The 230,686-nt window shown below is 44.5% G+C and carries 239 protein-coding genes, 1 other RNA gene, 4 pseudogenes, 1 riboswitch and 3 other annotated features (1 of these 248 cut by a window edge); of the genes and pseudogenes, 39 read left to right on the forward strand and 205 right to left on the reverse strand.

The annotated features are described in order from the left end of the window. The coding region (locus ACFPRA_RS18900; RefSeq protein ID WP_381438136.1) for an IS3 family transposase at nt 1–380 on the forward strand (380 nt) is incomplete at its 5' end. A gap of 114 nt (nt 381–494) precedes the next feature. Here the strand turns inward: ACFPRA_RS18900 and ACFPRA_RS18905 are convergent. From ACFPRA_RS18905 to ACFPRA_RS18940, 8 genes and pseudogenes are all read right to left on the reverse strand, one after another. Beyond that, nucleotides 495–1,424, reverse strand: a pseudogene (locus ACFPRA_RS18905) (dihydrolipoamide acetyltransferase family protein); the annotation flags it as partial. Between the two features lie 204 nt (nt 1,425–1,628). Next, nucleotides 1,629–1,778: pseudogene (locus ACFPRA_RS18910) on the reverse strand (biotin/lipoyl-containing protein); the annotation flags it as partial. 46 nt (nt 1,779–1,824) lie between these two features. Further along, nucleotides 1,825–2,808, reverse strand: coding sequence for an alpha-ketoacid dehydrogenase subunit beta (locus ACFPRA_RS18915; protein ID WP_381438139.1), 984 nt, complete (start codon nt 2,806–2,808; stop codon nt 1,825–1,827). Beyond that, nucleotides 2,808–3,815 (reverse strand): thiamine pyrophosphate-dependent dehydrogenase E1 component subunit alpha, encoded by a 1,008-nt coding sequence (locus ACFPRA_RS18920; protein WP_381438142.1) that lies wholly within the window; start codon nt 3,813–3,815, stop codon nt 2,808–2,810. The genes ACFPRA_RS18915 and ACFPRA_RS18920 overlap by 1 nt, the downstream gene beginning before the upstream one ends. A gap of 18 nt (nt 3,816–3,833) precedes the next feature. Beyond that, on the reverse strand, nt 3,834–5,261 hold the full coding sequence (gene lpdA / locus ACFPRA_RS18925) for a dihydrolipoyl dehydrogenase (protein ID WP_381438145.1): 1,428 nt from the start codon (nt 5,259–5,261) through the stop codon (nt 3,834–3,836). Between the two features lie 36 nt (nt 5,262–5,297). Beyond that, nucleotides 5,298–5,441, reverse strand: coding sequence for a hypothetical protein (locus ACFPRA_RS18930; protein WP_381438147.1), 144 nt, complete (start codon nt 5,439–5,441; stop codon nt 5,298–5,300). A gap of 46 nt (nt 5,442–5,487) precedes the next feature. Beyond that, on the reverse strand, nt 5,488–6,582 hold the full coding sequence (locus tag ACFPRA_RS18935; RefSeq protein ID WP_381438150.1) for a Leu/Phe/Val dehydrogenase: 1,095 nt from the start codon (nt 6,580–6,582) through the stop codon (nt 5,488–5,490). A gap of 118 nt (nt 6,583–6,700) precedes the next feature. After that, on the reverse strand, nt 6,701–8,404 hold the full coding sequence (locus ACFPRA_RS18940; RefSeq protein ID WP_381438153.1) for a sigma 54-interacting transcriptional regulator: 1,704 nt from the start codon (nt 8,402–8,404) through the stop codon (nt 6,701–6,703). 127 nt (nt 8,405–8,531) lie between these two features. Between ACFPRA_RS18940 and ACFPRA_RS18945 the strand changes: the two genes are divergently transcribed. Then, nucleotides 8,532–8,768, forward strand: a complete 237-nt coding sequence (locus ACFPRA_RS18945; RefSeq protein WP_381438155.1) for a DUF2627 domain-containing protein — start codon at nt 8,532–8,534, stop codon at nt 8,766–8,768. Nucleotides 8,769–8,830: 62 nt separating this feature from the next. Here the strand turns inward: ACFPRA_RS18945 and ACFPRA_RS18950 are convergent, their stop codons facing one another. From ACFPRA_RS18950 to ACFPRA_RS19060, 23 genes are all read right to left on the reverse strand, one after another. Then, nucleotides 8,831–10,393, reverse strand: a complete 1,563-nt coding sequence (locus ACFPRA_RS18950) for a DUF342 domain-containing protein (protein WP_381438157.1) — start codon at nt 10,391–10,393, stop codon at nt 8,831–8,833. Between the two features lie 277 nt (nt 10,394–10,670). Next, the gene (spo0A, locus tag ACFPRA_RS18955) at nt 10,671–11,462 is read right to left on the reverse strand and encodes a sporulation transcription factor Spo0A (RefSeq protein WP_381438160.1); all 792 of its coding nucleotides are present in this window, start codon (nt 11,460–11,462) and stop codon (nt 10,671–10,673) included. Between the two features lie 264 nt (nt 11,463–11,726). Then, nucleotides 11,727–12,695, reverse strand: coding sequence for a SpoIVB peptidase S55 domain-containing protein (locus ACFPRA_RS18960; protein WP_381438162.1), 969 nt, complete (start codon nt 12,693–12,695; stop codon nt 11,727–11,729). A gap of 137 nt (nt 12,696–12,832) precedes the next feature. Further along, nucleotides 12,833–14,530: a DNA repair protein RecN gene (gene recN, locus ACFPRA_RS18965; protein ID WP_381438164.1), complete on the reverse strand. Its 1,698-nt coding sequence runs from the start codon at nt 14,528–14,530 to the stop codon at nt 12,833–12,835. Between the two features lie 15 nt (nt 14,531–14,545). Continuing rightward, entirely contained in the window at nt 14,546–14,995 is a 450-nt protein-coding gene (gene ahrC / locus ACFPRA_RS18970) for a transcriptional regulator AhrC/ArgR (RefSeq protein WP_239391362.1), read from the reverse strand. Between the two features lie 84 nt (nt 14,996–15,079). Then, nucleotides 15,080–15,901 carry a TlyA family RNA methyltransferase gene (locus ACFPRA_RS18975; protein WP_381438167.1) on the reverse strand — a complete coding sequence of 274 codons (822 nt, stop codon included), beginning with the start codon at nt 15,899–15,901 and terminating at the stop codon, nt 15,080–15,082. Further along, on the reverse strand, nt 15,898–17,799 hold the full coding sequence (gene dxs, locus ACFPRA_RS18980) for a 1-deoxy-D-xylulose-5-phosphate synthase (RefSeq protein ID WP_381438170.1): 1,902 nt from the start codon (nt 17,797–17,799) through the stop codon (nt 15,898–15,900). Before dxs ends, ACFPRA_RS18975 begins: the two co-directional genes overlap by 4 nt. Before the next feature lie 95 nt (nt 17,800–17,894). Next, complete coding sequence (locus tag ACFPRA_RS18985; RefSeq protein ID WP_381438173.1) at nt 17,895–18,779, reverse strand: polyprenyl synthetase family protein; 885 nt, start codon at nt 18,777–18,779, stop codon at nt 17,895–17,897. Beyond that, a complete protein-coding gene (locus ACFPRA_RS18990; protein WP_381438175.1) occupies nt 18,772–19,014 on the reverse strand; it encodes an exodeoxyribonuclease VII small subunit in 243 nt (80 codons plus the stop codon). Before ACFPRA_RS18990 ends, ACFPRA_RS18985 begins: the two co-directional genes overlap by 8 nt. Next, nucleotides 19,015–20,370, reverse strand: a complete 1,356-nt coding sequence (gene xseA, locus ACFPRA_RS18995; protein ID WP_381438177.1) for an exodeoxyribonuclease VII large subunit — start codon at nt 20,368–20,370, stop codon at nt 19,015–19,017. A gap of 388 nt (nt 20,371–20,758) precedes the next feature. Further along, complete coding sequence (gene folD, locus ACFPRA_RS19000; protein ID WP_381438179.1) at nt 20,759–21,631, reverse strand: bifunctional methylenetetrahydrofolate dehydrogenase/methenyltetrahydrofolate cyclohydrolase FolD; 873 nt, start codon at nt 21,629–21,631, stop codon at nt 20,759–20,761. After that, the gene (nusB, locus tag ACFPRA_RS19005) at nt 21,628–22,035 is read right to left on the reverse strand and encodes a transcription antitermination factor NusB (protein ID WP_381438181.1); all 408 of its coding nucleotides are present in this window, start codon (nt 22,033–22,035) and stop codon (nt 21,628–21,630) included. Before nusB ends, folD begins: the two co-directional genes overlap by 4 nt. 114 nt (nt 22,036–22,149) lie before the next feature. Continuing rightward, on the reverse strand, nt 22,150–22,545 hold the full coding sequence (locus tag ACFPRA_RS19010; protein ID WP_381438183.1) for an Asp23/Gls24 family envelope stress response protein: 396 nt from the start codon (nt 22,543–22,545) through the stop codon (nt 22,150–22,152). Nucleotides 22,546–22,561: 16 nt separating this feature from the next. Beyond that, the gene (gene accC, locus ACFPRA_RS19015) at nt 22,562–23,908 is read right to left on the reverse strand and encodes an acetyl-CoA carboxylase biotin carboxylase subunit (RefSeq protein ID WP_381438185.1); all 1,347 of its coding nucleotides are present in this window, start codon (nt 23,906–23,908) and stop codon (nt 22,562–22,564) included. A 13-nt stretch (nt 23,909–23,921) separates the two neighbouring features. Further along, nucleotides 23,922–24,431: an acetyl-CoA carboxylase biotin carboxyl carrier protein gene (accB, locus tag ACFPRA_RS19020; protein ID WP_381438187.1), complete on the reverse strand. Its 510-nt coding sequence runs from the start codon at nt 24,429–24,431 to the stop codon at nt 23,922–23,924. A 176-nt stretch (nt 24,432–24,607) separates the two neighbouring features. Beyond that, a complete protein-coding gene (locus ACFPRA_RS19025; RefSeq protein WP_381438189.1) occupies nt 24,608–25,159 on the reverse strand; it encodes a SpoIIIAH-like family protein in 552 nt (183 codons plus the stop codon). Continuing rightward, nucleotides 25,146–25,613, reverse strand: coding sequence for a hypothetical protein (locus tag ACFPRA_RS19030; protein WP_381438191.1), 468 nt, complete (start codon nt 25,611–25,613; stop codon nt 25,146–25,148). The genes ACFPRA_RS19025 and ACFPRA_RS19030 overlap by 14 nt, the downstream gene beginning before the upstream one ends. A gap of 198 nt (nt 25,614–25,811) precedes the next feature. Then, nucleotides 25,812–26,711: a stage III sporulation protein AE gene (locus tag ACFPRA_RS19035; protein WP_381438193.1), complete on the reverse strand. Its 900-nt coding sequence runs from the start codon at nt 26,709–26,711 to the stop codon at nt 25,812–25,814. Between the two features lie 15 nt (nt 26,712–26,726). After that, nucleotides 26,727–27,125, reverse strand: coding sequence for a hypothetical protein (locus ACFPRA_RS19040; protein WP_381438195.1), 399 nt, complete (start codon nt 27,123–27,125; stop codon nt 26,727–26,729). Further along, the gene (locus ACFPRA_RS19045; RefSeq protein ID WP_381438197.1) at nt 27,104–27,313 is read right to left on the reverse strand and encodes a SpoIIIAC/SpoIIIAD family protein; all 210 of its coding nucleotides are present in this window, start codon (nt 27,311–27,313) and stop codon (nt 27,104–27,106) included. The genes ACFPRA_RS19040 and ACFPRA_RS19045 overlap by 22 nt, the downstream gene beginning before the upstream one ends. A gap of 192 nt (nt 27,314–27,505) precedes the next feature. Continuing rightward, nucleotides 27,506–28,063 (reverse strand): elongation factor P, encoded by a 558-nt coding sequence (efp, locus tag ACFPRA_RS19050; protein WP_239391377.1) that lies wholly within the window; start codon nt 28,061–28,063, stop codon nt 27,506–27,508. Between the two features lie 25 nt (nt 28,064–28,088). Beyond that, nucleotides 28,089–29,147, reverse strand: a complete 1,059-nt coding sequence (locus ACFPRA_RS19055; protein ID WP_381438200.1) for a M24 family metallopeptidase — start codon at nt 29,145–29,147, stop codon at nt 28,089–28,091. Between the two features lie 98 nt (nt 29,148–29,245). Next, nucleotides 29,246–29,674, reverse strand: a complete 429-nt coding sequence (locus ACFPRA_RS19060) for a hypothetical protein (RefSeq protein ID WP_381438202.1) — start codon at nt 29,672–29,674, stop codon at nt 29,246–29,248. A 129-nt stretch (nt 29,675–29,803) separates the two neighbouring features. Between ACFPRA_RS19060 and ACFPRA_RS19065 the strand changes: the two genes are divergently transcribed. Continuing rightward, nucleotides 29,804–30,781: a DUF1385 domain-containing protein gene (locus ACFPRA_RS19065; RefSeq protein WP_381438204.1), complete on the forward strand. Its 978-nt coding sequence runs from the start codon at nt 29,804–29,806 to the stop codon at nt 30,779–30,781. Between the two features lie 90 nt (nt 30,782–30,871). Here the strand turns inward: ACFPRA_RS19065 and ACFPRA_RS19070 are convergent, their stop codons facing one another. Beyond that, on the reverse strand, nt 30,872–31,708 hold the full coding sequence (locus ACFPRA_RS19070) for a lipoate--protein ligase family protein (RefSeq protein ID WP_381438206.1): 837 nt from the start codon (nt 31,706–31,708) through the stop codon (nt 30,872–30,874). Between the two features lie 230 nt (nt 31,709–31,938). Here ACFPRA_RS19070 and ACFPRA_RS19075 point away from each other — a divergent pair, with 230 nt between their 5' ends. Further along, complete coding sequence (locus tag ACFPRA_RS19075; protein WP_381438914.1) at nt 31,939–32,268, forward strand: rhodanese-like domain-containing protein; 330 nt, start codon at nt 31,939–31,941, stop codon at nt 32,266–32,268. A 45-nt stretch (nt 32,269–32,313) separates the two neighbouring features. Here the strand turns inward: ACFPRA_RS19075 and ACFPRA_RS19080 are convergent, their stop codons facing one another. Then, a complete protein-coding gene (locus ACFPRA_RS19080; protein ID WP_381438208.1) occupies nt 32,314–33,546 on the reverse strand; it encodes an MFS transporter in 1,233 nt (410 codons plus the stop codon). Between the two features lie 183 nt (nt 33,547–33,729). On the opposite strand from ACFPRA_RS19080, the gene ACFPRA_RS19085 reads away from it, so the two are divergent. Then, nucleotides 33,730–34,284, forward strand: a complete 555-nt coding sequence (locus ACFPRA_RS19085) for a shikimate kinase (protein ID WP_381438210.1) — start codon at nt 33,730–33,732, stop codon at nt 34,282–34,284. Between the two features lie 348 nt (nt 34,285–34,632). Here ACFPRA_RS19085 and aroD read toward each other — a convergent pair whose 3' ends face one another. The 13 genes from aroD to comGA form a co-directional block, all read right to left on the reverse strand. Next, on the reverse strand, nt 34,633–35,388 hold the full coding sequence (aroD, locus tag ACFPRA_RS19090; protein ID WP_381438212.1) for a type I 3-dehydroquinate dehydratase: 756 nt from the start codon (nt 35,386–35,388) through the stop codon (nt 34,633–34,635). A gap of 132 nt (nt 35,389–35,520) precedes the next feature. Beyond that, nucleotides 35,521–35,928, reverse strand: a complete 408-nt coding sequence (locus ACFPRA_RS19095) for a hypothetical protein (protein ID WP_381438214.1) — start codon at nt 35,926–35,928, stop codon at nt 35,521–35,523. Between the two features lie 187 nt (nt 35,929–36,115). Next, nucleotides 36,116–37,573 (reverse strand): aminomethyl-transferring glycine dehydrogenase subunit GcvPB, encoded by a 1,458-nt coding sequence (gene gcvPB / locus ACFPRA_RS19100; RefSeq protein ID WP_381438216.1) that lies wholly within the window; start codon nt 37,571–37,573, stop codon nt 36,116–36,118. Continuing rightward, nucleotides 37,566–38,912 (reverse strand): aminomethyl-transferring glycine dehydrogenase subunit GcvPA, encoded by a 1,347-nt coding sequence (gene gcvPA, locus ACFPRA_RS19105; RefSeq protein WP_381438218.1) that lies wholly within the window; start codon nt 38,910–38,912, stop codon nt 37,566–37,568. Before gcvPA ends, gcvPB begins: the two co-directional genes overlap by 8 nt. 28 nt (nt 38,913–38,940) lie before the next feature. Next, entirely contained in the window at nt 38,941–40,038 is a 1,098-nt protein-coding gene (gene gcvT, locus ACFPRA_RS19110; protein WP_381438220.1) for a glycine cleavage system aminomethyltransferase GcvT, read from the reverse strand. A 139-nt stretch (nt 40,039–40,177) separates the two neighbouring features. After that, nucleotides 40,178–40,269: riboswitch (glycine riboswitch) on the reverse strand. 226 nt (nt 40,270–40,495) lie between these two features. Next, nucleotides 40,496–41,011 (reverse strand): shikimate kinase, encoded by a 516-nt coding sequence (locus ACFPRA_RS19115; RefSeq protein WP_381438222.1) that lies wholly within the window; start codon nt 41,009–41,011, stop codon nt 40,496–40,498. 31 nt (nt 41,012–41,042) lie between these two features. Next, complete coding sequence (locus ACFPRA_RS19120; protein WP_381438224.1) at nt 41,043–41,222, reverse strand: hypothetical protein; 180 nt, start codon at nt 41,220–41,222, stop codon at nt 41,043–41,045. Next, a complete protein-coding gene (comGF, locus tag ACFPRA_RS19125) occupies nt 41,203–41,646 on the reverse strand; it encodes a competence type IV pilus minor pilin ComGF (RefSeq protein WP_381438227.1) in 444 nt (147 codons plus the stop codon). The genes ACFPRA_RS19120 and comGF overlap by 20 nt, the downstream gene beginning before the upstream one ends. Next, nucleotides 41,634–41,930: a hypothetical protein gene (locus ACFPRA_RS19130; RefSeq protein WP_381438229.1), complete on the reverse strand. Its 297-nt coding sequence runs from the start codon at nt 41,928–41,930 to the stop codon at nt 41,634–41,636. The genes comGF and ACFPRA_RS19130 overlap by 13 nt, the downstream gene beginning before the upstream one ends. Then, a complete protein-coding gene (locus tag ACFPRA_RS19135; RefSeq protein WP_381438231.1) occupies nt 41,923–42,357 on the reverse strand; it encodes a prepilin-type N-terminal cleavage/methylation domain-containing protein in 435 nt (144 codons plus the stop codon). Before ACFPRA_RS19135 ends, ACFPRA_RS19130 begins: the two co-directional genes overlap by 8 nt. Before the next feature lie 13 nt (nt 42,358–42,370). Continuing rightward, complete coding sequence (gene comGC, locus ACFPRA_RS19140) at nt 42,371–42,673, reverse strand: competence type IV pilus major pilin ComGC (RefSeq protein ID WP_381438916.1); 303 nt, start codon at nt 42,671–42,673, stop codon at nt 42,371–42,373. A gap of 24 nt (nt 42,674–42,697) precedes the next feature. Next, a complete protein-coding gene (gene comGB / locus ACFPRA_RS19145) occupies nt 42,698–43,753 on the reverse strand; it encodes a competence type IV pilus assembly protein ComGB (RefSeq protein ID WP_381438233.1) in 1,056 nt (351 codons plus the stop codon). Continuing rightward, entirely contained in the window at nt 43,746–44,750 is a 1,005-nt protein-coding gene (gene comGA, locus ACFPRA_RS19150; RefSeq protein WP_381438235.1) for a competence type IV pilus ATPase ComGA, read from the reverse strand. Before comGA ends, comGB begins: the two co-directional genes overlap by 8 nt. Nucleotides 44,751–45,109: 359 nt before the next feature. Between comGA and ACFPRA_RS19155 the strand changes: the two genes are divergently transcribed. Further along, nucleotides 45,110–45,352, forward strand: a complete 243-nt coding sequence (locus ACFPRA_RS19155; protein ID WP_239391395.1) for a DUF2626 domain-containing protein — start codon at nt 45,110–45,112, stop codon at nt 45,350–45,352. A 407-nt stretch (nt 45,353–45,759) separates the two neighbouring features. Here the strand turns inward: ACFPRA_RS19155 and ACFPRA_RS19160 are convergent, their stop codons facing one another. Continuing rightward, the gene (locus ACFPRA_RS19160; protein WP_381438238.1) at nt 45,760–46,398 is read right to left on the reverse strand and encodes an MBL fold metallo-hydrolase; all 639 of its coding nucleotides are present in this window, start codon (nt 46,396–46,398) and stop codon (nt 45,760–45,762) included. Between the two features lie 211 nt (nt 46,399–46,609). On the opposite strand from ACFPRA_RS19160, the gene ACFPRA_RS19165 reads away from it, so the two are divergent. Further along, nucleotides 46,610–46,786 carry a DUF2759 domain-containing protein gene (locus ACFPRA_RS19165; RefSeq protein WP_239391397.1) on the forward strand — a complete coding sequence of 59 codons (177 nt, stop codon included), beginning with the start codon at nt 46,610–46,612 and terminating at the stop codon, nt 46,784–46,786. Nucleotides 46,787–46,876: 90 nt separating this feature from the next. On the opposite strand, the gene ACFPRA_RS19170 is transcribed toward ACFPRA_RS19165, so the two are convergent. The 5 genes from ACFPRA_RS19170 to rpmG form a co-directional block, all read right to left on the reverse strand. Beyond that, nucleotides 46,877–47,974 carry a YqgU-like beta propeller domain-containing protein gene (locus ACFPRA_RS19170; protein ID WP_381438240.1) on the reverse strand — a complete coding sequence of 366 codons (1,098 nt, stop codon included), beginning with the start codon at nt 47,972–47,974 and terminating at the stop codon, nt 46,877–46,879. Between the two features lie 120 nt (nt 47,975–48,094). After that, on the reverse strand, nt 48,095–49,993 hold the full coding sequence (locus tag ACFPRA_RS19175; RefSeq protein WP_381438242.1) for an LTA synthase family protein: 1,899 nt from the start codon (nt 49,991–49,993) through the stop codon (nt 48,095–48,097). Nucleotides 49,994–50,137: 144 nt separating this feature from the next. Next, a complete protein-coding gene (locus ACFPRA_RS19180; protein WP_381438244.1) occupies nt 50,138–50,326 on the reverse strand; it encodes a YqgQ family protein in 189 nt (62 codons plus the stop codon). Nucleotides 50,327–50,339: 13 nt separating this feature from the next. Then, a complete protein-coding gene (locus ACFPRA_RS19185; RefSeq protein WP_381438247.1) occupies nt 50,340–50,906 on the reverse strand; it encodes a 5-formyltetrahydrofolate cyclo-ligase in 567 nt (188 codons plus the stop codon). A gap of 61 nt (nt 50,907–50,967) precedes the next feature. Then, nucleotides 50,968–51,117 carry a 50S ribosomal protein L33 gene (gene rpmG / locus ACFPRA_RS19190; RefSeq protein WP_179391711.1) on the reverse strand — a complete coding sequence of 50 codons (150 nt, stop codon included), beginning with the start codon at nt 51,115–51,117 and terminating at the stop codon, nt 50,968–50,970. A 169-nt stretch (nt 51,118–51,286) separates the two neighbouring features. On the opposite strand from rpmG, the gene ACFPRA_RS19195 reads away from it, so the two are divergent. Both ACFPRA_RS19195 and ACFPRA_RS19200 read left to right on the forward strand, forming a co-directional pair. Beyond that, complete coding sequence (locus ACFPRA_RS19195; protein ID WP_381438249.1) at nt 51,287–51,649, forward strand: hypothetical protein; 363 nt, start codon at nt 51,287–51,289, stop codon at nt 51,647–51,649. Beyond that, on the forward strand, nt 51,646–52,110 hold the full coding sequence (locus tag ACFPRA_RS19200) for a hypothetical protein (protein ID WP_381438252.1): 465 nt from the start codon (nt 51,646–51,648) through the stop codon (nt 52,108–52,110). Before ACFPRA_RS19195 ends, ACFPRA_RS19200 begins: the two co-directional genes overlap by 4 nt. A 47-nt stretch (nt 52,111–52,157) precedes the next feature. On the opposite strand, the gene ACFPRA_RS19205 is transcribed toward ACFPRA_RS19200, so the two are convergent. From ACFPRA_RS19205 to ACFPRA_RS19220, 4 genes are all read right to left on the reverse strand, one after another. Next, the gene (locus ACFPRA_RS19205; protein ID WP_381438255.1) at nt 52,158–54,308 is read right to left on the reverse strand and encodes a peptidoglycan D,D-transpeptidase FtsI family protein; all 2,151 of its coding nucleotides are present in this window, start codon (nt 54,306–54,308) and stop codon (nt 52,158–52,160) included. Nucleotides 54,309–54,412: 104 nt separating this feature from the next. Further along, nucleotides 54,413–55,015 carry a superoxide dismutase SodA gene (sodA, locus tag ACFPRA_RS19210; protein ID WP_381438258.1) on the reverse strand — a complete coding sequence of 201 codons (603 nt, stop codon included), beginning with the start codon at nt 55,013–55,015 and terminating at the stop codon, nt 54,413–54,415. Nucleotides 55,016–55,116: 101 nt separating this feature from the next. Then, a complete protein-coding gene (locus ACFPRA_RS19215) occupies nt 55,117–55,599 on the reverse strand; it encodes a DUF456 domain-containing protein (protein ID WP_381438261.1) in 483 nt (160 codons plus the stop codon). A 19-nt stretch (nt 55,600–55,618) separates the two neighbouring features. Next, entirely contained in the window at nt 55,619–57,250 is a 1,632-nt protein-coding gene (locus ACFPRA_RS19220; RefSeq protein WP_381438263.1) for a Na/Pi cotransporter family protein, read from the reverse strand. Between the two features lie 195 nt (nt 57,251–57,445). Between ACFPRA_RS19220 and ACFPRA_RS19225 the strand changes: the two genes are divergently transcribed. The 4 genes from ACFPRA_RS19225 to ACFPRA_RS19240 all read left to right on the forward strand — a co-directional run bounded on the left by ACFPRA_RS19225 (nt 57,446) and on the right by ACFPRA_RS19240 (nt 60,190). After that, the gene (locus ACFPRA_RS19225; protein ID WP_381438266.1) at nt 57,446–57,949 is read left to right on the forward strand and encodes a DUF1189 family protein; all 504 of its coding nucleotides are present in this window, start codon (nt 57,446–57,448) and stop codon (nt 57,947–57,949) included. 45 nt (nt 57,950–57,994) lie between these two features. Further along, nucleotides 57,995–58,330: a hypothetical protein gene (locus ACFPRA_RS19230; RefSeq protein WP_381438268.1), complete on the forward strand. Its 336-nt coding sequence runs from the start codon at nt 57,995–57,997 to the stop codon at nt 58,328–58,330. A gap of 151 nt (nt 58,331–58,481) precedes the next feature. Further along, entirely contained in the window at nt 58,482–59,603 is a 1,122-nt protein-coding gene (ispG, locus tag ACFPRA_RS19235) for a flavodoxin-dependent (E)-4-hydroxy-3-methylbut-2-enyl-diphosphate synthase (protein ID WP_381438270.1), read from the forward strand. Further along, nucleotides 59,600–60,190: a 5' nucleotidase, NT5C type gene (locus tag ACFPRA_RS19240; protein WP_381438273.1), complete on the forward strand. Its 591-nt coding sequence runs from the start codon at nt 59,600–59,602 to the stop codon at nt 60,188–60,190. The genes ispG and ACFPRA_RS19240 overlap by 4 nt, the downstream gene beginning before the upstream one ends. A 382-nt stretch (nt 60,191–60,572) precedes the next feature. On the opposite strand, the gene ACFPRA_RS19245 is transcribed toward ACFPRA_RS19240, so the two are convergent. The 3 genes from ACFPRA_RS19245 to ACFPRA_RS19255 are packed head-to-tail and all read right to left on the reverse strand — an operon-like array spanning nt 60,573 to nt 62,619. Beyond that, a complete protein-coding gene (locus tag ACFPRA_RS19245) occupies nt 60,573–60,989 on the reverse strand; it encodes a Fur family transcriptional regulator (RefSeq protein WP_381438275.1) in 417 nt (138 codons plus the stop codon). Beyond that, nucleotides 60,986–61,852, reverse strand: coding sequence for a metal ABC transporter permease (locus tag ACFPRA_RS19250; protein ID WP_381438277.1), 867 nt, complete (start codon nt 61,850–61,852; stop codon nt 60,986–60,988). The genes ACFPRA_RS19245 and ACFPRA_RS19250 overlap by 4 nt, the downstream gene beginning before the upstream one ends. Then, on the reverse strand, nt 61,849–62,619 hold the full coding sequence (locus ACFPRA_RS19255; RefSeq protein WP_381438279.1) for a metal ABC transporter ATP-binding protein: 771 nt from the start codon (nt 62,617–62,619) through the stop codon (nt 61,849–61,851). Before ACFPRA_RS19255 ends, ACFPRA_RS19250 begins: the two co-directional genes overlap by 4 nt. Nucleotides 62,620–62,907: 288 nt before the next feature. Here ACFPRA_RS19255 and ACFPRA_RS19260 point away from each other — a divergent pair, with 288 nt between their 5' ends. Further along, a complete protein-coding gene (locus ACFPRA_RS19260) occupies nt 62,908–63,156 on the forward strand; it encodes a hypothetical protein (RefSeq protein ID WP_381438281.1) in 249 nt (82 codons plus the stop codon). A gap of 68 nt (nt 63,157–63,224) precedes the next feature. Here ACFPRA_RS19260 and ACFPRA_RS19265 read toward each other — a convergent pair whose 3' ends face one another. Both ACFPRA_RS19265 and ACFPRA_RS19270 read right to left on the reverse strand, forming a co-directional pair. Continuing rightward, a complete protein-coding gene (locus ACFPRA_RS19265; protein WP_381438283.1) occupies nt 63,225–64,130 on the reverse strand; it encodes a deoxyribonuclease IV in 906 nt (301 codons plus the stop codon). Continuing rightward, entirely contained in the window at nt 64,127–65,422 is a 1,296-nt protein-coding gene (locus ACFPRA_RS19270; RefSeq protein WP_381438287.1) for a DEAD/DEAH box helicase, read from the reverse strand. The genes ACFPRA_RS19265 and ACFPRA_RS19270 overlap by 4 nt, the downstream gene beginning before the upstream one ends. Nucleotides 65,423–65,535: 113 nt before the next feature. Here ACFPRA_RS19270 and vrrA point away from each other — a divergent pair, with 113 nt between their 5' ends. Continuing rightward, a complete protein-coding gene (vrrA, locus tag ACFPRA_RS19275) occupies nt 65,536–66,060 on the forward strand; it encodes a VrrA/YqfQ family protein (RefSeq protein WP_381438290.1) in 525 nt (174 codons plus the stop codon). Nucleotides 66,061–66,167: 107 nt separating this feature from the next. After that, on the forward strand, nt 66,168–67,145 hold the full coding sequence (locus ACFPRA_RS19280) for a 4-hydroxy-3-methylbut-2-enyl diphosphate reductase (RefSeq protein ID WP_381438292.1): 978 nt from the start codon (nt 66,168–66,170) through the stop codon (nt 67,143–67,145). Nucleotides 67,146–67,187: 42 nt separating this feature from the next. Here ACFPRA_RS19280 and ACFPRA_RS19285 read toward each other — a convergent pair whose 3' ends face one another. From ACFPRA_RS19285 to ACFPRA_RS19320, 8 genes are all read right to left on the reverse strand, one after another. Then, nucleotides 67,188–68,306: a Nif3-like dinuclear metal center hexameric protein gene (locus ACFPRA_RS19285; RefSeq protein WP_381438294.1), complete on the reverse strand. Its 1,119-nt coding sequence runs from the start codon at nt 68,304–68,306 to the stop codon at nt 67,188–67,190. Next, on the reverse strand, nt 68,303–69,001 hold the full coding sequence (locus ACFPRA_RS19290) for a tRNA (adenine(22)-N(1))-methyltransferase (RefSeq protein ID WP_381438297.1): 699 nt from the start codon (nt 68,999–69,001) through the stop codon (nt 68,303–68,305). The genes ACFPRA_RS19285 and ACFPRA_RS19290 overlap by 4 nt, the downstream gene beginning before the upstream one ends. A gap of 165 nt (nt 69,002–69,166) precedes the next feature. After that, nucleotides 69,167–69,532, reverse strand: coding sequence for a cytochrome c550 (cccA, locus tag ACFPRA_RS19295; RefSeq protein WP_381438299.1), 366 nt, complete (start codon nt 69,530–69,532; stop codon nt 69,167–69,169). A 263-nt stretch (nt 69,533–69,795) separates the two neighbouring features. Further along, complete coding sequence (locus ACFPRA_RS19300; protein ID WP_381438302.1) at nt 69,796–70,350, reverse strand: hypothetical protein; 555 nt, start codon at nt 70,348–70,350, stop codon at nt 69,796–69,798. Nucleotides 70,351–70,490: 140 nt separating this feature from the next. Continuing rightward, nucleotides 70,491–71,609, reverse strand: a complete 1,119-nt coding sequence (rpoD, locus tag ACFPRA_RS19305) for an RNA polymerase sigma factor RpoD (protein WP_381438305.1) — start codon at nt 71,607–71,609, stop codon at nt 70,491–70,493. A 34-nt stretch (nt 71,610–71,643) separates the two neighbouring features. Next, the gene (gene dnaG, locus ACFPRA_RS19310; RefSeq protein ID WP_381438307.1) at nt 71,644–73,467 is read right to left on the reverse strand and encodes a DNA primase; all 1,824 of its coding nucleotides are present in this window, start codon (nt 73,465–73,467) and stop codon (nt 71,644–71,646) included. Between the two features lie 247 nt (nt 73,468–73,714). Then, nucleotides 73,715–74,530: a pyruvate, water dikinase regulatory protein gene (locus tag ACFPRA_RS19315; RefSeq protein WP_381438309.1), complete on the reverse strand. Its 816-nt coding sequence runs from the start codon at nt 74,528–74,530 to the stop codon at nt 73,715–73,717. A gap of 10 nt (nt 74,531–74,540) precedes the next feature. Beyond that, on the reverse strand, nt 74,541–75,170 hold the full coding sequence (locus ACFPRA_RS19320; RefSeq protein WP_381438311.1) for a helix-turn-helix transcriptional regulator: 630 nt from the start codon (nt 75,168–75,170) through the stop codon (nt 74,541–74,543). A gap of 323 nt (nt 75,171–75,493) precedes the next feature. On the opposite strand from ACFPRA_RS19320, the gene ACFPRA_RS19325 reads away from it, so the two are divergent. Next, nucleotides 75,494–76,864, forward strand: a complete 1,371-nt coding sequence (locus tag ACFPRA_RS19325) for a glycine--tRNA ligase (RefSeq protein ID WP_381438314.1) — start codon at nt 75,494–75,496, stop codon at nt 76,862–76,864. Between the two features lie 230 nt (nt 76,865–77,094). Here ACFPRA_RS19325 and recO read toward each other — a convergent pair whose 3' ends face one another. The 15 genes from recO to mtaB all read right to left on the reverse strand — a co-directional run bounded on the left by recO (nt 77,095) and on the right by mtaB (nt 90,248). Then, entirely contained in the window at nt 77,095–77,880 is a 786-nt protein-coding gene (gene recO / locus ACFPRA_RS19330) for a DNA repair protein RecO (protein WP_381438317.1), read from the reverse strand. Nucleotides 77,881–77,932: 52 nt separating this feature from the next. Continuing rightward, nucleotides 77,933–78,847, reverse strand: coding sequence for a GTPase Era (era, locus tag ACFPRA_RS19335; RefSeq protein ID WP_381438320.1), 915 nt, complete (start codon nt 78,845–78,847; stop codon nt 77,933–77,935). Continuing rightward, complete coding sequence (locus ACFPRA_RS19340; RefSeq protein ID WP_381438323.1) at nt 78,834–79,241, reverse strand: cytidine deaminase; 408 nt, start codon at nt 79,239–79,241, stop codon at nt 78,834–78,836. The genes era and ACFPRA_RS19340 overlap by 14 nt, the downstream gene beginning before the upstream one ends. Before the next feature lie 12 nt (nt 79,242–79,253). Continuing rightward, nucleotides 79,254–79,610, reverse strand: a complete 357-nt coding sequence (locus tag ACFPRA_RS19345) for a diacylglycerol kinase family protein (RefSeq protein ID WP_381438326.1) — start codon at nt 79,608–79,610, stop codon at nt 79,254–79,256. Between the two features lie 5 nt (nt 79,611–79,615). Next, nucleotides 79,616–80,086: an rRNA maturation RNase YbeY gene (ybeY, locus tag ACFPRA_RS19350; protein WP_381438328.1), complete on the reverse strand. Its 471-nt coding sequence runs from the start codon at nt 80,084–80,086 to the stop codon at nt 79,616–79,618. Between the two features lie 22 nt (nt 80,087–80,108). Next, nucleotides 80,109–82,235: an HD family phosphohydrolase gene (locus tag ACFPRA_RS19355; protein WP_381438330.1), complete on the reverse strand. Its 2,127-nt coding sequence runs from the start codon at nt 82,233–82,235 to the stop codon at nt 80,109–80,111. A 139-nt stretch (nt 82,236–82,374) separates the two neighbouring features. Next, a complete protein-coding gene (locus ACFPRA_RS19360) occupies nt 82,375–83,277 on the reverse strand; it encodes a PhoH family protein (RefSeq protein WP_381438917.1) in 903 nt (300 codons plus the stop codon). 56 nt (nt 83,278–83,333) lie between these two features. Then, a complete protein-coding gene (locus tag ACFPRA_RS19365; protein ID WP_381438333.1) occupies nt 83,334–84,425 on the reverse strand; it encodes a sporulation protein YqfD in 1,092 nt (363 codons plus the stop codon). Beyond that, complete coding sequence (locus tag ACFPRA_RS19370; protein WP_381438335.1) at nt 84,418–84,666, reverse strand: hypothetical protein; 249 nt, start codon at nt 84,664–84,666, stop codon at nt 84,418–84,420. Before ACFPRA_RS19370 ends, ACFPRA_RS19365 begins: the two co-directional genes overlap by 8 nt. 49 nt (nt 84,667–84,715) lie before the next feature. Beyond that, entirely contained in the window at nt 84,716–85,183 is a 468-nt protein-coding gene (locus ACFPRA_RS19375; RefSeq protein ID WP_381438337.1) for a hypothetical protein, read from the reverse strand. A 37-nt stretch (nt 85,184–85,220) separates the two neighbouring features. Next, entirely contained in the window at nt 85,221–86,234 is a 1,014-nt protein-coding gene (gene floA / locus ACFPRA_RS19380; protein WP_381438340.1) for a flotillin-like protein FloA, read from the reverse strand. Further along, the gene (locus tag ACFPRA_RS19385) at nt 86,234–87,571 is read right to left on the reverse strand and encodes an NfeD family protein (protein ID WP_381438342.1); all 1,338 of its coding nucleotides are present in this window, start codon (nt 87,569–87,571) and stop codon (nt 86,234–86,236) included. The genes floA and ACFPRA_RS19385 overlap by 1 nt, the downstream gene beginning before the upstream one ends. A 182-nt stretch (nt 87,572–87,753) precedes the next feature. Continuing rightward, a complete protein-coding gene (rpsU, locus tag ACFPRA_RS19390; protein WP_381438344.1) occupies nt 87,754–87,927 on the reverse strand; it encodes a 30S ribosomal protein S21 in 174 nt (57 codons plus the stop codon). 185 nt (nt 87,928–88,112) lie between these two features. Beyond that, a complete protein-coding gene (deoC, locus tag ACFPRA_RS19395) occupies nt 88,113–88,784 on the reverse strand; it encodes a deoxyribose-phosphate aldolase (protein ID WP_381438347.1) in 672 nt (223 codons plus the stop codon). A gap of 108 nt (nt 88,785–88,892) precedes the next feature. After that, nucleotides 88,893–90,248, reverse strand: a complete 1,356-nt coding sequence (mtaB, locus tag ACFPRA_RS19400) for a tRNA (N(6)-L-threonylcarbamoyladenosine(37)-C(2))-methylthiotransferase MtaB (RefSeq protein ID WP_381438350.1) — start codon at nt 90,246–90,248, stop codon at nt 88,893–88,895. A 276-nt stretch (nt 90,249–90,524) separates the two neighbouring features. On the opposite strand from mtaB, the gene ACFPRA_RS19405 reads away from it, so the two are divergent. Beyond that, nucleotides 90,525–90,947 carry a VOC family protein gene (locus ACFPRA_RS19405; RefSeq protein ID WP_381438353.1) on the forward strand — a complete coding sequence of 141 codons (423 nt, stop codon included), beginning with the start codon at nt 90,525–90,527 and terminating at the stop codon, nt 90,945–90,947. A gap of 133 nt (nt 90,948–91,080) precedes the next feature. Here the strand turns inward: ACFPRA_RS19405 and ACFPRA_RS19410 are convergent, their stop codons facing one another. From ACFPRA_RS19410 to ACFPRA_RS19450, 9 genes are all read right to left on the reverse strand, one after another. Next, nucleotides 91,081–91,821, reverse strand: a complete 741-nt coding sequence (locus ACFPRA_RS19410) for a 16S rRNA (uracil(1498)-N(3))-methyltransferase (protein WP_381438355.1) — start codon at nt 91,819–91,821, stop codon at nt 91,081–91,083. A 4-nt stretch (nt 91,822–91,825) separates the two neighbouring features. After that, a complete protein-coding gene (gene prmA, locus ACFPRA_RS19415; protein WP_381438357.1) occupies nt 91,826–92,770 on the reverse strand; it encodes a 50S ribosomal protein L11 methyltransferase in 945 nt (314 codons plus the stop codon). A gap of 15 nt (nt 92,771–92,785) precedes the next feature. After that, a complete protein-coding gene (dnaJ, locus tag ACFPRA_RS19420; protein ID WP_381438359.1) occupies nt 92,786–93,907 on the reverse strand; it encodes a molecular chaperone DnaJ in 1,122 nt (373 codons plus the stop codon). 187 nt (nt 93,908–94,094) lie between these two features. Next, on the reverse strand, nt 94,095–95,918 hold the full coding sequence (dnaK, locus tag ACFPRA_RS19425) for a molecular chaperone DnaK (RefSeq protein ID WP_381438362.1): 1,824 nt from the start codon (nt 95,916–95,918) through the stop codon (nt 94,095–94,097). 34 nt (nt 95,919–95,952) lie between these two features. Then, nucleotides 95,953–96,564 carry a nucleotide exchange factor GrpE gene (gene grpE / locus ACFPRA_RS19430; RefSeq protein WP_381438364.1) on the reverse strand — a complete coding sequence of 204 codons (612 nt, stop codon included), beginning with the start codon at nt 96,562–96,564 and terminating at the stop codon, nt 95,953–95,955. After that, nucleotides 96,561–97,616: a heat-inducible transcriptional repressor HrcA gene (gene hrcA, locus ACFPRA_RS19435; protein ID WP_381438366.1), complete on the reverse strand. Its 1,056-nt coding sequence runs from the start codon at nt 97,614–97,616 to the stop codon at nt 96,561–96,563. Before hrcA ends, grpE begins: the two co-directional genes overlap by 4 nt. Before the next feature lie 150 nt (nt 97,617–97,766). Next, nucleotides 97,767–98,900, reverse strand: coding sequence for a radical SAM family heme chaperone HemW (gene hemW / locus ACFPRA_RS19440; RefSeq protein ID WP_381438369.1), 1,134 nt, complete (start codon nt 98,898–98,900; stop codon nt 97,767–97,769). A 192-nt stretch (nt 98,901–99,092) separates the two neighbouring features. After that, nucleotides 99,093–99,416, reverse strand: coding sequence for a hypothetical protein (locus tag ACFPRA_RS19445; protein ID WP_381438371.1), 324 nt, complete (start codon nt 99,414–99,416; stop codon nt 99,093–99,095). 76 nt (nt 99,417–99,492) lie between these two features. After that, entirely contained in the window at nt 99,493–99,657 is a 165-nt protein-coding gene (locus ACFPRA_RS19450) for a hypothetical protein (protein WP_381438373.1), read from the reverse strand. 123 nt (nt 99,658–99,780) lie between these two features. Here ACFPRA_RS19450 and ACFPRA_RS19455 point away from each other — a divergent pair, with 123 nt between their 5' ends. Next, nucleotides 99,781–100,365 (forward strand): hypothetical protein, encoded by a 585-nt coding sequence (locus tag ACFPRA_RS19455; protein WP_381438375.1) that lies wholly within the window; start codon nt 99,781–99,783, stop codon nt 100,363–100,365. Nucleotides 100,366–101,414: 1,049 nt separating this feature from the next. On the opposite strand, the pseudogene ACFPRA_RS19460 reads toward ACFPRA_RS19455, so the two are convergent. Together ACFPRA_RS19460 and ACFPRA_RS19465 are read right to left on the reverse strand one after the other, a co-directional pair. After that, nucleotides 101,415–101,924 (reverse strand): annotated as a pseudogene (locus ACFPRA_RS19460) (DUF3189 family protein). Nucleotides 101,925–102,189: 265 nt separating this feature from the next. After that, the gene (locus ACFPRA_RS19465) at nt 102,190–102,321 is read right to left on the reverse strand and encodes a hypothetical protein (RefSeq protein ID WP_381438378.1); all 132 of its coding nucleotides are present in this window, start codon (nt 102,319–102,321) and stop codon (nt 102,190–102,192) included. A 288-nt stretch (nt 102,322–102,609) separates the two neighbouring features. Here ACFPRA_RS19465 and ACFPRA_RS19470 point away from each other — a divergent pair, with 288 nt between their 5' ends. The 3 genes from ACFPRA_RS19470 (at nt 102,610) to ACFPRA_RS19480 (ending at nt 104,407) form a co-directional block, all read left to right on the forward strand. After that, nucleotides 102,610–103,140, forward strand: coding sequence for a histidine phosphatase family protein (locus ACFPRA_RS19470; RefSeq protein WP_381438380.1), 531 nt, complete (start codon nt 102,610–102,612; stop codon nt 103,138–103,140). 42 nt (nt 103,141–103,182) lie between these two features. Further along, entirely contained in the window at nt 103,183–103,971 is a 789-nt protein-coding gene (locus ACFPRA_RS19475) for an alpha/beta fold hydrolase (protein ID WP_381438384.1), read from the forward strand. Nucleotides 103,972–104,218: 247 nt separating this feature from the next. Next, the gene (locus tag ACFPRA_RS19480; RefSeq protein WP_381438387.1) at nt 104,219–104,407 is read left to right on the forward strand and encodes a hypothetical protein; all 189 of its coding nucleotides are present in this window, start codon (nt 104,219–104,221) and stop codon (nt 104,405–104,407) included. Nucleotides 104,408–105,390: 983 nt separating this feature from the next. Here the strand turns inward: ACFPRA_RS19480 and ACFPRA_RS19485 are convergent. Both ACFPRA_RS19485 and ACFPRA_RS19490 read right to left on the reverse strand, forming a co-directional pair. After that, nucleotides 105,391–105,642, reverse strand: coding sequence for a hypothetical protein (locus ACFPRA_RS19485; RefSeq protein ID WP_381438389.1), 252 nt, complete (start codon nt 105,640–105,642; stop codon nt 105,391–105,393). Nucleotides 105,643–105,999: 357 nt separating this feature from the next. After that, nucleotides 106,000–106,509, reverse strand: coding sequence for a DUF3189 family protein (locus ACFPRA_RS19490; protein ID WP_381438391.1), 510 nt, complete (start codon nt 106,507–106,509; stop codon nt 106,000–106,002). Between the two features lie 1,048 nt (nt 106,510–107,557). Between ACFPRA_RS19490 and ACFPRA_RS19495 the strand changes: the two genes are divergently transcribed. Further along, a complete protein-coding gene (locus ACFPRA_RS19495) occupies nt 107,558–107,689 on the forward strand; it encodes a YjcZ family sporulation protein (RefSeq protein ID WP_381438394.1) in 132 nt (43 codons plus the stop codon). Between the two features lie 723 nt (nt 107,690–108,412). Here ACFPRA_RS19495 and ACFPRA_RS19500 read toward each other — a convergent pair. Beyond that, nucleotides 108,413–108,637: an ORF6N domain-containing protein gene (locus ACFPRA_RS19500; RefSeq protein WP_381438396.1), complete on the reverse strand. Its 225-nt coding sequence runs from the start codon at nt 108,635–108,637 to the stop codon at nt 108,413–108,415. 157 nt (nt 108,638–108,794) lie between these two features. Between ACFPRA_RS19500 and ACFPRA_RS19505 the strand changes: the two genes are divergently transcribed. Next, nucleotides 108,795–108,986, forward strand: a complete 192-nt coding sequence (locus ACFPRA_RS19505) for a site-specific integrase (RefSeq protein WP_381438398.1) — start codon at nt 108,795–108,797, stop codon at nt 108,984–108,986. Nucleotides 108,987–109,194: 208 nt separating this feature from the next. On the opposite strand, the gene lepA is transcribed toward ACFPRA_RS19505, so the two are convergent. The 3 genes from lepA to gpr all read right to left on the reverse strand — a co-directional run bounded on the left by lepA (nt 109,195) and on the right by gpr (nt 112,977). Continuing rightward, on the reverse strand, nt 109,195–111,018 hold the full coding sequence (gene lepA / locus ACFPRA_RS19510; protein WP_239391451.1) for a translation elongation factor 4: 1,824 nt from the start codon (nt 111,016–111,018) through the stop codon (nt 109,195–109,197). Nucleotides 111,019–111,088: 70 nt separating this feature from the next. Then, nucleotides 111,089–111,889, reverse strand: a complete 801-nt coding sequence (spoIIP, locus tag ACFPRA_RS19515) for a stage II sporulation protein P (RefSeq protein ID WP_381438401.1) — start codon at nt 111,887–111,889, stop codon at nt 111,089–111,091. Nucleotides 111,890–111,939: 50 nt separating this feature from the next. Continuing rightward, nucleotides 111,940–112,977 (reverse strand): GPR endopeptidase, encoded by a 1,038-nt coding sequence (gene gpr, locus ACFPRA_RS19520; RefSeq protein ID WP_381438403.1) that lies wholly within the window; start codon nt 112,975–112,977, stop codon nt 111,940–111,942. Between the two features lie 287 nt (nt 112,978–113,264). Between gpr and rpsT the strand changes: the two genes are divergently transcribed. Then, entirely contained in the window at nt 113,265–113,516 is a 252-nt protein-coding gene (gene rpsT / locus ACFPRA_RS19525) for a 30S ribosomal protein S20 (RefSeq protein WP_239391454.1), read from the forward strand. A 42-nt stretch (nt 113,517–113,558) separates the two neighbouring features. Here rpsT and holA read toward each other — a convergent pair whose 3' ends face one another. Next, nucleotides 113,559–114,575 (reverse strand): DNA polymerase III subunit delta, encoded by a 1,017-nt coding sequence (gene holA, locus ACFPRA_RS19530; protein ID WP_381438407.1) that lies wholly within the window; start codon nt 114,573–114,575, stop codon nt 113,559–113,561. A 163-nt stretch (nt 114,576–114,738) separates the two neighbouring features. Between holA and ACFPRA_RS19535 the strand changes: the two genes are divergently transcribed. Next, a complete protein-coding gene (locus ACFPRA_RS19535) occupies nt 114,739–114,873 on the forward strand; it encodes a YqzM family protein (protein ID WP_239391456.1) in 135 nt (44 codons plus the stop codon). Between the two features lie 57 nt (nt 114,874–114,930). Here the strand turns inward: ACFPRA_RS19535 and ACFPRA_RS19540 are convergent, their stop codons facing one another. The 11 genes from ACFPRA_RS19540 to ACFPRA_RS19590 all read right to left on the reverse strand — a co-directional run bounded on the left by ACFPRA_RS19540 (nt 114,931) and on the right by ACFPRA_RS19590 (nt 123,533). Beyond that, nucleotides 114,931–117,126, reverse strand: a complete 2,196-nt coding sequence (locus ACFPRA_RS19540) for a DNA internalization-related competence protein ComEC/Rec2 (protein ID WP_381438410.1) — start codon at nt 117,124–117,126, stop codon at nt 114,931–114,933. A gap of 92 nt (nt 117,127–117,218) precedes the next feature. After that, the gene (locus ACFPRA_RS19545; RefSeq protein WP_239391458.1) at nt 117,219–117,782 is read right to left on the reverse strand and encodes a ComE operon protein 2; all 564 of its coding nucleotides are present in this window, start codon (nt 117,780–117,782) and stop codon (nt 117,219–117,221) included. Nucleotides 117,783–117,817: 35 nt separating this feature from the next. After that, nucleotides 117,818–118,420, reverse strand: a complete 603-nt coding sequence (locus ACFPRA_RS19550) for a helix-hairpin-helix domain-containing protein (protein ID WP_381438413.1) — start codon at nt 118,418–118,420, stop codon at nt 117,818–117,820. Between the two features lie 114 nt (nt 118,421–118,534). Then, nucleotides 118,535–119,281: a class I SAM-dependent DNA methyltransferase gene (locus ACFPRA_RS19555; RefSeq protein WP_381438416.1), complete on the reverse strand. Its 747-nt coding sequence runs from the start codon at nt 119,279–119,281 to the stop codon at nt 118,535–118,537. Continuing rightward, nucleotides 119,271–119,618 (reverse strand): ribosome silencing factor, encoded by a 348-nt coding sequence (gene rsfS, locus ACFPRA_RS19560; protein WP_381438419.1) that lies wholly within the window; start codon nt 119,616–119,618, stop codon nt 119,271–119,273. The genes ACFPRA_RS19555 and rsfS overlap by 11 nt, the downstream gene beginning before the upstream one ends. Nucleotides 119,619–119,650: 32 nt before the next feature. Further along, the gene (yqeK, locus tag ACFPRA_RS19565; protein WP_381438421.1) at nt 119,651–120,205 is read right to left on the reverse strand and encodes a bis(5'-nucleosyl)-tetraphosphatase (symmetrical) YqeK; all 555 of its coding nucleotides are present in this window, start codon (nt 120,203–120,205) and stop codon (nt 119,651–119,653) included. Then, nucleotides 120,195–120,764 carry a nicotinate-nucleotide adenylyltransferase gene (locus tag ACFPRA_RS19570; RefSeq protein ID WP_381438423.1) on the reverse strand — a complete coding sequence of 190 codons (570 nt, stop codon included), beginning with the start codon at nt 120,762–120,764 and terminating at the stop codon, nt 120,195–120,197. The genes yqeK and ACFPRA_RS19570 overlap by 11 nt, the downstream gene beginning before the upstream one ends. 16 nt (nt 120,765–120,780) lie before the next feature. Then, nucleotides 120,781–121,071 (reverse strand): ribosome assembly RNA-binding protein YhbY, encoded by a 291-nt coding sequence (gene yhbY, locus ACFPRA_RS19575; protein ID WP_381438426.1) that lies wholly within the window; start codon nt 121,069–121,071, stop codon nt 120,781–120,783. Next, nucleotides 121,071–121,901, reverse strand: a complete 831-nt coding sequence (aroE, locus tag ACFPRA_RS19580) for a shikimate dehydrogenase (protein WP_381438428.1) — start codon at nt 121,899–121,901, stop codon at nt 121,071–121,073. Before aroE ends, yhbY begins: the two co-directional genes overlap by 1 nt. A gap of 13 nt (nt 121,902–121,914) precedes the next feature. After that, a complete protein-coding gene (gene yqeH / locus ACFPRA_RS19585) occupies nt 121,915–123,015 on the reverse strand; it encodes a ribosome biogenesis GTPase YqeH (protein ID WP_381438430.1) in 1,101 nt (366 codons plus the stop codon). A gap of 2 nt (nt 123,016–123,017) precedes the next feature. Continuing rightward, nucleotides 123,018–123,533, reverse strand: a complete 516-nt coding sequence (locus tag ACFPRA_RS19590) for a YqeG family HAD IIIA-type phosphatase (protein WP_381438433.1) — start codon at nt 123,531–123,533, stop codon at nt 123,018–123,020. A 237-nt stretch (nt 123,534–123,770) separates the two neighbouring features. Here ACFPRA_RS19590 and sigK point away from each other — a divergent pair, with 237 nt between their 5' ends. After that, on the forward strand, nt 123,771–124,472 hold the full coding sequence (sigK, locus tag ACFPRA_RS19595; protein WP_239391468.1) for an RNA polymerase sporulation sigma factor SigK: 702 nt from the start codon (nt 123,771–123,773) through the stop codon (nt 124,470–124,472). Between the two features lie 237 nt (nt 124,473–124,709). On the opposite strand, the gene mtnN is transcribed toward sigK, so the two are convergent. The 15 genes from mtnN to cymR form a co-directional block, all read right to left on the reverse strand. Beyond that, the gene (gene mtnN / locus ACFPRA_RS19600; protein WP_381438437.1) at nt 124,710–125,402 is read right to left on the reverse strand and encodes a 5'-methylthioadenosine/S-adenosylhomocysteine nucleosidase; all 693 of its coding nucleotides are present in this window, start codon (nt 125,400–125,402) and stop codon (nt 124,710–124,712) included. 41 nt (nt 125,403–125,443) lie between these two features. Continuing rightward, nucleotides 125,444–126,130 (reverse strand): YrrS family protein, encoded by a 687-nt coding sequence (locus ACFPRA_RS19605; RefSeq protein WP_381438440.1) that lies wholly within the window; start codon nt 126,128–126,130, stop codon nt 125,444–125,446. A gap of 528 nt (nt 126,131–126,658) precedes the next feature. Beyond that, on the reverse strand, nt 126,659–127,135 hold the full coding sequence (gene greA, locus ACFPRA_RS19610) for a transcription elongation factor GreA (RefSeq protein ID WP_381438442.1): 477 nt from the start codon (nt 127,133–127,135) through the stop codon (nt 126,659–126,661). Nucleotides 127,136–127,237: 102 nt separating this feature from the next. Then, nucleotides 127,238–127,876, reverse strand: a complete 639-nt coding sequence (gene udk, locus ACFPRA_RS19615) for a uridine kinase (RefSeq protein WP_381438444.1) — start codon at nt 127,874–127,876, stop codon at nt 127,238–127,240. A 37-nt stretch (nt 127,877–127,913) separates the two neighbouring features. Then, nucleotides 127,914–128,549 (reverse strand): O-methyltransferase, encoded by a 636-nt coding sequence (locus tag ACFPRA_RS19620; RefSeq protein ID WP_381438447.1) that lies wholly within the window; start codon nt 128,547–128,549, stop codon nt 127,914–127,916. 35 nt (nt 128,550–128,584) lie between these two features. Then, nucleotides 128,585–129,709, reverse strand: a complete 1,125-nt coding sequence (gene mltG, locus ACFPRA_RS19625; RefSeq protein ID WP_381438449.1) for an endolytic transglycosylase MltG — start codon at nt 129,707–129,709, stop codon at nt 128,585–128,587. Between the two features lie 166 nt (nt 129,710–129,875). Then, nucleotides 129,876–130,169, reverse strand: coding sequence for a DUF1292 domain-containing protein (locus ACFPRA_RS19630; RefSeq protein ID WP_239391475.1), 294 nt, complete (start codon nt 130,167–130,169; stop codon nt 129,876–129,878). Nucleotides 130,170–130,182: 13 nt separating this feature from the next. Then, nucleotides 130,183–130,599: a Holliday junction resolvase RuvX gene (gene ruvX, locus ACFPRA_RS19635; protein ID WP_381438452.1), complete on the reverse strand. Its 417-nt coding sequence runs from the start codon at nt 130,597–130,599 to the stop codon at nt 130,183–130,185. Next, nucleotides 130,596–130,868, reverse strand: a complete 273-nt coding sequence (locus tag ACFPRA_RS19640) for an IreB family regulatory phosphoprotein (protein ID WP_239391477.1) — start codon at nt 130,866–130,868, stop codon at nt 130,596–130,598. The genes ruvX and ACFPRA_RS19640 overlap by 4 nt, the downstream gene beginning before the upstream one ends. An 82-nt stretch (nt 130,869–130,950) precedes the next feature. Continuing rightward, nucleotides 130,951–133,584 carry an alanine--tRNA ligase gene (alaS, locus tag ACFPRA_RS19645; RefSeq protein WP_381438455.1) on the reverse strand — a complete coding sequence of 878 codons (2,634 nt, stop codon included), beginning with the start codon at nt 133,582–133,584 and terminating at the stop codon, nt 130,951–130,953. A gap of 645 nt (nt 133,585–134,229) precedes the next feature. Beyond that, on the reverse strand, nt 134,230–136,680 hold the full coding sequence (gene recD2, locus ACFPRA_RS19650) for an SF1B family DNA helicase RecD2 (RefSeq protein ID WP_381438457.1): 2,451 nt from the start codon (nt 136,678–136,680) through the stop codon (nt 134,230–134,232). Between the two features lie 13 nt (nt 136,681–136,693). Then, nucleotides 136,694–137,359 (reverse strand): tetratricopeptide repeat protein, encoded by a 666-nt coding sequence (locus tag ACFPRA_RS19655; RefSeq protein WP_381438459.1) that lies wholly within the window; start codon nt 137,357–137,359, stop codon nt 136,694–136,696. A 14-nt stretch (nt 137,360–137,373) separates the two neighbouring features. Continuing rightward, on the reverse strand, nt 137,374–138,495 hold the full coding sequence (gene mnmA, locus ACFPRA_RS19660) for a tRNA 2-thiouridine(34) synthase MnmA (protein WP_381438461.1): 1,122 nt from the start codon (nt 138,493–138,495) through the stop codon (nt 137,374–137,376). Nucleotides 138,496–138,516: 21 nt separating this feature from the next. Next, the gene (locus tag ACFPRA_RS19665) at nt 138,517–139,659 is read right to left on the reverse strand and encodes a cysteine desulfurase family protein (RefSeq protein WP_381438464.1); all 1,143 of its coding nucleotides are present in this window, start codon (nt 139,657–139,659) and stop codon (nt 138,517–138,519) included. A 16-nt stretch (nt 139,660–139,675) separates the two neighbouring features. Further along, complete coding sequence (cymR, locus tag ACFPRA_RS19670; RefSeq protein WP_381438466.1) at nt 139,676–140,095, reverse strand: cysteine metabolism transcriptional regulator CymR; 420 nt, start codon at nt 140,093–140,095, stop codon at nt 139,676–139,678. A 259-nt stretch (nt 140,096–140,354) separates the two neighbouring features. On the opposite strand from cymR, the gene ACFPRA_RS19675 reads away from it, so the two are divergent. Further along, the gene (locus ACFPRA_RS19675) at nt 140,355–141,638 is read left to right on the forward strand and encodes a replication-associated recombination protein A (protein WP_381438468.1); all 1,284 of its coding nucleotides are present in this window, start codon (nt 140,355–140,357) and stop codon (nt 141,636–141,638) included. A 40-nt stretch (nt 141,639–141,678) separates the two neighbouring features. Here ACFPRA_RS19675 and ACFPRA_RS19680 read toward each other — a convergent pair whose 3' ends face one another. The 5 genes from ACFPRA_RS19680 to hisS all read right to left on the reverse strand — a co-directional run bounded on the left by ACFPRA_RS19680 (nt 141,679) and on the right by hisS (nt 147,213). Further along, complete coding sequence (locus ACFPRA_RS19680) at nt 141,679–142,488, reverse strand: DUF6612 family protein (RefSeq protein WP_381438470.1); 810 nt, start codon at nt 142,486–142,488, stop codon at nt 141,679–141,681. 222 nt (nt 142,489–142,710) lie between these two features. Next, entirely contained in the window at nt 142,711–143,478 is a 768-nt protein-coding gene (locus ACFPRA_RS19685) for a tRNA threonylcarbamoyladenosine dehydratase (protein WP_381438473.1), read from the reverse strand. Nucleotides 143,479–143,572: 94 nt separating this feature from the next. Beyond that, a non-coding RNA gene (gene ssrS, locus ACFPRA_RS19690) (6S RNA) lies at nt 143,573–143,755 on the reverse strand. A gap of 409 nt (nt 143,756–144,164) precedes the next feature. After that, entirely contained in the window at nt 144,165–145,919 is a 1,755-nt protein-coding gene (gene aspS / locus ACFPRA_RS19695; RefSeq protein WP_381438475.1) for an aspartate--tRNA ligase, read from the reverse strand. Between the two features lie 19 nt (nt 145,920–145,938). Beyond that, nucleotides 145,939–147,213: a histidine--tRNA ligase gene (gene hisS, locus ACFPRA_RS19700; protein ID WP_381438478.1), complete on the reverse strand. Its 1,275-nt coding sequence runs from the start codon at nt 147,211–147,213 to the stop codon at nt 145,939–145,941. Between the two features lie 134 nt (nt 147,214–147,347). After that, nucleotides 147,348–147,587: a binding site (T-box leader), on the reverse strand. Between the two features lie 240 nt (nt 147,588–147,827). Between hisS and ACFPRA_RS19705 the strand changes: the two genes are divergently transcribed. Further along, a complete protein-coding gene (locus ACFPRA_RS19705) occupies nt 147,828–149,345 on the forward strand; it encodes an N-acetylmuramoyl-L-alanine amidase (RefSeq protein ID WP_381438481.1) in 1,518 nt (505 codons plus the stop codon). Between the two features lie 94 nt (nt 149,346–149,439). On the opposite strand, the gene dtd is transcribed toward ACFPRA_RS19705, so the two are convergent. From dtd to ACFPRA_RS19740, 7 genes are all read right to left on the reverse strand, one after another. Further along, nucleotides 149,440–149,883: a D-aminoacyl-tRNA deacylase gene (dtd, locus tag ACFPRA_RS19710; RefSeq protein WP_381438484.1), complete on the reverse strand. Its 444-nt coding sequence runs from the start codon at nt 149,881–149,883 to the stop codon at nt 149,440–149,442. Nucleotides 149,884–149,899: 16 nt separating this feature from the next. Next, nucleotides 149,900–152,101 (reverse strand): RelA/SpoT family protein, encoded by a 2,202-nt coding sequence (locus tag ACFPRA_RS19715; protein WP_381438487.1) that lies wholly within the window; start codon nt 152,099–152,101, stop codon nt 149,900–149,902. A gap of 139 nt (nt 152,102–152,240) precedes the next feature. Next, nucleotides 152,241–152,753 carry an adenine phosphoribosyltransferase gene (locus tag ACFPRA_RS19720; protein ID WP_381438489.1) on the reverse strand — a complete coding sequence of 171 codons (513 nt, stop codon included), beginning with the start codon at nt 152,751–152,753 and terminating at the stop codon, nt 152,241–152,243. After that, on the reverse strand, nt 152,744–155,092 hold the full coding sequence (gene recJ / locus ACFPRA_RS19725) for a single-stranded-DNA-specific exonuclease RecJ (protein WP_381438491.1): 2,349 nt from the start codon (nt 155,090–155,092) through the stop codon (nt 152,744–152,746). Before recJ ends, ACFPRA_RS19720 begins: the two co-directional genes overlap by 10 nt. A 370-nt stretch (nt 155,093–155,462) precedes the next feature. Then, nucleotides 155,463–155,807, reverse strand: coding sequence for a LapA family protein (locus tag ACFPRA_RS19730; RefSeq protein ID WP_381438494.1), 345 nt, complete (start codon nt 155,805–155,807; stop codon nt 155,463–155,465). 76 nt (nt 155,808–155,883) lie between these two features. After that, on the reverse strand, nt 155,884–158,154 hold the full coding sequence (secDF, locus tag ACFPRA_RS19735; protein WP_381438496.1) for a protein translocase subunit SecDF: 2,271 nt from the start codon (nt 158,152–158,154) through the stop codon (nt 155,884–155,886). A 121-nt stretch (nt 158,155–158,275) separates the two neighbouring features. After that, the gene (locus tag ACFPRA_RS19740; protein WP_381438498.1) at nt 158,276–158,596 is read right to left on the reverse strand and encodes a post-transcriptional regulator; all 321 of its coding nucleotides are present in this window, start codon (nt 158,594–158,596) and stop codon (nt 158,276–158,278) included. A 109-nt stretch (nt 158,597–158,705) separates the two neighbouring features. On the opposite strand from ACFPRA_RS19740, the gene ACFPRA_RS19745 reads away from it, so the two are divergent. After that, a complete protein-coding gene (locus tag ACFPRA_RS19745; protein WP_381438503.1) occupies nt 158,706–160,223 on the forward strand; it encodes a putative polysaccharide biosynthesis protein in 1,518 nt (505 codons plus the stop codon). Here ACFPRA_RS19745 and ACFPRA_RS19750 read toward each other — a convergent pair. The 39 genes from ACFPRA_RS19750 to ACFPRA_RS19940 all read right to left on the reverse strand — a co-directional run bounded on the left by ACFPRA_RS19750 (nt 160,217) and on the right by ACFPRA_RS19940 (nt 194,961). Next, nucleotides 160,217–160,858 carry a DUF421 domain-containing protein gene (locus ACFPRA_RS19750; RefSeq protein WP_381438505.1) on the reverse strand — a complete coding sequence of 214 codons (642 nt, stop codon included), beginning with the start codon at nt 160,856–160,858 and terminating at the stop codon, nt 160,217–160,219. The two genes, ACFPRA_RS19745 and ACFPRA_RS19750, sit on opposite strands and share 7 nt — an antisense overlap. 169 nt (nt 160,859–161,027) lie before the next feature. Then, nucleotides 161,028–161,285 (reverse strand): preprotein translocase subunit YajC, encoded by a 258-nt coding sequence (gene yajC / locus ACFPRA_RS19755; protein ID WP_239391983.1) that lies wholly within the window; start codon nt 161,283–161,285, stop codon nt 161,028–161,030. A gap of 39 nt (nt 161,286–161,324) precedes the next feature. Further along, nucleotides 161,325–162,464, reverse strand: a complete 1,140-nt coding sequence (tgt, locus tag ACFPRA_RS19760) for a tRNA guanosine(34) transglycosylase Tgt (protein ID WP_381438509.1) — start codon at nt 162,462–162,464, stop codon at nt 161,325–161,327. After that, nucleotides 162,464–163,516 carry a tRNA preQ1(34) S-adenosylmethionine ribosyltransferase-isomerase QueA gene (gene queA, locus ACFPRA_RS19765; protein WP_381438511.1) on the reverse strand — a complete coding sequence of 351 codons (1,053 nt, stop codon included), beginning with the start codon at nt 163,514–163,516 and terminating at the stop codon, nt 162,464–162,466. Before queA ends, tgt begins: the two co-directional genes overlap by 1 nt. An 80-nt stretch (nt 163,517–163,596) precedes the next feature. Beyond that, entirely contained in the window at nt 163,597–164,598 is a 1,002-nt protein-coding gene (gene ruvB / locus ACFPRA_RS19770; protein ID WP_381438515.1) for a Holliday junction branch migration DNA helicase RuvB, read from the reverse strand. Between the two features lie 32 nt (nt 164,599–164,630). Next, on the reverse strand, nt 164,631–165,236 hold the full coding sequence (gene ruvA / locus ACFPRA_RS19775) for a Holliday junction branch migration protein RuvA (RefSeq protein ID WP_381438517.1): 606 nt from the start codon (nt 165,234–165,236) through the stop codon (nt 164,631–164,633). Between the two features lie 210 nt (nt 165,237–165,446). Beyond that, nucleotides 165,447–166,169 carry a YebC/PmpR family DNA-binding transcriptional regulator gene (locus ACFPRA_RS19780; protein ID WP_381438520.1) on the reverse strand — a complete coding sequence of 241 codons (723 nt, stop codon included), beginning with the start codon at nt 166,167–166,169 and terminating at the stop codon, nt 165,447–165,449. Between the two features lie 11 nt (nt 166,170–166,180). Continuing rightward, nucleotides 166,181–167,050 carry a phosphotransferase gene (locus ACFPRA_RS19785; RefSeq protein ID WP_381438522.1) on the reverse strand — a complete coding sequence of 290 codons (870 nt, stop codon included), beginning with the start codon at nt 167,048–167,050 and terminating at the stop codon, nt 166,181–166,183. Between the two features lie 6 nt (nt 167,051–167,056). Beyond that, a complete protein-coding gene (gene safA / locus ACFPRA_RS19790) occupies nt 167,057–168,190 on the reverse strand; it encodes a SafA/ExsA family spore coat assembly protein (protein ID WP_381438525.1) in 1,134 nt (377 codons plus the stop codon). A 164-nt stretch (nt 168,191–168,354) separates the two neighbouring features. Continuing rightward, nucleotides 168,355–169,218: a prephenate dehydratase gene (gene pheA, locus ACFPRA_RS19795; RefSeq protein ID WP_381438528.1), complete on the reverse strand. Its 864-nt coding sequence runs from the start codon at nt 169,216–169,218 to the stop codon at nt 168,355–168,357. Nucleotides 169,219–169,243: 25 nt separating this feature from the next. Continuing rightward, nucleotides 169,244–169,699: an ACT domain-containing protein gene (locus tag ACFPRA_RS19800; RefSeq protein WP_381438530.1), complete on the reverse strand. Its 456-nt coding sequence runs from the start codon at nt 169,697–169,699 to the stop codon at nt 169,244–169,246. Between the two features lie 66 nt (nt 169,700–169,765). Next, nucleotides 169,766–171,055: a GTPase ObgE gene (gene obgE / locus ACFPRA_RS19805; RefSeq protein ID WP_381438532.1), complete on the reverse strand. Its 1,290-nt coding sequence runs from the start codon at nt 171,053–171,055 to the stop codon at nt 169,766–169,768. An 11-nt stretch (nt 171,056–171,066) separates the two neighbouring features. Continuing rightward, a complete protein-coding gene (locus ACFPRA_RS19810; protein ID WP_381438535.1) occupies nt 171,067–171,684 on the reverse strand; it encodes a Spo0B domain-containing protein in 618 nt (205 codons plus the stop codon). A 93-nt stretch (nt 171,685–171,777) separates the two neighbouring features. After that, the gene (gene rpmA / locus ACFPRA_RS19815; RefSeq protein WP_239391995.1) at nt 171,778–172,068 is read right to left on the reverse strand and encodes a 50S ribosomal protein L27; all 291 of its coding nucleotides are present in this window, start codon (nt 172,066–172,068) and stop codon (nt 171,778–171,780) included. Nucleotides 172,069–172,081: 13 nt separating this feature from the next. Further along, nucleotides 172,082–172,411 (reverse strand): ribosomal-processing cysteine protease Prp, encoded by a 330-nt coding sequence (locus tag ACFPRA_RS19820; protein WP_381438538.1) that lies wholly within the window; start codon nt 172,409–172,411, stop codon nt 172,082–172,084. Between the two features lie 6 nt (nt 172,412–172,417). Then, a complete protein-coding gene (gene rplU, locus ACFPRA_RS19825; RefSeq protein ID WP_381438541.1) occupies nt 172,418–172,726 on the reverse strand; it encodes a 50S ribosomal protein L21 in 309 nt (102 codons plus the stop codon). Between the two features lie 13 nt (nt 172,727–172,739). After that, nucleotides 172,740–172,813, reverse strand: a sequence feature (ribosomal protein L21 leader region). Between the two features lie 50 nt (nt 172,814–172,863). Further along, the gene (locus ACFPRA_RS19830; protein ID WP_381438543.1) at nt 172,864–173,469 is read right to left on the reverse strand and encodes a site-2 protease family protein; all 606 of its coding nucleotides are present in this window, start codon (nt 173,467–173,469) and stop codon (nt 172,864–172,866) included. Next, nucleotides 173,466–174,032 (reverse strand): hypothetical protein, encoded by a 567-nt coding sequence (locus ACFPRA_RS19835; RefSeq protein WP_381438546.1) that lies wholly within the window; start codon nt 174,030–174,032, stop codon nt 173,466–173,468. The genes ACFPRA_RS19830 and ACFPRA_RS19835 overlap by 4 nt, the downstream gene beginning before the upstream one ends. A gap of 369 nt (nt 174,033–174,401) precedes the next feature. Beyond that, nucleotides 174,402–175,202 carry a septum site-determining protein MinD gene (gene minD, locus ACFPRA_RS19840; protein WP_239392000.1) on the reverse strand — a complete coding sequence of 267 codons (801 nt, stop codon included), beginning with the start codon at nt 175,200–175,202 and terminating at the stop codon, nt 174,402–174,404. Nucleotide 175,203: 1 nt separating this feature from the next. Further along, nucleotides 175,204–175,875 carry a septum site-determining protein MinC gene (minC, locus tag ACFPRA_RS19845; protein WP_381438920.1) on the reverse strand — a complete coding sequence of 224 codons (672 nt, stop codon included), beginning with the start codon at nt 175,873–175,875 and terminating at the stop codon, nt 175,204–175,206. Between the two features lie 26 nt (nt 175,876–175,901). Further along, nucleotides 175,902–176,426 (reverse strand): rod shape-determining protein MreD, encoded by a 525-nt coding sequence (mreD, locus tag ACFPRA_RS19850; protein WP_381438548.1) that lies wholly within the window; start codon nt 176,424–176,426, stop codon nt 175,902–175,904. Then, entirely contained in the window at nt 176,423–177,331 is a 909-nt protein-coding gene (gene mreC / locus ACFPRA_RS19855) for a rod shape-determining protein MreC (RefSeq protein ID WP_381438550.1), read from the reverse strand. The genes mreD and mreC overlap by 4 nt, the downstream gene beginning before the upstream one ends. Nucleotides 177,332–177,350: 19 nt before the next feature. Then, complete coding sequence (locus ACFPRA_RS19860; protein WP_381438552.1) at nt 177,351–178,367, reverse strand: rod shape-determining protein; 1,017 nt, start codon at nt 178,365–178,367, stop codon at nt 177,351–177,353. A 144-nt stretch (nt 178,368–178,511) separates the two neighbouring features. Next, nucleotides 178,512–179,186 carry a RadC family protein gene (gene radC / locus ACFPRA_RS19865; protein WP_381438922.1) on the reverse strand — a complete coding sequence of 225 codons (675 nt, stop codon included), beginning with the start codon at nt 179,184–179,186 and terminating at the stop codon, nt 178,512–178,514. Between the two features lie 13 nt (nt 179,187–179,199). Next, the gene (locus ACFPRA_RS19870) at nt 179,200–179,814 is read right to left on the reverse strand and encodes a Maf family protein (protein WP_381438554.1); all 615 of its coding nucleotides are present in this window, start codon (nt 179,812–179,814) and stop codon (nt 179,200–179,202) included. 95 nt (nt 179,815–179,909) lie between these two features. Next, the gene (locus ACFPRA_RS19875; protein ID WP_381438556.1) at nt 179,910–180,557 is read right to left on the reverse strand and encodes a hypothetical protein; all 648 of its coding nucleotides are present in this window, start codon (nt 180,555–180,557) and stop codon (nt 179,910–179,912) included. Between the two features lie 167 nt (nt 180,558–180,724). Beyond that, nucleotides 180,725–181,480 (reverse strand): prepilin peptidase, encoded by a 756-nt coding sequence (locus ACFPRA_RS19880; RefSeq protein WP_381438558.1) that lies wholly within the window; start codon nt 181,478–181,480, stop codon nt 180,725–180,727. Next, nucleotides 181,477–182,160, reverse strand: a complete 684-nt coding sequence (locus tag ACFPRA_RS19885) for a pilus assembly protein PilO (RefSeq protein WP_381438560.1) — start codon at nt 182,158–182,160, stop codon at nt 181,477–181,479. Before ACFPRA_RS19885 ends, ACFPRA_RS19880 begins: the two co-directional genes overlap by 4 nt. Next, a complete protein-coding gene (locus ACFPRA_RS19890; RefSeq protein ID WP_381438562.1) occupies nt 182,153–182,767 on the reverse strand; it encodes a PilN domain-containing protein in 615 nt (204 codons plus the stop codon). Before ACFPRA_RS19890 ends, ACFPRA_RS19885 begins: the two co-directional genes overlap by 8 nt. Then, the gene (gene pilM / locus ACFPRA_RS19895) at nt 182,767–183,717 is read right to left on the reverse strand and encodes a type IV pilus biogenesis protein PilM (RefSeq protein WP_381438564.1); all 951 of its coding nucleotides are present in this window, start codon (nt 183,715–183,717) and stop codon (nt 182,767–182,769) included. Before pilM ends, ACFPRA_RS19890 begins: the two co-directional genes overlap by 1 nt. A gap of 22 nt (nt 183,718–183,739) precedes the next feature. Next, entirely contained in the window at nt 183,740–184,195 is a 456-nt protein-coding gene (locus tag ACFPRA_RS19900; RefSeq protein WP_381438566.1) for a type IV pilin protein, read from the reverse strand. Nucleotides 184,196–184,323: 128 nt separating this feature from the next. Continuing rightward, nucleotides 184,324–185,535, reverse strand: a complete 1,212-nt coding sequence (locus ACFPRA_RS19905) for a type II secretion system F family protein (RefSeq protein ID WP_381438568.1) — start codon at nt 185,533–185,535, stop codon at nt 184,324–184,326. Between the two features lie 2 nt (nt 185,536–185,537). Next, a complete protein-coding gene (locus ACFPRA_RS19910; protein WP_381438570.1) occupies nt 185,538–186,575 on the reverse strand; it encodes a type IV pilus twitching motility protein PilT in 1,038 nt (345 codons plus the stop codon). An 11-nt stretch (nt 186,576–186,586) separates the two neighbouring features. Continuing rightward, nucleotides 186,587–188,245: a GspE/PulE family protein gene (locus ACFPRA_RS19915; RefSeq protein ID WP_381438573.1), complete on the reverse strand. Its 1,659-nt coding sequence runs from the start codon at nt 188,243–188,245 to the stop codon at nt 186,587–186,589. A gap of 14 nt (nt 188,246–188,259) precedes the next feature. Continuing rightward, nucleotides 188,260–189,564: a VanW family protein gene (locus ACFPRA_RS19920; protein ID WP_381438575.1), complete on the reverse strand. Its 1,305-nt coding sequence runs from the start codon at nt 189,562–189,564 to the stop codon at nt 188,260–188,262. After that, nucleotides 189,554–189,991 carry a hypothetical protein gene (locus ACFPRA_RS19925; protein WP_381438577.1) on the reverse strand — a complete coding sequence of 146 codons (438 nt, stop codon included), beginning with the start codon at nt 189,989–189,991 and terminating at the stop codon, nt 189,554–189,556. The genes ACFPRA_RS19920 and ACFPRA_RS19925 overlap by 11 nt, the downstream gene beginning before the upstream one ends. Before the next feature lie 210 nt (nt 189,992–190,201). After that, nucleotides 190,202–191,926: a sensor domain-containing diguanylate cyclase gene (locus ACFPRA_RS19930; protein WP_381438579.1), complete on the reverse strand. Its 1,725-nt coding sequence runs from the start codon at nt 191,924–191,926 to the stop codon at nt 190,202–190,204. A 19-nt stretch (nt 191,927–191,945) separates the two neighbouring features. Further along, nucleotides 191,946–193,649, reverse strand: coding sequence for a sensor domain-containing diguanylate cyclase (locus ACFPRA_RS19935; RefSeq protein ID WP_381438581.1), 1,704 nt, complete (start codon nt 193,647–193,649; stop codon nt 191,946–191,948). Between the two features lie 94 nt (nt 193,650–193,743). Continuing rightward, nucleotides 193,744–194,961: a bifunctional folylpolyglutamate synthase/dihydrofolate synthase gene (locus ACFPRA_RS19940; RefSeq protein ID WP_381438583.1), complete on the reverse strand. Its 1,218-nt coding sequence runs from the start codon at nt 194,959–194,961 to the stop codon at nt 193,744–193,746. A 62-nt stretch (nt 194,962–195,023) separates the two neighbouring features. On the opposite strand from ACFPRA_RS19940, the gene ACFPRA_RS19945 reads away from it, so the two are divergent. From ACFPRA_RS19945 to ACFPRA_RS19955, 3 genes are all read left to right on the forward strand, one after another. After that, complete coding sequence (locus ACFPRA_RS19945) at nt 195,024–195,890, forward strand: ATP-grasp domain-containing protein (RefSeq protein WP_381438586.1); 867 nt, start codon at nt 195,024–195,026, stop codon at nt 195,888–195,890. Beyond that, nucleotides 195,887–196,684: an ATP-grasp domain-containing protein gene (locus ACFPRA_RS19950; protein WP_381438588.1), complete on the forward strand. Its 798-nt coding sequence runs from the start codon at nt 195,887–195,889 to the stop codon at nt 196,682–196,684. The genes ACFPRA_RS19945 and ACFPRA_RS19950 overlap by 4 nt, the downstream gene beginning before the upstream one ends. Before the next feature lie 75 nt (nt 196,685–196,759). Beyond that, a complete protein-coding gene (locus ACFPRA_RS19955) occupies nt 196,760–197,698 on the forward strand; it encodes an MBL fold metallo-hydrolase (RefSeq protein WP_381438590.1) in 939 nt (312 codons plus the stop codon). Between the two features lie 72 nt (nt 197,699–197,770). Here ACFPRA_RS19955 and ACFPRA_RS19960 read toward each other — a convergent pair whose 3' ends face one another. The 9 genes from ACFPRA_RS19960 to ACFPRA_RS20000 all read right to left on the reverse strand — a co-directional run bounded on the left by ACFPRA_RS19960 (nt 197,771) and on the right by ACFPRA_RS20000 (nt 208,610). Next, a complete protein-coding gene (locus ACFPRA_RS19960; RefSeq protein ID WP_381438592.1) occupies nt 197,771–198,091 on the reverse strand; it encodes an Rpn family recombination-promoting nuclease/putative transposase in 321 nt (106 codons plus the stop codon). Nucleotides 198,092–198,238: 147 nt separating this feature from the next. Next, nucleotides 198,239–199,831, reverse strand: coding sequence for a DUF7305 domain-containing protein (locus ACFPRA_RS19965; protein ID WP_381438594.1), 1,593 nt, complete (start codon nt 199,829–199,831; stop codon nt 198,239–198,241). Between the two features lies 1 nt (nt 199,832). Next, on the reverse strand, nt 199,833–200,270 hold the full coding sequence (locus ACFPRA_RS19970) for a prepilin-type N-terminal cleavage/methylation domain-containing protein (RefSeq protein WP_381438596.1): 438 nt from the start codon (nt 200,268–200,270) through the stop codon (nt 199,833–199,835). After that, a complete protein-coding gene (locus ACFPRA_RS19975) occupies nt 200,263–200,715 on the reverse strand; it encodes a type IV pilus modification PilV family protein (protein WP_381438598.1) in 453 nt (150 codons plus the stop codon). Before ACFPRA_RS19975 ends, ACFPRA_RS19970 begins: the two co-directional genes overlap by 8 nt. 233 nt (nt 200,716–200,948) lie before the next feature. Beyond that, nucleotides 200,949–203,594, reverse strand: coding sequence for a valine--tRNA ligase (locus ACFPRA_RS19980; RefSeq protein ID WP_381438600.1), 2,646 nt, complete (start codon nt 203,592–203,594; stop codon nt 200,949–200,951). 75 nt (nt 203,595–203,669) lie between these two features. Beyond that, nucleotides 203,670–203,913, reverse strand: a binding site (T-box leader). A gap of 226 nt (nt 203,914–204,139) precedes the next feature. Next, complete coding sequence (locus ACFPRA_RS19985; RefSeq protein ID WP_381438604.1) at nt 204,140–204,934, reverse strand: hypothetical protein; 795 nt, start codon at nt 204,932–204,934, stop codon at nt 204,140–204,142. A gap of 177 nt (nt 204,935–205,111) precedes the next feature. Next, on the reverse strand, nt 205,112–206,101 hold the full coding sequence (locus ACFPRA_RS19990) for an iron-hydroxamate ABC transporter substrate-binding protein (protein WP_381438606.1): 990 nt from the start codon (nt 206,099–206,101) through the stop codon (nt 205,112–205,114). Nucleotides 206,102–206,240: 139 nt separating this feature from the next. After that, nucleotides 206,241–207,797, reverse strand: a complete 1,557-nt coding sequence (locus tag ACFPRA_RS19995) for an ABC-F family ATP-binding cassette domain-containing protein (protein ID WP_381438609.1) — start codon at nt 207,795–207,797, stop codon at nt 206,241–206,243. A gap of 378 nt (nt 207,798–208,175) precedes the next feature. Beyond that, nucleotides 208,176–208,610, reverse strand: a complete 435-nt coding sequence (locus ACFPRA_RS20000) for a YugN family protein (RefSeq protein WP_381438611.1) — start codon at nt 208,608–208,610, stop codon at nt 208,176–208,178. A gap of 191 nt (nt 208,611–208,801) precedes the next feature. On the opposite strand from ACFPRA_RS20000, the gene ACFPRA_RS20005 reads away from it, so the two are divergent. Further along, nucleotides 208,802–209,290, forward strand: coding sequence for a DUF2243 domain-containing protein (locus tag ACFPRA_RS20005; protein ID WP_381438614.1), 489 nt, complete (start codon nt 208,802–208,804; stop codon nt 209,288–209,290). Then, the gene (locus ACFPRA_RS20010; protein WP_381438616.1) at nt 209,280–210,101 is read left to right on the forward strand and encodes a cytochrome c oxidase assembly protein; all 822 of its coding nucleotides are present in this window, start codon (nt 209,280–209,282) and stop codon (nt 210,099–210,101) included. The genes ACFPRA_RS20005 and ACFPRA_RS20010 overlap by 11 nt, the downstream gene beginning before the upstream one ends. Before the next feature lie 135 nt (nt 210,102–210,236). Here ACFPRA_RS20010 and ACFPRA_RS20015 read toward each other — a convergent pair whose 3' ends face one another. Continuing rightward, complete coding sequence (locus ACFPRA_RS20015) at nt 210,237–210,752, reverse strand: hypothetical protein (protein WP_381438618.1); 516 nt, start codon at nt 210,750–210,752, stop codon at nt 210,237–210,239. 156 nt (nt 210,753–210,908) lie between these two features. Between ACFPRA_RS20015 and ACFPRA_RS20020 the strand changes: the two genes are divergently transcribed. After that, on the forward strand, nt 210,909–211,871 hold the full coding sequence (locus ACFPRA_RS20020; RefSeq protein ID WP_381438620.1) for a nucleoside hydrolase: 963 nt from the start codon (nt 210,909–210,911) through the stop codon (nt 211,869–211,871). A gap of 12 nt (nt 211,872–211,883) precedes the next feature. On the opposite strand, the gene ACFPRA_RS20025 is transcribed toward ACFPRA_RS20020, so the two are convergent. The 9 genes from ACFPRA_RS20025 to ACFPRA_RS20065 form a co-directional block, all read right to left on the reverse strand. Continuing rightward, nucleotides 211,884–213,005 (reverse strand): Ger(x)C family spore germination protein, encoded by a 1,122-nt coding sequence (locus ACFPRA_RS20025; RefSeq protein ID WP_381438622.1) that lies wholly within the window; start codon nt 213,003–213,005, stop codon nt 211,884–211,886. Further along, the gene (locus ACFPRA_RS20030) at nt 213,002–214,114 is read right to left on the reverse strand and encodes a GerAB/ArcD/ProY family transporter (RefSeq protein ID WP_381438623.1); all 1,113 of its coding nucleotides are present in this window, start codon (nt 214,112–214,114) and stop codon (nt 213,002–213,004) included. The genes ACFPRA_RS20025 and ACFPRA_RS20030 overlap by 4 nt, the downstream gene beginning before the upstream one ends. After that, complete coding sequence (locus tag ACFPRA_RS20035) at nt 214,115–215,635, reverse strand: spore germination protein (RefSeq protein WP_381438625.1); 1,521 nt, start codon at nt 215,633–215,635, stop codon at nt 214,115–214,117. It abuts the gene before it with no gap. A gap of 54 nt (nt 215,636–215,689) precedes the next feature. Further along, nucleotides 215,690–216,031, reverse strand: a complete 342-nt coding sequence (locus ACFPRA_RS20040; RefSeq protein WP_381438629.1) for a DUF3889 domain-containing protein — start codon at nt 216,029–216,031, stop codon at nt 215,690–215,692. Between the two features lie 7 nt (nt 216,032–216,038). Beyond that, nucleotides 216,039–216,821: a YqhG family protein gene (locus ACFPRA_RS20045; protein WP_381438632.1), complete on the reverse strand. Its 783-nt coding sequence runs from the start codon at nt 216,819–216,821 to the stop codon at nt 216,039–216,041. 12 nt (nt 216,822–216,833) lie between these two features. After that, nucleotides 216,834–218,372 carry a DEAD/DEAH box helicase gene (locus ACFPRA_RS20050; protein WP_381438634.1) on the reverse strand — a complete coding sequence of 513 codons (1,539 nt, stop codon included), beginning with the start codon at nt 218,370–218,372 and terminating at the stop codon, nt 216,834–216,836. A 278-nt stretch (nt 218,373–218,650) separates the two neighbouring features. After that, a complete protein-coding gene (locus ACFPRA_RS20055; protein WP_381438637.1) occupies nt 218,651–219,805 on the reverse strand; it encodes a Ger(x)C family spore germination protein in 1,155 nt (384 codons plus the stop codon). Continuing rightward, the gene (locus ACFPRA_RS20060) at nt 219,802–221,256 is read right to left on the reverse strand and encodes a spore germination protein (RefSeq protein WP_381438924.1); all 1,455 of its coding nucleotides are present in this window, start codon (nt 221,254–221,256) and stop codon (nt 219,802–219,804) included. Before ACFPRA_RS20060 ends, ACFPRA_RS20055 begins: the two co-directional genes overlap by 4 nt. Before the next feature lie 27 nt (nt 221,257–221,283). Next, nucleotides 221,284–222,378 carry a GerAB/ArcD/ProY family transporter gene (locus ACFPRA_RS20065; protein WP_381438639.1) on the reverse strand — a complete coding sequence of 365 codons (1,095 nt, stop codon included), beginning with the start codon at nt 222,376–222,378 and terminating at the stop codon, nt 221,284–221,286. A gap of 363 nt (nt 222,379–222,741) precedes the next feature. Between ACFPRA_RS20065 and ACFPRA_RS20070 the strand changes: the two genes are divergently transcribed. The 3 genes from ACFPRA_RS20070 (at nt 222,742) to ACFPRA_RS20080 (ending at nt 225,468) form a co-directional block, all read left to right on the forward strand. After that, nucleotides 222,742–223,047, forward strand: a complete 306-nt coding sequence (locus ACFPRA_RS20070; RefSeq protein WP_381438642.1) for a monooxygenase — start codon at nt 222,742–222,744, stop codon at nt 223,045–223,047. Nucleotides 223,048–223,222: 175 nt separating this feature from the next. After that, nucleotides 223,223–224,638 (forward strand): tyrosine phenol-lyase, encoded by a 1,416-nt coding sequence (locus tag ACFPRA_RS20075; protein ID WP_381438644.1) that lies wholly within the window; start codon nt 223,223–223,225, stop codon nt 224,636–224,638. Nucleotides 224,639–224,820: 182 nt separating this feature from the next. After that, nucleotides 224,821–225,468: an SDR family oxidoreductase gene (locus ACFPRA_RS20080; RefSeq protein ID WP_381438646.1), complete on the forward strand. Its 648-nt coding sequence runs from the start codon at nt 224,821–224,823 to the stop codon at nt 225,466–225,468. Between the two features lie 70 nt (nt 225,469–225,538). On the opposite strand, the gene ACFPRA_RS20085 is transcribed toward ACFPRA_RS20080, so the two are convergent. The 7 genes and pseudogenes from ACFPRA_RS20085 to ACFPRA_RS20115 form a co-directional block, all read right to left on the reverse strand. Further along, nucleotides 225,539–225,862, reverse strand: coding sequence for a DUF378 domain-containing protein (locus ACFPRA_RS20085; RefSeq protein ID WP_381438649.1), 324 nt, complete (start codon nt 225,860–225,862; stop codon nt 225,539–225,541). A 338-nt stretch (nt 225,863–226,200) separates the two neighbouring features. Further along, nucleotides 226,201–226,581 (reverse strand): annotated as a pseudogene (locus ACFPRA_RS20090) (spore photoproduct lyase family protein); the annotation flags it as partial. Between the two features lie 168 nt (nt 226,582–226,749). After that, nucleotides 226,750–227,958, reverse strand: coding sequence for an RtcB family protein (locus tag ACFPRA_RS20095; RefSeq protein ID WP_381438651.1), 1,209 nt, complete (start codon nt 227,956–227,958; stop codon nt 226,750–226,752). A 140-nt stretch (nt 227,959–228,098) separates the two neighbouring features. Beyond that, nucleotides 228,099–228,470 (reverse strand): nuclear transport factor 2 family protein, encoded by a 372-nt coding sequence (locus tag ACFPRA_RS20100; RefSeq protein WP_381438654.1) that lies wholly within the window; start codon nt 228,468–228,470, stop codon nt 228,099–228,101. A 48-nt stretch (nt 228,471–228,518) separates the two neighbouring features. After that, complete coding sequence (locus ACFPRA_RS20105; protein ID WP_381438656.1) at nt 228,519–228,959, reverse strand: SRPBCC family protein; 441 nt, start codon at nt 228,957–228,959, stop codon at nt 228,519–228,521. A 133-nt stretch (nt 228,960–229,092) separates the two neighbouring features. Next, nucleotides 229,093–230,121, reverse strand: a complete 1,029-nt coding sequence (gene splB / locus ACFPRA_RS20110; RefSeq protein WP_381438659.1) for a spore photoproduct lyase — start codon at nt 230,119–230,121, stop codon at nt 229,093–229,095. A 376-nt stretch (nt 230,122–230,497) separates the two neighbouring features. Next, a protein-coding gene (locus tag ACFPRA_RS20115) for a PH domain-containing protein (protein WP_381438661.1) crosses the window boundary here: on the reverse strand, nt 230,498–230,686 show its end. The gene runs 426 nt beyond the window's last position; only the last 189 of its 615 coding nucleotides appear in the window; its start codon lies off the right edge, out of view; it ends in the stop codon at nt 230,498–230,500.

Raw genomic sequence — 230,686 nt, forward strand, 5'->3', positions numbered from 1 at the left:
CGGATCGGATAACACTTGACATCGCAACCGACACACTAAAGAGCCTAAAGAAGAATAAAAAGATCAAATCGGCTGAAGGTGCCTTTATCCATTCTGACCAAGGGAGTCACTACACTAGTCCTGTGTATCAAAAATTGGTCAAGAAGTATAAATTGGGTCAATCAATGTCCCGAAGGGGCAACTGTTGGGATAATGCACCGCAGGAGTCTTTCTTTGGGCATTTTAAGGATGAGGCATATATAAAGACATGTGAAACCCTTGACGAACTTAAACGGGAAGTTAGAGACTACATGAGGTATTACAACAATTATAGATATCAGTGGGATTTAAAAAAGATGACCCCTGTTCAATACAGAGATCATCTTCTTAATACTGCCTAGGCTTTTTAAAATGTCCTTTACAAGGGGTACAGTTTACAACGGTAGTAGGCTCTTTTTGTTATTCAGAACTTAGGATTTCAAAGCTGTTCTGTGTTAGTAAATTTGGGCATTTAATCAGTAAACCGATGTATTGTCCGCTGATATGTTTTCTAAAATTTCTTTCACACGTGCAAGGAATCGACCGCCGTCAAGCCCGTCAAGTATACGATGGTCAATCGATAAGCATAGGTTTACCATATCACGTGCAGCAATCATACCACCCGGCATGATAACAGGGCGTTTAACAATCGACTCCACTTGAAGGATTCCTGCTTGTGGGTGATTAATGATCCCCATCGATTGAACCGAGCCGAATGCGCCGGTATTATTCACCGTGAACGTACCGCCTTTCATCTCGGATGCATTCAACTTACCTGAACGCACTTTCGTCGCCAGTTCCTGCACTTCACGCCCAATTCCTTTGATTGTTTTTTCATCAGCATGGCGGATGACGGGAACGTAAAGAGCATCCTCCGCCGCCACTGCAATAGAAATATGGATGTCTTTTTTCAGGATAATCTTGTCTCCAGCCCACGTCGAATTTATCATCGGAAATTCTTTCAATGCTTGGGAAACCGCTTTTACAAAGAAAGCGAAGTAAGTCAAATTGAAGCCTTCCTTCTTTTTGAAGTCATCTTTCAATGCGTCACGGTATTGAACAAGATTCGTCACATCGACTTCAATCATCATCCAAGCATGAGGTACCTCGTGTTTCGAACGCAACAAATTGCTAGCGATCGCACGGCGTACCCCTGTTATCGGTATCTCGATATCCCCCACTGCAACAGGCACATCGACAGGATTAACTGGCTTCGTGGGAGATGCTGAATCTATAGGCACCTGTGGGGCTGATACAGACGGGGTCGGGGCAGAAGGAATATTCCCAGTCTCAATCAACGCCAGCAAGTCTTTCCGCGTAATGCGACCGCCTTTCCCCGTCCCTTCCACAAGCTGCAAATCGATGGCATGATCCTGCGCCAAACGGAGGACAGCTGGCGAATAACGCCCCGCCGCCTTCCCTTTTTCAAGTAGTGAAGACGCAGATGGTTTTGCAATGCTTGTTGTGGATGGTACTTTTTCGAATGCTTCCGTCACGGGAGCCGCTACGGCTTTTGCCGCTGATGTTTCTGCACTGCTGTCTTCCGTTTCGATTGTACAAATTTTTTCACCAACTGCGAGCGTCTCGCCTACCTGCGCAATTATATCCTTAATGGTACCGGAGTATGAAGATGGAATCTCTGCTGTGACCTTATCCGTATTTATTTCTGCAAGCGGGTCATATTTATTCACCGTATCGCCTGGTTTGACAAGCCATCTTTCGATCGTACCTTCTGTCACACTTTCGCCGAGTTGCGGCATCGTGATATTTTCAATAGCCAATTGCTCGATCTCCTTTCATATAACGTTAAAATTCAGCGAGTTCACGTGCCGCTTTCTCGACTTTGTCAGGATTGACCATGAAAAACTTCTCCATTGTCGGTGCATAAGGCATGGCAGGGATATCAGGTCCCGCTAAACGTTTTATCGGAGCATCGAGTTCGAACAAGCAATTTTCAGCGATGATGGCCGCTACTTCACCCAAAATGCTTCCTTCTTGGTTATCTTCCGTAACTAACAAAACTTTCCCCGTCTTGGAAGCAGCTTCGATAATCGCATTCTTATCAAGCGGATAAATCGTCCGCAAATCGAGAATATGAGTAGATATTCCATCTTGGGCAAGACGTTCGGCTGCTTGAAGTGCAAAGTGGACACAAAGGCCATATGTGATAATCGTGATATCATCGCCAACGCGCTTCACATCCGCTTTTCCGATCGGCAAGACATAATCGCTATCCGGCACTTCACCTTTAATGAGACGATAAGCCCGCTTATGCTCAAAGAACAATACCGGATCTTCATCGCGTATTGCCGCCTTCAATAATCCTTTTGCGTCGTATGGCGTTGATGGAATGACCACTTTCAAACCAGGTGTGCCCGCGAACATCGCTTCCACGGATTGTGAATGATAAAGAGCACCATGAATACCGCCTCCAAATGGTGCACGAATGACGATCGGACAAGACCAATCATTATTGGAACGATAGCGTATCTTAGCCGCTTCCGAAACGATTTGATTGACAGCAGGCATGATGAAATCAGCAAATTGCATTTCTGCAATCGGACGCAGCCCATACATCGCCGCCCCGATTCCCACACCAGCGATGGCAGACTCAGCGAGTGGCGTATCGAGCGCACGGTAATCGCCGAACTGCTCGTAAAGACCGGCCGTCGCTTTGAAAACGCCACCTTTACGACCGACATCTTCCCCTAGCACGAAAACACGATCGTCTCGTTCCATTTCTTCCCTCATCGCCATTGTAATCGCATCGATATAAGAAATGACCGGCATTATTCGTTCCCCCCATCTTCAGCATAGACATAGCGCAGTGCAGATTCCGGTTCGGCATAAGGCGCATTTTCAGCGTAGTCTGTCGCTTCATCCACTTCTTTCATAATACGTTCTTCTAGTTCTATTTCCATTTCTTCCGTTAATACCCCGACTTCTTTTAAATAGGTGGAAAACTTCGGAAGCGGATCCATTTTCTTTTCTCTTTCCAATTCGTCCGCATCCCGGTACAGGCGATGATCATCATCCGATGAATGAGCGGTCAGACGGTAACAGATCGTTTCGATGAGGCTCGGTCCTTCTCCCCGCCTTGCACGATCTGCCGCTTCTTTCACGACTTTGTATACTTCAAGCGGATCAGTCCCATCCACTGTAACCCCTGGCATACCATAACCGACGGCACGATCGGACACTTTTTCACAAGCAAGTTGTTTTTCTACTGGTACCGAAATGGCATATTTATTGTTTTCAACCATTACAACCGTCGGTAATTTATGGACACCCGCGAAATTCATGCCTTCATGAAAATCGCCTTGGTTGGATGACCCTTCACCGAGTGTCACGAATGTGATGAAATCCTCTTCTTTCATCTTCGCTGCAAGTGCGACACCGACTGCGTGAGGCAATTGCGTCGTAACCGGAGAGGATCCTGTTAAGATCCGATTTTCTCGTTTACCGAAATGCCCTGGCATCTGACGACCACCCGAGTTTGGATCTTCCGCTTTCGCAAAGACGGAAAGCATCAAGTCTTTCGGGGTGATTCCGAATTGCAACACAACCGCCATGTCGCGATAGTAAGGCGCAATCCAATCTTTCTCATTATCAAGTGCATATGCTGCACCCGCTTGCGCCGCTTCTTGTCCTTGGCAGGAGACGACAAAAGGTACCTTCCCTGCACGGTTTAACAGCCACATCCGTTCATCGATCCGACGGGCCATCAACATCGTTTCATAAATCTTCAATACATCTTCGTTTGTCAATCCTAGCGCTTCATGACGATTTTTAGTCATCTCAATAGTCCCCCTTTTTTACATATGGATCGCTTTGCCATCAACAGCTAAAGCAGCTTCCCCTATTACTTCTGAAAGGGATGGGTGCGGATGGATTGTGTTTGCCACTTCCCATGGCGTCGCATTGAGTACCATGGCAATCCCCGCCTCTGAAATTAGATCAGTGACTTGTGCGCCAATCATATGAACCCCAAGAATATCTTCGGTTTGCCGGTCAGCAACAATCTTTACAAAACCATCCGAGTTGCCATTGACGAGCGCCTTACCGATAGCGCTAAACGGAAACTTCCCGACTTTCACATCAAATCCTTGTTCTTTTGCCTGCTTTTCTGAGAGTCCAACGCTCGAAGCTTCGGGACTCGAATAGATACAACGGGAAATTTTCGTGTAGTCCAATGGTTCGTTTTTCAGTCCTGCAATATGTTCAACTGCGGCGATTCCTTCATGTGATGCAACGTGTGCTAATTGCAGTCCGCCGATCACATCACCGATCGCATAAATATGCTGTTCTTTCGTTTGGTATGTCGGTCCTGTTTTAAGATAACCATTTTCAATTTCAATTTCTGTATTATCTAGACCGATTCCTTCAATATTTGCTTGGCGACCGACCGATACAAGCATTTTTTCCGCAGTGAATTTCTTTTTCACCCCGTCAATCTCCGCTGATACCGTTACAGACCGATCTGTTTTCATCAGTGTTTCTGAGAGGACTTTCGCATTGACTGCAAATGTAATGCCTTTTTTCGTCAAAAGCTTTTTCATTTCTTTGGATAGGTCTTCGTCTTCTGTCGGCAGTATCCGATCTGCATATTCCAACACGGTCACATCAACCCCAAAATCATTCAGCATGGATGCCCATTCGATACCGATGACTCCGCCACCAACAATGAGGATCGATTGCGGGAGTGTTTCCATCGATAACGCCCCGTCTGAAGACAGAACCTGCGTCTCATCAATATCCAGACCTGGTAAAGTACGCGGTCTCGACCCCGTTGCGATGATCAAGTTTTTTAAGACAAGCATTTCATTTTCAGCACCGTTGTTCATTTCCACAGAAATAGTGCCTGGCATCGGTGAGAAAATAGATGGACCAAGCATTCTGCCGACCCCTTCAAACACATCTATTTTCCCTTTTTTTATCAGTGCGTTCACACCGTTATGCAATTGATTGACAATTTTATCTTTTCGCTCTTGAACACGTGTGAAATCGACGGTCACTGTTGGTGCGTCAACACCGAAATCTGCCATTTTATTTTTCGCCATATCGAATACTTCTGCACTTTTTAGCAGAGCTTTACTCGGAATACACCCTTTGTGCAAACATGTTCCTCCAAGCTTTCCCTTTTCGACAAGCGCTGTTTTCAATCCTAATTGGGCAGCCCGGATTGCTGCAACATAGCCACCGGTCCCGCCACCTACTATAACAATATCATATTCTCGTGCCAATAAAATGGCCTCCTTCCCAACGCCCCGTTAGGACGGTTAATATTTGGCGAGCCTTTCTTCAGATAGGATGCGAATAGCTCCTTCTGCAAGTGCTTGCAATTCATCATCACCGGGATAGACAATCATTTCCGCAATCCAACCCACGCGCGTCGTAATGGTTTTCACGAACTCATTGCCCATATGCCTATCCCCCTCTTTTCGGAGCGTTTCAAGGATGGCAGCTTGCTTAACGCTTTGATAAAACACTTTTTTCAGTTTGTAAAAATTGACTGCGGGATTTTGCCACACGTGCAATCCGTTCTTCAGCCAAACGATCCGCTGCAACATAAGACGGGATATTGTCACGTTTTGAGATTTCAAATATTTTACTAATCGTATCGTAAATGCCTGCGACACGTTTCATCGCACGGTCATGATTATAGCCGGCCAATTCGTCGGCAACATTGATGACCCCACCTGAGTTGATGACATAATCGGGGGCGTAAACGATGCCCATTTCGTGAATGCGGTCTCCATGCTCTGGATTTTTCAGTTGGTTGTTGGCAGACCCTGCAATCACCTTTGCTTTGAATTGAGGAATCGTTTCATCGTTAATAATTGCCCCTAGTGCACAAGGCGCGAAAATATCCGCTTCTTGCCCATAAATGTCGTTAATGCCGACTGCTGTCGCACCGAATGCATCGACTGCACGTTGAACGGCCTCCTCGCTAATATCGGTTACGATCAGCTTTGCCCCTTCATCATGCAAATACTGACAAAGTGCAAAAGCGACATTGCCCACTCCTTGTACCGCTACCGTTTTACCCGCTAATGAAGCATCGCCAAATGCTTCTTTAGCTGCTGCTTTCATGCCTTGATAAATACCGAAAGCCGTGACAGGTGAAGGATTTCCTGATGAACCGGCCCCACTGGAAGTGCCCGTGACGTAATCTGTTTCTAGATGGATCAAATCCATATCCGCTTCCGTCGTCCCTACATCTTCCGCTGTAATATAGCGTCCGTTCAACCCTTCGATATAGCGACCAAACGCACGGAACATTTCGTCATTTTTATCTTTCCGTGGATCACCAATGATAACAGTTTTTCCGCCGCCTAAATTGAGGCCTGCTGCAGCGTTTTTGTATGTCATCCCCCGCGCTAAGCGAAGCGCATCCTCAATCGCCTCATCCTCACTTGCATACGTCCACATGCGCGTTCCGCCAAGCGCTGGTCCAAGCGTCGTGTCGTGAATTGCAATGATCGCTTTCAATCCTGATGCTTTATCTTGACAAATAACAAGTTGCTCATAATCCTGGTTCTCCATATATTTGAAAATTTCCATTTTTATATCCTCCTTGGATTGTCTGTTGTTTTTATCTTCATTCAACAGAGGAGTTATCGCCTTTTCGACAAGTCGATCGAGTGTGGTTATTGGCACTACTCCTCCGTAAAAATTCCTTCTAAATCAGACTATATTTTTCAAGTTTATAATACAAGGACCGAAGCGAAATTCCGAGCCGATTGGCTGTCAATGATTTATTGCCTTTATTTTCACGAAGGGCCGTCTCAAGGATCTCTTTTTCATGTTCTTCCATCATGGACGCGAGTGTACTTTTTTCAGAAAGCAACTGTTCAACATCTTTATATTCCCTCGAGGAAAGCGATTTATCCACTTCCTCCTGACCGATGATTGCTTCCCCCGCATCCATATAGATCATCGCTCGCCCCAAGACATTTTCCAATTCCCTTACATTTCCCGGCCAATCGTATTGCATCAGTCTTTCCAGCGCCGCATTTTCGATTTGAACGGTATTCATGCCTAACTCTCGGTTCAATTTGACAAGCAAATGGCTGACAATGGACGGAATGTCTTCCTTCCTTGAGCGGAGTGGTGCAATTTGAATCGCGATGCGGTTCAGCACATAATACAATTCTTCCAAAAAGGTCCCTTCGCTCATAGCCTTTTCTAAGTTTTTACTCGTTGCAGTAATGAGGCGGACTGAAAGTCGAATTGGTTGGCTATCCCCTTTGCGATGGATCATTCCATCCGTTAAATAATGGAGGAGCTTTTGCTGAATAGCAAGCGATAAATCCGCAACCTCATCAATAAACAGTGTACCTTGCTCCGCTTCTTCGAAAAGGCTTTTTTTGCTTTTCAATACACCCATTGGTTGTACTTGCCCAAATAATTGATCTTCTGCAGTGATTGGATCTAGCGACGCACAATTGACACGGATGAAAGGTTTAAAGCGGCGTTTGCTGCTACTATGAATCGCATGTGCATATAATTCCTTCCCCGTTCCGGATTCTCCGCGAAGGAGTACAGGGATATCAGATCGACTGGCGACTTTCGCCTGGGCGATTGAAATTTCCATTTCAGCTGAATGACCGATGATGTCGTCGAATGTATAGGTCGCTTCCAGTTTCCGTATAATGATCCTCGCGCTTTCCAGTTCCTTAATCAGACTGCGCATTTCCGTAATTTCTTCCGCTAACGCCACGACTTCCGATATATCTTTGAAAACGGCGAAAGCCCCTACCTTTTGACCTTCCGAATTATAAAGTGGAAAACGGGAAGTCATAATCTTCAATCCATTGGCAAGAACTAATTCCTTGTTTACTTCAGATCGGCCCGTGATAAATACACGTGGAAGTTCAGAAGATGGAATGACTTCTCTTATCGGTTTACCTAATGCCTCATCAATCGGATAGCCGACCATCTTACACGCGCTCTTGTTGATGAAATCGACATACCCTTTTTCGTTGATGCCAACCATACCTTCCTCGATGGAGTCAAAAATCATCCGCTGTCTATGCATTTCAGTTTGGATACGTTCGAGATGTCTAGCATTCTCCTGTAATAATTGAATGAGAAGATTTGCGACAGACCCCGGTACGAGAACTGTATGCGCAGGTCTCGCTTCCAACAATTCGGCAAAGACAGAGCTGTTCCCGGTTACATCGAAAATGATATGTAAATCTTCTGTTAACCAGCTTCTCCATTCAGCACCATGACTGACACCGAGGTCTTTTGCAAGTTGAACACCCGGTGCATTTTCATCCACGTCGATAATCGCTTTCACTTTCATAAAATCCACATTTTGGAGAAGGTCCAGAATGATTGATCCGCCTGTCCCCGCTCCAACGATAAGAACGTTTTGCAAGGATATTCATTCTCCTCTTTTACATCATGCAATGTTTTGCAATTACAAATTCATCATACACGAAAGCAGAGGTCTTGACAATAAAACACGAATAGGTAAAATTGAATTCGGTAAGGAGTGGTCAAATATGGCTCGTCTAGCAGCATTTATCGTCTTGCTCATACCAGGACTTTTTGCAGCAGGTGGCATTAAGTTAATGAGAGACTCGATATTCGGAATTTTATTTAAACCGTTTCCATTCATTTGGCTACAATTCATCGTTGGGTTGCTATTGTTTGCGGCAGGTCTAGGCTTTTTCGCCGGGTTTCTCTTAAGACGCGACCGGAAAAATCAACGGGTACAAGAACGATTCAAACAAAAATAAAAGGGCCAAGACTTTAGCGTCTTAGCCCTTTTTTTCATCGATGACGTCGGAAGTCAAGCTTTCTAGACATTCAGCACACCCTCTACTAGCGCAAAGCGCCCTTTTGTTGGCTCATGCAAGGTAGACGTCTTAGAGCCTATTTGAATGACCACTCCCGGAAACGCTTGTTTCGTCACCTCGATTTCAGCTGAAACGGCTGTTTTAATCTTTTGGAGACCAAGTTGGATTTCCTTATCCAACTTTTGGATCTCTTCTTCATAAGCTTTGATCGTATCATTTGTTTTGTTCAGTGTAACCGCTTCCACTCCTGATCCGCCGACTGACACTTTGGTAAAATGCATGGCATGCTGTTCCAGTTTAGCAATCGTTTGTTGGTGTTCCTTCAACTCCATGGCCTTCGCTTGTATTTGCTTGTAGATTGCGTCTTTATCTATCCCCTCGGCGCAGAGAACTGTCGTTCGTTCATGCTGATTGCCTGCGTAGGCACATTCAATGCGAGAAAGCGCTTCAATCTTTCCACCGATGATTTTCCCTTTATTTTGATCAACCAAAACGCGCTCAGCAATGATCTCTGTTCCAAGTAAATAGAAGCCCACATGAATTTCTTTCCCATACAGTTTGCAATTATTTGCGTGCTTAATGAAAATCTGGCCTTTTGCCTCGACTATCGTCTCACCACCGCCAAAGATGCCCCCTTTTATGTAAACGTCACCTTCCAATGACTGAATTTCCTTCGCATTCGTAATCCCTTCGTTCCCCTCGATTGAAATATCGCCGGTCGCATGGACAGAATAGCTATCAAGAACTGTTCCGTATACAGTTACCGCTCCATCGAATGTAATCGATCCCGTCTCTGGACCTACATCTCCATCGATGATAAGCTGCTTTCCCACACAAATTTGACCGTCCGACCACTCCAGCGCGCCGCCATGGGAAGCCCGTAGGACAAAACGATCCTGTTCCCACGCTTCACTGACTGATTTACGGTCAAATGACAATTTAGCATCTTCACCTCTCGAGGCAGTAATACTGTTTCCCAATACATCCTTTCCGTCTATGCCTTCTTGTGGAGGTATTTTCTCTCCGAGCCAATCCCCTTTTGTCACAGGGGTCACAAAATTCATCTCATAATAATTGGCGGAACCATCTTCTCGAATAACCGGTTTTCGCTGTGGAATATCCATATAGGTGATGATCGCGTCCGCGCCTTTCACAGGTTCCGTTCCAGTAGCCGCGAGAATCGGTTCTCGAGATTTCAACGTGAGATTTTGTAATGACTTCCGCCCATGTATGACACCTACATGATTTAATAATTGCTCGGCTTCTGATAAAATTTGCTGCTTATTTTCTTCGAAGTGCTTTTCGGTCATATTAAAGTAAAGCTGTGCAGTCATCCGATCGCTTGAAATTGAAACTTCGATAGCCGGTAACCAAGTTCCTATGTTATGCTCTTGCCCCTGTTCGGTTAACGATTTTCTCAAAGCCGTAAACGAGCTAATTTTCAATCGTGGAAGCTCACGAGTTATTGCCTCAAATGCTTTTAAAGGGTAGCCAATCTGTTTTAATCGCAATATAACGTTTTCTTCCTGAACGAATAAATCAAAATAATCATTTTGAATAAGCATCCTCTTTTACTCCTTTCATCCCTCACCCATTATAGAGCATTTCCTACAAATTGAATGGGAATTCCTCTATATTAAGAAAAAGAACTCCCCATTGCCGTAGCTTTAGTACGCAGGCATGCCCTTCATGATTTAATTCCTTTCTACAGAAAAAACCAATGAATGCAACTATTCATCGGCTTTGAATATGCGTTTATAAGATTTGAAATTGTCGTATAAGGATAAGTGCTATAAATTCGTTTGTTTATCATTTGGTTAAAGTGCCATCATCCATTATCACTTAACTCGCCATATGCTCCAAGCGGATCTTGTCAGCGATCATCGCAATGAATTCACTATTTGTAGGTTTACTTTTCAAATGATGCACCGTATACCCGAACATTTTGGAAATTACGTCGTAATTGCCCCGATTCCACGCGACTTCAATTGCGTGGCGAATCGCCCGTTCGACACGTGAAGAAGTTGTATTGTATTTTTCGGCGATTTCTGGATAGAGAACTTTCGTGACAGAACCAAGTAGATCGACATCCGTGTAAACCATCTGGATGGCTTCCCGGAGAAATGCGTATCCTTTAATATGCGCGGGTACACCAATCTCTTTTATAATGGCTGTAATGGTTGTATCCAACACTTTTTGGCTGACCCCTTCTGCCGGAAGCGCTTCCGTTTGCTTGGCAATCGGCGAAACCGGTTTTCTCGTTCCCGCTACTTGGAAAATCTGATTGGCTAGCCGTTCAAATTCAAACGGCTTTAACATGAAATAGGATGCGCCGAGACTCGCTGCTTGCGTCATGACATCTTCCTGTCCGAATGCCGTTAGCATGATGATATGCAAGTCGGCTGTCTGTGCAGTCGCATTTAATGTCTCCAACACAGCTATCCCGTCAAGATGCGGCATAATAATGTCGAGCAACAGCACATCCGGCTTTTGTTCCTCCAACATCGACAAACAAACTTTTCCATTATGTGCTGTCCAAATAATTTCCACTTCAGGATGCTTCTCAAAATACGAAATCATCGTTCGCACCAATTCCTTATTATCATCAGCAATCGCAATTTTCAGCTTATCCATTCCCATTCCCCCTCATGAACATTTGTAATGCATCTATTCTTCGAAACAATAGCAACTTTCTCCAAAATTGCACAAAGGAAATTTTCGACGAATTATGGTACATCCCTCTTTTATGTATCGAAAATGATTCTTCTGACATAGGATTTCTATGTATTTCGACTAAATTCACTGTTTTTCACAAATTCTTCATTTGTCTCAACATCAGTTTATCATTTTAAAGCAAAAGAGCCAACCCGTTTTACGGATTGGCCTGTCTTTATTTTCTCATTTTTCACCTTTTCGCATCTTTTCTAAAAAAAGAGCGGCTCCTTTTTTAGGATCATCCACATACATATGCGTCACTGCTCCGACGAACTTCCCATCCTGAATAACTGGACTGCCACTCATCCCTTGTAAAATTCCGCCAGTTGCTGCCAATAACTTGGGATCGGTCAAGCTGATTTGAAATTGTTCGCTTTCCACTTTTGTAATTTCAATAGTAAATGATTCAACTTCCGTCCCTTTAATCGTCGTAAAGATTTCTGCTGCTCCTTCTTTCACATCAGCAGGGTGCATAATCTGCAGTGGTTCTGCCAACACTTTCTTGTAGGAGTTATTCCACGATCCAAATATTCCATATATTCCATTGATTTGAATCGTACCGAGAAAATCTTCGTCTTCAACGATGGTTGAAATTTTATAGCCGGGATTGCCCGGTGTACTTTTTTTGATCTGTCCAATTTCGGAGAGATAAATGGCACCTGTTTTAAAGGATGGCGGTGATTTCAAGGTACTGTCGATAATTTGATGCCCTAGCGCACCATAAGTTCCTTTATCAGGATCGATATACGTCAAGGTGCCCGTCCCTTCCGTCCGATCTTTCAGGAATGGAAGGAGACGTTTCAGCGCTTCGCCATCTGTTTGTATTCGGTTTTTGTCACCGTCGCGGTCAACAGTCAAGGCGATTTCTTTTTGGTCGCGCTTCTTGGATAATGTACCCTCGAATTCCTTTAATGTACCGATTGACACATCGTCCAATTGTCCGATCAAATCACCGGCCTTCAACCAGTTATCCTTACCGATCATGACATCGCTTGTAATGAAGACACCGGATAAATCCATCTTGATTCCGATTGAGTGTCCCATTGGAATAAGCAAATCATCTTGTGCAGACGCTGCATTTGACGTAAATGGCATGACCAGTAAAAGCACAGAAAACGAAACGGCTAATTTGAATTGCCTACTCCATTCCATGTTTCACCTCCCTGAAATAAGTTACTAATGGTATGTCCGATAAGAGGAATGTTATGAAAGGGTAAATCAAGAAAAAGTGGAACTCACAATAACGGCTAATTAGAAAAAACGTGCACAAAAATATGCACGTTTCACACTTATCGAAATGTTTTTTTTCGTTCCGATGCCAATGTCAATAATTCATCGGCATGTTTTAATGTCAATGGCGTGATTTCAGCACCCGATAACATTCTGGATAATTCTTCAATTCGCTCCGAATCGATGACATCCTGGATGGATGTTCTCGTTCTGTCATCTTCAACATTTTTTTTAATTAAATAATGCTGGTCCGCCATTGCTGCGACTTGTGGTAAATGGGAAATACATAGTACCTGGGAGTGTGTAGCAATCATCGCAATCTTCTCTGCAATCGCTTGGGCGACACGACCGCTAACGCCGGTATCCACTTCATCAAAAATGAGGGAGGTGATGCCCTGATGTTTCGAAAAGATTGTTTTTAACGCTAACATAATCCTGGAAAGCTCTCCACCTGAAGCAACTTTCACAAGCGGTTTCAGCGGTTCGCCAACATTTGTAGAAATTTGAAAAGATACATCATCAAAACCATTTGCATCAAACATGCCTGCCGGTTTTGGTTTGATTTCAACTTTGAAGGTCGCTTTTCCCATATGAAGTTGCTCTAATTGTTCCATGATCGCTTGCTCTAATCGGCTCGCTGTTGTTTGTCGAATAATCGATAATTCCGCAGCTTCAAGTTGAAGATCCTGATAAAGATGATCCAGTTTTTCTTGCGCCACCGACAGGCGTTCATCCCGACTTAATAAACTTTCCAGCTCATCAGCAATCTTATCCCGATAAATTAAAATATCTTCAATTGTTTTTCCGTATTTTCTTTGGAGAGAAGTATGTAAAGCAAGGCGGTTTTCAACAAATTCCAACCTAGTCGGATCAAATTCCATATCATCCAAAATGCTTTTTAGTTCATGCGCGGTTTCCTGCAATGTATAGAAGCTTGTAGCAACAGATTCAGCATGCGGTTTTAAAGTACTATCAACTGACGCCGCATCCTCCATATCACTCATCGCAGCTCCCACCCAATCAAGTGCATGTGTATCCCCGCTGATGGAAACATAAGCTGTGTTTAAACGTTCGTATAGTCGAGTGAAATTCAGCAATTTCCGCTTTTCTTCCTCAAGTGCTTCTTCCTCACCAATGACAAGTGCAGCGGCATCGATCTCTTTCATTTGGAAAGAATACAGATCGATCCGCTGTGCAACCTGTTGCTCATTTTCATCGGCAGCTTCAATTTTCTGTTTCAATTTCCGATATTGCTCATATAGATCTGCATAGTTCTCATATGCCCGGACGAGCTCAGGACCGGCAAAATGATCCAATAGATGGATATGGCGTTTTTCATGCATCAATTCCTGATTTTCGTGCTGACCGTGGATATCGATCAAATGCGAACCAATTTCCCTTAAAATTGCAATCGTTACCAATTTACCATTGATTCTGCAAACCGTTTTACCGTTCAAATTCAAATCACGCCGTAATATGACTGTCCCTTCGCCACATTCTATCCCTAACTCTTCCAATTTCGAAAGTAACGGATGCGATGGATCATCAATAGTGAACAACCCTTCCAATTCTGCCTTCTTCGATCCGTGGCGGATGAATTCTGTAGAACCTCTTCCACCTGCTAAAAGTTGAACGGCGTCGATAATAATCGATTTACCTGCACCGGTTTCACCGGTTAACACCGTGAGACCTTCATAGAAAGTCACATCAAGTTCTTCAATGATTGCGAAATTCTTAATGGAGATTTCACTTAACACTTGACGTCACCTCCTTCAAAGCATCGCGAGTAATTTATCTTTTACCTCGTTTGTCTGCGATTCTTCCCGACAGATGATTAAACAAGTATCATCGCCACAAATCGTGCCTAAAATTTCAATCCAACCCAAGTTATCAATGAGTGATCCGACAGCATGCGCGTTGCCAGGAAGTGTTTTTAAAATGATGAAGTGTGCGGCACTATCGATACTGACAAATGCATCCGTCATCATGCGATGTAGCTTCTGTTCCGTGTTGTACTTCTGGACTTGTGGAAGACTATACTTATAACGCCCATCAGCTAACGGAACTTTGATCAAATGCATTTCTTTTATATCCCGGGATACCGTTGCCTGTGTCACAGCGACTCCCGAAGCCTTTAGCGTGTCGACAAGCTGGTCTTGTGTTTCAATTTCAAAATTTGAAATGATATCCCGAATGCGAATATGGCGTTGTCCTTTATTCATACCAATCACTCCAATAAACGATATTGAGTTATTACCCTATCTACAGATTACGCCCGACAACAAAAACGCGCAAATCATTGCGCGCTATAGTAATTCTCCATATGCTTCCTCAATCAGTCCATGAAAATCATCCACATCAAATGCAGATTCCGGGTGATTGTCCGAAGTTAAATGGAATAAAAATTCGATATTCCCTTCTCCGCCGGTGACAGGTGAATAAGAAATTCCCTGCAAACTGAAACCTTCTTGTAAGGAGGCAGCTGCAATTTTCTGCAATACTTCAAGATGGACCGATTTTTCTTTTACGACCCCTTTTTTCCCGACTTTGCCTTTTCCAGCTTCGAATTGGGGCTTGACGAGGGCAATGACGTCCCCTTTTTCCATCAAAATCTTTTTCAGTGCGGGTAAGATGAGCGTCAAAGAGATAAAGGAGACATCGATTGTGGCAAACTGTGGAAGACCTGCCGAAAAAAGATCTGGTGTTGCATGTCTGAAATTGGTTCTTTCCATTACCGTAACACGAGGATCTTGCCGAATTTTCCACGCTAGCTGATTATAGCCGACATCAAGGGCATAGCAATGGGATGCGCCATTTTGAAGGGCACAATCTGTGAATCCACCCGTTGACGCCCCGATATCCAATACGATTTTATCGCGCACATCCACATCGAACTGAGCAAGGGCTTTTTCAAGTTTCAGACCTCCGCGGCTAACGTATTTCAACGTCGGTCCCTTAACGGTAAGCGGAGCATCCATCGGAATTTTTTCCCCAGGTTTATCGAGTCTTGTTTCAGCAGAATAAACGATGCCCGCCATAATGGACCGTTTAGCCTGTTCTCTTGTCTCTGCCAAGCCACGGGAAACAAGCAGGACATCCACCCGTTCTTTTGGAATACGATTTGTCATACTTGTTCCCTTTCCACGGCATGCTCTTTAACAACCGTTTCCATATGATCAACAATATGGCCCGCTGTCATGCCAATTTCTACAAGTAGTTCGGTTACACTACCATGCTCGATGAAATAATCAGGGATACCCATTCGGTGAATAGGAATATCCACATGACCGCTGTCTTGTGCGTATTCAAGAACAGCACTTCCGAACCCGCCTGCAAGAACCGCTTCTTCGACCGTCAAAATCGGCATCCCGGTTGCAAAAAGCGCATCCAACATCTTGGTATCGAGTGGCTTGATGAATCGAGCATTGATGACTTTCACTTGCACTCCTTTTTGTGACAAAGTTTCCGCAGCCTCGAGGGCCATCGGAATCGTTGTTCCAAATGTCAGGATTGCTGCATCTTTTCCTTCACGAAGAACTTCCCATGTCCCGATTGGAATCGGTGACAAACGGTCATCCATCGGAACACCGAGACCATTCCCTCTAGGATATCGCAAAGCGATTGGACCGTCATTATATTCGATTGCTGTTTTCACCATATGCTGCCCTTCATTTTCATCTTTTGGCATCATGATGACCATATTCGGCATATGTCTAAGAAAAGCAATATCAAAAACGCCTTGATGGGTTTCTCCATCTGCCCCAACAAGCCCCGCACGGTCAATGCCGATGAACACATTCAAATTCTGTCTAGAAATGTCATGAAGCACTTGATCGTATGCACGTTGTAAAAATGTCGAGTAAATGGCGAGAAACGGCTTCATACCTTGTGTAGCTAAACCCGCAGCCATTGTCGTCGCATGCTGCTCCGCAATACCAACGTCAAAGAATCGATCTGGAAATTCAGCAGCAAAGGACTCCAGTTTAGATCCGACTGGCATAGCAGGCGTGATCGCAACAATGCGGCGATCATCACGCGCAATTTCACGAACGGTTTCCGCTACAAGACCGCTCCATGAAGGAGCGACAGACGGGGATTTGACAAAATCGCCCGTTTCAATCTTATAAGGACCTGTTCCATGCCATGTTCCGATTTTATCGTTTTCAGCCGGACGATACCCTTTTCCTTTTTTCGTAATGACATGAAGCAAAACCGGCCCATCCACTTTTTTGGCATATTGGATATTCCGTTCTAAGTCATTGAAATCATGGCCATCGATCGGACCGAGATAAGTGAAGCCCATCTCTTCAAAGAAAACACCGGAGACGAGCAAATATTTCAGGCTGTCTTTGACACGTTCCGCGGCAGAAGCCACTTTTCCGCCGATCGCAGGTATTTTTTTCAAAATGTACTCAAGCTCATCTTTAGCTGAGTTGTATTTACCGGCAGTTCTCAATTTACCAAGAACTGCATGTAGTGCACCAACGTTTGGTGCAATCGACATTTCATTATCATTTAAAACAACAATCATATCTGTTTTTGCATCACCGATATGATTCAAAGCTTCCAAAGCCATACCACCCGTAAGTGCGCCATCACCAATCACCGGAATGACATAGTTCGAATCGCCTTTAATATCCCGGGCAGCTGCCATTCCCATGGCAGCAGATAAGGAAGTGGAACTATGCCCTGTTTCCCAAACATCGTGTTCGCTTTCAATCATTTTAGGAAATCCACATAGCCCTTTGTATTGCCTGAGCGAGTCAAAATCACCGGCGCGCCCCGTCAATATTTTATGAACATAAGCCTGATGTCCGACATCCCAAATGATTTTATCATTCGGACTGTCGAAATGGCGATGCAAAGCCATAGTCAATTCAACAACTCCGAGATTGGGTCCGATATGTCCGCCTGTTACAGACAATTTTTCAATCAGGAACTCCCGGATACTCTTAGCAAGTTCCAGCATCTGTTCTTTATCGAGCTTTTTTAAAAAAGATGGATTGTCTATTGTTGTAAGATCCATCACTATCACACACCTTCTTCGAATGATTGCCTCGGTTATTTCTGCGCTTAGTATATTATATCAAGTAGGACGTCCAGTACAACTTTTACGTTCCTTTACGATTTCCGATGTACAATATAATCAGCGAATAGGGAGAGGAGTGAATCATTTGTGCCCAAGAATTCAAGGGAATCGATTGCGCGCTGATGATGTCTGGCTAGACGCTCCTCCGCTCCATCCAACCCTAGAAGTGAAGGATAAGTCGATTTATCGCTAAGGGTATCACTTCCTGCTGTCTTTCCAAGTTCTTCCGTAGTCGCTGTAATGTCCAAAATATCGTCTTTAATCTGAAACGCGAGCCCAATATTCCATGCATATTCTTTTAACTTTTGCGTTTTCTCCTCGTTTAGATCCGCCAAGATCGCGGCAGCTTCGATACTGAAGGAAAGAAGTGCTCCGGTTTTATGAACATGAACCGTCTCCATCTCCGTAAGGGTCAATGGTTTCGCTTCTCCTTCCATATCGAGCATTTGTCCACCTACCATCCCTTGGGCGCCTGCCGCTTCCGTCAATAACCGGATGATTTGCACAACCTGTTCAGCCGGTGTCGATTCAAGTCTCGTTAAACCGTCAAACGCAAGTGCTTGCAACGCATCTCCTGCCAAAACGGCAACCGCCTCACCGTATACTTTGTGATTCGTCGGCTTGCCTCGTCTAAAATCATCATCATCCATGGACGGTAAATCATCATGGATCAAAGAATATGTATGAATGAGTTCGACTGCACAAGCGACCGTTACAGCATCCACTGATTCCACTCCGAGATCTTCAAGCGTTGCTAGGACGAGCAATGGGCGAATCCGTTTTCCGCCAGCATCGACTGAATAGGTCATAGCAGACTTCAAGGTCGCGGATACGTCGATTGGTGAAAGTAGTTGATGGAGCCGCTCGTCAATAATTGTGATTTTTTCCGACATGAACTTGTCTAATTTATCATGCATTTGAATCCACACCTTTTGTAGGATCGAACGGGGTCTTGTTGCCCTCTTCGTCTATAATGGAAATCAATTGTTTCTCTGCATCTTGCAATTTCCCATGACAAAATGCCGATAACTCCATCCCTTTTTTATATAATGAAATGGCATCTTCCAACGGGACATCACCCGTTTCTAGTTTTTGAACGATTTCTTCCAATTTCAACATCGCTTCTTCAAAGCGGATCGACTCTTTTTCCACTTATCCTTCCTCCCCTTCTTGTATTGTCACTGTTTCAACTTTCGCCGCCACCGTACCGTCTTGCATCTGAATTTGGATGCTGTCCCCGCTTTCCAGCGAGTGGACGGATTTCGTCACTTCATCGTTTTGATAAACAATCGAATACCCTCGTTCCATTACATCGAGTGGATTGAGCGCTTTCAACATACGGACGGTTGATTGGAATCGGTTACGTTTTAAGCTGATGCCCTGATTCGCGGCTCGGGAAAGTCTTTCTGTTAAAGCCGCCAAATTCCGATGCCCTTCACGAATCCGCTGGTTGGGCGAATAGGAAGCAAGTATCCCGCTCAATCTATTTACTTCAGATCGTCTGCGCACGGTCATCTCTTGACCACTTCGTATCAATCTGCCTTCCAGTCCGATCAATTTTTCAATATAAGGCCGGTACAACCGCTCTGGGAACTGAAGGGGGTAGGAAGTTTGTAACGTTGTCAGTCGTTTGCGTTCGATTTTAATCTGATTGGATAGCGAACTATAAAGGGAGCGTTTCCGATCCAATACTCTTTCAACTAAGTCTTCCCGGGCAGGGACGGCCATCTCTGCAGCGGCTGTCGGGGTAGGCGCCCTTCTATCTGAAACAAAGTCTGCAATGGTCGTATCTGTTTCGTGACCTACCGCACTGATGATCGGTATACGGCAAGAAAAGATGGCGCGTGCCACCGCTTCTTCATTGAAAGCCCATAAATCCTCGATCGATCCGCCCCCACGCCCAACAATCAATACATCGATGGAACCGAAGTCTTGCGCCTGCTCGATTGACCGAATGATCGATGGAGCTGCTTGCGGCCCTTGGACGATTGCAGGAAATAAAATAATTTCAGCTAGAGGATATCGCCTTTCGATTGTTGAACAGATATCTTGAATCGCCGCCCCAGATTGGGCCGTTACAACACCGACCTTTTGTGGGAAAACGGGAAGCGGAAGTTTCCACCGTGCATCGAAAAGCCCTTCCTTTGCAAGGTTTTCTTTCAATTGTTCATAAGCAAGATAGAGCGCGCCGATGCCATCGGGTTGCATGGTTTGTACATATAATTGATAGTTGCCGCTTGCCTCATAAACGGTTACATCGCCTGTGATCAAGACATTCATGCCATTTTCCGGTTTAAACTTCAATGTCGATGCACTTGAGCGAAACATCGCAGCTTGGATACGGCTCTTTTCATCTTTCAATGTAAAATAAATATGGCCGCTCGGGTGCAATTTGACATTCGAAAGTTCCCCTTTAACATAGACATTCCTTAAATGAGGATCTGCGTCAAATTTGCGTTTAATATACTTCGTTAATGCCTGTACGGATAAGTAAGGATTTCCCGCCAACCGGTCCACCTCCCGATTCATGACTTATATCAATTACGCCTCGGCGTAATTGCGTCCAGATTTTGAATTGAGCAAAGCTCACGTCTAGTCTTCGGGCGCCAGGGGCTCGGGACAAAAGTCAAAGTTGCTCTGTGGCAAAAGACGCCACGCCGCATCTTCGCCTTATGCCTGTCGCCCCTAGGCAGGCGCCCTACGCTTTTGGAGAATTAACTCCTTTCAAAATCTGTGACATCTGCGGGCCTACAGGATGTAGGTCATGCAACCGTTGCCGCAGGACGCGGCGGACTTAGGTTGCCTCCCGCTATTCATTCAGCGGGTGTTTTAACATCCGCTGAATGAAGATAAACGCTGTCTTTCTGATGAAAAACAGCGTCCGTCCGTCACCTTATTATTCGTGTGCGCTTGTCCCTTCGGCACAGGCTTTCTCTGCACTTTGAAGCGTGTTTTTCAACAGCATTGTAATCGTCATCGGTCCGACACCGCCTGGTACCGGTGTAATGGCGGAAGCTTTTTCTTTCGCCGTTTCAAACTCGACATCCCCACAAAGCTTCCCGTTCTCATCACGATTCATCCCTACATCGATGACGACGGCTCCGTCTTTAACATGTTCAGCTGTGATAAATTTGGCTCTTCCGATTGCAACAATTAGAATATCTGCCTGTTTTGTAAATTCCGCTAAATTTTCCGTTTTGGAATGGCAATACGTCACAGTAGCATCGCGTTGCAATAATAATTGCCCCATCGGTTTCCCGACGATATTACTGCGGCCAACAATGACGGCGTGTTTGCCGCGGATCTCGGTGCCTGTCCGTTCAAGCAGTTTTATAATGCCATATGGCGTACACGATAAATATGCACGTTGCCCGATGATCATTTTTCCAACATTGATCGGATGGAAGCCATCTACATCCTTATCCGGATCGATCGCTTGGATTACAAGATCTTCGTCAATATGTTTGGGTAACGGCAATTGCACAAGAATACCATGGATCGAATCATCTTTGTTCAATTCGGCAACTTGTGCGAGCAAATCTTCTTCGGACACTGTTTCCGGAAGTTCGATTAACACAGATTTCATACCCGCTTCAATACTGGACTTCTCTTTGTTTCTAACATATGTACGGGATGCTTGATTGTCTCCTACAAGAATGACTGCTAAACCTGGTTGCATCCCTTTTTCCTTCAACGAATCCACTCTTTGTTTAATTTCTTCACGGATTTCTTGTCCGATCGCTTTTCCATCAATCAGTTTTCCAGTCACTCTGATTCCTCCAAGCCTTCTTCATTATTTTCATTGAATTTTGACAGCACGCCATTCACAAAACGACCTGATTTTTCGTCACTGAATGTTTTACAAAGATCAATCGCCTCGTTCAACACAACTCGGTGCGGAACATCATCATTGAAGAGGAGTTCAAAAACTGCAAGTCGAAGGACAGTCCGCTCAATTTTTGGAAGGCGGTCAAGCGACCAGTTTTCCAACTTCTGGACTAAGACTTCGTCAATCGCTGCTTTATTCTCCAGTGTTCCTCGAACAAGCCGCTCATAGAAGCGATTCACCGGCTTTTCGACAATATAAGCGATCGCTTCTTCTACTGTCATTTCTGTATTATCAAGCTGAAAAAGGGTCTGTACCGCCTTCTCACGTGCTTCACGTCGTTTCATTTATCCTTCTCCTCCACTGCTGTATCTCTAAGGATTTATCATAGCACATTCAGAGCACTTGAATACAGCAATACAAGTTGAAAAGCACCATCCAAATGGACGATGCTTTCCAGTTCATACCGTTTCCGTTTCAAACTGAATGCCTGTAATATGAACATTGACTTCTTTCGTTTCCAATGACGTCATATGATACACAGCATGACGAACCTGTTTTTGGATTTCCATGGCAACGATGGGAACGGGGTAGCCATATTCAATGGTGCAATAGACATCGATTGTCAAACCATCTTCAGACCATTCCGTCTTGACCCCTTTCCCGTGAACGACTTTGCCGAATTTCTCCGCCACGCCGGTTGTAAAGTTCCCTTGGGTACTCGCAACACCCTTCACTTCGTTCGTTGCAATGCCAATGATCACTTCAAGAACTTCAGGGGCAAGTTGGACACGGCCAAGCTCGACATCCCCTGAGGGAGTCATTCCAACGAATGACGGAACCGACTTCTCTGGCATTCCAAATCCCTCCTTGTCAGTTCATGACATTATATTTCTCAAGAAACTTCGTATCAAAATCGCCTGATTTGAACACCTCATGATCCATTAAATTCAAGTGGAATGGTACAGTCGTTTCAACGCCGTCGATGACGAATTCATCAAGCGCCCTCTTCATGCGGGCGACCGCTTCCTCCCGTGAATCTGCATGGACAATCAGTTTGGCCACCATCGAATCATAGAATGGAGGAATCGTATAGCCAGGATACATGGCTGAGTCCACCCGTACCCCAAAACCACCCGGAGGCATATACATGGAAACTAACCCAGGGGAAGGCATAAAATTCTTTGCTGGGTTTTCGGCATTGATGCGGCATTCGATCGCCCAGCCATTGAGCTGGATATCCTCCTGACGATAGACCAGTTCTTCACCTGCTGCAACTTTCAATTGTTGCTGAACTAAATCGATACCCGTGATCATTTCCGTAATTGTATGTTCCACTTGAATACGTGTGTTCATTTCCATGAAGTAGAATTTCTGGTTTACATGGTCGAAGATAAATTCCACTGTTCCCGCTCCGCGATAATTGACGGCTTTTGCCGCTTTCACCGCCGCCTCTCCCATTTCCTGACGCAATTCAGGCGTCAATGCAGGAGATGGTGCTTCTTCCACAAGCTTTTGCATTCTGCGCTGGATGGAGCAATCACGCTCTCCTAGATGGATGGTATTTCCGTATTTATCGGCGAGGACTTGGACTTCTACGTGTCGGAATACTTCGATGTACTTTTCAAGATAGACACCCGGATTCCCAAAAGCGGCTGCCGCTTCTTTTTGGGTGATCTTAATCCCTTTGATCAGTTCATCTTGATCTCTTGCTACGCGGATACCTTTCCCTCCGCCTCCTGCAGTCGCTTTGATGATAACCGGAAAACCGATTTCCTCCGCAATTTGCAACGCTTCTTGCTCGTCCGCAACGATTCCACTCGATCCCGGAACAATAGGAACGCCCGCATTTTTCATTGTTTCGCGAGCGACATCCTTTGTCCCCATCCGAGAAATCGCATCCGCAGTCGGTCCGATAAATTCGATATTGACTTCCTCACAAAGCTCTGCAAAGCTCGCATTCTCCGCCAAAAAGCCATAACCAGGATGAATCCCGTCACACCCCGTCAGCTTGGCAATACTGATGACATTCGAAAAGTTGAGGTAGCTGTCCTTCGATAATCGAGGTCCGATACAATAAGCCTCGTCTGCAAGTTCGACATGCAACGCTTCCCGATCCGCTTCTGAATAGACAGCAACGGTTTTAATGTCAAGTTCTTTACACGCCCTGATGATTCGCACCGCAATTTCACCACGGTTAGCAATTAACACTTTTTTCATTTGGTATTCCCCCTCAATTCACTTTTACAAGGAAAAGGGGCTGTCCGAATTCAACGAGTTGACCATCTTTGACAAGTATCTCGACAATCTCCCCTGAAACTTCCGCTTCAATTTCGTTGAATAATTTCATCGCTTCAACGATACATACGATCGAGTCCTCTTTCACTTTATCGCCAGATTGTACATAAGCTGGTACATCTGGTGATGAAGCCGCATAAAATGTCCCCACCATCGGCGATGTGATTTTATGCAAAGATGTGTCTTCCGCATGTGGTGTTTCGACTTGTACGATAGGTGCCTCCACTTGAGGAGCTTGTTCGATCGTTTCCACCGCTTTCGGCTGCGCAACCGGCACATCCCGTTGTACGACAGCGGCAGGCTGTGTAACAGCATCGATGATGACTTTCTCCGCATTTCCTTTTTTCAATTCAATTTTTGAACCTTCGGATTCATAGCTGAACTCTTCAATTGAAGATTGATCGATAAGTTTAATGATTTCACGGATTTCCTGAATTTTCAACATAACCGATTCTCCTAACCATTTATAGTTATACTCTTACCCATTTTAGACGTTTTCCATGGATAATGAAATAGTAAATGAAGAATTGTTCATAATTCCATCTTATTAATCAAAAAAAGACCCCAGTTTAGGGCCTTTTTTAAGGTAAAATCCATTCTATTGTCCTTTTCAGCTTTCGTTTATTCGGTGCCTCCTTTGAATTCAACACTGACGACTGCTTTAGGATCTTCCCAATTTGTCTTCACATAACGTACAATTTCATCTGCCAATTGTTTGGAATGGCCTTCCGTCGATAAAACAGTCACTTTCACCGTTCCTTCCTCTGTCCGTACAAAAGCTTCCGGATACCCTAAAGCTATGATTTGCATTTCCATCAGCGCTTCGGCAGAATCAAGTTTAGTCAGCCGCTCCATTTCCTCATATGCAACATTCTTTTCCTCAGATGTATGGTCAGACGAAAGTACTTTCGCCGTAAGTTGCTCTTTCAGCTTACTCCGCTCGTCACGAACCTGCATCCTCATTTCCTCAAATAGGTAAGAATCTGCAAAAACAGGTGTCGTCTTATCCGCATCCACAATATTTTCAGTTAGTTGAATGGACTCTGGTGAATCTTTAAAAATATTAATCCCATCAAAAGGCATCGGAGCTTTTTCCTTAATGTAGTAAATAGAAATCACTGCAACGAGACTTAGTAATGTTAGAAACCAGACTGTACGCTTATTCGTTTTCATTCGTACTCCCCCTTTTCTTCATTTCGACGACGATCCGATGTTCGGGCAACTGGAGAACAGTGGATAAGATTCTTAATAGTTTGCTTTTAATCTCAAGGTTTTCCGCGCCCTCCGCTATGACAAGGACCCCTTGCAACTCATTGCCTTTCTTTGGTGAAGTAGTGGACATCGAGAAATAATCGGACAAAGGATTTCCGGCATTCCCGTTTTCATAGTGGAAATACAACGTAACATCCCCGATTCCCTCAATTTCCATCAGCGCTTCTTCCAGTGCTACAAATTCGCCGTTTTCCTCCTTTTCCCCCTTCTCGCCCCCGATACCGCCAAGACTGGAATTGATGAAAATGATGACCATGACTGTAATTGTGCCGAGAAGGATCATTTGAATTTTCTTCGTTGGTTTTTGCATCTCATCACCATTTCCGTTTAATGAGCCGGTTGAATGACCTGTCATCAATGATTCATTTTATGCAGCGTCAAAAGAGGCTATGACCAAAAAAAGTGTAAATCGATTTGATAATCCAGATTCCCACGGCAAGTTTGATCAAAGGCAATAGATGCTCTTCCGTACGATCAGGGAACAGCAATAGCATCGTGGATGACAATAAAGTAATCAAAATGATTCCCATTAAAAAGATTCCATGCGTATCCCTCACTTCATCGTCGTAATCAGCTTGATCAGAATGATTGAAAACAAGGCTGTGTATATAAATGCAAAGGCGATTAAAAACGATACGGCGCATAACACAAACAGCGTTTTACCGATATCATCGATAATGCCTGTAATATCTTTATCCGCAAATGGTTCAATAAGCGCAGCAGTCCACCTATAGAAAAAAGCGGTTAACAATGTTTTTAAAGAAGGGACAAGCGCCACCGTCCAAATGGTCGTAATCAGCCATCCCCCCGCAAAAATGCCTGCTCCAGACGAATAACGGCCTAATGTGCCCATACTATCCGTCATAAAAGAACCGATGAGCGGCACATTTTGACGGATCAATTCTTTGATCGGTTCACTTGCCAAACCGGAGAGAGCCCAAGACATCGTCCCCCCCACTGTTATGAAAATGGAATATGCGGCGACAACGGCTGAAACTGTTCCGAGAAGGGCTGTCCTGATTAATTCCGCCATTTTGGTAAATGGGACAGATGGTAGGATTCTAGACACCAAATCAAAAATAAAGGCAGCGGTCAATAACGGGATCAGCAAGCTTTCCGTTAAAACGATTGCACCATTGGCAAACAATAGCATCGCCGGCTGAAAATTCAGCATCCCGAACGCGCCGCCCGCTGCAATCATCGTGGCCGTCAAGATTGGATAAATAGATATGAACGACATTGAAATCTGATGTGCGATATCCCGAATCAGCGTCAATTGTGTAAATGCCGGTTGTAATACGACTGCGATGACGATAAAAATTAACATCATTCTCGTCCATTTTGAAAAAGAAGGAAAAAGGAAGTCGACGAGCAGTGCAAGAAATGTTGAAAGGATGACAACGACAAAACTGGATAATACGGTACCAAGTACCATTTCAATAAAAGAAATCATGGATGTTCCATCCGATCATTTTGTAATGAGTGAGGATAAGATTTCGATCAATGTTGCTGTCTGATGAAGCCATAAACCTAAAATAGCAATTTTTACGATAAAATGGGACATTGCCGCTAATGAAGCAAAACCGGCCTCTTCGATATGTTTGGCAATCAGTTCGGAAATAAAGAACAGGATCGCACTCCCGATCAGCAGTTTTGCAAACGGATCCGGAAGCGCTTCGAATAGATCGATGATTGTCCTCGTAAAAGGGAAAACAACCATACTCAACAATTGAAATAAAACAAAGAAAAAAATAGCGACATACAATAACGGTTGCAATTTTGGTACTGCAAATGTGATGATGAGGAGGATGAGAAAGACGACAACCATCTGTAGCAGTAACACCATTAGACTGTCATTGACAACCATTGGAAAAATTCAGCGATTTCCGTAAAAAATATCCTTAGAAATCGAAGCATTTCAGCAGTGATGTAAATGTAAGCGATAAAGAACAGGAAAAACGAAAATTCTTTTTTGCCGGTTTGCTCAAAGAAAATATGCAGTAAACCAATGACTAATCCGATACCGGCAATCCGTAGTAGATCATTCAATTCCATCCGGTACTCCCCCCATTGAGATATCCTATGTCCTATTGAGAGTCTATAGAACAAAACGCAAGGCACCTGGAGCCTAGACGGAACAAAAACGCAACGGCTCGTCTATTTAAGCAATGAAAAAAACCTTACCACTCCGTTTGAGTAGTAAGGTTCTAAAACTTCTATCGTATTTTTTACATATCCGTTCTTATATTAAGCCCGTGATACGTATTCGCCTTCTTCTGTATTAATGATGAGTTTATCGCCCGTATTGACAAAGAAAGGCACTTGGACGACGAGGCCTGTTTCCATTTTTGCAGGTTTTGAACCACCGCTAGCCGTATCGCCTTTAATACCTGGCTCCGTTTCAGCCACTTCCAGCGTCACAGTGACCGGTAATTCCACTCCGAGAACTTCCTCGCCATATTTCATAATATGTACTTCCATATTTTCTTTCAAATACATCAGTTCATCTTCAATTTGCTTCGCTGAAAGTTCAATTTGCTCGTAGGATTCATTGTCCATAAATACATGATCGTCCCCGTTTGCATAAAGGTATTGCATGCGGCGATTATCAATTTGTGCCTTTGCAACTTTTTCTCCGGCACGGAATGTTTTTTCGTTGACGTTGCCAGAACGTAAATTACGTAGTTTTGAGCGGACAAACGCTGCCCCTTTTCCTGGCTTAACGTGTTGGAAATCCATTACACGCCAAATGTCACCATCCACTTCAATCGTTAAGCCTGTTTTAAATTCGTTCACTGAAATCATGTTGTTTCCTCCAATTATGAATAGATTATAAGATGATAAGTTCTTTCGGTGAATGCGTGATACGCTCATTCCCATTTTCTGTTATGATAATGTCGTCTTCAATGCGCACGCCACCGATTTCAGCGAGATAGATCCCTGGTTCGACCGTAACAACCATATTCGGTTCAAGAACGGTTTCCGAACGGAAAGAAAGGGCGGGACCTTCATGTACTTCCAAACCAATTCCATGTCCTGTCGAGTGACCGAAGGCATCGCCGTAGCCTTGGGATATAATGTAATCACGAGCTATAGCATCCGCTTCTATACCTGTCATACCCGGTTTAATCTCTTTTAATGCAAGTTTTTGCGCAGCAAGTGTTACTTCGTAAATTTCCCTCAGTTTCGCCGATGGTTGCCCAACAGCGACAGTGCGGGTAATGTCCGAAATATAGCCTTGATATAACGCCCCGAAATCGAGCGTGACGAGTTCTCCCGTTTCGATCACTTTGTCCGTAGCGACACCGTGCGGAAGCGCTCCCCGTAAACCGGATGCAACGATCGTCGAAAAGGAAGATGACGTTGCCCCTTGACTGCGCATATACATTTCCAATTCGTTCGACACTTCAAGTTCAGTGACACCCGGTTTGATAAACGTACAAATATGGGCAAAGGCATCATCAGCGATTTTTGCGGCCTGCTTCAAAACAGCAAGTTCCTCTTCCGTCTTCACCGTCCGCAATTTCTCAACGATGCCAGATACCGGTTTCAGTTCCGCTTCTAGTTGCTTTCGATACAATTCATAATGACCATACGTCATATCGTCTTTTTCAAAACCGATCGTTTTAAGCCCCATGCTTTTTGCTTGTTCCGCCACTTCTTCAATAATTGTTTTCGTATGCTGGACAATGCGGAACCCATCAATCTCCTTTTCAGCTTGTTCTACATAACGGAAGTCCGTGATAAACACAGCATCATCGGACGAAATGAGGACAAGGCCCGCTGTCCCCGTAAAACCTGTCATATAGCGACGATTGAATGGGTTTGAAATAAGAAGTGCATCGATCTCTTTCTCTATCAACAGTTTACGAATTTTTTTCAGTTTCATAGTCTCATACCCCTTTTCGATGAAGAAGTAACTTCACAACCGCATCCTGCCAGCACTGTTTTCTTTCCTATTTTATCATATCGATCCATTGTCGCAACTCATTTTATCGTTTCAACCGAATTTTTCCTCATATAAACTGCTGTCCCGGTTATAAATCTCAATACGATGGCGAGCAATGCGAGCAATGGCATCGACACAGACCTGAACGCTGCAGATGGTGTCGATGGTGAATGGATCGACCATTCGATGGCCAACACGCCAACGACAGCAATGATGAGCGCAGTGACGGACGGCGGTATGGAGGTAGTGAACGAAACTGCAATATAAATCAGTGCGTATAACAAAGTAAGACCTACGAACAGCAACATCCATTGGATGGAAACATGCAGATGGGCAAAGGAACGCCATTTTTCCGCCCATCCGATGGGGGACCACTCTATAAAATTAAATAGTTGAAAGAATTTCAACGACAATGTCGTAAAAATGGAACTACAAATCGCAGTCCAAAACAATGTGTTCTTGAACATAAAAACCCCTCCTGCTGGCAGTGTCGGGTGTTTCCAATCATTTTAAACATCTTAGTGGAGCGAATTGCTGTTTTTTAGTATAATGAGGATTAGGTTTTAGCTGACAGAAAAGAAAGTGTGGGTAACAATATGCAAAAAAGACAACAACCTCCTACATACGGGGGACAAGCGCTTGTCGAAGGGGTTATGTTCGGCGGAAAAGAGCATACAGTCACGGCGATTCGCCGAAAAGATGATTCGATTGATTATTTTCATCTTCCAAAAGAAAAGAATAGAACCCGGGCGAAGTTGAAAAAGATTCCCTTCGTTAGAGGGATTGTCGCTTTAATCGAATCGGCTAGCATCGGATCTCGCCATTTGACATTTTCAAGTGACCGCTACGATGTAGAGCCCGGTGAAGAGAAGAAAGAGGAAACGGAAGAGACCTCCAAATTGGCTATGATTCTCGGAGTTGCTGTGGTCGGTGTTCTCTCTTTTCTTTTTGGCAAATTCATCTTCACCCTCGTACCCGTCTTTCTTGCCGGTGCACTTCAATTTATTGTCCCTGGAAAGACAGGGCAAATTTTACTGGAAAGTCTATTCAAGCTCATTTTGTTATTAACCTATATTTCACTCATTTCGATGACCCCACTTATTAAACGCGTCTTCCAATATCATGGGGCCGAACATAAAGTGATCAATGCATACGAGGACGGTTTGCCGATGACAGTTGAAAATGTCCAATCCCAATCACGACTACACTACCGTTGCGGTAGCAGCTTCATCCTCTTCACGGTCATCGTCGGGATGTTCATTTATTTTCTAGTACCTACTGATCCATTTTGGTTGCGAATCGTGAACCGTATCCTTCTCATTCCGGTCGTCTTAGGTGTTTCGTTTGAAGTGCTGCAATTGACGAACTCAGTAAGGAATATCCCTGTTCTAAAATATTTGGGCTATCCAGGGTTATGGCTGCAGCTTCTGACAACGAAAGAGCCTGATGATCAACAAGTTGAAGTGGCCATCGCTTCTTTTGAAAAGCTATTGGAAATTGAAAAGCACGGTGTCGAAGTGATGCCAGTCATTGAAGCATCGGAAACGGGTCCTGAATCCGTCCCCATCAATTAAAAAACGGAAGGCGCCATATGCGGTGCCTTCCGTTTTCCATATCCCGATTTTCCTTCTGGCCATTTTGTAAGCAATCAGAAGTTTGAGAAATTATTTTCTGAACGTCCACTCGTCATTGGCGTATTTCTGCTCTTCAATTTCTTTTACCTTCGCGAGTTGAGCATCCGTTAATGTTAAAGGTTCCAATTGCATATCGAGCGCGTCCTCGAAGCCTTTTGCGAAAGCATCTGCACACTCGTCGATCGAGATAGGTCTATGCGTGAGCCGATCAATGGCTACCGCCTTCTTCGGCAATGCTAAACGCGTCCTTTCGCGCAGTCTCTCCGATTTGAATTTAAATAATGAAACAAGCTTGTCCTCATCAAGGCTTAACAGAATGGCCCCGTGTTGCAAAATAACGCCTTTTTGCCGTGTCTGGGCACTCCCTGCCACTTTCTTTCCTTCTACGACAAGTTCATACCAACTTGGCGCATCGAAACAGACGCCCGATTTCGGATTTCTTAAATCCGCATTTTGTTTCACCGTTTCCGGAACGGAAAATTCTGCGTTCAACCCAAGATTACGGAAGCCTTCCAACAGACCGCCCGATATGACCCGGTACGCTTCTGTGACCGTTTCCGGCATATCTGGATACTCTTCGCTAACGATGACGCTATATGTAAGTTCATGCTCATGGAGAACGCCTCTTCCTCCTGTCGGTCGTCTGACGAAACCGAGTCCAAGCTGCTTCACAACATCCAGATCGATCTCTTTTTCAACACTTTGGAAGTAACCGATAGAGAGTGTCGCTGGCTCCCATTCATAGAACCGCAAAACCGGTCCAATTTCCCCTTGACTATGCCACTCGAGTAAGGCTTCATCCAACGCCATATTAAACGAAGCGCTGCATTTCCCAGAGTTGATGAAATGCCAGACCGTTTTACTCATTCAAACCCCTCCTTTATCCATGCACTTCATTTTATCATTCTTTAATAGAACTTTGCTAGGTTATGCTTCAAATCCCTTTACCATCCATTTCGATGATTGTAGAGGGTTTCATATTGAATAACTACTATCTAATCTTATATAATGGGTGAGTAGAGAGAAAGGGGAAAGTCGTTTTGAATTACTCGAATTACTATGTTTTAGGAGCCATTATACTTATACTGATTGTATACATGGTCGTTACAATGTTACGTTTACGAAAAGCGGTCACCAACTTGACACAACCGCAATTTATCGAAGGTTATCGGAAAGCGCAGCTAATTGACGTACGTGAACCGAAAGATTTTGAGGCCGGTCATATTCTAGGGGCACGAAACATTCCTTACTCCCAATTCCGCCAACGTTTCAAAGAAATCCGTCCGGACAAGCCTGTTTACTTGTATGACCAAAACGGCGGGAAAAGCGCACGTGCAGCACTGTTTTTAAGAAAAAAAGGATATGGTCAACTATTCCACCTGCAAGGCGGTTTCCGTCTTTGGACAGGTAAAGTGAAAAGTAAATGAACGCAAAAGTTCTTCCCTCTGACTTGATCAGAAGGAAGAACTTTTTCATTTCTCCATAGATGTGGGAGGCTTCGGCTGAATCAAGCGATCAGTATGCTTCCCAACGATTTTTCCATATCGAGCAAACACATAACAAGCAGCGAAAAATCCAGTAACAGCTATAAATGCATCAAATATAAAAATATTCGAAATATTACCCGTTTTAGAAAGCAATCCTGTCGCAAGTGGCATGACAACAGAAGCAAGTCCAGCTGCCGTTGCAATGAGTCCCATCACTCTCCCTTTCTTCATCCAAAATAATTCGGCCGCAATAGCGATTGCCAACTGAAAGATTCCTGCAGTAGAAAGTCCGATAAAAAACGCCGCAACGATGGTGACACTTTGAATTTTAACCGTCAAAATTGTTAAAATCGAAAAAAATGTGATGATTGGATAGATGACTATAATTGTGACCGGCCGCAAAAACTTCTTCATCAGTACCGCTAATGTCAATACAGAGACAATTCCACCAACACTGTAATAACTTAATAATTTAATCGCACTTTCCGTCGGCATCCCAAGGACCTCTTCACCGTAGGACGGCAACCAGATTTGTGCTACCGTAAACAATGCTGTAGATGTAAAGCCGATCAAGACTAGAGCTAATCCTTCTTTATTGAATTGCGGTTCGGAAACGAATTTCTTTCCCTCTCCTTGGTCATCATCCGTTTTAGCAGTGCGCTTCATCCGATGATTTGGAAAGGATGCTGGAATGAGCAAAAATGTCGCCAGAAAATAAACGGCAGCCAGAACAAAAAATGTAGTCCCGTAAAACAGTTCCTGTTTGGCGATAAATAAAATCATCAAAGGCAAAAGGGCCGTCCCTGTCGCCATGAAGGCTTTAACAAGAATGCTTGCAGACCCCGTCGCCTTCGGATAGGCTTCAGCCAATGCCGGATAAGCCCCCGCATCTAATGCTGAGTTTCCCACACCGGCAAGAAATGCAAGGATAAACGCAACTTGAAAACTCGGTGCTAACGGAATCCCAACAAGAAAAATCCCTAGCGTAAAGGAAGCAAAAATAATTAACGGCTTTCTCCCGATTCGATCTGACAATCGACCTAAATAAGCATAAGTGAGCAATTTTCCAATTCCAATTGCTGAAATGATATAACTAATTCCTGCGCTATCTGTACTCCATTGGCTGGTTAATGAACCCATATTCGAAATGAGGATGACATTGACCATTCCAAGCAGGAAAAAATTCGTATAAATAACCGATGTTGCTTTACCAAACATGATGAAACCTCCTTCTAAGCTGTGAAACATGATTTTCTTATTAAGAATATACCCCAGCCAACGAAAGCTCACATTGAACCAGTCATCCGTGTTCGACAAAAACAAGCCTTTCTAAATAGTGTTTACAAGATTCTGAAACTGAACTATACTTTAAATACTATTACCTTAGAAAGAGTGTTTAATGTGAGACTTAGAGAAGTGCCGGTGAGGCAACAAAGCATTGTCCTAATAGGTTTTATGGGCGTTGGGAAAACGACGATTGGCACCCTTGTCGCCCAAAAGTTATACCGAAGCTTCGTTGACATTGACGAAGAGATTGAAAAAGAATTTGGAATGCCGACGACTGATATTTTTAAAGTGCATGGTGAAACCGTCTTTCGTGAGCATGAAAAAAAATTGATCCAATTCTATTGCGAACAAAAACTAAAAATCATCTCAATTGGTGGCGGGGCATTCATGCAGCCCGAGGTACGGGAAGCCTGTCTCGCAAATTGCACCGTCTTTTACCTCGATGTATCGTGGGAACAGTGGAAAGAACGACTCGATATTTTAATCGATAGCCGTCCGATCTTACAAAATCGAGATCTTGATGAAATTGAAAAACTTTTCTATGAAAGACAAGGAGCCTATTCGCTGAACCACTCAACATTATCCGTGAATGATCAATCCCCCGAACAGATTGCCGACCATATTGTCGAATCGCTTAAACTCGCTTGGGATATCTACGAGCCGCAATAATCATCAATTACGCCTCGGCGTAATTGCGTCCAGATTTTGAATTGCTAATCGAACAGCGAAGGGTTCGATTTGCCGTATTTCTGCGTTCTTTACTGAAATTAAGGCACTAGATAAGCGCGATTAAATCCCTTCAAAATCTGTGACATCCGCCGGAGGCTTTAACTTGATTCAGCCGGCCTTTGATCGCCACTGAATTAAAACCATATTCAGCATTCATCCTGTAGTTTATTGAAGTAGGACTTCTGCTGAAGTAAGTTAAAATGTACCGGAAGTATGTCCGGTACATTTTTTGTTTTCTATATGAAATAGAGAATGCAGTTTAGACTGCTTATGTATGATAAAACCTGGTTACCAGTCAACTAGTGTTTCTTGAGACAGGTCGATCAGTTGCTTCAGTTTTTCAATCGGAATCTGTCCTGGAGCCGAACTTTGTCCCCCAACTCCGAATGTCATAACAGATCCATACATCCAGCCGTTCACCCTACTCAAGGCGCCTAGACTCCCCATCGACATCGTTATGATCGGAATCTGCATGCGATCATCCATTTCTTTTGTTAAAGCTAATAACCGTAGAACGTCTTCTTTATTTTTCGGCATGACGGCTGCTTTCGCAAAATCCGCTCCGTATACTTCTGCCATAATGAGCCGCTTCATAATTTCCGTATGATGGGGCGTATACTCGAAGTTATGATAGGAAAGAATTAATTTCTTGCCATTTTCAGTCGCTACTTTTCGCAATGTTTGAATATATTCAGGTTCATTGGACACTTCAAAATCAATCAAATCAACGTCGCTATTTCGGCAAATTTCACAGAGCAAATCCACTACACCCTTTTCAGTCAATGGAATTCGCTCACCGCCTTCTTTTTCAGACCGAATCGTAAAAAGAAACGGGAGCTCTGTCACTTCAGCAATTGCTTTTGCCGTTAACAAAACCGAATGTGTGTCGGCAATTTCTTCATAAAAGTCCGCCCGCCATTCGATGATATCCGGTTTTTTCGGTAGAATCATTTCGAGTTCATGTATTAATGCTTCTCTACTTTTTCCGACTAACGGCGTGCAAATATAAGGTGCTTTTTTATCTTTGAATAGCTCCGTGACCATTTCTGTCATCTCCTTCAAAAATTTCAATCTTAACCGAATTGTATCATAGAAGAATCTTGTAATGTATTGAAATAATGAAAAAGCGCCTTGCTTTCATGAAGCAAGGCGCCGTTCATTATTAAAGCCCTAAAATCACTTCGTTTCTTTCCACCATATATTTCTTTTTTGGACGAAACTTAAGACGAAAACAAGGAGGAAGGAAGCCGCCGGAAATACGGTTAACAAGCGGGTGACCATTTCAGGATGCATCACGATCAGCGAATTCACAAGTAGGACATTAGCATACATAAATATGATGACGAAAAATGCACCACTCGTCATGATCAGCTCTCTCATTGTTTCAACTGTATTGCTTGTGGCAACTATATAGAGTATGAATGGTACTGCACATAAAAGGGCAAGGGTTGCGTAGTTTACATTGGCAAATCCTCCTTCCAATAAAAATTTGCCCAGAAGAAGACGTAACCCCCCAGCCGTACCGTAAACGAATAGAAAAATGCCGACAATGCATAAAATCAGTAAAGTTATCTTTGATTGCATCATTTTTCCACTCCTTTTCTTTCATCATATGTATGAAAGAAAGGAAAAAGTCGCTGCCATTTCAAGGTTATACAAAGAAATATTTCGATACACCAGAAAGATATTTGTTTTCCCGCAACGCCCAATTTTCCGTCAAAAGTGATTAGGAAAAAGTACATCGCATTGATCGGCGATGTACTTTTTTGAATTATTTCGTATAACGAAGAACTGGTTGACGCGCTGCTTTTGTTTCGTCCAAACGATTGATGACCGTCGTATGTGGAGCGTTTTGTACGATTTCTGGATTCTCTTCCACTTCTTTTGCAATTTGGATAAGTGCATCGCAAAATGCATCGAGTGTTTCTTTTGACTCTGTTTCCGTAGGCTCAATCATCATCCCTTCTTCAACGTTGAGCGGGAAGTAGATTGTCGGTGGATGATACCCGAAATCAAGCAAACGTTTTGCCATATCAAGTGTACGGACGCCTAGTTTCTTTTGACGGCGACCCGAAAGAACGAATTCATGTTTACAATGGCGATTGTACGGTAGATCGAAATAAGGCTCCAATCTACGCATCATGTAATTGGCATTAAGGACAGCATATTCCGTAACAGCTTTCAAGCCATCCGGCCCCATTGAGCGAATGTACGTGTAAGCTCGTAAGTAAATACCGAAGTTCCCGTAGAACGGCTTAACACGACCGATTGATTGTGGGCGATCGTATTCAAACGTGTACGTATCCTCTTCTTTCACAAGAACCGGTTTTGGAAGGAATGGAGCAAGATCCTTTTTCACTCCAACCGGACCTGAACCTGGTCCACCACCACCATGCGGACCTGTAAAGGTTTTGTGCAAGTTCAAATGCACTGCATCAAAGCCCATATCGCCAGGACGCGCTTTTGACATTACCGCGTTCAAGTTCGCGCCATCATAGTACAGCTTTCCACCTGCTTCGTGGACAATGGCAGCCATTTCAAGAATTTCTTCTTCGAAAAGACCGAGTGTATTCGGGTTAGTCAGCATCAGGGCAGCTGTATCCGGCCCAACTTGCTTTTTCAAGTCTTCAAGGTCAACGAGACCATTTTCTCCTGATTTAACTGTAACTGTATCAAAACCTGCAACCGTTGCCGATGCTGGGTTTGTTCCGTGCGCAGAGTCCGGCACAAGGACTTTCGTACGATTAAAGTCACCATTCGCTTCATGGAACGCGCGAATCATCATCAAAGCTGTCCACTCGCCATGCGCTCCCGCAGCGGGTTGTAATGTCACTTCGTCCATCCCTGTAATTTCAACAAGATGTTCTTGTAAATCATACATAACTTCCAATGCACCTTGGACAGTCGATTCATCTTGCAACGGATGGATATTCGCAAAGCCAGGATAGCGAGCAACCGATTCGTTGATTTTCGGATTATATTTCATCGTACAAGATCCAAGTGGATAGAATCCGGAGTCAATCCCATGGTTACGGTTCGAAAGTGCCGTATAATGACGCATAATATCAAGTTCGGAAACTTCTGGAAGTTCCGCAGCTTCTTCACGGATAAAACCGTCTGGCAACAAGCTAGAAAGTTCCAAGTCAGGAACATCCAAGTCAGGAAGGCTATAGCCTATCCGTCCCTCTCTTGTCAGTTCAAAAATGAGTGGCTGATTATCTTTATGCATGAAGGGCCTCCATTTCCTGCACAAGTGCATCGATTTCCTCTTTTGTACGTTGTTCTGTCACAGCGATAAGCGCATGATTCGCAAGATCAGGATACGTCAGACCAAGGTCATAACCACCGATGATCCCATTTGCGAAAAGCTGATCATTCACTTCTTTTACAGGTTTCTTACAATCGACAACGATTTCATTAAAATGAGCGCCGCCAAACTTCACGTCAAAGCCCGCTTTTTCAAAAGCTTCTTTTGCATAACGGGTTTTCACAATATTTTGATAAGCGATTTCTTGCGTTCCGACTTTCCCAAGTGCCGTCATTGCAACAGAAGCTGCAAGAGCATTCAACGCTTGGTTCGAACAGATGTTGGATGTCGCTTTATCCCGGCGGATATGTTGTTCGCGCGCTTGCAACGTCAACACATAACCGCGGCGTCCTTCATCGTCTGTCGTTTCACCGACCAGTCGTCCTGGCACTTTACGCATCAATTGTTTCGTTACAGCGAAATATCCGCAATGCGGTCCGCCGAAAGCTTCTGGAATACCGAATGGCTGTGCATCACCAACCGTAATGTCTGCACCAAGCTTTCCTGGAGGTGTAAGCACCCCTAAAGCGAGTGGATTGGAAGAAACTACGAAAAGTCCTCCCTTATCATGTGTGATTTCACCGATTTTTTTGATATCTTCAATTTGACCGAAGAAATTCGGGTATTGGACAAGAACAGCCGCCGTATCTTCGTCCATCAATTCTTCCAGCTTCGCAATATCTGTAACGCCATCTTTTTGAGGAATCGTCACAACTTCAACCGCTTGACCGGAAGCATAGGATAGGACGACGTCACGGGATTCAGGATGCACCGTCTCAGAAACGAGCAATTTTTTGCGGCGTGTGTGCCCCGCTGCAAGAGTTCCTGCCTCTGCAAGTGCCGTCCCGCCATCATACATAGATGAGTTTGCAAGGTCCATGCCAGTCAATTCACAAATCATTGTTTGGAATTCAAAAATCGCTTGTAATTCACCTTGCGAAATTTCCGGCTGATACGGTGTATAGGCCGTATAGAACTCGGAACGTGAAATAACGTGGTCAACGATGATCGGCTTATAATGATCATACACACCCGCGCCAAGGAAAGACGCATATGTACGTGCATCCGCATTTTTCGCCGCCAGTTTTGAAAGTTCCTTTACTAAAGAAGTTTCAGACTTCGCTTTTTTAATATTGTATTCACCTTTAAACCGAACTTTTTCAGGAATATCCGCAAAAAGTTCATCGATGGATGAAATTCCGATTGTTTTCATCATTTCGGCTTGATCGGTTTCAGTCATTGGAATGTAACGATGCCTCATGTCCACTTATCCCCTTTTCCTCATTTAATTATCGTTTATAAAATGGTGTTGCCACGATTACTGCTTTTAACCGCTTATTGCGGATTTCGATTTCCACTTCAGTTCCTTGCGCCGTATGCTCACTTTTCAGAAGAGCGAAACCGATATTCTTTTTCAACGTCGGTGATTGTGTACCTGTTGTCACTTCACCGATTTCCTCATCACCAAGGAACACTCTATAGCCAGTGCGTGGAATCCCTTTATCGATCATCTCGACACCGACCAATTTACGAGGGATACCATTTTCTTTTTGGGCAGCAAGTGCTTCTTTCCCAAGGAAATCCTCTTCTTTATTTAACTTAACAACAAAGCCGAGACCCGCTTCAAGTGGTGAAATCTCTTGTGATAATTCTTGGCCGTATAGCGGTAATCCCGCTTCAAAACGCAGAGTGTCACGCGCACCAAGACCTGCCGGCACGATCCCCTCGTTTTCACCAGCTTCAAGAATTGCCGGCCAAAGGGCAGTGATCGCCTCAGGTGAACCGTAAATTTCAAAACCGTCCTCACCTGTATAACCCGTACGTGAAATGAGTACATTATGTCCACTGACGTCGACGTTTTCTTTGAAACGGAAGAACTTGATCTCCGCAAGTGGTTCTGTTGTCAGCTTTTGAAGTATTTCTTGTGCTACAGGTCCTTGCAATGCAAGCAGGGCATAATCAGAAGATTGATCATCAATCTTGACGTCAGCCGTTTTATGCTGATGCATCCATTCAAGGTCTTTCTCAATATTTGACGCGTTGACAACTAGCAAATAATCGTTATCCCCACGTTTATAAATGAGAAGGTCATCAACCGTCCCACCATCTTCATAGCACATTGCCGTGTATTGCGCTTGCCCATCCTTCAGTTTGGATACGTCATTCGTCACAAGCTTTTGCAAGTAAGCAAGCGCGCCTTCCCCACTTACAAATACTTCCCCCATATGGGATACATCAAATAAACCTGCTTTTGTACGAACTGCTTCATGTTCTGCTTTAATGCTTGAAAATTGAACAGGTAAATCCCATCCTCCAAAATCAATTGTTTTCCCGCCATACTTCGCATAACTATCAAATAGTACCGTACGTTTCAAATTTTCAGTCATTCGGCTTTCTCCCTTCATTTTTCAATAAAAAAAAGACAACGGCCCCCTTTAAAATCGAGAACCTCTGTCCTTGTACCTGAAAGTTTACCTTACGGCTTTCCTCGTTGGTGGCCATTTTGAATGGCACTCTCCAGAGATGCGTCATGTATGAGTCTTTTTACCTGAGAGATTCATAACTGTTGTTACTTGCTCCTTCGGCGACGCCAGTGCGTGCTCTCCCCATACAATCATCCGCGCTATTCAATTGAAATGAATTTAAGTAAGATTCGAATAAATAATGCCCTTTCGCTTATATCTTAACATTTCATTTCAACAAGCGCAATACCTTTTAGTTGATTGTTGTTTTCGCGAATATTAACTGATGAAACTTATATATTGTTCGTGTTTGGATGCAATTACGTAATCTAGGTAGAAAGTTATTCTAAATGGAAATCCAATAATAGTTTTCCATATTAGGTTAATTTCCTCCTTTAAACCTGTTAATTTGGAACGCAATATAATCCGTGATGTCATGTATTGACCTTTTTTCCGTTTCCACCTTGAAATGGGCGCTATACATATAAAGCGGTTTTCGTACATAAAATAGTTTTTCCAGTTGCGCACGAGTTGACGCTTGGACAATCGGCCGTTTTTTTAAAGTCGCAATACGTCTCCACACATCGCGGAATGGAGCATTGAGGAAAAAGACAAGACCGGTTCTGCGCATAATTTCCCTATTTTCTTTACGCATAGGTACTCCGCCGCCCGTCGCAATAATACAATACTCGTTCCGGAATGTCCGCAGAAATTCCGTCTCCATTTCTCGGAAAGCTTCCTCCCCATATGTTGAGAAAATTTCCGATATCGTCATCCCCATTTTTTTTTCGATTTCATGATCCATATCATAATAGGGCATCTTCGTTGCGAAACTAAGCCGTTTACCGATTGCGCTTTTACCACATCCCATAAAACCGATTAGATACACTTTCTTCATGTCATCACCCATCCGGCAGGACAAGTATTTTTCATCCGTCCTGTTTCATTATTCTCGCCGTTTCATTTTCGTAATACGTTGCAAGCGAATCGTAAGTTCTTTGTAGACTATCATGCCATGAAACGAGGGTGAAAAGAAAGAGACTGACAAAAAATAATAAAATAATCGCAGCGATTAGCATAACGCCCTGTTCACATCGGATAAAGTCCAACCACAAACCCCCTTCTTTTTACGGAGTGATCCACAAAGGTCACAGCAACCGTCATCTCTACGCCATCGAAGGTAAAAGAAACCGAACGGACATTTGTCAAAAGGGGGACATGTCCTTCTCCACCGACTCTTTTCCGGATAACTGCTCCACTTTGTTCAATTGTAATACTTCCTCGTTCATTTTTAAATTGCATCGAACTTCTAAGCGGTAAACGGATTTCGCTTACTTCGGCGAGCATTTGCTGTAATTCCGCCGCAAACAATTCCCATTCCCTCGTAGAATAATCTTCATACTGCTCTTCTATCGCTCCTTTCCAACTGAAAAAAAGCAACAAAAAATGAACAAAAACAATTAATACGAGCAATTGAAATATACTTTCCATAAATGTATAGCCACGATCATTCAACTTCCTCATTGTATGCATTTCGTCATTTTCTCTTCGTTCACAAAATAGGAAACACAGACGGCCTGTCCTTCGATTACCCAATGATAATCCACCTCTTCAAATTGTCGGCTCCCTTCCATCAAACCATACGCCTGAAAGTAAATTGCACCTTGTAGCGCAGTTTCAGCTGCATATGTCTCCAACTTGCTCAAATGGAGTCTTACTGTCATTGCCGTAGCGACCGGCAACAGTGTATAAAAGATCACCATGATCACCGATAAAGTAAGGACGGCTTCTGGCCAGGAATACCCCTCTTCATTCATAAATAATCATCCTTCCGCGTTGAAATTGTAAACGGATTTCCGTCTGTCCCGTGCTAGTCAAAAGGGTAAGCGTCCCGGAATGAATGATATCGCCGTTGGCATGAAATTCGACCGACTTCAAACGACTCGACGATGCCAATCGCATCCCATCAGGAAAGCGGGTTCTCGAAAACTCGGGTTTCCCAATGACCGACGTAATATATTCGGATCCGGAATGTTGAAACTCCAGTTTTGTCACAACATGATTAGCCATTGAATAAGCCTGTAAATTTTGGATGGATGCGATCAGTGCTTGCATCGCATCCTTTTCCGAAGTCGTACGAATCCACCTGTCGCCAAACGGTAAAACGATCGAGGTCATAATAACGACAACGGATAATACCATCAACAACTCCAGAAATGTGAATCCCCCTTCTCTTCTCCTCACCTCTCACATCCCCTTATTCATCTGCCGTGACAGTTCCATCTGTATCAATAGATAGTTCACTTCCATTTGGACATCTTGCTTCATCTGGTAAATAGCCTGCTTCCGATAACTCATCGACGTTCGCCGGCAAACGTTTTTCGTCCATTTTATAAGCCTCCACTTGCCCTTGAACCATTTTCACATAAGCTGCGCATCCTTTCTCATCAATCGATTTAGAATGCTTGGTCACGTTTGGGATTGCAATGAGAATTAATATGGAAATAATCAACAAAACGATCATCATTTCGATCAGCGTAAATCCATTAGCGTTTTTCATCCATTTCAACCGTATTCTCCTCCTTCATAGATTGTCCATTAAGCCGTATACAGGCAGTAATAAAGCCAGATATGCTGCCAAAATGCAGACGGCGATGATGCCAAATAACATCGGCTGTAACATCGCCAGTCCCTTGTTCAATTTTTCATCGATTGTCTGTTCGAGATGTCGACTATAGATCAGAAGTTCTTTTGCCAAGTGACCGCTATCCTCCCCATGCTTGGCAAAGGCCGACAATTGTTCTGTCAATCCAACGGTCAACTGGGTCGCTATATGAAACGGTTCACCGAATACAACGTGGGTCTTTACATTGCCGGCAATCTCCGTAAGGACTCCGTCCACTTGTTGGTCCATCAACACAGCAAGTGCATTTTGCATAGATAGTCCTGAATCCAGTAAGCTACCTAATTCTCCCGAAAAATCACGGGTGATACGTAAGGTGTACATTGTTCTGATGACGGGCATCAAAAGCAACAGCCTGATTTTTTGTGCCGGTTTCAACTTTTTAAAAACGAGATTGCCAATAACGAAAGTACAAACAATGAAAAAAGTAACCGCCAGCGAAAAATCCGGTATTTTCGTCACCAGCGCCGGAAGCATCTTCGCAAAGCCTGTTGTGCTCTCCATTCTGGAGGCAGTAAGCATCTCCATATGTGGTAAAAAGAACGAACGAAAGGCGAGTAACAAGGTTAAAATAAAAAGAAATAGAATGGTAGGATATATGAGCAATTTTTTTAGCTTTTTTTGCTTCCCTTCTTTCTTTTTTAAACGATCCGCCATTCCTTCTAACGCTCGGACAAGTTGGCCATCGACTTCCGCAATTGCTACCGGTAATAGCGATTGGGCTGAAAACCCTAACCGCCGGAGTATCGCTGTCACACCGAAGCCACTTTTCAAATCGTCTTCAACCGCCATTAAAACTTGTTTGAATTTGTTGATATGATGAGGTAATAACAGCGTCATCCCTTCATTGAAAGTGTAGCCTTCCTGCAATAGTTCGGCCAATCGTTCCAAAAAAACGGGCTTATTTTGCAGTGTTGATGTTTTACGTTCGTAAAATTTGCGGAATAGACTATTCATCGTGCATCACGTGGGCTAAACAGTATTTACGAACAAGCGCTTCCACCTTATCTTCTTTCGGAATTTCAATCCGCTCACCTTGAATAATTGCTTCCATCATCCGATCGAGTTTTTCCCCTTGCATAATTTCAAAGACCGCCCCCATTTTCCCACTCGATGTCCGGATCAAACGTTGCGCTGAAATACAAACAATCGTTTGGCGGAGTTCCTCTGGTGAAATCCCAAAATCCATCATTCGATAAATGCAACCGACCGGATCTTTTGAATGGACTGTGGAAAAAACTAAATGTCCGGTCAATGACGCTTGCACAGCGGTCTGGGCGGTTTCACGATCCCGAATTTCCCCGATCATAATAACATCAGGTGAATGCCGTAAAATAGCTTTTAAACCTGCTGAATAAGAGATTCCAGCTTGTTCATTCACTTGTATTTGTAATAGATGAGAATGGTTGTTTTCAACAGGATCTTCCAGCGTAATGACATGTCGTTCAAGATGATGGGTACAATGAGCCGTCAAAGCATAAATCGTTGTGGTTTTCCCGCATCCAGTTGGACCTGTCAGTAAAACGAGTCCTTGTTGCTCAGATGCTGCCTGACGCAAGTCTTCAGCCCATCTTTTTTCGATGGAGAGTTCATCGAGTGAAATAATCCGATCATGCCTTTGCAAACGGATGACCACACTTTCTCTCATATGGATGGAAGGAATCGTCGAGACGCGAAAGGAATAGTTTTGACCATGCATTTGTTTGTGAAAAGAACCGCTTTGGGGTTTACGTCGATCGCTAATGTCTAGGGAGGATAAATATTTGTAAAAGGAAATCATACGACCCGCCAACTGTGGGGGGAGTGTTCCGGACCGTTCAAGCTTGGACTCTTTTTTTAAGGATACTTCGTAGCTTTCCGCTAAGGGCACAAGATGGATATCTGTCGCTTCTTGCAGGATTGCTTTTTCTAATAACTGAAAACTTTTTCGTTCAATCATATTTTCAGTGCTCATCACTTAACATCCCTCTCTTCTATAAGGACGGATCTTAATCATTATTTTACACCGTCGATGGAAGACCGCTTCCCATCCATTGCGAATAATGGGTTTGCCTCCGTCTTACGACAAAGTATACGGCTTGAGGGAAACGATTGGAATACTTTTCCTCAAAGCCGAATTGTTCTTTCGTAAAAAAGCGTCAAATTCAAAATATGCCCTACAATTTGCAGACAAATTTCATTTTTGAAAGAAGATTCCATCATATACACCTCTTTGTCACAATGAAAACGCAATTGGAGTTTACATCTTGAGTTGTTATCCATTATAATGAATGGGAGCTTATTGTAATGTTTTAATTAAGGAGGGATGGACACATGGATAACATGTTCAAGCTGATGGGCTTCTGGACAGGCATATTCGCGGTAATGTTTTACATTGGGGATATGTTGCCAGCGGCTATTCTTTTTGTCGCTAACACAGTTTTCTTCCTACTACTCGGATATCTAAATCTTACAGAACGTATGTATATGTACTTATTTGGAGCGTATCTGATGATCTTCATGGTCGGATTCAGCTACTACACGACGTTTATACACGTTCCGGGTGCTGGCCATTAATAAGCGTACATACAAAAAAACAGCCTGTTAAAGGGCTGTTTTTTTGTATGTTGAGAATCAATTACGCCTCGTCGTAAATGCGTCCAGATTTTGAATTGCGAATCGAACAGCGAAGGGTTCGATTTGCGTATTTCTGCGTTTTTTGCAGAAATTAAGGCACTTAGATAAGCGCAATTGACTCCTTTCAAAATCTGTGACATCCGCCGGAGGCTTGGGCCGACAGGATGTTGGTCACACAGGCGTTGCCACAGGACGCGGCGACCTTAGCCTGAGTTCCTCTAATCAGCAAATATTTTTGTACTGAAAGCGAAGCGTCAGCTACAGGGAGTTTGGATTCCCTCTGATTGAATCGAATTCTGGCATTCATCCCGCTACTTATGAAAGTAGGGGACCTCTGCTGAATCAAGTTAAAATCCATTTAAAAACGGATTTGCATCTTTTTCATCTTCCACTGTCGTGGCGGGACCATGTCCAGGGTAGATAATCGTTTCATCATCCAACGTCAGCAATTTATCATGGATTGATGATAAAAGGACAGTCGTGTTGCCGCCTTGTAAATCGGTCCTTCCAACACTTTGTTTAAATAATGTATCGCCTACAACGGCAAATCCCGAAGCTTCAAAAATATACGACACACTTCCTGGCGAATGCCCTGGCGTATGGCGCACTTCAAACTCAAAAGATCCGATTGTCATCTTTCCTTCTTGCCGCAGATTAAAATCGGCTTCCCTATTTTGAATATTCGGCAACCCGGCATATTTTGCCGAACCGTTCAATTCCGGATTCAACAGCCATTCACGCTCTTCCTCATGAATATAAACCGGTATGCTAAATTGATCTCGCACACCATCCACTGCTCCGATATGATCAAAATGGGCATGTGTCAGTAAAATCGCGACAGGATTTAACTCCTTTTCGTCGATGTGACGGATAATACGTTCAGCCTCGTCGCCCGGATCAAAGATCAGACAATTTCCTTCATCATCGTTCACAATGTAACAATTGGTCTGGATTGGTCCGAGCGGATATGTATGGATTGTTAGCATACATCCACCTCCTATGAACAGTTTACGCAATATACTGTACAAATTCAAATAATCGTCATGAATATACCTCGACAAAGCAGGAGGTTAACAGTACAATAGAAGAGGAATATTGCTAAATCATCGGACAAAGAAGTAGGTCATCTAGCTAAACGCGCTTATGCATTGCTCTACCGACTTTTTTGGACAAACCTCTGAAAGGAGTGTATTCTCAATGAACTTATTGATGGTCATCTTCGGACTAGTTGCAATTTTAGCTGTAGTAGGTACAGTCCAAGCATTCAAAGAGCGAAACATTGTTAGTATCATATTCAACCTTGGAGCTGCAGTCGTTTTTGGAGGCTTTACCATTGCAACAATCGTTTTCCAAGGGTATCCACCAAGTCTTTAAGTCAAGACTACAAGCCTGAATTAAAACAACCTTTGTGTCATTGCGCACAAAGGTTGTTTTTTTTCCGAATCGCATCCCATGCATCGGCTATTATTCGGGGAAAAGGAGCCAGTTGTTCTTCTTCCCACCCTGCATATCTACGATTGTTTCTAGCGATATACCCGTCAGACAAGCCTGGCTGGATGGTGAACATCGTATGAAGCCCGGCTCATGATTTTCATCAATCTCTTCGATTGCGCCATCGACTACTTTCACCAGACGAATCGGTTCAGTCAACTCGTCCAACTGCCCAGCCTGTGTCGGTGCAAAAAGGACAAGGGAGTTGTCGGAAAGCCATTCCATTTGAGGGATGACCCACTCAGAATAGTTGCTAATGGCAGGAAGGGTCCATTCAGAACGCAAACGGCCTGCCAAATCCCAAATACGATAAACAGCTGTTTCCTCGTCAGCCAGTTGCATCGTCAATAAGGAATCTTCAAAAGTATCGAAATAAATGACCCCTTCGAGATCAAGTGTATCCCAAGCTCCAGTCAAAGGTTGATAGGTGCGGATTTTACCGCCATCTAAAATATGATTTTCAACATCACCAATGGCAATCCGTTTGTCGCCATACCATTTAGGAAATGGATCTTCAATTTCCAGTAGTCCAAAATCCGCTTCTTGCCCGTTGAATAAGAACAGATCATATGTCCAATCTTGATGGAATGCTGTCAGCAGGACAAGCGAGGGATCCAAATCATTCCATTCGATCGCCAGTTCCGTAGACGCAACTTCAATTTCATGCTGCAGGACGCCATCCGTTGTCAATATTTTCACCTTTGCCGAAGCGGGATTATCACTCGTATGTAGTAAAATAAATTTTTTTGAGGGGTGGATGAGGAGCTCGATGATAATAGCTGACTCTTCAAAAAGTATTTCCGTTTTACCAGTGTTAAAGTCGAAACTTTTCACCTGGTAACGATCTTCATCCTTTTCAACAAATAAGATTGCGGAGTCCGATAACCAATCCGCTGTGAAATGGAATGTTGCGGGATCGGCCATGAACGTTTCATTCCTTTTTTTAACGATTGGTTCATGAGGTGTCTCCTGGTCGATATCGACAGGTTTTTCGCTCAGATCATTCGGCTTCTCTGTACACCCCGTCAACAAAAGAGTCGCTACACTGAAGGCGAATAGTATCTTTCTCACCGCTCCTCCCCCCTTCCCCCTCATTATGTCATGCGTTGGACTGCAAGTTTTGTATCAATTCATTTCGGTCCAATCATTCGAAAAAAAGGCTGCACGGAAAGAAATCCGTGCAGACCGTTCTCATTTTTTCATCTGCTCATTGAATCCGGGCTTCTGTTCTTGTTCTTCTTTGAACCTAAGAAGATCCCCGTTAATAATCATATCTGAATAATCCAGACCTGTCATCGAACGTTCGATAAACGGTTGACAAACCTCCGCATCGATTTCCTCGCCCGTTTCAGTATCATAGCAGACATCTGTTGTGTAAACAGCATTATCCGTTACAAAACGGCCATCTCGGAAGATGACGAAAGGTTCATGATCCGGAGAAAATAAATCTGCTCCAAGTTGCATATCGTCTTTCGTATCGATTCCCATTAAGTGAAGGATTGTCGGTCTCAAATCAATTTGACCCGCAACTTCGTCAACCGTCTCACCCTGACCATATCCTGGGATATGAATGAATAGAGGTACCCTTTGCAATTTCGCATTGTCATAAGGTGTGATTTTCTTATCCAAATACATACCCATCGCTTTATTATGATTTTCTGAAATGCCGTAATGATCCCCATACATTATGATGATCGAATTGTCATACAGCCCACTCTCTTTCAGATCTTCAAAAAGGGTTTTGATCGCTTCATCCATATATCTGACCGATTGGAAATATTTATTCAGCGTATTGGAATTGGAATTGTACGCAGGAATCAGCTTATCTTCCTCATCCAGATCGAACGGATGGTGATTCGTCAATGTAATCAATCTAGAATAAAATGGCTGCGGCATATCCTTCATCAACTCGACAGATTGGTCAAAAAACGGAATGTCTTTCATACCCCAATTGACCGCTTGCCCTTCCCCGACTTCATAACTTTCGAGGTCGTAAAACTTATCGATTCCAAGAGCACCGTACATAATATCACGGTTCCAGAAACTTCGATTGTTCGCATGCATGACATTGGTGAAATAACCTGCATCACCTAATTTGCTCGCCATGGACTGATAAGTGTTTCCACTATGCGTGAAGAACACCGCACTGCCGTTTCTCGGGAACAATGAATTCTCAAGGATGAACTCTGAATCCGATGTTTTTCCGAGCCCCGTTTGATGATAAAAATTAGTGAAGTAAAAAGTATCAGGATCCTTCGTCAACTCATTAAGAAATGGTGTAATTACATGACCATCCATTTCCTGATTAATCACGAAGGACTGTAAAGACTCCAAAGAGATCGCAATAATATTGCGGCCTTTCGCAATTCCATATTTAGTCGGATCGGGAGCAGCATAGTTCGCATTAATATAGTTGCCCACTTCGACAAGTTCACTGCCATCCGCAAGAGCGCGCTGTGCGTGAGATTTCGATTGAATAAACAAATCATAAATATGGTAATTATATGTCCCAATGTTCTTAACGAGAAGTTCTCTATCAAAACTGCGTGTTAATAATTGTGGTCTTTGTATTTCGGCCAAGCTAAGATTGACCATCATCACTGCTGCTGTCATTACAAAATAGAGCTTCCGCGCAATTTTTTTAGGCTGTTCAGTTCGTTCACGTTCCGGTATGAACCGGATCGCTAAATAAATGATCAAGACATCTGTAAAGAAGAAAATATCCGTCACCTTTAAATTGGCAGTAATCGAAGATGATAAGTCCCCGAAATTACTTGTTTGGAATAAAACTGGCAGTGTGATGAAATCATTAAAAAACCGATAAAACACTGCATTACTAAACATGATGATTGACGTGATAATCGAAACCATCATAAAGTAGATATTCCGTCTTTTCGTACTCTTCATGAATAGCGCAACACCATAAACAAATAATAGGAAACTGAGCGGATTCATAAAAAGGATGAATTCCTGCATCAGATTATCGATTTTCATACTGAAGCTTGTTTTATACCCTACATACGTTGTCAACCAGGTTGCGACAATTGCAATGATGAGTACGGAATGTTTTGGCCAAGTTGCTTTCTTCATCCCATCTCTTCCTTTCAATTCATGTATTACTATAAATAAACGGCTCCCACTTCATACTGTCCTCTAGTATAGACGGACTTAGACCTAAAAAGTTTCAAAAATGAGGGAAAAGGGACTTTTGAAGTACCTAAAAAGGGCCTTTTCTCACAGCTTTGACAGTTCGTTTCGTAAAACCACTAATGCCTGTAAATAATCCTCCTGCATCAATAAACCAGTATCATATAGATCCTTCACTTCAGATTGAATCATTTCAATATCCGCCTTCTGGTTTCCAGTATAGATATAAATACCAAAACGCTTCAACAGTTGAAGGACATCAAAATAATCATTCATAAGATGGGACCTCCTATTTAGCACAAAGAATTTCCCTTTGTTCAGTGTAAATCTTTCTTACAGGAATGTCATGCGTTTCAACCGGAACCTCATATCCTATCTGGCAATCAAATGCCAACGACAGCGTGGAGCCTTGATAATCTTGCAAATAACGGTCATAATACCCTCCGCCAAAACCGATCCGATAACCTTCCTCTGAAAAAACAACCCCTGGAACGATTTGTAAATCAATCGCCTCTTTCTTAATAGAGATTGTTTCTCCGACAATCGGCTCCAACAGATCTAAATAGACGGTTTCTAGTTGCCCATAACTTTGAATGAGGCGAAAATCCATTTCACGCGTAGAATGAATACATTTCGGAACTGCAACCCGCTTTCCTACTTGCCAGGCTGATTCGATAATGTTCCGGGTCTCAATTTCTGGAAAACGCGATAGCGTAATGCCTATCGTTTCAGCATTGCGAAACTCTTCCGACGCAATCACTCTTTCGGCTATACAGGACGACCACTTCTCATGCTGGGCTCGCTCCATACTATTCAACGCATCCAACACTTGATTCCTAAAAAAAATTTTATCCACCCTTTATCCCTCCATCTCGAAATGAAAAAACCAAAACCAATGATGGTTTTGGCCTGAGCGATTATTTCGTTTCACGGTGCAAAGTTTGTTTCTTTTCACGTGAGCAATATTTTTTCATCTCAATACGTTCTGGATTGTTACGCTTGTTTTTCTTTGAAATATAGTTGCGCTCACCGCATTCTGTGCAAGCAAGTGTAATGTTTACGCGCATGATTGTCCCTCCCACTCATCAGGAATAGTAAATGTTTTATGAGCATGATTTATACGACTTTTCAATTGTACCACATCAACACTAGATGTCCAGTAGTAAGGCTGAAATTTCTTTCGTGATTTATGTATGATAATATGGATATAGATTGATTTTACTAAGGAGTGTTGATATGGATATTTCGATAATCCTCCTCATTATTGGACTTATATGCGTAATAGCTTCTTTTTTTGCAGGGAATCCTTCAAAAAAATACGAAGAAGAATTGGAAAAGGTTTCAATTAGCCTTCATCAGGAAACAAGCGGCCTGAAAAAAAGATTAAAAGTGGTCGAGGAAGAACTGATGATTGGTGTGCAGCCGACAGCAATCCCTATTAAAAGTAAAAATTCGACAAAACCTGTTCACGAAATCATCGTCAATCAGATTCTCTCCTTACATGCGCAAGGATACTCCATTCGCGATATCGCCAAGCGCTCTTCCTTATCGGAGGCAGAGGTCATTGCAGTCCTTCAATCGAGAGGTGTCAGTGGATGATTCGAAATCTATTACGAGCAATCGGCTTCGGTTGCCTTCTTGCTGGTGGAATTTTATATGTGACATCTAGCGATGAAGAGAGTGCTGGCACGGACGTCCGGCAAATGAAAGAGCAGATCGCTCAACTTCAAAGTGAACTGGCGACCGCGAAACAAGAGCTGGCCATCGCACAAACCACATCATCCGTTGATAAGAATCCAAAAAAAGAAGCGACTGACAGCTTACCCAGTGAAGATTCGACATCATCGTCGAACCAATATGTCCTGACAATCGAGCCTGGTGCCAACTCAACAGTTGTGGCAGCGGCATTGGAAAGAGCAGGAATGATAGAAAATGCAGACGAATTCAATGCTTATCTAACCCGAATCGGATTGGCCAGTAAGATTCAAATCGGCGACCATGAGATCGACTCATCAATGGATCATTCCGCCATCGCAAGAAAAATCACGAAACCAAAATGAAAAACAGCATCAAAGCGACGGTTGACCTGTCGTTTGATGCTGTTTTTTTATTGATTGTCTTCTGTTTCTTCTACATGCTTGATCGTTTGTGTTACAGCAGAAGCGTTCTCCTCTTGAGCCCTCTTCTTCTTCAACTCAAAGTATTTATCCACCGCTTGTTGAATAATTTCATTTTGAGCATATGGATATTTTCTTGGATTAGTAGAGATATTCGGGATAATAATTGCATAAGCAATTTCCGGATTTTCGTAAGGTGCAAAGCCGACATGTGATAGATTGATTGTCGCTTTACCAGAACTGAATGCTTGTGCTGTCCCGGTTTTTCCAGCGGCTTCAAAATCCCTTCCAGCAAAGAGATTTTTTGCAGTCCCTCTGGCTCCATAATAGACATAATGCATACCGCGTTTCACCTGTTCAATTTCCGCTTGGGTATTTTGAATGCGATTCAAAATCTTCACGTCTGTTTCTTCGATCAACGGACCGAGGATTTCACCATCTTCGGATGGTTCACGGATTTCTTTTAGCACTTTAGGTGCAATTCGATACCCGCCATTAGCAATCGTAGATACATATTGTGCAAGTTGAAGCGTTGTATACGTATCATATTGTCCGACTGTTAAATCCAGTAAAAAACCTGTTAACGTATCTGTCCCTATCAGTCCAGGGGATTCGCTCGGTAAATCGATGCCTGTTTTCGTCCCTAAGCCGAATGACGCAAAAGATTGCCGGAAAGTATCGAACGCGCTTTTATCAATACTCAATGCCTCGCCATATCGGTAATTGGCATTGGCAATGGTAATCGCAATCTTCCACATATAAACGTTTGAAGATCTGCCGAGTGCTTCGATATCAGTAATCGCTACTCTCGAATGTTGGTTAAACAATGATCTTTTAAATTGCGAACCGATTTTGAGTGGTTCGTCAATTTTCACTTCACCGATACGTATAGCATTCTCTTGATACCCCGTCAACACCGTTGCCATTTTCACGACCGAACCTGCTTCATGCAATGCGGTGAAAGTTCCGTATGCGTAATCCCATACTTCCAGTTTTCCAGTCTCTCTATTTCTGACGAGCTGCTTACCGACGAGTGCCAGCACTTCTCCGTTATTCGGGTTCATCATCACAAGAAAAGCCCTATCAAGCTCCGAAGAATTAGGACCCGCTTTCAATGCCAACAGTTTTTCTGTCACCATTTCCTCGAGTGCTTCTTGCAATTCCATATCAATGGTGAGCACAAGGTCTTTACCAGGCTCTCCTTCTCGGACTACCTTCGTTTCAACGACTCGGCCGCTTCGATCTTTGATGTTTTTCATGATCGTTTTTTGCCCTTTAAGCAATTCTTCATAGTATTGTTCGATATAACTTCTTCCGACACGATCATTTCTCGAATAATCCCTTGCTAAATAATAATTTAAATGGGATTTTGGGATGCCCTCAATCGGGCTGGTCGTCGATCCTAATATTGTGTTCGCTGATCGTTTGACGCGTTCCCAATCGGTCGTTGTGTCAACGCCCGGCAATTCGCTTAGGCGTTCAGATACAGCTGCAAACTCCTCTTCCGTCACATCGCCACTTTTCACAATTTGCGGGGAATATGCATATCCTGACATCATCTCTCGATAGATGGCGAGCACTTCGAGTTCATCGGCTGTAAATGAATTGAGTTCTTCTTCCGTCACTCGTTCTCTCGTAAGTTGATTGATTTTTCTTTCTTTTTCTTTATTTGATAAAGATCCATCACTTTTGATTTCGGAAATCTCTTCTGCCGTTATCTTTTCCTTCGCTTCCTCAGCGTGCGTCAATATCCAAAAATCTCGCTTATCCCCGATTGTAATGCGTTTCGTATCTTGCTCGATCAATCCCGCCAGCTTTTGGGCGATTTCCAGCATTTCTTTCGAGGATGTCGACGTTGTCTTTGTATATGTAATAGCATTCTTAGGTTCATTGTCTACGAGTACCCGTCCTGTCCGATCAAATAAACGCCCTCTCGGAACACTCGTATTCACAGCGACTTCTTCCATTCGTTCCAATAAGCCGACGTATTCTTCTCCCTTGACGATCTGCAAGTAACCGAGACGAAGGATTAACATAGAAAAGAGAATGAAAATCACAAAAAACAGAAAGTTCATCCGGAAGGCGATATGTTTCCGCTGTTTTACTTTTGCCTGATCTGCTTTATGCATTTGTTTTTTCATCGTTTCCTCCCTTCTCCATTCAACATGTAGAATTATAACATCCCATAACGCAAAAGCACATACTTTGACGTACAAAGTATGTGCTTTGTTCCTTGTTTATGAAATTATTCAGCGAAGCGTTTCGCAACTTCTTCCCAATTGACGACATTCCAGAATGCTGCAATATAATCAGGGCGACGGTTTTGGTAGTGCAAGTAGTATGCATGCTCCCAAACGTCCAAGCCAAGAAGTGGCTTTTTCCCTTCCATAATTGGAGAGTCTTGGTTAGGCGTTGAAGTGATTTCAAGTTCACCGTTATTCAATACAAGCCAAGCCCATCCTGAACCAAAGCGAGTTGCGCCTGCTTTTGCGAACTCTTCTTTGAATGAATCGAAGCTTCCAAATTTCTTATCGATCGCTTCTGCAAGAGCTCCGGAAGGTTGTCCGCCACCATTAGGAGATAGCAATTGCCAGAATAGGGAGTGGTTGGCATGGCCGCCACCGTTATTGCGAACTGCTGTACGAGCTGATTCTGGAACAGCATCTAAATCCGCAATGAGATCCTCGACTGATTTGCTAAGCAACTCTTCGTTGCCTGCTAGTGCATTGTTCAAGTTCGTTACATACGTGTTGTGGTGTTTTGTGTGGTGGATATTCATCGTTTCTTTGTCAAAATGTGGTTCCAATGCATCGTATGCATATGGTAGTTCCGGTAATTCGTAAGCCATTGTCTTTTTCCTCCTCGAAGATTCATAAATATGATACGTCTTTAAGATTATCAAAATTGCTAAAAACGTTCAAATAAAATGGACTATTCTCATGGAACGGTTCACTTGACGAACAAGAAAAAGACGAATATCATCACAGCCATCACTAGCCCTTTTGTGATAACGGAGGTTAGGAATCCCACAAGTGACCCTAGACCAGTCTTCAATGCTTGCTTCACCCCTGCCCGGGAAACAACTAGTTCCGCAATTACCGCTCCGAGAAAAGGACCGATTAATATCCCCGCAACCGGAATGACAAAAGGCCCTAAAAGAAGACCAATTGTACTTCCCCACATTCCCGCTTTAGAACCTCCAAAATTTTTGACACCGACAAGATTCGACAAGGTATCCGCACCGAACAGCAAAATGATGAACAGGATTTGAATAGCCCAAAACCAGCCATTCATCCCGCTAAAGGTATCAATCCAACCGTAAAGAAGAAAGCCTCCTAAGATGAAAAGTGCCGATGGAATAATCGGATAGATCAGACCGGCAAAAGCAATGATAAACATGACAATGGCAACTATCCAGCCAACCATTTCCATCGTAATTTCCCCTTTCGTTCTATGCTCTGTTATCGAGAATCGCTTCTGCTATGTTTACCGCATGGTCGCCCACCCGCTCCAAATTCGATACGATATCGACGAATATCATTCCGGATTGGGCCGTACAACGTCCTTCATTTAATCGCAAAATATGATTCTTTCTAAATTTACGTTCCAACTTGTCAATTAACACTTCTTTTTCAGCTACGATTTTCGCCAGTTCCATATTATTCTGATTGAGTGCGTCCACTGTTTTTTGGACGGTTTCAATCGTCAATGTGAACATTTCCGTCAAATCTTCCACTGCATCATCTGTCAATCTTACCCGGTTTGTCTCTTTGGAGTCGAGCAATTCGACAATATTTTCGAAATGATCGCCGATCCTTTCAATATCACGTACTGAATCCATCAACATAAAATGGCGTGTAGATTCTACCGGTGAAATGCTGACTGACGAAAATTCCACAAGATAATCCGTAATTTTCCGATCTAAGTTATTGATCGCATCTTCGATCTGATAAGCCGTTTCCGCATGTTTTTTATTGCCTGTTTTCAAGTATTCAAAAGCCTCTTGCAAACCTTGCACGCCGAATTCGCCCATGCGAACAATTTCCTCTTTTGCTTGACCGATCGCAATTGCAGGAGACTGATCAATGAAGTGCTTGTCCAAATGCTTCGGCTTATACTCAATGGTAACATCCTCGCCAGGAATCAGTTTTGTCACGAACCATGCCCAGACCCCAATAAGCGGAAACTGGATAATGACATTGGCCACATTGAAAGAACCGTGTGCAAAGGCAATCTGCATTTTATTTTCAAGAGCTAGTAAGCCCGAAATCCATTCAATATAAGCAGTGAATGGCAAAAGGAAAAACAAAAAAAGGATTGTGCCGACCATGTTGAATAGTACGTGAGTTGCAGCAGCGCGCTTCGCTGCAACGGATGCCCCGATGGATGCCAGAACAGCGGTAATAGTCGTTCCGATATTATCTCCGAACAGAATGGGAAGTGCTGCATGGATATCTATAAGATTTTCCGCGTAAAGTCCTTGTAGGATGCCGACCGTTGCAGTTGAACTTTGGACAATCAATGTAAAAACCGTACCGACCACAACACCAAGCAAAGGTTTGTCACTCATGGAGATCATCAAGTCTGTAAATGTAGCCAATTCATGGAGCGGTTTCATGCCTCCACTCATCAATTCAAGTCCAAGGAATAGACCCCCAAAACCGAAAATAACTTCTCCGAAACTTTTTACAATGCTTTTTCGAATGAAAAATATAAGAAATGCACCAATCGCCATGATCGGCAACGCATAAGCACCGACATCAAGCCCTATGATAAACGCAGTCACAGTCGTTCCGATATTCGCTCCCATAATGACACCAATCGCTTGGCGGAGGGTCATGAAACCAGCACTTACAAGTCCTACTGTAATGACCGTCGTTCCTGAACTTGATTGAATCAAGACTGTCACAATAATTCCGACAAGGACACCCATGACTGGATTTGTCGTAAAGCGGTCAAGGATGGAACGAAGTCGATCGCCTGCCGCTTTTTGTAAGCCGTCTCCCATATACTTGATCGCGAACAGGAATATACCAAGCCCGCCAAGAAACTGGAACAACATTTCCTGCCAGTTCACTTCCATTAAATTGTCAACCTCCAACATCATTATGTACAGCGCTTCAATTATGTCGATAATATATCGTTTTTGTAAATAGAAACGCGTAAAACTTTACATTACCGTAACAACGAGTACATAAAATGTCATCATTCCGTCAAGAATGACCATTCTCCCCAATCGGAAAATGATAAACTATTACTTGACGAAGGAGGTCATATCTTGAAGTTTCACCAAATTTTCAAAGCGGCATTCCATGAACCGAAAAAAATGGCTGCTTTTCGGTTATTATCAATCGGAAAGGTCTTTCGCTATATTTTCTTCTTTGTAGCATTATTTACCGTCATTTCCTTCATCCGTTATATCGCCTTGGATACGGCGCTATTTGAATCCACACCTGAATTATCGGAACATGGAGAAACGGTCGGTTGGATCATTCATCCGATTGCTTTTATTCTACAATTGGTCATCAGCACTTTTTATATTTTTGTGCGCGTAAGTATTTTTGCATACGCTGGTATTCTCCTATTGAAAATTATGAAAAAGCGTGGCGAATATCGCCATATGTGGCGAACCTCTGCCATCGCGATGACGGTACCGATTTTACTGACCATCTGCTTGGACTTTTTCCCTTCATGGGACACTTATAGTACATGGCTAACTTCCGGAGTACATATAGCCTATATTGTGGCAGCGGCTAAGTATTACCCCAAATTGACGAAATGAATATTTCCTCTTTCCGCACATATAGTGGCGGAAGGAGGGATTTCCATGAGAATACTACTACTCGCAGTTCTATTATTCATAACATTTCACTTCATAAGAATGGATTTGGTGGAAGGCACTATACCACTAGCCTCGTTTACGAACGAAAAACAATCTTGTGTCGAACAAACAGACGTTGCAATTATCCCAGTCACGACTGTTGAAGGGGATACGATTGAGTCCCTTTTCGCCCTCTATCCGGATCCCGGTACGAGCTTTATAGAAAGATTGTCTTCTTTCTATTCCTTAAATCCACATCTTCAAAACCAGGCATTGATTGGCGGCGAGAAAGTAAAATTGCCCCTTTCACAGCCAAATGACAATTCGTGCACGAAAGAATGAAGTAGGCTGAAATAATATTTTCCTTCCCTCAAACGCTATGGTTGGAAAATGCCTCCTATAAGTGTTGAAGGGGTGTCCCTTGTATTTACACACGATTGATTGCTAAAATAGAAATAGTTATTAGGCTATCGCCACTTAAGGAGAGAAAGAAATGACTGAAATGATTCACAGATCGAAAACACGTCCTGTCCGTGTCGGTAATTTGACCATTGGGGGTAGCGACGAATTATTCATCCAAAGTATGACAACAACGAAAACCCATGACGTGGAAGCGACAGTTGAAGAGATTCTACGCTTAGAAGAAGCCGGATGCCAAATTGTCCGGGTTGCATGTCCCGATGAACGTGCTGCTTATTCGATCGGCGAGATTAAAAAGCGGATCAATATCCCACTTGTCGTCGATATTCATTTTGACTATAAATTAGCGTTAATCGCAATTGAGCAAGGCGCAGATAAAATCCGCATCAATCCAGGGAATATAGGAAGACAAGCTAAAGTGGAAGCGGTCGTTAATGCTGCAAAAGCAAAAGGGATTCCAATTCGAATCGGGGTTAATGCCGGATCACTTGAAAAGAAAATCCTTGAAAAGTATGGCTACCCGACTGCTGACGGAATGGTAGAAAGTGCTCTTCATCATATAAAAATTTTGGAAGATCTCGATTTCCACGATATTATCGTCTCGTTGAAAGCTTCTGATGTCAATTTGGCAATCGAAGCCTATAAAAAAGCTGCGGCTGCTTTCGATTATCCATTGCATCTTGGCATTACCGAGTCCGGTACACTTTTTGCCGGCTCGATCAAAAGCGCAGCAGGACTAGGAACATTACTGTCTGCTGGTATCGGGAACACGATGCGTGTCTCATTAAGTGCAGACCCTGTCCAAGAAGTAAAGGTAGCGCGTGAGCTATTGAAAATTTTTGGTTTATCTTCCAATGCTGCAACACTCATTTCTTGTCCGACATGCGGCCGCATCGAGATCGATCTTATTTCCATTGCGAACGAAGTGGAAGAATACATTTCGACAATCAAAGCACCATTGAAGGTTGCAGTTCTCGGTTGCGCGGTAAATGGACCAGGTGAAGCACGTGAAGCGGATATCGGTATCGCAGGTGCACGAGGTGAAGGATTGCTCTTCATGAAAGGGAAAACGGTCCGCAAAGTACCTGAAGAAACGATGGTCGAAGAACTGAAAATGGAGATTGATAAACTAGCTGAGGAATATTTCGAGAAACAACGCCAAGAACAACTATTGCAAGCAGGAAAATCGGAATGAATATCATCCGATTCGGTATTGACATCGATGGTACGGTGACATGCCCCACTTCCCTCTTGCCCCATATTAACGAGCATTTCGGATGCAACTTGATATTGGATGATATTAAAGAATACGATTTGACCAAAGCGTTTCCGGTCGACAAACAAGTGTTTTGGGAATGGTATACAGGAGCCGAGTCACATATTTACAGTACATCTCCGGCCCAAGAGTATGCCAAACAGATTTTGGAGAGCTGGAAAACACAATTCGAACTGTACTATATTTCAGCCCGTGGCCCACAGGTTCAAGAGGCTACTTTGAATTGGTTCCAACGAGAACAAATCCCGTATGATCATATTGAACTCGTCGGCAGCCATGATAAGATTGAAACAGCGAAAAAATATGGTGTCCATGCATTTTTTGAAGACAAACATGACAATGCCGTCGCGATTAATGAAGAGCTGGATATCCCCGTTCTCCTGTTTGACACGCCGTATAATAGGGATCCGATTCCCAAAGGCGTTATTCGGGTCTTTTCTTGGCAAGAAGCAAACCAATGGATCCAAAAACTCTTTCCATCGGAACAAACGATAGGCAAAAAATAAACCGTTGCGAATCTCTTACCGAGATTCGCAACGGTTTTTAACTTGATTCAACAAAAATCCCACGCTTTCATAAGTGGCGGGATGAATGCCAGAAAGCATTTCAATCGGAGAGAGTCCAAACTCCCTGTAGCTGACGCTTCGCTTTCAGTACAAAAAGATTTGCTGATTAGAGGAACTCAGGCTAAGGTCGCCGTGTCCTGAAAGTGCCTTAATTTCTGCAAAAAAACGCAGAAATACGTTAAATCAAACCCTTCGATGTTTGATTGGCAACTTCTGAGTGACCAACATCCTGTTGGCCCAAGCCTCCGGCGGATGTCACAGATTTTGAATTGGGCTTTGCTCAATTCAAAATCTGGACGCAATTACGCCAAGGCGTAATTGATTAATCGACAATGCAAGCAGGACATTTTCCGTAAATTTCAAATTTATGGCCTTCCACTTCATAATCAGGCAAATTGACGGTAATCATTTCCATTGGACAATGCGGGATGCTACGCGTCTTCCCACAATCCGTACAGATGAAATGATGATGATGGACACCCGGATCACACTGCATCCGAAAATGACGTTCCCCATTCAAATCGGTCTCCTCAAGTATCCCTAACTCCGAGAAGGTACTCAAATTGCGGTAAATCGTATCGAAACTGATACCGGGATTATCATTCTCCATAAAATTTTTCACATCCAGCGCTGTCATATAGCGATCTTTAGTTGAGAAAAAATGCAGAATCGTCTCGCGATTTTTCGTCCGTTTAAATTGGTTTTCTTGTAAGATGCGCCAAGCTTCATCAAGTGTCATAAAATCCCCTCCTTCACTGCACGCGCATTTCGCACTTTTTGAATTCTTTTCCAAGCAAGAACCAGAAGCAAAATCAGTATGGAAGTAATGACAATCGTACCTCCGGGAGCGATATCCAAATGATAAGCCGATATAAGACCGACCAATACGGCCGATTCTCCGAATACGATGGAGTAGATCAGCGCACCCTTAAAGCTTTTCGCAAGCTGTATCGCAGCAGCCACCGGTATTGTCATCAAGGAAGAGACAAGTAAAATACCGACAATCCGCATGGAAGCCCCGATGACCAACGCGGTAATAATCATGAATAACATCTGGATATATTTCGAATTGACGCCGGAAACTTTGGCATAATCCGGATCAAAAGACACAATGAATAATTCCTTGTAAAAAAACCGGATATAAGCAATGACAACGATGGCAATCACGATGACCACCCACAAATCCTGCCTGCTCACCGCTGATACAGATCCGAATAAATAACCAACCAAGTCTGAGCCAAACCCTTTTGACAACGAAATGAAAATAGCACCTAGCCCAATTCCGGCCGATAAAATGACCGGTATCGCAAGCTCTTCGTAATGACGGTAAGCGCCTCTCAACTTCTCGATTAGCAATGACCCTCCGACAGCAGAGGCGATGCCAAGATAAACGGGATTCAAAGCCGAGAAAAACAGCACCTGCTGACTTAAGTAAAGGCTCCCAGCAATTCCAGCGAGTGCCACATGACTAAGTGCATCCGCAATCAGCGCAAGACGTCTGACAACGATAAACAAACCGAGTAACGGTGCAATAACCCCGATGATCAAACCCGACAGAAATGCATTTTGTAAAAACTCATAAGATAGGATGGCACTAATCATTGTTGCACCTCCGGCATTTGGTGATGCACACGGCGTACCGGATGACCGTACCATTTAGAAATATCGTCATCATCCATTTTTTTGTAGTCGGACTGGACTCCATGGAAATGGATTGTTCGATTCAGACAAGCGACATGAGTTGCCAGCTCCGTGACAAGATCAATTTCATGTGTGACGAGAACAATGGCAATACCATGCTCACGATTCAAGTGGTTCAGCATAGTATAAAACGATGCGACGTTTTGCTGGTCAATCCCGACAGTCGGTTCGTCCATAATCAGAAGATCCGGTTTCCCTGCAAGTGCTCTGGCAATAAAAACACGCTGCTGTTGTCCTCCGGATAATTCACCGATATTCTGTTTTGCAAAACGCTCCATCCCGACAATCCGTAGCACTTCCATCGCTCGTTGCTCATCCTTTTTCGTAAAACCTCTGAACAGCCCAACTTTCCTTGTCAATCCGCTCCGAACCACTTCGAGCACAGTTGCAGGAAATCCAGAGTTGAAAGAATTGGATTTCTGAGACACATAGCCGATCCGTTCACGTTGCTTAAATGACCGCATATCATCTCCAAAAAGCTTGACTGAGCCACTAGACGGTTTTAAAATTCCTAAAATGATATTGAGCAATGTCGATTTGCCAGAACCGTTCGGCCCGATAAGCGCCCAAAATTCCCCTTCTCCTATTTGGAGGGAAATATGATCGAGAGCGAGCGACTGTTCATAACTAAAACTGACGTCGTCCAATTGTATAATGTTGTTTGTCATAGTATTTTCCTTCCCTAATCCATGCACTTCGGCGTAATGCTGTTCGGAGACTTAACTTGATGCAGTCAGGTTTAAATCCTCACTGGATGGTATGCCTTTCTAGCATTCATCCCACCACTTTAAGAAATGGAAGACTTCTACTGAAACAAGTTAAACCTTCGTCAAACCTAGTTAGAATAGGAACCATTCCGATTCACCTGTAAGATTATAAACGATTATGTGTAAGGTTACAACTTATTGATCTGCGACGGTAGAGGAATCAGTGAAAAGGAAAGAAAGGATGAAAGTGTGGACTATGCTCGATTATTGAGTGAAATTAAAATGAGTAGTGATGACGAAGTGAAAATGTTAGCTAGGCAATATGGAATCGATCTGTCCATAAGCGAGATTCGTGCACTTCGCCCATTGGTAGAAGAAGTTTCATTTCATTGGATTTTTACGGGAGTTCCGGAACCCTTTATCCAAAAAGTAAGGAAAGCAATTGGTAATCAAAAAACAGAAATTCTTTTCAAGAAATATTTAGACACTAGAAAATAAGAAGTGCGGTCTGCAAAATGAATTGCAGCAGACCGTACTTCCCTTTTTTATACAGCAGGTAAAGAGTTTTACGCTCGGAGCGCGTCGATTTTCTCCGGCTTAAATGTGTTTGATTTGAACATGTCGATTTCAACCTTATAGGGTGCCACTTTATTTTTCGGATCCGCTCCAACAAATGGTGTTTCTAAAATTTTCGGGATCGCTTGGAAGCCCGGATGATGGACAATATAGGAAAGCGGCTCAAAACCGATATGACCGAAACCGATATTTTCATGGCGGTCTTTCCTTGCACCCCGTTCATTTTTGCTATCATTCACGTGAATGACGGAAATTCGATCGGTTCCGATGATTCGATCGAATTCATTTAGAACTCCATCAAAATCACCTACAATATCGTAGCCAGCATCATGAACGTGACAAGTATCAAAACAAACCGATAACCGTTCGTTATACGTGACGCCATCGATGATGGCAGCAATCTCATCGAAACTGCGGCCGCATTCAGTTCCTTTTCCCGCCATTGTTTCAAGCGCAATACGCACGGGATAATCTTGGGAAAGCACTTCGTTTAGCCCCTCGATAATTTTGGCGATCCCTTTGTCGGCACCCGCCCCGACATGCGCGCCCGGATGTAGGACAATTTGATCCACTCCAAGTGCCGCGGTCCGCTCAATTTCCTGTTGCAGAAAATTGACGCCTAACTCGAATGTCTCTGGCTTCGTCGTATTCGCGATATTGATAATATAAGGTGCATGGACGACGACATTCGACAATCCATGTTCCTCCATATGCAATTGGCCTGCCGCAATATTCAAATCTTCGATCGGCTTTCGCCTTGTGTTTTGGGGTGCTCCCGTATAGATCATAAACGTCGTCGCTCCATATGATGACGCTTCTTCACTCGAAGCGAGCAACATTTTTTTGCCGCTCATCGACACATGGGAACCGAGTAATAATGGTTGATTTGTTGTCATTTTTTTCGTTTCAATCTCCTTTCACGTTTCTTGATTTTTTCGATTTCCTGTGCCATTTTCTTTTTATAGCCTGGCTTCACTTTCGCCGGTTTTTTAACGATCGACACAGCCTTACGATCGATTTCGTCTTCTTGTTTCAGACGATTTTTCCTTGCATGACGTTCTTTTATTTCGATCCATTCGCCTTTTTTCACATCTTCATGGACAAATGGAATGCCCATCTTTTCAATTCTGACCACTTTATCATCTTCTGATGGCTCATATAAAGTGATGGCCGTTCCTTCAAGACCAGCACGTGCAGTACGTCCGACACGATGAATGAAAAACTCCAGATCATCCGGCAATTCGTAGTTGATCACATGGCTAACGCCCGGAATATCGATTCCGCGCGCTGCCAGATCGGTTGCGACAATGTATTGGAATTCCAGATCTCGGATTTGTTTCATCATACGGGTCCGTTCACGTGGCGTCAAATCCCCATGAATCCTCCCCGCCTTTATGCAGTTTTCGGCAAGATAATCGGCAATTTCATCTGCATGCTGTCGTGTATTTGTAAAAATAATCGCTAAATAGGGATTGATCGCTTCCATGACATGCAATAGTTTTTTCTTCCGACTCATACTCCGTACGGGTACGAGCGTGTAATGCATCCCTTCGGTCAATGATTGACGTTCACCAATCTTCACATGCACGGGTGATTCCATGTATTTGGTCAAAAATGGCTTCAGTTTTTCTGGAATGGTCGCTGAAAATACATACATCTCCAAATCGGCTGGCATTTTCGAAGCAAAGTGATCGATATCCTCGATGAAACCCATATCGAAGGCTAAATCTGCTTCATCAATGATTAAAATGCGAGCTGTATGGATGGCTAGCGCCCCATTCTCAGCCATATCACGAATTCGTCCCGGTGTGCCGATCACAATATGGGGATTCGATTTCAGTTTGCCGATCGAGCGTTGCTTATCGGTCCCTCCGATGAGCAATGAGCTACGGATCGCAGTCCCTTCCGTCATCTTGTCCAATTCGTTGGATAATTGAGTCGCCAGTTCCCTCGTCGGAGCTGTAATGACCGCTTGCAATTCGTCAGCCTCTGCATTTACGCGCTCCAACACCGGAATGATAAAACTATGCGATTTTCCTGTACCGGTATGAGCTTGACCAATTGCGCTCGTCCCTTTCAGAATAAGCGGGATCATTTCTTTTTGGATCGGTGTCGGATTTTCAAAGCCGAGCCTCCCGATCGCTTCCCGTAAAAACGGTTTAAATTGATAATCTGTATATTTTGACATGCGTGTTCCTCCTAATCATATGGCTATTATAGCACGATTCCGTTCCACCGTATGCGATTTACGCATAGTATACAATGTGAAAGTACATTCTGATATTTTGAAAGGAGATCATCATGAGGTACGAATCCTTTTATCCGTTCGCACGTCAACAACCAGCTCCGCCTTATATGGGACAATTCGGTTTCGGATCGCCTCCTCAAATGGGTCCAGAAATGGGTCCAGGTTTTGGACCAGGCCAGCAAATGACTCAAGGTTTTGGACCAAGTCAGCCATTTCCGAACGGGCCGGTTAACCAATCCATCCCGAATGGTCCGGGCAATCAAGCTTTTTCTGAAGGCCAGATGCAGCAAGCATTCGGCGGTTCAATGCCCTCTCAAGGCGCGCAGGGAAATCCTTCCAGAATGGATACCTATATGCAAACGGCCAACCGCTTCTTAAACACAGCTCAGCAATTTGCACCTGTCGTCCAGCAATTTGCACCAATGGTTCAGAATTTGCCGGCTATGTGGCGATTGTATAAAGGTTTCCAATCACTCCCATCCGCTGGTGCAGCTGCTTCTAACGCAGCCACAGCTGCAAGTGAAGCGGCTGCGACAACCGGCACATCGATCCCGCGAATCTTCCAGCCCCCTAGCTAAACTTGATGCATAGACAATATTACGCTGAGGCGTAATTGATTAATTTTGAAACCTATGCCAGACTCAGCTATAATGGGTTGTAGATCCTATTAGAGGAGTGAGTTGGCATGAAAGTGTTGAAGATTTCCCCAAGGGGATATTGCTATGGGGTTGTCGATGCAATGGTCATTGCAAGAAATGCGGCGCTCGACAAAACATTGCCGAGACCCATTTATATATTGGGAATGATTGTCCATAACAAACATGTGACAGATGCTTTCGAAGAAGATGGCATCATCACGCTAGATGGAGAAAACCGCTTGGACATACTGGAAAAAGTCGAGACGGGCACGGTTATTTTCACCGCACATGGCGTTTCTCCCGAAGTCCGGGAATTGGCAAAAAGGAAAGGTCTCGTGTCAATTGATGCTACTTGCCCTGATGTATCTGTCACGCATGATTTAATCGAAGAAAAAACATCCGAAGGCTATGATATCATTTACATCGGTAAAAAACATCATCCCGAGCCTGAAGGTGCAATCGGGGTTGCTCCGCATGCTGTACATTTGATCGAAACGATCGGCGATGTCGAAAAACTAGACATTCAAAATGAGAAGCTATTAGTGACAAACCAAACGACGATGAGTCAATGGGATGTCGCACATATCATGGACGCTTTGAAAGAGAAATATCCTCATATCGAAGTCCATAAGGAAATTTGTCTGGCAACACAAGTGCGTCAGGAGGCGGTTGCTGAGCAAGCTGGAGAGTCCGACCTCCTCATCGTTGTCGGGGACCCGAAGAGCAATAACTCGAACCGTCTTACGCAAGTTTCAGTCGAGATTGCCAATACGCCGTCCTACCGAATTTCGGACGTCTCAGAACTGGATGTAAAATGGCTGGAAGGCGTTGAAACCGTTTCTGTTACGGCAGGTGCTTCTACGCCAACAATCATCGTCCGGGAAGTCATTGGCTTCCTTGAACAATTCGATCCTGAAGATCCTTCTACCCATCAGCCCGAAAGAAAATTCAAGTTGGAAAAAATCTTACCTAAGATCAAAAATCCATCTCCTGTGCAACGCATTGAACCATATGCAACCACATAAGTTAAAAAACCGGTCTCATCTCAAGAGACCGGTTTTTTGTTTTTATATGAAGTTAAATGGCTCTGTAATGACTTCTGATCTGATAAAACGGACTTCATATCTCGCTTCTGCGCAAGCGTTTTGCATATAGTTTGCGACCCCATCGATCATCACTTTTTCGATGTTGTGCCCCGGATCGATAACGGCAAGTCCCATTGCTTGTGCATCATGCGCCACATGGTAATATAAATCCCCTGTAACAAGGACGTCTGCACCTGCTCTTTTCGCTGCACCTATGTATTTGTTGCCGTCCCCGCCCAGAACTGCTACTTTGCGGATTTCTTTCGTCTCTTCACCGACAAAACGAAGTGCCGGGACGCCAAATACATGTTTCACATGAGCTGCAAATTGTGCAAGTGTCGTTTTCTCTCTCAACTTCCCTATACGGCCAAGCCCATAGCGGATGTTCGGTTGATCCAGCTGGAATAAGTCATATGCAGGCTCTTCATATGGATGGGCTGCAAGCATCGCTTTAAGTACTTTTTCCCGTAGCATGGACGGTAGAATCACTTCAATTTTCTCTTCAGCTACCGCTTCTTCCTTCCCGACTGCACCTATATATGGCTGAGCGGTATCATTCGGTGTAAATCGTCCTGTTCCAGTGGAGCTGAAACTGCAGGAAGTATAATCACCGATTGCCCCCGCCCCCGCTTTTCCAAGCGCCTGTCTAATTTCCGCCACATGAGATTCGGGAGCGAATACAACTAACTTATACATTTGTTCGACATAGGTCGGTTCTATAATTTCCGTATCGGCTAGATCTAATTTCGACGCTAACAGATCATTCACACCGCCTGGAGCAACATCTAAATTCGTATGGGCTGCATAGACGGCAATATCATGTTTAATGCATTTTTCGATCATTCTGCCTTGTGGAGTGTCTGTCATGATGTTTTTAAGCGGTCTAAAAATAGGCGGATGATGCGCGATGACCAAGTTCGCTCCAATATGAATAGCCTCATCGATGACGTCCTCATTGACGTCCAGCGTCACGAGCGCTTTTTCAACTTGTCGGTTTAATTGACCGATATGAAGCCCTACCGGATCTCCATCCATCGCAAAACGTTTTGGGGACCATTGTTCAAAAAGGGCGATGATTTCATGTCCATTCACTTTCTTCATGTTCCCAACACCTTTCCTACAAGCTCGATTTGCATTTTCAATTGTTCTTTTTTCTGGTAAATGGCATCTGTTGCTTCCGCTTTTTCTAACGAATCCAGAACACGTTTCCATTCCGACGATTCCCGCTCCCATTTCTCTAGAAATACATCCGCCCTCGAAGCGAGCAAGAAAGGACCTACTGTCATTTCCAAGTCATCATATTGTGCCGTACCTTTCTCCAATACAATGATTTCGTATATTTTACCGTCTTCCTTCAGAATATGCTCATCAATGATTTTCCAACCGTTTGCCACGGCCCACTCACGAACTGCCTTTGCATAAATATTAGGTTGTGCAATAATTCGTTTCACTTCCTGGAGACGGTCTTTGCCATTTTCCAAAATAGTGGCGATCAGCGGTCCTCCCATTCCAGCAATCGTTACAGTGTCGACGGCATCCTGCGCTTCGATGGCGAACAAGCCATCCGCCAATCGAACGGTAACAGCATCGGAAAGCCCTTCCCGCCGTACATTTCTGACAGCCGAGTCAAAAGGTCCTTTTGCAACTTCTCCCGCTACCGCTTGAGCGATTTTACCCGAACGGATAAGATAGCACGGCAAATAGGCATGATCACTGCCGATATCCGCAACAACCGCTCCTTCTTCGACAAAGGAAGCGACTGCCGCAAGTCTATTTGATAATTTCTCTGTATTCACCGGATCTCCTCCTTTCGTTATATCCAATACTTTACTTATTGTATAAGAAGTACATTCAATTTGCACATACAACAACAAGACAGCAGACCACTTCCAGTACAAACAGAAAGAGCCATCAGTCGACAGAATGGTTCTGCTGACTGACAGCCCTTTACGTGTTACGGATTATTTAAGTGATAAGATGTATTCCGCCATTGCATCAAGTTCAGCTGCATCCGTGATGCCTTGTGGTGGCATCATTCCTTTACCGTTTTGGATGATGTCTTTAATCTCATCTGCGGAAAGGGTTGTTCCAACCAATCCAGGTCCCATTCCGCCTGTCAAGTCACCACCATGACAGCCGATACATTTCCCTTGCGTCACTGCTTCAGCATCGAATTCTGCTGAGCTTGCTACTTCTTCAGTGTTACCTTCTTCATCCTGACCAGCGATTTCCTCTTTTTGTTCAAGTCCATAGAGGGACATGAAGAAAATAAGACCTAGTCCAAGCGCAAAAATCAGGATATAAGGAATTACAGGATTTTTACTCATTGAATTACCCTCCTTCATCAGGATCTATTCTGTAATAGATACAGTGCACAACTATCATTGTACTGTATTCGCTAGGAAACTGAAAGAGTTATCGATGATCTTTTGTCGTTTGTGACAATTTGGACATATATTTTGTCGTTACAAACACTTTCCCCCCTGATTCCGGGACACTTACACTTTTCCGTGTAAACAATCTATCAATCTAGCGATAATCATGCACTACACTCCAGCTGTATTTTCCTCCCTATTGCGCTTAAATATGACTAGTATGAGATGAGGAGAAAGGCGGTAATCAATAGGAGACCTGCTGCCCCTGATATTGTAAAATAGAGTAATTTTAGGAAACGACCAGCCATCAACCATAGTGCACAGTTCAAGATCAGTAACGCAACCAACAGATTGAATTGTCCTTCAAAAAACACGAACCACAGTTTAAACGACGTCGCCAGCAACAGAAAAGCGGATAGGATATAGAAAAATGAGGTAAGTAAACGATTTTGCTTTTTACGAAACGTCGCTTGTAATAAAAGTAAAGTAAATACCGCCGTGATCATCATGGTCAACCACGGATATTGAATGAGTACAAACATCATGCTACTTACGATAATCGCTAGAAATGAAAGCAGAAAAATTGTCCGATTAAGCTTCTTTCTCTCTTTGACAAGTATCGCATCATTCGCTTTGGCGGCGGAAACGTTCTCCCCATCACCTTGTCCATAGAGCGCAATGAGAAAATCACAGTAATGTTCTGGCAATAGCTTGCTTTGTTTCCAATATTTGATTTCCGAAATGATAATGCGTTTTCGCTGTGGATTCATAATGACTTTCGCTCCTTGATCTTCGCAGAAACATCCATTCCATTTTATAAGAGACTAGGATTTGATATGTTTCCAATTGCAAATCGACTCCTTTTTCTCTTTAAAAATGCACCGGCACATAAATGCCGATGCATGTCTCATCATTCTAGGAAATCTTTAAGACGTTTACTTCTGGATGGATGGCGGAGTTTGCGTAATGCCTTCGCCTCAATTTGTCGTATACGCTCACGCGTCACGCCGAATACTTTCCCTACCTCTTCAAGTGTCCGTGTACGTCCATCGTCCAATCCGAAGCGAAGGCGCAGGACATTTTCCTCGCGATCCGTCAATGTATCCAGAACATCTTCCAATTGTTCTTTCAACAGCTCATAAGCCGCGTGATCAGAAGGTGATTGAGCTTCCGAGTCTTCGATGAAATCCCCTAGATGGGAGTCATCTTCTTCACCAATCGGCGTTTCGAGTGACACAGGTTCCTGTGCAATTTTCAAAATTTCCCGTACTTTTTCCGCCGTCAGATCCATCTCTTCACCAATTTCCTCCGGCGAAGGTTCCCGTCCGAGATCCTGCAGTAATTGACGCTGTACGCGGATCAGTTTATTGATCGTTTCGACCATATGGACCGGAATCCGGATAGTCCGCGCTTGGTCCGCGATAGCGCGTGTAATAGCCTGACGGATCCACCAAGTGGCATACGTACTGAACTTGAATCCTTTTGTATGGTCAAATTTCTCGACCGCTTTAATAAGACCCATATTCCCTTCTTGGATCAGATCCAGGAACAGCATGCCACGGCCCACGTATCTTTTCGCAATGCTGACGACGAGCCTTAAGTTCGCTTCTGCAAGCCGCTTCTTCGCTTCTTCGTCACCGTCCAGTATTCGGATAGCCAGTTCGACTTCTTCTTTCCCTGTCAATAAGTCGACTCGCCCGATCTCTTTCAAATACATCCGAACTGGATCGTTGATTTTTACGCCTGGGGGAACGCTTAAATCATTCAGATCGAATTGTTCTTCTGCCTCCGCTTTAACCTCTTCGCCAGGTTCGTCGTCATCTTTTCGATCCATTTCGATCCCTTGCGCTTCAATCTGGTCCAAAAACTCCTCGAATTGCTCGGGCTCCATTTCATATGCAGCTAATTTTTCAGTGATTTCATCAAGCGTCAGTTCACCTGATTTTTTTCCAGCCTCCAACAGGTTGGCCTTCACTTCTTCGATTGTCATTTCCATTTCCATTTCGCCGGATTGTTCTTTATTAGTCATCTTACCCGTTCCTCCTTCGTACACCGGAATGCGACTATAATGCCGCCCATGATTTCCGGAGCTGTATGATTTCCCTGGCCAGCTCCAGTGCCCGGGTATGATCATTCATCTTTTCAGCTTCTTTTGATTCGTGCATTTTTGCTTGGATCATTAAATGGATCCGATATTTTTCAAGATGACTAATACAATCATCTATTTCTTCCTCAGTATGTTCAGAATCCCTTTCAATCATTGCCGCCTCGAGTACGATCTTTCTAAGTTCACGATCTTCCAACGTCTCGGCAAAGCGATGGAAATCAGGAGTTCCATGTTCCTCGTAAAATCCGGCTAACCGGACAAAGATGGCTACATAATCGTCTCGTACAAACAAATCCGGTTTGTCTTCTCTCAACCGATCGAACAAAGCCCCATCGTTTAATAGATGATAAAGCAATAACCGTTCAGCACGCTCAGTCCCTGTCATTTTACGGGACGGTGCTGTCTGATTAGGATAGGGACGTACTTGTTCCTCCGTGTCGACTAGGTCCGCTTTTGTCTTTTGGGACTGCTGGCCTGCCATTTTGATAAATTGCTGTTGGAGCGCCTCTGCGGATATCCCGGTTTCTGAAGATAATTGGCGGATATACAAATCCCTTTCGACAGGAGATGATCGAAGAGACAATTCTTCCAGTACTTCATGAATATATTGCAACACATCATTTTCATACGATAAATTCTTCGAACGTTTTGCATAAGCCATCATAAATGACATGAAGGAATGCGGATTACCGATCACTTTTTCGCGGAAAGCTTCACCGCCATATTGTGTAATATAATCATCAGGATCCATATTGCCCGGCAACAGAGCAATTTGAACGTCCATCCCTTTCTTCATGGCCATTTCTGAAAAGCGTTTAGCCGCTTCCCACCCGGCATCGTCTCCATCGCAACAGATGATTAACTCCTTCGCGATTCTTTTCAATTTCAAAAGATGCGTGTCGGACAAGGATGTACCCATAACCGCGACACTATTCGTCACTTCTGCCCGATCCGCCGAAATTGTATCCATAAATCCTTCAAACAGTATTACTTTACCCGTTTTCCGAACGTTAAGACGCGCATTATGAAAATTGTATAAAATTTTACTTTTTTCGAATATCGGTGTTTCAGGACTATTCAAGTATTTGGCTTCCTGTTTCGATCCATGTAAGATCCGTCCCGAAAAAGCAACGATATTCCCATTATCGTCACGAAGTGGAAACATAATACGTCCACGGAACCGGTCAAAATAACCCGTCCCATCATCCTTCATGATACACAACCCGGCACGCTCCATCTCCTTCATATCGAAGTTTTTCCGTTTCAATAATCCGGATAGTGCTTCCCGATCATGTAGAGACCACCCAATTCCATAATTTTCGATACGCTCTCTCGTAAATCCTCTTTTTTCAAGATATTGTAGTGCTTCCTCACCTTCCACAGTGTTTAGGAGTAAATGACTGTAAAAATTCGCCGCAAGCGCATGTGCTTCCAGCATCGACTTGAACTCATTTTGCGATTTTGCCCCCGCATCCGTGCCGCTTGGAACATCGATCTCAATTCCGGTACGTTCGGCAAGTTGCACCACCGCGTCGGTGAATGGACGATTTTCGATATCCATGATGAAGGTGATCGCATTGCCACTCGCGCCACAACCAAAACAATGGAAGAGTTGCTTCTCTTCCGAAACAGAGAAGGAAGGTGTGCTCTCACCATGGAATGGACAAAGGCCGAACCAGTTTTTCCCCCTCTTTGTCAATTGCACGTATTCTCCGATCAAATCGATAATATCAGTCTTCGTCCGGACGGCTTCAATCGTTTCTTCTGAAATTCTCGTCATCTATCACCATTCTCCACTCTTAACTACTTGATTTCGATATATTATTCAAAAATCCTTCCTATTCGACAAAATTTTTTTGATTATACTCCGAAACTTTTATACTACACTAATCCGACGTTTTTTTCTCGAATTTAACACCATTTATTTATGAAAAAAAGATTCGTAACATCCGCAAAAGAAGAACCATCCCATTCCCACGGGGTGGTCCTCCTCCTTTACAATTTAAGATATGATCACTTTTAGCCTTTTATCCGTTTCGGGAAGATATTTCGCTCAGAATAACATTAGCGGTTTCTTCAACTGCACGATTGGTTACATCGATAACATTGCAGCCGATTTTCTCAACGACTTTTTTAAAATGTTCGATCTCGGTTTTTATCCGATCTAGCTGCGCATAGTTCGCATCATCCTTTAAACCAAGTGCGATCAATCTTTCTTTTCGGATGAAATTCAATTTCTCCGGTGAAATAACTAAACCGAAACATTTTTCTGGTTCGATCATAAACAGCTCTTCCGGTGGATCCACCTCCGGGACAAGCGGTACATTTGCCACTTTGTAACGCTTGTGGGCCAAATACTGCGATAACGGTGTCTTGGATGTCCTAGAGACACCGACAAGCACGATATCCGCTTTTAAAATCCCTCTCGGATCCCTGCCATCATCGTATTTAACCGCAAATTCAATCGCTTCAATCTTCTTGTAATAATCTTCGTCCAATTTCCGGACAAGCCCCGGTTCTTCAATGGGATGTTCGTCCAACTCTGCACTGATCAGATCGACTATAGGTCCCATCAGATCAATGCATTTGATCCCCTTGTTTTTACATTCTTCTTTTAAACGGAAACGCATGTCGCTCTTTACTAACGTATAGACGATGATTGCCTCTTGCTTTTTTGCTAAATAGACAATTTCATTCAGTTGCGATTCATCTTCGACATGTGAAAATCGTTTCATGGAAACCGTTTCAAGTCCTTGCCTGAATTGACTTGCGGCCGCTTTTGCAACTAAATCGGCCGTTTCACCGATAGAGTCGGAAACGATGAATAATGTTAACCTTCTCATTGTATCCCCCTCAAAGTTCATGGTCATCCGCAAGTGAAAGGAAAGCTGCGGTAATATTCGTTTTAGTAATCCTTCCAACAACTTCAAGACCCACCCCATTGTCGGTGACAACTGGAAGGGAGTCAATCTGTTTGTCTATCATTTTCTTCGCAACATGCAATAAGGTGTCCTGCTTATCACAATAAGTAATATTTGGCATCCGCGTCATGATGACGTGTACCGGTATTTTATCCAACTCATTGTTGCCAAGGCTCGTCCGCAATAAATCTTTCCTTGATAGAACACCAGTGAGCAGCGACGAACTGTCGACAACAAAAAGTGTTCCGACATCTTCTAAAAACATATGACAAATTGCGTCATATACTGAAATGTTTTCCGCTACTACGACCGGTATCGACTGGAAATCACGGACTTTCATGCCGGTCATACTATCTGCAACCGATTGGACTGGTTTTTTTCCTGAATAGAAATAGCCGACACGGGGCCTTGCATCTAGAAAGCCTGCCATAGTCAATATGGCCAAATCCGGACGAATCGTAGCCCTCGCCAGTTTAAGACGTTCCGCAATCTGTTCGCCAGTGATGGGCCCATCCGATTTAACGATTTCTAGAATCTCGGTCTGGCGCTTATTCAGTTCCATATGTCTCACCGCCCTAATCGCTCAATTCTTTCTCCCTGATTATTATATACGAAGACGTCAACTATTGCTAAGAAAGCGGAACCGTGCTACACTGTTTTTGAATTGAATAGGCGGAGATAGGAAGATAAGTAATGTCAATCATAAGCGAATGGGGACAGTGAAAGCCCGTACTGACATGAAACGGCAGCCTTGAGCCATAGCAAAATAAAGTGGGCTAGATCGACTAGCCAAACAGGGTGGAACCGCGGGTAATCAAGCACTCGTCCCTGGACATGACGTCCAGGGATGGGTGCTTTTTCATTTGAAAATGGAGGGATTTATCGATGGAAAAAGTAGTGAACTTAGCAAAACAGAGAGGATTCGTCTTTCCGGGATCGGAAATTTACGGTGGTCTCGCGAATACATGGGATTACGGTCCGCTCGGGATTGAACTGAAAAACAACATCAAAAAAGCTTGGTGGCAAAAATTCGTTCAGGAATCCCCTTATAACGTCGGTCTTGACGCAGCGATCTTGATGAACCCGAAAGTATGGGCTGCATCAGGACATATCGGCAACTTCAATGACCCGATGATCGACTGTAAAAAATGTAAAACGCGCCATCGTGCGGATAAATTGATCGAAGATGCGCTTGATGCAAAGGGGATTGAAATGGTCGTTGATGGCCTTCCTTTTGAAAAGATGGAAGAACTCATTGAAGAGCATGGCATCAACTGTCCGGATTGTGGTGCGATGGATTATACAGAAATTCGTCAATTCAACTTAATGTTCAAAACACAACAAGGTGTGACGGATTCATCCGCTAACGAAATTTTCCTCCGTCCGGAAACCGCACAAGGGATTTTCGTCAACTTTAAAAATGTCCAACGTTCCATGCGTAAGAAAATGCCTTTCGGAATTGCACAAATTGGAAAAAGTTTCCGAAACGAAATTACACCAGGAAACTTCACATTTCGGACGCGCGAATTCGAACAAATGGAATTGGAATTCTTCTGCAAACCTGGCGAAGACATGGAATGGTATGAATACTGGCGCGATTTTTCAAAACAATTTTTGCTGAACTTAGGCATGACAGAAGAAAATATGCGTTTGCGTGAACATAATGAAGATGAGCTGTCCCATTACTCAAAAGGTACTGTCGATATTGAGTACAAATTCCCATTCGGCTGGGGCGAACTATGGGGTATCGCCAACCGTACGGACTTCGACTTGAGCCGCCATATGGAACATTCAGGTGAGGACTTCCACTATCAGGATCCTATCACAAATGAAAAGTTCATCCCGTATTGCATCGAACCTTCACTAGGTGCCGATCGTGTAACACTCGCATTCCTTTGTGATGCTATCGACGAAGAAATATTAGAGGGCGACGACAAACGTACCGTCTTACGTTTCCACCCTGCCCTGGCTCCTGTGAAAGCAGCCGTTCTTCCGTTATCCAAAAAGCTTGCTGAAGGTGCGGATGAAGTATATGCGGAACTCCGTAAACATTTCGTTGTTCAATACGATGATGCACAATCGATCGGAAGACGTTATCGCCGTCAGGATGAAATCGGGACGCCATTCTGTATTACGTACGACTTTGATTCCGAAGAGGATCGCCAAGTAACAGTGCGCCACCGTGATTCCATGGAACAAGTCCGTATGCCGATTGCAGAAGTGAAAGACTATATCGCTAAACATCTTGAGTTTTAAGTAATCAATCACGCCTCGGCGTGATTGCGTCCAGATTTTGAATTGCGCTTGCGCAATTAACTCCTTTCAAAATCTGTGACATCCGCCGGAGGCTTAACTTGAATCAGCAGGGAGTTTGAACTCCCTCTGATTGAAATGCATTCTGGCATTCATCCCACCACTTATGGAAGTGGGGGACTTCTGCTGAATCAAGTTAAAATAATAGCAAAGAAAAACCGGAGAAAGTTGGCTTATTCGCCTTCTTCCTCCGGTTTTTCTTTTCGTGGCAATAGTTCTGGTGTCGATTCGAGTTGGTCCAAAAAAGACCTGGACTTCAATCGGATCCCCACCTGCTCATCATAAATGGTACGCACCAATTTTTTCATAAATTGTTTCGTCGTCTTTTTCAATGTCAAGTTGCCGACACGATGGATCGGAACTGTGTAAAAGGTCCGGATAAGCTTCAGTTGTGTCGGAGATATCCGGATCAAATACTTATCGATATGGAAACAACGATGACAAAGGAAACCGATTTCCTGGAAGGAAAACGCAAACTCCCCTTCCGTCGCCCCGCAATTTGCACATTGATGGAGAACGGGGTGGATCCCGGCCACCGGCAACATCTTCCACTCGACAAACAACGCGATCGCTTCCGGATCATATCGTTCGTCAATCGCATGCAAAGCGTCGTATAGCAACTCATAAATACCTTGGATACGCTCATTATTCTCCGTTAGCCGATCAATGAGCTCGATGATATAACTGGCATAAGCGGTGGCTTCAAGGTCTTCACGGATAAAGCGCATCGATTCGCCCCGCTCTCCTTGTTCAAGCGTTCCCATCCCTCTTCCGGTACGGATGAGAAAGGTGCCGTGCGTAAACGGTTGTGTGATGGCGGCCAATCGACTTGCGGGCTTCTTTGCTCCCCTTGCCATTGCCGTCAGCTTGCCGGCTTCTTTGGTGAAAATCGTCACAATTTTATTCGATTCACCATAAGGGATACTTTTTAGAATGATCCCTTCCCATTTGTTCAGCAAGGCAATCACCCCAATTTCTTATAGTCTAGGCTCCGGACGCTAAACGCTTGGATTAGTACTCGTCTTCTCTGAAGCCGAATTCCTTCAATTGGCCCGGTTTGTTGCGCCAATCTTTTTGCACTTTGACCCAAAGTTCCAAGAAAACTTTCGAACCGAGCAGCATTTCAATATCATGCCTCGCCTTCGTTCCGATTTCTTTTAGCAACGCGCCTCTTTTCCCGATGACGATGCCCTTTTGGGAGTCTCGATCCACTACAATTGTAGCCATGATATTGACCATTTCCCGTTTTTCTTCCCGCTCGATTTTCTCGATAACAACAGCGACGGAATGCGGAACTTCCTCCCGCGTTAAATGCAATACCTTCTCGCGGATCAATTCAGAGATGATGAAACGTTCCGGGTGGTCTGTCACTTGATCATCCGGATAATACTTCGGACCTTCTGGCATGTATGTGTTTAATGTTTCCATGAGCCGTTCCACATTATTGCCATTGATCGCTGAAATCGGAACAATTTCCGCAAAATCATATTCGGACGTATACGTCGTAATCACTTTCAACAGATCATCCGGGTGGACCAAATCGATTTTATTGATAATTAAAAAGACCGGTGTCTTTGTATTTTCAAGCAATTCGATGATGAAGCGATCGCCGCGCCCAATCGGCTCATCGGCGTTGACCATAAACATCACGGCGTCGACTTCTTTCAGTGTATTACGCGCTGTTTTCACCATGAAATCGCCGAGCTTATGTTTAGGCTTATGGATTCCTGGTGTATCGATGAAAATCAACTGCGATTCATCTGACGTGACAACACCTTGCACCTTATTACGCGTTGTTTGCGGTTTGTCGCTCATGATGGCGATTTTTTGCCCGACTACACGATTCAGGAAAGTCGATTTCCCGACATTCGGACGTCCGATGATGGAAATGAACCCCGATTTGAATGATTGGTTATTCTGCTGCATAATCTAAATCCTCCTTGGAAAAAGCGCCCGGAAGCAATTCAGCGACCGTCGTCTCCAACACATCGCCTTTCAAATTCGTCAAGTAAACAGGCATCTTCTTATCGCAAAATTCGGCGATCACTTGCCGGCAAGCCCCACAAGGCGAAACCGGTCCCTCCGTATCCGCAACGACAGCGAGCGCCTTGAATGTATGAACACCTTCCGAAACCGCATTAAAAAAAGCCGTCCGCTCCGCACAATTGCTCATGCTATAGGCCGAATTTTCAATATTACAACCGCGGTAAACTGTTCCATCTTCCGCCAACAAGGCAGCACCTACCGGAAATTTCGAGTAAGGGACATAGGCCTTCTCCCTTGCTTTTTTCGACTCTTCCATCAATTTATTTTTTTCCATCTAAACACCTCTCTACATGAAATTCAACCATTTCGGAACAAAAAGCAATAGTCCGATAATCGCACTAAAGATCGCGAAGACAAAGACAGCTCCTGCCGCCAAATCTTTCGCCTGCTGAGCCAATGGATGCCTTTTCGACGTCACTAAATCAACGACACGTTCAATCGCGGCATTCATCAGCTCCAATGCGAACATGCCACCAATCAGAATCATGACGATAAACCACTCAACAGGTGAAAGCTTTGTCAAAACCCCTGCGACAACCACGACGATGGCGGCTAAAACATGCATTTTCATGTTGCGCTCTGCTTTAACGCCATGGACAATGCCGTTCCACGCATAGACGAACGCTTTAAAAAAACGCCGCATCGGTCTCACCTCTCAAGTCCGAACGAAGTCAGAATCTCCTTCTGTCGTCCAAACATGACGGCTTCATCTTCTTCGATCATATGATCATATCCAAGAAGATGCAAAAAACCATGTAATGCAAGAAAACCCATTTCCCGATTAAAATCATGACCGTATTCTTCCGCTTGCCTTTGAGCAGTTTCAACGGAAATGATGATATCCCCCAAAATAACGGGCATCCCTTCCTCCGCAACAATGGCCAATTCGCCTTCCGTCATCTCTTCAAGCGCAAACGAAATGACGTCGGTCGGAACATCTTTTCCTCGATATTCGGCATTCACTTCTTGAATGGCTTCATCGGTCATAAATGTGAGAGACACTTCCGTTCCACTTGCCACCTCTTCCTCGATAGCGGCATGCGTTAATAACTTTCGAATCAGTTCGATAACCGTCTCATCAACAGTCCCAGTTTCATCTTCGAAATACAGTTCAAGCATCTAGGTAACACTCCTTTCAATTTTACTCCGGATATTCAATCCGATTGTGGAAAGTTCCGTTTAATGTTTCACAAATCACTTTCTCGACCAACTTCAATTCCTTCATGGAAATATCACATTCATCGAATTGGCCATCCTTCAATTTATCATTGACGATTGCCCGTACTAATCCCGCAATCTTTTGCGGGGTTGGTTCTTTCATCGACCGGACTGCCGCTTCTACACTATCCGCAATGGATATGATGGCAACTTCTTTCGTTTGTGGCTTCGGACCTGCATAGCGGAATTCTTCCTCTACCACATCTTTCCCGGATTCTTTCGCTTTTACGTAAAAATATTTCAACGTGCTCGTTCCATGGTGTTGCCGGGCAATATCGATGATTTCAGCTGGCATTTTATGCTTTTCAAGAATCTTCGCACCATCTTCTGCATGGGCAATAATGATATCACGGCTTTTTTCAGGTGGCAACGCATCATGCGGATTTTTTCCTCCGTGCTGGTTTTCAATAAAAAAACCGGGCCGTACCGATTTACCGATATCATGATAATAACTGCCAACACGCGCAAGCAACCCATTCGCTCCGATCGCTTCGCATGCTGCATCCGAAAGGTTTGCGACCATGACACTATGATGGTACGTGCCAGGCGTTTCAGTGAGCACTTTTTTTAATAATGGATGATTCGGGTTCGATAATTCTATCAATCTCATATCTGATAACAAGCCAAATGCAGACTCAAAAAATGGCATAAGCCCAATCGTTAGTGCTCCCGATAATATGCCGGATGCTATAGCGGCGATAACATAAAAAGCCAGTTCTGACATATCATAAGAAGACTGTGTCATCAGTAAGTAAAAGGCGATGAACAGCATATTGGAAGCCGCTACTCCTGCACTCGTCCGCAAAATATTCGAGCGCCTTCCCCCATTTCCAAGTAAATAAAGACTGACAATCCCCCCGAACAATATGTACAATGCCACTTCCATTTGAATAATGGCAGCGTATCCTTCCTGCAACATCACACCTGCCGTTGCAGCAGTGATAATCGTCATCATGATCGCAAGCCGTTCGTTCGTCAACAACTTAACGAGCATCGGTGCTAACGCAGTCGGAAACAGGAACGCTAATAATACGTCAAAATCCTTTTCAATCAACGCAAGCAATTTCATCAAGACGACGAGTAGGAGAAAGATTGTAAGCACGATAAGCAATGCTTTTTTCTTAACAGAGCTTTCTTTCCGCCAAGTGTTGAAATGCATGAAGATGATTGCCGAAATGAAGAGGACAAATAAGCTCAAGCCAGCGAACGGTTTGACAGTGGATTGATTGGTCAATAATCCTGTAAGTTCGAGCTGCCTATAAATTTCCCTGTCTATCATTTGACCTTCCCGCACAATGACTTGTCCTTGCAAGATCCTTGTCGGTTCAACAGCGGCCTTCGCTTGTTCAATCCCCGCCTGTGTCGCTTCTTCGTTGATTGTTTCCGTTTCTACGACGAGTAAGCGGCCGATTGTTAGCACCGATTGCAAAATGGCTGGCGGAATCTTATCTGAAAGGCGAATTTGCCGTTCCACTTCATAACGGACTGCGGAAAGATCGCTTGCCCGTACCGGTTTCGATAATTCCTCCCCGATAATCGTTGAAATAATCTGCTGCACGTCTTGCAAAACATCTGTCTTCTGTTCTAATAGATTTGAAATGGCTTCGTCACTCAATCGGAGGCCCGGTTCTTTCTTTTCAAGATTCTTAAGCCTCTCGCGCATTTCTTTAATCTGCTCTTTCCGATCCAAAGCTTCTGTTTCGTTAGTATCGCCCTTTGTTTTCCCCATTTCTTTCACATCGATCAGAAAATCGAATATCGATGTAGCAATCGCTTGCCGATTTGGTCCTACGTCATCGGAAAACTGGTAGACAGGAGGAACTTCAAGGGCCGCCCGCTCCCGATCCTGCTCCGTCTTCACCGTATCTTCAACGGTTTTGATCGAGCGGATCGTATCCGGTGAAATTTGTAATGATTCCAGTTCATATGTCTCTTTCTTGACACTCCCATACATGAGCGAAAAGAGAAGGATTGCGGATAATCCAATAAGAAATAAAGATAGGAAATTGAATTTCAGTGAGAACAAAAACCTACGTATTGGCTGCAGCATTGGAATTCCCCCATTTCTCTTCTATCGAAAAATGTAAACGCCCGCGCAGATGCGACAAGCACGGGCGCTTTGACATCAGTATTAGTATATCGTGGATTGTGTACACTTGCTTCTTATTTCTAAAGAAAAAGCAGTCAAGTTAGGATGACTGCTCCTCTTCATAAGCCTCGATTATTTTCGCAACGAGTGGGTGACGGACTACATCGCCTTGCTCCAAATATTGAAAGTGGATATCCTTCACTTTTTTTAGAATCGTTTCTGTTGCGATGAGTCCGGAATCAACGCCTTTTGGTAAGTCGATTTGTGATTTGTCTCCGGTGATCACCATTTTCGAACCGAAGCCAAGACGTGTCAAAAACATTTTCATCTGGGCTTTGGTTGTATTCTGCGCTTCATCCAGAATGACGAACGCATCGTCCAATGTGCGCCCTCTCATATAGGCAAGCGGGGCGATTTCAATTACGCCACGCTCAATGAGACGCTCTGTATGCTCCGCCCCGAGGACATCATGAAGTGCATCATACAGTGGACGCAAATAGGGATCAACCTTCTCTTTTAAGTCACCTGGCAGGAATCCCAAATTCTCTCCTGCTTCCACAGCGGGACGCGTCAATATGATGCGTTTCACAGAGCCTGTTTTCATCGCTTGAACAGCAAGGACGACAGCCAAGTAAGTCTTCCCGGTACCAGCCGGCCCAACACCGAAAACAAGATCGCGTGTACGAATGGCATGGACATATTCACGTTGTCCAATTGTTTTCGCCCGGATCGCCTTCCCTTTCGTATTTCTCGCAATCTCCTCATCGTATAATTCGGCGAAATATTCAATCGTCCCGGCTTTCACCATTTCGAGTGCGGTCGAAACATCCCGTTGATTGATATTGATGCCTTTCCGAATGACTTTTAGCAACTGCTCGAATAAAACTTTCGCTGAATTGCTTTGTTCTCCACTGAGCGATATCGTATCGCCTCTCACTAAGATTGTAATCTTTAATTCCTCTTCAATCAATTTCATATTTTGGTCTGAAATGCCAAGTAGCATGACCGCTTCGTTCGGGTCCTCAATATGCAGTTGAATCAAATGTTCATTCAATAGTTTCAGTCTCCTTGGGATATCGGTCTTTTGACTGCAATGTTATCATTGATCAGAAACAGTATAGTCCCATTAACTTTATCATTATCGAATGACACGTGCAAAATTTTCTCATCCCGCACGATCGCTTTTGAAAATGATTCGGACAATAGCTTGTTTTTTAACAACGGAATCAATACTGTCTCTTCCATGCCTTCGACCAACTCAAATTGTCCTGATTTTTCTTCCACATGACGTTCAGATCGTATGAACGACCAAGGCGATACATCTTGTTCATCCGCTTTATTTTTTTGCCAAGGCCAATGAAATGACAATTGCATGACTTCATCACCTTGCATGTGAAAATCGATCGTTTTGGGTAGACTGAAGGAATACTCGACCCAATAGTCCGCAAAAACGGCACCATCTGCACCAACGACAGTTGTTTTTCCTCCCTGTTCCAGAATGCCTGTAGCGAGCACATCCCCTTTCTTAACCGTCTGATGGACATGTCCTACCCTTTCCCCACTTTTCAATTCAAAACGCGTAATTACGCCTCCTGTGCGTGCGACAAGGTTCGAAGGAGGTCCATCCTCTTCTACATTCTCATCCGACTGAGGTGAAAGCATCGGAATGACGGTAAGTGTTGTTCCAACCCGTCTAAAACGGACCCATGACAAAGCAGGGTCATCCAACATGAGCTCCCGGCGAATTTCACCTTCGTCCGGGATAAAAACGAGGGGTTTTAGTGGAACAATCGAATTTTTTTCAAGTTTCTTCTCAATTCTTTCCGTAACCTCGGGCATATCCGATTCCACATTGACTGTCCAAAGAAAAAAGGAAGCGAGAAATGGAATGAGACAAGCAATCAAAAAACGATAGGATGAGAAAATGCCTTTAAAGCCCTTCTCCATTCCGACCTGTCTAACCGACACTTTCACACGGTAACTACGGCGTAATCGACGGATGGATTGCAAGCCTTTGCGATCGGTCTGAAAGTGTGCTGCCCCATTTTGAATAGACAATGAAGAAATTTTCGTACCATTCGAGACAAGTTTGGAGATAAAGCTGGAGACATCATTGGCACCCGTAATCTTAATCGCATATCGTTTATGCATACGGCAATGCTCCATCTTCTTTAATTTCCAGCGTTGTGATGGACGTAAAAGTGAATATTGCTACTTCTTCCGAAAGTGTCTCCACGGTCAATTCTTCTCCTGTCGCCTCAATCCGGTATTGCCCACATTTAATCACTGCAAAATCGGGGCCGAGCTTCAAAAGTGCATAAGGCCCATTGATCCGTACTGAACGGAACTCTTCGATTGTCACTGATGAACCCGTATCAAATAATTTTCTCAAAAGATAAAACCCCCTGCCATAACATATGAAATAGGCAGGGGGTCAATGCTTACCGTTTTGATTTTGGTGGAGCTAAAATTTCGGAAAAGACGATTCCTTTCAAGAAATCCTCGCTCGTTTTCGGGACAAGATCGTCCTTGTCGACTTCAACTGACACTTTCCGAGTTCCGCCATGCGCTGAAAGCCGACCGCGATGCCGATCAGTCGAAGGGCGCTCCTGTTTCTTCTGAACTTCAACCGGCCCCTCATTTACCGTAATCAGTTCAGCCGTCGCCGGTTTGCGCGGAGCTGCTATAGGTGGCGTTTGCCTGCTAGGAGGTTCGTCCGCCCCTTTCTGCAGCTCTTTTTGCATTTCCTGAACCATTTCTTTCGACATTTCTTTCAGCTTCTTAACAGGGTTATCCTGCCCAGCCGTAAATGGTTTTGGCTGCCCTTGCCGGGGTGCTTTTTTCTTGTCCTTACCGCTGAATAACGAGCCAAGAATTGCCAATATGGCAAAAATGATCAGTTGTTCCATCGATACATCCCCTTTCCGGGAATCGGATGATCACCCGTTACTCTTTCTTACCGTCAGGCTTCTGCTTATCCTCGCCCACTTTACTGATGGAGTTTCGCATGCCTGTATCCGCTTGGATGTTCTTGTAGTTCATATAGTCCATAATGCCAATGTTGCCAGTGCGGAGTGCTTCCGCCATCGCAAGTGGAACTTCCGCTTCGGAGGCTACCACTTTCGCGCGCATCTCTTCGACTCTTGCTTTCATTTCCTGCTCGCTCGCAACAGCCATTGCACGACGTTCTTCCGCTTTCGCTTGGGCGATGTTTTTATCCGCCTGCGCCTGCTCTGTCTGTAATTCCGCACCGATGTTTTTACCGATATCCACGTCGGCAATATCGATGGATAAAATTTCGAAAGCTGTTCCCGAATCAAGTCCTTTGGATAGGACTGTCTGTGAAATCATATCTGGGTTTTCCAATACTTTCGCATGGTCAACAGACGCACCAATCGTGGAAATAATCCCCTCACCAACACGGGCGATAACTGTTTCTTCACCCGCACCACCGACGAGACGATCAATGTTGGCACGAACGGTAATACGTGCTTTCGCTTTCACTTCAATCCCGTTTAAGGCGACACCAGCGATAAATGGTGTTTCGATCACTTTCGGGTTAACGGACATTTGGACCGCTTCCAACACGTCACGTCCAGCAAGATCAATCGCGGCTGCACGTTCAAACGTCAATTCGATATTCGCACGGTGTGCTGCAATGAGAGCATTGACGACACGGTCAACGTTCCCTCCCGCTAAGTAATGACTTTCCAATTGGTTGATCCCGACACTTAAGCCCGCTTTATGGGCCTTGATCAATGGATTGACGACACGGCTCGGGATAACCCGACGAAGACGCATTCCAATGAGTGTAAAAATACTGACCCGCACACCTGCTGCCATGGCGGAAATCCATAGCGCGACAGGGACGAGTGTGAAAAATACAGCTAGTACGAGTATTACGACAATCGCGATAATCACTGTCGTAATAAGACCTGCTGCTCCTGCGATTTCTGGCATTATTCAATCTCCCCTTCCTCTTCTGATTCCCGTACAACAATACGGGAACCTTCTACCTTCACAATCGTAACATTTTTTCCTTTGTCAATGTAACTTCCTTCCGAAACAACATCGATCCGTTCACCGTCCAGTTCGATGGCTCCAGCCGGGCGAAGCGGTGTGGACGTCTTTGCAACACGTCCCAGTAATTCCACTCTATTCACGTTTGAAACGTAACCGCTTTCCGTATCCGTCGCATCCATCAGCACGACTTTATTGAGCAGATGCAATTTTTTACCGAAAAATTTCATAAGAATCACCATCCCTGTACTAGCGATGGCAACCGCGATAAGGACCGAAATCGCCATATACATCGGATTGCCGCCTGCCAAAATGATACCGCCAACAATTGCGAGCGATCCTATGATCCCCGCTATCCCACCCGGCAAGAAAAACTCCGCGATGACAAGCCCTACACCAACCACAAAGAGAACGATGGATTCATAGCCTGCAAACCCTGCAACAAGGTGGCCATAGAAAAATAACAGCAACGAAGTAATCGCCATCGTACCCGGCACACCGAATCCGGGAGAATATAATTCTACGACAAGGCCAAGCCCTGCAATGGATAGAAGGATTGGGACAACGATCGGATGGGCGATGAATCGGGCGATCTTTTCAAAAATAGTCAATTCCGTTGGAATGACTTCCGCATTTTCATAGCCCGCCTTTGCAAGCACTTCTTCAAAAGACGAAACGGTCCCTTGACTATACTCGACCTCTAATGCTTCCGAAGCAGTCAATGTCAGCAATTTGCCCTTCCCTGCCCGATATTGAGGGAGATCGACGTCCGGATCTGCCATTGCTTGTGCATACTTTGTATCACGATCATGACCTGAAGAATTAGCAGCATTGATCATATCCGCAATCCATTTACTTTGCGCTTTGGCATCCGCCGCATTGCCATTAGCAACGATCGCTTGGGCTGCCCCGATGGTAGCGTTAGGAGACATGTAAATGTCCTTTGCATGTAGCGCGATCAATGCACCGGCAGAAATTGCGCGATTGTTGATATAGGCGATGATCGGAACTTCTGTCTCATCCATCAACTTGGCAATTTTGTCTGCGGCATCTGTAAAGCCTCCAAGCGTATCGATTTCGAGGATGATCGCCTCCGCACCTGCTTGTTCCGCTTCTGAAAAGGAGCGCTTTAAAAAAGCCAATAAGCCTTTTTCAACTTCTTCTTCAACCGGTACTTTGTACACTTTGGTACCGCTAGCCTCCGTCTGTATGAACGGAATCGAGATCACCGATAATAATAAAATGAACAGGAGAACTCTTCCTATCATTTTATGCATTTTCTTTTTCACCTCTCTCTATCCCCTTTATTATATCTCTTTATACGGTTCAAAAGCTCGGAAGTTTCATTTTTCTTCGGATAAAAATCCAGATAACAAATAAACCGGAAAATCCTATTAAGGATTTTCCGGTTTACCAAATTTTAGATTCATTACAAGATCGAATTCATGGCTACAGAAAATTAGAATTTACGTTTTCTTGCAGCTTCAGATTTCTTTTTGCGTCTTACGCTTGGTTTCTCATAAAACTCACGCTTTCTTACCTCTTGTATTGTTCCACTTTTGGATACAGTACGTTTGAAGCGGCGAAGAGCATCTTCAAGCGATTCGTTTTTACGAACAACAGTTTTCGACATATCTCTTGTCCCTCCCTCCAAACACACTTCGGAACATGACCAAGTGCCATGTACTCAAGAATTATACCGCATAAATAAAAATAGGTCAATATAAAACTTTCAACTTTATTTAGAAAAAAATCTTATATCCCCCTAAATGAGGTCAATTCGCTAGATATGTAATCCTGGTCTTTGTACTTAGCCGATCAATAATCAGATGTGGATGCAAGTCCTTGCATAATCTGAACTCCGGAACTTGCTCCGATTCTCGTAGCGCCCGCATCAATCATTTTTTTCATCTCTTCAAAGCTCCGAACACCACCGGATGCCTTCACACCCATTTCAGGCCCAACGACCGCCCGCATTAATTTGACGTCTTCCTCCGTCGCCCCTCCATTTGAAAAACCAGTAGAGGTTTTGACAAAATCAGCTCCAGCCAAAACGGATAACTCGCACGCTTTTCTTTTTTCCTGCTCTGTCAATAAGGCTGTTTCAATAATCACTTTGACAATTGCTTGATCTTTTGCAGCCTGAACAACTGCCTCGATATCCTTTTTCACGGTCGCGTCATCCCCGCCTCGAAGTGCACCGATATTGATCACCATATCGATTTCTCCGGCACCGTTTTGAATCGCATCTGCGGTTTCAAACGCTTTTACTTCGGACGTCGATGCCCCTAGCGGAAAACCGATGACCGTACATACTTTAACCGGCGTCCCAGCTAACGCTTCCGCCGCCGTTTTCACCCAGGTAGGATTGACACAAACTGACGCGAAAGAATAGGTGCGCGCTTCTTCGCACAACTTCAGAATCTCCTCTTTTTTCGTTTCAGCTTTCAGCAATGTATGATCAATATAAGTCGCAAAATCCGTATTCAACTGAATACCTCCCCGTAGTTGTCCGTACTTCTCCAATCATAGCAAGAACAGGCCGATTGTGCACGAAAAAACCATTCCAACCTCGTTTGGCTGAAATGGTTTTTCTTATTAGGCATGGATTTCCTGGTCATCCATTACTCGGACAAATTGTCCTTCATTATATGGATAGCCCGCTTTCGTCAACTTCACACGGACAATTTTACCGACCATTGATTCATCGGCAGGCAAGACAACTTTCAAGTAATTATCTGTATATCCTTCATAGAGCCCGCTATCCGGATCGAGTTTATACTTTTCTTCTGGAATAACTTCGAGCACTTCATTTTCAAAAGAGGATGCGTATTGCTTCGCAAGCTGATCATTCAACTCAAGCAGGCGATGAACGCGCTCATTTTTCACTTCTTCATCAATTTGATCTTCCATTCGTGCGGCAGGTGTCCCTGTCCGTTTGGAATATGGAAAAACATGCAGTTCCGAGAAACTCTGATCGCGGATGAAACGATAAGTTTCCATGAATTCTTCTTCCGTCTCTCCCGGGAAACCGACGATAACATCCGAAGTGATCGCCAAATGTGGCAACGCTTCGCGAAGTCGATCCAAACGCTCCCCGAAAAATTCCATTGTATATTTACGACGCATCCGTTTCAGTACAGTATTGGAACCGGATTGGATCGGAATATGCAGATGGCGGACGATAATCTTCGAATCACGGAGCACTTCAATGACTTCATCAGTTAATTGGCTCGCTTCGATGGAACTGATTCGAAGACGTTTCAATCCTTTCACTTGCGATTCTAGATCACGAAGAAGACGGGCAAGATTATAGTCTTTCAAATCCTCCCCATAACCACCCGTATGGATACCAGTCAGGACAATTTCAAGGTATCCTGCATCAACAAGCTGTTGCGCTTGACGGATTACTTCTTGCGGATCGCGGGAACGCATGAGGCCACGCGCCCAAGGAATAATACAAAACGTACAGAAGTTATTGCATCCTTCCTGTATTTTCAAAGATGCCCGTGTACGGTCTGTAAAAGCAGGAACGTCAAGCTCTTCATACACTCTGTTCTTCATAATATTGCGAACGGCGTTGATCGGTTGTCGTTCCGCCCGATATTCGTCGATCAAGCCAAGTAATTTCGTCCGATCTTGCGTTCCAACGACGATATCCACTCCCGGAATCGCCATAATCTCAGCAGGTGATGTCTGCGCATAACAACCTGTTACACAAATGACTGCATCCGGATTATTTCGGATGGCACGTCGAATGACCTGACGGCTTTTCTTATCCCCCGTATTCGTCACTGTGCACGTATTGATGACGTAGACATCGGAGTTTTGTTCGAAATCCTTACGATCATAGCCGGCTTCTTTAAACAATTGCCAGATCGCCTCAGTTTCGTAATGATTTACTTTGCAACCGAGGGTGTGAAAGCTTACGTTTTTCGGTAGCTCGTTGCTCATATATATTTCATCCTTTCATTACAAACATTATCATAATTAACTTGGGTTTAAATAAAATGTCAACGAGTTTTATGATAGCATAAATAAACATGTTGAGCCTAATTTTTTTGTTTAGTCTCTACATATTTAAATTGTTCCACCGAGATAGGTGACATGTACATGAATTATAGTCACCTGTTTTCTTTTTGTCTAGATATAACCAATTGTGTTTATTTGTCGCACTACAAAAATAATTGATATAATTCACTTAAAATTCAATTAGGAGGTTCCATGGTTATGAAACCACGAATTACTGTCATCACATTAGGCGTTGATAATTTAGAAAAATCGTTTCTTTTCTATCGTGATGGTCTTGGTCTACCAACGGAAGGGATCGTCGGAGAAGAATTTGAACATGGTGCAGTAGCTTTCTTTGATTTACAATCCGGCCTAAAACTTGCTATTTGGAATCGCAAAGACATCGCACATGAAGCAAAAGTTCCTTTAGCTGAATCTAGCCCTACCGAGTTTACATTAGGTCACAATGTTAATAGTAAAACCGAAGTCGATCATGTAATGGAACAAGCGAAAAGGGCAGGTGCGACGATAACTGATCCTGCTCACGATACTTTTTGGGGCGGATACTCTGGCCACTTCCAAGACCCAGACGGTCACTTATGGGAAGTAGTTTGGAATCCACAATGGCAACCAATTGAATGACCATAAATTTGGGCTAGTGATCACCAGCTTTTTCATTACACATTATGCGTCCTGTTTCAATCCCATATTTCGCTTAAAAATAAGACCTTTCTATTTTTTTAGAAAGGTCTTATTCCTATGCTGTTTACCTCTTTCATTCAAATTCGTAAGACATGGTAGACAGGAGATATAACGGGGCCGTTTCAGTCCTTAAGATACGCGGACCTAATGCCATCGGTAAAAAATCGGCGGAGTGGAGTGCTTCCGCTTCGCTCCGGGATAGGCCGCCTTCAGGGCCGAAAACAACCAGTACCGATTGTTTGGGAGACACGTTTTTAAGCCGATCTGCAATCTTATGCGGTTTTCCGCTTTTTGCATCTTCCTCATCCGCAAATAACAGGACATCATACGTTTTCGCTACATTGATCAATTGCTTGAACGTATAAGGTGTTGCGACTTCAGGAATAAGCGTACGATGGCATTGCTCCGCCGCTTCTTTCGCGATTTTGCGAAGTCTCTCTACCCTTTTACCGCCTTTTTTATCATCCCATTTGACGATGGAGCGCTCTGCTTCAAAGGGAATGAGTCCTACCATGCCGAGTTCAGTACCTTTTTGTGTAATCCAATCAAGCTTATCGCCTTTAGGCAGACCGCATGCAATCGTCACAGAAACAGGCATTTCACTGGACGGCAGCGCGTCTCCCTCGCGTTGGACGATCACCACATCTGTAGCCAGTTCGGAAATGGCTGAAACGTATGCGTGACCGTCGTAAACCGCGATGACTTGATCTCCGGGTGCCATTCGCATGACACGGACGATATGTTTTCCATCGTCGCCGGAGATTTCAGCTTTCCCTTCGTCATCGAACGGGTCGGAAAGAAAATAGCGTTGCAAACCGTTACACGCCCCTTTTTTGGGCAACAATGGCAACCCAGTCTTCCATCAGGACAGACTCGATAATGTCAAAGCCTTTGGAAATCAAATCTTCTTTCACCATATCGCGTTTTTGACCGATGATGCCTGAAACGATGAACAATGCGTCCTCCGGTAAAATAGCATAAGCATCTCCAGAAAATGACATGATCACTTCTGCCAATATATTCGCAACGATTATATTGGCAGGTTCTTTAACGGAATCTAATAGATTGCCATGTGTAACATGAATTTTCTCTTCGACATGATTCAATTTAATATTTTCTTTCGCTGCTACCACTGCGACATCATCCAAGTCAAGCGCATGGACCTGAGACGCGCCTAACAGAGCTGCACCGATGGAAAGGACACCGGAACCGGTTCCAACATCAACGACCGTGTCCCCTTCACGCACATACTTTTCAAGCGCTTGGAGACACATGACCGTGGTCGGGTGCGTGCCAGTTCCGAACGCCATACCTGGATCCAACTCGATGATCAATTCATCCGAATCGACAGGATCATATTGTTCCCATGTCGGGACGATTGTGAATCGCCCGGATATTTTGACAGGATGATAGTATTTCTTCCATGCAGTCGCCCAATCCTCTTCGTCGATCTCATGCGTATGAATGCTGTTCTGTCCGATATCCAAACCGAATGCTGTTAAGCCTTCAATCGCCTGTTCAATATCTTTCATCGTTTCAATGAGAAAACTATTGACAGGTAAATACGCTTTGACGATGACGCCATCAGTCGGAAAATCCTTTTTATCAAGTGCATAGATTTCTCCGAAACGGTCTTCGTGAATCCGATCCGGTTCTACCGAATCTTCAATCACGACACCACTGGCACCCGCTTCGTGTAAAATATTCGCTACCGCTTCCGTTGCTTCATGCGTTGTATGAATGGAAATTTCCGACCACTTCAAATCAATTCATCCCTTTCAGTCGCCTTTGATTGTACGTTTAATTTTATCAAATAAGGAGCTTGAATACTCATCTGGCGAATCTCCGCTAATGGCTGCAAATTCACGCATTAATTCTTTCTGTTTTTCCGTCATTTTCTTCGGTGTCACCACTTTCACGACAACATGTTGATCACCTATGCCACGGCCGTGGACGTTTTTAACCCCTTTACCTCTGAGACGGAAACGGGTGCCCGTTTGTGTACCGGCTGGAATTTTCAAGTTCACATTGCCGTGTACGGTCGGCACTTCAATCTCATCACCGAGTGCAGCTTGTGGGAACGTTAGACCCAATTCCAAATAAATATCGTCTTCTTCCCGTATGAATTTTTCATGTGGGCGCACGCGGAATACGATATACAAGTCCCCTGCCGGACCGCCGTTATGCCCCGCTTCGCCTTGTCCCGAGACGCGCAGCTGTTGACCATCGTCAACACCTTCAGGAATCGTCACTTTAATTTTTTTGTTTTTGGTTACTCTACCTTTACCGTGACATGTCGTACATTTTTCAGGGATGATTTTCCCTGTCCCTTGACAATGTGGACACGTTCTGCGATTTACCATTTGACCGAGCGGCGTGTTTTGCGTAATGCTGATCTGACCAGAACCGCCACAATGCGTACAAGTTGTTGGGGAAGTCCCTTTTTTCGCACCTGAGCCGTCACATGTTTCGCATGTTTCCTCTTTCGGAATTTCAATTTCCATCTCTTTTCCGAAAACAGCTTCCATGAAATCAATCGTCATGGAATATTGGAGGTCATCCCCTTTTCGAGGCGCATTCGGATCACGGCGTCTTGATCCACCACCACCGAAAAACGTGCTGAAGATATCTTCGAATCCAAAACCATCTCCGCCACCGCCGAAACCGCCAAAACCTTGGTTCGGATCTGCATGACCGAACTGATCATAATTCGCTTTTTTCGTATCATCGCTCAACACTTCATAAGCTTCCGTCACTTCTTTGAATTTCTCTTCCGCATCCGCCTCTTTGTTCAAATCTGGGTGATACTTTTTGGATAGTTTCCGATACGCTTTCCTGATATCGTCTTTGGATGCGCCTTTTGATAATCCAAGCACATCATAATAATCTCGTTTGCTCATTTTTACACTCTCCCGAAATACTTTGGCCTATGCCTATTGTATCATTATGCATGCCCGATAAAAATTGAAAAAGCCAAAGCCGGAATATCGGACTTTGACTTTTCCGTCAAGAATTTTTTCATATCGCCCCGGCGTAATTCACAGTTGGAACACCCGCCAGAAGCTGAACTTGAATTCAAGTACCCTATTATTTTTTGTCGTCTACTTCTTCGAACTCAGCGTCGACAACACCGTCATCATTTGAACCGCCTGTATTGTCGGCACCTTCCGCTGATTCTGCAGCCGCTTGTTCATACAGTTTCATAGAAAGCTGTTGAACGATTTCTTCCAATTTTTCTTTTTTCGTACGGATATCGTCGAAGTTTGCCGCTTCGATTGCAGCTTTCAACTCTTCTTTCGCTTCTTCGACATTTTTCACTTCTTCTTCAGAAACTTTTCCTTCGAGGTCTTTCAATGTCTTCTCAGCCATGAATACAAGCTGATCTGCTTCATTTTTCAAATCCGCTTCTTCTTTACGCTTTTTGTCTGCTTCCGCGTTCGCTTCTGCATCTTTTACCATGCGTTCGATTTCATCGTCTGATAGACCAGAGCTTGATTGGATTGTAATATTTTGCTCTTTTTGCGTGCCAAGGTCTTTCGCTTTAACTGTTACAATACCGTTTTTATCGATATCGAATGTTACTTCGATTTGTGGAACTCCACGTGGCGCCGGTGGAATATCAGTTAATTGGAAACGGCCAAGTGTTTTGTTGTCCGCAGACATCGGGCGCTCCCCTTGCAATACGTGGATGTCAACTGCAGGCTGGTTATCTGCCGCCGTTGAGAACACTTGGGACTTACTTGTCGGAATCGTCGTATTACGTTCGATCAATTTCGTGAAGACATTACCCATTGTTTCAATGCCGAGTGAAAGTGGTGTAACGTCTAGAAGGACAACGTCTTTTACGTCACCGCTAAGGATTGAACCTTGGACAGCGGCACCCATTGCAACGACTTCATCTGGGTTAACGCCTTTGTATGGCTCTTTGCCAGTTTCTTTTTGAATCGCTTCCTGAACTGCAGGAATACGTGTCGATCCACCTACAAGAATGACGCGGTCAATTTCAGATGAAGAAAGGTTTGCATCTTTCATCGCCTGACGAGTCGGAACCATTGAACGCTCGACAAGATGTGCAGTCAATTCGTCAAATTTCGCACGAGATAGTGTCACTTCAAGGTGAAGTGGACCAGCTTCTCCTGCCGTGATGAACGGAAGTGAAATTTGTGCAGATGTTACGCCAGAAAGATCTTTTTTCGCTTTTTCAGCGCCGTCTTTCAAACGTTGCATCGCCATTTTATCTTTGGAAAGGTCGATGCCGTTTTCTTTGCGGAATTCGTCCACAAGATAGTTTATGATGACATCGTCAAAATCGTCCCCACCTAGTTGGTTGTCCCCCGCAGTAGAAAGCACTTGGAAAACGCCATCGCCAAGTTCTAGAATCGATACGTCGAACGTACCGCCACCAAGGTCATAGACGAGAATGATTTGATCTTCTTCTGTTTTATCCAAACCGTATGCAAGTGCTGCTGCTGTCGGCTCGTTAATGATACGCTCCACTTCAAGTCCTGCGATTTTACCCGCATCTTGTGTAGCTTGACGTTGCGCATCGCTAAAGTATGCAGGAACAGTGATAACCGCTTTCGTCACTTTTTCGCCAAGATACTCTTCTGCATAGCCTTTCATATACTGAAGGATCATCGCTGAAACTTCTTGTGGCGTATATTCTTTGTCTTCCGCTTTCACTTTATAATCAGAACCCATATGACGCTTAACGGACATGATCGTGTTCGGATTCGTGATCGATTGACGTTTCGCTACTTCACCGACTTGTCTCTCACCGTTTTTGAACGCGACAACGGATGGTGTCGTACGATTACCTTCCGGGTTCGGAATTACTTTCGGCTCCCCGCCTTCATATACCGCCACTACAGAGTTAGTTGTCCCTAAGTCAATACCGATAATTTTACTCATAATCAAATTCCTCCTAGATAAGATGCTTCAATCATTACTCGTTAACTTTAACCATCGAAGGCCGCAGTACACGATCTTTTAACATATACCCTTTTTGCAAATCTTCAAGTACAATGCCTGATGGCTTTTCCTCATCGGCGCCTGTCATGATCGCTTGATGGAAATTCGGATCGAATTCCTTGTCAAGTGCTTCAATTTCAACGAGCCCTTCCGCCTTCAATGCATCGACAAGAGTGCGATAGATCATATCCATCCCCGTCATCATCGACTTCACTTCTTCAGTCTGCGATTCAACGTTCAATGCTCGCTCAAAATTATCAAGCACAGGAATCAAATTGGTAACGACGCTTTGCGCACGATATTTTTGCAATGCTTCCTGATCCAGCGCCGCTCTTCGTTTGAAGTTTTCATAATCTGCAAGCAATCTGAAGTATTTGTTTTCCTCATCCTGAAGCTTGGCCTTCAATTCTTCGACCTCGGTTTCAAGCTCATTTTCAGGTTCAGCTGCAGTCGAATTGTCATCCGTTTCTACGGCTTGTTGTTCTACGTTTGTTTCGTTTTCATTTTCAACAGCGGTCGTTTCTTCCACTGTCGAATCGTTTTCCACTACTTCTTTGTCATTTAAGTCGGCTTTCGTTTCTGTCAATGTTCTTTCCTCCCTGCTGATCCGCCACCGATTGTCAGCCTTGCCAGTTCACTGGACAAACCACTGCTCACCAAATCAAGCAACGTAATGACCCTTGCATAGTCCATCCGTTTAGGACCGATAATTGCGATAGATCCGGCCATCTGCTCTCCAGCTGAATAAGTTGCCGTGATGACGCTATAATCCTCCATCGCATTGTTGTTGTTTTCGGAACCGATACGGACATGGATTCCCGCCAAATCGTCCTGAAAAAACGTTTTTGCCGGAACGCCTTTTTCGATCAGTTCAAAAAATGTTTTCATCTTTTGAACATCATTGAATTCAGGCTGTTTCATCATATTCATTTTCCCGCCGAAAAACAAACGTTCCTCCGGCTCAATGGAAATGGCTCGTTGGAAAGCGGTGTAAAGCTCCGATGCATGGTGAATATGACGTTCCAAAATCATTTTCGTTTCCTTCAGAAGTATTTGCTGAAGTTGGACGAGCGGAGTTCCTACAAGTCGTTCGTTCAGTATGTTCACCATTTTCTCAATATCTGACGCCGTAAATCCTTCCGGCACGTTGAATAGTCGATTTTCAACTCTTCCATTATCCGTCACAATGATGGCCACTGCCGTTTTCTCATCCAAAGGGACGATTGAAAAACGCTTTACAGCATGCAGTGTCGTGTCCGGACCGAGAAGAATGGATGTATAGTTCGTCAAATCGGAAAGGATTGTCGCTGATTTCCGAATCAATTCCTCCATTTCAACAATCTTGTCTTGAAAAATCGAACGCAACTGGAAACTATCTTCCGTTTTCAACTTTTCCGGTTTTAATAAGTGGTCGACGTAAAACCGGTATCCTTTTTCGGATGGTACCCTACCGGAAGATGTATGGGTCTTTTCCAAGTAGCCCATTTCCTCAAGCTCCGCCAGCTCATTCCGGATGGTCGCCGAACTAAATGGCGCCTCCTGCTTTTGTGAAAGCTGTTTGGATCCGACGGGTTGTGCGGATTCGATGAAATCGTTAACTGTCAGTTGCAAAAGAAGCAATTGTCTGTTCGTCAACATAATCATCACTCCTATCAGCACCTTTTGAACAAGGTACTTGCTGGGCAACAGTTTTCGCCAGTCGCCTTGTTAGCACTCTGTAACCTCGAGTGCTAATGCTATTGATAATTTATCAAATTCAAATGAGCGTGTCAACGAATTGACTTCGTTTTACGCAAGAAATTGTTGAAACACTTCATTCCCTCTGAATACCCCAATTCGTGTCAGTTTAACCCTATCATCCGACCGCTCTACCAAGCCATCTTGAACGAGTTGCTCGATCGTCTCGCCGTATACTGTCTCCAGCGATTGACCAAATTTCTTTTCAAAGGAAGAAAAGGAGACCCCTTTTGCTGTCCGCAGTCCCAAAAACATCTCTTCTTCCATCGCTTCAGTTTCCGTAACGAGATGTCTTTGTTGAATCGGGCGTTCTCCTGCAGTCGTTTTTTCCATATATTTAGCAATGGGGCCGATGTTTGAATAGCGCTCGCCATTCAAATAACCATGCGCACCTGCACCGATTCCCGCATAAGTTGCATTCTCCCAATAGATGAGATTATGGATAGATTCATAACCCGGAACAGCAAAATTGCTGATTTCATACCGTTTACGGCCGTGTTGATCCATATGCTCCATAAGCATGGCGAACATTTCCGCTTCGATATCTTCTCCAGGAAGCGGCAAACGACCTTTGTTCATTAAATTATAAAAAACCGTTTTCGGCTCTACAATGAGTGAGTACCCTGAGTAATGGGGCAAATCAAGCGCCAATGCTTGATTCAGCGTATCTTGCCATTGAGCGATCGTTTGTCCCGGCAGCCCGTAAATAAGATCGATGCTCATATTTTCAAAACCGACTTTCCGAGCATCCGTGATGACACGAACCGGATCATCAGCATTATGCGTCCTGCCAATCTTCTTGAGCAACTCTGTATCGAATGATTGAACACCGATGCTCAACCGATCGACACCCCCATTTTTCAACACTTTCAACTTGCCATAAGTCAACTCATCAGGATTCGCTTCCGTCGAAAACTCCGTTAACGAAGATACATCAACATAATCGTGGATGATGGCAAGTAGACGATCTAACTGTTGTTCTGATAAAGACGTCGGTGTTCCCCCGCCCAGGAATACTGTTTCAAGCCTTTCGAAGGAAGTCCCTTCCTGACGCATGACCGCAAGTTCCTGTCCAATTGACTCGATATACGCATCAACAGGCTGATTTTTGAAAAACACTTTATTGAAATCACAATAGTGACAAATTTGATGGCAAAACGGGATGTGGATATACATTCCTCTCATTACCGTCACTTCCTTCCTTCACAGCAAAAAGGAGGCTATGCTGCCTCCCTTTTCACTTCTTTTTAGTCCCCGTCCAACTCCAACAGGACCATAGACACTACTGGTTATTTAATGAACTAAGCTTCATCATACAACATTGTGATATATCGTACAAACATTGAGTTCATATGCTTTTATGGAATTCTTTTTCACTTAAAATTTTGATTCCTCAATCCTGGTAAATACTTGGACAAATAATCCTTCTTCCATTAAATTACTAATAACACGTTCCAATAAAGTTCTATCTATCTTTTCAATTAAAATCATATTACTAGACCACAAAAAAAGACCGTTCAAATTTTCGCCTGTTTGTTGATTCTTCAGACGTAAAGATTCAATATTTTTGTACGTAAAAAATGAAGCAGTCCACTTAGTGCCGTCATTCATAGTGACAATTACATCGGTGTTATCGTCATAAATATCAATGTTACAGTCACATTGTTCAGTTTCAATCCATAATTTCTTAAAGCGACTCATTTTAAACTTAATTCCTTTTATTAAATTTTTATTATGTACGATTTACACAGCAATCGGATTGCTAGAAAGCAGGTTCCTATTTATCTTCCGCCTTTTTATTTTCGATAATGCGCGTAAGAAGTTCTAATCTTTGAGCAATATAAATGAGGACCATTGCACTTATCCCCTGCCACATTCCACCGAAAAAAAGACCGATAATGCCACCGGTTACAATGTATAACGCTAAAGGCTTGTCTACCAAATTATCTCATCCCTTTTTGATATTAGTGTATCATAATAAATGCAACCTACTCGCAAATCGATGTGATGGAAACAGGATGGCTCTTCAGAAAACTCTGTTCAAAACAAACTAGGAGTGATATACATGACAAGACTCTCAACCGAATTAGCGACAAAATGCATTCGTACCAAATCTGGGGTTCTACTGACTGAACCGTGGAGTTCTTCTATGTATTTTAATGCACCAATGGAAAACCGCGTTAGATTCTCAACGGATTATTTCAGAGAAGTTCGAGTGAAAGGGATTCGAAAATTTATGCATCATCTTACGATGGATGAGCCAACTGTCGATCTATTCCTTTCCCTAGAATATAATAGAAAAAATAAATATCTCACTAATAACTTGTCAAAGCGGATACACATTGTTAAATGGAAGGAACATAAACTCACAAGTGAAGAATTTGATCTTGACGAAGGGTTCGCTAAGATTGCGTCCATAAAAAACGTAGCAGTGAATGATGCAATCTTATATACAATAGATGCACTTCTCTATAAAAACGATCGTGCCTCCAAAGCTTTATTTATGATTGACACGAGTAAGTATCTGATTCACTTCGGAGCGACTGGGGACGTCATCAATATACTCTCTACAGATCCCAAGAATATTGAATACCTAAAAATGAATTATAAAGGTATCTTTGACACTTTTTATGATGCACCTTTAAACTGAATTTAGAATTTAAAGTTGGTAAGCCAGAAGATTAAATAAAAATTGCGTCCCCTACGCAAAAAACGATTACCTACGTGAATATTTTACAACGGAGATTACAAAAGCGATTGTTTTTTTAACAGATAACCATAATGTATAAATGAACGTAAAGGGAAGAAAAAATAGCGTATAAATCATGATAAAAAAATATATTACCAAAATACGTGCAACGCGTATCGAGTGATAGGCTCGTCCTACATATACACTTGTTGTTAACTTAGTATTCAAAATATGACTATATATTTTGAGTCCACCAATTAGCTGATCTCTTGATCCGAATAAAATAACGAATAGAAGTAAGCCTACTATAATTCGAGTATCATAATAAACCCATACTAAAGCAGGTTGATCGGCTCTTAACACTCTATTGAAAGGTATGAATATGTAAGAAAAAAATATATACCAACCTGCTACAATTCTTAATGAATTTATAATAAGTGACCATAGATTTCTACTCATTCGTATTCCCCTTTACCTCTCTTAATACCTTTAAATTTTAGTATAAAAGCTCTGCTTATGTGGAAAATTGAACATCGTGTTCTTCATAATCAATAATATCGAACACATTTATTAAAATGAAGCTTTTCGAACTCTTTAACGTAAATATTTAAATAACGTCTATTATGATATAAAAAGAGTTACTGAAAATGGGACAAGTACAACAATGGCAAGCAGTATCGTACAGTGTCAATTAAGGAGGTGAACCGCTTGAGCTGGAACGCATTTATACAACTGAAATCAGAATCTAGTATTCTCGTTGAATCCTTAAAGTCAATAAACGTACAAAATAGCAGTGACTCATCCATCACGTCTACTACAGATTTTGAGTCCTATCATTTACTGCCTTCCCAAAGAATTTCTTTCATCGGAGTAAACCATGTAGTAACACTTATTTCAGATTCAATCGAATACGTTTCTTTGACGCGCGATTAATGATTTTTAACCAAAAGGAGCCGGCTCAGAAAATCAGTAAAAATTGATTTTCTGAGCCGGTCCCTTGTTAAGAAGTATTACTTAAATTCTTGATTGTCTAAAATAGTCACTTGTTCCTTACTGGATTGGGCTATTCGTTTTGTGTTTTCTACCAACCGAAAAATATTATCGCAACATTGTTTGGCACCTATAACTAGTAATGGTACACCAAGAAAATCAATTTTTAAGCCTCTAGACAAAAAACCACCAATCGACATCGCTATCGGTACAGTGGGTGATGTATTGGAGAATATGATTTGTTCTGGAATTGGATGTTTACTTTGAATCAATAAAATCAAATTTTTCATTGCTGGAACAACAAGTTTAGAGGATTTCCGACCTATTGTATACACAGAGTCTCCATTTTCATCAATCCCATGGAAAATGATTTTTCCGAAATCCTTTTTAGTCAATTTATTGAAATAGTTTACACTTAATATTTCTTCTTTAGTAAGTTCACGTTCGGATTGGTCTAATTCTTATAAATGATAGGCAGCTGCCAGTGCTGTAGTATGTGTTCCGCCATAGTCATTATAGATATAAATCATGATATCATCCTTCGAATTGTTATCTTAGACCATTATGGACAATTAATCTAAAACTTAACCCTTTTCCTTCTTAAGTGTCCACAAATAAAAAACTGCACATTATCCCAGATTTCTCTCTGGATTAATGTGCACGTTTACATTCATGTATCCAATATAATGAGAAGTTGGATTTTAAAAAAACAACATCCAATAATGGAGCTTCTATAAATTCAGGAATACGATTCTTCTTATCATTACAGGAGCTTCTTCGATTTTCATTTTCTTTTTAATCAGTCGTAAATTCTTCACCAACCTGAATGGCTTGAATACTTCGTTTACTCACTTGCACACTCTTATCCATATACAACATACTCAGTTCTTGATTGTATTGCATCGACTTCAATAATTGATTAAGCAAATTCGTTCCCCTCTTCGTCCGCATCATTCCAAACATCAGTTCTAAACTTGACCTAAAAACAAAATTATTAAATATTACCAAATAGTTATCGTGCTGCTACGGTGTATCTTAGTGGTTTTTACTGGCGATAATACCCATGAGGTAATTAATATGCACACAGTATAGCGAGGTGCTATATCGTTTGGCTTGGTAACGAGTGGTCTGAACCTGAAGATTTTTCTATAAAAATTATTGTGAAAACGAAAAAAGTAAAAACGTTTTGACTAAAGGATACTAGGAGAGAGACAAATGGACAAAACAGTTTATCTGGTCAGGCATTGTCAAGCTGTAGGAAAAGAGCTGCAGGCAGAACTGACTGAAGAGGGAAAAGAACAAGCGAAAGAACTGAGGCGTTTTTTTGAGAGCCTGAATATTAAGCATATCATTTCCAGCCCTTTCACGAGGGCGATTCAATCCGTCCAGCCAACAGCAGACAGCCTAGGCCTGCAGGTGGAAATTGACAGCCGGCTAAATGATCACAAGCTGATTTCAAAAAACCTAAAAGACTGGTTAGAACGCCTCGAAGAATCTGTTCGGGACATGGATTTGAAAATGGTAGGCGGAGAATCAAGCCGTGAAGTAGCAAAAAGGGGAATGAAAGTGCTTGAAGCAGCAACCGACGGCACCGTGCTGGCTACTCATCGCAATACAATGGGGCTTTTATTGATGCAAATTGATGGCATGAAAGGGCTCAAAGAATGGACAGGATTGTCGCACCCGGATGTCTACGAAGTGAAAGTAAAAAAGGATACCTATTTCGTAAGGAGAATCTGGGGCTGAAAAATTGTCAAAAAAGCCCCCTGATATCGGAGGTGTAGTGCATTGCCAGTTACAAATATAGATGGGATAGACCTGTATTATCACGTTCAAGGCAAAGGGATACCTATTGTTTTTATTCATCCGCCCCTACTCACGAGCATGAATTTTATCTACCAAGTGAATGAATTATCAAATCACTTCAAAGTTATTGTCTTTGACATTCGTGGCCATGGAAATAGTTCTTTTTCAGAAAAAGCATTGACTTACCCAATAATTTCACATGATATCAAACAACTATTCGACCATTTAAAAATAGATAAAGCTTTCATATGCGGATACTCAACTGGAGGGTCCATTGCTCTTGATTTTTTGCTGACATATCCCGAGCGCTCTTTAGGAGGGATTCTTATCGGTGCCCTGTCAGAAGTAAATGATCCATCATTAAAAAATAAAATTGCTTTAGGAGTAAAGCTAGCGAAATGGAAGGCACATAAAGCTCTTGCTTTATCCGTTTCCTTTACGAACTCCAATACTGGACAATTGTTTAAAGACTTATATATCAACGCCAAAAAAGGAAAAGCTCAAAATATTGAACAATATTATCGATACAGTTTGCACTATAACTGTACGGATCGTTTAGCGCAAATTAAATTCCCTGTTTTGTTGCTATATGGGGAAAAAGATAAATCGTTTCATCGCTATGCCCGTTTATTACATGAAAAGCTTTCTGTCAACGAGTGCATACTAATAGGAGACATAAAACATCAGCTTCCTACAAAAGCGGCTGTAGCGGTGAATAATCTCATTAAGAAGTTTGTATCTACTCATGGAGCTCAGAACGGAGAAAATTGAATGGTTGCTTACCGTTTATTATCTCGAAAATCACGTTTGGTCCGCTTACTGCACAGTTACAAAGTATAGAGGGCGATTACTTGGGGAGTGTCGTGATTGGATTTACCAAAGAAATAAAAGATAAATTACTTTCGAGAACTCCCAAATAAAATCTACCGCACTGTAATTCGCCTTTTTTATACCAACTGTATATTTTGATAAGATTAATCCACCATATATACATAACATCAAAGGAGTGTTAATCTACATGCTTGCAGAAGGCGTTGAGTTAGGCGAAAACATGGGGTTAATTGATGAAAAGCTTGCTAAAACTATCGAAGAGCCCCACAACCGGGAATTGAAAATGTTATTGAATCTCTTGAAATCAGGTTCTAGCGAAGAACTACGCATGCTTGCCCAAGCGCTATTGGATTTGGAAAATGGACCACGAGCATAATACAAAAAAGCGAGCCGCTCTCTAACTATAGCGGCTCAATTAAATATGCTTAAGATTATTCGTTATCCATATTTGGATTTTGAGCGCGAAGCATCCAGTAATGTTTAACAAGTTGATTCTCATACTTAAAGTGCAATTCGTAAAAATACATATGCCATCTTGGATCTATATGTTCATAGTATGTAGCTAAAGTATCGTACAAACTTGCCTTCTGAAGAAGTTCTGCTAAACGCGGATCCATTCATTCTCTCCATTTTCTTTTCAGCTACAATCAATGTATTCAACAGTCATGATTCTGGCTAGGCAAATAAAAAAGCGACCTACCCACTAACCTATGGACAGGTCGATTAATAGCATCGCAGGAGCCGGGACTTTTGTTACTTTACTTCCTTAATTTCAGATACTTTTACCACCAAAAACTATTTCGTCTGCGATTATCTTCGTGGCAGCGACATCTAAAGTCATCTTCGTGATGGCGATTGCGGTCACGATCACTACGGTTATCACGAAAATCACGGTCAGACCTTACTTCCCGACATTCACAAATCAAATCTACTCGCCGATTTCGGTTTCGATTTCGATCTTCAAAACACATATACTTTTCAACTCCTTATTGCTTTTTAAGCTGGCCAGCCTTATACATATTATATGGACGAGCACACGTAACGCTTGGACGAACTGTCTGATATTATTGTTTAAATTGGTTGAAGTAAGTGAACTACGTATGTACACCCAGAATTGGTGACTGTGTAACGCCAAAAAGCGACCCGCTCGGATAATTCCAAGAAGGTCGCTTTCGCTTTACTTATTAATTACCAGTACCTTTTGTTCCGTCCTCACCGTGCCAGGACTGTACGTTGTGGTCAAATGATTGGATGGCTTCTTGTCATCTACCTGCCAATGCCGGGAAGCTTGACGTTTGATTTAGCACTGCCGCATACCGATTGTGGTCTTCCCCCCTGTACCATGCGTGTATTTATGAATCAGGTCGATGACGCAGCCCTCGTCTGATGGATACTTTCAAAAATCGGCGTAAATTTCAAATCATGTGGGAAGATATAACACACGCCGCCGACAACACCAAAAATAAGTGACGGGATCGGCAACAGTTTATGAGGTAATTTTAAATATTTAAGGATCTCGATTAGTGCAAAAATAACGGTAATCAACAATACATCTAGTTTTTCTCTCCTTGGTAGTTCGTTGCGCTCTTGAATGTAAGTTTCTCCATCCAATGCGACCTTTACATCGACTGTAGCGTGGACATCGTTTGTTCTTGTGATTCGTTCGACCGCTCTAGATGTTTCATTAGATTTTCTTCACGATTTTTAGACTCCTTTCGATAATCCTCATATAATCCGATTACATCCGATTCTCTTTTGACGTTTTCCTTTCGCATCTCCGTATCACGACGTAGGCCAATGCGATACAAAGAATAGCTCACACGACTTGAATTGTTGCGATTTCATGTGCTAATTCCATTTAATCACCGTCCTATTTTGGCCAAATAAAAAGAACGTCCGGGAGTGGACGTTCCTGTTTGAGATGTTAAAGAATTTATTTACTTCAGAAACAAATAGTTCGAAGAAGCATTACTTAAATTCTTGATTGTCTAAAATAGTCACTTGTTCCTTACTGGATTGGGCTGTTCGTTTTGTGTTTTCTACCAACCGAAAAATATTATCGCAACATTGTTTGCCACCTATAACCAGTAATGGCACACCAAGAAAATCAATTTTTAAGCCTCTAGACAAAAAACCACCAATCGACATCGCTATCGGTACAGTGGGTGATGTATTGGAGAATATGATTTGTTCTGGAATTGGATGTTTACTTTGAATCAATAAAATCAAATTTTTCATTGCTGGAACAACAAGTTTAGAGGATTTCCGACCTATTGTATACACAGAGTCTCCATTTTCATCAATCCCATGGAAAATGATTTTTCCGAAATCCTTTTTAGTTAATTTATTGAAATAGTTTACACTTAATATTTCTTCTTTAGTAAGTTCACGTTCGGATTGGTCTAATTCTTTTAAATGATAGGCAGCTGCCAGTGCTGTAGTATGTGTTCCGCCATAGTCATTATAGATATAAATCATGATATCATCCTTCGAATTGTTATCTTAGATCATTATGGACAATTAATCTAAAACTTAACCCCTTCACTTCTTAAGTGTACACAAATAAAAATGCTCGGATGGATATTCCAAATTGGAGGGCTAGACCACATCGGATATATCGAAATTTGTCCATCGTTCGCCCCTTCAAACAATTGAGATTCAAAACAGGAGATGGAGGGAGACAAAACTTGGCCCCCCTTAAAAACATCTGCCTTTCTTCTATTTATCCTATCTCCACTAGTTTTTTTCTCACTGTTCACGTTCAAGCAGAATGGCAAGCAACTTTCTCTCGTCCTTTACTTCATTTTGACAGTTGCTGATCTCCCCATCCCGAATGGCCAACTCACCACATTCGGCTTTCGGCTGATCAATTGTGATCCTCTACTCCAGGATGATGTCCATTTTCCGTAACAATGCTTCTTTCAATGCCCTGATTTCATTTTCATAAGCCGCCATTCCGAATGGGACGGCTGAACTTTCAGCTGTCCTCTCATTTCGTGCCTTTACACTATCTGGCTACTTGTCCTTATTCTGCTTCTGCCCTGCCTTGTGTTGCGCTCTCACTCTCTCCAACTCCAACTTTGACAAAGAGAAGCTAGTCTAGGAGCGCTGATCCGAACTCCTTAGCGATGGCAGCATATGTCATGCCGCCTGTCTTCATTTTGTTGAATGCGACTTCGGTAATTTTAAACGTCTTCTTCTTAGCCACCTTCTTTACTTCGGAGGGGCTTGCCGCAGTATCACTGCTTGCTGTTTAAGCTGTTTTTCGTTCCGCAATGGAAGGCACTTTGATTCCGCTTTCCAATGGTACTTTAATCTCCAGATATGCATTAACTTTTTCTAAGTTGGATGCCCAACACTTTTAATAAATTTGAATATACTATTTTATAACTGTAGGTACGATTGCCCTCTCTCTCAACTGTGCCTACAGTGAATAAAGAATTTGTTTGTAAATCTAAACGAATGAATCAGACAAATGTCAATTATAGGCATAGGATGAACTAATTCGTTTTTGGAGGTGGATATTATGGGTAATGCAGGTTACGGATGCGGATATGGATACGGTTCAGGATTCGCTTTAATTATTGTGTTGTTTATTCTTTTAATTATTATTGGCGCGTGTTTCCTAAACACAGATGGGTGTGGTGACGGTTGCTGACGCTGTCGTTACGCCCTCGAATGACCGTACTTTCACCCCTCAAAACTGCGGAGTAAGATTTGACAGTACTATCTTGAATTTCACGATGTTCCAATTTTGTATAGTTTATTATTTGAAGGGGCTAATTTAATCCACCACAAGGGGAATTGTAAGTTAGCACCCCTTATCAATAACCCTCGGCGTTATTGCGTCCGGATTTTGAATTGAGCTTGCTCAATTAACTCCTTTCAAAATCCGTGACATCCGCCGGAGGCTTGGGCCAACAGGATGTTGGTCACTCAGGCGTTGCCAATCAAACAGCGAAGGGTTTGATTTGCCGTATTTCTGCGGTTTTTTGCAGAAATTAAGGCACTTTCATTCAGGACGCGGCGAACTTAGCCTGAGTTCCTCTATTCAGCCGGGGTTTGAACCCCCACTGAATGGAATGCATTTCTAACATTCATCCCACCACTTATAGAAGTGGGGGACTTCTGCTGAAGCAAGTTAAATTCCCGTCATCCAGGATATACTGGTAATAATTGATAGCGGGGCACTGCCCTTGTATTGCTCGCTTTCTAAGTTGCAGCTTGGAAAGCGGATTTTTTATTTCGCGAATTTCAAATATCAAAGCCGCGGCTGGCGCGCCTTCTAAAGCTTTCCAGTATCGTTGTTTATGAGAATTCCCTTGTCTTTGTCGTCCTTGATCAACGTATAAGTGATAACGACCTGCTCTTCTAGAAACTCTTACACGATTCCCTTCCCATCATCTGCACGAATGATATCAATTAAATTCTTGAAGCGATTTCGATTCATGTTCACTGCTTGATTAACAACTTTCAACTTCTCCCCGTGAACCTTCTCAATTTGCTGCGCTAGAATTGATTTCTTCCCCTCAACAAAATCACCTACAATATTTGGAACCGTAATGCTACAGATTTCCGTAGCTCCTTTAATGGTCAAATCATTCATCCGCTGCTACCATCTAGATTCCGCAATAAGTTCCGAATTCCATTTGATGCTTCAGGTTTGCCTGTGAGCGAAGTGTGGGGGGGGGATGTAGGAAATAGATGTGGATAGAGAAACGTCGCTTGTGGAGCAGGCAATGGTTAACAAGGAGGTCAAATGGGTGCTCGACACAACAAAAACCGCGGCTTCCGAACGGAACATTCAACTTGGACAAACTATCATAAGCATATTGAAAAAACATCGTGTGTGGATCAAAAAGAACAAATTAAAATACGGAGCCCATTACACGGACTCCGATCGCGTTTGCGTGAAAGAAAACGGAAATATCCTCACGCCATCTTTAATTAAATAAAACACAAGCAAAATAAAAGCGCGGCTAAGTCATAACAGATCCGCCATCACGATTGACACGTATTCTCATCTCACTCAAAAGGCGCAAGATGTAACGATCGACATTTCCGAGCAAATCATGCGTGATATGAAATAGTTTGCCATCCTACTTTTACACAGGATGGCAAACGACCAGTTTCACAAACTCAATAATGTGATACCTACAACACTTACTCCTCGTCCATCTTCAAAACAGCCATAAAGGCTTCTTGTGGCACTTCAACGGATCCGACTTGTTTCATCCGTTTCTTACCTTCTTTTTGTTTTTCAAGCAATTTACGTTTACGGGAGATGTCTCCACCGTAACATTTCGCGAGAACGTTTTTCCCGATCGATTTGATGTTGGAACGGGCAACGATTTTTTGGCCGATTGCGGCTTGTACTGGTACTTCGAACTGTTGTCTTGGAATCAGTTTTTTCAGTTTCTCAACGATCGCTTTTCCGCGTTCGTAAGAGAAGTCGCGGTGGACGATGAAGCTGAGTGCATCCACTTGTTCACCGTTCAACAAGATGTCCATCTTGACGAGTTTCGATTCTTTGTAGCCGATGAGTTCATAGTCAAATGAAGCATATCCTTTTGTACCTGATTTCAATTGGTCGAAGAAATCATAGACGATTTCCGCAAGCGGCAATTCGTAGATGATGTTAACGCGTGACGCATCGATATAATCCATCGTGATGAAGTTTCCGCGCTTATGCTGGCAAAGCTCCATGACGGAACCGACATAATCATTCGGCACCATGATGGATGCTTTGACGTACGGTTCTTCGACGTGGTCGATTTTCTGTGCGTCCGGCATCATGGCAGGGTTGTCCACTTTCAGTTCAGTGCCATCTGTCATGATGACGTTGTAAATAACACTTGGTGCTGTTGTAATCAAGTCAATATTGAATTCGCGCTCGATCCGCTCCTGGATGATTTCCATGTGCAACAGACCAAGGAAGCCACAACGGTATCCGAAGCCAAGTGCTTGGGATGTCTCTGCTTCGTATTCAAGCGCAGAGTCGTTCAACTCCAACTTTTCAAGTGCTTCACGCAGGTCGTTGTATTTGGATGTATCGATCGGATACAATCCACAGAATACCATCGGATTTAAACGGCGATAGCCTGGTAGTGGTTCACTCGCAGGGTTTTTCACACCTGTAATCGTATCCCCGACCCGTGTATCCCCGACATTTTTAATGGAAGCCGATAAATAACCGACGTCCCCTACCGTCAATTCATCGCGATGTTTCGCTGACGGCGTGAAGACGCCCGTCTCGATGACTTCAAATTCTTTACCAGTCGCCATCATGCGGATTTTATCGCCTGGTCGAACCGTTCCTTCTACAATTCGGATATTGACGATAACGCCTCTATACGCGTCGTAATGGGAGTCGAAGATGAGCGCTTTTAACGGTGCTTCCGGGTCCCCTTGAGGAGCTGGCACTTTCTCGACGATTTGTTCTAAGATGTCTTCAATACCGATACCCGCTTTTGCCGATGCAAGGACCGCTTCCGAAGCGTCAAGTCCGATGACATCTTCAATTTCCTGTTTGACACGATCCGGATCGGCGGCTGGCAAGTCGATTTTATTGATGACCGGTAAGATTTCCAGATCATTATCAAGAGCCAAATAAACATTCGCCAATGTCTGCGCTTCGATCCCTTGTGCAGCATCCACCACGAGGATAGCTCCTTCACAAGCGGCAAGGCTTCGTGACACTTCATATGTAAAGTCGACGTGTCCCGGCGTGTCGATCAGGTGGAATGTATATTCCTGCCCGTCTTTCGCCGTATACGTCAACTGCACAGCGTTCAATTTGATTGTAATTCCACGTTCACGTTCCAGATCCATCGAATCGAGCGTCTGGGACTTCATTTCCCTGGAAGTTAGTGTTTGGGTTTGTTCCAATATGCGATCGGCAAGCGTAGATTTACCGTGATCGATATGGGCAATGATGGAAAAATTCCGTATGTTTTTCTGACGTGCCAATCTCTGTTCTAAATTCATCTCAGTTCACTCCTAGTTTAGCTAGTATGAATTATAGCAGTGAACCGCCTAGACTTCAATATTCGACATGTCAGGAGTTTTGAAGTACGGCTGCAGCTGCACTCCCGATGACGGAAACAGTCCGATTCAACTCATCTTCCGCATTGCCGATCCCACCGAGTTCGATTAGCAAAAGGGACGGATGCAAATCCTGATTATACTTGCCATCAACGCCCACTCCACTTTTCACGATAAAATCCCGAGTAATCCCAGGTACCAGCTTCTCCATTTCATCCTTCAGCAGCTTCGCCTTCGCTTGGTTCTGTTTATAATTTGGATTATTCTTTCCGATGACAAATGCAACTTTCGCATACTTTTCTCCATTATGGACAATCGTCGTTCTGTCTGCCCGCAGATGATCGCGATGGAGATCAATGATGAAGTCATAGTTATCGGCTTTAACTTGCTTCTGCACATAAGGTCGGATTTCTTTATAGGAACGCCCGTAAGCGATCCCTTTCTTCTCCATTTGCGCTTGGATATCGATTGGTAAGATTGTCGTTTCAACCCCATTGACATCCAGCTGCGATTTTAGCTTTTCCCCGATTTTCATGATGTTTTCAGAATGATGAGAGACAGCGACTTTTCCGTCAAAAGCTTTCGTCATTGGTTCATATGCTTCATGCGAATGCGTAAAATAAAGAAGTGCTTTCCCAGTCGTTTGCGCTGCGGACTCTTCCTCCAACACATTAGCAGCATAGACCATGTAGGATGTTTCCTTGACAAGTTTAGGAGATTTCGCCGTTTGTCCTTCAGCCGTCATACTGACGAAGACAGGAAACAGGAAGAGAAACAGAATGAGTGAGCCCCAGATTAGCGATGTTTTTTTCAAATGGCATCCCTCCGTTTTCCAACTATATGCTTTAGAAAACGGAGCAATGACTATTTTTTCAAATTTGCGACCCAGGATGACAATGAATCCGACAACGTATCTGCATAGATCGAAACCCAAGAATCAATCTCTTTCGGGGAAATAAATGTCCGGAGCTCATGATTCGCTAATACTTCTTCAAATAATTGGACACGATCTTCATGCGGCCAAGATGCCCAATCTCCAAAAATCGGCAGCAATGTGGAACGATCTGCATCTTTGTTTTCACTGTGCAGCCAAGGCGTTACGGAAAGCCGGGAAGACGGACTATCCTTTTCACTGATTTTGGAAGCGATATAGCCAAACATCGAATCGATCGCGTCGGCAATCAGGACTGGTCCGTCTACAACGGTCGGAATGCCGATTGCAATGACGGGAACCCCTAAAGCCTCTTTCGATACTTCTTTCCGATTATTTCCGACACCGGATCCCGGATGGATGCCTGTATCCGTCAACTGGATCGTGCGGCAAAGCCTAGAGCTGCTCCTTGCGGCAAGTGCGTCTATGACGATAAGTAAATCAGGTTTTATTTTATCGGTAAGCGCTTGAACGAAATCAGCCGTTTCCAAGCCGGTTTGGATCGTTACGCCCGGCGCATAGACAAATACTTCTCCGCCATCCTCTTCATAATATTCCGGCACAATAGATTGCAAACGATCCACCGTCAATGGACCGACCGCGTCCGGCGTCACATCGCGATTCCCAAGTCCTATAAATAGAATTTTCCCATCTTTTACAGTGGGGATGGCTGCAACCATTTCTTCCAATTTGTCTATTAACACACGTGCTAGATCGTCAATCCCTTCCGTATCACCCGGTGTTAGCGCCGGTACGGTCAACGTAATATAAGACCCTTTTTTCTTACCGATCCTTTTTTCCCCTTCAGCATCGACCACGACGGATGTGACGACTACACGCCCTAGTCGCGATTCGCCAAACGAAATACCGTCTTCTTCTTTTAACCGATTTTTTTCCGATGCCGTCCGATGCCGGACCATTTCCTCACTTTCATCGAGAAGATCCGTTCTAAAAAAATCTAACTTCTCCATCCAATCACCTCAACAACAAGTTTGTCCGATGTGTCAAGGAAATATTCTTAGGCCGACAGGATATTGGTCATGCAACCAGCGCTAATCGAACAGCGAAGGGTTCGATTTGCCGTATTTCTGTGCTCTTTGCAGAAATTAAGGCACATGCAACGAACTTTGGTTGCGTTCCCTACAGCTTTTCTTGTTGCAATCTAGTTCTCAATTTGTTAAAATAATGCTTGTTGTAAAGAGATATCCGTAAATTCGTGGAAACACTCTTGCCTTACCTGAAATTGGAGGTGAATGAATTGCCAAACATCAAAGGAGCTATCAAACGCGTTAAACAAAGCGCTGCTGCTAACGAACAAAACTCAACTACGAAGCATGCTATGCGTACAGCAGTACGTAAAGCTGAAGTTGCTCTTGACGCTAAAGCTGAGGATGCTACTATCCTTCTAAAAGACGCAATCAAAAAAATGGATACAGCTGCACGTAAAGGTCTTATCCACAAAAACACTGCTGCTCGTCAAAAAGCACGTCTTACTAAAAAAGCTTTATAATCCAAATGTAAAAAAGGTCGTCCTCTAATGGACGACCTTTTTTCATTTTCTGAGCGGTTCCATGAAAAACAATTCCAAGACGCGTTCTCTTTTTCCACCCGTCGATTTTAATTTATAATCGATTTCCGCAAGTTTGTCCAAAATAACAAGCAGCCTCTCCGCCTGAGGAATTTGCCGGTTTTCCATCATCAATTTCACCCGGTATGGATGGACGCCTAATGTTTTGGCAATTTGTTGTTGGTGGTATCCTTTTTTCCGCAATGTCCCTACATGGATCATCAATCTGATTTGACTAGCAATGAGCGAAGTGAGCATGATCGGTTCTTCCCCGTTCCGCAACAGATCGTGATAGATGGAAATTGTATCCGGCACTCTCCCCGCCACATAAGCATCCGTCAGCCGGAAAACATCCATTTCGGGTGTTCTCGGGACGAGCGATTCAATGACCGATGCGGTAATCTCGCCTTCTCCATTCAAATACGTACCCATTTTATTTATCTCTGTAGCTAATGTCAGCAGTTGGTCTCCTGCTATGTCGACAAGCAATTGGGCGTCCTCCGCTGAAATGTACGTTCCGATGGAGCTCGCCTCCTGTTGGATCCAAGCAATGAGGTCCTTCCCTTGGAGACGTTCGGCTTCGATGACGGTCGCCTGTTCTTTCATGATTTTTGTAATCCGTTTCCTGGCGTCCAACTTTTCGTAAGGGGCCATAAAGACTACCACAGCGGTCGGCGATGGATTTGCTAGCCATGTTTCCAGCATAGCCAGATTATGCGTCACTTTTTCCCTACTTTTATCTTGTGCTTTCAAAAAATTAGCGTTCCCCGCTATGATCAATTTTCGTTCTTGCAGAAACGGCAATGTATCGGCTTCCTCGATGACCGCTTCGACGGGCGTCTCTTCCAAGTCAAAGCGGATGAGTGATGCTTCATCCAGATCCGGCATTGCTTTTTTTAGTCGATTCACCGTCGTATCGAATATATGTTGTTCAAGTCCGGTTAACAAGTAAACCGGATCAATTTGTCCCGCAGCTATTTTCTTCCATACGGCATTCGCCACTTGTATCACCTCTTCAGCAATCCTCGACCTCAATTATACAGCAAGAACAACCGTTCATATGAACAATTTGTGTCTTTTTCTTTCACAAATCTAGAAAAAGGCGAAAGCTATGGATTTTTAGTGGACAATCATCTATACTAAAGTGGAATTAGGAGGGGTAGCAATGAATGAGTTTGAACATGACGTCCAGTCAAAACGTAATGATGCGATCGATTCGGGAGTTGGCTTTGTTGTCGCTTTCGTAGCTTTCTCAGCAATATTTGTTATTGCTACAATAATCGACGTAGTCGCCGGCTAATACAATAGCAGAAAAACGGTTTTGCATTTCCATTACGGAAATCGCGAAACCGTTTTTTCATTTTTCCATCGTAGTGATCTGGTAACGATCCCCTTTTATCGTAACAGTGATCGAACCTGATTCTGCGGTGGACATCGTTTTCAGTCCATATTCATGAAATCGATCTACAACTTCCGGATGCGGATGGCCATAGCGGTTATTCTTGCCCGCTGAAAAAATCGTCCACTCCGGTTGCAACGCCGCGATAAACTGCTCGCTACTGGACGTCTTACTGCCATGATGGCCCGCTTTCAAGATAAGGGAACTGAAAGTCGCTTGCCCGTATTTCTGAAGGAATCGCCTTTCCCCTTCTTCCTCCAAATCTCCGGTAAATAAAAAAGAAGGTCCCGATGTCGTCATATACAAGACGAGCGAGCTATCGTTTCCAACGTAATTCCCCGTCGTCGGACCAACATAATAGAATGCCGAATCCCCCATCGTCCATGAAATCCCTTCTTGCATCGGAACAATCGGGATGTTCAGTTGTTCCGCCAGCCGTAAAAGCTCCTTCATGCTTCGCTCTTCCTCACTCCCTGGTGAAATATGAATTTCTGTCACGGTCACCTCTTCTAATACTTCATCTGCCCCCTCCACATGATCCGCATCGGCATGCGTCAAAATCAGCTTATCAATAGTCGTGATGCCTCGGCCTTTCAAATAAGGGACGACAATTTTCCTTCCGACTTCAAACCTTTTGTCAGGCGTGCGCCAATCCGGTTCTCCGAATGCGATCGTTCCACCCGTGTCGATGACATAGACTGCTTTGCGATAAGGCAATTCAATGACAATACTATCCCCCTGTCCCACATCCAGATAAGTTACACGCAAGGAACTGTCTGTGTACGGTATGAAATGGATAAGCAGTGCCGGGACAAGAAGGTAAAGGATGCTCTGCCCAAATCGGGCTCCGCTTTCCCAACGGATGAGAAAAAACATAACACCTACGACGGCGATCGATGTCAACCATGCATCGGGTTTTCCAGGCGTCCATAACTGATAAGGCAAAGTGGCGATCCAACTTGTCACGTCGCCAACCACTTCCCTAAACGGCGCATAGACGTAGAACATACCGCCGACGACAACTGGCGACAAGAAGGACGTCAGCAACAGAATGATATTCGCAGGTAAAATGATGATGGAATAGAGCGGCACATAGACTAGATTCACAATAAATGATGAAATGGATAACTCGTGAAAATGAAACAGCAAGACGGGAAATAACGCCAGCTGACTAATGGATGTCACAAAAAACGACGTCTTCAGTGCGGAACGGGAAGTCGCCAAAATGGCCGATGAGTAGACGAGTGCGAATGCAGCCAAATACGATAACTGGAATCCCGGTTGAAACAATACATAAGGTTGCAGCCATATGAAAATAATCGCACTGATGGCCAGCGCGTCTTCCAACCTGATCTTGATGCGTCCTGAAGCGGCCAGCAGTACAAGGACCGTTGCAGACACCGCCCGCCAGACCGACGGAGCCCCACCTGCTAGTACCGCATAGCACGGCAATAGGAAGATCAGCAAGAGATCGACCGTTTCCCGCCTCATGCTAAGCCGTAGCAACGTACTACGGAAAAGAAACGTCAGCAACCCGACGTGTAACCCGGAAATGGCAAACAGATGAGTGATGCCTAGTGTCCGATAATCCGCAGCCAAATCTTCATCCATCCCGCTACGGTCTCCGATCAATAGAGCTTCCGCCTCCACGACCAATGATTCCGGGAAGACCTTTCCGATATGATTTTTCACTTTGCGCCGCTGTTCACGCAACTTAACGCCGATGCCGGATCGCTGATCGATTTTCAACAAAGTCTCCGCCTCAAAAATTCCCGACGCGCCGTACATCTGCATATATTTTTGCATATCGAAAGAAAACGCATGTGAAGGGAGCTCCGGTTCCCGAAAAGAACCGGTGACCGTCCATCGCATGGAAGGAAGCGGGGCATCTAGAAACAGGTTTTTCTCCCGTTCATTTTTAAACGGATAGATGGCATAGACAGTCAACCCTGTTGATGTTTTCGCAAAGCCTTTCAGCTTGCCGCCGTCAATTTTCACATTATCCGACCAAGTCAACGTCAATATGGCCGGTCCGGGTTCAATCGTTTCCGGTAAGTTTGCTGAAATGACAAAGAAAGAGAGACAAGTAGCCAAAACTGCGAGGATAGGTGTGAGGAAATCTTCTTTTCTACGTAGAAAAATGGGGAGTAACAACAGATTAAGGTACAGTAAATGGACCGGACCGTATACGGCGAATGCCGATACGGCTACCGGAAATACGATATAGATGACACGGACACGCGAGATTATTTCCCGAATAAGTCATTCACCCTTTGTGTATAGGGAGCCAGTTCTTCGTCTCTTAGACCGAGTGTCTGCATTTTTTGAAGCAATTCGTTGAATAGTTCCAGTTTCTGTTCGCTGGAAAAATCCACTTTCTTTTCGTCGAATGGAATATGCTGTACGGTGACACCGGATTGTTTAAATAACTCGATGGCATATTCGCTATTTTTGTAATCCGTGGCATAGATCACATGACGGATACCCGATTGAATGATAGCCTTCGAACATTGAAGACAAGGAAAATGGGTGACATACAACGTCGAGCCTGCAACTGGAATACCGTATTTCGAGCATTGCAGCAAGGCGTTCATCTCCGCATGGATTGTACGGATGCAATGATTGTCCACGACATAACAGCCGTGATCGATGCAATGGTCCCCTCCTGAAATCGATCCGTTATAGCCTCCAGCGATAATCCGATTCTCTCTGACGATTGTCGCACCGACTGCAAGTCTTGTACATGTACTTCTCACTGCTAATAGATGGCATTGCGCCATGAAAAACTGGTCCCATGTAATGCGCTCCATATGGACCCCTCCTCGTATAGATAAGATTTAAGCAATCATTTCACTGTAATTTGCGATTCCAGTTTCTCAAATGTTTTTTGTCCGATTCCGGACACTTCCATCAATGATTCAGGCGTTTTGAACAGTCCATGATCCGTCCGGTATTGAATGATGGCGGTAGCTTTTGCAGGACCGACACCCGGAATGGTCATCAGTTCTTGCTCATTCGCTGTATTAATATTGACTCTTCCACCATTTTGTCCCGCGCTTGTCCCAACTGTCGCCGTTTGGACGATGTCGATCGGCTCTTCCCCAACGCTCGGGACGTAGACGACAAATTCATCCGTCAGTTTTAAGGCATGGTTCAACATGCGGGAATCCGCATCGGGTAAATAGCCGCCTGCCGCATGGATAGCATCGATCAGACGGTCTCCTTCCGATAACGAATAGACGCCAGGATGTTGAACAGCCCCTTTCACATCGACCACGATGGGTTCGGGGACAGGCGGAAGGGTCGTCTCATTTTCTTCTATTTCTTCTTCAATCAGTTCAGGGAATGGGTTGGAGTCGCTCATAACATATGTTTGATCGTCGTCCTGTCCTTTGGGGAAGAACAGAAAAGCGCTGACGATAGCGACTACAGCAATGGGGGTGATCATCTTACGCCACTTGCCGGATACAAGCGAAAGAAACAGTCGTATTCACCCTTTCTTTGGCGGCATCCATATGGAGTCTCTTTCAATATAAATGAATGACCGCCAAAAATCAAAGGGTTATTTTCTTACTTGAAAAAAGATTCTTTCACTTTCTTCGTCAGGCGCTAAATCTTCCCAATCTGCAAAAATCCGTTCGATTGAAAAACCCGCTTCCTCCAGCATATTGACATAGTCATGTACCGGGAATGTCCGCTGTGTATGGACTTCATCAAACCGTCGATAGGTATCATGTTGTTCTTGAATGAAAAAAGCAAGTTCCGAATAAACGGAATGGGGATGCTCCCCTTCCTCCGTTTCCCATATGTAAGCGATTCGACCGTTATCGAACGTAAAAGGTCCCTCCATGAAAATGACATCCGTCTTAAATGTGGAATGGACGTCAAAGAGGAGCGTCCCTCCCACAGCCAGTGCCGTATGAACGTTGTGTAAAGTTGAAAGGACCTCTTCACGTTCTTGTAAATAATTCAGCGAGTCAATCGCAATAACGGCCGCATCATAGCCGGTAAAGCCCGCTAATTGTTGCATCGGCTGCTGCACGAACTTCACAGGCAAGGAATGTGCTTGCGCCCTTTTTTCCGCAATGGCCAACATGTCAGCGGACAGATCGATCCCTGACACGTCAGCCCCTTGTTTTGCCAATTGGACAGATAACAGACCCGTTCCGCAACCGATATCCAAAATACGTTTGCCGCGAAGTCCTCCCGTTGCCGTCATGACGAGTTCCACATACGTCTCATACGGGATATCCGTCATCAGCTCATCATAGACGGCAGCGAACTCTCCATAAGACCGATTAGTTTCCATTGGTCATATTCAACAACGGGGCATCCCCCCAAAGTTTTTCCAGATTATAGTATCCACGCTCGTCACGATGGAAGACATGTACGACGACATCGCCAAGATCGACCAGCACCCATCTCGCCAAGTCGAGGCCTTCCATTCGTTTCACAGGATGACCGATTTCCGCCGCTTTATCCGCCACTTCTTTTGCGATAGCTTGTACTTGTCGCTCCGAATTGGCATGACAGATGATAAATTGATCTGCAATCAGCGAGATCCCTTCCATGTTTAAAACGACGATATCTTCTCCTTTTTTATCATCCACCGCTTGGTAAGCTGTTGTTAGTAATGTAGTTGTCATTGTTTCACTTTTCCTTTCCGAATGTCCTTGACTCAATCGATGTATGCATTATAACAATCGATCGAATCCGGATAGACCGAGACTTTTTTATTCACCAAATACTTCACCGACTGATAGATGCAAGCGCCCATCGCTGCATGGAGATTTTCATTTGCAAGCTCCCTCAATGTTTCCACGCCTGGAAAATCGCGTCCGGGCTCAATCATATCAGCAACATAAATCAGTTTTTCAAGATCGGACATTTCTGCTCGTCCAGTTGTATGATAACGGATCGCATGCACAATATCCGGATCTGCAACGTTGAAATCTTTCTGCGCAATTACCGCACCGACGGGACCATGCCATAGTTCGTGATGGAAGTCGAGCAGTCGCGGATCTTCTTGTTCCCGTTCCAATATGTCTCGTAAGTCTGTTTTGGACATGCATTTTGCAATATCATGGAACAAAGCCGCCTGTTCCGCTTTCATCACAGAAATGTCGTAACGCACTGCCATCGATTTAGCTTTCTCAGCGACACGAAGCACATGTTCATAGCGTGATTGTGTCAATCGTTCTTGCAAGACTTTTTTCAACTGTTCAACATCCATATAGGCCCACCTCCCGGATAAATGCCTCCACTTCGTGGGGAATCAAAAAACGGACTGTTCGCTTTTCCGAAAAACGTTCCCGAATCAATGAGGATGACAAGTCGATCTGCGGAATGTCCACCAGTTGGACTGGATACTCCGTTTCTCCACTGTTTCCTGGTCGATTGACCCCGATGAATTGGACAAGTCGAACAAGCTCATCAATCCGATACCATGTCGGCAACTGATCGATCATATCCCCACCAATGATGAAATGGAAGGACGTCTCCGGCTCTATGACCGTCAGCATTTTCATTGTCTCATACGTATAGGATACGCCGCCTTGTTCCACTTCAAACGGGGAAGCCGTCAAACCTTCTATCCCTGACACGGCAAGTTCGACCATTTGCAGGCGTTCTTCCGCCGTTGCATCGCCTTGTGCCACTTTATGGGGTGGAACGGCGGTCGGCATAAGTCGAACTTCGTCCAGCCCCAAGGCATTTTTCACTTCGTTTGCGACGATGAGATGCCCAATATGAGGAGGATTGAACGTACCGCCAAGTATGCCTACCTTTTTCATGGAAGCCAATCCCTCCTTATGGCAAGACGATGCGTTTCTTCTCTTTGGACTCTTTATACAGAATGAGGATATTGCCGATCACCTGAACGACTTCGAGTCCTTCCCGCTCCGACAATTCAGCCGCAATGTCGTTTTTATCTTCTTCACAGTTTTGTAGAATATTCACTTTGATCAATTCTTTCGCTTCAAGCGCTTCTTCGATTTGATGGATAACTGACTCCGTCAATCCACTTTTTCCGATTTGGAAAATGGGTTGTAAATGATGCGCTTCACTGCGTAGAAATCTTTTTTGCTTACCTGTTAACATTATTTCCCTCCAACTATTGCTGTTATTTTTTCAATTGTTTTTTCCGTAGCGGGACGAATGCCTGTCCATTTCTGGAACGCAAGGGCGCCCTGATGGACGAACATGCCGACCCCATTCAACGTTTTAGCTCCATTGTTGCGAGCTTGTTCCAAAAATTCCGTTTCGAGCGGATTATAAATGATATCTGCGACAACCGCATCGGCGGCTATGTTTTTAGGATTCAGCGGCATTCCTTCCTGCGCGAAATTCATGCCGACTGAAGTTGTTTGGACAATCAAACCATAATCGGCTAGCGTCTCTTCCGCTTCTGCCAGTGATTGTGCACTGGCACCCTCGAGATTCGCTGCCAATTGTTGCGCTTTTTCCACTGTCCGGTTTGTAATGACAATCGGACCATAACCCATGTGTTCCAGCGCAAAAGCGATCCCCCGCGCGGCTCCACCCGCACCGATTAAAAGAACTTTTCGCCCTTTACACTGTTCCCCATATGCTTCCTCCAATGATTGGACAAAACCGAGCCCATCCGTATTGGAGCCGACAAGGATGCCGTCCGGCAAAACATGCACGGTATTGACAGCTCCCATCTGCTCGGCAGACGGATCCAATCGATCCAGAAATGGAATGATGGCATTTTTATGTGGAACGGTCACATTCCAACCGTTGCATCCTAAGGATTTTAAACTTTCTACTGCTTGTTCAAGTTTTTCCGCCTGAATATGAAGCGGAATATACGTGGCATCGATTGCATTGTCATCAAACCATGCTCCATGCAAACCAGGCGACATGGATTGTGCAATCGGGTCACCGATGACCGCATACCATTTTTTCATCGAACACTCCCCCTTAAATGAGCGAAGGCCTCAGTACGACATCTACCCCACGAGGCGCATGAACGGCAATGACAACGTCCGGATGTTGGACAGTGATCCAGCCCAGACCTGAAATGACGATATCCGTTTTCGCTTTTTTTATCGAATATTCATGCCGTACGAATGGCGGCAATTGTTCCAGCGACTCACCCGATGGAGGTGATAGCATATCACCGAGATGTTTTTCATAAAGCGCATCTGCATTGTCCAATTTCGTCCGATGAATCGGCAACTCATTGGACACATGGATCGTAAAGGATGAACGATCTCCTTTGATAAAATCGAATCGGGCAAATCCGCCGATGAAAAGTGTCTGTTCCGGATTCAATTGGAACACTTTCGGCTTCAACTCTTTTTTCGGCGTAATGGCTTTCAAATCTTTCGCATCCAGATGGTGTGCAATTTGGTGATCGTTGATAATCCCAGGAGTATCGTAAATCGCTTTCCCATCATCGAGTGGGATCTCGACAAGATCCAAAGTCGTCCCCGGGAAATGGGATGTCGTAATGACTTCTCCCACTCCTGTCGCCTCTTTAATGATGCGATTGATGAAGGTCGACTTTCCGACATTCGTACAGCCGACAACGTAGACATCTTTGCCTTTCCGTATCGTATCGATCGCCGCCAACGCCTCTTCCATCCCATGCCCTTTATGGGCGGAGACGAGAAGGACATCGATCGGTTTCAAACCGAGCTTCACCGCTTCGGCTCGCATCCAATTGATGAGTCGATTGCGGTTGACGGACTTCGGCAACACGTCCGACTTATTGCCGATCAGCAAAATATCTTTATGGCCGACGAAACGGTGTAGGCCATTGATCCAACTGCCGTTGAAATCAAAGATATCGACGATCTTGACAATCATGCCGTCTCTTTCCCCGATCCCATTCAAGATATTCAGGAAATCATCGCCCGATAAGGAAACAGGCTGCAACTCATTATAGTTCCGCAACCTAAAACATCGCTGGCAAATGACTTCCTCTTTTTCCAAGGAGGCAGGCGGTGCATAGCCTTCCACTTTCGGATCTTCCACTTGGATCGTGATGCCACATCCGATACATTTCAATTGTTCCAAACTTATTCCTCCCACTTGATCAGGCCTTTCCGTTTCAGTCCGGCCATGATTCTTCTTTCCATCATCCTGTTAAACTTTGTAAAAAATCCATCTGAGTTCGCGACCGGCACGACGAGGATCGTATGTAAACCTTTTCGATTGCCGCCGAGGATATCGGTCATCAGCTGGTCACCGATGACCACAGCTTCTTCTTTTCGAATCCCCATGGCCGTCAATGCTTTTTTAAAAGATTTACGCATCGGTTTCCGCGCATCACAAATGAAAGGCGTTCCAATGGGATCACAGAACGTTTTTACCCGCATTTCATTATTATTGGAGACAATCGTCACTTGTATGCCAGCTTCCTTCATGGATTTCATCCAGTCGATGATTGCTGGAGTCGCTTCTGGACGATCCCATTCGACAAGGGTGTTGTCCAAATCTGTAATAATGCCTTTAATCCCCTTTTCTTTCAGCACTTCCGGTTTGATTTGAAAGATGTCTTTCACATATTCATCCGGTAAAAAATAGTTATACACGAAATCCACTCCGATTAAGTTCTAATTCTGAAACGATTATAACATAACGCTCCCCCTTTCACGCACCGAAAAGAAAAGAGCAGGTTGCACTTCCTCCCACCCGCTTCCTCGGCAAATCGCCTTGTTCAATAGCTAAGCAAAATAGGACATCCTTTAGCGCCTGTCCGACCGAAAAAACGGTGATATGGCAAGACATGACCGCATATGCTGTCATACAACGACACAGGAGGTGACCCGATGAGTGGGTTGGTCATGGCAATTGTCCAGCTATGGCTAGAAGTTCCTGCGATGATTGGCTACATCCGAGGGCAGGCATTCCAACGGCCCCTCTCGAAAGAAGAAGAAGCAGCATGTCTAAAACGACTGGCCGAGGGCGATGAGGATGCAAGGGATGAACTGATTGAACGCAATATGCGCCTCGTCGCTCACATCGTAAAAAAATTCCATCCAAAACACGAATTACTTGATGATTATATTTCAATCGGCACAATCGGGCTGATGAAAGCGGTAAACAGCTTCACGCCAGATCGAAAAACCAAGCTGGCCACATACGCCGCCCGCTGTATTGAAAACGAAATACTGATGTACTTGCGCACGCAGAAAAAAGTACAAAAAGACGTCTCTCTCTTCGATCCGATCGGCACGGATAAAGATGGCCAATCATTGCAGATTGCTGATTTACTTCAGACAGATGATGAAACACCGGTCGACGCCGTCGAGCAAAAAGAGCGCAAAGAAAGACTGTATCGCCATCTTGGGAAACTGGATGGACGGGAATTGGAAATCATTCAACGTAGATACGGTCTGTTGGACGATCAGCCGATGACGCAAAAGGAAATTGCAGAGCAGCTCGACATTTCCCGGAGTTATGTTTCCCGTATTGAAAAGCGGGCAATTGTTAAATTGTATCAGTTATTCAAACATGAGTATAATGAATAACCGCTCGGTTCTGCCGCAAGCACCCTTTACAAACAAAAAGGCGTTTCCATGCGGGAGTGATCCCAGCATAGGAAACGCCTCTTCTTTTTACTTCAGTCCGCACGAACCTCTCTGGCAATGACGACTGCGATGATGGTTGATGCGATAAAAACGCCTGCCATTAGAAAAAACATGTACAAACCCTCCTCGAAACCTATCTATTAAGATGTATTCTATCATCATTTTACCATGAAACCTTTAAAGTTTCGAGATGGCTTTTAAAACAATATCCGTTGAATGTCGGGCAGCAACCGGTAAGAATTCATCAAAACTGATGGACGATTCTTTGCCTGCAATATCTGATAATGCACGGATGACGACAAATGGCGTTTCGAATTGATGACAAACTTGCGCAACGGCTGCCGCTTCCATTTCAGCCGCAATCATCGTCGGAAATAGCCGTTTCACTTCTTCCACATGTGCAGCATCACTCATAAATGTATCGCCTGAAGCGATCAAGCCGGTTGCATGGGCGTGTTTCCCAATTTCCTCCACCGCATCACGGGCCACTTCCACAAGTCGTGCATCCGCTTCATACGCGGCTGGTTGCCCTGGCACTTGTCCGTGAACATAGCCAAATGCCGTGACATTGACGTCGTGATGCCGTACCTCGTCAGAAATAACGACCGTGCCGACTTCTAAATCTTCTCGGAAACCGCCTGCCGATCCTGTATTGAGGACGACATCCGGTTTAAAATGTGTCAGTAGAAGCGCCGTTGCAACCGCTGCATTCACTTTACCAATGCCACTCTTAACGAGGACGATTTGTCGGCCTTCTATTTCCCCTTCTATGAATTCACATCCAGCAATGGTCGTCGTTTGTGGCGAAGCCACTTCTTCCCGTAGGTATTCCACTTCTTCTTCCATAGCTCCGATTACGGCAATTTTCATTCTGTTTCCCTCCAAATTTGCTTTACAGGTTGGACTACCCTTCAATAGTCAAAATCCAATGTCGTCAAGACATCCATTTTCACTGGTTTCCAACCTTTTTCGTCCACCCATTCAAGGTAAACCCGGTATTTCTTTTCGTTATCCCGGGAGGATACGATACCTACTGATTGTTGCGGTCCACCGCCATTTTTGATTTTCCAAAAAATCATGGAATCATATGGCAAGCCCGTCGCATAGGCAAGAGCTTTTTTCTTTTCTTCCCAATCGACCGATTTACCGTCGTATGAGGAGATATGTTCTCCTGTTTGGGTTGTCCCGATCGGCTGCCATGATGTGTCGATGACCGTTTCCTTGATGACCTTATCCTCTGACGGAACGATTGTCACCGTTCCTGGACTATGAGTATTGTCTTCCTCCGGTTGTCGGTTTTCTTCATTTCCGATTTCCGGATCATTCTCAAGTTGCAGGTCATTTCCATCTTCGTCATGTTCATCAGTCACATTGCCAGTGGGTGCCTGTTCTTCCGTATTCGCGTTGTCCTCGGTTACCGTCTGATCGGCAACAGCATCTTCGTCGGCCTGATCCTCTCCCCCTTGAAGGATGATGGATGTAGCAACGACAATGATCAGCAATACCACTATCCCAATCAACAGATTCAATATCCGATTCGAACGATTACGCCTTTTTTTTCTTCGAGTCCTCGAAAAATTCGGTTCTTCTTGTGCCATACGCAATCATCTCCGTTTCATTGAAATCCGAAATTCTCCATGCTTTAGACGATTGAAACGACGACAAGTTTCCTCATTGGACGAATAACAAATGCTTGTCAACGTCGATGAAGAGAACAAAAGCGCAGGGCGCCTGCTTTAAAGGAACGCAGTCTAAGTGCGCGACGTCCTGTCGCAACGACTGCATAACCCGCATCGTGCGGGCCTCAAGCATAAGACGGAATTAGGAAGGCATTCTAAGTTCGCCGCGTCCGGCGGCAACGACTGCATGACCCACGTCCTGTGGGCCCAAAAGGCGCTTTTTGCCTCACAGCCAAAACGGCTTTCAAAGATGCCAGCCTAAGTGCGCCACGTCCTGTGAGGTGCCTTAATTTCCGCAAAAAACGCAGAAACACGGCAAATCAACCCCTTCGCTGTTTGATTGGCAACGGCTGCCTGACTCACGTCCTGTGAGCCTCCGAGCGTCTGGCGACCGGAGCCTAGACGATGAAAAAACCGCCCTCGTCGTGACAGGCGGCTATCCGTAGGTCATTTAATTTCAAGGATGACAACCGACATCTTCCCACCAGGTGTGACGATTTCCACTTCATCATCCTTTGAACGACCGATGAGTGCTTTCGCAATCGGAGAATCATTTGAAATGAGACCTTCCATCGGGTTTGCTTCTGCAGAACCGACAATGGTGTATGTCTCTTCATCCCCGTCCGGCAATTCTTTGAATGTAACCGTTTTCCCGAGTTGTACCTCATCCGTATTCAATTCGTCTTCTGTGATAATGACCGCATTGCGAATCATCGACTCAAGAGTTGAAATTCTACCTTCTACAAATGCCTGATCCTCTTTTGCAGAATCGTACTCCGAGTTTTCAGAAAGGTCACCATAACTACGTGCAATTTTAATGCGCTCGACCACTTCTTTTCGCTTTACAGTTTTTAGGAATTCCAACTCTTCTTGTAGTTTTTCTTTCCCAGATGCTGTCATTGGAAATTTCTTTTCAGTAATCATTACACACCACTCCTCATATTCCTGTTCATAAAAATACTATGCCGCTCCTCCTAGAGGTATGCGACATAGTGGTCATCTATATAGAATTCTGTCATCATCATATTACAATTCCGTTCCAGATTCAAGAATTGTTTTTATTTTTGTAACCATCAGGTCTATTGCCACTTCATTATGACCACCTTCTGGAATGATGATATCTGCATACCTTTTCGTCGGTTCGATAAATTGGTTATGCATCGGGCGGACGACCGACAAATACTGCTCGATCACAGAATCGATTGTTCTGCCGCGTTCGTTAATATCCCGCATAATCCGGCGAATAATGCGCAAATCCGCATCTGTATCAACGAACAGCTTAATGTCCATCAATTCACGTAGCCGAGGATCTTCGAGTACTAAAATCCCTTCTAAGATGATAACATCTTTTGGTTCAATGTAAACCGTTTCGGCTGACCGTGTGTGAAGCGAATAATCATAGACCGGCTTTTCAACCGGTTGCCGATTCAGCAAACGGGCAATATGTTCGATCAATAAATCCGTGTCGAATGCCAACGGATGGTCGTAATTCGTCTCCAGTCGTTCCTCGAACGCTAAATGCGATTGATCTTTATAATAATAATCCTGTTCGATGACAACTACGGAATGTTCTTTGAACACCTCATAGATCGAATGTGTAACACTCGTCTTCCCGGAACCTGAACCGCCTGCGATTCCGATTACGAGGGGTTTTCTATCTTTCATCTTCTCTTCAGATTCTCCTTATTCAAGCGACTGCCCCTTATTTTTTCACCGCAATTAACAACCCATCCCCTACCGGAAGCAAGGAAGCTTCATAATCGGGATGTGTCATGATCCACCGCGTGAATTCCTTCAAGTTCCGGATCATCGTGCGCTTGCGTCGCGGCACTTCTTCGTCTTCGAGCAGTACCATACCATGCATGAACATATTATCGCAATAGATGACACCTGAAGAAGTGACTGTAGGTGCATATTTTTGAAAGAAAGCTTGATATTGACCTTTTGCCGCATCAATAAAAAGCGCATCATAAGACCTAGCGAAAATGTCCGGCTCTTCAGTTTGTAAAGCATCCGCTTCGATAATCGTAATTTGGTCTTCCCATCCACTCCGTCGGATATAGTCAACCGCCTTCTCGTATCGCTCATGATCCCTTTCGATCGTCACAATGGACGAATCAGTCAATGCTTCGGCGATCCGAATGGCGGAATACCCGATGGCACTACCAATTTCAAGTATTTGTGCCGGCTTATGGATCCGCAAAAGACTGATCAACAGATCCATTCCTGCACGGTCCATGATCGGGACATGATGTTCCACAGCATATTGTTCCATTTCAATAATCAAGGCACTCTGCTCTTGCCTAAAACCGGCTAGATAGGCCTCATAATTGTCCATTCCGTTCACCTTCCTAAAAGGTTAAAATGTCGCGATCAGTCGCCTGATAAATAGCGGTCACGGTTTTTCAAATGCTGATCATACGAATCCGTGAAATGGTTGACGCCTTCCTTATCTGCCAAAAAGTATAGATAATTCGTTTCAGCAGGTGCGACAACCGCTTCAAGGGAAGACTTTCCTGCTCCAGCAATCGGGCCGGGTGGTAAGCCTTTATTCTTATACGTATTATACGGATCCGCCACTTCCAAATCGGCATAGAGGACACGGTCTTTATGGGCCCCTAACGCGTACAGGACGGTCGGATCGGTTTGCAACGGCATATCGATGTCCAATCGATTGTAGAAGACGCTCGCTATCGTCTCACGATCGGATTGTGCTGTCGCCTCTTCTTCCAGTAAGGATGCAAAGGTTAATAGCCAATGCACTGATTTCTCTTCACTTTGAAGATAGTCCAAATACGGTGTGACATTGGTAGCCGTCGCTTGGACCATGGCATCGACAATCGTTTCGACAGAAGGATTTTCTTCATAGAAAGGATAGGTCGCAGGGAATAAATAACCTTCCAACGGATATTTAATCTGATCCCCTTTAATATCCTCGGTCAAAATTCGTGAATATTTTCCAATCAGCCGGTCAATTGTCGCTTCATCTCCAACGTAATTCAGAAATTCCTCTTCTGTGATATTCGTTTCTTTTTCAACAATTTTCGCAATTTGTTTCAATGTTAACCCTTCAGGAACTGTTATTGTAAAGACCGGTTCCCGATACACTTTGCCCGTTTTCAAACTTTCGATCAACTCGTCGGGCGTCATCGCTTTTGTCAATCCATATGTCCCCGCTTGAAATTGGGACTCATTATTAAATTTTGCATAGTATTTAAAAATACGTGCGTTTTTAATAATTCCCTTTTCTGCAAGTTTAGCAGATATCGTATCAAGACCTGAGCCGATCGGAATTTCCACTTCAATGACTTCCTCTGCATCTGGATCAACAGGCTGCAGTGCCCCCGTTACATACTTATAGGCGCTACGTCCACCGATCAGACCGATCAGGAGAAGGACAAGCGTGATGCCAAATACAATCCGTCTGACAACTTTCACTTCCTTCTTCTTTTCAAGCATTCGCTCGAACATCATCTCTTTTTTTGATTCTTTTCCCAAATGAATTTCACCTCTTCTGCTTGAAACTGCGAACCTTCCATTCAACCTTCATTAGCCAGATGCTATCGTTGGCAAACGTACAGACGATCGCTCAATCACTATGTATTCATTTAAGCAACGAAGAAAAACGGAACGGTCTGCACCGTCCCGTCCGTGCACATATGGATTAGTCTTCGTCCTCTTCTTCCGCTAGGAAAGTATTTAACATTTCCTCGATCATTTCCCACTCTGCATCATCTTCAATCGGGAAGAGTTCGCCATCCTCATTGTCCTCGGAAGGAATAAATGCAGATGCATGGATTTCGACTTCTTCGTCGTCATCTTTCTCTTCACCATCTAATACATGATAAAGGACATAAGATTTTCCGAATTCTTCTGAGTCGAATGTGAATATTACTTCGCACACATGCTCATTACCGTTTTCATCGACGATTGTCATTGTTTCTTGTCCGTGTTCCAAACTGATCACCTCATTAGTTTTTTGAATCAAGATACCCTTGGAGTATCATGACTGCAGCCATCTTATCGATGACGGTCTTCCTTTTTTTTCGGCTGACATCCGCGTCGATCAGCATCCGTTCAGCTGCCATCGTCGTCAATCGTTCGTCCCATAATGTGACAGGAAATCCGAATGTCTCCGTTAACAGACGCGCATAGTTTTCGGAAGCTTCCCCTCTTGGGCCGATCGTGTTGTTCATATTCTTCGGATAGCCAACGATAAACTCGTTCACTTCGTATTCTTGAACAAGTTCGCGGATTCTTTCCATGCCAAACTGGCCGGCACTTTCATCGATCTTAACGGTTTCGATGCCCTGGGCTGTCCACCCAAGGGCATCACTGATCGCAACGCCAACCGTTTTGGTTCCTACATCCAATCCCATGATCCTCAATCCGATTTCCCTCCGTTTTCACGGATATAAAACTTGACCAATTCTTCCAGAATCTCATCCCGCTCCAGTTTTCGAATCAGATTACGAGCATCCTCATGACGAGGTATATAGGCCGGATCTCCCGAAAGAAGATAACCGACAATCTGATTGATCGGATTGTATCCCTTGTCATCCAATGCCTTGTGCACATGGAGCATCACTTGCTTCACTTCCTGCTCCATCGATTCTTCAGGAAAATTGAATTTCATCGTCTTATCGTAAGAATCCATGATCGACACCCCGCTTTCAGATCATCCGTTTTACGAATCGGTTTACATTCCGTCTTTTAGTATACCCGATTTGTGTAGCTGATTAAACAGATTTGACATAATCATACACGGATTGAAGCGCATCATCAAGTTTAGAAGCATCTTTCGCACCAGCCATTGCCATATCTTGTCTGCCGCCGCCTTTTCCGCCGCATTGTGAAGCAACATGATTGACGATTTTACCCGCGTGATAGTCGCTGGCTTTCAAGTCTTCTGTGATCCCTGAAACAAGCATCACTTTCCCGTCTGCTGAGGCACCGAGTACCACGACCGCTTTCGTCAATTTCTGTTTCATCTCATCCATCATTTGACGAAGTCCATTATTGTCTTTGACATCGACCCGCGCAGCGATGACCGAGACGTCCCCGATCTGTTCGGCATTCGCTAAAATATCCGATAATTGGCTGTTTCCGAGTTTCGCGGAAAGTGATTCGTTTTCACGCTGTAGCTCTTTCATATCCGTAAGGAGAGATCCTACCTTCGTCACGATATCTTTTGGATTGGATTTCAAAAGTCCTGCGGCATGGACGAGCGTCGCTTCCTCTTCCTTGAACGAACGGTATGCCTGTTGTCCGGTCAATGCTTCGATTCTTCGAGTCCCTGCACCGATTCCACTTTCGGAAACCAGCTTGAACAAACCAATGACGGATGTTGTAGGTACATGGCATCCTCCACATAGTTCTAATGAATAATCGCCTACTGAAACGACGCGGACGACATCTCCGTATTTTTCGCCGAACAATGCCATGGCGCCCATCTGTTTCGCTTCCTCGATTGGTTTTTGAGCAATGTCCACAGCAATATCCGCCCAAATCTTTTCATTGACAATCTGTTCGATTTTTTCGAGCTCTTCTTTCGTCACTTGACCGAAATGGGAGAAGTCGAAACGCAGACGATCCGGTCCGACATAAGAACCTGCCTGATTGACATGTTCACCTAGTACATCTTTCAATGCTCTGTGGAGAAGATGGGTTGCCGTATGATTGCGGATTGTCAGTTTTCTTGCGGCCTGATCCACTTCTGCCAAGACTTTTGCCCCTTTAGTCATTTCCCCGGAACGGATGATTGCAGTATGCAAATTTTGTCCGTTCGGTGCTTTTTGTACATCTTGTACATCTGCGACGAATGTCTCACCGCTAATGGTCCCTTTATCCGCCACTTGTCCGCCGCTTTCCGCATAGAACGGTGTACGGTCTAAGATGAATTGGATCTCTTCTCCTTCGGAAGCTTGTTCCGCCAATACGCCATCTTTCAAAAGTGTGACAACTGTCGATTCGACCGCTAATTGATCATACCCGATAAATTCACTTGCCTCATGGATATCTCCAAGCACGCCCGATTGAACATGCATCGAGTCGACATCTTGACGTGCCGCACGTGCACGTTGGCGCTGGTTCTCCATTTCCGCTTCAAAGCCGGCACGGTCAACAGAGATCCCTGCCTCTTCCGCGTACTCTTCTGTCAATTCGAATGGGAAGCCGTATGTGTCATAGAGACGGAATGCATCCGCACCTGGTACGATGGCTGTACCTGTCGACTTCGCTTGCTCGATAACACCGGATAGGATCGCAAGCCCTTCTGTCAATGTTTCGTGGAAACGCTCTTCTTCGTTTTTGATCACTTTCATGATGAACGCTTGTTTTTCTGTCACTTCCGGATAGAAGTCTTCCATGATTTCTCCGACTACTGGTACAAGATTGTACATGAACGGCTTATGAATACCTAATTGTTTAGCAAAGCGGACCGCTCTGCGCAATAGTCTTCTTAGTACATAACCGCGTCCTTCATTGGACGGCAATGCTCCGTCACCGATGGCGAATGCGACTGTACGGATATGGTCTGCGATCACTTTGAATGCTGTGTCTTTTTCCTCATCTTCGCCATATTTCTCACCGGATACTTCTTCAATCGCATGCATAATCGGCATGAAAAGATCCGTGTCGAAGTTTGTCGGTACGTCTTGGATGACGGAGACAATACGCTCCAATCCCATCCCTGTATCGATATTCTTTTTTGGTAGTGGCGTGTAAGTATGGTCGGGGTTATGGTTGAATTCAGAGAACACCAAATTCCAAATTTCAAGATAACGTTCATTTTCCCCGCCTGGATACAATTCAGGGTCAGAGAAATCGTCACCGTAAGCAGGTCCACGATCGTAGAAGATTTCCGAGTTTGGTCCACTTGGCCCTTCACCGATATCCCAGAAGTTCCCTTCTAGACGGATGATACGGTCTTCCGGAATGCCGATATTATCGCGCCAGATGGCATATGCCTCTTCGTCTTCCGGATGGACTGTGACAGAAAGAAGTTCAGGATTGAAGCCGATCCACTTGTCGTCCGTCAGAAATTCCCAAGCGCGGATAATTGCTTCTTCTTTGAAATAATCACCGATGGAAAAATTCCCGAGCATTTCGAAAAATGTATGGTGGCGTGCTGTTTTTCCTACGTTTTCAATATCATTCGTCCGGATTGATTTTTGTGCATTGGTAATGCGCGGATTATCTGGAATGACACGTCCGTCAAAATATTTCTTTAACGTCGCGACACCGCTGTTGATCCACAGAAGGGATGCATCATCGATCGGAACGAGCGGAGCGGATGGCTCAATGCTATGACCGTGCTCCTTGAAGTATTGTAAAAATAGTTTACGGATTTGGGATGATGAAAGTTTTTTCATGAGTAATTCCTCCTACATTTCTATTTGGTGGTTCAGGTTCCAGCGAATACATCGTACAAAATAAAAAATCTCCGCCCCTAAAACAAGGGGCGAAGATCTATTTCGCGGTACCACCCTAATTACCGAAACAAAACGATCCGGCATCTCTGGCTGCCTTAACGCGGCAAACGGCAGGGATGAGCTGCACTCGGGAGTAGCTTTTCCGACATGCCCCCTCGAAGACCCTTACAGCCAAGGGGGTCTATTTCTGGACGAGTGGCGATGCGTACTTTCTCCGTCAACGTATTATCTATGAATCAATTACGCCTTGGCGTAATTGCGTCCAGATTTTGAATCGAGCTTGAGGCCTACAGGATGTAGGTCATGCAGTCGTTGCGAATCGAACAGCGAAGGGTTCGATTTGCCGTATTTCTGCGTTCTTTGCAGAAATTAAGGCACTTAATTAGGACGTCGCGAACTTAGACTGCCTTCTTAACTCCTTTCAAAATCTGTGACATCCGCCGGAGGCTTATCTTCGTTCAGCGGGCGTTCGGACGCACGCTGAACAGGAAAACTAAACCGCAAACACTCGCCACCTATAGAGGTGAGTGTTTTCTGCTGAATGAAGATAACTGGATTTGATTATAGAAAAAATCCGACTTGCTGTCAATCGCTAGCCTCAAGAAAATGATAAGGTGTGATGCCTTTCATCCCGATCATCGGATCAATCGAGATGAATGTTTCCGTTGTCAATTCGAATATTGTCGGTTCCGAGGCCTTCGAATCTTCGATCGGCTCATCCACTGGAACGGCCTTTGTAGGCTCATCGGATTCAACCAGTTCCGGTACATCGATATCACTATTCAGACGTTCTTTCAACGTTGTCTGCCGAGCAAGTTCATCCGTCCGCTCGATCCCCGCCTTGAATTCATCGGGTTCTCCACATAGGATGAGAAAATTCTTCGCCCGGGTGATGCCCGTATACAGAAGATTACGGCGCAACATTTTCCGGTGGCTGCGTACAACAGGCATAATAACGATCGGGAATTCACTCCCTTGCGACTTATGGATCGAACAGCAATAAGCAAGCGTGATTTGGTTTAAGTCACTTCGTTCATACGTCACTTCAATGCCGTCATACGAAACGACGAGCAACTCTTTTTTATCGATCGTCTCTTTTGCTTTGATAATAGCGATGACTTCCCCCATATCCCCGTTGAACACATTGCTCTCAGGTTGGTTGACCAATTGGAGCACTTTATCGCCTATCCGGTAAATCGCTTCGCCGAATACGACTTCCTTCCGTTTCGGGTCAGGTGGGTTGACCATTTCCTGGATCATCTTGTTCAATCCGTCGATTCCTGCAGGACCTCGGTACATCGGTGCAAGCACTTGGATGTCCTTGATGTGATGCCCTTTCGTGATGGCGTTTTTCACCACTTGTTCGACCACTTCGAGAATCCGTTCACCGCTCGCTTTGATGAATGAGCGATCGGATGTCTTTTGCGTCATATCAGTTGTCCATTCAGATCGTTTGATCATATGGGCCATTTCAATGATCGTCGAACCGGCGCTTTGACGGTAAATCTCAGTCAATTCAACGACAGGCACTTTCCCCGAATCCAACATATCTCGTAACACTTGTCCTGGTCCGACGGGAGGCAATTGGTCCTGATCGCCAACGAATAACAATTGGGCGTCATCCGCAAGCGCCTTCAGTAACTGATGGGCAAGCCAAGTGTCCACCATTGACATTTCATCGATGATGATCAATTTACCTTCGACTTCCCGCTCCGTCTCTTCTTCCTTTTCCAGGCCGTTGAATCCTAGCAAACGATGGATCGTCATCGCTGGCAATCCTGTCGACTCGGACATTCTTTTCGCTGCCCGTCCCGTCGGTGCTGCCAAAACAATCGGAAACGTCTCTTTCTTTTTAGCATATTCTTGCGGATCAAGCGATAAGCCATGCAATTCCGCATACACTTCGACAAGTCCCCGGATAACCGTCGTTTTCCCGGTTCCCGGCCCCCCTGTTAAAATCATCACAGAGGAATGCAAGGCTGTTTCAATCGCCGATACTTGCGTCTCCGCATAGTTGACGCCTAGCCGTTCTTCAACTTCACCGACCGCTTTCCTGATTTCAGATACCGGAAACTGATCAGCTGTATCGTTTTTCAAGAGCTTTTCAATTTTCGAAGCTATCCCGATTTCGGAAAAATAAAGGGAAGGGATGTAGAGCCGCCGTTCTTCAGCCGCTACCTTCCCCTCTTCGACCAGTTCGATGATCGCTTGTGAGATGGCGTCAAATGGAATTTCGATTGGTTGACTCATTTCCAACAGGCGCTTCACTTCCGGTAAGATGGCTTCCGCTTCCAAATAAACATGTCCCGCGGACTGGACCGCTTGGTTTATCGAATGGAGGATGGCCGCTTTGATCCGGTCTGGATGATTGCCGGTAATCCCTAAGTTTTTCCCGAGTTCATCCGCACGTTGGAAACCAACACCTTCAATTTCCTCAATCAGGCGATACGGATTTTCCGTAAGAATCGTGATAGCCTCTTCTCGATACGTTTGATAGATGCGCATCGCTATTTGGGGGCCAAATCCCCATTCGTTCAGCTGGATGATCGTCCGTTCAAGCCCCATATTCTGTTGGAGAACCGAGACGATCGTTTCTTTTTTATCATCCGTCAGACGTGGGATGGTGTCTAGGACGGATGCATCATCCAGAATTTTTTTTATGGCATCTTGTCCAAGTTGTTTGACGATCGTCTGGGCGGTTTTCATCCCGATGCCCGGAAACAGATCCCCCGATAAATAATGGATCAGTCCCGTTTCGGTCGCAGGCATTTCTTTGGCAAATGTCTGTGCATCGAATTGAGCACCATACGTCGGATGATTGACGAGCCTTCCGGTAAATTTATAGTCTTCATCCGTATTGAGTTGCGGTAGATTCCCTTTAACGATAATCTCTTTTTCTGTATAACCGCAATTCGTTTCACGGACTTTCAATTTCACGATTGTAAAAAGGCTATCCGGGTTATGGAAGATGGTCACTACCGGTCGTCCGATCAAGAAAATCTCGTCCACCTTGCCCGCTTCACGCATCCCTTCCATCACCGCAACCTCCTTATTGTCCGTTTTCACCCATTTGGATCATGTCGAATATATACCGTGCTTGGACATGGTCTGGATCGATCGTAAACGCTCGTTCCAAATGCTGCAATGCATCGTCTTTCTGGTCAGTCGAAACCGCATAGAGAAAGCCGAGATTGTAATGAGCATCGGCATTGTCCGGATCCTGTTCGATAATATAACGGAATTCGTCCCCCGCTTCTTTGAACAGTTCTAAATTGGCAAGGAGTATCCCATAGGACAAACGGATTTCCAAGTCATCTGGTGCCAATTCTGCCGCCCGCTGTAAATAAGGTAACGCCAATTTCCCGTTATCCGAACGTTCCAAGCTTTTCCCGAGCATGAAATAAGCATCTGCTTCGTCCACACCTTGACGGATGGCCGTTTCGTATAATTTGGACGCTTCTTCATAACGCTCTTTATTGTAATAAAGATTGGCAAGGCCGTAATAAGCTGTCCCAGCCTCTGCATCGAGTGTAATCGCCTTTTGGAAAAACGGTTCCGCTTTTTCAACATCGCCAAGGGAAGCGAACACATTTCCAAGATTGATGTAGCCGACTGCATTTTCCGGGTCCTGTTCGACCGCCTTGACAAATGATTCTACCGCTTTTTCATATTGACCTTCTTGCAGTGCTGCGATTCCGATTTCATTGTATTCCATCTATCTAATTCCCCTTATCCGACATACTCGAGCTGTTGTCCGTTTTTAATGACTTTATCGATGGTGCCGCCACCGAGGCATTCCGCGCCGTCATAAAAGACGACCGCTTGACCAGGAGTGATGGCACGGACCGGTTCTGCAAAGCGGACAATTGCCGTTCCGTCTCCGACCAGTTCAACCGTCACTTTCGTATCGGGTTGGCGGTAGCGGAATTTCGCTGTGCACTCAAATGTTGCCGGCAATTCACGAACCGTCGAAAACGAAACGTCCGTTGCGATCAGGCTATCGGAATAAAGGGCGTCATTGTGGAAATTTTGGCCAACAAGTAAGACATTCGACGCCAAATCTTTCCCGAGGACGAACCACGGATCTCCGGCACCGCCGATCCCGAGGCCATGGCGTTGACCGATCGTGTAATACATCAGCCCATCATGACGGCCGACGGTTTTGCCGTCCATCGTTTTCATGTCGCCGGGTTGTGCTGGTAAATATTGACCCAGGAACTCCTTGAAATTCCGTTCGCCGATAAAACAGATTCCTGTGGAATCTTTCTTCGTCGCCGTTGTCAATCCCGCTTCCACCGCTTTTTTACGGACGTCACTCTTTTCCATATGTCCAATCGGGAACATCACTTTTTGCAATTGCTCTTGGGACAATTGGTTCAAGAAATATGTCTGATCCTTGTTTTCGTCTTTCCCACGCAACATCGAAACGCCGCCTTCTACTTCGACCACCTGTGCATAGTGGCCTGTTGCCAAATAATCTGCACCAAGGCTCATCGCATGGTCAAGAAACGCTTTGAATTTGATTTCCTTGTTGCACATGACATCCGGATTTGGCGTACGGCCCGCTTTGTATTCTTCAAGGAAATAGGTGAACACCTTATCCCAATATTGTTGTTCGAAATTGACCGCATAGTAGGGAATTCCAATCTCGTTACAGACTTGAATGACATCTTCATAGTCTTCTGTCGCGGTGCAGACACCAAATTCGTCTGTGTCGTCCCAGTTTTTCATAAAGATGCCGATGACATCATAGCCTTGCTCTTTCAATAACAGTGCCGCTACAGACGAATCGACACCGCCTGACATGCCAATGACGACGCGTGTATCTGCTGGCGCTTTTGTTGTTTTCATTATATTTCATTCCTTATCTTTTCATTTCACAAGTCTTTTTACAATTTTAGCCGTTCTCTCAGCCGCTTCCTTGACTTTTTCTTCGTCCAGTCCTAAACCGAAACTGAAACGGACCGAATTCCGCAACTTCGGAGAACCTTCCCCAAACATCGCCGTCAGGACATGCGAAGGATCTAGTGAGCCCGCCGTACATGCTGATCCGCTCGACACGGCCACTCCTGCCATGTCGAGATTGACGAGCAATGATTCGATGTCCGTCCCTGGAAAACTGATATTCAAGATATGAGGGAGTCTCTGGGCTTGTGTTGCATTCACTTCGTAGATGGTGCCTTGCGTATCCAGCTCTTCGGTAAGTATTGTAGCATATCGCTCATACGTCTCTTTGTTTCGCGCCATTGCCTCCTGTGCAATACTCACGGCTTCCGCGAAAGCAATGATAGCCGGCAAATTCTCGGTTCCCGCCCGGCGTTTCCGTTCCTGTTCACCTCCGAAGAAAAGAGGTGCCGTATCGTTGCCTTTTCGCTGATACAGGAATCCAACCCCTTTCGGCCCGTTCAATTTATGGGCTGAAACAGACAACAAATCCACACCAAGTGCATCGACATCCAGGGGAACAAGTCCATATGCCTGTACAGCATCGGTATGGAATTTCGCTTGGTGGCCAGTTAGCAATTCACCGATTTCCTGAATCGGCTGGATCGTGCCCACCTCGTTGTTACCATACATAATGGACACGAGGATCGTGCTTTCCTTCAAAGCCGCCTTCACTTGCTCTGGTGTAATTTGTCCTTCCTCATTCACTTCCAAATACGTCACTTCGTATCCTAGCAACTCCAGTTGTTTACATGGGTTTAAAACGGCGTGGTGTTCGATGTTTGTTGTGATGATATGATTTCCTTTGTCTCTCATCGCAGTAGCCGTACCGAAAATGGCAATATTATCCGATTCCGTTCCGCCCGATGTGAAAATGATTTCCGTCGGTTCTGCCTGAATGGATTGCGCGAGCATTTTGCGTGCAATATCCAACCCTTTCCGGGCTTCCCGTCCAAAACTATGGATGCTGGAAGGATTTCCAAATACCGTCTCTAATTGTTTTTTATATGAAGCAGTCACTGCCGGATGTACCGGAGTCGTCGCAGCATGATCAAGATAAATAGTTGTCATGATTTTTTAAACCCCTTTAAATATAGAACATATAACTGTCTAACGGATCAGACTCGTTAGATTTCACAAGATCTTCGATAGTCGTCGTATCGAGTACACCGCGGACCGCATCCCCGATTCTTTTCCACAACTCTTGTTGCGGGATATCGGAGTTTTCCAATCCCTCTACAAGTTGGATCGGTCCTTCCAATACACGGATGACATCCCCGGCCGTAATATCGGTCGGTTCCTTGGCCAGCATATAGCCGCCATATGCGCCTCGGACACTTTTAACGATGCCGCTATTGCGGAGCGGAGGTATAAGCTGTTCTAAATAAGCCTCCGATAAATCCTGTTCTTCCGCTATTTTCCGCAGCGGTACAGGTCCTTTTCCGTATTTGGCGCCCAGTTCCACAACAATGGTCAATCCATAGCGCCCTTTTGTCGAAATTTTCATGGCATATCCCGTCCTTTTTATACGATTACTTCAAAATAGTATAGCATAACTCCCCCATTCTCTTATAGAAAATGATTTTTCAGCGTTCAATGTGTATAATGAAAGAACAAGCGTGCGGTAACAAAAGCGGAGTGCGCCTGCTTAGATGCGACAGGCATAAGACGAATTGGCGACGAGGCGTTTTTTGCCTCTCAGCCAAAACGGCTTTTGACCCGAGCATCTGGCGCCCGGAGCCTAGATGGAAAAAGGAGTGGTTGGATTGCATAATGAACCTTTGGCGTATCGCATGCGCCCTAGAAATATAGATGAAGTAGCCGGTCAGCAAGAAATTATTGGTGAGAAGACCGCACTCTATCGAATGATTAAAAATGGACATGTGCCCTCCATGTTGCTATATGGCGAACCGGGCATCGGCAAGACTTCCCTTGCTTATGCCATCGCTGGGACTAGCAATCTGCCTTTCATCGCCTTGAATGCGACCGTTTCAGGGAAAAAAGATGTCGAACAAGTGGTTGCTGAATCACGAATTACAGGAAAAGTACTGCTATTTCTCGATGAAATCCATCGTTTCAATAAGTTGCAGCAAGATACACTGTTGCCTCATGTCGAAAGCGGCGCGATCGTCCTGATCGGGGCAACGACCGAAAATCCTTATCATGATGTGAACCCTGCCATCCGTTCGAGATGCGGAGAAATCCGACAATTGACCCGATTGGAACCGGAGGACTTGTTAGGGGTACTGCAAAGGGCAGTGAAGGATGAAGAGCGGGGCCTTGGAAAAATGACGATTGCCATTACGGATGAACAGCTGATGCGCATTGCAGAAGGCGTCAATGGAGACGCTCGTAAAGCGTTAACCGTGCTGGAATCGGTCATCTCCGCCAGCGATGAAACGGACGGGACTACGATTGTCGAAGATTGGCTGATTGATAACTTATTAGGAAGGATCGGTCTTTTCGGGGACAAAAAAGGATCGCATTTCTATAATCTATTATCCGCCTTACAAAAATCGGTTCGCGGCAGTGATGTCAATGCCGGTATTTATTATCTTGCACATCTTTTAGAAATCGGGGATTTAGTAGCTGTCTCAAGACGGCTTCTCGTAATGGCCTATGAAGATATTGGTCTCGCTTCCCCGGAAGTCGGTCCGCATGTCTTGGCCGCAACCGAAGCAGCTGTGCGCTTAGGGATGCCAGAAGCACGCATTCCACTCGCTAATGCAGTCATCGAAATGTGTCTCGCTTCCAAATCGAATTCGGCTTATCAAGCTTTCGATGCAGCCGCAAAAGCGATCCATGAAGGGAAAACGGGAGATATTCCGCTCCATTTGCGGGATGCTCATTACGCTGGAGCTGTAGACCTTGGCCATGTCGGTTACCAGTATCCGCATGACACGCCGATCGGCTCATTCGGTGGTTGGGTGGACCAACAATATTTGCCTGATAAAATAAGCGGAACGGAATTTTATAAACCGGTTATTGCAGGCGAGGAAAAAAAATTGGCGGCCATCTATGAGCGATTGAAAGAATTTAGAAAAAAATAAAATGAAAAACCTCCCTATGTGAAGTGGGAGGTTTCTCGTTTTATTGCGCAACCGCTTCCTGTACTGCGGTCGGAAGATTAACGGTCTCAACGTCATTAAATCGGCTATAGCCGGCATTCATTTTCTGTTTGATCCGATGGGAATTGCCATCAATTTTAGTCGTCGAATAGGCTGTCGTATCCAGCGTCATTTTGAAATTGGAGACAAAATAAGTCAAGCCATCGATGCTGATTTCCATTTCGAACTTATTGATCAAAGGATATTCATCCTCAATTTCAGCCAGTGCCTCTTCCGTCACTTCTGCCAACATCTGCTTCCTGAATTCTTTGTACTGTTCTCTTGAAAGCGCCAATTTCAAACGGTAGCCATAGTCGATTTTCTCCAGCTCGAAATCATCTGCAAACGGCTCGAAAATAGTGAAATCCAATGTCGGATTCACAGCGGCGATCATTGTTCCAAACAGCTCAGTCATGGAACCTGAAGCCACTTCTTCCATGGTGGATTCCCCATCTTTTTTGATGAACAGTCTATCATTCACCTTATAGACTTCCGCTTGCCATGATTTTTCACCGAGCGGATTGACATTGACCCTCTGTTTGAACTGGTCAGGCTGAAGTTGAGCATCCGAAGTCATTTCGTATTTCACTCTCATTCTTTCATCCGGAACAGTCGTCTTCCAATAATCCTCGTAAACGACAGTGGTACGAACTTGTTTCAGTTTGCTGGAAGCCTCTTTCGCTCGTTCATAGACATCCTGCGCCGTTAACGTCTCATTCGCTTGGGCACTGCCACATGCCGCTAGAAGAAGCACGATAAGACCGATGATCATCCCATTTAACACTTTTTTCACATTGAAACTTCCTTTCTATTTCCCACTTATCCATCTTGCAAACCGCTTCAACATCAAGACGTCATTCAAGCAAGTAAGTTGCAAGGAATCTATGCAACTAGTTTAACATGCTTTAGACGTAGGTGCTTAATAAAAATCGACAAAAGCTGCCTGTAGAAAACGATAGGCAGCTTTTACTAATTTCCTATTTCTTTATTGGAGCGCGAAGTGCACTGTTTTTTGTTATTTCTTGTCCTTTACTCGTTCGATATGGATATCAGAAACGATATCATTCATCACCCAGCTGGCGCATACTAAGCCGGCAACGGATGGGACGTATGCATTGGAGGCGGGTGGCATTTTCGCCTTTCGAATTTGCGCATCCGGCTTTCCGACCGTACCAACGACATCCTCTCTTACCACAATAGGACTTTCATCGGAAAATACAACTGGAACACCTTTCCGAATGCCTTCTTTCCGCAGTCGTAACCGGATCACTTTTGCAATCGGATCGGTATGTGTTTTCGATATGTCGGCAATTTGGAAACGGGTCGGATCCATTTTGTTGGCAGCACCCATGCTCGAAATGATTTTAACGCCACGGGCCACACATTCTTTGATCAAATGAATTTTGTAACTGATCGTATCCGACGCATCAATCACATAATCCGGCTCATAGCTGAAGAATTCTTCATAGGTTTCTTCCGTGTAAAACATATGGAGCGAAATGACTTCACAGTCTTTATTGATATCTGCGATTCGCTCTTGCATAATTTCCGTTTTGGAGCGGCCGACTGTCGACAAATACGCGACCAATTGACGATTGACATTCGTTATATCGACATTATCCTTGTCCACAAGGATGATTCGCCCGATCCCACTTCTGGCACACGCTTCCGCTGCGAACGAACCGACGCCACCGACACCCAGAATCGCGACCGTGGTGTCTTTCATACGTTTTACACCTTCCGTACCGATTGCTAACTCATTCCGTGAAAATTGGTGCAACAAACTAATTCCGCCTTCCTCATTTGAATAACTTCTATTTTCCCAATAAAAACCCTCTCCGTATGTATACCAGAGAGGGGTAGTTTTCCATTAAAAGACAAATCCCGAATGTGCCGTCTTTGTAGTATCGTTTTGAACCTGCAAATTCAGCAGGTGGGTGTCCTGTTCAACTCTTTTGAAGTCCTTGTGAAAGGCAGGTCATCCAAATCGAAACGCAGACTCCCGACGATAGAATGTTCGGTCAAAACTGATTGGCAAATGACGAACACTTCAGGATTTGTATTAACTGTATCCTATCATAAATCAAAGAGCAGTTCAATGATTTTACTAGAATAAATTTCAGAATAATCTTTCAAAGTCGAGATTTGCGCCTTTAGATGGGGCGCTAGACATCTTAGCAATTCGCTAATCTCTCTAGTCCCCGGCGCCATGCTTGAGCTTTTTTTCAAACTTCACATCAATTACGCCTCGGCGTAATTGCGTCCAGATTTTTTCGGGCTTGCTCGAAAAGCTCCTCTAAAAAATCTGTGACATCCGCCGGAGGCTTTATCTACGTTCAGCGGGCGTTTGAGCACCCGCTGAACAGGAAAACAAAACCGCATTCATCTCGCCACCTATAGAGATGGGAGTCTTCTGTAGCTGACGCTTCGCTTTCAGTATAAAAAGATTTGCTGAATGAAGATAAATGATTATGATAATGTTTGAATGCCTAGTTCTTTCAATTGACGGTCATCCACTTGGCTAGGTGCATCTGTCAGTAAGCAGCTTGCACTTGCCGTTTTCGGGAATGCGATTGTGTCGCGTAAGTTGGTTGTACCTGACAGTAACATGACGATCCGGTCAAGGCCGAATGCAATTCCACCGTGCGGAGGTGTTCCGTAATCGAACGCATCGAGTAGGAAGCCGAATTGCTCCCGCGCCGACTCGTCCGTGAACCCGAGCGCTTTGAACATTTTTTCCTGCACATCGCGTTGATAAATTCGTAGGGATCCGCCACCCAATTCATAGCCGTTCAATACGAGGTCATACGCTTGTGCTTTGACCGTTTCCGGGCTTGTAACCAATTCTTCTACATTAGCAGGCATCGTGAACGGGTGATGCGCCGCATAGTAGCGACCGTCTTCTTCGTTGTACTCGAACAATGGCCAATCTGTCACCCAAAGGAAATTGAACTTCGACTCGTCAATCAAGTTATGGTCTTTGCCAAGTTTCGTACGAAGTGCACCTAACACATCCGCTACGACCGACTTCTTATCCGCAGCAAAGAGTAATAAGTCTCCCTTTTCTGCATCCGCCGCCGCTTTCAAAGCTTCGCCCGCTTCGTCTTGGAAAAACTTGCCGATTGGACCTTTCAAGCCCTCTTCATCAACTTTCAACCAAGCCAAGCCTTTCGCTCCATAAATGGCCGCAAATTCAGCAAGACCATCGATTTCTTTCCGTGTATAGCTGTCCGCTGCCCCTTTGACATTCAGCAACTTCACTTGTCCGCCGGCTTCGATGGCACCTGTAAACACTTTGAGACCCGAGTTTTGAGCGAGCTCGGAGATATCGATCAGCTCCATACCGAAGCGCGTGTCCGGTTTATCCGAACCGAAACGTGCCATCGCTTCGTCGTAAGGAATTCGTTTGAATGGAACTTCAACATCGATCCCTTTGACATCTTTCATCACTTTTTGCATTAAACGCTCATTCAGTTCAATGATCTGCTCCATAGACATGAAGCTCATTTCCATATCGATTTGTGTGAATTCTGGTTGACGATCTGCACGAAGGTCTTCATCGCGGAAACAACGAGCAATTTGATAATAACGGTCAAAGCCGGATACCATCAGCATTTGTTTGAATAATTGTGGAGATTGCGGCAACGCATAAAATTCACCTTCATGCACCCGGCTCGGTACGAGGTAATCACGCGCCCCTTCCGGAGTCGATTTTGTCAAAATCGGTGTCTCCACTTCCAGGAATCCTTCGTCATCTAGGAAATTCCGAACCGTTTTCGTAATATCCGAACGCATTTTGAACGTCCGTGCCAGTTGCGGACGGCGGAGATCCAAGTATCTGTATTTCAATTTAATGTCTTCGCCTACGTCCGTTTCATCTTCAATCATGAATGGCGGTGTTTTCGCCTCATTGATGATCTCGACGGATGCTACTTGGATTTCGATAGCTCCCGTTTTCAGTTTCGGATTTTTCGTTTGTTCTTCCCGTTCAATGACTTTCCCGTTGATTTCGACAACGTATTCATTGCGTAGCTTTTCCGCAATTTCCAAAGCTTCTTTTGAAATATCCGGGTTGAAAACCGTCTGAACAATCCCTGTACGATCCCGCACATCAACGAAAATCAGGCCGCCAAGGTCCCGTCTTCTTTGAACCCAACCTTTCAGTGTCACTGATTCTCCGATTACTTGTTCTGTCAATTCGCCGCAATAATGTGTCCGTTGCATTGCTTTTCTCCGCCTCTCTTTATCCTAACAATGTTTCTTTCATTTTTTCGATCAGTTCGGCAACCGGGACTTTCACTTGCTCCCCGTTCGCCATATTTTTCAACTGCACGACGCCTTCTGCCACTTCGTCTTCCCCGAGCAGTACCACCATCCGCGCCTGCAGTCGATCCGCCGATTTCATCTGTGCTTTCATCTTGCGGTCCATATAATCCATTTCCGATCGGATGCCTGCCGCTCTCAATTCTCCAAGCAGTTTGAAGCCGGGCTGGCGTGCCTGTTCCCCGAGCGTCACGATATAGACGTCTAGGGCCGGTTCTTCTTGGAATGTCTTCCCTTCTGCTTCCATGGCGAGCAACAAACGCTCAATACTCATGGCAAAGCCGATACCCGGTGCGGATGGTCCGCCGATTTCTTCCGCCAAGCCGTTATAGCGACCACCGCCGCATAACGTCGTAATGGCACCAAATCCGTCCGACGTGCTCATGATTTCAAAAGCCGTATGATTGTAATAATCAAGACCACGTACTAGGTTCGCATCGACTTCATATTCAATGCCGAGATTATCCAAATAGCTTTTCACATCTTCGAAATAGCGGGCTGATTCCTCATTCAAATAATCTGCCAATGATGGTGCTGATGCGATTAATGGATGACCATGATCCACTTTGCAATCCAAGATGCGCAAAGGATTTTTTTCTAATCTTGATTGGCAGTCGGCACAGAATTCACCGATATGCGGCCCGAAATGGGCAACGAGCGCTTTTCGGTGCGCCGTTCTGCATTCCGTATCCCCGAGCGAATTGAGCACAAGCTTCAGGTGCTTCAAACCTGCACGCTTGTACACATCGAGCGCTAGTGCAATCACTTCTGCATCGATGGCCGGATCTGCGCTGCCGATCGCCTCTGCGCCAAATTGTACAAACTGGCGATAACGCCCTGCCTGCTGGCGTTCATAGCGGAACATCGGACCTGTGTAATAGAGCTTGACGGGCTGATCCGGATAGCCGAACATTTTATTTTCCACGAACGAACGGACGACAGGCGCCGTTCCTTCAGGACGCAATGTCAAAGAGCGATCACCTTTATCCGTAAATGTGTACATCTCTTTCTGGACGACATCTGTCGTATCTCCTACGAGACGCTGGAATAATTCCGTCTGCTCAAAGATCGGTGTACGGATTTCTTTGTAACGGTATAGATCACATAGTTCATCAATGATTTTTTCGACTTGCTGCCATTTCCATGTTTCAGATGGCAAAATGTCTTGTGTCCCTCTAGGCACTTTGAACTTCATTCCAAATCTCCTTCCTTTCCATTAAAATGGACAAGTTTTACATATCTTCAACCATCGGATGTTCGCTATCGTCTACCTGCTATGAAACAGGCTAATGATCAGGCTATCAAAAAAGGCTCCCATCCCTTGCATATGCAAGGGACGAGAGCCAATATATAGCTTCCGCGGTTCCACCCAGATTGGCGCAAATATGGATGCGCCCACTCAACACCCGGATAACGGCCGGTTCCGTCCGCACCTACTGAATGGAAATCGTTCAGCACGGAGCCTCGATGGTGTTTTTCCTTGTAACTGTCTGTAGGATGGATTTCAGCCACGTCCGTCCCTCTCTTGTCAGCCAACTTTACAAATACTTTCCATGTCTTCAGCATCATTGTTTATTCATCGAAATTGCAAATGACAATGTCAATCAACCATTATCTTAATGATTCGTCTCCAATGTGTCAACCTTTTTCCTTTATCTTTATTCAGTAAAAGACTTTCATCTCTATATGATCTATATCCAGTAGGCCCCAAGCTCGATTCAAAATCCGGATGTAATTGCACTTAGGTGTAATGTATTATAGTTTTTTATCCGAAAAAATTTTACAATAGAGATGATGGAGGTGGATAATTTGTTAAAATGGGGAAAATGGATAATTGCTTGTGTTCTTTTACTGAGTCTTTTCCCGGCGATTCCTAAAACATACGCGAATACGGATGCCGTTATTGTAGAGGTGGATTCGCTCCATATCCGTTCAGGTCCCGGCCTGACCTATGCCGTGACAGGATCGCTGAAAAATGGAGATCGTGTCGAAGTGCTTGCAACAGATGGGGACTGGTTGAAAATCCAGAATGGCTGGATTGCCTCATGGCTCACATCTGCCGACAATCGCACATCCGGTACAGCGAAGACCGTCGTTTCACAGGTCAACCAATTAAATATCCGGTCTGCACCATCCGTTGGTTCTGCGGTATTGGGACGAATGGATGCCGGTGACGAGGCGACGATGACCGGCGAGAATGGCGAATGGGCTTCCATTTCATACGCAGGCATTACTGGTTGGGTACATACAGACTATATTTCACAATCAGAAAGTCCAGTTGTTGCTACAACGTCAAAAGAACAAGTCTCATCGGCCTCGACGTTCACAGTTGGGGTAGACGCCCTGAATGTCCGAAAAAAAGCGGATCTATCATCCAAACGGATTGGTCTGATCCATCGGGGTGAGTCCTATGCTATCCAAGAAGTCGATGGCAATTGGGTTCGTATTGCATTCGGTACCAAACAACAAGGTTGGGTCTATTCGTTCCACGGGGTTCTATCCTCAACATCCCAACAGGCAACCGATAAACCGAAAAATGGGAATGTAACGATTCTTACTGATGGGACAAACATCCGGGAACAAGCGACGACTTCTTCGCAAATCGTCGCACGTGCGGATGCAGGAGAAAGGTTCCCGATCATTCAAGACCATGGGGATTGGTATGAAATTACTTTGGCATCCGGACGTTCTGCCTTTGTCGCTAACTGGGTCGTTTCCACCGATGAAACACCGGTCACAACAGAGCCTGTCATGAAAGAAAAAAAAGCGCGGGTACCAGGCACTTTAAAAGGACTGACCATCGTCATTGATCCAGGTCATGGCGGCAATGACCGCGGAACAACCGGCGCACGGGGCACCGACGAAAAGAACATCACATTGCTTACTTCCGAACGATTGGCTTCCAAGTTAAAAGCTGCCGGCGCGGACGTGGTAATGACGCGAGAAACGGACACGTATATTCCGTTACGTAAACGGGTCGCTGTCAGCCATCATGCGAATGCAGATGCCTTCGTCAGCGTGCATTACGATGCAAACCCTGATACGTCTGTAACAGGTTTCACAACTTACTATACCCATCCGCGTCAACGGAAACTGGCTGAAGCCGTGAATGATGGACTAGCATCCTCTGTCAACCTACGTGACCGCGGGGCACAACCGGGTGATTTCCTTGTGTTACGTGAAAATAGGCAAAATGCTATTTTGATTGAACTCGGATTTTTATCCAACGCTGTAGAGGAACGGGCCGTAACGACGGATATGTTCCGTGAACAAGCCTCCCATGGCATTTACCAAGGTCTTCTCAACTATTTTAATGAGGAAGATTGAATCAAGGCTTTATCTTCGTTCAGCGAGCGTCTGAACGAAGATAAAAGGGCTGTCCAGAAAGTCAGTAAAAATCGACTTTCTGAACAGCCCCTTTTTATGATTTTGATTCGACAATGATTGTCACAGGTCCATCATTCACGAGTTCGACATCCATCATGGCGCCGAAGATACCCGTTTGCACAGCCAATCCTTCTTCTTCCAATTTACGATTGAAATAGTGCCATAACGGTTCTGCATGCTCCGGTCGCGCCGCTTCAATGAAACTAGGACGTCTTCCTTTCTTCGTATCCCCATACAACGTAAACTGGGAGACTGATAAAATGTCACCGTCCACCTCGTCGATGGAGCGGTTCATCTTCCCTTCCTCGTCTTCCCACAAACGGAGACCGGCGATTTTCTTTGCAACATACGCCACGTCTTGCTCCGTATCTGTATGCGTGATGCCTACAAGCAAGACATACCCTTTGTCGATTTGCCCTGTCACTTCTCCGTTTACACGGACCGCTGCCGGACCCGATCTTTGCAATACGACTCGCATCTACTCCACCTCCCGCTTAATTGATGACACGTTGCACGGAATAAATGTCACGAATTTGCTTAATCCGATCGACAATTCGATGTAAATGTGCAATATCTGTTATTTTGATTGTCAGATGAATACGAGCAATTTTATCCCGATCCATCTTGCCGTTAACCGCGACAAGTGGTGTTTTCATATCTGCAATGACCATCATCAGTTCGTTTAAGACACCTTGACGATCGAATGCAGTCACTTCGATATCCACATGAAATTCTTTCTTTGAAGTGGACGGACCAACCGCCCATTCCACATCGATAAGGCGATCATCTTCCTCCATTTCACTTGTGATGATATTCGGGCAGTCAAACCTGTGAACGGACACACCGCGTCCTTTCGTAATAAATCCGACAATTTGATCGCCCGGAACAGGATTGCAACATTTAGATAAGCGAATCAATAGATTTTCAATGCCTTTCACAATGACGCCCGACTCCGTCATTTTCGAAGGGGAAGCGGAATTCATCTCTGAAACGATTTTATCGATCGTATCTTGCTTTTCTCGTTCGCGTCTCATTTTTTCAGCAAGGCGATTGACGACTTGTTGAGCGGTGACGCCGTTAAAGCCAACTGCCGCATACATATCCTCTTCGGAAGTGAAACTGAATTTCTCGATGGTCCGGTTAATGTTCTCGTTTGTGAGCACTTCCTTTAAATCATATTCCTGTGCTTTCACTTCCCTTTCAATCATTTCCCGGCCTTTTTGAATATTTTCCGCACGTAGTTGCTTCTTGAAAAATTGACGGATTTTATTTTTCGCTTGAGAGGTTTTGGCGATTTTCAACCAATCCCGGCTCGGTCCGAAAGATTGCTTCGACGTCAAAATTTCAATAATGTCCCCTGTCACCAACTCAGCATCGAGCGGCACCATTTTACCGTTCACTTTCGCCCCGATGGTCCGATTTCCGACTTCAGAATGGACACGGTAGGCAAAATCAATCGGGACCGATCCTGCTGGCAACTCCAATACGTCCCCGTCAGGTGTAAAGACGTAGACCATATCCGAAAATAAGTCGAATTTCAATGATTCCATAAATTCTTCTGCGTTGGATGACTCGTTTTGGAATTCAAGGATCTCCCTGAACCACGTCAATTTCGAATCGATATCGCTTGGTCGATCTGAAACCGATTTCCCTTCCTTGTAAGCCCAATGTGCAGCAACACCGAATTCAGCTATTTTATGCATTTCTTCCGTCCGGATTTGCACTTCAAGCGGATCACCCGCTGGCCCGACGACAGTTGTATGCAATGACTGATAAAGATTCTGTTTCGGCATGGCGATATAGTCCTTGAATCTGCCCGGCATCGGTTTCCAAAGCGTATGGATAATCCCAAGGACTGCATAGCAATCTTTAATACTGGAAACGAGAATCCGTACGGCGAGCAGATCGTAAATTTCATTGAATTCCTTCTTTTGGAGAATCATTTTCCGATAGATGGAATACAAATGTTTGGGACGACCTGAAAGTTCAGCTTGAATGTCCATCAAGCCGATTTCCTCTCTGATTTGATCCATGACATTTTCCAAGTAATTTTCACGTTCAACCCTTTTGCGTTTCATCATATTGACGATCCGGTAATACTGTTGCGGATTCAAATAACGCAATGCCGTATCTTCAAGCTCCCATTTAATGGCGGAGATTCCGAGACGATGAGCAAGCGGAGCGAATATTTCCAATGTTTCAGCTGCGACACGACGCTGTTTCTCTTCCGGCACATGTTTCAAAGTCCGCATATTATGAAGCCTGTCCGCCAGTTTTATCAGTATGACACGGATATCCTGTGCCATGGCCACGAACATTTTCCGATGGTTTTCCGCTTGTTTTTCCTCTTTGGATTTATATTTCAGCTTTTCAAGTTTCGTAACCCCATCGACAAGTAATGCCACTTCTTCTCCAAATTCACGAATGATATCTTCCCTGCTGACTTCCGTGTCTTCCACCACATCGTGTAGAAAACCCGCAGCCACCGTCGAAGGATCCATTTGTAATTGAGCGAGAATACCCGCAACTTGGACAGGATGAAGAATGTATGCCTCACCTGAACTTCTGAACTGGCCTTCATGAGCGGATTTTGCAGACTCGTATGCTTTTTTGATAAATTCGACATGCTCGGCATTCATATAAGAGGAGACCAGTGAAAATATCTCTTCCGCTGTCATGTCACGATTTTTCGCCATGTTATTACTCCTTTCGACTCTTTCCGCAAAAAAAATGATAATACTTCTATTGTATGTATAAAAGCATAAAGATGTAAAGGGGTAAGATAGAGAAAAATCCCCCGCTCTAATGCGGAGGACTTATTTCCTGTTGTTTTCTTTAATAATTGATCAATGCGCGCATATCATAGCCTTTTAGTTTTTCCCGGCCGTTTAAATAGGACAATTCAATGATGAATGCGCATCCTGCAACGATCCCGCCGAGTTTCTCGACCAGTTCGATTGTGGCTCCGACCGTTCCACCTGTAGCGAGCAGGTCATCGACAATGAGTACACGCTGTCCCGGCTTGATGGCATCTTTGTGAATGGTCAACGTATCCGTACCATACTCTAAATCGTATTCCACTTTGATCGTCTCTCTCGGCAGTTTCCCCGGTTTGCGCACAGGAGCGAAGCCGACTTCCAACGCATACGCCACCGGGCAACCGATGATGAATCCGCGCGCTTCGGGGCCGACGATAATATCCGTACCGACTTCTTTTGCATATTTAACGATTTCGTCTGTCGCGTATTTATAAGCTTTGCCATTATCCATGATTGTCGAAATATCTTTGAAACTAATTCCTTCTCTCGGGTAATCCGGTACAATCGTCACATAATTTTTTAAATCCATTGATGTTCCTCCCTGTCGACAGTGCCCTTAAGGACTGTGTCGAACCAACTTTTCAATTCCAAATGGGGTGTATAGAGCAAATTCTTTTCGAGCTCCATCTGACGCGCACGTGCTTGATAAGACGGTGCTTCGGAAAGATCCCGTTTTTCTATCGTTTCCACAATGGAAACAAAACCATCTTCTATCTTAACAAATCCAAGTTCAGAAAACACCTTTGACATGAAAATTACCGAATCTTTTTTCCAGCCTTTATGCTTCGACAACAGTTCACCGTTCTTTGACAGATCGAATGTCCCGCGCTTTTTCAAGAAGCTATAGTACCAGCCGAATTGTTCGCGGTTCGGAAGTCCATCGAAATACACTGATTCCGGTGCATGGAAATGGGCATAGATTCGCTCAGGCGCTGTCGCTAAAACCAATTCCTGTAAATCCTTTTCGTTCTCTGGAATATCCAAAAGGACCAGATTTTTCACCTCTGTTACAGGTCGGCGTCCGTAAATATCGATGGCGATGCCTTTCAATGAAGATTGGAACTGCTTGACTGTCCGTTCGTGAAATGCAACAAACGACGTATGATCCACCGGAATGGATGGCAACCATCTGGAAGGTTCACGGACTCCCCTCAAGTCAAATAACTGCCATTCATCCGATCGGATATCCCCAATCATCAGTTGCGGCTTTTTAAGTCCGTTCCACTCATTCACTTGCAAATCGCCCGCTACCGACAATGTAATTGCAGGAGTCAGTTCGTCGGCGATATGGCCTATCCCGAAACCAATAGCGTCTAGCGTCTGTTCCCCATCTACCAATTCCAATTTCAAATGATTTTTGGCAGCTCCAATTTTTCGGAAAGACTTAACAGATAGATCTTCCAGAAGATAGTTTGGCTTTTCAAACGACATGCCGAACGGACGTAATAATTCCAACGATTCCAGAACATCCACATCGATTTCATCTATCGTAAGCGGAACATCGATGAGCAGTTCAGGAGAAAGCATATCGTCGTTCAATACTTCTTCCGCCTGCGCATTCAGTTGTTTACGTAACAAATCGATATGCGAAACTTCAAGGGACATGCCTGCCGCCATTTGGTGACCGCCGAAATGCGTGAGCAACTGTGCGCATTGCGACAATTCTGCGAACAGGTCGAAGCCTGGAATACTTCGAGCAGATCCTTTCGCAATCCCTTTCTCTTCATCAATCGATAGGACGATGGTCGGACGGTGATATTTGTCTGTGATGCGGGAAGCGACAATTCCGATCACGCCTGCATTCCATCCTTCTGCAGCAATGACGAAGACAAGCGGGATATCCGTGCCGTACATCCTGGCAATGATGTCTTCCGTTTCCTGATGGATGGCAGAAACGAGCGCTTGCCTTTCTTTGTTTAGCTCATCCAATTCTGTAGCAAGTGCGAGTGCTTGCTCCATATTTTCCGATTTGAGTAAATGTACTGCTGGGGAGGCGTCTCCAAGACGGCCCGCCGCATTCAAACGGGGTCCAATCATAAAGCCGAGCGATTCCTCATTCAGTGTTCTCTGATCCGTGCTGGAGATTTTCGTAAGTGCTTGAATGGCAGGCCTTTTGGAAATCCGCATCCGTCGAATTCCCTCTTTGACAAAGTATCTATTCTCCCCCTGTAGTGGAACAAGATCGGCAACCGTTCCAATCGCTACAAGCTCGATCAAGTCTTGTGGAGTTCCTTCCAAAAGTGCGCTGGCAAGCTTGAAAGCGACCCCGACACCTGCCAGTTCTCCAAATGGGTAATTTCCTTCAGGATGGCGTGGATGGATGATCGCATCCGCAGCTGGCAACATTTCTCCGATCTCGTGATGATCCGTCACAATCACTTGCAAGCCGAGTGTTTTGGCAAATGCAATTTCATCGACGCCGGCAATTCCATTGTCGACTGTAATGATGAGAGACGCGCCTTGGGCATACAACTCTTGGAAGAGGTCTTTATTCGGACCATAGCCATGCTCAAAACGATCTGGAATGGCAAAGAAGACATCTGCTCCGAGACGTTCTAATGCGGTCGTCAGCACCGTTACACTCGTCACACCGTCTGCATCATAATCGCCATAGACAACAATTTTCTTGTCAGCCGCAATCGCTTGTTTAATCAGTTTGACCGCCTTATCCATATCATGAAATAAAAATGGATCATGGATAGCCGATTCTGTCATATATAGGAAATTTTCCGCTTCAATTGGGTCCGTTATCCCTCTTGCCGCAAGTATCTTCGCTTGGACCGTTGAAATGCCGACTTGTTTCGTCAACGCTTCGACGATTTGCATGTCAGGCCTTTCCACGGTCCATCTTTTCATTGATTGTATCAAAATCTTTCACATCCTTACGTTCATTATAACGAATCATTTCGGTATCTGAAAGCGGCAGAAGAAGTTCTAATTACTCCAACAATAGATTAATCACGCCTCGGCTTGATTGCGTCTAAATTTTGAATTGGGAATCGAACAATGAAGGGTTCGATTTGCCGTATTTCCGCAAACTTTGCAGAAATTAAGGTACCTTCCTTATCGGACGTCGCGATCTTAGACTGCCTTCCATTTTTCGTTCAGCGGACGTTTGAACACCCACAGAACATGGAAAACAAAACTGCATTCATCACATCACCTACTGAGGTAGGAATCTCCTGCTGAATGAAGATAAAAAAACACCTTCTCCATACCGAAGAAAGTGTTTTGCGCATCATTCCGCAAGTTTTTCCGCCGTTGGAACATGGTCAACACGACGCGCATGCTGTTTTTGCAATTCCGCAATCTCATTTTGTTGCGCCGCAATGGTCAATTCCTTTGCCGTCATTTCTTTTTGAAGTTCTTTCATCCGATGCTTTGACTGAACCGAGCGGAACATCGCTACAAAGATGCTAATGATAGCACCAAGGAAAGCGGAACCTAAGATGACCAGAATCAATGGCCATTGCGCTTCCCCAAAAATGTAATTCACTTTAACTGACTCGACATTGACAATGGCAAACCAGGCGATCACAATCGCAAATAAAAGTCCAAATAATAAATTCCACTGAAACTTCATCGGATAACCTCCTTATCATGAAAAAAGAACAGGGTATAGTTAAATTATACCCTGTTCCATTCCTATATGAAACCTATTAGACAACAGGCTCGTCTGAACCCCATTTTTTCTTTTCTTGCTCCACTTTAATAGCGCCCTTTTCTTTCATTTCACGTTTTTTCAGGTCAAACCAGATTTGAGCTGAAATGAAGATGGAAGAGTAAGTCCCTGCGATTAATCCGATCAATAAGGCGATAGAGAATGGGCGGATTGCCTCGGCACCCATTAAAATCAATGCCACGACAACAAAGATAACTGTCAACACCGTATTGACAGAACGGCCAAGTGTTTGACGAAGGGATTTGTTGACAATATCCGCAAGTTCCGACACGTCGGTGATCGTACCCCGGCGATTCAAGTTTTCACGAATCCGGTCAAATGTGACAATTGTGTCATTGATGGAGTAACCGACAATGGTCAGAACGGCGGCGATGAATGTAATATCCACTTCCAACCGCAAAATGCTGAAAATCGCCAGCATAAAGAACACATCATGGATCAGTCCGATGACAGTCGCCAGACCCATACGCCATTCGAAACGAAATGCCACATAGATGAGAATACCGAGTGCCGCATACAGGAGGGCATAAACTGCATTTTTCGCCAGTTCCTTACCGACTATCGATGATACGGTCGAAATATTCGGATCGGCTCCATATACGGTAGCAAGGTCTGCTTTTATTTTATTGACTTCTGCCTGACTGAACTCTTCTTTGTATCGGACAACACCAATATTACCTGTTTCGCCCGAAATGACGATATCACTAGAAGGGTGTCCGATTTCATCTAATTGCTCCTGCAGTCCAGCCTCTGTCAATGGTTCGTTGGAAAGGATTTCCACACGCGTCCCACTGGAGAAGTCGATGCCGAGATTCAATTTGAAGACACCAAGCATAATCACTCCGGCAATGAGAAGGATTGACGAAAGGATATAAAATCTTTTGCGGGTCCCAACGAAATCGACACGATCGAATTTCGTTGACAATTCCAATGTTTCCACGCCTTCTTCCGGAGCGTGGACCTTATGTTTTGAAATACCGAACATCCCCGGTTTTCCATCGAGCATACCGCTATTGACAAGCAATCCGAGCAACAAACGGGTTCCCCATACAGCTGTCACAAAGCTGGCAAGAATACTGATGATCAAAATAAGCGCAAATCCTTGGACAGAGCTCGTCCCGAAAATAAAGAGGACGACTGCCGCCAAAATGGTTGTCAGGTTCGCATCCAATATAGCTGTGAATGCTTGCTTCGCTCCGGCTTGGAACGCTGCCTTCACTGATTTACCGACACGCAATTCTTCACGGATCCGTTCATATGTCAAAATGTTCGCATCGACAGCCATCCCGACCCCGAGCACCAATGCCGCGATACCTGGCAATGTCAGGACACCATTGATGAGCGTGAAAACAAGCAAGATAAGATAGACGTAAATCGATAACGTAATGACGGCCACTAATCCAGGTATTCTGTAATAGACAAGCATAAAGATGAAGATAAGCGCGATACCGATGATGCCCGCGTCAACTGTCTTCGTGAGTGCCTGTTCACCGAATTGCGCCCCGACGGATGTCGAGTACACTTCTTTAAGATGGACCGGTAATGCACCTGCATTCAAAATTCCGGAAAGATCTTTTGCCTCTTGCAATGTGAAATCCCCTGAAATCTCAACATTAGATGAATTGATTGGATACTGAACGCGTGGTGCTGAAACGAACTTAGGATCCGGTTTGAGCATTTCCTCCTTATAGGAGTCTACACCCTCTTCAAAATCGAGCCAGATGACAAGAACGTTATCGGGCGCTGGTCTACTTGAAATTTCCGTTGTCACTTGACCGAATTTCTTCGGATCTTTCATTTCAAGTGTGACAACAGGATTACCTGTTTCGCCAAAACCCTCTTTCGCTTTTCCTTCTTTCAAATCATCCCCGTCTAGAATGATGTTGTCGTCTGCGTCCCGGAATGTCAAATTCGCTTGTGTCGACAACATTTCCCGAGCAGTTTCCTGGTCCTCTACGCCAGCAAGCTGGACACGGATCCGATTACCGGACTCGACCTGGATGACAGGTTCACTGACACCGAGCGCATTAACCCGTCTAGACAGCGCACTTGCTGTATCGGTAACCACTGCTTCTGTTATTTTTTGACCATCCTTCAACTCTTCAACATGATAAAGAACTTCAAAGCCTCCTTGTAAATCGAGACCGAGTTTGACATTTTTCAATATTGGATTGGTCGTCGTCCCGATTGTCGCGGCAAACACGACAAGCAATAATAGGAACGCAACGATTCGTCCTCTTCTTTTCATAATCCATTTTCCCCCTCTTTATGTGGAGCGGCACAACAACTTGCTATGTACATGCCAAAAACGCAATACGTCCATTATGAAACACGGCCATCCATGTGTCAAATGAACTTGCGTTTCTATATCATAACTTATTTTCCTGCTTTTGTGGTGAGAGAAGAATTTGCAGTTCCTCACTATTCAGATCGGAAAACCAATCCGAGCCCCGCTGTTCTTCAATCTGTGTATACGTCATAAATTCCGCCGGGGTAACTTGAAGGATACTATTGACAATTTCATGGAGTTTCATCGAATCGACATCTTTTTTTCGCCATTTTTTCCGAATACAATACGTCCAAATCTCTTCCTCGGTTACGGTCGTATAGCCATATAGATGGAATTCATTCTTTTTGCTTTCAACAGCTGGTAGCACTTGGATGAATAATTGTTCGAATTGAAGTGTCATCGTTTCCATTCCTTTCATCTGACTGAAGATGAACAGTCCTAAGTACGATTACGTAAGCATACGTTTAGTGTATATGAATTGACTGTATTTAGGAAGGAGTTGTTTGACTTTGTCTTCATTCATTCGCGGAACGGTCGTCCTCATGGTCGCAGTTTTCCTTACAAAACTTCTAGGATTCGTCTATCGTATCCAATTCATGCGGGTTGCGGGTGAAGAAGCGGTGGGAATTTACATGACCGCATACCCGGCGTTCATCTTTTTCCTCTCGCTCGTCCAAATAGGTGTGCCGATCGCCGTTGCGAAAGTGATTGCTGAACTCGATGCGAAAGGGCAATCCGTGAAACTTCCTTCCGTGATGAAAACCTCCACTTTTATCACGGTTTTGACCGGGGCTGTTTTCATCCCGGCCTCGATTCTTTTCGTGCCGTATCTTTCAGGAACACTGCTCGGGAATGCGGCATCTGCCACGACATTGTATGTTGGGATTGCTATTATTCCGATTGCGGCCATCGGTGGGTTGATCCGTGGTTATTTTCAGGGGATCGCCCGTATCGAGGAAACGGCATGGTCCCAGATTATTGAACAATTTGTCCGCATCGCGCTGATCACTTGGTTGTTACCATTACTACTCGTCGCGGATAATGCGGCACTAAGCGCTTCCTATGCAATGGCCATCACATTATTGGCGGAAGTGGTCTCCGTCTTGTATCTTCTGTATAAATACCATCAGAAAAAAAGGCGTGTGCCAAAGGAACAAAAAAAGCAACCGCGCTACCCGATGGAGCCCCTCTTGTCCATTGCGCTCCCTGCTTCCGGTAGCAAGTTGTTCGGATCCTTTACCTGGTTTCTTGAACCGATCATCTTTTTGCGTGCATTAGGGATGTCAGGGGTGACAGCTGTCGCGGCCACTACGCTCTATGGAGTCATCTCGGGTGTTCTCGTGCCCTTGTTGCTCTTTCCGTCGTTCATCCCTTATGCATTGTCGGTTGTTCTCATACCGGCTGTCAGCGGGGCAGTAGCCGCACATAACCTAAAAAAATTGCAGGAACGGATTCATTTGTCGCTTCGCTTATCGTCATTAACGGGGGCATTTGCCGCGGCGGTTTTTTATATTCACGGACAGGCGTTGGCAGAAAAGCTCTTCCACGTCACGGAAGGCGCTTCTTATATGACATTGCTGGCTCCTGTTTTTTTCTTTTATTATATCCAAAGTCCACTGTATTCGATTTTGCAGGCAACAGGAGATGCCAAAGCCGGGATGATGAACTCCATCTATGGAGGCATTGCAAAACTCGGAGTTATGTTCGTCCTAGCGTCCCAGCCCGGTTTACAGGAAACGGGTGCGGTGCTCGCCATCGGTTTCGGGGTTCTCGTCACGTCGTTCCTGCATATCGCCACACTGCGGAAAAACAAATCGACGGGCACCGGGTTTTCCATGTTCGCCTTGCCTTATGCCGCCTTCATTGCAACTTGTATTATGCGGCCAATCTTCCTACCCATCGGGAATTACGGCTTGTTAACGGAATGTATCATTACAACGCTCTTCCTCCTCGTTACCTTAATCCTGACGGGGCAAGTGAAAAAAGGCGATCTATTTCTGTTCAGAAGATTGATGAAGCATCAGTGAGCATCTTCTTTCAATTGGAATCTCAACTTCCCCTCTTCAAATGTACAGTAAAAAACGGTCTTCACATCATGCACGCCTTGAGATCGAAGCTGTTCCAAAAGCCATTGCTCCGTTTTCCCGCTAATTTCAAGATGCCGCTTTTGAACGCTTCCATCCGCAATCAAGGCAAGAGCAGGTTGGACATCGGCATGTTTGAATACAGAAAGATTTCCTGAAGGCTCTAAATAAGCCACGGACACCTCATGTACAGAACCGATTTGCTGCTCACGAAGTTGTTGAAAGAGATCATCAAGATTATAACGCTGTTTCCGCATTGCACTTTCAAGTATTTTCCCATTTTTTATAATCAACGTCGGATCACCATCTACGAGATCCCTAAATTTTTTACTTTTCAATGAAAAATAAGAAGACAGCAGTTGAATCGCTAGTAAGATGAGCATTGGCAAAATCGACTGAATCAATTTTTGATCAGGGGAATCAAGCGCGAATGCAGCCACTTCCGCCATAATGACAAAGACAACAACATCGAGCACTCCAAGTTCGCCGACTTCACGCTTCCCCATCATTCGCAAGATGATGACGATGAGAATATAAAGGAATACCGTACGGAAACTAATAATGAGCAAATCGTGCATCTACATCCCCCTTTTTCAAGTAGGATACCCTTGATCATTTATGGACTATACCCGATTTGTCATAAATCCAATAGGCAAGCGAAATTTGATCTCTTCCGAAACGCCCAAAAAGGCGATCGCCCTGCCAGGAATATCCTGACAAGATGATCGCCTTCTCTTGTGCTTACAATTATTCTACAACTCGACCGATCGCTTGTCTCTCGAATTGTAATCTCGTTCCATCTGAAACTTTAATAAATACGGATGTCTCATCCACCGCATCGATCGTTCCATGAAGTCCACCGATTGTGATGATATTGTCTCCGCGTTTCAATTCGCTTTGCATCGTTTTCGTCGCCTTTTGTCTCTTTTGCGCCGGTCTGATGAGCAAGAACCACATCACAGCGAACATTGCCACAAACGGCAACAGTCCTGCTAAACCTTCCATTTTTCATCCCCCTTTCAATCAAGATTCATTATACAAGATTCAAAAGTTTTTTGCATTCGGTTTGTTGAAACCGTAGTTTTCGAAAAACTCTTCTCGGAAATCACCCAGCCAATCTTGACGAATCGCTTCTCTCACTTGTTCCATTAAATTAAGAAGGAAATGGAGATTATGATACGTCGTCAGGCGGATGCCAAACGTCTCCTCCGCACGGATCAAGTGGTGGATATAAGCCCGGCTATAGTTTTTACACGCATAGCAATCGCAGTTTTCGTCAAGTGGACGGAAATCATTTTTATATTTTGCGTTGCGGACAACTAAGCGCCCTTCACTCGTCATCAATGTTCCGTTCCGTGCAATACGTGTCGGCAATACACAGTCGAACATGTCCACTCCGCGGATCGCACCATCGATGAGCGAATCAGGTGAACCGACCCCCATCAAATAGCGAGGTTTGTCCTGTGGCAGAAGCGGCGTCGTAAATTCCAGCACACGATTCATGATATCTTTCGGTTCGCCGACCGATAATCCACCGATAGCATATCCCGGAAAATCCAGTGATACGAGGTCTTTTGCGCTTTGCTTGCGCAATTCCTCAAACTCTCCCCCTTGGACAATCCCGAATAAGGCTTGATCATTCGGACGAGCATGAGCTGCAAGACAACGTTCTGCCCATCTGGAAGTCCGCTCGACACTCGCTTTCATATAATCATAAGTCGCTGGAAATGGCGGGCATTCGTCAAAAGCCATCATAATATCCGGACCGAGCGCATTTTGGATTTCCATCGCTTTTTCCGGACTGAGGAACAGTTTGCTTCCGTTTAGATGATGTCTGAAATGGACACCTTCCTCTTCAATCTTCCGGAATTCGCTCAATGAAAAGACTTGAAAACCACCCGAATCGGTCAGAATCGGGCGATCCCAATTCATGAACTTATGCAAGCCGCCCGCTTCTTTGATGATTTCGTGACCGGGACGCAGCCATAGGTGGTAAGTATTGCTCAAGATAATGCCTGCCCCGACTGCTTTCAAATCTTCCGGCGACATCGTCTTGACCGTCGCCTGTGTCCCGACCGGCATGAAAGCAGGTGTCTCGAAGGAGCCATGTGGCGTATGGACGATTCCAAGACGCGCTCCGGTCTGTTTACACGTTTTAATATGTTCGTAAGTAATGGCTGGCATTAGTTTGATTCCTTTCTTTGTTGCGGTTTAATGAACATGGCGTCACCGAAGCTGAAAAAACGGTATTCCTTATCGACCGCCTGTTTGTATGCCGCAAGAATATGTTCCCGTTTCGAAAGTGCCGAAATGAGCATCAACAACGTCGATTTCGGTAAATGGAAATTGGTCAAAAGCCCGTCCACGATGCTGAACGTATAGCCCGGATAGATGAAGATTGACGTCCATCCACTCGTAGCGACCATTTTCCCATCATTCGCCGAAGCGATCGTTTCCAATGTCCGTGCGGAAGTCGTGCCGACTGCAATAACCCGTCCGCCCCGTTCCTTCGTTTGATTGATAACCGCGGCTGTTTGTTCTGTGACGGAATAATATTCAGCATGCATCGTATGCGCTTCAACCGAATCTACGCTGACCGGACGGAATGTCCCTAGGCCGACATGCAAAGTGATGAAGGTGACATCGACACCCTTTTCCCGGAACTGATCCAAGATTTCTTCCGTGAAATGGAGTCCTGCCGTCGGCGCAGCAGCCGAGCCGCGTTCTTTCGCAAAAACCGTCTGATAGCGATCCTGATCATCCAATGTTTCCGTTATATAAGGCGGCAATGGCATTTGACCGAGCGCATCCAAGATCTCATAAAAAATACCGTCATACTGAAACTTGAACAGTCGGCCGCCTTGTTCCAAAACATCTGTACATTCCGCTTTCAGATGGCCATCGCCGAATGTGACGACCGTGCCAACTTTTACGCGTTTCGCTGGTTTGACAAGTGTCTCCCACTCGTCCTCGCCCGTCTCCTTCAATAGCAGAACTTCGATCGCCGCACCCGTGTCCTCTTTCACGCCCATCAGACGCGCTGGAAGGACGCGTGTATCATTGAGTACGAGTATATCCCCCGCCTCGACTTCATCGAGCAGATCCGGGAAATGCCGGTGTTCGACGTGCCCTGTCTCTTTTTCAAGCACCATTAGCCGACTCGCTGTCCGGTCCTGTAATGGCGTTTGTGCGATGAGCCGTTCTGGTAAATCAAAATCGAATTCATTGACATTCATCGTCTTTACAATCTCCCTTTATTCTAGCGTTCAACATCAATCATTTTTCCTAACGTAAACTCCGAACACCTACGCTTTTCTCAGCTTTCGGGAAATGCATAGCCGAAATGTTCATAAGCAAGCGGTGTCGCAATACGTCCGCGGGGGGTCCGTTGAATGAAACCGATTTGCAGCAAATACGGCTCATAGACATCTTCGATCGTCACGGATTCCTCCCCAATGCTCGCAGAAATCGTATCGATGCCGACAGGTCCCCCTTTGAACCGCTCAATCATGCCCAACAGCAATTTATGGTCGATATGATCGAGCCCATGCGAATCAACTTGCAACATTTCAAGCGCTTCCTTTGCAATCCCTAGCGTAATGGCCCCATTACCCCTCACTTGCGCAAAATCTCGCACACGACGAAGCAAGCGATTGGCGATTCGCGGTGTTCCACGAGAACGGCGGGCGATTTCCACGGCCGCCTGCTCATCGATCTCTACGTCAAAAACACCCGCATTGCGGATAACAATTTCTTTTAGCGGCTCCACTTCATAATATTCGAGGCGTAGTGGGACGCCGAACCGATCCCGCAACGGTGCCGATAATGACCCTGCGCGCGTCGTTGCACCGATCAGCGTGAAAGGCGGCAAATCCAGGCGGATCGACCGGGCAGAAGGACCTTTTCCAACAACAATATCGAGGCAGAAGTCTTCCATCGCCGGGTAAAGAACCTCCTCGATGGAGCGATTCAATCGATGAATTTCATCTATGAATAACACATCGCCAGGTTCCAGTGATGATACGACAGCAGCAAGATCACCAGGCCGTTCGATCGCAGGTCCACTTGTCAAGCGGACGTTGACCTCCATCTCATTGGCAATAACCGTTGCCAGCGTCGTCTTTCCAAGACCGGGCGGACCATATAACAAGACATGATCCAAGCTTTCATTACGCCCTTTTGCCGCCTCTATGAAAATGCCAAGATTATCTTTCACTTTCTCTTGACCGATATATTGGCTTAATAGCTGCGGTCTGAGCGATTGTTCAAACCGCTCGTCAAAATTCGAAAGTTCCCCCGACAAGACACGCTCTTCCATCATCTTTCCCCCTTTCCTCCGATATGAATCGGTTATTTCTGCTTTAACAATAATTGAAGTGCCAATTTCATATAGCCTTCCGTATCAAGCTCTTCTTTTTCCAATTTCGGTTTCACTTTCGCCAATTCACGTTGCGAATAGCCTAACGCTTCCAATGCAAGCATTGCCTCATCGAGCGCGCCGTTTTCAACCATTGTCAATAAAGTCGTCTCCTCATCCGGCAAGTCGATTTCACTGAACAAGTCATGTAACTTCCCTTTCAAATCCAAAATCATTTGCCGTGCCGTCTTTTTACCAACACCCGGAAATTGCACAAGAAATGTCTCATCTTCCCGTTCAATGGCACCGATCACTTGGGATGGAATACCGCTTGCCAAAATCGCCAAAGCACCTTTCGGACCGATTCCGGAAACCGTAATTAGCTTTTTGAATAACTCTCGCTGTTCAAGCGTTTTGAAACCGAGCAATAATTGCTGATCTTCCCTGACATGCAAATGCGTGAACACTTGCTGGATCTCTCCCGTCATGTGAAAAGCATAAGGATTCGGCGTTAAGATCTGCCAGCCGAGCCCGCCTTGCTCAAGTGTAATGTATTCGGGCGTTACGCGTGTAATCTGCCCTTTTATGTAATCGTACAATACTCTCTCCCCCTATAGCTCATAGGATCGATTATACCATACGAACACATTTTCCACCTCTTGTAACGTTCTACGTTGCAACCCAATCGAACGCCTTACTGAATTGTACATGATTCTTCCGTTCCTGTATGTATTTTAATAAGCGAAACAAATATCCATCAACCATAAGAATGCAACTGATTCTTGAACGGTTGATGGATATTCTTTTCTTTATTCCGCTGCGTTATGGTAAACGTCCTGCACGTCATCGTCATCTTCCAGCATGTCAATCATCCGTTCGAACTTCTCAAGATTGTCTCCGTTCAGTTCCGTATACATCGATGGAACCATCTCGATTTCAGCGGAAATAAACACAATCCCTTCTGCTTCGAGCGCTTCCTTCACGGTCAAAAAGTCGGATGGCTGCGTGACAATTTCAAAGCCTTCTTCAGTCGATGTGATATCATCCGCACCCGCTTCGAGTGCCGCCATCATCACCGTGTCTTCGTCAGTGTCATCCGTCCGTTCGATGAAAAGACGTCCTTTCCGTTCGAACATATACCCAACCGAACCGCTTTCTCCAAGGCTTCCCCCGTTTTTGTTAAAAGCGACGCGGATATTAGGTGCAGTCCGATTTCGATTATCCGTCAAACAGTAGACGAGGACTGCAACGCCTCCAGGGCCGTATCCCTCATAGATCACTTCTTCGTAATTTTCATCCGCCCCCGCGCCCGTCGCTTTATCGATGGCACGTTTTATAACATCATTTGGAACGTTAGCGCTTTTCGATTTTTCAATCGCAAGACGGAGTGCGGCGTTCGATTCGATATCAGGACCTCCCGCTTTTGCGGCTACAAATATTTCCTTTGACATCTTTTGGAATATTTTACCTCGCTTCGCGTCCTGTGCACCTTTACGATTCTGTATATTTTTCCACTTGGAATGTCCTGCCATGTTGTTACCCCCTAAATAATCATCCGCTCTACATCATACCATAATTTCGGCCAATGTGAGAGCGCGGACTTTGTAAAGGGGATGAGCCGTTTCGCCTGCTTTTCCCTGTTCGAGGGCGATAATGTAAAGAGATAAAGCCATTCACGCAGCAACTCATTTGGAAATAACAACATCGTTTTGGAAGCCTCACCCAATTTTTGTAACGAAGGCTGTTCATCAAATAGAAAATCGATATCATAGTCGATCTGCGGCAATACACGATGGATCCATAACGCAATTTCCGTTCCAGGGGGTCCCATACATGCCAGATCGAAGTCTATGAAACGGATGATGCCGTTCTTATCACGCAAAATATTATGATGAACCACATCACCATGCAACAATGTACCGTCTAACTGATCCACATAATTCTTTTTCAAGATACTCATTGCATTCGTCGCATAAAACAAAATTTCATCGACACGGCCTTTTCCAATATACGACTCGCACGCTCCACTCATTTCACGGAAGCGGATCATGCGATCTTCCCATTTCCCTAGAAGCGGATACGGATGCAAATAGGACTTGGAATCCCAATCGATTTGTGACTTTGTGGCATGAAGGGCGTGAAGTGCCGCCAATGAATCCGTCCGATCTGCCCTTTTTTTGAAATTGACGGCTTTCGCCCCTTCAAGCCATGGCTGGATAAATGACAACTGATCTTCCGTAGCGACGACTTGCACGATATGCGGAAACGCCACCGAATGAAGCGCCTCATGGATTTGTTTCACTTTCGAAGCTGTGGACAGCGAATGATAACGTTTAAGCGAAAAATGATTGCCACCCTTTTCTAATTTCCACACATTCTCTTTGATTTTCTCTACATTTTTATCTGGTGTCATACACCCTTAGTAAGACCCATACCAATTGGTGTGGTGATAAGGGGCAGGCATCATATGGAATGGATGAGCGTGTGTGGGTGCATTACAAGACCACGGATTCCCGAAGAAAAACGGCATCGGCATCATGAACGGCTGCTGTCCGCCACTGCTACCGCAGCCACAGCCATGCTGTCCATGGTGATGCATTGGCATCGGATAAGTAGGCGATAGCGCTTGCGGTATATAACCGTCTTCCGGTGGACAATGGACTGACTCCTCAAAATGAAACATTGGAGATTCTTCAAAAACCATTTCCGGTGATTCTATCAATTCCCAACCTTCCATGACCGGACTCAGTTCTGGCGGCGCTACCGGTGGCTGGCTTTGGAATTCCGGAGATTCTTCAATGCATGGTTCTTCCTGTCGTATCGGCGCTGGCTGAGGTACTTGTGGCATTGCCTGGATTTGCCCTGAATGCATGTATGGGTAACAATCTGCATCGAAGATTGGCATCCACCCGCATGGTATGATGATCGGTTGCACCACAGGCGGCATTGGAAACGGCTGAGCTGGCGGTGGTGCTGGCATTTGCGGCATTTGCGGCATTTGCGGCATCTGTGGCATCTGCGGCATCTGCGGCATCTGCGGCATCTGCGGCATCTGCGGCATCTGTATCGGTGGTGGCGGTGCCGGCATTTGTGGTATCGGCGGGATTTCCAGCTCCTCTCGAGGAGGCATCGGCTGCACCGGTTTTGGCGTCGGCATCGGTTTTGGTGTCGGCTTTGGTGCCGGTGTTGGTTTTGGAGTTGGCATCGGTTTTGGCGTCGGCATTGGTGCTGGCTTAGGCATCAGCTTTGGTGCCGGTTTCACCTGCTCCTTCCCTTTTTCAGGGTGCTTGACGTGTTCGTGATGTTCCCCTTTTGAACCATGATGCTGTTCACCTGTAGACTTTCGCGGTACGAATATCTTCATCCCTGGCACGATATAGTCCGGATTTGCCAAATGTGCGTTGGCCCGTTTCAATTCTTCAAACGGTACGCCATATTGCCGGGCAATCTTCCATAATGTATCCCCTCTTACAACAATATGAACTTCCACTTCCATATTTCCCCCTTCCGTCAATCCATCGTATGAACGAACGCCCGTCTTTGTGACGCTCATTTCTACGTGATGTCCCCTCTTGCCATTTATATGCGGGACGGGGCTATTTATTCGAATAAAAGATTGTTCTAGACGGAGGGGTTTTCCGGATGTTCCCTCATAAAAACACCGTCTCAGTCATAGTCGACGAGACGGTGTTATTTTTGACAAGCCTTGGGTTTTGTTCAGTATGTAAAATAAGATCCAAGCGAGCGGACCGAACAATTCAATGCAGCCAATTCCTCTTTGGCACCTAGCATCATCGGATGTTCGTCAGATTCCAATACATCGATAATGAAAAAATAGTTTCCGAGCCCTGTTTTCATCGGTCTCGATTCAATTTTACTCAAATTGAGCTTCCGCCACGCAAATACAGATAATACTTGGTATAGCACACCGGATTGATCATCTTCCGGTAGTTTCACAATTAAAGTCGTTTTGCGTTTTTCAGAGTGTCCCTCTTGTTCCAAAATCCCTTGGCGTAACGATAAGATGATAAAACGCGTATGATTGAAATGGAAGTCATGGATATTCTCTTCCGCAATATGTAGTCCGTATCTTTCGGCAGCCAACCGGTTCCCGATAGCTGCAATTTTTGCTTCCGGATGCTCGGAAATATATTTCGCAGCAGCAGCTGTCGATGTCGTTTGAATGAGCGGAACGCGACGGTAATGGTATTTTAAGTATTTATGGCATTGCGCAAGTGCATGTGGATGGGAATTGATGGATTCAATTTCCTCCAATTTAGACATTTGCTGTGGATTGACCAATAAATGTTGTTCGATCGGGATGGAAATTTCAGCATTGATATACAAGTCGCTTTCATGGAACAGGTAATCAATCGTCATCGGCACGGAACCTTCCAATGCATTTTCCATCGGAACGATTGCATACGCTACATGCCCTTTGGCAACCGCTTCAATACAATCCGGAATGGTCGGTTGCGGTATCAGCCCCGAAGTACCGAAAAGCTTGGTTGCCGCAACATGTGTAAATGATGCCTCCGGTCCTAAATAAGCGACCGTCGGCGTGAACTTTTCACTTTGCATATTCTTCTGATCCTCCTATTAAATATTAAATAGCGCCTGAACTAATCAATATGACAGATTCAACAAAATCAGGCACTTTCAATCTTTGTAAAAATTCTTCCATCTTGACGGGCATTTCGGTAACATCCAATGATAATGTAATGTTTGCCCGCCCTTGCACCGGGATCGTCTGATGAATTGTTAAGACATTGCATCTTGCATCCGAAATGATTTGTAGCAACACCGCAAGCGATCCTTTCCGATCTTCCATCTGAATGAAAATCGTCAGGATTCGCTCCCGGGCAATGGATTCAAATGGAAAAACAGTATCCCGGTACTTATAGAACGCACTCCGGGATAATCCTACCCTTCTTGTCGCCTCTTGTATCGTCGATTCTTCTCCGCTCGCCAAAAGCCTTTTCGCCTCCAGCATCTTCAGCATCGACTCTGTCAGCACGTCTTCCCTTACAAGGTAAAACTGCCCTTCCCCCAGTTGTTTCATAGCAGATTCCTCTTTTCTTGCACAGCATGGCATTCTTAGTCGAAGCGAATATCGGGTTTAGATTTCTCACTCGATAAAATCGAATTCAAAGTCAAGAATACGAACTGTATCCCCATCTTTTGCCCCACGCTCGCGAAGTGCATCATCCACACCCATTCCCCGCATTTGTCTTGAGAATTTACGGACGGATTGATCAAAGTTAAAGTCGGTCATCTTGAACAATCGTTCAATTGTATAGCCGGATAATACAAACGCCCCATCATCATCACGGGTAATGACAAAGTCTTCCGGTTCCGCTTCATGTTTATAAAGCACGGAATGCTCGTCTTGCTCCTTGATTTCATGGAGCGGGAATTCAGGCGTCGTTTCCAACAGATCCGCGACCGCATACAGAAGATCATCGAGCCCTTTTCTTGTCAATGCCGAAATCGGGAAGATGTGCGCATTTTCGTCATTCAATTTTTCCTTGAAGGCTTTCAAGTTCTCTTCCGCATCAGGCATATCCATTTTGTTGGCAACGATAATTTGTGGTCGTTCTGTCAAGCGTAAGTTGTATTTCTCCAATTCCTCATTGATCGTCACAAAGTCCTCGTACGGATCGCGCCCTTCCAGTCCTGACATGTCGATCACATGAATGATGACCCTTGTCCGTTCGATATGACGAAGAAACTGATGACCCAGACCTACGCCTTCATGCGCCCCTTCAATAAGTCCCGGAAGGTCCGCCAAGACAAATCCGCGGCCATCATCCGTTTCCACCATCCCTAAATTCGGGACAAGTGTAGTAAAATGGTAATCCGCGATTTTCGGTTTAGCTGCGGAAACGACAGACAGCAATGTCGATTTTCCTACACTTGGAAATCCGACAAGACCGGCATCCGCTAACACTTTCAGCTCCAGATTGATTTCCCTGGCAACGCCAGGTTCCCCTTTTTCCGATAATTCGGGAGCCGGATTTTGAGGTGTTGCGAAACGGCTATTCCCACGACCGCCACGACCTCCTCTTGCAACGACGGCCTTTTGTCCATGTTCCACAAGGTCAGCGATAATCGTTCCATCTTCCGCATCTGTCACTACGGTTCCAGGCGGGACTTTGACGACCATATCCGTAGCCCCGCGGCCATGCATGTTCTTGCTGCCACCATGCTCTCCCCGCGGTGCCTTGAAGTGGCGTTGATAGCGGAAATCCATAAGCGTCCGTAGCCCTTCATCGACAACGAATACGACGTCGGCACCTTTACCGCCATCTCCACCGGCAGGTCCACCGTATGCGATATATTTCTCACGACGGAATGCAACCATCCCATCTCCGCCATCTCCGCCTTTTACAAAAATTTTCACTTGATCGACAAACATCCATTTTCCTCCTATCGTCCACGTATCGTGAACGTCCATTGATGACTCGATAGCGCTTCCTCGACAATCATATCCCCTTCCGCTTTTGGTATGGGCTGCATGTTGGTCATGTTACCCTTTACCGTAAAGGCGATACACCAATCCGTAGCGCTAGCTCGGACCTCTACTTTCGTTTCATATTCATAGCCCGCATCCACGGCATTTACCGCTTGATCGAACACGCGCTTCAAATAAGCGACAACCGTTGCATCTTGTGTTTTCCGGGTTCCGGTCACGATATCGCATGTCATCGTTGTCGCGAAAGGGTTATAATTCCAAGCAAATGTCGTCAACCAGATTTCCGTTTCCGGTAGACCTAGTTTTTCCAACATGGACATTTGACGCATATTATCCGTCGTGTCCAATATTTTCCGCTTCGCTTCAGGAATCTTGCCGAGATCGATATATAATAAGATTAACTGAAGTTCATTTAAAAAATCATGCCTTGCAAATTTCAGTGCTTTTGCCGTTGTCAGCAACTCATTTCCCAATCTCTTCACCGCCAACTCATCATATTTACAGTATAGCACTTTGACACCTTTCTTCGCCAATTGCGAACGACTTTCCGTATGGACGAATCGCTCAGACATGTCCTTAGTTCACGATGAAAGGATTGTGCCCTTTTTATGTATGCATATAATAAAAAGGACTGCATATCCAATGCAGTCCTTTCCCGTCATATGTTACGCTTCCTGAGCTACAGGGTAAACGCTGACTTTCTTTTTGTTCCGGCCTAGACGTTCAAAACGTACGACGCCGTCAACTTTCGCGAAAAGTGTATCGTCACCACCGCGACCAACGTTTTCACCTGGGTGAATTTTCGTTCCGCGCTGACGATAAAGGATGGAACCGCCTGAAACGAATTGTCCGTCCGCACGTTTTGCACCAAGACGTTTCGCCTCGGAATCACGACCGTTTCGAGTAGAACCTACCCCTTTTTTCGATGCGAAAAACTGGAGATCCAAACGTAGCATGTTATGTCACCTCCTACTTTTTGAAAATAAGTTGTATATGTTGCCCATAGTCTTGTTCAATCGTCTGTAATGAAACAATCATCGCTTTTACGATCAGCTGGATGTCATGATCTTTTTCGTCGGCTTCCGGAAACGTGACTTTCAAATAACCGCCGTCAGAACCTTGATCGATTTGAGGCGTTTTGCCTGTCAGTGCAATGATGGCATTGACAGCCCCGAAGGATACTGCGGATGCTCCCGCACAGACAAGGTCTTTTCCGTGTTCCGCGAAATGAGCGTGGCCTGACATCTCGAACGAACGGATGCGGCCTGTCGGTTGTTCATCAATGATGACTTTGATCATGTCGGCTTACAGATTGATACCGTCGATAACGACTTTCGTGTATGGCTGACGATGACCTTGTTTTTTGTGGTAGTTCTTTTTCGGCTTGTATTTGTAAACCGTGATTTTTTTAGCGCGGCCTTGTTTCACAACTTTCGCTGTTACAGAAGCACCTTCCACGAATGGAGCGCCTACTTTCACGTCGTCTCCGCCTACGAATAGGACTTTGTCGAAAGTAACGACCTCGTCAGCTTCACCTGCAATTTTCTCGATGTAGATTTCTTGGCCTTTTTCGACTTTGACTTGTTTACCACCAGTTTCAATGATTGCGTACATACTTGCACCTCCTCTATAAACTCAGACTCGCCTTCCTAGGTGATCCACGCGGATGCTTGTACCTGATCAGTGCGGTTGCAGTAGCACGGGTGCTACAAACAATAACATTTGAATATTACCATGTAGAAAAGTTTACGTCAACTGTTTTTTTTTAATTTTGCATAGGCTTGTTCATATTTTCGAAATCGGAAGGCCGAGATGTTTTGGATAAGTAGAAAAAGCGCTAACAGCATATAGGGAACCGTTACCGGTAAACCGGACGCTAACAAAAAACAAGCCGCCAACAAGAACAGGATGGAGTGGACAAGAAAAAGTTCGCGTGTCCTGTATTCCGAACCGCCTGTTTCAAGCAGGATACACAAGACTTGTCCCCCATCGAGGGGTAGGATCGGGAGCAAATTCAATACGAGCAACGCCACTTGAATCCGGATGACGTGCTCATCACCAGGAAATGGGAACATCATCGCGCTTAGAAGGAGTATACCTGTTGCCAACGGACCGCCAAACGCGACGAAAATCCGTGCTTTTTTCGAGGCCAAATTGCGGTTGGGTATGATCAGTTCCCCACCGTAGGGCATGATCGTACAAGACCGGACACGCATTCCCGCAAAATGCGCCGCGACGAGATGTCCGGCCTCGTGAATGAGAAGGGACAGGAAAATGAGGACATACACCGATAAGCCGCCAATGGCGATCAAAAACAGGAAGAAAGGCAAAAGGACAGGGTGTAGCCTGAACTTCATCGAGCCGTTTCCACCCCTCCATTACCCGAAAGATAAGTCGGTAACAACGAGGCATCCAAATTAACCCCATCCCGCTTCACCATCAAATAGATGGCCCCCTCTTCCATCATCGCCAGCGTGTCCCCTTTTTTCACAGTCGTATACGGCAGTTTCGTAAAAGTACCGACAAATCCATACGTCACTTCATCCCCATCATCATACAACACCGTAATCGTTTTGCCGGATTCCCGAGTGAAACCCGTAAAGACAACGAGACCCGGCCCTTGCGCTTCAATCGGCAGCGGATCCGCATAAGAAACGATGACACCATTCTTATACGGCTGCATCGATTCATACAGCGTAAATGGATCCACCTCTTGTGGATCAGCTGATACGGTAATCCGTGCATCTTCAGGATCGCCAATCATCGACGCCACCCATTTCTTAATCACAACAAAGTCCTTTCCGGACGAAACGTACTGTGTTACGGGCTTCTGAATCACACCCGTCTCCTCCAACTTCGCCAAACCAAAAACACCCACCGCCACTACAAACGCCGCTATCCATTTTGTTTTCCACTTCAACCGGCTACACCACCCATTTTTTTCAGTATATGATGGCATACGAAAGAATAGTATGGGCTACGTTATTTTTTGGACATCTTATTTTGTATGTTTGGAAGACGCGATGTGATTTGTTTTTTGGGTGGATTATGGGCGTGTGGTGGTGGGTTATGAGCGTGTGAAGCTCGTTTTGAGCGCGTGGCGAGGGCTTTGATCGCTTGGAATCCTTTATGAGCGCGCGGCTGGGACTTTGATCACTTGAAGTTTACTATCTTCACTTAAAACAGATCCATGAGCGGTTGGAGGTTGATGATGCTGGCTACCAACGAAAAAATCCCCACGCACTATAACAGCGCTGGGGATTGGGATTTATTTGAATAAAGACGCTTTTCAACTTTTGACAAAGATGGATTTCAACTTTCCAAAGAATCCTCGTTTGCCAGCATCTACTGACATAAGTGGAACGGATTCACCGAGGATGCGGCGTGCGATGTTTCGATAGCCGATCGATGCTGGATTTGCCGGATCCATGACTACTGGTTCTCCTTTATTGGATGAGGTGATGACATTTTCATCATCCAATACAATGCCGAGCAAGTCGATCGATAAATGAGTTGTAATGTCGTTGACGTCAAGCGCTTCACCCGAAGCCATCAGTTGCTTTTTAATGCGATTGATGATGAGTTTAGGCGGTTCGATTTCTTCCTTTTCGAGCAATCCGATGATCCGGTCGGCATCCCGGACAGCCGAGATCTCGGGCGTCGTAACAACGATGGCACGGTCCGCGCCGGCAATCGCATTCTTATAGCCTTGTTCGATCCCTGCCGGACAATCGATCAGGATATAATCATAATCCCGTTTCAAATCCGAAATCAGCGCTTTCATCTGCTCGGCATTGACGGCATTTTTATCCGTCGTTTGCGCCGCTGGCAATAAAAAGAGCCCATCTTCAAATCGTTTATCTTTCACGAGTGCTTGTTGCACTTTGCAACGCCCTTCAATGACATCCACAAGGTCATAAATAATCCGGTTTTCTAATCCAAGAATCACATCAAGGTTTCGGAGGCCGATATCAGTGTCGACGAGACACACTTTTTTTCCTTGCAGCGCCAATGCAGTTCCAAGGTTTGCGGATGTCGTCGTTTTGCCGACACCACCTTTGCCAGATGTTATTACAATTGCTTCTCCCACACTAGCTTCCTCCTTTGAATGATGACAGACCAGGCCGTAGATTTCGAAGTTCCTGCAAACGGTCAATGGCGATAAAACCGTTCGGATGCAAATAAGCACATTCCATTTCCGGTTGTTCTGACAAAATTGTCAATTCATCCGTCATCGTTTCCATTTTATCTGCAATGATAAGATGCGTCGCTTCCAGCCACGAAGCGGCGATCACCGCTTTTGCATTGCCGTTCGCTCCGGCATGCGCAATCCCTTTCAGCCTGCCAAGAACATAGATGCTGCCCGCCGCCTCGACGCGGCCATTCGGGTTGACATCGCCTATAACGACGAGATCCCCTTCCGCTTTGACAACTTGCCCCGATCGGACGATGCCGATAAAAGTTTCGGATTGGTTTTCAAGAACTTTCCGGTTACACTCTTCCATCGTGATAACATCGCTTTGGATTTTGGACACACGAAGATTGGGTGAACCGTGTATGATATTCATAATTTCTTTTAGCTCTTCTTCACTGCAATACCGGTTGCCCGTTTGAACCTGCACTTCTGCAAGCCCTTCCAAGCCATCTTCTTCCACTTTCCTACGGAGCTCGGCAATCATATCCGAATAGGCGCATTTATCATCGAGCCGAAGAACAAGACCGTCCTTCGTGCCTTTGATTGTTACATATTGCTGTTTCGTCATTTGCGTCACCCCGAATTCACTATCTTTCACAAAGATTCACCCTGTCCCTGTAAAACTCTTTTGTAAATTAGATTTTTGAAGAACCAGCCGAACATTCCGACAAATATTGAATTCGCAATCATGGTCGGAGCAAGCCTACCGGTAATAAATTCATCAAAACCGATGGAAGTCAGTGATAGAAGACTCGCAAAAAAGTAAGAGAGCATTTCTAACACGACAATCAAAAATAAGGCAAGCATCATTGCCGTTCCAATATGGCGATGGATTTGACGAATGATCAATGCTGCGATGAAACAGATGGATGGGTAAAGAAATGCATATAATCCAATAATATCAATGTGGAACATATCATACAAGAGTCCGAGCACGATTCCATAGATGATTGCCTGCCGCCGATTGATATAGATTGCCATGAAAATGAGATAGACAATGACAAAACGCGGAACAAGCGTATACCTCTCTCCACCAATTTCAATAGGCGAGAACAAACTGAAAGCAGGCTCCAAGAAAAACAGCATGACGGCAATAAGAGGGATGACGAATCGGATCATGATCCATCCTCCCCCTCAGTGATAATCGTATAGGTTCCATCGCCATCTGTCCCATCCACTGGAACCGATGTCCGTTTGGCGATCATGACATGATCCAGCATCGCAAAATCCGCTGCCGGCCGGATATAGGCCAACTTCGTCAGTCCATAATCATCCGTTGACACTTCTGTCACTTCTCCAATCAGCAAACCTTTCGGGAAAATCCCTCCGAGCCCTGACGAGATGACTTTCTTCCCGACTTCCACATCGATGCTGGAGTCGATCCGCTTCATGATCAGTTCGCCACGCTTATGGTCATATCCTTCTATCAAACCGAAGGCCGCTTTCTTTCCGTTCTCCCCTGGAATCACAGAAGCGACGCGGAAATTGCGATTTTCCGTCGACAGCAGTTCGACAGTGGATGTGAATTTTGTAACGAGGACCACTTTGCCGATTAACCCATTTGCAGTGATAACCGCCATATTCCGCTCGATGCCATGTACTTCGCCTTTATCGATAATGATTTTTTCTTCCCACTGATCCGGGTTCCGGGAGATGACCGTCGCTTGAATCGGCTCGTATTCACGTAAGTCTTCTTTCTTACCGATAATTTCAAGCAAGCGCTCATTTTCGGATTTCACATCGATGAGCTCGGCTTGTGTAGAGGCAAATTCGCTTAGCCTTGATTTTAATTGTTTGTTTTCCTCATATGTATTCAATAGTCCATCTATATTCCCGATGATGTCCATCACGAAATGCGCCGGCTTCGAAAACAACGATTGGCCGAAGCCGACGACATCTTTTACAATTTGTTCGGGAAGCGAGGCATTGTGCCGGTCCTTGAAAGAGAATGAAATTAATGCGACGAGGACAATAACGCCCACGAGCAGTAAAATCAAACGTTTATTTGAAAAAAATCGCGGCATTGCCCGTATCCTCCCTCAATTATCTAGACTGCATTTTTTTAATCAGCTCAAAATTATCAAGTGCTTTACCTGTTCCGATCGCCACGCAATCGAGCGGATCTTCCGCAATGAAAACAGGCATATTTGTTTCGTCAGAAATGATTTTATCAAGATTTTGGAGCAACGCCCCGCCGCCCGTAAGAACAATTCCCCGTTCCATGACATCCGACGACAGTTCAGGTGGAGTCGTTTCAAGCGTTTTCTTCACGCCATCGATGATTTGTGTAATTGATTCGCGTAAAGCATCCACAATTTCGTCCGAAGAAATTTCTATCGTTTTCGGCAAGCCTGTTAATAGATCTCGACCGCGGATTTCCATTTTCTCAGACTTCGCTGTCGCTTTAGCGGAGCCGATTTCAATTTTAATCGCTTCTGCTGTCCGTTCACCGATTGTGAGATTATAAGTTTTACGAATATACGTAATGATCGCATGATCCATCGTGTCACCGCCGACACGGATCGATTCGCTCGTGACAATACCGCCAAGTGAAATGACAGCGACCTCTGTCGTACCCCCACCTATATCGACGACCATGCTCCCAGTAGGTTCCCAGACTGGAAGATTTGCACCAATGGCAGCCGCGAATGGCTCTTCAATCGTAAATGCATCTCTCGCTCCCGCTTGACGGGATGCATCCGTTACCGCACGTTGTTCAACCGACGTAATACCGTATGGTACACAGATCATCACATTCGGCTTTTTAAATGAGCCGCCGGCCGCTTTCATAGCTTCTTTCATATAATGTTCAATCATTGCCGTCGTGATTTCAAAGTCTGCAATGACGCCATCTTTCATTGGCCGTGTTGCTACAATCGAACCCGGAGTACGACCGATCATATTTTTCGCCGCACTACCGACTGCGACAATTTCGCCCGTATGTGTGTTTTTAGCTACGACGGAAGGCTCTCTCAGGACGATGCCCTTCCCTTTAATGAACACTAATGTATTTGCTGTGCCGAGGTCAATCCCGACATCTCTCGATCCTAATCCAAACAAGATAGTTCTTCCTTTCTCCATAACCGCTCAATTACGGCCTTCATCAAATCATACAACATAGTATAACGGAAAGAAGAACAAAATTACAGTATCACCTATATACTCATTTATTTTTCATGCCATTCGACGTATGATTTCAGAATATTAAATGTACCCTTTCTCTTTTAAACTAATGAACTTATGGTCTCCGATGATCAAATGATCCAATAGCTCGATACCCATGATCAAGCCCGCCTCTATCAATCGTTTCGTCACTTCGATGTCTTCCGGAGATGGTGAGGGATTGCCGGAGGGATGATTATGCGCAACGACAATGGAGGCGGCAGAGCGTTTGACTGCTTCGCGAAAAATTTCCCTGGGATGGACGATACTGGAATTCAAACTTCCAATAAAAACCGTTTGCTTGTGCAATACTTCATTTTTGACATTCAAAAAAAGAACCACGAAATGTTCCTGGCTCAATGAAGTCATATCTGTCATTAAATAAGCGGCGGCATCTTCCGGAGATCTGATGGTGTATTTCTCCAAGGTATTCTTCCGATAAAGCCGCTTTCCGATTTCCACTGCCGCTAAAATTTGAACGGCCTTCGCTTTGCCAATCCCTTTAACGGCTACCAATTCTTCGATCGTCGCATCTTTCAAATCCTGTATTTTATCGAACGAAGTAAGAAGACGGTTCGCCAGTATAAGAACCGACTCCTCTTTCGTCCCGGTACGTAGAAGTATGGCAATCAGTTCCTGATTGGATAAGCTTCCCGCACCTTGCGCCATCAATCTTTCACGCGGCCTGTCCGCAATGTGGACATCACGAATCATCATGTTCGAGTGAAGTTCAGTGATCAACGGACGCTTCACCTGCTTCCAATGCAATCCATCCTTGTCCACGCAACCATTCGGTCAGCTTGGCAATCGGCAAGCCCACTACGTTATAATAATCACCTTCTATTTTTTCGACAAGCAGTGCACCAGCCGTTTGAATTCCGTAAGCGCCTGCCTTGTCCATCGGATCGCCAGAAGCGATATAGGCATCCAGTAGCCGATCGTCGAGTGTCCGAAAAGATACTTGCGTTTCCGCTGAAAAAACATGGATTTCTCCATCCACAGCGACACAGACACCCGTAATCACTTGATGTGTCTTGCCCGAAAAAGTTTGTAAAAACGCCTTCGCCTGTTCATGGTCGGCCGGCTTCGGATACACTTTCCCTTCATGTACAACAATTGTATCGGCCCCGATGACAATATGTCCCTCATACCGCTGCGCAACCGCCTCCGTTTTTCGCAAAGCGAGCCCTTCAGCATAGGCAGTAAAATCACCATTTTCCACTTCCATCTCTTCCGAAACATCACTTGGTACAACCGTAAACGGTAAACCGAGCAATTGGAGCAGTTCTTGCCGACGCGGTGAAGCGGATGCCAAAATGATCGGTTTCACACTGCTAAAATTCATGTTGCATTCCTCCTTTCCTCCATCATACCGGATCATGAGGAATGTGAAAATTGTTCCGAAATCGCCATAATTTCAATTCGGAGCATCTCCTGTCGTTAAAATGTAATTTTCACACAGTTGTCCGGAGAAGAATAATGGGATAACAGATGAAGTTTCACCACATGCAAATCATCCGAAAACGCCGTAATGGCGGTAATATTCTTTTTGAACTCCTGCACTTTCTCATCAGCGCTTTCACCATCTTGAACAGTCGCCAAATTTTTAATTTGACTCATTTCTGTTCCATTCAACACTTCCCACAATTTACCGGCACCATCCGCGCCACAAGCAGCTAGTTCGGCAGTGAACGCTTTGCGGAAAGTACCTTCGCTCTCGCTCGGGTCAATATCGCTTTCCCGCAAGCCGACTGCTGTCCAAACATAATATTGTCCACCGACTTGCATGACGGCCGCTTTCGCCAAGGACGGATCTTCCGCGATAAATTGAGATGCCGCGTCCGCGGACGTAAAGACACCATGCTGTTTCGCAAACAAGCGGACAGGCTTTTCAGCGTCCGGCGCTGAAACTTGAGCGGGGGCCGGACCAGCAGTCGGCACTTCCTCACTGTCGGCCACAGAGCCATCCTTCCCTTTCATCCCCATAAGCAATAAGCCGATGACGGCAACTCCCGCAACCCCGATCAAGACCCCGTGGAGCATCGCCATGAGGACTGTCACTTTCGAATAACGTCTTCCGAATTTCATTGCTGACCACCCCGTTTTCTATCTAGCTTTCACACCCGGATGCGGAAGCAAACCGATTGACCATCCTCTATTTCCCTTCCAGGCGCTACGCTTTTCCTATAACCGTAACAGAGTGGACATGAAAAAGAACAAGACGTCTGTCGCCTTGTCCAAAGAAATTTTTCGACTCAAAAAAGTAAATTGCCATACCATCCGACAAGATCGGCACCCCAGAAATAGGCGATGACAGCTGCTACAGCAATCGATGGACCGAATGCGACCGGGGTCTTGCGCCCTTGTCCAGTGCGTTTCAATACAATCACCCCTACAATTGAACCAATGAGCGCAGCTAAAAATAAGGTGACGAGCGTTTGCATTGTCCCGAGCACGAGACCGATGACGAAAAACAATTTAATATCCCCGCCGCCCATGCCGCCCTTCGATACAACTGCAATGAGAAACAAGACCAGAAAGCCCACAACAGCCCCTACAATGCTGTCCCACCATGGCTCCAACGGAATGAACAGCCGAACGACAAACAGCAGCACAGCGAACGGCAGCAGCACTTTATCGGGGATGAGCATATATGCAATATCCGACACCGTAATGATGACAAGAAGGGACATGAAGAGGAGAGATACAACCAGCTCCGCGGAAAATCCAAGCTGATAGTATGACAAGGCAAATAAGCCCCCAGTCACAAATTCCATAAATGGATACAGCGGACTGATTTTCGACCCGCATCCCCTGCATTTCCCTTTCAAGAAAACATACGAAAAAATCGGGACGAGATCGAGGGCTCCTAATTTTCGGTTACAAGTCGGGCAATGGGAAGGCGGCGAAACGATCGACTCCTTTTTCGGCACACGCAATCCGACAACGTTGAAAAAGGAGCCTAAGACGATGCCGTAAAGAAAAAATAATACTAAATAGAAGATGGTCATGAATCAGTCCCCCTTTTTATACCCTCATTGAATGGCGTTGGATCGTATTTCCCTTCGGAAGGAGGTGCATCGATTTTCGGGACTTCGTGCTGCAAGTCTACGAGATCCGGGCGATAAAATGCACTAAATGTAATAGTCATTTCCATAGAATCCTCATTTGTCGAATCGTTACGTATCTCTTCCGGTGCCGTGAAGCGTATAGCATCTACGATAAAAATCCGGTCCATCCGTTCAATTTCTTCGATAAATCGCTCTACCTCCAAATAGGAATCCGCTTCTATATACACTTCTGTCGAGAGCCGATGAACGTACTCGACTTGATCAGGTGCATTTGGTAAAACGAATTCCTCCTGAGTAAAACGGATGTCGTGAACGGCACTTCCCGATTTAATTTCAGCTTTGGAGATTTCCAGTAAAACCGCCTCTTCCAGTGGTTTGACCGGCAGTTTACGCTGTAAGGGCAGCGAGCTGGCGGTATCTGTTTTATCGCTTGCCGCTTGTTGTTTTCGAAGGGCGAACAACACTTCCCGTTCATTCGACATCATCTGTTTCATTTGCCCATTTTGCTCTTTCACCGGGGCGTATAAGTTGAAATAGGTATAAGCCGAAAGGGCAAGGAAGAAAACGGAAGAAAGAAAGACAAGAATCATTTCTTTTTGGCGTTTGGTCAAACTAGTCATCCAACACCCCTCCTTCTTCCGTTTCTTCACTTACAGCCTCTTCCGTAATGGACCGATCGTCGACAAATTCAAGTGAATAGGTTGCGATATAACGCGGCAATAGATCTGCGGTATTTTCCTCCTCAGAATCATCTGCAACGGTTACCGCTTCCAATGTAACGTCCGAAACGGAAGGGGTCGATTCCAATCTCGCAAAGTAATAAGCAGCATCCGCCTTCGTATCGAATTGGACAACAACCGTCGCCAGATGAGGACTTGTAAAATCAAAAGATTGGAAAAAACCACGTTTCGGCAACAGTCGGATCAAATCATGCAATAACGGAACCGTATCATATTGGTAAGCTTCCGCCCATTCGACAGTGAGCATGAGCTGTTTTTTCGAGTCCTCCGATTCAGTGCGGTGGATATCCGATCGTATCGCTTCCTGACTCGCTTGTACGGATTCCAGCTGGCGCTCCAACGTTACCGTCTCTTTTGAAAGATTATTCGTGATCATGAATAAAACAACCCAAAAAAGAACAGCTGCACCGATTATTGCCAGTGCAGCCACAAGAAGCGAAGAGCGCTCCCTCTCTTTTTCGGGCAATAGATTGATATCGACTAACATCACTTCACCTCTTTTAGCGCTAGCCCGATCGTCCGATTAAATCTTGCCGGAACGACATCGCCGGTCGCGAGTTGCAAAGGTTCTTTCAACAGCGGCATCGCCTCGATCGACAGCTGTCCTCGGATGAGGGTGAGTAATTCATTCAGGCTCGCATACTCTCCATTAACGAACAGATGAGTGATGCCTGCGGACCCATTCCACAGATTATAGCGGTAAAAATTAATCAGCTTTTCCAGCTCCATCACGATCGTCGTTGGGGTTACACGCTGTTCCTGTATCGTGGTCACAACGGCCAAATCCGCCGAATTTTCCAGTTCCACAGGTCGCATGAACAGTGGATAATGCGCATGAAAAATAGAGACGGTCAGCTTGTCCTCGCTTAAATCCGCAAGCAGGACATGCTCTTCTCCTGTTAAATTATACTGGGTGAAGGCAAGTCGATACAAGGCAAGCGGTGCAATATCTGCAATGGTAGGATCCAATTTCACGTCTTTCAACACATCTTCATAACGGTTCAAGACACTTTCCTTCGATGCGATAAGGATCGCTTCATTCGTTTCTGTATTCGGTATGTATGGCACAACATCAAAGACAGGATCATCAAAAGGCAAATAGAGCGTCGATCCAATTTCGATGAAAAAATGCCCTTTCAATTCATCTTCTAATAGATTATCGGGATACGGCACTTTACGGATAATGACATATTGATCCGGGGCGAGGAACTGGACGGAGCGTCTGGCAATCCCCCACTCCTTCACAACCCCGTCCAAAATCGCCGCAAGTGTCTCTGCATCAACAATCTTCCCCTCGACAACAACACCCGGAGGAAGGGGCACTTCCTCCGCAACATCGACAACGAGTGGATCCAGCGATTTCAAGCGGACAAACCGGATCGCCTCTTCTTCAATTGTCAAAGATGCCGTACGCTTGCTGCGGGTGAATAGGGACATGGGGTCAACTCCTTAAACTTTATTATCTGGTAATCTCAACTATCGTTCCATTTCCTGTTTTCACATCAGCATCGGTAATATTGGCATTTGTCGCATTTAAAAATTTCACTTTAGTATCAGTACCGTTTACGGCAGTTCCACTTATCATATTCCCTGCACCATTTTTACCTTTTGCCACAGTTGCAGAAGTTGCACCAGTAGTAGCAAACCCACCCGCATCTTCCAAGAAACCTTCGGAAATAAGGGTTGCTTGGGTAACCGTAGCTTCAGTATTATTTTCTATAAAATACAAACTTGCCGCTGCTAAAACACTTTGACCATCTGCCTTCAATGCATTGACCTTTGAGTTTGTAACAATATTCCCAATCGAAGGCACCGCAATCGCCGCAATAATCCCCAAAATGACAATAACCGCCAATAGCTCGACGAGTGTCAATCCTTTTTCATTTTTCAATCGTTTTTGTAACCATTTTTTCAATTTCTTTTCCTCCTAATTATTTATTATTTCTATCAGTCTTTCAACTTAATTATACCTAATCTGTTGAAATATGAAACTAGTAAGGGTTAAAACTTTACGTATTTTTTACTATAAATTGAAATTTTCCCTTACAATCCGTCTATATCATTAAAGATTTCGAACATCGGAATCAAAATAGAAAGGACTATAGTCCCTACCAACCCTGCCAAAAGGACAATCATTAAAGGCTCAATGAGGGCTTTTAATCGTTCGGTTGCGGCTTCCACTTCTTTTTCGTAGAAATCGGCGACTTTTGCCAGCATGGCATCCAATGACCCGGTTTGTTCCCCAATAGCGATCATATGAGGAATGAGCGGCGGAAAAGCCCAATGCCCATGCATCGGCTCCGTCAACGACCCACCCCGCTCCAATGAGTTTCTCGATTTAGCAATGACCCGTGAAATGACTTCGTTTTCCACGACTTTCTCCGTCATCGTCATCGCCTGCAAAATCGGGACCGAGCTGGAGAACAATGAACTCAATGTCCTTGTCATCGTTGCGAGAACGGACTTTTTCATAATGTCACCGAAGATCGGAAGCCGTAATAGAAAACGATCCACCAAATATTTACCGTCCCGATTTCTCCGCAATATCCAAATACCAGTGACAATAAGACCTACCAAAATGATAAGTACATACCAATAGTGCAGTGCAAAATCACTGGCATTTATAACAAAGCGTGTCAACCAAGGCAGCTCCCCTCCGAAACTGGCAAACATATCGACAAACATCGGGACGATCGTCGTCAATAAAAAGATGACAACGCCGATAGACAGCACCCCGACAACGATCGGATAGGACAATGCAGAGACGACTTTCTGTCTCAACAGATGGGCTTTTTCAAAATGTTCGGCAAGGCGATCGAGAGAATCATCGATTGTCCCTGACATTTCACCCGCCCGGATTAAGTTGACGACGAGCGGCTCGAACACATTCGGGTGTTTCGAAAATGCTTCCGATAACGATCCACCGACCCGCAGATCATCGTGAACTGTAACGAGGATCCGCTTAAAAGGCTTCGATTCCACTTGCAAAGAAAGGATCCGAATCGCATCAAGGATCGTCACGCCTGCCCGCAACAACGTGGAAAATTGCCGTAAAAACATGATGAACTGATCCCGCTTCACCGGTTTTCCGATGACGATCTCTTTTGTCCATGTCGTTTCCGCCTGTTCCGTCAAATTCTTCACACGGATGCCTTGGCTTTTTAGTTTCATCGCCGCTTCCCGTTTATCCGTCGCAACGATGACACCGGTTCTGCTGGAGCGGGCATCTCGTCCTTCATATTTGTATCTGGCCATTGTCAGTCAACACCTTCGAGGTATGGTCTAGCTGTCTCATACGTGATGACCTCTTGATCAAGAAAGCTCTGAACAGAGGAAGCCATCATGTGCATCCCAGCAGCACGGTTCGTCTGGATAACATTCGGAATCTGGTGCACTTTTTCACTTCGAATTAAGTTGGAAATGGCCGCATTGTTAATCATCAATTCGGTTGCCGCTCTTCTTCCTTGCCGATCCGCCGTCTGGAAAAGACGCTGAGAGACGACCGCAGTTAAGACGCCCGCAAGTTGGACGCGGATTTGCGATTGCTGCCCATGTGGAAAAACATCGATGATTCGGTCAATCGTAGAGGCGGCGCTCCACGTATGTAATGTCGCTAAAACGAGATGGCCCGTTTCCGCTGCCGTAATCGCTGTTGAAATCGTCTCCAGATCCCGCATTTCCCCGACAAGAATGACATCGGGGTCCTGCCGGAGCGCAGCACGCAAGCCGTCTGCGAAGGAATGCGTATCGAAGCCGATTTCACGCTGATCGATGATGGATTTGCCATGATGATGCATGTACTCGATCGGATCTTCCAATGTAATGATATGCTTCCGCATCGTTTCGTTCATATAGTGGATCATCGAAGCAAGCGTCGTCGATTTCCCGGAACCTGTAGGCCCCGTTACGAGAATGAGCCCTTGCGGTGTTGCGGCTAATGATTTCAATGTTTCAGGCAATTGCAGATCGTCAATCGTCGGAATAATTGTCGGAATCGTCCGGAAAGCGAGCGACACGGCTCCACGTTGTTGAAACGCGTTTACCCGGAAGCGGGCGGCTCCTTGCACTTCATAGGAATAGTCGATTTGACCTTGCGCAACGAAATCTGGATACATTTTTTCAGGGATCGTCCACTCGGCGACCACTTCCGTGAATGCGGCATCAACCATCTCCTCCCCATACCGCTTCAATTCCCCGTGGATGCGAAATATCGGCGGCACGCCTACTGTCAAGTGGACGTCTGACGCTTTCAGTTGGAACGCTGCAAAAAGTAGCTCATCAATCTTCTTTTTCATCTACAAAACCCCTATTCGATCAATGCGACGCGCAATACTTCTTCTGTCGTCGTAATCCCTTGTTTCACTTTCAATAAGCCATCATCAATCAAAAACACCGTCTTATTACGGATGGCGATTTCCCTCAAATCTGCCGAGGAGCCACCATTATGAATGACTTCCCGCATCGCATCATCCAACACAAGTATTTCATGAATCGCTATCCGTCCGCGGTATCCCGTCATATTGCACGCGGGACAGCCTTTCCCGCGAATGACTTTCTCAATGGCGAGACCCCGTTTAGCAAAAATCTCCTTTTCACGCCCAGATGCTTCCATCTCGCGTCCACAGTCACGGCACACCCGGCGAATCAACCTTTGGGCGATAACCGCATTCAAGGAAGATGTGACGAGAAATGGTTCGACACCCATATCCAATAATCTCGTAACGGATGCAATCGAATCATTCGTATGAATCGTGCTGAGCACGAGATGCCCTGTCAACGATGCCCGGATGGCGATTTCCACCGTTTCCCGATCGCGGATTTCCCCGACCATGACTACATCGGGGTCCTGTCTCAATATTGCCCGCAGGCCTGCCGCGAAAGTCAATCCGACATTCGGGTTCACTTGTATTTGATTGACCCCTTCGAGCTGGTATTCTACCGGATCTTCAACCGTGATAATATTCACTTCTTCTTGATTCAACTGATTGAGTGCCGCGTAAAGCGTTGAAGATTTCCCTGAACCGGTCGGACCGGAAATGAGGACGATGCCATTCGGCTTTCCGATCTGCTCTTGGAACCGTTGCAAATTGAGCCGGTTAAAACCGAGCTTCGTCATATCATTCAAGGAACTGCTCAGATCGAGAATACGCATGACGATCTTCTCGCCGAAAACCGTCGGCAATGTCGACACACGCAAGTCGATCGGCCGGAAATCGACTTGTGTTTTAATGCGGCCGTCCTGCGGTACACGATGTTCCGTAATATCGAGATTAGCCATGATCTTGATACGCGCCCCGATCATCCCTTGCATATGCTTCGGCAAAAACCGTTCTGTCTTCAACAGACCATCGATTCGAAAGCGGATGACAACCTGATGCTCTTGCGGATCGAAATGGATATCACTCGCTTTTTGGGTAATTGCCGATGCCATGAGCTGGTTGACCAAACGCACAACCGGCGAATCCAGATCTGTCAATTCATCTTGCGGCTCTGCCTGATTCGTTGTCTGTTCGATGAAAAGCTCGTCAAACGACTCTTCATCATAGTATTTGGAAATCGTCCGCAAAATATCATCTTTGGACGCAATGGCCGTTTCGATATGGAAGCCTGTTGAGAGACGCAAATCATCAACGGTTATATAATCCATCGGATCGGACATCGCCACAAACAATCGATCGCCTTCCACTTTCAACGGCACGAGTAAATTCCGTTTCGCGAATTCCTTCGGCACGATGTTGAACAGCTTCGGATCGAAAGGATATCTAAACAGATTGACATGCGGAATCCCTAACTGGAACTCCAGCACTTCGATCAATTGCTGTTCTGTAATATACCCACGTTGTAGCAGTAAATCACCTAGTTTCTGATCACGCGGTTTGTCTGCAAGCGCCGATTGGAGCTGTGCATCCGTTATCAAACCCGACTCGACAAGCAAATCGCCAAGCCTTTTTCGTGTTGTCGACAACGCGCATCCCCCCTTTAGTTAATGATGTTCCCACCTTTATCGTATTGGACTTCTTCCGCCGGTTCTCTGTCGTTTTGTTGATCAGGAGCGCCTTCCAATTGATCGGATTCAGCAGATGGTCCGTTTTCTTCTAAATTTTCGATTCCATCAGACGGGTTGCTAGAGTTTTGTTGTTCATCTTTTTCCAACGCATGCAGTTCAATTCTCGGCTGCGGCGCATAGAAATCTGAGGAAATCCATTCATCCTCCAATTCCACACCCCCATAGGAAATCAACCGGCTTACGGATACTTCCACTCCTTCTTTCCCCTCGTACTCCACACGGATTTTCCCGGTTGGCATGAATGCACTAAAATGGCGGATCGCCTTCGGTTGATACGTTTCTTTCTCTGTCATATAGGGCGTATATTCATAAAGCAAAGGGATGCCCGTCAATGACGTTTGAATCGTATTGCCCGTCAACTTTATATGCAATGTGAACGCCGATTTATTCGGATTCGTAAAGCTGAAGTTCACTCCAAGGGACTGATTGATCGCCGCTTCGAACCCCGGCTCAACAGCAGGAGATAATCGATTCCCGATACTTCTTTCATTCACTTCAAAGTTCGTCTGCAGAACTAGGGTGTACAAAGTCGAGGCCAGTATTGTTAATTCCCCATCTGCAACCGGATTGCCCCCTTCCTCTTGCATCCTATCCAGCAACGAAAACGAAGAAAACGGGACCATTTCAGTACCGTCCAATTCATGGATCAACTGCTGAAGTGAACGCGACGGATTTTGAACACTCAATGTTGAAGAAGCGATTTCCTCCTCTTTCCATTCTGGGTATGCCATATAATCAGTTATGTATACGGTAAGCGGCATGACGCCTGTCCCAAGCTCTCGTTCAATGCCCGAAGCAATGGAGTATAGACTGTCTTCATCGACGTCAACAGGTGCAAACTGTTGTGTCAACACCGTACGCAAACCGTCAATGGACACGGCCGCGACAATCGGATTTTCCTCTCCAGATTTCGCCCGTTCAATCGTTTGCTCTGCATCTAGTCGAACCAATTCCTCTGGCAATGCAACGACCGCATCTTGATACGCCAAATTCACAGAGAAAGCCGACTGCAACTCCGAAAAGCCGGTTGTAAGCTTCTCCAATGCCTCCCGCTCTTTCTGATTGGAAATATCATACGGACCGACATACGTCTGGTCTCCAAAAACCGTGGTCGATGCTTGACTGAAAGCGAGTGCCCCAAACGTGGATATGCCGTAAAAAAACAGTGTAGCTGCCAAAACTGCGATAAACGTATTCAAAATCCCTTTATTCCTCATCCGCGTGCCGTCCTTCCCCTGCTTTCCTTCTTGGCAGATTTGCATCCATCCAACGCGCCAAATCTTCCTCAATCGGTTGAAGCGTGATTTTCTGTTTCGCTTCTGCTGTGACCGCCACTTCCTCCATGACCTCTTTTCCCCTCAAATCCGAAGCGGTCGAACGATTCATCTGATCGGCATTTGCCAATTGTTCAACCCGTTTCATCCGCTTGTCCAATAAAACCGTCATGACGAAAACGAGCCCGAATAATACAACGACAACCGAAATGAGTTCGAATAGGTTCTGCATCAATAAGCCGACTACCGCAATAAGAAACCCGGAAACACTGGGTGTAAACACCCACTTTTCTACTTTGCGACGCTTAACGAGCATAAATAATAAAGGAAAGACGATTACCGCGGCCAAACACAATATGAGGTATTTCAAACTTCTGTCTTCCTTTCTATGATGTTTTAGCCCCACCGTTAAGACTAAATACCCAGCAAAATTAAAAAACCAAACTTTATTATGAATAAAAAAACCCAATCCTATTACTATTATCATAAAATCTTATCTATTTGTCACTATTCATTTAAGGACAAAAATAAAAAGACCGCTAAACCGGTCTTCCATGTCTATCCCCGACTTACATCAAACTCAAACCATTTCCATTTGTTCATAGCCATACACGCCAACTCGATTGCGTCCCGCCCGCTTTCCGCCCATATACAGGGCACGATCCGCATTCCGCAATAATGCATTGGCATCTTCTATATCCTTAGACGCCGTTGCGACGCCAAGACTAATGGTCATTCGTACATCCAACATTTCACGCGTTTCGCTAAGATCAGAGACAATCCGAAAAGCCGTGGACGCCACTTCGCGCCTTAACTTCTCCGCCAAGCCCATCGCCTCCACTTCGCTAATATCCGGCAAAACGAAGACAAATTCTTCGCCACCATAGCGAGCAACCGTCGCTCCAGGAAATAAATAGGTTTGAAGAATGGTAGCCAGCGAAATCAATAAGTCATTGCCACTTTGATGTCCATACATATCATTGATCGATTTGAAATGATCAATGTCCAATATAATAACAGATAAATCCGAAATTTTTCCGGTCCGTAAACGGGAAACCGCTTGCTCCAAATGCGCATCGAGATGCCGGTAATTATACAGCTTTGTCAACCCGCATCGTTCGCTTTTTTCAATCGTTTGTTCGTAAAGACGTGCTTTCACTAAAGAAATTGCAAAATAACCGGTTAATATATCGACGATTTTCATGTCCAATTGGTGAAATACGTTTTTCTTCGTTGAACCAAGTATGAGAAACCCTTCTGTCTTCCCGTCCCGTCTAATCGGGGCAATCATCACGCATTCGACTCCTTGTGAAAAAGAGATGTTTGTGAAAAGCTCGACTTCTTTCCTCGTCCGATAGACCCTTGTCTCCTCGTGATTTAGCCCGCCATCCGCAGTCCATTTCGGATTCAATGTGAATGCTGTCGCCCGCTTTGAAAGAACTCCATTTTCAGATCCCATTAGCAATACAAGATGATCTTGCCTGCGCCAATCAAGAATGTAGCCATGCTCAAATGGCACAACGTCCTTTAATGTTACAAGAAACGTCTGAATCACTTCTTCAAAGACAAGCCTTTCCGCAAGATCACGCCCAATTTTTCCTGCAGCAGATAACCGCTGTCCAAGATGATCGGATTGCACCATCCCCCTCGCAATCAAAATGATCAACACGAACGGGATACCGATGAGTAGGATTGCCTTACTTCCAAAAAATCCGCTCAAAAAGTACAAAGCGACACTGCATGGAAACACAATCATCGTCGCCGCATAATCCCAAATCGCCACTTTCCCGAAAAGGGCATAAGGATGCGATATCATCTTGAAGAAAAACGTCAACAATAGCGTATTGGTGAAAGTATAAAACACGGCATAGAGGAGCCCAAACCACACAACCTCTTTAAAGCCAGTCATCCCGACTTCGCCACCGAATAAATGGAAAACCGCCCCACTTACCATCGATATCATCGTAAATATCACCGAATTGACAATCATACGGTAGGCTCTCGGAAAGGTACTCTTACCACCAACTAACAGGATGATCATCGCAAGTTGCGTAAATAGCCATTCTGCGAGTACACCATATTGAAGAAAGACGGCGAACGTGATCCATCGTTCCAAAGATACAGTTACATCCGGCAACCGAAGCGGCAATACCATGGTCACCACTAATCCAACGAACAAAAAGCTCAAGTTCAGCCAATTGACATCCCCTACAGGAAATGAGCGGTACATGATGAGAAAGCCTATTGGGACCAGCGCGAACCAGCTGATGAAAGCAACGTGCCAATGTTCCCTTGAAATCTCCACTTTCCCCACACCTCCCCAATCATTTCGTATAGGATGCCACCCTGTTTCGTCCCGCTTGCTTAGCCCCGATATAAAGCGCCCGATCTGCATTCCGTAGCAACGCCATCGCTTCATCCGTATCATCAGGCACGGCCGATACCCCGATACTCAATGTAATATGAATGTCTAGCTGTTGCTTCTCTTCATTCAAATCCGGGGTGATGGTGAAAGGATGTCCGGCAATTTCCGATCGAACGTATTCAGCAAAGGCTGAAGCCGCGCTTTTGGATACACCAGGCAATAGAATGACAAACTCCTCGCCTCCGTAGCGCGCTACAATGCCCACTTTCGGCAACATCGCCTCCAGCTTCCGTGCGAGACCTATCAAAATAGCATTTCCGCTTTCGTGCCCGTACAAATCATTCACTTTTTTAAAGTGGTCAATATCCAGCATCACAACGGACAACTCATCAATTTGGCCATGATTGAACCGACTCGTTTCATAGGCAATCCGCTCTTCCAAAAAGCGATAATTGTATACATTTGTCAATGCACAGCGTTCGCTATTTATAATCGCCTCTTCCAGATAGCTTGCCTTTTCAACATTCACTGTAAAATAAGAACAGAGGATATCTAAAATTTTCAACTGATAGTCTTTAAAGGCGAACTTCTTTTTGGAAGCCAATAAAATAACCGCCTCAATTTTTTGATTGCGGGTAATCGGTACACAAAGGACACTTTGCATCTCAACTGGCGAATAGCCTTTCGATACCGTTTCCCACTCATTGCGCTTGTGATAAATGATCGGCTGCTTCCGTTCAAGAACCACTCCTGCCATTCCTTGTCCCGCTGCCAAATCAGCAAAATCGATTTCGACAAATTGTCCTTGTTCGTAAGAACGAATCAGCTCCAACCATCCATCCTGATGGTCGAATAAATACGCATAGTCCGTTTTGAAAAATTCCGACACCTCGACAAGAAACTGGTCAATTAACTTTTTTTCAGTGAGTATAGCGGACAATTCCCCTCCCACATACACCGCCTGCTGCAAATGACGATTCAACTTCCTTGAATGATCATTGAAATACGTAATGATCGTTACGATGAAAAAAGGGATAACAATGAGAAAAAAAGCCCCTATCCCAAATAATTGCAGTAAAAAATAAACCGTCAATGCGAACGGTAAAATGGCTAACACAATCATCGATTCGACAATTGCCGATTTTGAAACAAATGCCGGCTGGCGCTTACGAATTGTAAAATAAGCACCGCGAATAATCTGATAGAAAAAAGTATGGACGATTTGGTAACAATAAGCCGCAAAAAAGAGGGACCAAAACTGAAGTGTACCTACTTCCCCGCCCGCAGCGTGAAAAGCAATAGCAGAAATGATAGAAAGAAAGAAAAAAAGCAACGAATGTAAACAATAGCGAGTCCACTGCAACATCCTCTCGCGACGAGCAACGAGAATCGCTAAAAGAGATACTTGCATCACAACTAACTCCACAAACAGCCCATACAGTAAAAATGCCGGCACCGCAATCCACATGACGAGGAGCACCGGCATTCCATTGCGAACGATTGGGAAAAGAACAGAGAAAAATCCGGCTATGCAAAACAATGCGATATAGAGACTATTCACTTGTCCCGGTGGATCATTCCATAAAATCGCGACTACACCTGACGGCACGATCAATAGCCATAAAAGTGTCAGCAATAGAGCAGATCGTTTTTCGCTTTTCATGCCATCCGTCACTCCCAATCAATTCATCCGAAAAGATAGACCGTATAAGAACTATATCAAGTTATCCGATAATTGTCACTTTAATTGGAATAATTCATCCTTTTAAGTAGTCTTTTATACCTGATAATAGATATAGTGATCCTGTGACTATTTTCTTTTTATCATTACTTGCATCTAGTATCATCGTTTCATTGATATCGTTCACCACTTTTTTCACCTTATGCTGACAATAGCCCATCAATTCCTCCCCCGATGCCGCACCTGCATGCGGAAACGATACAAACGTGAAAGAAGCCGCAATGGGGATCAGTTCATTGAGTGTCCGCTCGATATCCTTCCCTTTCAACATCCCGATGATAAAATCCACTTTCTCTCCCGGAAATTCCGAACGGATCGTTTCGGCCAGTTGGTTAGCAGCGGCCGGATTATGAGCACCATCGACAAAAACGCCTGGTGCAATTTCTTCAAATCGATGGGCAAGTTGTACCGTGGCGATGGCTTGTTGTACAGCCCGCTGTTGCAGCCGGATCCCCGCAGCACGTAATGATTCAATAGCCACCGCCGCATTCACCCCTTGATGTCCCCCTTTCATTTTCCTTTCCGCCAATGGAATCGTTTCAGTACCGGTGAATCGATTGCCTTCCATCTTGAAATGATCACCATATATGTAGAGCGAGCTCTCTTTTCCATTCGCCACCTGACGGACAACCACTTGCGCTTCCGTCGGCAAAGGACCGATAACAACAGGAACCCCTTCTTTTATAATGCCCGCTTTCTGCTCCGCCACTTGCGCAATCGTATCGCCTAAAAACGCAGTATGGTCCAGCGCAATCGATGTGATGACAGAGACGATTGGCATGACGACATTAGTACTATCCGACTTCCCACCCATGCCCGTCTCCAATAACACATAATCTGGCCGAAGGCGCTCAAATGTCAAAAATGCCGCAACCGTCAATAATTCAAAATTGGTCAGTAGCCCGCTCAAGCCCGCTTCTTTCATCATTCGGAACGATTCGTCCATCTCCGCTTTAGTAATCGGTTCGCCATTGATACGGATCTGATCATGGATATCGATCAGAGCAGGTGATGAAAAAACGCCTGTCGAGAAACCGTGTTCTTTCAAAATCGCTTCCATGAATGCAATTGTCGACCCTTTGCCGTTCGTCCCGGCAACATGGATGATCCGTCCTCTCCTCTCCGGATTGCCGACTGCCACCAACGCCAGTTGGATTGCCTCCAATCCCGGTTTAATAGAATCATCACTCATAATTCCCCATCGTTCTTTATATTCATCCAATTTCGGAATCAAAACTATCCCTCCATATGCTAAAATCTAGATAGAAAGAGTATATCATGGCCGGAGGTTTCTACATGCACAGTTGTTGGGTGATTTATAATGGCAGTCTGATTAGCGATAAATTCAAAGATCAGGCGGAGTTAGTGAAAGAAGCGGCGGAACGCGCAGGCGTCCATGCCGAATTAAAAAAAAATTATGAAGTGATGATGGATTTGGCGAGCTCACTAGAAAAGCGGCCCGATTTCATCGTCTTTCTCGATAAAGATATTTTACTCGCACAGTTTTTAAAGAACGCGGGCATTCCGATATTCAACGATCCTGCTGTGATTGAAACATGTGATAATAAAGCGAAGCAATACCTCGAATTGGCCAAGCATGACATTCCAATGCCTGAAACGATCATCGCACCAAAAGTGTATCCGAAATTCACCATTCAGGATTCCGGTTACTACGAGCGCGTATTGGAGCGCCTAGGATTACCGATGATCATCAAGGAAGGACATGGTTCATTCGGGATGAAAGTGTATTTAATTGAAACAGAAGAACAGTTTTATGCGAAAACGGATGAATTGCGCGGTGTGGATTTTGTCTTCCAGAAATTCATCGCCTCTAGCAGAGGACGGGATATCCGCGTGAACATCGTAGGCGGAGAAATTGTCGCTGCGATGTACCGTCATTCCGAAACTGATTTCCGGGCAAATATTACAAATGGTGGCGTTGCTGAACAGATCAAACTGACAGAAGAGCAAAAAGCACTTGCAATCCGGGCAGCGAATGCGGTCGGTGCAGAATTCGCCGGCGTGGACTTGCTGTTCGGCGAAAACGAGGAACCACTCGTTTGTGAAGTGAATGCAGCCGCCCATATCCGCAATCTGTATACTGTAACAGGCGTCAATGTCGCCGATGCGATGATTGCATATATTTTGAGGAAAATCGGATGAAAGGCTATGTCTATTATTCAAGAGAAGAATCCTCGCGGAATCGCGCATTTATTGATGATTTGATGATGGAAGCCGCCAAAATCAGTATAGATTTGTATTTGTTGGTCGAAGATGAACAGCCGGATGCGGATGCGGCCTTCATTTTATTCCGTGATCGCCATCCCGAAAAAGCTGCGTCATTTGAACAAAACGGTTTCCACTTGGTGAACCGGGCGGAAGTGAATCGGATTGCGAATGATAAGATGAAAACATTCGAACTCGCCACCCTCCTCGGTGTCCCGACAGTGCCGACGAAAAAAGTGCATTCAGTGAATGAAGTCAACTCGTATCCTTGCGTATTGAAAACGGTAGATGGACATGGTGGGAATGAAGTTTCTCTTTGCATGTCCAAAACGGATGCAAAAACATTTTTCAGCCGATTCGAAGGTCGATCCTTAATCTTCCAACCATTCATCGAATCTGGCGCGACAGACGTCCGGGTTTTTATGTTGGGACAGGAAGTGCTTGGAGCCGTCAAGCGGACTGGCAACGGCTCCTTCAAATCCAACTACACCCTCGGCGGCTCTATCGAAGAATATCCCCTTTCAACAAGGCAGCAAAAAGACGTCATAACAATCGCACGTGCCTTAAAAAGCGACTATATCGGTATCGACTTTCTGTTATTGCCGAACGGCAACTGGCTGTTGAATGAAATCGAAGACCCCGTCGGCGCAAGATCATTGTACAAGACGCATGATTTTTCGGTGGCGGAGAGATTGATGGTATACATGAAGAGAAAGCTAGCTTCATCGTAATAGCACAATGCATACGGGTTTGGAAGTTGATGGAAACCGTTTCGGTTGGTATAGTGTGAAAAAGGGGGAAATAACATGCTCGAACAATTAGGGATAACGCTGCTCAAAATAGACTTACCTTTCCGACTGAATCATGTGAATTGTTTTATGGCAGAGGGGGAAAACGGCTGGACTCTGATCGATACCGGCTTAAATAATGCGGCCACAAGGGGACTTTGGGCCGAACAGCTTCGCGATAAAGAAGTGACAGACCTATTCATCACCCATTACCATCCAGATCATTTCGGCTATGCTGGCGGCCTTCAACAAAAGACCGATGCCCGCGTTTCCATGACAAAAACAGATGCTGAAACAGGTTTTAAAGTCTGGACGGATACCTATATACAAAACCTCTTGCAAAACTATCAAACTGCCGGAATTCCGAACGAAACAGCGCTTCAAATGGTCAGCAACACAGCCGAGTTTCAGCAACTTGTCACGCCCCAACCGACAATCCATCATTATTTCACGGAACATGAAAAAGTGCCGATCGGTCATTATGAATATGAAGTGATTGCTGCACCGGGACATTCCGATGGCATGGTCTGCTTTTATAATGCTGAAAAAAATGTATTATTGTCAGCAGACCATATTTTACCGAAAATCACACCCAATATTTCGTATTGGTTTCACGGGGATGACAATCCATTACAGTCCTATCTCACTTCATTGAAAGAGATGAAACAGCTAGATGTCGCCTACGTAATCCCTTCACACGGAAAACCGTTTTACGGAGCCAATGATAGAATCGATGAACTGCTGAAACACCATGAGGAAAGATTGGAAGAAACCATTGCAGCAATCGGTTCCGAATCGACCGTCTACGAAGTGTGCAACCGACTGTTCCGCCCCGGTTTAACAGTGCACGAAACGCGCTTTGCCATCGGCGAAACGATAGCCCACCTCGAATACTTATGGCACGACGGAAAATGCCATAAGGAATTGAAGGACGGCAAGTGGGTTTACTTTGTGTAGGGGATTGCAAGAATGCCAGGTATCGCCAAAATGTGCAAGTGTGATTCTATTAAAAAAATCGGCCGAGAATGACTAGATTCCTCGGTCGATTTTTTTAACTCGTTCATTCTTCGTTTCACCGCTTATGATTTTTTCCACATCTTTTTTCGTCAAATCTTTTGCTGCAGTAAAGATATAACGCGTCATCGTTTCATAATATTCCATTCCCTTTTGTTTATCTTTCAATTCATTTAAGTAGTGGATGGAGCGCAAAATAGATGCTAACAATTTGTCTTTCTCTTTTAGGAATATATAGCGAAAAAGCGTCAACAAGATATGCATTTGTGCTTTTCCTTTGATCTCTTCATCACTACAGGTAGTTAAATCATAAATAAAGTAGTCAAAGTTTTGCACACAGATTTTTAAGTCCTCCGGAAGCTAACTGTTGAATGAAATCGGAAATCCCGTCAGAGCGAGAACAAAATATCAAACGTATGAAACTCGTTGACAGGAAAATTGATGGCATTTATTAATGGGTGTTTTATAGTTCGAAAAAAAAGGTCAGTTTTCTGTCAAAGTACCAAGTTTTAAATGTGACTTCACTGCAGATGTATCCAGTATCGGATCGGATGGTTCTGGATTTTCGGGTGTTGGTGTAAATGGACCTGTTTCTATCGTAGGTTTCTTATATTGTACGATTGTTCCACCATCCGCATACAAGGTATTTGCGTAAATGGCCCCTTTCACATTTCCTCCCCCCGCCAATATGACATCTGCATTAGGTGCCAAGATAAGAGAAGAATACGCACTCCCTCCCCCATTAATTGTGACTTTTTTTCCACCTGTCAAGATATTCCCTTGAAATCCACCACCGCCTGTAATATGGATATTTGCATCCTCAGCATACAGAGAACCGAAAATCTTCTGGCTTCCGGCGAGCTTTACTTCTTTTGGTTTTTTCGGATCAGTTGACTTTTCTAAATAAACACCTAATTGGTCAAGAAATCCTCCATTGTTGATGGTACTGCCAGATCCCATCGTGATTTGATTTTTTACGACAAAGGTCAGTTTTCCAGTTCCAATAATTTTTATATGTCCATTTTCTAAGTTCAAATGATCCACAACGATGACTTTATCCGTATTTCCAACATCTATTGTCATCGAATAATTGGAACCTAACTTTATTTCATGGAATGACATATTGTCAGACACTTTAAGAACATAGTCCGCAGATATCCAGTTATCGACTCTTAAATCTCCATCACGGATGACCTCATATTGATTTGAATTGTTTTTGATAATTTGATCTTTAGGATAGGGATAGTCCTCAAATTTAGGAAATTCGGGAAGTTCCATCTTCGCTTTTTCATCTAGTCCTGTTGGCTGCGCTACAGTAATACCTGGAGTTGTTGAAACAGCTCCGCTTTCAGATCCAGCCGGCACAAACACATTCCCTGTTACAGATGCACCACCGGATAATGCAATTGTTTTACTTCCTGACTTATTCGTCCCAATATTTCCATTGATTTTCGCTCCTTCGGTCATTGTAATTTGACCATTGACAAAGACGGCAGTTCCCTCAGGTATATTCACGACCGGGTTTGAACCTCCCGAATTGTTGTTACTTTCAGGATTCCCATCCGGGACATTCGAAATTTTAAATCCTTCCAAACTTATCGTAACTGAACGTTCCAATTTACGTTTTTTCTTTCCAATTGTTCCTGTCGATATGATTTCATATTGAAAATCCGTTTTTTTTAATAGCTGGATATGAACTTCACTATTATTCTTTTCAAAACTTAATCCGTTGTTTGTTTTTTTCTTAAGATCAGTGTTTAATTTCACCATTTTCGATTCTAGCTTCTCTTTAAAAAGTTCATGAACTTTTTCCTTCCTCAATTCAGCTGGTAAATCGGGGTAGGAACCCTTTGCGATAGCTGCAGCTTCTTCGGCAATCACGTCGATTTTTGCAACTACACTGTTAATGCCTGCTTCTGCAATATAAAAGGTAGCTTGGTCATCCTGTTCACCATGCGTAATCACAGAATGATTTGTGGCAATACCGATGATCGTGACGGTGAAAACGGATAGGACAACGAGGACCATCAAGACGACAACGAGTGTAAAACCTTTTTCATTATTATGCTTGCTCACCTCACTCGTCCCCTTTCCTTTGATAGATGGTCGTTACAATTTTTTCTGATTGTCCTCTGGAATCTTCTATACTTTCAATTGTTAATTTCATTTTTCCATCGCCGATTTTTTTTGGATCAAAAACTATAATCCCTTCAATAAAAGGTTGACCATTTTTATCAATTGTTGAATTCCCTTCTGTATATTCGTCCGTTCCAATTATCAATTTCCCATTTTCAGCCACTTCAAATGTTCCGCTCTTTCTTATTTCCTTCGTAATATATTTGACTGCATATTGTACATTCTCTTGATTTTGAACGTTTTTATTCTGATTGATAAACTGATTTTGTCCAAATCTTTGGATACCGCTTATCATGAAGAGAATAAGGGACATCAACACGAGCACAGTCAATACTTCCACAAGCGTGATTCCCTGATTGTTTTTGAAAAATTTATTCATGGTCTTCTCCCCTCCACAGAAGTACCGTCTCCATTAGTGCTTCTAATTTTTCACCCGATTTATCATACACTTTTACACGAAGGATACTGCCCCTCGTCCCAAAAGTTGGTTCTTTAATTTCAACAAAGACTGTAAAACCTATATCTTCTTTTTTTGGTTGATAGATTTCCCCTTCTATGAGCCGATATTTATTATCCATTTTTAAATACTCGTTTCTATTTCCAAAGGTGGTCTTTTGGCTGATCTCATAAATTTGCTCCATATGTGTTTGCGCAATATAGGTTGCTTCCATCACTAGCTCGGATGATTTGTTCAGCCTTGCCGATTGTCCAAATAAGCTTAAAAAAGCGATGATCAATAGAGAGAGGATTACGAGAGAGGCAAGTGTTTCAACGAGCGTCATCCCTTCTTCATGAAAGTTTCTATCTATATGATACTTCCTCATTTCCATCATCCTTTTCTTCCGGCCTATATTAAATGAATATCCATCACTAAATACTCATACCCGATTATTCACACTTACACTATTAATGTCCATCTATTTTTTCTTCATAGACTTCTTCGCGTCTATACTATCATATCTCATTATTTATAAACGTATAGAAAATGAAGCTATTTTCAATATAAAAAGACACCTCGCCCGTCGCTAAAACGGGTGAGATGTCTCTTCATGTCAATTTAAATTTCTTTCAATTCCTGCATACGTCGCTCAACGGCTGCGTACTTTTCAAGATAGTCCTTTTCTTTGGCGCGTTCTTCTTCGACGACGGCTTCGGGTGCTTTGGACATGAAGCGTTCGTTGGAGAGTTTGCCTTGGACGCGTTTGACTTCACTTTCCCATTTGGCAAGTTCTTTTGTCAGACGGGCTAGTTCTTCGTCGATGTTGAGTAGGCCTTCAAGCGGCAGGAATAGTTCTGCGCCTGTGACGACGGCGGACATCGATTTGCCTGGTGCTGTGATGCCGTGGCCGATTGTGAGTGTTTCCGGGTTGCAGAAGCGCTCGATGTAGCTGCGGTTCGCTTCTAAGACAGCGACGGTTGCTTCGTCTTTGGCGGAAATGTACAATGGCACTTTTTTGCTCATTGGTGTATTCACTTCTGCTCGGATATTCCGTACAGCACGGATGATGTCCATGAGCAGTTTCATGTCGCTTGCGCGGGATGCATCCGTTAACGCTGGATCGGCTACCGGCCAAGCTGCCACTGTGATCGATTCGCCTTTATGCGGTAAGTTCTGCCAGATTTCTTCCGTGATAAACGGCATGAATGGATGCAGGAGGCGCATCGTATGATCTAATACGTAGGCTAGAACGGAGCGTGTCATTTTCTTCGCGGCTTCGTCTTCACCGTACAATGGCAATTTCGCCATTTCGATGTACCAGTCACAGAAATCATCCCAGATGAAGTTGTAGAGCGCACGGCCGACTTCACCGAACTCATATTTATCAGCCAGTTTCGTCACTTGCTCGATCGTTTCATTCAGGCGTGTCAAAATCCATGCGTCGGCTACTGATTTTTCGCCGGACAGATCGATTTCATCGTATGTCATACCGTCCATATTCATCAATGCAAAGCGGGATGCATTCCAGATTTTATTGGCAAAGTTCCAGATGGACTCCACTTTTTCGTTGGAGAAGCGCAAGTCCTGTCCTGGTGATGAACCTGTTGACAAGAAATAACGAAGTGCATCTGCACCGTATTTATCGATAACATCCATCGGATCAACGCCGTTGCCGAGGGATTTGGACATTTTACGGCCATCTTCCGCACGAACGAGCCCGTGGATCAATACGTCTTTGAATGGGCGTTGTCCTGTAAATTCGATTCCTTGGAAAATCATCCGGGATACCCAGAAGAAAATGATGTCATAGCCTGTCACGAGTGCATCCGTCGGGTAATAGCGTTTGAATTCTTCATTGTCCACATCAGGCCAGCCCAACGTCGAGAATGGCCATAAAGCAGAGGAGAACCAAGTATCCAACACATCATTATCCTGTGTCCAATTTTCAATATCCGCAGGTGCTTCGTGTCCGACATGCACTTCGCCTGTTTCGTTATGATACCAAGCCGGGATGCGATGCCCCCACCAAAGTTGACGGGAAATACACCAATCGTGGATATTTTCCATCCAGTTCAAATACGTCTTTTCAAAACGTTCAGGCACAAAGTTGACTTTCCCTTCAGCCTGTTGGAGTTTGATCGCTTCATCCGCAAGAGGCTGCATTTTTACAAACCATTGCGTCGATAGATACGGTTCAACAACCGCACCGCTTCGTTCGGAGTGACCGACGGAATGCAGATGGTCTTCGATTTCGAATAACACACCCATCTCCTGCAAGTCTTTGACGATTTGCTTGCGGCATGCGAAACGGTCCATTCCTTCGTATTTACCAGCAAGATTATTCATTGTACCGTCTTCATTCATGACGAGGACGCGTGGAAGATTGTGACGGTTCCCGATTTCAAAGTCGTTAGGGTCATGCGCTGGCGTGATTTTCACCGCACCGCTACCGAACTCCATATCGACATAATCATCTGCAACGATCGGGATTTCACGGCCGACAATCGGCAATTTCACTGTTTTGCCGATCAAATGCTTGTAGCGCTCATCTTCTGGATGAACGGCAACGGCCGTATCGCCGAGCATCGTTTCCGGACGTGTTGTCGCAATTTCGATACTGCCCGTGCCATCCGCGAGAGGATAACGCATATGATAGAATGCACCTTGCACATCCTTGTGAATGACTTCGATATCGGACAACGCTGTTTTCGTCGCCGGATCCCAGTTGATAATGTATTCGCCGCGATAGATGAGACCTTTTTCGTACAGTTTGACAAACACTTCTTGAACAGCCTTGGAAAGCCCTTTATCGAGGGTGAAGCGCTCACGTGAATAATCAAGCCCAAGACCGAGCTTTGCCCATTGCTCACGGATATGGCCGGCATATTCTTCTTTCCATTTCCAAGTTTCTTCTACAAATTTTTCACGGCCCAGGTCATAACGCGAAACGCCTTCTTCACGCAACTTTGCTTCAACACGTGCTTGCGTGGCGATTCCGGCATGGTCCATTCCAGGAAGCCATAACGCATCGTACCCTTGCATCCGTTTCATGCGCGTTAAAATATCTTGCAATGTCGTATCCCAAGCGTGCCCGAGGTGTAGTTTCCCCGTTACGTTCGGTGGTGGAATGACGATGGTATATGGTTTTTTATCACTTTCAGGCTGCGCTTCGAAAAATTTCCCTTTCAGCCACCATTCGTAACGACCCGACTCGATCGATTGCGGATCATATTTTGTCGGCATCGACAGGTTTTCATTTGACATGTTGTTTCCTCCTCTGTAGACGGTGCACTTAAACGGTGCCAATAACTGGCACCAAATAAAAAAACTCCTATCGCCTTAAAGGACGAAGGAGTTGTTCGCGGTACCACCTTTATTCGTGCACAGGAAAAAATTGTGCACCTCACACTTCGATAACGGCTTCAAACCGGCTTCCGCTACTGGCTCATTTCGTTTTAGAAATTCGTCTGTTCACGGAAACTGCTCACGGATGACTTTCCGAGAATCGTTTACAGGCCCTTTCACCACCGGTGCCCTCTCTTTGCTAAACAGACTCACGTACTCTTCCGATCAATGCATCATTATGCAGTTGACAACATTGTATCGGAAGTGCAGGTTACTCGTCAAGTCTAATACGAAAGGATGATGGAATGCGAAAAGGTTATAATCCTTACTTACTGCCACCTTGGCTTCGGAAAACACGATTTTATTGTAAAGGGATCATCATCCCGATCTGTGTTTTTCAACTGATCCGGCTGTTGATCGTTCCGACGACAGGTGACTTTTTATTACTTTGTTTGCTTTGCGGTCTAGCTTTCATTCTTTACAAAAATATCATTTGATCGAAATAAGGTCGTGGATACGCCGTCTTCCAATCCCGCGATAAATGACAGTGCTTCATCTTCGTGTTCAACATACGCACTGTCATTTATTGCGACCGCAGTAGCGGGTCTCGCGGTATCTTCTTCCAACGCCACCTGCTCCTCCACTTCTTCCACATGGGCGGTCATCGTTGGCGCTTCCGCTTCTGCTTCTGCTTCAACCGTCTGTTCCACTTGTTCAACAATGGCGGCGGTTGGCGGTTCTTCCTTCATGGCGGTGGTTGTGGATGGCTTTTCTCCAATAGCGAATGAAGATGAGTCTACCGCCGATGCAACCGTTGCCGGTGCTTCCTCTTTCGCTTTCGCGACCGACTCCACGTACGAGCACTCTACATCCCAAACGACACTGAAGGAACCTTGTCCGTCCAATTCGTTCGTCGCAGATGTTGTCACTACTTGTAGCGGATTCCCAGCTTCAGGTGGCAGATCGATATGAAGCGGTACGGCATATTCAAAATATCCCGCATTTCCTTCCAATTCCACATCATCAATGAGAATTGCCGAGTTTAGAGCCTCTTCCGCCCGTTCCCCTTCTTCAACGCTTCCTCCCTCTTCAAAAAGAACATTGGCCGCAATATGATAAATACCCGTTAATCGAACGCCGTCTGCTGTACGCTCTTCGCTAAACATCGGGGTTACGCTGATCACTTCCGCGCCCGCCGGTATCCCGACATTTCCCGGAAAAATAAAATCTTCCTGCATTGTCCACTGTTTGATTTCCATGGAACCCCTCCTCTATTCCTTCACAAACAATTGTATGCGCCGACTTTGGAGGTTAGAAGAATTTTTATGCTTGCTCAAAATTTGTTTTTGAACAGCCCCGCAAAAAAGCACCTCGTCCTGAAACAATTCGAAATTGCTTCAAGGTCTGGTGCTTAACGTTAAGATTGCGGGAACAGTTCACCCGTTATTTTCTTGATGTCTGTCAATCAGCATATTGACAAACAAGTCAATTTGTCCATAAATGGCTAGCGGGTCATACCGATAAAATGTATCAAAGTCATTGTAAAACACTTGATTGTTTTGAATCGCATCCAGCCCTTGCCAAATGGCCGACTCCTTTAAATTCTGTAATGCCTCCCCTTTTTTCTCTGGGTCATAAGCCGTCAAAAACATATAATCCGCCGCATAGTCTGGCAATACTTCCATGGATAGCTGAAGGGTTTGTTCTTCGTTCTCATTTTTGTGAGGCAGTTTCAATCCCAATGCATTATACAGCGCTTGTCCCCCGCGTCCTGCATTATCCCCGAAGATCCATAGTTCACCTTTGTCAGTCAACTCATAAATGCCGAATGTTGCCTCTGCATCGATGATACCTGCGAGCTTCTCTCTTCCTTCCTTCGCTTTCTGGTCGAATTTACGCAAGAATGCTTCCGCTTCCTCCTGATTGCCGGTTATATCCCCGAATAGTTCAACCGTTTCTTGAATGCTTGTCGCGGTACCATATGGTATGTGCAGCGTAGGCGCAATTTCCGCAAGTTGCTCATAATTCTCATCATACATGACTACGATTAAATCCGGATCCAGCTCTAGCACTTTTTCCACATTGACAGGCTGACCGATCTCGACGGCATCTTTCAATAAATCCTTGATAAATGGATTCTCAAATGCTGTTGGCTCAACTCCTACGACATTCGCGCCAACCGACAGTAACTCGCCACCGTAGAAATCAGTGACAATCCGCATCGGCCTTTCTGGAATCTCAACTGGTCCCTTGACCGACTCGAACATCCGGTTGGCATCACTTTGTTGCGCTGTTTCCGACTCTTCAGCACCCTTCTCCGTATCTACAGAAGAAGTGTTTTCCGGCGTTTTGCTACAAGCTAGCAAAACAAAAAACAGACTGAACAGCATTGCAGTCACCATCATAAGTCTATGTTTCTTCATCATCTCTCAACTCCATGAACTCACTTATTATTGATAACGATTATCACTATCAATCAATTATGTTAGAGAATCCTCAAAGAGATGTCAATAGAAATAGAAAAAGCCTCTGAATTCTAATACAATTCAGAGGCTTTTGCTGTAATTAAAACATTTTAGTCGTCCACTGTTCACCATTCCACACGTCTGTTACGAGCCCTTCATAAAAATCAGGTTCGTGTGAAATTAACAAAACACTGCCTTTATATTCTTTCAAGGCTCGTTTCAATTCCTCTTTCGCATCATAGTCAAGGTGATTAGTCGGTTCATCGAGAACCAGTAAATTCGTTTCGCGATTGATGAGTTTACATAAACGCACTTTTGCCCGTTCACCGCCACTTAACACTTTCACTTTACTTTCGATATGCTTCGTCGTTAACCCGCATCGAGCTAACGCTGCACGTACTTCGTATTGCGTAAAATGAGGAAAAGCTTCCCAAATTTCTTCAAGGCAAGTGCTGTTGTTGTCCGTTTTCGATTCTTGCTCAAAATACCCGACTTCCAGATGATCACCGAGTTCAACAGAGCCTGCCAATGCCGGAATTTCGCCGAGAATGCTTTTTAAAAGCGTCGTTTTCCCGATGCCGTTCGCACCTGACAAAGCAATTTTTTGACCACGCTCCATCGTCAAATTGAGTTCCTTCGACAACGGTTCATCATACCCGATGACGAGCCCTTTCGTTTCAAACAGATATCTTCCAGGTGTCCGCGCTTGTTTGAAGGTGAATTGCGGCTTCGGTTTTTCCGCATCCAATTCAATGACATCCATCTTATCCAACTTCTTCTGGCGGGACATGGCCATTCGACTCGTTGCGGCATTCGCCTTGTTGCGGGCCACGAAGTCCTTCAAATGGGCAATTTCCTTCTGTTGCTTCTTGAAAGCGGCTTCCACCTGCTGTTTCTTCATCTCATAAACACGCAAAAACTCATCATAATCCCCTGCATAACGGGTAATCTGTTGGTTCTCCATATGATAGATGAGCCCAATCACACTATTTAAGAATGGAATATCGTGGGAGATCAGAATGAACGCATTCGGATAGTTCTGCAAATAATTGCGCAGCCATTCGATATGCTCAACGTCCAAATAGTTCGTCGGCTCATCGAGAAGAAGAATATCCGGTTTCTCAAGCAACAGCTTCCCAAGCAGTACCTTTGTCCGTTGCCCTCCACTTAAATCATTTACGTCTCGATCCAAACCGAAGTCATTCAACCCAAGTCCGTTCGCCACTTCTTCCACTTTGGAATCGATGATGTAGAAATCATTGTTTGTCAGCTCTTCTTGTATTTCACCCGTCTCTTCAAGAAGCACTTCCAATTCATCCGCATCTACCTCACCCATCTTGGCAAAAAGCGCGTTCAGTTCCGTTTCCCGATCATACAAATACTGAAATGCCGTCCGCAGCACATCACGGATGCTCATCCCCTGCTTCAACACAACATGCTGATCCAAATAGCCGACTCGCACCCGCTTCGCCCAACTCACCGTTCCCGCATCAGGCTCCAGCTTGCGCGTAATAATATTCATAAACGTGGATTTCCCTTCACCATTCGCTCCGATCAACCCGATATGCTCTCCTTGCAATAAACGGAAAGAGACATCATCAAAAATCGCCCGATCCCCGAATCCGTGACTTAAATTTGTTACCGTCAATAAACTCATCTATTTTACACCTTTTCCTTCATTTAGAATGCTTCTCTTTGTCTCAAACTGTCGGGAACTAAGAAAAGCCGAATCCTTTCTATTATATAGAGATTTCGCTAAGGTGGATAGAGTCAACCATGTATTTTTAAGTCTTGAGCGATGACCAATAATACGAGAATGTTATGTAGACACATAAATTTTCTGAACTATATATTCACTTTGTCATCAAGTTATTGTACGCATCACTTGTATTGCCTCCGGATATTCTATAATTTTTCTTCAATAATATGACTAGCTATGTATATTTGACGAGTTCCGTTTTTGTGTAAACAGTAACTTCCCCTCCCTATGGAAAGGGAAGTTAGACAAAGACACGTTTCAAACAAAAAATATCCCTTAACTAGATTTCAAGAGCTGCTGCGCATGCATACAATCCACTAATTTTTCCACCGCGACTTCGCCTGCATGGATCCATCTGTTTTTATCAATGATTTTTCCGTCGGTATCAATCGGTTGCTGGAATTGACTGAAACCAGTTGCATCTAACAAAGAACTTTCATCGCGATCTAGACCCACATGCACAACATGCTTGATAATATAAGGTGTGCCAAATTGAATGGAAGCATCATGATCATCCAGCTCCCCTTCCGTGACGAGAAAAGGGATTCGGATATAAATGGTTTCGCCCCCTTCTTGGCACAACACATGGTCAAAGCAGCCTTTATGATAATCCCAATTTCCGCCCAAGTGATAACCGAGCTCTCGAATACAATTGCTGACAACTCCGAAAGAAGCAACTTGCCCTTCAAGCTCTGTTTGTAATGTCAACATGATTATTCCTCCTTCTAACATGATTGCTTATACAGCATTTACAAAAGAAGGAGGAAAAATACTGTCTACTTCTACAAATAAGTCGATCCTCCATCCATTCTACGTTCCGTCTCTCTTTCCGCGTTTACCAAAATCCACTAACGGCTATACTTGGGTAAGCAGTAGATTTTAGATAGGATGGAGGTAATAAGATGAGGACCGCACAAAACAAAGCGACATATGCGCAACGAAATCTTTGGTCCGGTATCCTGTTCGGTTTAGGTTTTGTTGCTTTTCTTGATGAAACGCTATTCCATCAACTGCTCCATTGGCATAAATTTTACGATAAATCGACTGTCGCGGTCGGTCTTGTTTCGGATGGACTTTTTCACGCATTCAGCTGGTTTGCGACCGTCGGAGGGCTATTCCTAGTCGCCGATCTGCGCCGGCGTGATGCTTTGTGGCATAAGATGTGGTGGGGAGGAAAATTGCTTGGTGCCGGAGCTTTCCAACTATATGACGGAACAATTCAGCATAAAATCATGCGCATCCACCAAATCCGTTACAATGTGAATATTTTACCGTATGATCTTGTGTGGAATATTTCCGCAGCAATCATGATCATTATAGGTATTGCTCTGATCATCCAAGCGAAACACGACCATCGTCAAGGAAGAGGGGTGTTTTCCCGTGCAGCATGAACTAGACAACCATACGTCCCTCCTCTTTACCGATCTGTTTTTTGGAATTCCCGTACTGCTGGCAATCGGCCTTTATATCGGAGCTATTTTGACGACCAACCGACGGCGGCACCTCCGAAAATGGCCTTGGCTCCGTACGATTTCCTTTATTGCGGGTGTGTTATTGGCTGCCACCGCAGTAATTGGCCCACTCGCCCGTCAGTCCCATTCCGATTTCACTGCACATATGATGGGTCATCTACTGCTTGGTATGCTCGCTCCGTTGCTTGTTGCGCTCGCTGCTCCTATGACATTGTTGCTGCGCACACTCAATGTCCATGCCGCAAGAAAACTTAGCCGGTTGTTACAACGACGGCTAATCCGTTTCTTCACGCATCCGATTGTGGCGTCTTTCCTGAACATTGGCGGGTTATGGCTTCTCTATACAACTAGTCTATATACAGCTATGCATACAAACCTTCTACTCCATATTTTCGTGCATATGCACGTTTTCATCGCCGGGTATTTATTCACCATTTCTTTACTCTATATAGAACCCGTCTCCCACCGTTTTAGTTTCCAGTTCAGAACCATTGTCTTTATACTGGCACTGGCCGGTCATGGGATCCTTTCTAAATTCATCTACGCATACCCGCCGGAAGGTGTTCCGGTAGCTCAAGCAAGAAGCGGTGCCCTGCTGATGTATTACGGCGGTGATGCGGTCGATCTGCTGCTGATATTTATCCTGTTCAAGCACTGGTACCAATCAGCCCGTCCGCGTACTCGCGCTACTATTGACCGAGAAAACCCTAAAGCCAATCATGCAACGTAGAGAAAGGGACAGCTTTAAAATACAATGTCCCATCTCAAGCGCATCTCCATTGAGTTTCTGATGATGCTTGAGATGACAAAGCTGTCCCTGTTTCTAAGTTCCCTCCCGCTTCGATCGGGTTCGATAGCGAAATGTTTATATTCGATCCAACACTTCCACTGTTTTCAATACATGAAAAAGAAAATCTGGTATGTCCTCCATATGCGCCTCGTTAATTTTCTCCTTGAAGTTCAGTTCGATATTATTCAAGTAATTTGACGGGTCTTGCCCGTATTCAAAACTCAATGTTTGCGTGAGCTCGATGTCATCTTTCCAAATCGAGTTTAGGGATTTTTCGATCTGATAGCACTGGTTTTTTACATGTTGAACATGCTTCATAAAACGAAGGCATAAGACACAACCTGGATTTTCTCCTGGCAATTCTAATAGCTCACCTGCTAACTCTTTCAATGAAGCCGTTAAACTAATTTCTGCCGTTATGTTTTGTAGACCAACAACCTTAAATTGAATGGCAAAATCCCTTGCAAGAACAGCCAAATCCATTCGATCTATCCGATTCGTAATCGTTATTTTCTGATCAATATTGTCTAAATCATAGACGTGATTTTCAAAAGCGACCTTTACATTTTCAAAAATTGTTGGATCGTACATATCGGTCCCTCCCATTGATTGTGATTACCTATAGCTTATTTGATTGTCCAAACTTTTTCATTTTCAACGACTGATAATTGCAGTCTTTCTTTTTCACAAATGCGTTATGAGCTAAAATACAATAGGTTTAGGTGATCGATTCAAGGGAGGGATTTTGTGGCCAAAAAGGTGTTATTATTTGGCGATATCGGGATTGACGATACGGTCGCCTTAATGTATGCCCATTTGAATGAAGAGATTGAAATCGTTGGGGTAGTGGCTGATTATGGGAATGTGTCAAGGGAAGATGCGCTCACCAATATCCATTATTTATTCAATATCTTGAATTTCCCTGCTGGCATCCCGGTTATTGGGGGTGCGGAAATACCATTGACTGCGGAACAGCCTACTTACTACCCGGATATACATGGCGTGCATGGTCTAGGTCCCATTGTGCCGAATGACCGTGAAATTGTGATCGAAAACTTCCTGGAAATCGTGCATATCATTCAGCAGTATAAAGATGAGTTGATCATCGTGAATATCGGTCGACTGACTTCACTTGCCACGATGTTTATTCTTTATAAAGAATTGATGGGGAATGTGAAGGAATTTTATTTGATGGGTGGAGCTTTTGGGGTACCTGGAAATATAACACCCGTCGCAGAAGCGAACTTCCACGCAGATCCGATTGCTGTAAAAATCGTGCTGTCCTATGCCGACAATGTTACCATCATCCCATTAAACGCGACACAAAAGGCAATTGTGACCCCGGAAATGATCGATTATATCGACCACTTTGGAAAAGCGAAAATCTTCAAACCTCTGATGGATTTTTATACAGAATTTTACCACGAGCGGGATCCGACGCTTCCAGGAAGCCCTGTCCATGATGCGCTGACACTGATAGCGGTTATCCATCCGGAAATGTTGACGTTCCAGTATTATCCTATTGAAATCGGGCAACAGCATGAAGGACTGATGAGGGGACTAAGTATTGCCGATACCCGCCACTCCGCTGATATTGCTAATGGAGACAAGATTCACCGCATCGCATTCGATTTGGACTACGCACAATTTTTTCATCACTTTCTATCGGTTATGACGATTGGTCAGGCAGACGAAAGCCGCCATATCTAAAACAGGTGCTGATCATTCAAAAACGCCGCTTCTGAGGAGCGTCACATCAATATCGACGTTCACTTTCATATCCTTGAACATGACATGCCACTGCTCTTCCGTCAATTCAGAACGATGTACCGAGCTTTTATAGAATTCGCCAAATCCGAAAATATCCGAATCCAATTCTTGGCAACGAGCGATGATTCTTTTTAGTTCTTTTGATAAATCATCAGCAATTGCCTTTTCAAGTTCTTTTGCTTCTTTTACTTCTCCGATATTTATAGTTGGCTTGACCTCGATTAATCTTGCTTGCACAGAAATTTGCACGTCGAATTCTGGGGTTTTCGAATTGACCAACTTCACTTTTTTACGGGTTTTGATCGGATCGAATACTAAATTGATTTCCTCCGGAGGATCCTTCAGTAAAGAGGCGGGGACATCCTCGCCTTTCATTTCTGTTTCAAATACGCCTGCATTATAATTATCCCGTAGCAGCCTTACGTAAAAACTTTCATCGACACTAAGTTTGCCAATCATTTTATCCTTTCTGAACAAGGCGATCCCAGAAATCTCCACCAATTCCTGATCTCTTTTCAAGATAGGGACAACAATATCCCTGCCTACGGAAAAATAATCACGGGTCACTTCATGAATCGTAGAGGAAACGACCTGTTCACTTTCAATATTTTGATCGAGTAATTTATAAATATGTTCACCGATATCATCGATATTTGGATATGGAAATTCAATTAATGGCCTCGTTTCGCCCTCCACTACAGCCAGGAGCACTTCTCCGCTCAATTCGTTATTTTTCGAGAAGGTATCCAAGTAGTGGGCTATGCCTTCCTGGGCAAACGCTTCACCGAATAAGATGCCCCTCATTTGACCGGCCATGACCTTTTCAGCTGCTCTACGATTGATCTTCGCGCGGGTCCCTTGGCTTGTTTTGTTTTCGGCGGTAATAATTGCCACTCTACTTTGCAACTCCGAACCGACTTGACGAACAACTGCTGTCGTCTCCACCCCGTCCTCTTTCCCCAAATCATAACCGATCAAAGTCGTTAAGCCTACCCTTTCAAGGAGCTTTGTCTCTGCACATCCGACCAAACCGACACAGAGAAATAACGAACCTAAAAAACAAATCTTTTTCATTCTACTTGCTCCTTATGTCGTTTAAATTTCCTTGTTGCTGCAGCGATTGCAAACAAGATGATCGGGTAAACAAAAGCAATATAGAATGCTACCCGACTATAATAGTCATTGAATGTATTGATTTGGGATCGGGTTTTAAGCAGGATACTAGCAATGAAAATGACGAGCGAGAACAGTCCGACGAATTTAAAAGCATTGACCTCTACGAGCCGTCTCGTCCCTCGAAAAGCAGCCCAAACCAATAGACTAAGATTTGGCAAAATGATCAGCATCCAAAAACAGACGACCATATATTCGATCCGTTCAACAAACGGAAATTTGACGATACCAAATAAAGAAAGCGTCGCCCAAATGGTTTTCCTCAACTGTTCCCCGCTAAAAAAAGTGAGTGTAATTAACATAATGCCAAGATAAATCAATGTTGTGAACAACAACGCAAGATGAACAGGTTTTTTCGCATGCTCCTTATCCTTAACGTAAGGATAGATGACATAGAGAATTTCAAAACCGATAATCGTAAAAGTCATGGAGTGAACACCTTTTAAAATTTCCATCAAATCGGCCTCCAAAACTGGAAGAAGATGCCCGAGTTCCACATATTTCATAGGAAAAGCCATCAGCGGGAATAGCCAGATGGAAAGGATAACACTGAAAAAAGATATACCGACAATGACCCGCAGACCGCCCGTAAACGAATAGATCACGATAAATAACAAAGATACCGCCAGAAACCATGTATTCAAATTCGGAAAAACCCATGTTTGAACAACTTCGATATAGTTCCTCAAAACGGCAAAAAATGCCGTTGATAAATAAAGGATATACAATACATTCAAAAAATTCCCGATCCATTTCCCGAAAATAGCTTGGTGAATCCCATACAAGTCATTCATTCCATACATTTTCAATGTTTTCAGCATGAAAATGGCAACGATGTGTGTGGCGAGCCCCGCAAGCAGGATAGAAATCCAGGCATCTTGTTTCGCTTCCTGGTAAATGATCCGTTGAAAGCCATGAATCCCAACCCCCAGTTGAACGGAGTGAACGATGAAAAAAAGGAGAAAAGCGGGAATCATATCACCAGGGCCCATTTGTACGGAATTTTTCACTCAATTCACCTTCAGTTTATCGTTCTCGGGATCGATGGGGGCAGGTTCAAATTTGTCTTCATCCTCGGGCCTCGTATTGGATGGTCTCTTAAACGTCAAAGGCAACGGCAATCTAACAAGGCTATCCCCCCAATCCATCAGCCGTGGCGGATAAAAAGGGGCTGTATATGGTGAACCAAGACTCGATTGGCGCAACAGTTCGACCATGATAAAGCAGAACCCTAGCATCACACCGTAAAAACCCCAAAGCCCTGCCAAAAGGATCAACGGAAAACGGATAAGCCGGATAACGTTACCCATCATGTAACTCGGGGTTGTAAAAGATGACAATGCTCCTAATGCAATGATGATGATTAAAATATTACTTGTCACGCCCGCTTGAACAGCTGCGGTTCCAACAACAATTCCGCCAACGATACCGATTGTCTGACCAACTTTCGACGGTAACCGGACCCCCGCTTCCCGCAACAGTTCAATAATCAGTTCCAATAGCAATGCTTCAAATAACGGAGGAAATGGAACTAAAGCACGGGATTCGCTCAGCGGAACTAAAAGAGTTTGCGGAATGACTTCGTAATGGTACGTTAAAGCCGCCACATATAAAGGCGTTAAAAATACGGATAGAACGACCGCGCTGAATCGTAATAACCGGGTAAACGTAGCAATTTGCCAGCGCAAGTTTTGATCCTCCTGGCTTTGGAAAAATTCCAGAAAGGAGTGCGGGCAAACAATGGCAAGGGAACTTCCATCGATGATCAATCCCAATTTACCGTTCAATAATTCACCGCACAGCTTGTCTGGTCGTTCCGTTAGAAGCATTTGCGGAAAAATTGATAACGAATTATCGTCAATCAGCTGTTCCAGAATCGAGCTATCCAACACGGAATCCGTTTCCAGATCGGTGATCCGTTGCCTGAGTGTATTCACCATTTCATCTGAAGCAACCCCTTTGATGTATAACAATGCCACCGATGTTGTCGATCGCTCTCCGACTTCCATTAGTTCATTGCACAGATCGGGATTTTTGATCAGTCTTCGGATTAAGGACACATTCGTTGACAAGCTCTCGTTAAACGCCACTTGGGCACCGATGACTTGGGATTCCATTTCGGGTGCCGATAACGATCGCGATTCGGTGGTCGGGATATTTGCCAATACGATTTGGGCATCCCCTTCCACATGGATAAGCACTGACCCATCCATTAGGGCCCGAACGGCATCCCCGACCTCTTCCGTCAATTTCACTTGCGGAACGGGTAAATAAGAGGTCAAATTTTGCGATGAAACACCCGGATACTTCACCAATTCAAGAATGATATGATCAGTTAACGCCTTAGTATCCACCAAGTTATCGATATAGATAAGCGTAAGGCTTGGAGGAATCGATTTGACAATCAAATCAGATGAGTGATGGACAGCGGCGCTAACCGTCTGGATAAACACATCCGCTGAAGTGGACACTTTATGTCCCGAAATTCCCCCATCCATAGCGGATGAGGGTCCCGAATTTTTTTCAGGCATTGTACGTCCTCCTTACGAACTTTGGTTCACATCAATCTCCCTGCCCATGACAATTCATCTGTCCGTTTCTTCAAATTCAACTCGGATGATTTCCTCCGATTCGGTTGTGAACTCGATCCTAACAAAGACACCGAACTCGCGGTCGCCTTCTTTTAACCAAAGCTTGAATTTCTCAGTGGTTGAATTCCCTTGCGTGTGACTGCCTTCATGCAAGTAGTCCAGGATATGGGCATGTGGATATTTACCTTGCACTTCTTTTACAGCGAGCCTTCCCCATTTTGCATAGGACGGGACTTCTTGTTGCACTGGCGCCGCTAGCGGCATAGGCGGAGTGATCACCCAAACGACCATCAATAAACCGAGCGCTATACATGTTTTGCGTAAGATGATTCCCATCTCCTTTTCATTTCAAATAAAATAATCCTCCACTGATGATGTCGATTTTAATACGGGCTTCGTATTGTTGCGCCAACGCTTCTTTCTCGATTTCGTAACTTTCCGGTCGGTTGTCAACCCCTTCATAGAAAAACTCCAAAACGGCCAAATCCTTTTCCCATCTCTTTTTCGCTTCCTCCGCCCAAGTATGGTCGTCTTGCTGGATGTGCTGTTCGATGAGTGCATCCAATCGTTCAAGCGCCCGGAGCGGCTTGATAATATAGGGTAGCTGAAAGCTATTGGCGGATGCTGTCGCCGTCAAATCCTTTTCCAGCAATGATTCATGAAAACCATCCCTGATTTCTCCAGTCATCAGATTGATCCCCAACGAATGCAGCCTTTCTTTCGTTTGATCGCAATAGTAGGCGATTTTATAATTCACGCCAAACCAAGGCGTCAAGATCGGTTGTACATGCGGATTCGCTTCCGTCTGCTCATACATCTGCACAAAAGCGCCGAGCTCATTCGTCACTTGAAAGAGCTGATGGAGACGAGGAGAACCGAAGTGGATCACTTCGCCTCGAACGTTCTCCACCAACTGATTTTTATCTGTGATAAATGTCAATTGTGCCGGATTGGGTTCTTCCCCCGTACTCTCTACGTATTGCCAATAATACGGGCGGTTCATAATTCTTTTATCCATTTCAACCGTCAATTGGACAATTAAATAATGCGGATGGTGACTTAAAATCGGGCAATGGTTCTCTTTGAAAAATTGTTGCATATACGTGTGGATCTGTTGCGGATACATGGCACACTCTCCTTAAATGGTCTCTTTATAAGCGGATAATATATCGTCCAGCTCTCCGACCACCTGTTCAAAAACCCCAATCTTTTTATAAAGCAAATCCAGGATATGGTCCTCAATTGTATCCTGGATAGCCAAATTGTAAATATGGACATCCTGCGTCTGTCCCAATCGATGGACACGCCCGATCCGTTGCTCCAATTTCATCGGATTCCAAGGGAGGTCATAATTGATGACATGGTGGCAAAATTGCAGGTTAATCCCCTCACTTCCGGACTCCGTAGCAATGAGTACTTGCGCTCGATCTTTGAATAATTGCTTCATCCAATCGCGTTTGCTTTTGCTAAATTTTCCATTGAACAGCACGCTCGTAATACCTTTTTTATGGAGATACCATTGCAGATAGATCTGACTTGCCCGATATTCGGTGAAAAGGATAACCTTATTATTTGCCTGTGTAATGATTTCATAAGCTTTTTCCGCTTTGGAATTAATGTCCAATGCAGACATTTTTTCAATAATGCGATCCATATACGCCACATCTTCAGGCTTAATGCTTTTTTCCCGCATTTTCTCTAACGTGACATAAACGGCTTCTTTACTGCTGCACATTTCTCGTTGGAGCGTCATGGTCGAGAAAGCATCTGAAAAGTCCGGGGAGACCTGCTTCAGTTCCGAAATTAAGTCGTATACTTCTTTTTCTTCGGGTGTAAAGTCGATTGGGAGTATTTGAACATGTCGGTTTGTCCATTCAATTCCTGTATCCTGCCTTCGATTTCGGACCATCACTTGATTGACCAATTCGCGTAAAAATTCTTCTTGGTCCACATGATACTCCCCGGAGGAAAAGAGTGATTGAAACGTCTCATAATTGCCAAGATGGCCCGGTTTCAGTAAAGTAATGAGATAAAACAATTCCTGCACATTATTTTGGATCGGTGTCGCGGTCAGTAATAAACAAAATTTCTTCTTCAAATGCTGAACAAATTCATAATTCTTTGTTTTATGATTTTTTAATTTATGTGCCTCATCAATGATGATTAAATCAAAATTTTGTGCGTAAATATTTTCTTTATGCGGACTTCTTTTCGCCATATCCATACTCATGACGACAATTTGGCAATGGTTTAAATCATAATTTTTACGATACGGTATTGCGGGGATATGAAATTTGCGATTCATTTCATCAACCCATTGATTGACAAGTGAAGACGGAACTAAAATCAGCGCTTTTTTCACAAGACCCCGAATGAGATACTCTTTCAAAATCAAACCCGCTTCAATCGTTTTACCAAGCCCAACCTCATCCGCCAAAATTGCTTTGCCGTTCATCCTTTCAATGACCGTTTCAGCCGCTTCCAATTGGTGAGGCAACGGCTTCAGATCAGGTAAATACTTTGGACATTGTAGGCCATGGAAATCGGTGATCAAGTTCGATTGGGCCACTTCATAACTCATCTTATATAAAGTCCAATTTCCCCAAGGCTCACGATCCTCTAACCGTTCGACTAAGCCCTTTTTCCATTCGGACGTTCTATCAATGATCATCAACATCACCTCACACAACTGATCTTTTTTATTAGCTTGTCCTCAAATGAAGCTTCTATGTTTATCTTCAATTAGCAAATGTTTTTGTACTGCAAGCGTAGGGCGCCTGCCTGTCGCCAGAAGAATTTACGCGAGCAAGCTCGATATCAATTACGCAGGGGCGTAATTGCTTTTTTTAGTATTCGACATCCTACCAGCTTGAAATTCATGATAATAGCCTGATAACAGTTATACAGGTGTTCGTTGAAACTCCCGTCTTATAAATAGAATGTATTTGAAAAAGTTTATTTCTCAATGGTTTTCCTTAATGATTTCCTACTCGATTCAATCTTTTCAACTTTTACGTTAAGATTGTGAATCGAATCTTTGGTCAATTCAACTTTCCCATCTTCTTGTATTCTTTTCCATGTTTTTACGTCTTTCCGATATAAATGCTCCGATAAGCGATAAATATCCACATCATGTTTTAAGCCTTCTTCATACGTAGCCTCAATTTCTTTTTTTATCTGTTTTGCAATTTCCTTTCTAATCTTACTAGGCGTTATTTTCCCTTCAATATTACTGACCGCAACATCCACTCTTACATCAATATCGAATGTCACATTGTCATTTTCCACAATTGGTTTCACCTTTACCTTAAGTTTATCAATGATCACGGTGAGGTAACTTTGTTCATCCATATTCAACTTTGTAGTCACTTCTCCCCTTTTCGTTGCATTCGTCATCCACTGCAAACCATTGACTTTTTCTTCTGTGATAAACCCCTTAAACTTATTTGTAGCGACAACGCCAACTCCTGTAAGTTTGGCTGAAGTATTCGGACCTTCTACCGTTTCCCAATTTTCAATGACGGAAATATATGGAATACGCGCTTCATAACTTGGTTCATTCAATGCAATAATCAATTCACGAAAATTGAGGGGTTCTATAAAGGATTCTTGCTTAAATGAGTTCACTGGGTCGCCAAGTTTCGATAACGTTATGGCTTTATTAATGATAGGCGTGACGAGCAGTACATCTTTTACGGGGTCTTTTGTACTGTACACCCAAATTTGATATCTCGTTTCTCTATATCGTATAAAACTGTCAACAATCGAATTCAACCTTCCATCTTTCATCGCCTCTTCGGATAAAATGAGATACGAAAAATGGCCCCAAAAAACCCTCTGGTCGATGGAATGATACAATTCAAAAATTGCTTCATCAATTGTTTCTCCTGTAGCAAATCCAACCTCAGATTGAATTGCTTTGCTAACTGGTTGATCTGATTTTGCCGTATTACTAAAGTCAATAATTTGACTATATACTTTGTATTGACCATCTTCAAAATCTACACCAACCCCATGAATATAGAGCATGCGCTCAGGCTCGTTGACATCCCAGCAACTCGTGAGAATCGGCATAAGCAGAATGAGTATGGCTATCATTTTCTTATTCATTTTTCATCCTCATTGGTCCTGGTCTTATCTAGGGGACTTAACATATTTGGACGTTCTTTATAGTGGTTGGACGGTAATCGAAAAAGAGTGGTTTTAATAGTTGTCCAATTTAAATCGGTCGCAATATTCAAGTAAGGAACGCCAAAAGTTCGAATATTCGCCAAGTAAAGTAACGTAAAATAAATGCACATAAAAAAACCGAAAAGACCTAAAAATGAAGTGACTAATATGAAAATAACGCGTAATAGCCCTATTGCAGTCACGAGAGATTGATTTACTAACGTAAATGACGCGATGGTCGAAATGGCTATGATAACAATCATCGCAGGACTTGTAACACCAGCTCGAATCGCAGCATCACCGATTATCAATCCGCCGACAACACTGATTGTCCCACCAATGGCAGAAGGAAGACGTAAGCCGGCTTCACGGAACAACTCAAACATGAGTAGCATGAGTAACATTTCAAGTGCCGCAGGAAGTGGTAGCCCCATATTCGATTGGACAACGGTCGCAAGTAATTGCAATGGCATCTGATTTTGGTGAAATGTCATTAAAGAAAGCCAAAACGCCGGTAATAACAAGCCAATTCCAAGGCCTAACAGACGTAATAGCCGCTCAAACGAACTAAAAAAGACAGGAGATTCATTATCTTCACTCGATTTTAAAAGTAAAAACATATTTACAGGCGTGATCACTACATACGCAACCCCGTCAACAAGAATTAGAAATCGCCCTCTTATAAGTGATTGAACTGCATTATCGGGTCGACCTGTATAATCGACTCGAGGAAAGAGCTTGGAACTTTTATTCACCCGTTCCATTAATAAATCCCCACTAAATACAATATCGATATCAATTTTTTCCAATTTACTTTTTATGCCATTCAAAATTTCTTTATCGGCAATATCATCAAAATAGAGAATGGCTACAGCCGTCTTTGAACGTCTTCCTATCTCTAACTTTTCAACGCATAATGAATTCGTAGGCAACCGCTTCCGTATTAAAGCGATATTAACGGAAAGGTCTTCAATAAAGTTATCTCTAGGTCCTCTTACGAGAACTTCCATTCTTGTCTCTTCAGGACTTCGATTCGGCTTTTTAGAAATATTGCTTGAAAACAGGAGCTGATCCTCCTCAAAAAAAAGCAGCAAATGACCTGTATACACCAGTGAAATAGCCTCTGTTATATCCTCTATTTTATGAATATCAGGAATGTGTAATTGTTCCAGCAATGTTGCTTCCAGGGGCTTCTCTTCTCGGTTATCAAAAACCAGTTGAATTCGCTGAATGATGACCTCATTCAACAACTGCTGGTCTATCATGGCGTCACAAGTAATGAAATGCACTTTATATTGACGAAATGTATACGCTTGAAACTGAACGTCCGCCGATTTCTGAAATATTTCTTTTAAGTTGCTAATATCCATTGATGTTTCAGCCGATCGCATCATTTTTCACCATTTCCTGTGTAGGTTTTAAGATTCGAATTTCTTAGATGATTTATTTGATAAGAAAACAACAATCACAAAAACGAGGGATAAAATGAAAAAAAAGAGAAAAGTGGCCAGTAATAAATATTCCCCTTTAAATTTTAGAAATAGACCGTCGTTCATAAGAAACAGTCCTAAGTTAATAAAGAAAAATGGAGGGGCAAGCGTTTTCCAAATACGCTTTCGATTTCCCGACATTTTCAATATTTCCACCACCACGAATAAAAGCAATCCCATTCTTATAAACGCACCTGTAAGCCATTGATAGATCGATAAAAAATCAAGATGTTGAACAAAGCGTCCAATCGCCACGAGACCCCATTCTTCATAAGCAGGAAATCTTTGCTTCGCTGCCTCATCGGGTCCAAACTCCATAATCGCACCATTGAGGGGTCCGATCGTTAACCCCATTAAAATAAAAATCATCACCGCAAAGTGGTACCAACGTATCCGACCTTTAATGTGATGTTGTAAAAAAAGAATAAGCAGAAGCTCAACAAACCCAGAAGCGGGATAGACAATTCCTTTCAGGATAGGTTGGAACCCATGCTCGAAAAAAGGTCGCAATAACTCATAATTTTTCACTTGGATGTTCGTAAACGCTACAAAAAATCCTAAAACAACGACACCGGCTAGAACAAAGACATTCACAATCGCAATCGTTTGTATATTTGTTGTGGCCAATAAGATACAAAGAATTGTATAGATGATTAGCAGTACCAACATCGGCGTTTCTGGTAAAAAGGTCGTTGAGACCCATTGTAACGTTTCCCTCATTGTAAAAGCGGCAAGGATGATCAAATAGATGGCAACAATATAAAGGATAATGGAGGAGGCAACCTTGCCTATTTTTTGTTTTAACCAATCCGAAATCGGCTCTTGGTTGGATTTTTTATGAATATAAACTAACAGAAAAAGCCACGGAAAGATTGCAAAAGCCGCTAATACGACAGACATCCATCCATCTCTTCCTACAGTTTTTAATAATGGAGGAAGAATGGTTACATGATTTTTCAACCCAATTACCGTCATCGATAGAAAAATGACATGCAGCATACTAATTGATCCGATGCCCTTCACTCGAAAACCCTCTAACATTTTTTATATGACTTATTATTGGCAAAAAGATAGAGGATTATAAGCAGTGAATTGAAATCTAAGGAAACCTTGTACTCATGAGATGAACGATTCCCCTTTCATCTAAAAAAGGAAATGCTAACAAGGTTAAATTTAGGAAAATTGAAGATGTATAACACAATGTTCAAATGAAGGTCTACCTTGTTGTTTGGCTGTTACAATCTCAATCACTGAAAATAGAATATTTCGAGCTCGTTTTATTTACCGACAAAAAGGTTACGATTCGTCTGGAAAACACCATCGTGTTATTATACAAATAAGAATAAGCATTGTTCTTTTTTGCAAGATAATTGGGGAGGTTTTTCTATGGCGTATATATTACAAGTCGATTTTAAACATGAAGGTCCTTTTGGGGATGAAATGGTTGGCGCATTTACGGATTTAGCCACCAGCATTAACGAAGAAAAGGGATTTATCTGGAAAATTTGGACAGAGAATGAGGAAATAAAAGAAGCTGGTGGCATCTATTTGTTCGAAACGAAAGAAGATGCTGAGAATTATTTAACGAAACATACGAAGCGATTAAATAGATTTGGGATTGCACACGTTAACGGGAAAATTTTCAAAGCAAACAACTCCTTAACGGCGATCAATCAAGGTCCCGTGCGATAACAAACAGATCTGTTGATGAAGCCATCAAGCCCATGTACCTTCCGAGGACTGGGTTATTTTTTTTACCCTTTCTTGCCCCATGAGGAAAAGCTTTCAGAATAATGAATGAGCAAGTCGTAACTTCCATGTCTCAACGATATATTGGGGATAAGAACTGATGAAAGGGGATGTTGAAATGAAAAGGAGAACTGCAGAACCCTTCAAAATTAAAAGTGTGGAAACATTGGCAATGCTCTCATATGAGGAAAGAAAACAATCACTTCAACAAGCAGGATATAACACATTTCTCATCGATTCGAAAGATGTCTATATCGATTTATTGACAGACAGTGGAACGACAGCAATGAGTGATGCACAATGGGGTGCATTGATGACAGGCGATGAAGCATATGCAGGCAGCAAAAGCTGGAAGAAGTTAGAGAAAGCGGTGCGCGACGTCTATGGCTATCAATTTGTCCTGCCCACTCACCAAGGACGCGGAGCGGAAAATATCTTATCCCAACTCAAAATTCAAAAAGGTGATTACGTCCCAGGGAATATGTACTTTACAACGACACGGGCCCATCAGGAGATGAACGGTGCTACATTTGTCGATATCATTATCGATGAAGCACATGATCCTACCATTGAGCATCCATTTAAAGGCAATGTCGATTTGGCTAAATTGCAGCGGCTAATCGATAAAGTTGGTGCAGAGAAAATTCCATATGTCTGTCTAGCGGTAACCGTCAATCTTGCCGGCGGGCAACCCGTCAGCATGGAAAATATGAAAGAGGTTTACGAACTATGCCAAAAGCATGACATCGATGTCATGCTCGATGCGACCCGTTGTGTCGAAAACGCCTTCTTCATAAAAGAACGGGAAGCCGGGCAGGCGAACCGGTCGATTGCAGCGATTTTAAAAGAAATGATGTCCTACTCGGATGGTTGCACGATGAGCGGTAAAAAAGATTGCCTCGTCAATATCGGCGGTTTTCTGGCGATGAATGATGAAGACTTATATATCCGATCACGTGAGCTGGTTGTCGTGTATGAAGGAATGCCTTCTTATGGCGGAATGGCAGGACGTGATATGGAAGCGATGGCAATCGGCATCCGGGAAGCGGTCGATGATCATTATATCGCGCATCGGATCGGGCAAGTTCGTCACCTTGGCCAACAGCTCATCGACGCAGGAATCCCGGTCGTCAAACCGATAGGCGGGCATGCCGTATTTTTGGATGCCCGCGCCTTCCTTCCCCATTTAAGCCAAGAAGAATTCCCTGCCCAAGCGCTTGCCGCCGCCCTCTACTTGGATTCCGGGGTACGGAGCATGGAACGAGGAATTGTTTCAGCCGGACGCGACATCACAACAGGCAACCATAACAAGCCCAATCTGGAACTCGTACGCCTCACCATCCCCCGCCGCGTGTATACGAATAATCATATGGACGTTGTCGTTGATTCGATCGTAGACCTCTATGAAAAACGGGATGCCATTTGCGGGCTAAAGATGGACTACGAACCGCCTACACTTCGCTTCTTCAACGCCCGGTTTTCCCCACTGTCGGCAAATGGGGAGCTGATTAGTGAAGAGAATAGACTATTATAAAAATAGATCGAAACAAATAACTTCATGAAAAAATATTAAGACAGAAAGAAAACCACCCAGCGCCGCAGGATGCAAAATGGAGTTGAATTTGAAACATCGCGGATTATAAGCATGCTTCTTGCTAAGCCTCCCTCCTTTTGAAACAATAGAATGAATGAACAAAAGAAAGGGTGTTTTATCTGTTGAAAGTATTGGTAATCGGGGCAAATGGGCAGATTGGTCAACAGGTCGTTCATCTACTTCAAGAAAGCGATGAGTATACCGTGCGGGCCATGGTCCGGAATGAGGCGCAGGCTACCGTTCTTCAAGACAGCGGTGTGGAAGCCGTTATTGCGAATTTGGAAGGTTCCATCGATGAAATTGCAACAGCCATGCAAGGCTGCGACGCGGTTATTTTCTCTGCCGGTTCAGGCGGTCATACAGGACCTGATAAAACATTGTTAGTCGATTTGGACGGAGCCGTTAAGTCGATGGAAGCGGCGGAAAAAATTGGCGTACATCGCTATGTAATGGTGAGTGCCATCCAGGCGCATAACCGGGAAAGCTGGGCAAACAGTCCCATCAAACCGTATATGGTGGCGAAACATTTTGCAGACAAGGCACTCATGGCAAGTAATCTAAATTACACGATTGTGCGTCCCGGCGCCTTAACCAATGACGCTGGAACTGGACATATTTCTGCAAGTGAGAACTTGCAACGCGATTCCATACCGCGTGAAGATGTCGCTCATACATTGATTGCTGTACTGAATGAAGAAAACACCTATAGACGCTCATTTGACCTTGTCGCCGGTGATACAGCCATTTCAGACGCATTGAAAAATCTGTAAAGGATAGAAGAAAAGGTGCCAGGTTACGAAATTAATCCAAAATTGCATTGTAACCTGGCATTAAGATTTTTTATTCCAAATCTCTTGACTTTTCTTCTGCTTCCTTTCGTTCCTTCCTGAAATCCGGCTCCTCGCCGAACTCGGCGCCATAATTCGGGTTGGAGAAACGAGAGTGGCGGTCTGTTACCGCGTCCATCTCCTCGTTCGATTTGAATAATAAACCAATACATATCAATCCACTTATTCCGACAAGACCATAGACAACCCTAGATAGGAATGCACCCTGACCACCAAATAACGTGGCAACTACATCAAACCGAAAAAAACTGATTAAACCCCAGTTCAGTGCGCCTATGATGACGAGGGCCAGCGCGATCCGTGAAAGCACACTCATGCATGAATTCCTCCTTCAATTGGATAATAATCGAATCCGTAATTACAATAGGCGGATTTGGAATGACTTTACGCCGTTCTAATTACCGAAGAGCGATCGACTCACCAAAAAATACCTCCCGCTAATTGCATTTGATTCGTTTTTATCTTCTACCAAAAGTGTTTTTTCATACATTTTCAACTTGATTCAGCTAATCTTTTTGTACTGAGAGCAAAGCGTCAGCTACAGAAGTCCTCCACAAGCCCATCAAGTAAAATACTCTATTTTAGCGTTTGGAAAGAATTTTTCCATATTGCCATATAAATGATCTTTTAATTCATCCTCTTCGTCTTTTGATAAATGGACTTGTCAGCGGCGTCAAGGATCTCCTCTACATTCACATACGTCCGGATATACGACTTGGCCCCCATTGTCATCTGCAAATAACAATAATGGCAGTGCCCCATACACCCCGTCGCAAACGGAATTGCATATTCCGCTGACGGTTTAGACGTATCGAATTTCCGTGTTTTCCGAAAGCCCTCGACTAACGTCGACTTCGCAATCCGACATTTTTGCGCATCCGTCTCACCCGGCAAATCTCGAACTTGATCGTGTGAAGTCGTAAAGCGTGTTTCGATCCCCAGCTCGTCAAACTTCTCTTTCAGTTTTTTTCCTAGTGGATACTCCAATGCATTCGGCTCGAAATAGAAAAGCTGTGGTGTAAAGGGTTTATTCATATCCCGTCCTCTATCAAAGCAATTAGAGGCTAACAAGTCAGCCATCTGAAGTACAGCTTGTTTCAAGACCTAGGAATTATGTGGGTCCAAATTTCCAAACACATTCGAAACTGGTAAATAATTTTGTTTTGGATACTTTACACACTGATACTTGAAAATCACCATCCCTTAATCTTTATACGGATCAAACTCATTGGCACCCGCCATGCAGACGCCGACCGGTTTCAGGACGTGTAAAACATCAATCGTCTCTTGATGAGCATCGAGCACCGTTTGCAGTTTTCGGTAAACGAAAGGACTTTCATCCGTCCCGCCCCCGCGTAGCATAACACCGAAATCTTTTACTGCATCATCCATTTGTTTCTGCGAAATTTTACCGCCGGAACGCGTACGCGTTTTCCAGTTCATCTTCCCTGCGGCTTGCGTGCGGCTCATAATACGGCCTGCACCGTGAACGGTACTATAAAATGCCTGTTCATTTTCCACATTGTCTTTCCCTTGGACAATGACTGAAATATCCCCCATGCTGCCGCCGATAAAGCCTAACTGCCCCGGTGCAGACGGTGTCGCTCCTTTGCGAACGACTATTGTCTCCTTGCCATTATGCGTTTCTTTCCAAGCAAAATTATGATGATTATGTACTTCAAACTGTGCTTCAGCACGGAGAATCTTCAGAACTTGCTTAATGACATAATCCCTGCCGGCGTACGCATATTTGCCCGCCAAAGTCATCGCCCTGTAATACATATCCCCCAGTTCACTATCTAAATCGATCAACGTCGGCGCCTGCTCCATATTTTCACCGGGGGCACGATCCGAAAATCCACGATCATTGGCCAAGTTTAAAAAGCCGCTCGCTGTCTTATGACCAAATCCACGGCTGCCAAAATGATTGGCAATCCACAGGTCTCCTGTCTTTTCCTCGATGAGAAGATCGACAAAATGATTCCCCGAACCGACCGTTCCTAACTGATCGATCGCCAACTTTTTCAGCCGATCATGTTCCTGCTTGCCGATCTGCTGATAGACATTCCAGTCTGGATCATCGAACAGCTCATGATCGATACGTTTCTTATTCTTTCGCCCGACACCGAAAGAGATCTTCCCCGCAATCTCATCCATTATGCTTGGAAGGATGTTTTTAATGTCGTCATACTTTATATTCGTCCGAACCGCTTTATTGCCACACGCGATGTCATAGCCGACACCCGATGGAGAAATTTGCCCGTCGTAAATAACGACGCCCCCCACCGGCTGACTATACCCGTAATGCCCATCCGCACAAAGCACACCACCTATGACATTTCCCGCTTCCAAACAGTTCTGAAACTGGCGAATCGTATTGTCTTCGTGATTGCCGAAAATTTTAGTTTGCATGAAATGGTTTCCTCCCCCTTATTTTTCTCTCTATTACGTTTTGGCGGAATGGCCTACAGATTTTGAATTGCGATTTCGCACATATAGCTCCGTACCATCCGCCCTTCGCTTGCAGTCCAAAAATATTTGCTGGATGAAGGCTAAAACATCCCATTCTCGTTTGGTGAATCCTCTGGTATCGGTTGACCAATATCCCACATTTCGATAATCTTTCCTTTTTGAAAACGAAAAATATGGACAACCGCTCCGCCTAGATCCTCCGGATTTTGTTTGATATGGGAATAAACCATCACGTTTTCTCCCTCTTCAATCGTTTGCTTTACTTCTACCATCTTGTTCGGGCTTATACGATCATTCTCTTTCATCGCCTGCATAAGCGAATCAGCATCCCCGGGGAAATATGGATTATGATGGCGAAACTCTGGGCTTACGTACTTTTTATAAGCCTCCTCAATCTTTCCAGAAACAATCAGCTGCAGAAAGTCCACTGCTTGGTCTTTAGGAGATTTCAAAGTTTTAACATCCTTTCATAAATAGCCTTTTATGACTGTTAACCTTACTTAATGAACTAAGGATGCCCTTAAAGTAACAATGCCGTTTTCTAAATACCCCTTTAAGCAAGTCAACATATACACCCAACCTTCTTTTTGCCCCATCATTTTGTGTACAATTTCGGGATCGTCTTCTTGAAAACCTGATTCGTTCACTTCGATCAGTGTATGAGCACGATCCAACTCCTCCAATGAAATCGTAACAATCGTTTCTTGCCCTTCTGCTCCCCACGAAAAAACAATTTTCTTTTCTTGTTCGACTTCTAGTACATTGATTTCTACTTCAGCCTTGTATTCGTCATATCTCCAGATGATCTTTTTACCTTGCTCCACTCGATGGGTGCCTGAAGAAAACCAATAATTAGACATTCTATCGGGATCTACTAGAGCTTCGAATATTTCATGTGCAGATTTTCGTATGTTCATCTTCGTAATGACTTGCGTATCCATCCAACATCAACTCGCCTTCATTTTAGTTTAGGGTCGTAATAGCCGGCACAACGAAAGCCTCCTCGGTTGAAAGTGGAATTTCAGCAACTTTCAGTTTCAAGCGGGAGAGTCCTTACTCTATACCTCAACATACTTAGGTAAAATACTCGATTTTAGCGTTTGGAAAGAATTTTTCCATATAGCCATATAAATGATCTTTTAATTCATCCTCTTCGTCTTTTTGATAAATGTATTTGCCAATGCCGTATTTTCCCCATTTATAGCGCCTTTTCGATTCATCCAACTCCAGTTTTGTCTTCGGATAGTTCTTTTCGATCACTTTTTTAGCCGGTTTCGTAAAGCGATGCTGAATAAATTCAAATGTAATATCCTCTCGGGCATCTTGTGGCAATTCCTCATCCAGACGCTCGAACAAATGCCGGTAGCCTTCCTCCCAGCCTTCGTGGATATAAATGGGTGCTACGATAAAGCCAAGTGGGTAGCCTGCTCTTGCCACTTTCCCTGCAGCCTCAATTCGTTTTGCCAAAGGGGATGTGCCCGGCTCGAAGTTTTTAATCACATAATCAGCATTGACGCTGAAACGGAAACGCGTATGGCCATTATGTGCCGCATCGAGCAAATGGTCGACATAATGGAACTTCGTCACAAACCGCAGCCGCCCCAATTCCGTTTGTCCGAAATGGTTGATGGCCCGTTTCAATGTATGGGTCAGGTGATCAATTCCCACAATATCAGATGTACAGGCCGCCTCAAAACGAGTGATCTCCGGTGCACGCTCCTCGATGTACTTATCAGCGGCGTCAAGGATTTCCTCAACATTCACATACGTCCGAATATACGGTTTGGCCCCCATCGTCGTCTGTAAATAACAATAATGGCAGTGTCCCATACAACCCGTCGCGAAGGGGATTGCATACTCCGCCGACGGTTTGGAGGTATCGAATTTTAGTGTTTTCCGAATGCCTACGACTAACGTCGACTTTGCGATCCGATATTTTTGCGCATCCGTCTCACCTGGCAAATCTCGGATTTGATTGTGTGAAGTGGTAAAGCGTGTTTCGATTCCCAGCTTGTCAAACTTCTCTTTCAGTTCTTTTCCTAACGGATAATCCAAGGCTTTCGGCTCGAAATAGACAAGCTGCGGTGTAAAGGGTTTATTCATTTCTTATCCTCCAACTAAGCAATTAGCGCCTAATAAGCCAGCAGCTAACGTATAGCTTGTTTCGAACCTTCGGAATTATGCTTGCCCTGATTTGCCATGGTGACTCATGCCAAAACTCCGTTGATAGTCCGTTGATAGATTGAAAGCTTTTAATGCACATGGTTCTAATACAATTCAGAGATATGTTAATAACAGTTACTTTTCACTTATCTATATGCTCTAATTCTAAAAGCCCTTACACCTATCTTTGACTGATGTCAGGTTTCGAGACAATTTGGAATTGTGTGAGAACCCGGCAGTCACATTTATTAAAATAAAAAAGAAGTGTTATACTAAAAAATTCCAAACTGTATTAGAACCAGGCACTTTTCATTACTTAATTGTTAATATACCTCTCAAACACATCGCCAAAGTCTTTGATTTGGTATTGCTCACGAGCAGATGTTAACCAGGAGAAACTAAACTCGGTTAATTGTTTATACTGGTCTGCTAACTGGATGTCGGATAGACGTGTGTTCTGCAATACTGTGACAGCTTTATCGAGACTTCCAGTCGCGAGCTCGAA

Source organism: Sporosarcina soli, from assembly GCF_042655805.1.
GTDB classification, from domain to species: domain Bacteria; phylum Bacillota; class Bacilli; order Bacillales_A; family Planococcaceae; genus Sporosarcina; species Sporosarcina soli.

Coding starts and splice junctions, on each gene's coding strand:
- ACFPRA_RS18915 (WP_381438139.1), bottom strand. CDS start 2,808: ATGCCGGTCATTTCTTATATCGATGCGATTACAATGGCGATGAGGGAA.
- ACFPRA_RS18920 (WP_381438142.1), bottom strand. CDS start 3,815: ATGACTAAAAATCGTCATGAAGCGCTAGGATTGACAAACGAAGATGTA.
- ACFPRA_RS18930 (WP_381438147.1), bottom strand. CDS start 5,441: ATGGGCAATGAGTTCGTGAAAACCATTACGACGCGCGTGGGTTGGATT.
- ACFPRA_RS18935 (WP_381438150.1), bottom strand. CDS start 6,582: ATGGAAATTTTCAAATATATGGAGAACCAGGATTATGAGCAACTTGTT.
- ACFPRA_RS18945 (WP_381438155.1), top strand. CDS start 8,532: ATGGCTCGTCTAGCAGCATTTATCGTCTTGCTCATACCAGGACTTTTT.
- ACFPRA_RS18950 (WP_381438157.1), bottom strand. CDS start 10,393: ATGCTTATTCAAAATGATTATTTTGATTTATTCGTTCAGGAAGAAAAC.
- spo0A (WP_381438160.1), bottom strand. CDS start 11,462: ATGGATAAGCTGAAAATTGCGATTGCTGATGATAATAAGGAATTGGTG.
- ACFPRA_RS18960 (WP_381438162.1), bottom strand. CDS start 12,695: ATGGAATGGAGTAGGCAATTCAAATTAGCCGTTTCGTTTTCTGTGCTT.
- ahrC (WP_239391362.1), bottom strand. CDS start 14,995: ATGAATAAAGGACAACGCCATATTCGCATTCGGGATATCATTTCAAAT.
- ACFPRA_RS18975 (WP_381438167.1), bottom strand. CDS start 15,901: ATGACAAATCGTATTCCAAAAGAACGGGTGGATGTCCTGCTTGTTTCC.
- dxs (WP_381438170.1), bottom strand. CDS start 17,799: ATGGATCTTACAACAATAGACAATCCATCTTTTTTAAAAAAGCTCGAT.
- ACFPRA_RS18985 (WP_381438173.1), bottom strand. CDS start 18,779: ATGCATGATAAATTAGACAAGTTCATGTCGGAAAAAATCACAATTATT.
- nusB (WP_381438181.1), bottom strand. CDS start 22,035: ATGAAACGACGTGAAGCACGTGAGAAGGCGGTACAGACCCTTTTTCAG.
- ACFPRA_RS19010 (WP_381438183.1), bottom strand. CDS start 22,545: ATGCCAGAGAAGTCGGTTCCGTCATTCGTTGGAATGACTCCCTCAGGG.
- accC (WP_381438185.1), bottom strand. CDS start 23,908: ATGAAAAAAGTGTTAATTGCTAACCGTGGTGAAATTGCGGTGCGAATC.
- accB (WP_381438187.1), bottom strand. CDS start 24,431: ATGTTGAAAATTCAGGAAATCCGTGAAATCATTAAACTTATCGATCAA.
- ACFPRA_RS19025 (WP_381438189.1), bottom strand. CDS start 25,159: ATGAAAACGAATAAGCGTACAGTCTGGTTTCTAACATTACTAAGTCTC.
- ACFPRA_RS19030 (WP_381438191.1), bottom strand. CDS start 25,613: ATGACAGGTCATTCAACCGGCTCATTAAACGGAAATGGTGATGAGATG.
- ACFPRA_RS19035 (WP_381438193.1), bottom strand. CDS start 26,711: ATGATTTCTTTTATTGAAATGGTACTTGGTACCGTATTATCCAGTTTT.
- ACFPRA_RS19040 (WP_381438195.1), bottom strand. CDS start 27,125: ATGGTTGTCAATGACAGTCTAATGGTGTTACTGCTACAGATGGTTGTC.
- ACFPRA_RS19045 (WP_381438197.1), bottom strand. CDS start 27,313: ATGGAATTGAATGATCTACTACGGATTGCCGGTATCGGATTAGTCATT.
- efp (WP_239391377.1), bottom strand. CDS start 28,063: ATGATTTCAGTGAACGAATTTAAAACAGGCTTAACGATTGAAGTGGAT.
- ACFPRA_RS19055 (WP_381438200.1), bottom strand. CDS start 29,147: ATGAAACTGAAAAAAATTCGTAAACTGTTGATAGAGAAAGAGATCGAT.
- ACFPRA_RS19060 (WP_381438202.1), bottom strand. CDS start 29,674: ATGTTCAAGAACACATTGTTTTGGACTGCGATTTGTAGTTCCATTTTT.
- ACFPRA_RS19065 (WP_381438204.1), top strand. CDS start 29,804: ATGCAAAAAAGACAACAACCTCCTACATACGGGGGACAAGCGCTTGTC.
- ACFPRA_RS19070 (WP_381438206.1), bottom strand. CDS start 31,708: ATGAGTAAAACGGTCTGGCATTTCATCAACTCTGGGAAATGCAGCGCT.
- ACFPRA_RS19075 (WP_381438914.1), top strand. CDS start 31,939: ATGGTCGTTACAATGTTACGTTTACGAAAAGCGGTCACCAACTTGACA.
- ACFPRA_RS19080 (WP_381438208.1), bottom strand. CDS start 33,546: ATGTTTGGTAAAGCAACATCGGTTATTTATACGAATTTTTTCCTGCTT.
- aroD (WP_381438212.1), bottom strand. CDS start 35,388: ATGGTCACGGAGCTATTCAAAGATAAAAAAGCACCTTATATTTGCACG.
- ACFPRA_RS19095 (WP_381438214.1), bottom strand. CDS start 35,928: ATGCAATCAAAGATAACTTTACTGATTTTATGCATTGTCGGCATTTTT.
- gcvPB (WP_381438216.1), bottom strand. CDS start 37,573: ATGCATAAAGATAATCAGCCACTCATTTTTGAACTGACAAGAGAGGGA.
- gcvPA (WP_381438218.1), bottom strand. CDS start 38,912: ATGAGGCATCGTTACATTCCAATGACTGAAACCGATCAAGCCGAAATG.
- gcvT (WP_381438220.1), bottom strand. CDS start 40,038: ATGACTGAAAATTTGAAACGTACGGTACTATTTGATAGTTATGCGAAG.
- ACFPRA_RS19115 (WP_381438222.1), bottom strand. CDS start 41,011: ATGAAGAAAGTGTATCTAATCGGTTTTATGGGATGTGGTAAAAGCGCA.
- comGF (WP_381438227.1), bottom strand. CDS start 41,646: ATGCATACAATGAGGAAGTTGAATGATCGTGGCTATACATTTATGGAA.
- ACFPRA_RS19130 (WP_381438229.1), bottom strand. CDS start 41,930: ATGAATGAAGAGGGGTATTCCTGGCCAGAAGCCGTCCTTACTTTATCG.
- comGC (WP_381438916.1), bottom strand. CDS start 42,673: ATGAAAAACGCTAATGGATTTACGCTGATCGAAATGATGATCGTTTTG.
- comGB (WP_381438233.1), bottom strand. CDS start 43,753: ATGAATAGTCTATTCCGCAAATTTTACGAACGTAAAACATCAACACTG.
- comGA (WP_381438235.1), bottom strand. CDS start 44,750: ATGAGCACTGAAAATATGATTGAACGAAAAAGTTTTCAGTTATTAGAA.
- ACFPRA_RS19155 (WP_239391395.1), top strand. CDS start 45,110: ATGGATAACATGTTCAAGCTGATGGGCTTCTGGACAGGCATATTCGCG.
- ACFPRA_RS19160 (WP_381438238.1), bottom strand. CDS start 46,398: ATGCTAACAATCCATACATATCCGCTCGGACCAATCCAGACCAATTGT.
- ACFPRA_RS19165 (WP_239391397.1), top strand. CDS start 46,610: ATGAACTTATTGATGGTCATCTTCGGACTAGTTGCAATTTTAGCTGTA.
- ACFPRA_RS19175 (WP_381438242.1), bottom strand. CDS start 49,993: ATGAAGAAAGCAACTTGGCCAAAACATTCCGTACTCATCATTGCAATT.
- ACFPRA_RS19180 (WP_381438244.1), bottom strand. CDS start 50,326: ATGAATGATTATTTTGATGTCCTTCAACTGTTGAAGCGTTTTGGTATT.
- rpmG (WP_179391711.1), bottom strand. CDS start 51,117: ATGCGCGTAAACATTACACTTGCTTGCACAGAATGCGGTGAGCGCAAC.
- ACFPRA_RS19195 (WP_381438249.1), top strand. CDS start 51,287: ATGGATATTTCGATAATCCTCCTCATTATTGGACTTATATGCGTAATA.
- ACFPRA_RS19200 (WP_381438252.1), top strand. CDS start 51,646: ATGATTCGAAATCTATTACGAGCAATCGGCTTCGGTTGCCTTCTTGCT.
- ACFPRA_RS19205 (WP_381438255.1), bottom strand. CDS start 54,308: ATGAAAAAACAAATGCATAAAGCAGATCAGGCAAAAGTAAAACAGCGG.
- sodA (WP_381438258.1), bottom strand. CDS start 55,015: ATGGCTTACGAATTACCGGAACTACCATATGCATACGATGCATTGGAA.
- ACFPRA_RS19215 (WP_381438261.1), bottom strand. CDS start 55,599: ATGGAAATGGTTGGCTGGATAGTTGCCATTGTCATGTTTATCATTGCT.
- ACFPRA_RS19220 (WP_381438263.1), bottom strand. CDS start 57,250: ATGGAAGTGAACTGGCAGGAAATGTTGTTCCAGTTTCTTGGCGGGCTT.
- ACFPRA_RS19230 (WP_381438268.1), top strand. CDS start 57,995: ATGAGAATACTACTACTCGCAGTTCTATTATTCATAACATTTCACTTC.
- ispG (WP_381438270.1), top strand. CDS start 58,482: ATGACTGAAATGATTCACAGATCGAAAACACGTCCTGTCCGTGTCGGT.
- ACFPRA_RS19240 (WP_381438273.1), top strand. CDS start 59,600: ATGAATATCATCCGATTCGGTATTGACATCGATGGTACGGTGACATGC.
- ACFPRA_RS19245 (WP_381438275.1), bottom strand. CDS start 60,989: ATGACACTTGATGAAGCTTGGCGCATCTTACAAGAAAACCAATTTAAA.
- ACFPRA_RS19250 (WP_381438277.1), bottom strand. CDS start 61,852: ATGATTAGTGCCATCCTATCTTATGAGTTTTTACAAAATGCATTTCTG.
- ACFPRA_RS19255 (WP_381438279.1), bottom strand. CDS start 62,619: ATGACAAACAACATTATACAATTGGACGACGTCAGTTTTAGTTATGAA.
- ACFPRA_RS19265 (WP_381438283.1), bottom strand. CDS start 64,130: ATGACAACAAATCAACCATTATTACTCGGTTCCCATGTGTCGATGAGC.
- ACFPRA_RS19270 (WP_381438287.1), bottom strand. CDS start 65,422: ATGTCAAAATATACAGATTATCAATTTAAACCGTTTTTACGGGAAGCG.
- vrrA (WP_381438290.1), top strand. CDS start 65,536: ATGAGGTACGAATCCTTTTATCCGTTCGCACGTCAACAACCAGCTCCG.
- ACFPRA_RS19280 (WP_381438292.1), top strand. CDS start 66,168: ATGAAAGTGTTGAAGATTTCCCCAAGGGGATATTGCTATGGGGTTGTC.
- ACFPRA_RS19285 (WP_381438294.1), bottom strand. CDS start 68,306: ATGAAGAAAGTGAATGGACATGAAATCATCGCCCTTTTTGAACAATGG.
- cccA (WP_381438299.1), bottom strand. CDS start 69,532: ATGAGTAAAAATCCTGTAATTCCTTATATCCTGATTTTTGCGCTTGGA.
- ACFPRA_RS19300 (WP_381438302.1), bottom strand. CDS start 70,350: ATGAATCCACAGCGAAAACGCATTATCATTTCGGAAATCAAATATTGG.
- rpoD (WP_381438305.1), bottom strand. CDS start 71,609: ATGACTAATAAAGAACAATCCGGCGAAATGGAAATGGAAATGACAATC.
- dnaG (WP_381438307.1), bottom strand. CDS start 73,467: ATGACGAGAATTTCAGAAGAAACGATTGAAGCCGTCCGGACGAAGACT.
- ACFPRA_RS19315 (WP_381438309.1), bottom strand. CDS start 74,530: ATGAGAAGGTTAACATTATTCATCGTTTCCGACTCTATCGGTGAAACG.
- ACFPRA_RS19320 (WP_381438311.1), bottom strand. CDS start 75,170: ATGGAACTGAATAAGCGCCAGACCGAGATTCTAGAAATCGTTAAATCG.
- ACFPRA_RS19325 (WP_381438314.1), top strand. CDS start 75,494: ATGGAAAAAGTAGTGAACTTAGCAAAACAGAGAGGATTCGTCTTTCCG.
- era (WP_381438320.1), bottom strand. CDS start 78,847: ATGCAGCAGAATAACCAATCATTCAAATCGGGGTTCATTTCCATCATC.
- ACFPRA_RS19340 (WP_381438323.1), bottom strand. CDS start 79,241: ATGGAAAAAAATAAATTGATGGAAGAGTCGAAAAAAGCAAGGGAGAAG.
- ACFPRA_RS19345 (WP_381438326.1), bottom strand. CDS start 79,610: ATGCGGCGTTTTTTTAAAGCGTTCGTCTATGCGTGGAACGGCATTGTC.
- ybeY (WP_381438328.1), bottom strand. CDS start 80,086: ATGCTTGAACTGTATTTCGAAGATGAAACTGGGACTGTTGATGAGACG.
- ACFPRA_RS19355 (WP_381438330.1), bottom strand. CDS start 82,235: ATGCTGCAGCCAATACGTAGGTTTTTGTTCTCACTGAAATTCAATTTC.
- ACFPRA_RS19360 (WP_381438917.1), bottom strand. CDS start 83,277: ATGCTACTTGGCATTTCAGACCAAAATATGAAATTGATTGAAGAGGAA.
- ACFPRA_RS19365 (WP_381438333.1), bottom strand. CDS start 84,425: ATGCATAAACGATATGCGATTAAGATTACGGGTGCCAATGATGTCTCC.
- ACFPRA_RS19375 (WP_381438337.1), bottom strand. CDS start 85,183: ATGGAACAACTGATCATTTTTGCCATATTGGCAATTCTTGGCTCGTTA.
- floA (WP_381438340.1), bottom strand. CDS start 86,234: ATGCCAGAAATCGCAGGAGCAGCAGGTCTTATTACGACAGTGATTATC.
- ACFPRA_RS19385 (WP_381438342.1), bottom strand. CDS start 87,571: ATGCATAAAATGATAGGAAGAGTTCTCCTGTTCATTTTATTATTATCG.
- rpsU (WP_381438344.1), bottom strand. CDS start 87,927: ATGTCGAAAACTGTTGTTCGTAAAAACGAATCGCTTGAAGATGCTCTT.
- mtaB (WP_381438350.1), bottom strand. CDS start 90,248: ATGAGCAACGAGCTACCGAAAAACGTAAGCTTTCACACCCTCGGTTGC.
- ACFPRA_RS19405 (WP_381438353.1), top strand. CDS start 90,525: ATGAAACCACGAATTACTGTCATCACATTAGGCGTTGATAATTTAGAA.
- dnaJ (WP_381438359.1), bottom strand. CDS start 93,907: ATGAGCAAACGAGATTATTATGATGTGCTTGGATTATCAAAAGGCGCA.
- dnaK (WP_381438362.1), bottom strand. CDS start 95,918: ATGAGTAAAATTATCGGTATTGACTTAGGGACAACTAACTCTGTAGTG.
- hrcA (WP_381438366.1), bottom strand. CDS start 97,616: ATGTTGACGAACAGACAATTGCTTCTTTTGCAACTGACAGTTAACGAT.
- hemW (WP_381438369.1), bottom strand. CDS start 98,900: ATGAGAGGAATGTATATCCACATCCCGTTTTGCCATCAAATTTGTCAC.
- ACFPRA_RS19445 (WP_381438371.1), bottom strand. CDS start 99,416: ATGAGTCGCTTTAAGAAATTATGGATTGAAACTGAACAATGTGACTGT.
- ACFPRA_RS19455 (WP_381438375.1), top strand. CDS start 99,781: ATGACAAGACTCTCAACCGAATTAGCGACAAAATGCATTCGTACCAAA.
- ACFPRA_RS19470 (WP_381438380.1), top strand. CDS start 102,610: ATGGACAAAACAGTTTATCTGGTCAGGCATTGTCAAGCTGTAGGAAAA.
- ACFPRA_RS19480 (WP_381438387.1), top strand. CDS start 104,219: ATGCTTGCAGAAGGCGTTGAGTTAGGCGAAAACATGGGGTTAATTGAT.
- ACFPRA_RS19490 (WP_381438391.1), bottom strand. CDS start 106,509: ATGATTTATATCTATAATGACTATGGCGGAACACATACTACAGCACTG.
- ACFPRA_RS19495 (WP_381438394.1), top strand. CDS start 107,558: ATGGGTAATGCAGGTTACGGATGCGGATATGGATACGGTTCAGGATTC.
- ACFPRA_RS19500 (WP_381438396.1), bottom strand. CDS start 108,637: ATGAATGATTTGACCATTAAAGGAGCTACGGAAATCTGTAGCATTACG.
- lepA (WP_239391451.1), bottom strand. CDS start 111,018: ATGAATTTAGAACAGAGATTGGCACGTCAGAAAAACATACGGAATTTT.
- gpr (WP_381438403.1), bottom strand. CDS start 112,977: ATGGAGAAGTTAGATTTTTTTAGAACGGATCTTCTCGATGAAAGTGAG.
- ACFPRA_RS19535 (WP_239391456.1), top strand. CDS start 114,739: ATGAATGAGTTTGAACATGACGTCCAGTCAAAACGTAATGATGCGATC.
- ACFPRA_RS19545 (WP_239391458.1), bottom strand. CDS start 117,782: ATGGAGCGCATTACATGGGACCAGTTTTTCATGGCGCAATGCCATCTA.
- ACFPRA_RS19550 (WP_381438413.1), bottom strand. CDS start 118,420: ATGATCACCCCCATTGCTGTAGTCGCTATCGTCAGCGCTTTTCTGTTC.
- ACFPRA_RS19555 (WP_381438416.1), bottom strand. CDS start 119,281: ATGGAAACTAATCGGTCTTATGGAGAGTTCGCTGCCGTCTATGATGAG.
- rsfS (WP_381438419.1), bottom strand. CDS start 119,618: ATGACAACTACATTACTAACAACAGCTTACCAAGCGGTGGATGATAAA.
- yqeK (WP_381438421.1), bottom strand. CDS start 120,205: ATGGATGTTGAACAGTTGAAAAAAGTCTTGCAAGAACGATTGACACAA.
- ACFPRA_RS19570 (WP_381438423.1), bottom strand. CDS start 120,764: ATGAAAAAGGTAGGCATACTTGGCGGTACGTTCAATCCTCCTCATATT.
- yhbY (WP_381438426.1), bottom strand. CDS start 121,071: ATGTTAACAGGTAAGCAAAAAAGATTTCTACGCAGTGAAGCGCATCAT.
- aroE (WP_381438428.1), bottom strand. CDS start 121,901: ATGAAAAAATGGTATGCGGTCATCGGTGACCCGATTGCACAATCCATG.
- sigK (WP_239391468.1), top strand. CDS start 123,771: ATGAGTGGGTTGGTCATGGCAATTGTCCAGCTATGGCTAGAAGTTCCT.
- mtnN (WP_381438437.1), bottom strand. CDS start 125,402: ATGAAAATTGCCGTAATCGGAGCTATGGAAGAAGAAGTGGAATACCTA.
- ACFPRA_RS19605 (WP_381438440.1), bottom strand. CDS start 126,130: ATGGCACAAGAAGAACCGAATTTTTCGAGGACTCGAAGAAAAAAAAGG.
- greA (WP_381438442.1), bottom strand. CDS start 127,135: ATGATTACTGAAAAGAAATTTCCAATGACAGCATCTGGGAAAGAAAAA.
- udk (WP_381438444.1), bottom strand. CDS start 127,876: ATGAAAGATAGAAAACCCCTCGTAATCGGAATCGCAGGCGGTTCAGGT.
- ACFPRA_RS19620 (WP_381438447.1), bottom strand. CDS start 128,549: ATGGACAATTATGAGGCCTATCTAGCCGGTTTTAGGCAAGAGCAGAGT.
- ACFPRA_RS19640 (WP_239391477.1), bottom strand. CDS start 130,868: ATGGATTCTTACGATAAGACGATGAAATTCAATTTTCCTGAAGAATCG.
- alaS (WP_381438455.1), bottom strand. CDS start 133,584: ATGAAAAAACTTTCATCATCCCAAATCCGTAAACTATTTTTACAATAC.
- recD2 (WP_381438457.1), bottom strand. CDS start 136,680: ATGGAAGGGATGCGTGAAGCGGGCAAGGTGGACGAGATTTTCTTGATC.
- ACFPRA_RS19655 (WP_381438459.1), bottom strand. CDS start 137,359: ATGGAATACAATGAAATCGGAATCGCAGCACTGCAAGAAGGTCAATAT.
- mnmA (WP_381438461.1), bottom strand. CDS start 138,495: ATGAAAACAACAAAAGCGCCAGCAGATACACGCGTCGTCATTGGCATG.
- ACFPRA_RS19665 (WP_381438464.1), bottom strand. CDS start 139,659: ATGACAACTATTTATCTTGATCATGCTGCGACGACTCCGGTACATCCG.
- cymR (WP_381438466.1), bottom strand. CDS start 140,095: ATGAAAATTTCGACAAAAGGGCGCTATGGATTGACCATTGTTGTGGAA.
- aspS (WP_381438475.1), bottom strand. CDS start 145,919: ATGCAACGGACACATTATTGCGGCGAATTGACAGAACAAGTAATCGGA.
- hisS (WP_381438478.1), bottom strand. CDS start 147,213: ATGAAGTTCAAAGTGCCTAGAGGGACACAAGACATTTTGCCATCTGAA.
- dtd (WP_381438484.1), bottom strand. CDS start 149,883: ATGCGAGTCGTATTGCAAAGATCGGGTCCGGCAGCGGTCCGTGTAAAC.
- ACFPRA_RS19715 (WP_381438487.1), bottom strand. CDS start 152,101: ATGGCGAAAAATCGTGACATGACAGCGGAAGAGATATTTTCACTGGTC.
- ACFPRA_RS19720 (WP_381438489.1), bottom strand. CDS start 152,753: ATGGATTTAAAAAATTATGTGACGATTGTACCGGATTACCCGAGAGAA.
- ACFPRA_RS19730 (WP_381438494.1), bottom strand. CDS start 155,807: ATGAAGTTTCAGTGGAATTTATTATTTGGACTTTTATTTGCGATTGTG.
- secDF (WP_381438496.1), bottom strand. CDS start 158,154: ATGAAAAGAAGAGGACGAATCGTTGCGTTCCTATTATTGCTTGTCGTG.
- ACFPRA_RS19740 (WP_381438498.1), bottom strand. CDS start 158,596: ATGACACTTCAATTCGAACAATTATTCATCCAAGTGCTACCAGCTGTT.
- ACFPRA_RS19750 (WP_381438505.1), bottom strand. CDS start 160,858: ATGCACGATTTGCTCATTATTAGTTTCCGTACGGTATTCCTTTATATT.
- yajC (WP_239391983.1), bottom strand. CDS start 161,285: ATGGAAGGTTTAGCAGGACTGTTGCCGTTTGTGGCAATGTTCGCTGTG.
- tgt (WP_381438509.1), bottom strand. CDS start 162,464: ATGCCAGCCATTACTTACGAACATATTAAAACGTGTAAACAGACCGGA.
- queA (WP_381438511.1), bottom strand. CDS start 163,516: ATGAATGTCAATGAATTCGATTTTGATTTACCAGAACGGCTCATCGCA.
- ruvB (WP_381438515.1), bottom strand. CDS start 164,598: ATGGAAGAGCGTGTCTTGTCGGGGGAACTTTCGAATTTTGACGAGCGG.
- ACFPRA_RS19780 (WP_381438520.1), bottom strand. CDS start 166,169: ATGGCAGGACATTCCAAGTGGAAAAATATACAGAATCGTAAAGGTGCA.
- ACFPRA_RS19785 (WP_381438522.1), bottom strand. CDS start 167,050: ATGACACCAGATAAAAATGTAGAGAAAATCAAAGAGAATGTGTGGAAA.
- safA (WP_381438525.1), bottom strand. CDS start 168,190: ATGAGCGTCACAAAGACGGGCGTTCGTTCATACGATGGATTGACGGAA.
- pheA (WP_381438528.1), bottom strand. CDS start 169,218: ATGCAAAGTGAAAAGTTCACGCCGACGGTCGCTTATTTAGGACCGGAG.
- ACFPRA_RS19800 (WP_381438530.1), bottom strand. CDS start 169,699: ATGAAACAACTGGGGGAAGGGCAGTTTTACCTTGTAAGGGAAGACGTG.
- obgE (WP_381438532.1), bottom strand. CDS start 171,055: ATGTTTGTCGATCAAGTGAAAATTTTTGTAAAAGGCGGAGATGGCGGA.
- ACFPRA_RS19810 (WP_381438535.1), bottom strand. CDS start 171,684: ATGTCTGAGCGATTCGTCCATACGGAAAGTCGTTCGCAATTGGCGAAG.
- rpmA (WP_239391995.1), bottom strand. CDS start 172,068: ATGCTACGTTTGGATCTCCAGTTTTTCGCATCGAAAAAAGGGGTAGGT.
- ACFPRA_RS19820 (WP_381438538.1), bottom strand. CDS start 172,411: ATGATCAAAGTCATCATTGATGAACAACCGACAGGCCGCATCCGTTCG.
- rplU (WP_381438541.1), bottom strand. CDS start 172,726: ATGTACGCAATCATTGAAACTGGTGGTAAACAAGTCAAAGTCGAAAAA.
- ACFPRA_RS19830 (WP_381438543.1), bottom strand. CDS start 173,469: ATGAAGTTCAGGCTACACCCTGTCCTTTTGCCTTTCTTCCTGTTTTTG.
- minC (WP_381438920.1), bottom strand. CDS start 175,875: ATGACGAAACAGCAATATGTAACAATCAAAGGCACGAAGGACGGTCTT.
- mreD (WP_381438548.1), bottom strand. CDS start 176,426: ATGATCCGATTCGTCATCCCTCTTATTGCCGTCATGCTGTTTTTCTTG.
- mreC (WP_381438550.1), bottom strand. CDS start 177,331: ATGCCGCGATTTTTTTCAAATAAACGTTTGATTTTACTGCTCGTGGGC.
- radC (WP_381438922.1), bottom strand. CDS start 179,186: ATGATGATTCGTGATGTCCACATTGCGGACAGGCCGCGTGAAAGATTG.
- ACFPRA_RS19870 (WP_381438554.1), bottom strand. CDS start 179,814: ATGAATTTTAGCAGTGTGAAACCGATCATTTTGGCATCCGCTTCACCG.
- ACFPRA_RS19875 (WP_381438556.1), bottom strand. CDS start 180,557: ATGAAATTCGGAAGACGTTATTCGAAAGTGACAGTCCTCATGGCGATG.
- ACFPRA_RS19880 (WP_381438558.1), bottom strand. CDS start 181,480: ATGACCATCTTCTATTTAGTATTATTTTTTCTTTACGGCATCGTCTTA.
- ACFPRA_RS19885 (WP_381438560.1), bottom strand. CDS start 182,160: ATGACTAGTTTGACCAAACGCCAAAAAGAAATGATTCTTGTCTTTCTT.
- ACFPRA_RS19890 (WP_381438562.1), bottom strand. CDS start 182,767: ATGTTAGTCGATATCAATCTATTGCCCGAAAAAGAGAGGGAGCGCTCT.
- pilM (WP_381438564.1), bottom strand. CDS start 183,717: ATGTCCCTATTCACCCGCAGCAAGCGTACGGCATCTTTGACAATTGAA.
- ACFPRA_RS19905 (WP_381438568.1), bottom strand. CDS start 185,535: ATGGCCAGATACAAATATGAAGGACGAGATGCCCGCTCCAGCAGAACC.
- ACFPRA_RS19910 (WP_381438570.1), bottom strand. CDS start 186,575: ATGAAAAAGAAGATTGATGAGCTACTTTTTGCAGCGTTCCAACTGAAA.
- ACFPRA_RS19920 (WP_381438575.1), bottom strand. CDS start 189,564: ATGAGGAATAAAGGGATTTTGAATACGTTTATCGCAGTTTTGGCAGCT.
- ACFPRA_RS19935 (WP_381438581.1), bottom strand. CDS start 193,649: ATGAAAAGCGAAAAACGATCTGCTCTATTGCTGACACTTTTATGGCTA.
- ACFPRA_RS19945 (WP_381438586.1), top strand. CDS start 195,024: ATGCACAGTTGTTGGGTGATTTATAATGGCAGTCTGATTAGCGATAAA.
- ACFPRA_RS19950 (WP_381438588.1), top strand. CDS start 195,887: ATGAAAGGCTATGTCTATTATTCAAGAGAAGAATCCTCGCGGAATCGC.
- ACFPRA_RS19955 (WP_381438590.1), top strand. CDS start 196,760: ATGCTCGAACAATTAGGGATAACGCTGCTCAAAATAGACTTACCTTTC.
- ACFPRA_RS19970 (WP_381438596.1), bottom strand. CDS start 200,270: ATGAATAAATTTTTCAAAAACAATCAGGGAATCACGCTTGTGGAAGTA.
- ACFPRA_RS19975 (WP_381438598.1), bottom strand. CDS start 200,715: ATGAGGAAGTATCATATAGATAGAAACTTTCATGAAGAAGGGATGACG.
- ACFPRA_RS19980 (WP_381438600.1), bottom strand. CDS start 203,594: ATGTCAAATGAAAACCTGTCGATGCCGACAAAATATGATCCGCAATCG.
- ACFPRA_RS19985 (WP_381438604.1), bottom strand. CDS start 204,934: ATGGAAATCAAACAGTGGACAATGCAGGAAGATTTTATTTTTCCGGGA.
- ACFPRA_RS19990 (WP_381438606.1), bottom strand. CDS start 206,101: ATGATGAAGAAACATAGACTTATGATGGTGACTGCAATGCTGTTCAGT.
- ACFPRA_RS19995 (WP_381438609.1), bottom strand. CDS start 207,797: ATGAGTTTATTGACGGTAACAAATTTAAGTCACGGATTCGGGGATCGG.
- ACFPRA_RS20000 (WP_381438611.1), bottom strand. CDS start 208,610: ATGTTGACATTACAAACAGAGCTTGAAGGGCAAGTTGCTTCTTTCGGA.
- ACFPRA_RS20005 (WP_381438614.1), top strand. CDS start 208,802: ATGAGGACCGCACAAAACAAAGCGACATATGCGCAACGAAATCTTTGG.
- ACFPRA_RS20015 (WP_381438618.1), bottom strand. CDS start 210,752: ATGTACGATCCAACAATTTTTGAAAATGTAAAGGTCGCTTTTGAAAAT.
- ACFPRA_RS20025 (WP_381438622.1), bottom strand. CDS start 213,005: ATGAAAAAGATTTGTTTTTTAGGTTCGTTATTTCTCTGTGTCGGTTTG.
- ACFPRA_RS20035 (WP_381438625.1), bottom strand. CDS start 215,635: ATGCCTGAAAAAAATTCGGGACCCTCATCCGCTATGGATGGGGGAATT.
- ACFPRA_RS20040 (WP_381438629.1), bottom strand. CDS start 216,031: ATGGGAATCATCTTACGCAAAACATGTATAGCGCTCGGTTTATTGATG.
- ACFPRA_RS20045 (WP_381438632.1), bottom strand. CDS start 216,821: ATGTATCCGCAACAGATCCACACGTATATGCAACAATTTTTCAAAGAG.
- ACFPRA_RS20050 (WP_381438634.1), bottom strand. CDS start 218,372: ATGTTGATGATCATTGATAGAACGTCCGAATGGAAAAAGGGCTTAGTC.
- ACFPRA_RS20055 (WP_381438637.1), bottom strand. CDS start 219,805: ATGAATAAGAAAATGATAGCCATACTCATTCTGCTTATGCCGATTCTC.
- ACFPRA_RS20060 (WP_381438924.1), bottom strand. CDS start 221,256: ATGCGATCGGCTGAAACATCAATGGATATTAGCAACTTAAAAGAAATA.
- ACFPRA_RS20070 (WP_381438642.1), top strand. CDS start 222,742: ATGGCGTATATATTACAAGTCGATTTTAAACATGAAGGTCCTTTTGGG.
- ACFPRA_RS20075 (WP_381438644.1), top strand. CDS start 223,223: ATGAAAAGGAGAACTGCAGAACCCTTCAAAATTAAAAGTGTGGAAACA.
- ACFPRA_RS20085 (WP_381438649.1), bottom strand. CDS start 225,862: ATGAGTGTGCTTTCACGGATCGCGCTGGCCCTCGTCATCATAGGCGCA.
- ACFPRA_RS20095 (WP_381438651.1), bottom strand. CDS start 227,958: ATGCAAACTAAAATTTTCGGCAATCACGAAGACAATACGATTCGCCAG.
- ACFPRA_RS20105 (WP_381438656.1), bottom strand. CDS start 228,959: ATGGATACGCAAGTCATTACGAAGATGAACATACGAAAATCTGCACAT.
- splB (WP_381438659.1), bottom strand. CDS start 230,121: ATGAATAAACCCTTTACACCGCAGCTTGTCTATTTCGAGCCGAAAGCC.